General features: G+C 68.9%; 249 protein-coding genes, 3 tRNA genes and 3 pseudogenes (2 of these 255 only partly in view). 120 read left to right on the top strand and 135 right to left on the bottom strand.

Features of this window, described 5'->3' with window-relative positions:
- The 3 genes from ACIQLD_RS08875 to trpS all read left to right on the top strand — a co-directional run.
- Positions 1-808 carry the 3' portion of a DMT family transporter gene (locus ACIQLD_RS08875; RefSeq protein ID WP_402607435.1) on the top strand. The gene continues 140 nt to the left of window position 1, outside the view, so the window shows 808 of its 948 coding nt (coding positions 141-948); its start codon lies beyond the left edge, outside the window; it ends in the stop codon at positions 806-808.
- A 141-nt stretch (positions 809-949) separates the two neighbouring features.
- On the top strand, positions 950-2251 hold the full coding sequence (gene aspS, locus ACIQLD_RS08870) for an aspartate--tRNA(Asn) ligase (protein ID WP_402607434.1): 1302 nt from the start codon (positions 950-952) through the stop codon (positions 2249-2251).
- Positions 2252-2440: 189 nt separating this feature from the next.
- Complete coding sequence (gene trpS, locus ACIQLD_RS08865; protein ID WP_402607431.1) at positions 2441-3481, top strand: tryptophan--tRNA ligase; 1041 nt, start codon at positions 2441-2443, stop codon at positions 3479-3481.
- 31 nt (positions 3482-3512) lie between these two features.
- Here trpS and ACIQLD_RS08860 read toward each other — a convergent pair whose 3' ends face one another.
- Positions 3513-4268, bottom strand: a complete 756-nt coding sequence (locus ACIQLD_RS08860; RefSeq protein ID WP_402607428.1) for a class I SAM-dependent methyltransferase — start codon at positions 4266-4268, stop codon at positions 3513-3515.
- Between the two features lie 117 nt (positions 4269-4385).
- On the opposite strand from ACIQLD_RS08860, the gene ACIQLD_RS08855 reads away from it, so the two are divergent.
- A complete protein-coding gene (locus ACIQLD_RS08855) occupies positions 4386-6194 on the top strand; it encodes an oleate hydratase (RefSeq protein WP_402607425.1) in 1809 nt (602 codons plus the stop codon).
- Positions 6195-6245: 51 nt separating this feature from the next.
- On the opposite strand, the gene ACIQLD_RS08850 is transcribed toward ACIQLD_RS08855, so the two are convergent.
- On the bottom strand, positions 6246-8621 hold the full coding sequence (locus ACIQLD_RS08850) for an arylsulfatase (protein ID WP_402607423.1): 2376 nt from the start codon (positions 8619-8621) through the stop codon (positions 6246-6248).
- Positions 8622-8815: 194 nt separating this feature from the next.
- Here ACIQLD_RS08850 and ACIQLD_RS08845 point away from each other — a divergent pair, with 194 nt between their 5' ends.
- On the top strand, positions 8816-9577 hold the full coding sequence (locus ACIQLD_RS08845; RefSeq protein WP_402607420.1) for a glycosyltransferase family 2 protein: 762 nt from the start codon (positions 8816-8818) through the stop codon (positions 9575-9577).
- Between the two features lie 13 nt (positions 9578-9590).
- Here ACIQLD_RS08845 and ACIQLD_RS08840 read toward each other — a convergent pair whose 3' ends face one another.
- On the bottom strand, positions 9591-10481 hold the full coding sequence (locus ACIQLD_RS08840; protein WP_402607417.1) for an alpha/beta fold hydrolase: 891 nt from the start codon (positions 10479-10481) through the stop codon (positions 9591-9593).
- A gap of 128 nt (positions 10482-10609) precedes the next feature.
- Between ACIQLD_RS08840 and ACIQLD_RS08835 the strand changes: the two genes are divergently transcribed.
- The 4 genes from ACIQLD_RS08835 to ACIQLD_RS08820 are packed head-to-tail and all read left to right on the top strand — an operon-like array spanning position 10610 to position 14537.
- Complete coding sequence (locus ACIQLD_RS08835) at positions 10610-12355, top strand: MDR family MFS transporter (protein ID WP_402607414.1); 1746 nt, start codon at positions 10610-10612, stop codon at positions 12353-12355.
- A complete protein-coding gene (locus ACIQLD_RS08830; RefSeq protein ID WP_402607411.1) occupies positions 12318-12812 on the top strand; it encodes a MarR family winged helix-turn-helix transcriptional regulator in 495 nt (164 codons plus the stop codon). The genes ACIQLD_RS08835 and ACIQLD_RS08830 overlap by 38 nt, the downstream gene beginning before the upstream one ends.
- A gap of 54 nt (positions 12813-12866) precedes the next feature.
- Positions 12867-13397, top strand: coding sequence for a MarR family winged helix-turn-helix transcriptional regulator (locus ACIQLD_RS08825; protein ID WP_402607409.1), 531 nt, complete (start codon positions 12867-12869; stop codon positions 13395-13397).
- A 51-nt stretch (positions 13398-13448) separates the two neighbouring features.
- On the top strand, positions 13449-14537 hold the full coding sequence (locus ACIQLD_RS08820) for an alkene reductase (protein WP_402607407.1): 1089 nt from the start codon (positions 13449-13451) through the stop codon (positions 14535-14537).
- Here ACIQLD_RS08820 and ACIQLD_RS08815 read toward each other — a convergent pair.
- Both ACIQLD_RS08815 and ACIQLD_RS08810 read right to left on the bottom strand, forming a co-directional pair.
- Complete coding sequence (locus ACIQLD_RS08815) at positions 14501-15235, bottom strand: hypothetical protein (RefSeq protein ID WP_402607405.1); 735 nt, start codon at positions 15233-15235, stop codon at positions 14501-14503. The two genes, ACIQLD_RS08820 and ACIQLD_RS08815, sit on opposite strands and share 37 nt — an antisense overlap.
- A 29-nt stretch (positions 15236-15264) precedes the next feature.
- Positions 15265-16050 (bottom strand): DNA/RNA non-specific endonuclease, encoded by a 786-nt coding sequence (locus tag ACIQLD_RS08810; RefSeq protein ID WP_402607402.1) that lies wholly within the window; start codon positions 16048-16050, stop codon positions 15265-15267.
- A 101-nt stretch (positions 16051-16151) separates the two neighbouring features.
- Between ACIQLD_RS08810 and ACIQLD_RS08805 the strand changes: the two genes are divergently transcribed.
- The 4 genes from ACIQLD_RS08805 to ACIQLD_RS08790 all read left to right on the top strand — a co-directional run bounded on the left by ACIQLD_RS08805 (position 16152) and on the right by ACIQLD_RS08790 (position 20000).
- Positions 16152-17513 (top strand): aminotransferase class I/II-fold pyridoxal phosphate-dependent enzyme, encoded by a 1362-nt coding sequence (locus ACIQLD_RS08805; RefSeq protein WP_402607399.1) that lies wholly within the window; start codon positions 16152-16154, stop codon positions 17511-17513.
- Complete coding sequence (locus tag ACIQLD_RS08800) at positions 17510-18760, top strand: pyridoxal phosphate-dependent aminotransferase (RefSeq protein WP_402607397.1); 1251 nt, start codon at positions 17510-17512, stop codon at positions 18758-18760. The genes ACIQLD_RS08805 and ACIQLD_RS08800 overlap by 4 nt, the downstream gene beginning before the upstream one ends.
- A gap of 13 nt (positions 18761-18773) precedes the next feature.
- A tRNA-Cys gene (locus tag ACIQLD_RS08795) sits at positions 18774-18844 on the top strand.
- 43 nt (positions 18845-18887) lie between these two features.
- The gene (locus tag ACIQLD_RS08790; protein ID WP_402607395.1) at positions 18888-20000 is read left to right on the top strand and encodes a DegT/DnrJ/EryC1/StrS family aminotransferase; all 1113 of its coding nucleotides are present in this window, start codon (positions 18888-18890) and stop codon (positions 19998-20000) included.
- Between the two features lie 37 nt (positions 20001-20037).
- Here the strand turns inward: ACIQLD_RS08790 and ACIQLD_RS08785 are convergent, their stop codons facing one another.
- Positions 20038-20889, bottom strand: coding sequence for an AraC family transcriptional regulator (locus ACIQLD_RS08785; RefSeq protein WP_402607393.1), 852 nt, complete (start codon positions 20887-20889; stop codon positions 20038-20040).
- A 123-nt stretch (positions 20890-21012) separates the two neighbouring features.
- Between ACIQLD_RS08785 and ACIQLD_RS08780 the strand changes: the two genes are divergently transcribed.
- Positions 21013-21558, top strand: a complete 546-nt coding sequence (locus tag ACIQLD_RS08780) for a carboxymuconolactone decarboxylase family protein (RefSeq protein WP_402607391.1) — start codon at positions 21013-21015, stop codon at positions 21556-21558.
- 79 nt (positions 21559-21637) lie between these two features.
- On the opposite strand, the gene ACIQLD_RS08775 is transcribed toward ACIQLD_RS08780, so the two are convergent.
- Both ACIQLD_RS08775 and ACIQLD_RS08770 read right to left on the bottom strand, forming a co-directional pair.
- Positions 21638-22402 carry a glutamine amidotransferase gene (locus ACIQLD_RS08775; protein WP_402607388.1) on the bottom strand — a complete coding sequence of 255 codons (765 nt, stop codon included), beginning with the start codon at positions 22400-22402 and terminating at the stop codon, positions 21638-21640.
- Positions 22399-23409 carry a type I glyceraldehyde-3-phosphate dehydrogenase gene (locus tag ACIQLD_RS08770; RefSeq protein ID WP_402607386.1) on the bottom strand — a complete coding sequence of 337 codons (1011 nt, stop codon included), beginning with the start codon at positions 23407-23409 and terminating at the stop codon, positions 22399-22401. The genes ACIQLD_RS08775 and ACIQLD_RS08770 overlap by 4 nt, the downstream gene beginning before the upstream one ends.
- A 50-nt stretch (positions 23410-23459) precedes the next feature.
- On the opposite strand from ACIQLD_RS08770, the gene ACIQLD_RS08765 reads away from it, so the two are divergent.
- Positions 23460-24140 carry an HAD-IA family hydrolase gene (locus ACIQLD_RS08765; protein WP_402607383.1) on the top strand — a complete coding sequence of 227 codons (681 nt, stop codon included), beginning with the start codon at positions 23460-23462 and terminating at the stop codon, positions 24138-24140.
- A gap of 16 nt (positions 24141-24156) precedes the next feature.
- On the opposite strand, the pseudogene gabT reads toward ACIQLD_RS08765, so the two are convergent.
- Positions 24157-25496, bottom strand: a pseudogene (gabT, locus tag ACIQLD_RS08760) (4-aminobutyrate--2-oxoglutarate transaminase).
- An 80-nt stretch (positions 25497-25576) separates the two neighbouring features.
- Between gabT and ACIQLD_RS08755 the strand changes: the two are divergent.
- Positions 25577-26356: a YggS family pyridoxal phosphate-dependent enzyme gene (locus ACIQLD_RS08755; RefSeq protein WP_402607381.1), complete on the top strand. Its 780-nt coding sequence runs from the start codon at positions 25577-25579 to the stop codon at positions 26354-26356.
- Between the two features lie 80 nt (positions 26357-26436).
- Here ACIQLD_RS08755 and ACIQLD_RS08750 read toward each other — a convergent pair whose 3' ends face one another.
- Together ACIQLD_RS08750 and ACIQLD_RS08745 are read right to left on the bottom strand one after the other, a co-directional pair.
- Positions 26437-26643 carry a CDGSH iron-sulfur domain-containing protein gene (locus ACIQLD_RS08750; RefSeq protein WP_402607379.1) on the bottom strand — a complete coding sequence of 69 codons (207 nt, stop codon included), beginning with the start codon at positions 26641-26643 and terminating at the stop codon, positions 26437-26439.
- A complete protein-coding gene (locus tag ACIQLD_RS08745) occupies positions 26640-27695 on the bottom strand; it encodes an iron-containing redox enzyme family protein (protein ID WP_402607377.1) in 1056 nt (351 codons plus the stop codon). The genes ACIQLD_RS08750 and ACIQLD_RS08745 overlap by 4 nt, the downstream gene beginning before the upstream one ends.
- A 146-nt stretch (positions 27696-27841) precedes the next feature.
- On the opposite strand from ACIQLD_RS08745, the gene ACIQLD_RS08740 reads away from it, so the two are divergent.
- Positions 27842-28735 carry a helix-turn-helix domain-containing protein gene (locus ACIQLD_RS08740; protein ID WP_402607375.1) on the top strand — a complete coding sequence of 298 codons (894 nt, stop codon included), beginning with the start codon at positions 27842-27844 and terminating at the stop codon, positions 28733-28735.
- A 47-nt stretch (positions 28736-28782) separates the two neighbouring features.
- Entirely contained in the window at positions 28783-29634 is an 852-nt protein-coding gene (locus ACIQLD_RS08735) for a phytanoyl-CoA dioxygenase family protein (RefSeq protein WP_402607372.1), read from the top strand.
- Between the two features lie 87 nt (positions 29635-29721).
- On the opposite strand, the gene ACIQLD_RS08730 is transcribed toward ACIQLD_RS08735, so the two are convergent.
- The 3 genes from ACIQLD_RS08730 to ACIQLD_RS08720 form a co-directional block, all read right to left on the bottom strand.
- Complete coding sequence (locus ACIQLD_RS08730; RefSeq protein ID WP_402607370.1) at positions 29722-31119, bottom strand: MFS transporter; 1398 nt, start codon at positions 31117-31119, stop codon at positions 29722-29724.
- Positions 31120-31208: 89 nt separating this feature from the next.
- Positions 31209-32327 (bottom strand): YbdK family carboxylate-amine ligase, encoded by a 1119-nt coding sequence (locus ACIQLD_RS08725; RefSeq protein ID WP_402607367.1) that lies wholly within the window; start codon positions 32325-32327, stop codon positions 31209-31211.
- Between the two features lie 8 nt (positions 32328-32335).
- Positions 32336-32602, bottom strand: a complete 267-nt coding sequence (locus ACIQLD_RS08720; RefSeq protein WP_402607365.1) for a Rho termination factor N-terminal domain-containing protein — start codon at positions 32600-32602, stop codon at positions 32336-32338.
- A 123-nt stretch (positions 32603-32725) separates the two neighbouring features.
- Between ACIQLD_RS08720 and ACIQLD_RS08715 the strand changes: the two genes are divergently transcribed.
- Entirely contained in the window at positions 32726-32890 is a 165-nt protein-coding gene (locus tag ACIQLD_RS08715; RefSeq protein WP_017201713.1) for a hypothetical protein, read from the top strand.
- A 72-nt stretch (positions 32891-32962) separates the two neighbouring features.
- Here ACIQLD_RS08715 and ACIQLD_RS08710 read toward each other — a convergent pair whose 3' ends face one another.
- Positions 32963-33172: a CsbD family protein gene (locus ACIQLD_RS08710; RefSeq protein WP_402607363.1), complete on the bottom strand. Its 210-nt coding sequence runs from the start codon at positions 33170-33172 to the stop codon at positions 32963-32965.
- A 193-nt stretch (positions 33173-33365) separates the two neighbouring features.
- Between ACIQLD_RS08710 and ACIQLD_RS08705 the strand changes: the two genes are divergently transcribed.
- The gene (locus ACIQLD_RS08705) at positions 33366-33767 is read left to right on the top strand and encodes a hypothetical protein (RefSeq protein ID WP_402607361.1); all 402 of its coding nucleotides are present in this window, start codon (positions 33366-33368) and stop codon (positions 33765-33767) included.
- A 38-nt stretch (positions 33768-33805) separates the two neighbouring features.
- Here ACIQLD_RS08705 and ACIQLD_RS08700 read toward each other — a convergent pair whose 3' ends face one another.
- Positions 33806-34147 (bottom strand): hypothetical protein, encoded by a 342-nt coding sequence (locus tag ACIQLD_RS08700; RefSeq protein WP_402608505.1) that lies wholly within the window; start codon positions 34145-34147, stop codon positions 33806-33808.
- Between the two features lie 304 nt (positions 34148-34451).
- Here ACIQLD_RS08700 and ACIQLD_RS08695 point away from each other — a divergent pair, with 304 nt between their 5' ends.
- On the top strand, positions 34452-34937 hold the full coding sequence (locus ACIQLD_RS08695; RefSeq protein WP_402607358.1) for an FBP domain-containing protein: 486 nt from the start codon (positions 34452-34454) through the stop codon (positions 34935-34937).
- Positions 34938-35028: 91 nt separating this feature from the next.
- On the opposite strand, the gene ACIQLD_RS08690 is transcribed toward ACIQLD_RS08695, so the two are convergent.
- The 6 genes from ACIQLD_RS08690 to ACIQLD_RS08665 all read right to left on the bottom strand — a co-directional run bounded on the left by ACIQLD_RS08690 (position 35029) and on the right by ACIQLD_RS08665 (position 41790).
- Entirely contained in the window at positions 35029-35850 is an 822-nt protein-coding gene (locus tag ACIQLD_RS08690) for a PaaX family transcriptional regulator C-terminal domain-containing protein (protein WP_402607355.1), read from the bottom strand.
- A complete protein-coding gene (locus tag ACIQLD_RS08685; protein ID WP_402607353.1) occupies positions 35847-37079 on the bottom strand; it encodes a kynureninase in 1233 nt (410 codons plus the stop codon). The genes ACIQLD_RS08690 and ACIQLD_RS08685 overlap by 4 nt, the downstream gene beginning before the upstream one ends.
- A gap of 1 nt (position 37080) precedes the next feature.
- Positions 37081-38034 carry a hydrolase gene (locus ACIQLD_RS08680; RefSeq protein WP_402607351.1) on the bottom strand — a complete coding sequence of 318 codons (954 nt, stop codon included), beginning with the start codon at positions 38032-38034 and terminating at the stop codon, positions 37081-37083.
- Positions 38034-38885 carry a tryptophan 2,3-dioxygenase gene (locus ACIQLD_RS08675; protein ID WP_402607348.1) on the bottom strand — a complete coding sequence of 284 codons (852 nt, stop codon included), beginning with the start codon at positions 38883-38885 and terminating at the stop codon, positions 38034-38036. Before ACIQLD_RS08675 ends, ACIQLD_RS08680 begins: the two co-directional genes overlap by 1 nt.
- 114 nt (positions 38886-38999) lie before the next feature.
- Entirely contained in the window at positions 39000-40712 is a 1713-nt protein-coding gene (locus ACIQLD_RS08670; RefSeq protein ID WP_402607346.1) for an amidase, read from the bottom strand.
- Positions 40713-40749: 37 nt separating this feature from the next.
- Positions 40750-41790 (bottom strand): agmatine/peptidylarginine deiminase, encoded by a 1041-nt coding sequence (locus ACIQLD_RS08665; RefSeq protein WP_402607344.1) that lies wholly within the window; start codon positions 41788-41790, stop codon positions 40750-40752.
- 68 nt (positions 41791-41858) lie between these two features.
- On the opposite strand from ACIQLD_RS08665, the gene ACIQLD_RS08660 reads away from it, so the two are divergent.
- Together ACIQLD_RS08660 and ACIQLD_RS08655 are read left to right on the top strand one after the other, a co-directional pair.
- Entirely contained in the window at positions 41859-42545 is a 687-nt protein-coding gene (locus ACIQLD_RS08660) for a TetR/AcrR family transcriptional regulator (protein ID WP_402607341.1), read from the top strand.
- Positions 42546-42555: 10 nt separating this feature from the next.
- Complete coding sequence (locus ACIQLD_RS08655; RefSeq protein ID WP_402607339.1) at positions 42556-43929, top strand: pyridoxal phosphate-dependent decarboxylase family protein; 1374 nt, start codon at positions 42556-42558, stop codon at positions 43927-43929.
- A gap of 69 nt (positions 43930-43998) precedes the next feature.
- Here ACIQLD_RS08655 and ACIQLD_RS08650 read toward each other — a convergent pair whose 3' ends face one another.
- On the bottom strand, positions 43999-44523 hold the full coding sequence (locus ACIQLD_RS08650) for a TetR/AcrR family transcriptional regulator (RefSeq protein WP_402607336.1): 525 nt from the start codon (positions 44521-44523) through the stop codon (positions 43999-44001).
- An 83-nt stretch (positions 44524-44606) separates the two neighbouring features.
- On the opposite strand from ACIQLD_RS08650, the gene ACIQLD_RS08645 reads away from it, so the two are divergent.
- The gene (locus tag ACIQLD_RS08645; RefSeq protein WP_402607334.1) at positions 44607-45317 is read left to right on the top strand and encodes an MBL fold metallo-hydrolase; all 711 of its coding nucleotides are present in this window, start codon (positions 44607-44609) and stop codon (positions 45315-45317) included.
- A 9-nt stretch (positions 45318-45326) separates the two neighbouring features.
- On the opposite strand, the gene ACIQLD_RS08640 is transcribed toward ACIQLD_RS08645, so the two are convergent.
- The 3 genes from ACIQLD_RS08640 to ACIQLD_RS08630 all read right to left on the bottom strand — a co-directional run bounded on the left by ACIQLD_RS08640 (position 45327) and on the right by ACIQLD_RS08630 (position 48679).
- Positions 45327-45890, bottom strand: a complete 564-nt coding sequence (locus ACIQLD_RS08640) for a cysteine hydrolase family protein (protein ID WP_402607331.1) — start codon at positions 45888-45890, stop codon at positions 45327-45329.
- On the bottom strand, positions 45887-47329 hold the full coding sequence (locus ACIQLD_RS08635) for a purine-cytosine permease family protein (protein WP_402607329.1): 1443 nt from the start codon (positions 47327-47329) through the stop codon (positions 45887-45889). Before ACIQLD_RS08635 ends, ACIQLD_RS08640 begins: the two co-directional genes overlap by 4 nt.
- Positions 47330-47395: 66 nt before the next feature.
- Positions 47396-48679 (bottom strand): M18 family aminopeptidase, encoded by a 1284-nt coding sequence (locus ACIQLD_RS08630; RefSeq protein ID WP_402607326.1) that lies wholly within the window; start codon positions 48677-48679, stop codon positions 47396-47398.
- 149 nt (positions 48680-48828) lie between these two features.
- Here ACIQLD_RS08630 and ACIQLD_RS08625 point away from each other — a divergent pair, with 149 nt between their 5' ends.
- Positions 48829-54369, top strand: coding sequence for a hypothetical protein (locus ACIQLD_RS08625; RefSeq protein ID WP_402607324.1), 5541 nt, complete (start codon positions 48829-48831; stop codon positions 54367-54369).
- A 238-nt stretch (positions 54370-54607) separates the two neighbouring features.
- On the top strand, positions 54608-55471 hold the full coding sequence (locus ACIQLD_RS08620; RefSeq protein WP_402607321.1) for an EamA family transporter: 864 nt from the start codon (positions 54608-54610) through the stop codon (positions 55469-55471).
- Here ACIQLD_RS08620 and ACIQLD_RS08615 read toward each other — a convergent pair whose 3' ends face one another.
- On the bottom strand, positions 55472-56128 hold the full coding sequence (locus ACIQLD_RS08615) for a response regulator (protein WP_402607318.1): 657 nt from the start codon (positions 56126-56128) through the stop codon (positions 55472-55474).
- A gap of 227 nt (positions 56129-56355) precedes the next feature.
- Between ACIQLD_RS08615 and ACIQLD_RS08610 the strand changes: the two genes are divergently transcribed.
- Positions 56356-57501 (top strand): sensor histidine kinase, encoded by a 1146-nt coding sequence (locus tag ACIQLD_RS08610; RefSeq protein WP_402607315.1) that lies wholly within the window; start codon positions 56356-56358, stop codon positions 57499-57501.
- A 255-nt stretch (positions 57502-57756) separates the two neighbouring features.
- On the opposite strand, the gene ACIQLD_RS08605 is transcribed toward ACIQLD_RS08610, so the two are convergent.
- Complete coding sequence (locus tag ACIQLD_RS08605) at positions 57757-58500, bottom strand: GntR family transcriptional regulator (protein ID WP_402607314.1); 744 nt, start codon at positions 58498-58500, stop codon at positions 57757-57759.
- 169 nt (positions 58501-58669) lie between these two features.
- Between ACIQLD_RS08605 and ACIQLD_RS08600 the strand changes: the two genes are divergently transcribed.
- From ACIQLD_RS08600 to ACIQLD_RS08575, 6 genes are all read left to right on the top strand, one after another.
- Positions 58670-59599 (top strand): phosphate/phosphite/phosphonate ABC transporter substrate-binding protein, encoded by a 930-nt coding sequence (locus ACIQLD_RS08600; RefSeq protein ID WP_402607312.1) that lies wholly within the window; start codon positions 58670-58672, stop codon positions 59597-59599.
- 108 nt (positions 59600-59707) lie between these two features.
- Positions 59708-60538 (top strand): phosphonate ABC transporter ATP-binding protein, encoded by an 831-nt coding sequence (phnC, locus tag ACIQLD_RS08595; RefSeq protein WP_402607310.1) that lies wholly within the window; start codon positions 59708-59710, stop codon positions 60536-60538.
- Positions 60535-62292 (top strand): phosphonate ABC transporter, permease protein PhnE, encoded by a 1758-nt coding sequence (gene phnE / locus ACIQLD_RS08590; protein ID WP_402607307.1) that lies wholly within the window; start codon positions 60535-60537, stop codon positions 62290-62292. The genes phnC and phnE overlap by 4 nt, the downstream gene beginning before the upstream one ends.
- Positions 62289-63428 carry a TIGR03364 family FAD-dependent oxidoreductase gene (locus tag ACIQLD_RS08585; protein WP_402607304.1) on the top strand — a complete coding sequence of 380 codons (1140 nt, stop codon included), beginning with the start codon at positions 62289-62291 and terminating at the stop codon, positions 63426-63428. The genes phnE and ACIQLD_RS08585 overlap by 4 nt, the downstream gene beginning before the upstream one ends.
- Positions 63425-64132 (top strand): phosphonatase-like hydrolase, encoded by a 708-nt coding sequence (locus ACIQLD_RS08580; protein ID WP_402607302.1) that lies wholly within the window; start codon positions 63425-63427, stop codon positions 64130-64132. Before ACIQLD_RS08585 ends, ACIQLD_RS08580 begins: the two co-directional genes overlap by 4 nt.
- A gap of 11 nt (positions 64133-64143) precedes the next feature.
- Positions 64144-65232 (top strand): alcohol dehydrogenase catalytic domain-containing protein, encoded by a 1089-nt coding sequence (locus tag ACIQLD_RS08575; RefSeq protein ID WP_402607299.1) that lies wholly within the window; start codon positions 64144-64146, stop codon positions 65230-65232.
- A 21-nt stretch (positions 65233-65253) separates the two neighbouring features.
- Here ACIQLD_RS08575 and ACIQLD_RS08570 read toward each other — a convergent pair whose 3' ends face one another.
- Genes ACIQLD_RS08570 through ACIQLD_RS08560 form a run of 3 tightly spaced genes read right to left on the bottom strand, consistent with a single transcriptional unit; the run spans position 65254 to position 66328 of the window.
- Positions 65254-65442, bottom strand: coding sequence for a hypothetical protein (locus tag ACIQLD_RS08570; protein WP_402607296.1), 189 nt, complete (start codon positions 65440-65442; stop codon positions 65254-65256).
- A complete protein-coding gene (locus ACIQLD_RS08565) occupies positions 65439-65852 on the bottom strand; it encodes a CBS domain-containing protein (RefSeq protein ID WP_402607293.1) in 414 nt (137 codons plus the stop codon). Before ACIQLD_RS08565 ends, ACIQLD_RS08570 begins: the two co-directional genes overlap by 4 nt.
- Positions 65849-66328, bottom strand: coding sequence for a hypothetical protein (locus tag ACIQLD_RS08560; RefSeq protein WP_402607290.1), 480 nt, complete (start codon positions 66326-66328; stop codon positions 65849-65851). The genes ACIQLD_RS08565 and ACIQLD_RS08560 overlap by 4 nt, the downstream gene beginning before the upstream one ends.
- A gap of 192 nt (positions 66329-66520) precedes the next feature.
- On the opposite strand from ACIQLD_RS08560, the gene ACIQLD_RS08555 reads away from it, so the two are divergent.
- The 3 genes from ACIQLD_RS08555 to ACIQLD_RS08545 all read left to right on the top strand — a co-directional run bounded on the left by ACIQLD_RS08555 (position 66521) and on the right by ACIQLD_RS08545 (position 68923).
- Complete coding sequence (locus tag ACIQLD_RS08555; protein WP_021201203.1) at positions 66521-66868, top strand: hypothetical protein; 348 nt, start codon at positions 66521-66523, stop codon at positions 66866-66868.
- Positions 66869-67070: 202 nt separating this feature from the next.
- Positions 67071-67955, top strand: a complete 885-nt coding sequence (locus ACIQLD_RS08550) for an SDR family oxidoreductase (protein WP_402607288.1) — start codon at positions 67071-67073, stop codon at positions 67953-67955.
- Positions 67956-68005: 50 nt separating this feature from the next.
- Complete coding sequence (locus ACIQLD_RS08545) at positions 68006-68923, top strand: DMT family transporter (protein WP_029259985.1); 918 nt, start codon at positions 68006-68008, stop codon at positions 68921-68923.
- Here ACIQLD_RS08545 and ACIQLD_RS08540 read toward each other — a convergent pair.
- Together ACIQLD_RS08540 and ACIQLD_RS08535 are read right to left on the bottom strand one after the other, a co-directional pair.
- On the bottom strand, positions 68895-69674 hold the full coding sequence (locus ACIQLD_RS08540; RefSeq protein ID WP_402607285.1) for a YidC/Oxa1 family membrane protein insertase: 780 nt from the start codon (positions 69672-69674) through the stop codon (positions 68895-68897). The two genes, ACIQLD_RS08545 and ACIQLD_RS08540, sit on opposite strands and share 29 nt — an antisense overlap.
- Positions 69675-69740: 66 nt before the next feature.
- Complete coding sequence (locus ACIQLD_RS08535; protein ID WP_402607282.1) at positions 69741-70013, bottom strand: DUF6412 domain-containing protein; 273 nt, start codon at positions 70011-70013, stop codon at positions 69741-69743.
- Between the two features lie 97 nt (positions 70014-70110).
- Between ACIQLD_RS08535 and ACIQLD_RS08530 the strand changes: the two genes are divergently transcribed.
- Positions 70111-71157: an NAD(P)H-dependent flavin oxidoreductase gene (locus tag ACIQLD_RS08530; RefSeq protein ID WP_402607280.1), complete on the top strand. Its 1047-nt coding sequence runs from the start codon at positions 70111-70113 to the stop codon at positions 71155-71157.
- Between the two features lie 83 nt (positions 71158-71240).
- Here the strand turns inward: ACIQLD_RS08530 and purU are convergent, their stop codons facing one another.
- Positions 71241-72092 carry a formyltetrahydrofolate deformylase gene (gene purU / locus ACIQLD_RS08525; RefSeq protein WP_402607277.1) on the bottom strand — a complete coding sequence of 284 codons (852 nt, stop codon included), beginning with the start codon at positions 72090-72092 and terminating at the stop codon, positions 71241-71243.
- 116 nt (positions 72093-72208) lie between these two features.
- Here purU and ACIQLD_RS08520 point away from each other — a divergent pair, with 116 nt between their 5' ends.
- A complete protein-coding gene (locus ACIQLD_RS08520; RefSeq protein ID WP_402607274.1) occupies positions 72209-73423 on the top strand; it encodes a cation:proton antiporter in 1215 nt (404 codons plus the stop codon).
- Positions 73420-73890, top strand: coding sequence for a glutaminase (locus ACIQLD_RS08515; protein WP_402607271.1), 471 nt, complete (start codon positions 73420-73422; stop codon positions 73888-73890). The genes ACIQLD_RS08520 and ACIQLD_RS08515 overlap by 4 nt, the downstream gene beginning before the upstream one ends.
- Positions 73891-73916: 26 nt before the next feature.
- Here the strand turns inward: ACIQLD_RS08515 and ACIQLD_RS08510 are convergent, their stop codons facing one another.
- From ACIQLD_RS08510 to ACIQLD_RS08495, 4 genes are all read right to left on the bottom strand, one after another.
- Positions 73917-74633, bottom strand: a complete 717-nt coding sequence (locus tag ACIQLD_RS08510) for a GMP synthase (protein ID WP_402607268.1) — start codon at positions 74631-74633, stop codon at positions 73917-73919.
- Positions 74634-74676: 43 nt separating this feature from the next.
- Complete coding sequence (locus ACIQLD_RS08505) at positions 74677-75366, bottom strand: LysR substrate-binding domain-containing protein (protein WP_402607265.1); 690 nt, start codon at positions 75364-75366, stop codon at positions 74677-74679.
- Positions 75367-75427: 61 nt separating this feature from the next.
- The gene (locus ACIQLD_RS08500; RefSeq protein ID WP_402607262.1) at positions 75428-75742 is read right to left on the bottom strand and encodes a hypothetical protein; all 315 of its coding nucleotides are present in this window, start codon (positions 75740-75742) and stop codon (positions 75428-75430) included.
- On the bottom strand, positions 75742-77316 hold the full coding sequence (locus ACIQLD_RS08495; RefSeq protein WP_402607260.1) for a PspC domain-containing protein: 1575 nt from the start codon (positions 77314-77316) through the stop codon (positions 75742-75744). The genes ACIQLD_RS08500 and ACIQLD_RS08495 overlap by 1 nt, the downstream gene beginning before the upstream one ends.
- Before the next feature lie 114 nt (positions 77317-77430).
- Here ACIQLD_RS08495 and ACIQLD_RS08490 point away from each other — a divergent pair, with 114 nt between their 5' ends.
- The 3 genes from ACIQLD_RS08490 (at position 77431) to ACIQLD_RS08480 (ending at position 80633) form a co-directional block, all read left to right on the top strand.
- Positions 77431-78678 (top strand): PspC domain-containing protein, encoded by a 1248-nt coding sequence (locus tag ACIQLD_RS08490; protein ID WP_402607257.1) that lies wholly within the window; start codon positions 77431-77433, stop codon positions 78676-78678.
- Positions 78671-79330, top strand: a complete 660-nt coding sequence (locus ACIQLD_RS08485; protein ID WP_402607254.1) for a LuxR C-terminal-related transcriptional regulator — start codon at positions 78671-78673, stop codon at positions 79328-79330. Before ACIQLD_RS08490 ends, ACIQLD_RS08485 begins: the two co-directional genes overlap by 8 nt.
- Positions 79331-79433: 103 nt before the next feature.
- The gene (locus ACIQLD_RS08480) at positions 79434-80633 is read left to right on the top strand and encodes an Ig-like domain-containing protein (RefSeq protein ID WP_402607251.1); all 1200 of its coding nucleotides are present in this window, start codon (positions 79434-79436) and stop codon (positions 80631-80633) included.
- A 21-nt stretch (positions 80634-80654) separates the two neighbouring features.
- On the opposite strand, the gene ACIQLD_RS08475 is transcribed toward ACIQLD_RS08480, so the two are convergent.
- The 4 genes from ACIQLD_RS08475 to ACIQLD_RS08460 all read right to left on the bottom strand — a co-directional run bounded on the left by ACIQLD_RS08475 (position 80655) and on the right by ACIQLD_RS08460 (position 87332).
- A complete protein-coding gene (locus ACIQLD_RS08475) occupies positions 80655-81062 on the bottom strand; it encodes a DapH/DapD/GlmU-related protein (protein WP_017829277.1) in 408 nt (135 codons plus the stop codon).
- 80 nt (positions 81063-81142) lie between these two features.
- Positions 81143-81916 carry a DNA-formamidopyrimidine glycosylase family protein gene (locus tag ACIQLD_RS08470; RefSeq protein WP_402607247.1) on the bottom strand — a complete coding sequence of 258 codons (774 nt, stop codon included), beginning with the start codon at positions 81914-81916 and terminating at the stop codon, positions 81143-81145.
- The gene (locus ACIQLD_RS08465; RefSeq protein WP_402607244.1) at positions 81916-82728 is read right to left on the bottom strand and encodes an EI24 domain-containing protein; all 813 of its coding nucleotides are present in this window, start codon (positions 82726-82728) and stop codon (positions 81916-81918) included. The genes ACIQLD_RS08470 and ACIQLD_RS08465 overlap by 1 nt, the downstream gene beginning before the upstream one ends.
- Before the next feature lie 23 nt (positions 82729-82751).
- Positions 82752-87332, bottom strand: coding sequence for an ATP-dependent helicase (locus ACIQLD_RS08460; protein ID WP_402607242.1), 4581 nt, complete (start codon positions 87330-87332; stop codon positions 82752-82754).
- 195 nt (positions 87333-87527) lie between these two features.
- Between ACIQLD_RS08460 and ACIQLD_RS08455 the strand changes: the two genes are divergently transcribed.
- The 3 genes from ACIQLD_RS08455 to ACIQLD_RS08445 are packed head-to-tail and all read left to right on the top strand — an operon-like array spanning position 87528 to position 90250.
- On the top strand, positions 87528-88289 hold the full coding sequence (locus ACIQLD_RS08455) for a DUF998 domain-containing protein (protein ID WP_402607240.1): 762 nt from the start codon (positions 87528-87530) through the stop codon (positions 88287-88289).
- Positions 88290-88322: 33 nt separating this feature from the next.
- Positions 88323-89594 carry a sensor histidine kinase gene (locus ACIQLD_RS08450; protein WP_402607238.1) on the top strand — a complete coding sequence of 424 codons (1272 nt, stop codon included), beginning with the start codon at positions 88323-88325 and terminating at the stop codon, positions 89592-89594.
- Positions 89591-90250, top strand: coding sequence for a response regulator (locus ACIQLD_RS08445; protein WP_402607236.1), 660 nt, complete (start codon positions 89591-89593; stop codon positions 90248-90250). The genes ACIQLD_RS08450 and ACIQLD_RS08445 overlap by 4 nt, the downstream gene beginning before the upstream one ends.
- 70 nt (positions 90251-90320) lie before the next feature.
- On the opposite strand, the gene ACIQLD_RS08440 is transcribed toward ACIQLD_RS08445, so the two are convergent.
- Positions 90321-92012 carry an ABC-F family ATP-binding cassette domain-containing protein gene (locus ACIQLD_RS08440; protein WP_402607234.1) on the bottom strand — a complete coding sequence of 564 codons (1692 nt, stop codon included), beginning with the start codon at positions 92010-92012 and terminating at the stop codon, positions 90321-90323.
- A gap of 289 nt (positions 92013-92301) precedes the next feature.
- Between ACIQLD_RS08440 and ACIQLD_RS08435 the strand changes: the two genes are divergently transcribed.
- Positions 92302-92595 (top strand): hypothetical protein, encoded by a 294-nt coding sequence (locus tag ACIQLD_RS08435; RefSeq protein ID WP_402607232.1) that lies wholly within the window; start codon positions 92302-92304, stop codon positions 92593-92595.
- Here ACIQLD_RS08435 and ACIQLD_RS08430 read toward each other — a convergent pair whose 3' ends face one another.
- A complete protein-coding gene (locus ACIQLD_RS08430) occupies positions 92596-93252 on the bottom strand; it encodes an alpha/beta hydrolase (protein ID WP_402607230.1) in 657 nt (218 codons plus the stop codon).
- Positions 93253-93324: 72 nt separating this feature from the next.
- On the opposite strand from ACIQLD_RS08430, the gene ACIQLD_RS08425 reads away from it, so the two are divergent.
- The gene (locus ACIQLD_RS08425) at positions 93325-93930 is read left to right on the top strand and encodes an NUDIX hydrolase family protein (protein ID WP_387178284.1); all 606 of its coding nucleotides are present in this window, start codon (positions 93325-93327) and stop codon (positions 93928-93930) included.
- A 28-nt stretch (positions 93931-93958) separates the two neighbouring features.
- On the opposite strand, the gene ACIQLD_RS08420 is transcribed toward ACIQLD_RS08425, so the two are convergent.
- Positions 93959-95026: a threonine aldolase family protein gene (locus tag ACIQLD_RS08420; RefSeq protein ID WP_402607227.1), complete on the bottom strand. Its 1068-nt coding sequence runs from the start codon at positions 95024-95026 to the stop codon at positions 93959-93961.
- A 101-nt stretch (positions 95027-95127) separates the two neighbouring features.
- Here ACIQLD_RS08420 and ACIQLD_RS08415 point away from each other — a divergent pair, with 101 nt between their 5' ends.
- Positions 95128-96570, top strand: coding sequence for an MFS transporter (locus ACIQLD_RS08415; protein WP_402607225.1), 1443 nt, complete (start codon positions 95128-95130; stop codon positions 96568-96570).
- A 26-nt stretch (positions 96571-96596) separates the two neighbouring features.
- Here ACIQLD_RS08415 and ACIQLD_RS08410 read toward each other — a convergent pair whose 3' ends face one another.
- Positions 96597-97256 (bottom strand): SDR family NAD(P)-dependent oxidoreductase, encoded by a 660-nt coding sequence (locus tag ACIQLD_RS08410; protein WP_402607223.1) that lies wholly within the window; start codon positions 97254-97256, stop codon positions 96597-96599.
- 131 nt (positions 97257-97387) lie between these two features.
- A complete protein-coding gene (locus tag ACIQLD_RS08405; RefSeq protein WP_402607220.1) occupies positions 97388-98827 on the bottom strand; it encodes a DUF6421 family protein in 1440 nt (479 codons plus the stop codon).
- Positions 98828-98899: 72 nt separating this feature from the next.
- On the opposite strand from ACIQLD_RS08405, the gene ACIQLD_RS08400 reads away from it, so the two are divergent.
- On the top strand, positions 98900-99358 hold the full coding sequence (locus ACIQLD_RS08400) for an Lrp/AsnC family transcriptional regulator (RefSeq protein ID WP_017829260.1): 459 nt from the start codon (positions 98900-98902) through the stop codon (positions 99356-99358).
- A 15-nt stretch (positions 99359-99373) separates the two neighbouring features.
- Here the strand turns inward: ACIQLD_RS08400 and ACIQLD_RS08395 are convergent, their stop codons facing one another.
- A complete protein-coding gene (locus ACIQLD_RS08395; protein WP_402607217.1) occupies positions 99374-100399 on the bottom strand; it encodes a DUF5937 family protein in 1026 nt (341 codons plus the stop codon).
- 45 nt (positions 100400-100444) lie between these two features.
- Here ACIQLD_RS08395 and ACIQLD_RS08390 point away from each other — a divergent pair, with 45 nt between their 5' ends.
- The 4 genes from ACIQLD_RS08390 to ACIQLD_RS08375 are packed head-to-tail and all read left to right on the top strand — an operon-like array spanning position 100445 to position 102322.
- Positions 100445-100807, top strand: coding sequence for a cupin domain-containing protein (locus tag ACIQLD_RS08390; RefSeq protein WP_402607214.1), 363 nt, complete (start codon positions 100445-100447; stop codon positions 100805-100807).
- A 14-nt stretch (positions 100808-100821) separates the two neighbouring features.
- Positions 100822-101112: a DUF4287 domain-containing protein gene (locus tag ACIQLD_RS08385; RefSeq protein ID WP_402607212.1), complete on the top strand. Its 291-nt coding sequence runs from the start codon at positions 100822-100824 to the stop codon at positions 101110-101112.
- A gap of 51 nt (positions 101113-101163) precedes the next feature.
- Positions 101164-102138, top strand: a complete 975-nt coding sequence (locus ACIQLD_RS08380; RefSeq protein ID WP_402607210.1) for a 1,4-dihydroxy-2-naphthoate polyprenyltransferase — start codon at positions 101164-101166, stop codon at positions 102136-102138.
- Between the two features lie 40 nt (positions 102139-102178).
- Positions 102179-102322, top strand: a complete 144-nt coding sequence (locus ACIQLD_RS08375) for a hypothetical protein (RefSeq protein WP_402607208.1) — start codon at positions 102179-102181, stop codon at positions 102320-102322.
- 370 nt (positions 102323-102692) lie between these two features.
- Here ACIQLD_RS08375 and ACIQLD_RS08370 read toward each other — a convergent pair whose 3' ends face one another.
- Together ACIQLD_RS08370 and ACIQLD_RS08365 are read right to left on the bottom strand one after the other, a co-directional pair.
- A complete protein-coding gene (locus ACIQLD_RS08370) occupies positions 102693-102986 on the bottom strand; it encodes a DUF4229 domain-containing protein (protein WP_402607206.1) in 294 nt (97 codons plus the stop codon).
- Between the two features lie 9 nt (positions 102987-102995).
- Positions 102996-103931, bottom strand: coding sequence for a hypothetical protein (locus tag ACIQLD_RS08365; RefSeq protein ID WP_402607204.1), 936 nt, complete (start codon positions 103929-103931; stop codon positions 102996-102998).
- Between the two features lie 393 nt (positions 103932-104324).
- On the opposite strand from ACIQLD_RS08365, the gene ACIQLD_RS08360 reads away from it, so the two are divergent.
- From ACIQLD_RS08360 to ACIQLD_RS08340, 5 genes are all read left to right on the top strand, one after another.
- The gene (locus ACIQLD_RS08360) at positions 104325-105305 is read left to right on the top strand and encodes a glycosyltransferase family 2 protein (protein WP_402607201.1); all 981 of its coding nucleotides are present in this window, start codon (positions 104325-104327) and stop codon (positions 105303-105305) included.
- Complete coding sequence (locus ACIQLD_RS08355; RefSeq protein ID WP_402607199.1) at positions 105302-106663, top strand: polysialyltransferase family glycosyltransferase; 1362 nt, start codon at positions 105302-105304, stop codon at positions 106661-106663. The genes ACIQLD_RS08360 and ACIQLD_RS08355 overlap by 4 nt, the downstream gene beginning before the upstream one ends.
- Positions 106664-106689: 26 nt before the next feature.
- Positions 106690-107850, top strand: a complete 1161-nt coding sequence (locus ACIQLD_RS08350) for a cytidylyltransferase domain-containing protein (RefSeq protein WP_402607197.1) — start codon at positions 106690-106692, stop codon at positions 107848-107850.
- Between the two features lie 93 nt (positions 107851-107943).
- Positions 107944-108816, top strand: coding sequence for an N-acetylneuraminate synthase family protein (locus tag ACIQLD_RS08345; RefSeq protein WP_402607195.1), 873 nt, complete (start codon positions 107944-107946; stop codon positions 108814-108816).
- The gene (locus tag ACIQLD_RS08340; protein WP_402607193.1) at positions 108813-110222 is read left to right on the top strand and encodes a DUF6716 putative glycosyltransferase; all 1410 of its coding nucleotides are present in this window, start codon (positions 108813-108815) and stop codon (positions 110220-110222) included. The genes ACIQLD_RS08345 and ACIQLD_RS08340 overlap by 4 nt, the downstream gene beginning before the upstream one ends.
- Positions 110223-110363: 141 nt before the next feature.
- On the opposite strand, the gene ACIQLD_RS08335 is transcribed toward ACIQLD_RS08340, so the two are convergent.
- Both ACIQLD_RS08335 and ACIQLD_RS08330 read right to left on the bottom strand, forming a co-directional pair.
- Positions 110364-111143, bottom strand: a complete 780-nt coding sequence (locus tag ACIQLD_RS08335) for an ABC transporter permease (RefSeq protein ID WP_402607191.1) — start codon at positions 111141-111143, stop codon at positions 110364-110366.
- The gene (locus ACIQLD_RS08330) at positions 111140-112192 is read right to left on the bottom strand and encodes an ABC transporter ATP-binding protein (protein WP_402607189.1); all 1053 of its coding nucleotides are present in this window, start codon (positions 112190-112192) and stop codon (positions 111140-111142) included. Before ACIQLD_RS08330 ends, ACIQLD_RS08335 begins: the two co-directional genes overlap by 4 nt.
- 63 nt (positions 112193-112255) lie before the next feature.
- Here ACIQLD_RS08330 and ACIQLD_RS08325 point away from each other — a divergent pair, with 63 nt between their 5' ends.
- Positions 112256-113242 (top strand): helix-turn-helix transcriptional regulator, encoded by a 987-nt coding sequence (locus ACIQLD_RS08325; RefSeq protein ID WP_402607187.1) that lies wholly within the window; start codon positions 112256-112258, stop codon positions 113240-113242.
- A gap of 87 nt (positions 113243-113329) precedes the next feature.
- Positions 113330-113405, top strand: a tRNA-Met gene (locus ACIQLD_RS08320).
- Positions 113406-113456: 51 nt separating this feature from the next.
- On the opposite strand, the pseudogene ACIQLD_RS08315 reads toward ACIQLD_RS08320, so the two are convergent.
- A pseudogene (locus ACIQLD_RS08315) lies at positions 113457-113807 on the bottom strand (tyrosine-type recombinase/integrase); the annotation flags it as partial.
- An 80-nt stretch (positions 113808-113887) separates the two neighbouring features.
- On the opposite strand from ACIQLD_RS08315, the gene ACIQLD_RS08310 reads away from it, so the two are divergent.
- Genes ACIQLD_RS08310 through ACIQLD_RS08300 form a run of 3 tightly spaced genes read left to right on the top strand, consistent with a single transcriptional unit; the run spans position 113888 to position 115480 of the window.
- The gene (locus tag ACIQLD_RS08310; protein WP_402607185.1) at positions 113888-114496 is read left to right on the top strand and encodes a DUF433 domain-containing protein; all 609 of its coding nucleotides are present in this window, start codon (positions 113888-113890) and stop codon (positions 114494-114496) included.
- A complete protein-coding gene (locus ACIQLD_RS08305) occupies positions 114493-114918 on the top strand; it encodes a hypothetical protein (protein ID WP_402607182.1) in 426 nt (141 codons plus the stop codon). The genes ACIQLD_RS08310 and ACIQLD_RS08305 overlap by 4 nt, the downstream gene beginning before the upstream one ends.
- A gap of 16 nt (positions 114919-114934) precedes the next feature.
- Positions 114935-115480: a hypothetical protein gene (locus ACIQLD_RS08300; protein WP_297555725.1), complete on the top strand. Its 546-nt coding sequence runs from the start codon at positions 114935-114937 to the stop codon at positions 115478-115480.
- A gap of 240 nt (positions 115481-115720) precedes the next feature.
- On the opposite strand, the gene ACIQLD_RS08295 is transcribed toward ACIQLD_RS08300, so the two are convergent.
- The 8 genes from ACIQLD_RS08295 to ACIQLD_RS08260 form a co-directional block, all read right to left on the bottom strand.
- A complete protein-coding gene (locus tag ACIQLD_RS08295) occupies positions 115721-116293 on the bottom strand; it encodes a hypothetical protein (RefSeq protein WP_402607180.1) in 573 nt (190 codons plus the stop codon).
- A gap of 448 nt (positions 116294-116741) precedes the next feature.
- Positions 116742-119441 carry an ABC transporter transmembrane domain-containing protein gene (locus ACIQLD_RS08290; RefSeq protein ID WP_402607178.1) on the bottom strand — a complete coding sequence of 900 codons (2700 nt, stop codon included), beginning with the start codon at positions 119439-119441 and terminating at the stop codon, positions 116742-116744.
- A complete protein-coding gene (locus ACIQLD_RS08285; RefSeq protein WP_402607175.1) occupies positions 119434-121071 on the bottom strand; it encodes an ABC transporter transmembrane domain-containing protein in 1638 nt (545 codons plus the stop codon). Before ACIQLD_RS08285 ends, ACIQLD_RS08290 begins: the two co-directional genes overlap by 8 nt.
- A complete protein-coding gene (locus tag ACIQLD_RS08280; RefSeq protein WP_402607173.1) occupies positions 121068-121856 on the bottom strand; it encodes an ABC transporter ATP-binding protein in 789 nt (262 codons plus the stop codon). Before ACIQLD_RS08280 ends, ACIQLD_RS08285 begins: the two co-directional genes overlap by 4 nt.
- 11 nt (positions 121857-121867) lie before the next feature.
- On the bottom strand, positions 121868-122971 hold the full coding sequence (locus ACIQLD_RS08275; RefSeq protein WP_402607171.1) for a FecCD family ABC transporter permease: 1104 nt from the start codon (positions 122969-122971) through the stop codon (positions 121868-121870).
- Positions 122968-124041 (bottom strand): FecCD family ABC transporter permease, encoded by a 1074-nt coding sequence (locus ACIQLD_RS08270; protein ID WP_402607169.1) that lies wholly within the window; start codon positions 124039-124041, stop codon positions 122968-122970. The genes ACIQLD_RS08275 and ACIQLD_RS08270 overlap by 4 nt, the downstream gene beginning before the upstream one ends.
- A gap of 8 nt (positions 124042-124049) precedes the next feature.
- The gene (locus ACIQLD_RS08265) at positions 124050-125111 is read right to left on the bottom strand and encodes an iron-siderophore ABC transporter substrate-binding protein (RefSeq protein WP_402607167.1); all 1062 of its coding nucleotides are present in this window, start codon (positions 125109-125111) and stop codon (positions 124050-124052) included.
- Positions 125112-125297: 186 nt separating this feature from the next.
- Complete coding sequence (locus ACIQLD_RS08260; protein WP_402607164.1) at positions 125298-126140, bottom strand: helix-turn-helix domain-containing protein; 843 nt, start codon at positions 126138-126140, stop codon at positions 125298-125300.
- Positions 126141-126401: 261 nt separating this feature from the next.
- Between ACIQLD_RS08260 and ACIQLD_RS08255 the strand changes: the two genes are divergently transcribed.
- The 3 genes from ACIQLD_RS08255 to arfB all read left to right on the top strand — a co-directional run bounded on the left by ACIQLD_RS08255 (position 126402) and on the right by arfB (position 128880).
- Positions 126402-127358, top strand: a complete 957-nt coding sequence (locus ACIQLD_RS08255) for an alpha/beta hydrolase (protein ID WP_402607162.1) — start codon at positions 126402-126404, stop codon at positions 127356-127358.
- 73 nt (positions 127359-127431) lie between these two features.
- On the top strand, positions 127432-128412 hold the full coding sequence (locus ACIQLD_RS08250; RefSeq protein ID WP_402607159.1) for a hypothetical protein: 981 nt from the start codon (positions 127432-127434) through the stop codon (positions 128410-128412).
- Between the two features lie 27 nt (positions 128413-128439).
- A complete protein-coding gene (gene arfB / locus ACIQLD_RS08245; protein ID WP_402607157.1) occupies positions 128440-128880 on the top strand; it encodes an alternative ribosome rescue aminoacyl-tRNA hydrolase ArfB in 441 nt (146 codons plus the stop codon).
- Here arfB and ACIQLD_RS08240 read toward each other — a convergent pair whose 3' ends face one another.
- Positions 128881-129759, bottom strand: a complete 879-nt coding sequence (locus ACIQLD_RS08240) for a TetR/AcrR family transcriptional regulator C-terminal domain-containing protein (protein WP_402607154.1) — start codon at positions 129757-129759, stop codon at positions 128881-128883.
- 75 nt (positions 129760-129834) lie between these two features.
- On the opposite strand from ACIQLD_RS08240, the gene ACIQLD_RS08235 reads away from it, so the two are divergent.
- Positions 129835-131046 carry an FAD-dependent monooxygenase gene (locus ACIQLD_RS08235; protein WP_402607151.1) on the top strand — a complete coding sequence of 404 codons (1212 nt, stop codon included), beginning with the start codon at positions 129835-129837 and terminating at the stop codon, positions 131044-131046.
- 25 nt (positions 131047-131071) lie between these two features.
- Here ACIQLD_RS08235 and ACIQLD_RS08230 read toward each other — a convergent pair whose 3' ends face one another.
- Entirely contained in the window at positions 131072-131686 is a 615-nt protein-coding gene (locus ACIQLD_RS08230) for a TetR/AcrR family transcriptional regulator (protein WP_402607148.1), read from the bottom strand.
- 70 nt (positions 131687-131756) lie between these two features.
- On the opposite strand from ACIQLD_RS08230, the gene tet(42) reads away from it, so the two are divergent.
- Entirely contained in the window at positions 131757-133043 is a 1287-nt protein-coding gene (gene tet(42), locus ACIQLD_RS08225) for a tetracycline efflux MFS transporter Tet(42) (protein WP_402607146.1), read from the top strand.
- Between the two features lie 15 nt (positions 133044-133058).
- Here the strand turns inward: tet(42) and ACIQLD_RS08220 are convergent, their stop codons facing one another.
- The 6 genes from ACIQLD_RS08220 to ACIQLD_RS08195 form a co-directional block, all read right to left on the bottom strand.
- Positions 133059-133274 carry a hypothetical protein gene (locus tag ACIQLD_RS08220; protein WP_402607143.1) on the bottom strand — a complete coding sequence of 72 codons (216 nt, stop codon included), beginning with the start codon at positions 133272-133274 and terminating at the stop codon, positions 133059-133061.
- A gap of 68 nt (positions 133275-133342) precedes the next feature.
- On the bottom strand, positions 133343-133876 hold the full coding sequence (locus tag ACIQLD_RS08215) for a nucleotidyltransferase domain-containing protein (protein WP_402607141.1): 534 nt from the start codon (positions 133874-133876) through the stop codon (positions 133343-133345).
- A gap of 34 nt (positions 133877-133910) precedes the next feature.
- Positions 133911-135986 carry a bifunctional lysylphosphatidylglycerol flippase/synthetase MprF gene (locus ACIQLD_RS08210; RefSeq protein ID WP_402607138.1) on the bottom strand — a complete coding sequence of 692 codons (2076 nt, stop codon included), beginning with the start codon at positions 135984-135986 and terminating at the stop codon, positions 133911-133913.
- Positions 135987-136031: 45 nt separating this feature from the next.
- Complete coding sequence (locus ACIQLD_RS08205) at positions 136032-136844, bottom strand: tyrosine-protein phosphatase (RefSeq protein ID WP_402607137.1); 813 nt, start codon at positions 136842-136844, stop codon at positions 136032-136034.
- Positions 136845-136933: 89 nt separating this feature from the next.
- Complete coding sequence (locus tag ACIQLD_RS08200) at positions 136934-137587, bottom strand: DsbA family protein (protein WP_402607135.1); 654 nt, start codon at positions 137585-137587, stop codon at positions 136934-136936.
- A gap of 73 nt (positions 137588-137660) precedes the next feature.
- Complete coding sequence (locus ACIQLD_RS08195; RefSeq protein ID WP_402607132.1) at positions 137661-138086, bottom strand: hypothetical protein; 426 nt, start codon at positions 138084-138086, stop codon at positions 137661-137663.
- A gap of 75 nt (positions 138087-138161) precedes the next feature.
- Between ACIQLD_RS08195 and ACIQLD_RS08190 the strand changes: the two genes are divergently transcribed.
- From ACIQLD_RS08190 to ACIQLD_RS08180, 3 genes are read left to right on the top strand one after another with little or no spacing between them, the layout of a single operon-like run.
- Positions 138162-138512, top strand: a complete 351-nt coding sequence (locus ACIQLD_RS08190; protein ID WP_402607129.1) for a PLD nuclease N-terminal domain-containing protein — start codon at positions 138162-138164, stop codon at positions 138510-138512.
- 14 nt (positions 138513-138526) lie between these two features.
- Positions 138527-140176: a 2-succinyl-5-enolpyruvyl-6-hydroxy-3-cyclohexene-1-carboxylic-acid synthase gene (gene menD / locus ACIQLD_RS08185; RefSeq protein ID WP_402608503.1), complete on the top strand. Its 1650-nt coding sequence runs from the start codon at positions 138527-138529 to the stop codon at positions 140174-140176.
- 16 nt (positions 140177-140192) lie between these two features.
- Positions 140193-141035, top strand: a complete 843-nt coding sequence (locus tag ACIQLD_RS08180) for a polyphosphate kinase 2 family protein (protein WP_402607126.1) — start codon at positions 140193-140195, stop codon at positions 141033-141035.
- Between the two features lie 13 nt (positions 141036-141048).
- Here ACIQLD_RS08180 and ACIQLD_RS08175 read toward each other — a convergent pair whose 3' ends face one another.
- Positions 141049-142302, bottom strand: a complete 1254-nt coding sequence (locus tag ACIQLD_RS08175; protein WP_402607123.1) for an isochorismate synthase MenF — start codon at positions 142300-142302, stop codon at positions 141049-141051.
- A gap of 56 nt (positions 142303-142358) precedes the next feature.
- On the opposite strand from ACIQLD_RS08175, the gene ACIQLD_RS08170 reads away from it, so the two are divergent.
- The 5 genes from ACIQLD_RS08170 (at position 142359) to ACIQLD_RS08150 (ending at position 147259) form a co-directional block, all read left to right on the top strand.
- On the top strand, positions 142359-142922 hold the full coding sequence (locus ACIQLD_RS08170) for a hypothetical protein (protein WP_402607120.1): 564 nt from the start codon (positions 142359-142361) through the stop codon (positions 142920-142922).
- The gene (locus ACIQLD_RS08165; protein WP_402607117.1) at positions 142919-143638 is read left to right on the top strand and encodes a class I SAM-dependent methyltransferase; all 720 of its coding nucleotides are present in this window, start codon (positions 142919-142921) and stop codon (positions 143636-143638) included. Before ACIQLD_RS08170 ends, ACIQLD_RS08165 begins: the two co-directional genes overlap by 4 nt.
- Positions 143639-143684: 46 nt before the next feature.
- Positions 143685-144746 (top strand): polyprenyl synthetase family protein, encoded by a 1062-nt coding sequence (locus ACIQLD_RS08160; RefSeq protein WP_402607114.1) that lies wholly within the window; start codon positions 143685-143687, stop codon positions 144744-144746.
- A gap of 60 nt (positions 144747-144806) precedes the next feature.
- On the top strand, positions 144807-146180 hold the full coding sequence (locus ACIQLD_RS08155; protein WP_402607111.1) for an FAD-dependent oxidoreductase: 1374 nt from the start codon (positions 144807-144809) through the stop codon (positions 146178-146180).
- A 71-nt stretch (positions 146181-146251) separates the two neighbouring features.
- The gene (locus tag ACIQLD_RS08150; protein ID WP_402607108.1) at positions 146252-147259 is read left to right on the top strand and encodes an alpha/beta hydrolase; all 1008 of its coding nucleotides are present in this window, start codon (positions 146252-146254) and stop codon (positions 147257-147259) included.
- 6 nt (positions 147260-147265) lie between these two features.
- Here ACIQLD_RS08150 and ACIQLD_RS08145 read toward each other — a convergent pair whose 3' ends face one another.
- From ACIQLD_RS08145 to ACIQLD_RS08100, 10 genes are all read right to left on the bottom strand, one after another.
- Positions 147266-147898, bottom strand: a complete 633-nt coding sequence (locus ACIQLD_RS08145; RefSeq protein ID WP_402607105.1) for a GntR family transcriptional regulator — start codon at positions 147896-147898, stop codon at positions 147266-147268.
- 455 nt (positions 147899-148353) lie between these two features.
- A complete protein-coding gene (locus ACIQLD_RS08140) occupies positions 148354-148845 on the bottom strand; it encodes a YajQ family cyclic di-GMP-binding protein (RefSeq protein WP_402607102.1) in 492 nt (163 codons plus the stop codon).
- Positions 148846-148916: 71 nt separating this feature from the next.
- Positions 148917-149186, bottom strand: a complete 270-nt coding sequence (locus ACIQLD_RS08135) for a hypothetical protein (protein ID WP_402607099.1) — start codon at positions 149184-149186, stop codon at positions 148917-148919.
- 94 nt (positions 149187-149280) lie between these two features.
- On the bottom strand, positions 149281-149484 hold the full coding sequence (locus ACIQLD_RS08130; RefSeq protein WP_402607096.1) for a hypothetical protein: 204 nt from the start codon (positions 149482-149484) through the stop codon (positions 149281-149283).
- Between the two features lie 53 nt (positions 149485-149537).
- Positions 149538-149768, bottom strand: a complete 231-nt coding sequence (locus ACIQLD_RS08125; RefSeq protein ID WP_402607093.1) for a hypothetical protein — start codon at positions 149766-149768, stop codon at positions 149538-149540.
- Between the two features lie 117 nt (positions 149769-149885).
- Complete coding sequence (locus ACIQLD_RS08120) at positions 149886-150134, bottom strand: hypothetical protein (RefSeq protein ID WP_402607090.1); 249 nt, start codon at positions 150132-150134, stop codon at positions 149886-149888.
- Between the two features lie 98 nt (positions 150135-150232).
- On the bottom strand, positions 150233-150445 hold the full coding sequence (locus tag ACIQLD_RS08115) for a hypothetical protein (RefSeq protein WP_402607087.1): 213 nt from the start codon (positions 150443-150445) through the stop codon (positions 150233-150235).
- A gap of 1 nt (position 150446) precedes the next feature.
- A complete protein-coding gene (locus tag ACIQLD_RS08110) occupies positions 150447-150701 on the bottom strand; it encodes a hypothetical protein (protein ID WP_402607085.1) in 255 nt (84 codons plus the stop codon).
- 44 nt (positions 150702-150745) lie between these two features.
- Entirely contained in the window at positions 150746-151249 is a 504-nt protein-coding gene (locus ACIQLD_RS08105) for a hypothetical protein (RefSeq protein ID WP_402607082.1), read from the bottom strand.
- A gap of 56 nt (positions 151250-151305) precedes the next feature.
- Positions 151306-152259: a DUF932 domain-containing protein gene (locus tag ACIQLD_RS08100; RefSeq protein ID WP_402607079.1), complete on the bottom strand. Its 954-nt coding sequence runs from the start codon at positions 152257-152259 to the stop codon at positions 151306-151308.
- Between the two features lie 152 nt (positions 152260-152411).
- Here ACIQLD_RS08100 and ACIQLD_RS08095 point away from each other — a divergent pair, with 152 nt between their 5' ends.
- The gene (locus ACIQLD_RS08095) at positions 152412-152612 is read left to right on the top strand and encodes a hypothetical protein (RefSeq protein ID WP_402607077.1); all 201 of its coding nucleotides are present in this window, start codon (positions 152412-152414) and stop codon (positions 152610-152612) included.
- 61 nt (positions 152613-152673) lie between these two features.
- Positions 152674-153114, top strand: coding sequence for a helix-turn-helix domain-containing protein (locus ACIQLD_RS08090; RefSeq protein ID WP_402607075.1), 441 nt, complete (start codon positions 152674-152676; stop codon positions 153112-153114).
- Between the two features lie 53 nt (positions 153115-153167).
- Here the strand turns inward: ACIQLD_RS08090 and ACIQLD_RS08085 are convergent, their stop codons facing one another.
- The 54 genes from ACIQLD_RS08085 to ACIQLD_RS07820 form a co-directional block, all read right to left on the bottom strand.
- Positions 153168-153620 carry a hypothetical protein gene (locus tag ACIQLD_RS08085; RefSeq protein ID WP_402607073.1) on the bottom strand — a complete coding sequence of 151 codons (453 nt, stop codon included), beginning with the start codon at positions 153618-153620 and terminating at the stop codon, positions 153168-153170.
- Positions 153617-153940: a hypothetical protein gene (locus ACIQLD_RS08080; RefSeq protein ID WP_402607070.1), complete on the bottom strand. Its 324-nt coding sequence runs from the start codon at positions 153938-153940 to the stop codon at positions 153617-153619. The genes ACIQLD_RS08085 and ACIQLD_RS08080 overlap by 4 nt, the downstream gene beginning before the upstream one ends.
- Before the next feature lie 3 nt (positions 153941-153943).
- Positions 153944-154387: a hypothetical protein gene (locus ACIQLD_RS08075; protein ID WP_402607067.1), complete on the bottom strand. Its 444-nt coding sequence runs from the start codon at positions 154385-154387 to the stop codon at positions 153944-153946.
- Positions 154366-155070 (bottom strand): peptidoglycan-binding protein, encoded by a 705-nt coding sequence (locus ACIQLD_RS08070; RefSeq protein WP_402607065.1) that lies wholly within the window; start codon positions 155068-155070, stop codon positions 154366-154368. The genes ACIQLD_RS08075 and ACIQLD_RS08070 overlap by 22 nt, the downstream gene beginning before the upstream one ends.
- Before the next feature lie 214 nt (positions 155071-155284).
- Entirely contained in the window at positions 155285-157381 is a 2097-nt protein-coding gene (locus ACIQLD_RS08065; RefSeq protein ID WP_402607063.1) for a glycosyl hydrolase family 18 protein, read from the bottom strand.
- An 8-nt stretch (positions 157382-157389) separates the two neighbouring features.
- Positions 157390-157863: a hypothetical protein gene (locus ACIQLD_RS08060; RefSeq protein ID WP_402607060.1), complete on the bottom strand. Its 474-nt coding sequence runs from the start codon at positions 157861-157863 to the stop codon at positions 157390-157392.
- Positions 157860-158036: a hypothetical protein gene (locus ACIQLD_RS08055; protein ID WP_402607058.1), complete on the bottom strand. Its 177-nt coding sequence runs from the start codon at positions 158034-158036 to the stop codon at positions 157860-157862. The genes ACIQLD_RS08060 and ACIQLD_RS08055 overlap by 4 nt, the downstream gene beginning before the upstream one ends.
- A 9-nt stretch (positions 158037-158045) precedes the next feature.
- Positions 158046-160688 (bottom strand): phage tail spike protein, encoded by a 2643-nt coding sequence (locus ACIQLD_RS08050; RefSeq protein ID WP_402607055.1) that lies wholly within the window; start codon positions 160686-160688, stop codon positions 158046-158048.
- 3 nt (positions 160689-160691) lie between these two features.
- Positions 160692-161468 (bottom strand): hypothetical protein, encoded by a 777-nt coding sequence (locus ACIQLD_RS08045; protein WP_402607053.1) that lies wholly within the window; start codon positions 161466-161468, stop codon positions 160692-160694.
- A complete protein-coding gene (locus ACIQLD_RS08040) occupies positions 161465-164299 on the bottom strand; it encodes a tape measure protein (protein WP_402607051.1) in 2835 nt (944 codons plus the stop codon). The genes ACIQLD_RS08045 and ACIQLD_RS08040 overlap by 4 nt, the downstream gene beginning before the upstream one ends.
- 48 nt (positions 164300-164347) lie before the next feature.
- Entirely contained in the window at positions 164348-164782 is a 435-nt protein-coding gene (locus ACIQLD_RS08035; protein ID WP_402607048.1) for a hypothetical protein, read from the bottom strand.
- Positions 164728-165024, bottom strand: coding sequence for a hypothetical protein (locus tag ACIQLD_RS08030; protein ID WP_402607046.1), 297 nt, complete (start codon positions 165022-165024; stop codon positions 164728-164730). Before ACIQLD_RS08030 ends, ACIQLD_RS08035 begins: the two co-directional genes overlap by 55 nt.
- A 92-nt stretch (positions 165025-165116) precedes the next feature.
- Positions 165117-165710, bottom strand: coding sequence for a hypothetical protein (locus tag ACIQLD_RS08025; RefSeq protein ID WP_402607043.1), 594 nt, complete (start codon positions 165708-165710; stop codon positions 165117-165119).
- A gap of 64 nt (positions 165711-165774) precedes the next feature.
- Positions 165775-166170 (bottom strand): hypothetical protein, encoded by a 396-nt coding sequence (locus ACIQLD_RS08020; protein ID WP_402607041.1) that lies wholly within the window; start codon positions 166168-166170, stop codon positions 165775-165777.
- A gap of 2 nt (positions 166171-166172) precedes the next feature.
- Positions 166173-166421, bottom strand: coding sequence for a hypothetical protein (locus ACIQLD_RS08015; RefSeq protein WP_402607039.1), 249 nt, complete (start codon positions 166419-166421; stop codon positions 166173-166175).
- Entirely contained in the window at positions 166421-166756 is a 336-nt protein-coding gene (locus ACIQLD_RS08010) for a hypothetical protein (RefSeq protein ID WP_402607037.1), read from the bottom strand. Before ACIQLD_RS08010 ends, ACIQLD_RS08015 begins: the two co-directional genes overlap by 1 nt.
- Positions 166753-167262 (bottom strand): hypothetical protein, encoded by a 510-nt coding sequence (locus ACIQLD_RS08005; RefSeq protein WP_402607035.1) that lies wholly within the window; start codon positions 167260-167262, stop codon positions 166753-166755. The genes ACIQLD_RS08010 and ACIQLD_RS08005 overlap by 4 nt, the downstream gene beginning before the upstream one ends.
- 46 nt (positions 167263-167308) lie before the next feature.
- Positions 167309-167656, bottom strand: a complete 348-nt coding sequence (locus ACIQLD_RS08000; protein WP_402607032.1) for a hypothetical protein — start codon at positions 167654-167656, stop codon at positions 167309-167311.
- A 64-nt stretch (positions 167657-167720) separates the two neighbouring features.
- On the bottom strand, positions 167721-168944 hold the full coding sequence (locus ACIQLD_RS07995; RefSeq protein ID WP_402607030.1) for a phage major capsid protein: 1224 nt from the start codon (positions 168942-168944) through the stop codon (positions 167721-167723).
- Positions 168941-169750, bottom strand: a complete 810-nt coding sequence (locus ACIQLD_RS07990; RefSeq protein WP_402607028.1) for an HK97 family phage prohead protease — start codon at positions 169748-169750, stop codon at positions 168941-168943. Before ACIQLD_RS07990 ends, ACIQLD_RS07995 begins: the two co-directional genes overlap by 4 nt.
- An 11-nt stretch (positions 169751-169761) precedes the next feature.
- On the bottom strand, positions 169762-171825 hold the full coding sequence (locus ACIQLD_RS07985; RefSeq protein ID WP_402607026.1) for a phage portal protein: 2064 nt from the start codon (positions 171823-171825) through the stop codon (positions 169762-169764).
- 16 nt (positions 171826-171841) lie between these two features.
- Positions 171842-173443, bottom strand: coding sequence for a hypothetical protein (locus tag ACIQLD_RS07980; protein ID WP_402607024.1), 1602 nt, complete (start codon positions 173441-173443; stop codon positions 171842-171844).
- Positions 173373-173987, bottom strand: a complete 615-nt coding sequence (locus tag ACIQLD_RS07975; RefSeq protein WP_402607022.1) for a hypothetical protein — start codon at positions 173985-173987, stop codon at positions 173373-173375. The genes ACIQLD_RS07980 and ACIQLD_RS07975 overlap by 71 nt, the downstream gene beginning before the upstream one ends.
- Positions 173984-175561 carry a DNA methyltransferase gene (locus ACIQLD_RS07970; RefSeq protein ID WP_402607020.1) on the bottom strand — a complete coding sequence of 526 codons (1578 nt, stop codon included), beginning with the start codon at positions 175559-175561 and terminating at the stop codon, positions 173984-173986. The genes ACIQLD_RS07975 and ACIQLD_RS07970 overlap by 4 nt, the downstream gene beginning before the upstream one ends.
- A gap of 249 nt (positions 175562-175810) precedes the next feature.
- Positions 175811-176962 (bottom strand): methionine adenosyltransferase, encoded by a 1152-nt coding sequence (gene metK, locus ACIQLD_RS07965; RefSeq protein WP_402607018.1) that lies wholly within the window; start codon positions 176960-176962, stop codon positions 175811-175813.
- A gap of 165 nt (positions 176963-177127) precedes the next feature.
- Positions 177128-177613: a hypothetical protein gene (locus tag ACIQLD_RS07960; protein ID WP_402607015.1), complete on the bottom strand. Its 486-nt coding sequence runs from the start codon at positions 177611-177613 to the stop codon at positions 177128-177130.
- On the bottom strand, positions 177610-177747 hold the full coding sequence (locus ACIQLD_RS07955) for a hypothetical protein (protein WP_402607013.1): 138 nt from the start codon (positions 177745-177747) through the stop codon (positions 177610-177612). The genes ACIQLD_RS07960 and ACIQLD_RS07955 overlap by 4 nt, the downstream gene beginning before the upstream one ends.
- Positions 177744-177962 carry a hypothetical protein gene (locus ACIQLD_RS07950; protein WP_402607011.1) on the bottom strand — a complete coding sequence of 73 codons (219 nt, stop codon included), beginning with the start codon at positions 177960-177962 and terminating at the stop codon, positions 177744-177746. Before ACIQLD_RS07950 ends, ACIQLD_RS07955 begins: the two co-directional genes overlap by 4 nt.
- A gap of 2 nt (positions 177963-177964) precedes the next feature.
- Positions 177965-178522, bottom strand: a complete 558-nt coding sequence (locus ACIQLD_RS07945) for a hypothetical protein (RefSeq protein WP_402607008.1) — start codon at positions 178520-178522, stop codon at positions 177965-177967.
- A gap of 26 nt (positions 178523-178548) precedes the next feature.
- Positions 178549-178899 (bottom strand): hypothetical protein, encoded by a 351-nt coding sequence (locus ACIQLD_RS07940; protein ID WP_402607006.1) that lies wholly within the window; start codon positions 178897-178899, stop codon positions 178549-178551.
- Between the two features lie 37 nt (positions 178900-178936).
- Positions 178937-179007, bottom strand: a tRNA-Gln gene (locus tag ACIQLD_RS07935).
- Positions 179008-179059: 52 nt separating this feature from the next.
- The gene (locus ACIQLD_RS07930) at positions 179060-179407 is read right to left on the bottom strand and encodes a hypothetical protein (protein WP_402607003.1); all 348 of its coding nucleotides are present in this window, start codon (positions 179405-179407) and stop codon (positions 179060-179062) included.
- Positions 179408-179505: 98 nt separating this feature from the next.
- Positions 179506-179865, bottom strand: coding sequence for a hypothetical protein (locus ACIQLD_RS07925; RefSeq protein WP_402607000.1), 360 nt, complete (start codon positions 179863-179865; stop codon positions 179506-179508).
- Positions 179866-179970: 105 nt separating this feature from the next.
- A complete protein-coding gene (locus ACIQLD_RS07920; protein WP_402606998.1) occupies positions 179971-180483 on the bottom strand; it encodes a hypothetical protein in 513 nt (170 codons plus the stop codon).
- Between the two features lie 54 nt (positions 180484-180537).
- The gene (locus ACIQLD_RS07915) at positions 180538-180822 is read right to left on the bottom strand and encodes an HNH endonuclease (RefSeq protein WP_402606995.1); all 285 of its coding nucleotides are present in this window, start codon (positions 180820-180822) and stop codon (positions 180538-180540) included.
- A gap of 233 nt (positions 180823-181055) precedes the next feature.
- Positions 181056-181283, bottom strand: a complete 228-nt coding sequence (locus tag ACIQLD_RS07910; RefSeq protein ID WP_402606993.1) for a hypothetical protein — start codon at positions 181281-181283, stop codon at positions 181056-181058.
- Positions 181283-181468, bottom strand: coding sequence for a hypothetical protein (locus ACIQLD_RS07905; RefSeq protein WP_402606991.1), 186 nt, complete (start codon positions 181466-181468; stop codon positions 181283-181285). The genes ACIQLD_RS07910 and ACIQLD_RS07905 overlap by 1 nt, the downstream gene beginning before the upstream one ends.
- Positions 181469-181476: 8 nt before the next feature.
- Positions 181477-181701: a hypothetical protein gene (locus ACIQLD_RS07900; RefSeq protein ID WP_402606989.1), complete on the bottom strand. Its 225-nt coding sequence runs from the start codon at positions 181699-181701 to the stop codon at positions 181477-181479.
- Positions 181698-182021 carry a hypothetical protein gene (locus ACIQLD_RS07895; protein ID WP_402606986.1) on the bottom strand — a complete coding sequence of 108 codons (324 nt, stop codon included), beginning with the start codon at positions 182019-182021 and terminating at the stop codon, positions 181698-181700. Before ACIQLD_RS07895 ends, ACIQLD_RS07900 begins: the two co-directional genes overlap by 4 nt.
- Positions 182021-182434 (bottom strand): hypothetical protein, encoded by a 414-nt coding sequence (locus tag ACIQLD_RS07890; RefSeq protein ID WP_402606984.1) that lies wholly within the window; start codon positions 182432-182434, stop codon positions 182021-182023. Before ACIQLD_RS07890 ends, ACIQLD_RS07895 begins: the two co-directional genes overlap by 1 nt.
- Positions 182431-182586, bottom strand: a complete 156-nt coding sequence (locus ACIQLD_RS07885; RefSeq protein ID WP_402606982.1) for a hypothetical protein — start codon at positions 182584-182586, stop codon at positions 182431-182433. The genes ACIQLD_RS07890 and ACIQLD_RS07885 overlap by 4 nt, the downstream gene beginning before the upstream one ends.
- A 2-nt stretch (positions 182587-182588) precedes the next feature.
- Positions 182589-183374, bottom strand: coding sequence for a hypothetical protein (locus tag ACIQLD_RS07880; RefSeq protein WP_402606979.1), 786 nt, complete (start codon positions 183372-183374; stop codon positions 182589-182591).
- A gap of 138 nt (positions 183375-183512) precedes the next feature.
- Positions 183513-183992, bottom strand: coding sequence for a single-stranded DNA-binding protein (locus ACIQLD_RS07875; RefSeq protein WP_402606977.1), 480 nt, complete (start codon positions 183990-183992; stop codon positions 183513-183515).
- Between the two features lie 17 nt (positions 183993-184009).
- Positions 184010-184180, bottom strand: coding sequence for a hypothetical protein (locus tag ACIQLD_RS07870; protein WP_402606975.1), 171 nt, complete (start codon positions 184178-184180; stop codon positions 184010-184012).
- Positions 184173-184499 carry a hypothetical protein gene (locus ACIQLD_RS07865; protein ID WP_402606972.1) on the bottom strand — a complete coding sequence of 109 codons (327 nt, stop codon included), beginning with the start codon at positions 184497-184499 and terminating at the stop codon, positions 184173-184175. Before ACIQLD_RS07865 ends, ACIQLD_RS07870 begins: the two co-directional genes overlap by 8 nt.
- Positions 184496-185359: a hypothetical protein gene (locus ACIQLD_RS07860; protein WP_402606970.1), complete on the bottom strand. Its 864-nt coding sequence runs from the start codon at positions 185357-185359 to the stop codon at positions 184496-184498. Before ACIQLD_RS07860 ends, ACIQLD_RS07865 begins: the two co-directional genes overlap by 4 nt.
- Positions 185359-185751 (bottom strand): hypothetical protein, encoded by a 393-nt coding sequence (locus tag ACIQLD_RS07855; protein WP_402606968.1) that lies wholly within the window; start codon positions 185749-185751, stop codon positions 185359-185361. Before ACIQLD_RS07855 ends, ACIQLD_RS07860 begins: the two co-directional genes overlap by 1 nt.
- Positions 185751-186152, bottom strand: a complete 402-nt coding sequence (locus tag ACIQLD_RS07850; protein ID WP_402606966.1) for a hypothetical protein — start codon at positions 186150-186152, stop codon at positions 185751-185753. Before ACIQLD_RS07850 ends, ACIQLD_RS07855 begins: the two co-directional genes overlap by 1 nt.
- Complete coding sequence (locus tag ACIQLD_RS07845) at positions 186149-186907, bottom strand: hypothetical protein (RefSeq protein WP_402606964.1); 759 nt, start codon at positions 186905-186907, stop codon at positions 186149-186151. The genes ACIQLD_RS07850 and ACIQLD_RS07845 overlap by 4 nt, the downstream gene beginning before the upstream one ends.
- A gap of 3 nt (positions 186908-186910) precedes the next feature.
- The gene (locus tag ACIQLD_RS07840) at positions 186911-187870 is read right to left on the bottom strand and encodes a YqaJ viral recombinase family protein (RefSeq protein ID WP_402606961.1); all 960 of its coding nucleotides are present in this window, start codon (positions 187868-187870) and stop codon (positions 186911-186913) included.
- The gene (locus tag ACIQLD_RS07835; protein ID WP_402606959.1) at positions 187867-188325 is read right to left on the bottom strand and encodes a hypothetical protein; all 459 of its coding nucleotides are present in this window, start codon (positions 188323-188325) and stop codon (positions 187867-187869) included. The genes ACIQLD_RS07840 and ACIQLD_RS07835 overlap by 4 nt, the downstream gene beginning before the upstream one ends.
- On the bottom strand, positions 188322-188483 hold the full coding sequence (locus tag ACIQLD_RS07830) for a hypothetical protein (RefSeq protein WP_402606957.1): 162 nt from the start codon (positions 188481-188483) through the stop codon (positions 188322-188324). Before ACIQLD_RS07830 ends, ACIQLD_RS07835 begins: the two co-directional genes overlap by 4 nt.
- Positions 188480-188785: a hypothetical protein gene (locus ACIQLD_RS07825; protein WP_402606954.1), complete on the bottom strand. Its 306-nt coding sequence runs from the start codon at positions 188783-188785 to the stop codon at positions 188480-188482. The genes ACIQLD_RS07830 and ACIQLD_RS07825 overlap by 4 nt, the downstream gene beginning before the upstream one ends.
- A 98-nt stretch (positions 188786-188883) precedes the next feature.
- Positions 188884-189141 carry a hypothetical protein gene (locus tag ACIQLD_RS07820; RefSeq protein WP_402606952.1) on the bottom strand — a complete coding sequence of 86 codons (258 nt, stop codon included), beginning with the start codon at positions 189139-189141 and terminating at the stop codon, positions 188884-188886.
- A gap of 109 nt (positions 189142-189250) precedes the next feature.
- On the opposite strand from ACIQLD_RS07820, the gene ACIQLD_RS07815 reads away from it, so the two are divergent.
- The 4 genes and pseudogenes from ACIQLD_RS07815 to ACIQLD_RS07800 all read left to right on the top strand — a co-directional run.
- A complete protein-coding gene (locus ACIQLD_RS07815; protein WP_402606950.1) occupies positions 189251-189613 on the top strand; it encodes a helix-turn-helix domain-containing protein in 363 nt (120 codons plus the stop codon).
- A gap of 77 nt (positions 189614-189690) precedes the next feature.
- Positions 189691-190086, top strand: a complete 396-nt coding sequence (locus ACIQLD_RS07810) for a hypothetical protein (RefSeq protein WP_402606948.1) — start codon at positions 189691-189693, stop codon at positions 190084-190086.
- Entirely contained in the window at positions 190083-191594 is a 1512-nt protein-coding gene (locus ACIQLD_RS07805) for a recombinase family protein (RefSeq protein WP_402606945.1), read from the top strand. Before ACIQLD_RS07810 ends, ACIQLD_RS07805 begins: the two co-directional genes overlap by 4 nt.
- Positions 191595-191759: 165 nt before the next feature.
- Positions 191760-192062, top strand: a pseudogene (locus ACIQLD_RS07800) (NUDIX domain-containing protein); the annotation flags it as partial.
- A gap of 22 nt (positions 192063-192084) precedes the next feature.
- Here the strand turns inward: ACIQLD_RS07800 and ACIQLD_RS07795 are convergent.
- On the bottom strand, positions 192085-192516 hold the full coding sequence (locus tag ACIQLD_RS07795) for a hypothetical protein (RefSeq protein ID WP_402606943.1): 432 nt from the start codon (positions 192514-192516) through the stop codon (positions 192085-192087).
- 184 nt (positions 192517-192700) lie between these two features.
- Here ACIQLD_RS07795 and ACIQLD_RS07790 point away from each other — a divergent pair, with 184 nt between their 5' ends.
- The 38 genes from ACIQLD_RS07790 to ACIQLD_RS07605 form a co-directional block, all read left to right on the top strand.
- Positions 192701-193909 (top strand): extracellular solute-binding protein, encoded by a 1209-nt coding sequence (locus ACIQLD_RS07790; RefSeq protein WP_402606940.1) that lies wholly within the window; start codon positions 192701-192703, stop codon positions 193907-193909.
- Between the two features lie 86 nt (positions 193910-193995).
- A complete protein-coding gene (locus tag ACIQLD_RS07785) occupies positions 193996-195600 on the top strand; it encodes an ABC transporter permease subunit (protein WP_402606938.1) in 1605 nt (534 codons plus the stop codon).
- A gap of 1 nt (position 195601) precedes the next feature.
- Positions 195602-196540 (top strand): sugar ABC transporter permease, encoded by a 939-nt coding sequence (locus tag ACIQLD_RS07780; protein WP_402606936.1) that lies wholly within the window; start codon positions 195602-195604, stop codon positions 196538-196540.
- 88 nt (positions 196541-196628) lie between these two features.
- Positions 196629-196955: a PadR family transcriptional regulator gene (locus ACIQLD_RS07775; protein WP_402606933.1), complete on the top strand. Its 327-nt coding sequence runs from the start codon at positions 196629-196631 to the stop codon at positions 196953-196955.
- 2 nt (positions 196956-196957) lie between these two features.
- Positions 196958-197614: a hypothetical protein gene (locus tag ACIQLD_RS07770; RefSeq protein WP_402606931.1), complete on the top strand. Its 657-nt coding sequence runs from the start codon at positions 196958-196960 to the stop codon at positions 197612-197614.
- Between the two features lie 71 nt (positions 197615-197685).
- The gene (locus ACIQLD_RS07765; RefSeq protein WP_168441077.1) at positions 197686-197838 is read left to right on the top strand and encodes a hypothetical protein; all 153 of its coding nucleotides are present in this window, start codon (positions 197686-197688) and stop codon (positions 197836-197838) included.
- A 115-nt stretch (positions 197839-197953) separates the two neighbouring features.
- Complete coding sequence (locus tag ACIQLD_RS07760; protein WP_402606928.1) at positions 197954-198985, top strand: ABC transporter; 1032 nt, start codon at positions 197954-197956, stop codon at positions 198983-198985.
- A 68-nt stretch (positions 198986-199053) separates the two neighbouring features.
- Complete coding sequence (locus ACIQLD_RS07755) at positions 199054-199485, top strand: hypothetical protein (RefSeq protein ID WP_402606925.1); 432 nt, start codon at positions 199054-199056, stop codon at positions 199483-199485.
- Between the two features lie 80 nt (positions 199486-199565).
- Positions 199566-200213, top strand: coding sequence for a spermidine/putrescine ABC transporter substrate-binding protein (locus ACIQLD_RS07750; RefSeq protein WP_402606922.1), 648 nt, complete (start codon positions 199566-199568; stop codon positions 200211-200213).
- 266 nt (positions 200214-200479) lie between these two features.
- On the top strand, positions 200480-200848 hold the full coding sequence (gene rpsL, locus ACIQLD_RS07745) for a 30S ribosomal protein S12 (RefSeq protein WP_017201609.1): 369 nt from the start codon (positions 200480-200482) through the stop codon (positions 200846-200848).
- 5 nt (positions 200849-200853) lie between these two features.
- Complete coding sequence (rpsG, locus tag ACIQLD_RS07740) at positions 200854-201324, top strand: 30S ribosomal protein S7 (RefSeq protein ID WP_017201608.1); 471 nt, start codon at positions 200854-200856, stop codon at positions 201322-201324.
- Positions 201325-201411: 87 nt separating this feature from the next.
- A complete protein-coding gene (gene fusA / locus ACIQLD_RS07735) occupies positions 201412-203526 on the top strand; it encodes an elongation factor G (protein ID WP_270409980.1) in 2115 nt (704 codons plus the stop codon).
- Positions 203527-203695: 169 nt separating this feature from the next.
- Positions 203696-204886, top strand: a complete 1191-nt coding sequence (tuf, locus tag ACIQLD_RS07730) for an elongation factor Tu (RefSeq protein ID WP_017829210.1) — start codon at positions 203696-203698, stop codon at positions 204884-204886.
- Positions 204887-205055: 169 nt separating this feature from the next.
- Entirely contained in the window at positions 205056-205268 is a 213-nt protein-coding gene (locus ACIQLD_RS07725) for a hypothetical protein (RefSeq protein WP_021201124.1), read from the top strand.
- 846 nt (positions 205269-206114) lie between these two features.
- A complete protein-coding gene (rpsJ, locus tag ACIQLD_RS07720) occupies positions 206115-206423 on the top strand; it encodes a 30S ribosomal protein S10 (RefSeq protein ID WP_017201594.1) in 309 nt (102 codons plus the stop codon).
- Positions 206424-206431: 8 nt separating this feature from the next.
- Positions 206432-207091 (top strand): 50S ribosomal protein L3, encoded by a 660-nt coding sequence (gene rplC / locus ACIQLD_RS07715; protein ID WP_402606917.1) that lies wholly within the window; start codon positions 206432-206434, stop codon positions 207089-207091.
- A gap of 2 nt (positions 207092-207093) precedes the next feature.
- On the top strand, positions 207094-207756 hold the full coding sequence (gene rplD / locus ACIQLD_RS07710) for a 50S ribosomal protein L4 (protein WP_017829207.1): 663 nt from the start codon (positions 207094-207096) through the stop codon (positions 207754-207756).
- On the top strand, positions 207753-208076 hold the full coding sequence (gene rplW, locus ACIQLD_RS07705) for a 50S ribosomal protein L23 (protein WP_402606914.1): 324 nt from the start codon (positions 207753-207755) through the stop codon (positions 208074-208076). The genes rplD and rplW overlap by 4 nt, the downstream gene beginning before the upstream one ends.
- A 20-nt stretch (positions 208077-208096) precedes the next feature.
- Positions 208097-208936: a 50S ribosomal protein L2 gene (gene rplB, locus ACIQLD_RS07700; protein WP_017201590.1), complete on the top strand. Its 840-nt coding sequence runs from the start codon at positions 208097-208099 to the stop codon at positions 208934-208936.
- A 12-nt stretch (positions 208937-208948) separates the two neighbouring features.
- Positions 208949-209230, top strand: a complete 282-nt coding sequence (gene rpsS / locus ACIQLD_RS07695; protein WP_017829205.1) for a 30S ribosomal protein S19 — start codon at positions 208949-208951, stop codon at positions 209228-209230.
- A complete protein-coding gene (gene rplV / locus ACIQLD_RS07690; protein ID WP_021201121.1) occupies positions 209230-209628 on the top strand; it encodes a 50S ribosomal protein L22 in 399 nt (132 codons plus the stop codon). The genes rpsS and rplV overlap by 1 nt, the downstream gene beginning before the upstream one ends.
- Positions 209628-210383, top strand: a complete 756-nt coding sequence (rpsC, locus tag ACIQLD_RS07685) for a 30S ribosomal protein S3 (RefSeq protein ID WP_017201587.1) — start codon at positions 209628-209630, stop codon at positions 210381-210383. Before rplV ends, rpsC begins: the two co-directional genes overlap by 1 nt.
- Entirely contained in the window at positions 210383-210802 is a 420-nt protein-coding gene (gene rplP, locus ACIQLD_RS07680; protein WP_017829203.1) for a 50S ribosomal protein L16, read from the top strand. Before rpsC ends, rplP begins: the two co-directional genes overlap by 1 nt.
- Positions 210802-211119, top strand: a complete 318-nt coding sequence (rpmC, locus tag ACIQLD_RS07675; RefSeq protein ID WP_017829202.1) for a 50S ribosomal protein L29 — start codon at positions 210802-210804, stop codon at positions 211117-211119. The genes rplP and rpmC overlap by 1 nt, the downstream gene beginning before the upstream one ends.
- Complete coding sequence (rpsQ, locus tag ACIQLD_RS07670; protein WP_021201120.1) at positions 211119-211451, top strand: 30S ribosomal protein S17; 333 nt, start codon at positions 211119-211121, stop codon at positions 211449-211451. The genes rpmC and rpsQ overlap by 1 nt, the downstream gene beginning before the upstream one ends.
- On the top strand, positions 211448-211816 hold the full coding sequence (gene rplN, locus ACIQLD_RS07665) for a 50S ribosomal protein L14 (protein ID WP_017201583.1): 369 nt from the start codon (positions 211448-211450) through the stop codon (positions 211814-211816). Before rpsQ ends, rplN begins: the two co-directional genes overlap by 4 nt.
- Before the next feature lie 2 nt (positions 211817-211818).
- Entirely contained in the window at positions 211819-212178 is a 360-nt protein-coding gene (gene rplX, locus ACIQLD_RS07660; protein WP_021201119.1) for a 50S ribosomal protein L24, read from the top strand.
- On the top strand, positions 212178-212768 hold the full coding sequence (gene rplE, locus ACIQLD_RS07655; protein WP_017201581.1) for a 50S ribosomal protein L5: 591 nt from the start codon (positions 212178-212180) through the stop codon (positions 212766-212768). The genes rplX and rplE overlap by 1 nt, the downstream gene beginning before the upstream one ends.
- 133 nt (positions 212769-212901) lie before the next feature.
- On the top strand, positions 212902-213300 hold the full coding sequence (gene rpsH, locus ACIQLD_RS07650; protein ID WP_021201117.1) for a 30S ribosomal protein S8: 399 nt from the start codon (positions 212902-212904) through the stop codon (positions 213298-213300).
- A gap of 6 nt (positions 213301-213306) precedes the next feature.
- Complete coding sequence (gene rplF, locus ACIQLD_RS07645; protein ID WP_017829197.1) at positions 213307-213843, top strand: 50S ribosomal protein L6; 537 nt, start codon at positions 213307-213309, stop codon at positions 213841-213843.
- Positions 213844-213845: 2 nt separating this feature from the next.
- A complete protein-coding gene (gene rplR, locus ACIQLD_RS07640; RefSeq protein ID WP_017201578.1) occupies positions 213846-214205 on the top strand; it encodes a 50S ribosomal protein L18 in 360 nt (119 codons plus the stop codon).
- A 20-nt stretch (positions 214206-214225) separates the two neighbouring features.
- The gene (gene rpsE / locus ACIQLD_RS07635) at positions 214226-214903 is read left to right on the top strand and encodes a 30S ribosomal protein S5 (protein WP_017829196.1); all 678 of its coding nucleotides are present in this window, start codon (positions 214226-214228) and stop codon (positions 214901-214903) included.
- The gene (gene rpmD, locus ACIQLD_RS07630; protein WP_017201575.1) at positions 214903-215088 is read left to right on the top strand and encodes a 50S ribosomal protein L30; all 186 of its coding nucleotides are present in this window, start codon (positions 214903-214905) and stop codon (positions 215086-215088) included. Before rpsE ends, rpmD begins: the two co-directional genes overlap by 1 nt.
- Positions 215088-215723: a 50S ribosomal protein L15 gene (gene rplO, locus ACIQLD_RS07625; protein ID WP_021201116.1), complete on the top strand. Its 636-nt coding sequence runs from the start codon at positions 215088-215090 to the stop codon at positions 215721-215723. Before rpmD ends, rplO begins: the two co-directional genes overlap by 1 nt.
- 183 nt (positions 215724-215906) lie before the next feature.
- Positions 215907-217229, top strand: coding sequence for a preprotein translocase subunit SecY (gene secY, locus ACIQLD_RS07620; RefSeq protein ID WP_402606903.1), 1323 nt, complete (start codon positions 215907-215909; stop codon positions 217227-217229).
- A complete protein-coding gene (locus ACIQLD_RS07615; protein ID WP_402606900.1) occupies positions 217226-217831 on the top strand; it encodes an adenylate kinase in 606 nt (201 codons plus the stop codon). Before secY ends, ACIQLD_RS07615 begins: the two co-directional genes overlap by 4 nt.
- Before the next feature lies 1 nt (position 217832).
- Entirely contained in the window at positions 217833-218684 is an 852-nt protein-coding gene (gene map, locus ACIQLD_RS07610) for a type I methionyl aminopeptidase (RefSeq protein WP_402606897.1), read from the top strand.
- Positions 218684-219071: the 5' portion of a DsbA family protein gene (locus ACIQLD_RS07605; RefSeq protein ID WP_402606894.1), read on the top strand. 281 nt of this gene lie beyond the right edge of the window; only the first 388 of its 669 coding nucleotides appear in the window; its start codon is at positions 218684-218686; its stop codon lies off the right edge, out of view. Before map ends, ACIQLD_RS07605 begins: the two co-directional genes overlap by 1 nt.

Below are 219071 nucleotides of genomic sequence, written 5' to 3'. Positions count from 1 at the left end.
GTTCGTGCCGCTCGCGCTGATCCTGGTCGTGATCGTGGTGCTCACCGGGGCGGCCAAGGGGATCACCCGCGTCGATGTGGGGTGGCAGGTGCTCATCGGCTTCTTCGCGCAATTCGGCTACTGCGCATCGGTCTATGCGGCGATCGCGGCGGGCGTCGCCACCGGGACGACCGCGTTGATCGACGCCGTGCAGCCGCTCATCGTCGCGGTGCTGGTCGGTCCGCTGCTGGGCCTGCGCGTCCGCGGGGCGCAGTGGGCCGGCCTCCTCGTCGGGGCCGCGGGTGTGCTCCTGGTCGTGCGGTCGCAGCTCGACGATTCGGAGGCGCATCCGTCCGCCTACGTGTGGCCGGCGCTGGCGATGGCCTGCCTGATCGTCGGCACGTTCCTCCAGCGCCGCTCGGCGCCGCGCACCGGCACCCTCGTCACCCTGGCCATCCACGTGACCGTGACAGCCGTGGCCCTCGTGCCGATCGCCGCGGTCTTCGGAGCGCTCGCGCCCCCGGCGTCGGTCTCGTTCTGGCTCGCCGCCGGATTCGCGGCGGCCTCCCCGACTCTCGCCGCCTATGGTCTCTACTGGTGGCTGCTGCGCCGGGTGGGAATCACGGCGCTGAACGCCCTGCTCTTCCTGGTCGCGCCGACGACTGCAGCCGCGGGAGCGCTACTGCTCGGGGAGCCGCTCACCGTCGTCACGCTCCTCGGATTCGTCCTGTGTGCCGCCGGCGTCGCGGCCGTGCTCGTGAGCGAAGCGCGCGCCGGGGGAGAGGGTGAGCGCGATGTTACGATGGCGACGGCAGCTGCGAGGGAGTGACGATCCTCCGCCCTCCGGGGCAGGCGGCTCCCGCGCGTCCGGCGTATCGACGAGAGGCCGATGAACGATCGGCGAAGGTGTGGTGGCACCGCGATCTAGCCCCCGCCCGCACCTCCAGGGCTTTCGCCACCTGGAGGAATCATGTCGTCATCCGACCCCGCTCGCACGCTCGCCACCCAGCTTCCCGGAACGCCCCCTGGCGCACGGATCACTCTCATGGGGCACGTGCATCGGCGCAGGGAACTCGCCACCGTGTCGTTCCTGATCCTGCGCGACCGCACCGGACTCGCGCAGATCGTGTTCCGGCCCGAGCAGCTGCCGGAAGATGGTCTGCCGGGTGAGGAGACGGTCGTGCGCATCGAAGGTACCGCGACCGCGAACGCGCATGCTCCCGGCGGCATCGAGGTCACGGCCCCCGAGATCACCCTGCTCTCGGAGCCCGCGCGCACCCCGGTCGTCGAGCTGTGGCGTCCCACCCTCGACGCCGCGCTCCCCACCGTGCTCGACCACGCGGCGGTGACTTGGCGCCATCCCGCTCAGCGCTCCAAGTGGGAACTGGCCGCGGCGAGTCTGCGGGGATTCCGTCGCACGCTCGACGCCGAGGGATTCACCGAGATCCAGACGCCCAAGCTCGTCGACTCCGTGACGGAATCGGGAGCGAACGTGTTCCCCGTCGACTACTTCGGCACGACGGCGTACCTCGCGCAGAGTCCGCAGTTCTTCAAGCAGCAGTTGGTCGGCGTCTTCGAGCGCGTCTACGAGACGGGGCCCGTGTTCCGAGCCGAGCCGCACGACACGGTGAGGCACCTCGCCGAATACGTGTCGCTCGACGCCGAGCTGGGCTTCATCCGCGACCATCGCGATGTGCTCGCGCTGCTGCATCGGGTCCTGCTCGGCATGATCGACGGCCTCCGTGCCGAGAGCGCGGAGGCCGTCGAGCGCCTCGGTCTCGCTCTTCCGGCGATCCCCGACGAGATCCCGGTGATCCACTTCCAGGACGCGTTGCGGCGGGTCGGCGCCCCGGACGACGAGCCCGACCTGGCTCCGGCGCACGAGCGCGCTCTCGGCGAGTGGGCGCGGGAGCGGTACGGCAGCGACGTGCTCGCCGTGGAGGGGTATCCGATGCGCAAGCGGCCCTTCTACACGCACCCCCAGCCCGACGACCCGCGGTGGAGCAACAGCTTCGACCTGATCTTCCGCGGCCTCGAGCTCGTGACCGGCGGACAGCGACTGCACCGTCACTCCGACTACCTCACCGCCATCGAGGCGCGGGGCGAATCGCCCGACGCCTACTCCGCGTACCTCTCGGCCTTCGCCCACGGGATGCCGCCACATGGCGGTTTCGCGATCGGCCTGGAGCGCTGGGTGTCGCGGCTCATCGAGGCGTCGAACATCCGGGAGGTGACGCTCTTCCCACGCGACCTGCACCGGCTCACCCCGTGAGCGGTCGGCGCCGGCATCCGTCGTGACTCCGCGGGTCGCGGTGCGCGATAGCATCTGTTCCATGAACTTCAACTGCTCCGCATGGCGGTGGCTGCGATAGCAGCCGGTTGAAGCATGTTCACGGGCTGCACGGCAGTTCGTGACAGCACCCGAGAACTCCGCGCGGCTCCCGATTCTTGGGAGAGACAGATGGATTCGTTCACCGCGACCGCGCAGCGATCGACGGAGGTCGCCGACGCCGTGGCCCAGCACCCGGAGAGGTTCCGTGTGCTCACGGGCGAGCGGCCGACCGGGGCGCTTCACCTCGGGCATTACTTCGGCACCATCCGGGAGCGGGTGCGGCTGCAGGAGGCCGGGGTCGAGACGTTCCTCGTGCTCGCCGACTACCAGGTCATCACCGACCGGGACACGACGGCGCACGTGCGCGAAAACGTGTACGGCGCCGTGCTCGACTACCTCGCCGCCGGGATCGATGCGGAGCGCACGACGATCTTCACGCACTCGTCGGTTCCGGCGCTGAACCAGCTGCTGCTGCCGTTCCTCAGTCTCGTCACCGAGGCGGAGCTGCACCGGAACCCGACGGTCAAGTCGGAGCTCGAGGCGTCGGGGCGGGCGTTGAGCGGTCTGCTGCTGACCTACCCGGTGCATCAGGCCGCCGACATCCTCTTCTGCAAGGGCAACCTCGTGCCGGTCGGGAAGGACAACCTGCCGCATGTGGAGATGACGCGGGTGATCGCCCGGAGATTCAACGAGCGGTACGCCCCGGTCTTCCCCGTTCCGGAGGCGCTGATCACCGCGACCCCGGAGGTGCCGGGGCTCGACGGCCGGAAGATGTCGAAGAGCTACGGCAACGCGATCGCCCTGTCGATGACGCCGGACGAGACGGTCGCGGCGATCCGTCGCACGCGGACGGACCAGGAGCGCCGCATCACGTTCGACCCCGAGCATCGCCCCGGCGTCTCGGCGCTTCTGACGACGGCCGCTCTGTGCCTGGACGTCTCTCCCGAGGAACTGGCGGATCGTATCGGCGACGGCGGCAGCAGCACGTTGAAGACGGTCGCCGCCACCGCCGTGAACGAGTTCCTCGCACCCCTGAGAGAACGGCGCCGAGGATTCGCCGCAGACCCAGACCTCGTACGCTCCGTGCTCCGGCGGGGGAACGAGCGTGCCCGTGACGTCGCCGACGCGACCCTCGACGAGGTGCGCGAGGCGATGGGGACCGTGTACTGAGTGCGCATGCCCGCCGCGGAGCAGACCCTGGCTAGGGGTGGCGGGCCTCGATGAGGTGACGGGTCGAGTGCGCGATGAACGGTCCGTCCTCCTGGATGAGGTCGTGGAGGTCGCGAAGCCGGTCGCCGCTGTTCTCCACGGTGAATCCCGGTACCCACCAGATCACCTTGCGCAGGAGATAGACCGCGGCGGCGACGTCGTGGATCTCGATGCGCAGGCGCGCGGTGCGCAGGTCGACGATCTCGAGCCCGGCAGCCTCCGCGGCGGCGGCTTCGTCATCCTGGTGGCGTCCGCGGCGTGCCTCGGGCTGCGGGCCCAGGAAGAACTCGATCAGCTCGAACGCGCTCGCCGGGCCCACGTGCTGCGCGAAGTAGGTGCCGCCGTGCGTCAGCACCCGAGCGATCTCCGACCACCAGATCGTCGCGGGGTGCCTGCTGGTCACCAGGTCGAAGGCCTCGTCGGCGAAGGGCAGTGGAGGCTCGTCGGGATCGGCCACGACCACCACGCCGCGGGGGTGCAGCAGCTGCGTCGCGCGACGCACGTTCGGGGGCCACGACTCGGTCGCCACGGCCGCTGGCGGGAAAGACGCCGCTTCAGCGAGCACCTCGCCGCCCCCGGTCTGGATGTCCAGCGAGGCCGAGGCCGCGCCGAGACGGTCGGAAAGCAGGCGGGCATAGCCCCAGGGTGGGCGCTCCTCCGTCGCTCGGCCGTCCAGCCAGGCGAAGTCCCACCCGGTGACGTCAGCGGTGTTTCCGGCCTCGATCAGTGCCTCGAAGGAATCCGTCATATGTCGATTCTTCCAGCCCGTCTACTACGGGTGAGATGCCCCGGCCCGCCTTCCGTTCCTCGCGCCCCTGCGGTCTACTGGACGCGAATCGACCGATGGGTGGGAAGGAAGATCGACATGTATCGAAGCAACGGAAACTACGAGGCGTTCGCGCGGCCCCGCAAACCCGAGGGGGCGGACGAGAAGACCGTGTGGCTCGTCGGTGGCGGGCTCGCCGCGATGGCGGCGGCGATCTTCATGATCCGCGACGGCCAGATCGCCGGCGAGCGGATCACGATCCTCGAGGAGCTGGGTCTTCCCGGCGGAGCGCTCGACGGCATCAAGTATCCGGAGAAGGGATTCGTGATCCGCGGCGGGCGCGAGCTCGAGGACCACATGGAGTGTCTGTGGGATCTGTTCCGCTCGGTGCCGTCGCTCGAGATCGACGGCGCCAGCGTGCTCGACGAGTTCTACTGGCTGAACAAGGACGACCCGAACTCGTCCCTGTGCCGCGTGACGGAGAAGCAGGGGCAGGACGCCCACACGAACAAGTTGTTCACGCTCTCCGAGAAGGCGCAGAAGGACATCATCGATGTGATCCTCGCCACGCGGGAGCAGATGGAGGGCAAGCGCATCGATGAGGTGTTCGGCGACGAGTTCCTCGCGAGCAACTTCTGGCTCTACTGGCGCACGATGTTCGCCTTCGAGGAGTGGCACTCGGCCCTGGAGATGAAGCTGTACCTGCACCGCTTCATGCATCACATCGGAGGGCTCCCCGACCTGTCGGCGCTCAAGTTCACGAAGTACAACCAATACGAATCGCTCGTGCTGCCCATGCGGAAGTACCTCGACGACCACGGGGTGCGGTTCCGCTTCCATCACACCGTCACCGACGTGCATTTCGACATCACGGAGGGGCGCAAGCAGGCGACGCGCATCGACTGGATCGCCGACGGCGAGCCCGGTGGCGTCGACCTCGGACCGGACGACCTGTGCCTCATGACGATCGGGTCGCTGACGGAGAACTCCGACAACGGCGACCAGAACACCGCACCCCGGCTCCTCGACGGCCCCGCCCCCGCGTGGGACTTCTGGAAGAAGGTCGCCGCGAAGTCTCCGGAGTTCGGGCGTCCCGAGGTGTTCTGCAACGACATCGACAAGACGAAGTGGGAGTCGGCGACCGTCACCACGATCGACGAGCGCATCCCCGCGTACATCGAGAAGATCGCACAGCGCGACCCCTTCTCGGGGAAGGTCGTCACCGGTGGCATCGTCACGGCGAAGGACTCGTCGTGGCTGATGAGCTGGACCGTGAACCGGCAACCGCATTTCAAGTCGCAGAAGCCCAACGAGATCGTGGTGTGGGTGTACGGACTGTTCGTCGAGACGCCGGGCGACTTCGTCAAGAAGCCGATGCAGGATTGCACGGGTGAGGAGATCGCCCAGGAGTGGTTGTATCACCTCGGTGTCCCCGTTGCTGACATCCCCGAGCTCGCTGCCTCCGCCGCAAAGACGGTGCCGGTGATGATGCCGTACGTCACGTCGTTCTTCCTGCCGCGCAAGGCCGGCGACCGCCCACAGGTGGTGCCGGACGGCAGTGTGAACTTCGCCTTCCTCGGTCAGTTCGCCGAGACCACCCGCGACACCATCTTCACGACCGAGTACTCGGTGCGCACGGCGATGGAGGCCACGTACCAACTGCTCGACATCGAGCGTGGGGTGCCGGAGGTGTTCAACTCCACCTACGACATCCGCTATCTGCTGAAGGCGACTGCGCGGTTGCGCGATGGCGAGGCCGTGCACATCCCCGGGCCGAACTTCGTGAAGGGCAAGCTTCTCGACAAGCTCGACAACACCCAGATGGGCGAGCTTCTCACCGACTTCGGTCTGATCCCGGCGCACGGAAGCACGACCAGGCGCGAGCGAGCGGACGACGCCATCGAGTGATCGCCTGCGGGGGAGTGGGGACGCGGCCTCGCTCCCCCGCAGCGGCGTCGCCTACTGAGTACCGAACGCGACCGTAAGGTGCAGCTCGTGCTCCGCGGCATGGTGCTGCGGGTCGAGCTCGCCGGTGTCGATCTGCGCCCAAGCGATCGCGCCCGTGAAGGTGTTCCCGCGAGCGGTGTAGTCGGGGCTGACCGGGGAGCCGGTATCGACTCCGACGTCGAGGGTCTCATCCGCCGAGAACCGACCCGGCTCCGTGCGCTCGACCCGTCCGGAGCCGACGGCCTCGCCGTCGACGAACAGCGTCACGGTGCCGCCCTTCGCGAGCCCTCCGCCGTCGTAGTCGAACTCGAAGCGCACGAGGTGGTCGCCCGGCGCGAGGGGACTCTCCGCGCGCACGATGTTGTGATCGATGCCGAAGAAGTTGTAGCAGTACGAGAGGGCGCCCTCGTGTGCATACAGTGCCCAGCCGCCCGCCAGTCCGCCCTGGGCGATGACGACACCGTCAGCGCCAGCTTCGGGAACTGTGATCTGCGCGGTGACCGCGTGCGACCGGTTCTTGATGTTGAGCACCGACTCCTCCGTGAGACGGGTCATTCGTCCGCGTAGGCGCTGCGTGGTTCCGTCGACGAGCTTCGGCCGGCCTGCGAGGTCGGGGTTGGCGCGCTCGGCGAACCGGTCGTCGAGCGGCAGCACGTTGTATTTGACGGCCTCGATGAGCCACAGCCGCTGCAGTTCGTGCAGGCGTTCGGGATGCTCGGCGGCGAGGTTGTTCGCCTGGCTCCAGTCGACGGTCGTGTCGTACAGCTCCCACACGTCGTCGTCGAACGCGGCGAGCTTCTCCTCGCCGGTCTCCCACGGGGTGCGGTGCTTCGTGACCGCGGTCCATCCGTTGTGATAGATCCCGCGGTTGCCGACCATCTCGAAGTACTGGGTGGTGTGGCGCTCGTCGGCGTCGCCGTCGTCGAACGTATAGGCGAGACTGACGCCCTCGTAGGGCTTCTGCGTGACGCCGTGCACGGCCGTCGGCTCGGGGATGCCCGCCGCTTCGAGGATCGTGGGGGCGATGTCGATCACGTGGTGGAACTGGTTGCGCACCTCGCCGCTCGCCTTGATCGCGGCGGGCCAGCGCACGATGGTGCCGTTGCGGGTCCCGCCGAAGTGGGATGCGACCTGCTTGGTCCACTGGAAAGGCGTGTTCATCGCGTGCGCCCAGCCGACCGCGTAATGGTTGTACGAGGCCGGGGTGCCGAGCTCATCGATGCTCGCGGCGAGACGTTCCGGCGTCTCGAGGGCGCCGAAGCCGTTGAGGGTGATCATCTCGTTGAGAGTGCCCTGCAGCGTTCCCTCCGCGGAGGCTCCGTTGTCGCCGATGATCGCGATCACGAGGGTCTCGTCGAGGATCCCGAGATCTTCCAGCGAGTCGAGGATGCGGCCGATGTGGTGGTCGGTCTGCTCCATGTATCCGGCATAGACCTCCATCTGTCGAGCGAGCACGGGCTTCATCGCCTCGTCGACGTCCTCCCAGGCGGCGATGCCCTCGGGGCGTGCGGTGAGCACGGTGTCCGCGGCGACGACTCCCCGTTCCTTCTGGCGGGCGAGGGTCTGCTCGCGGACCGCGTCCCATCCCTCGTCGAAATGTCCGGCGTAGCGGTCGGACCACTCGGCAGGCACATGGTGCGGCGCGTGTGTCCCGCCGGGTGCGTAGTAGAGGAAAAACGGCTTGTCCGGCGTCAGGGATTTCTGTCGCTCGATGTACGCGATCGCGTGGTCGGCCAGGTCCTCGTTCAGCGTGTAGCCCTCCTCCGGCGTCCGGCTCGGCTCGACCGGGTTCACGTTCTCATAGAGGGCAGGGTAGTACTGGCTGGTCTCGCCGCCGAGGAAACCGAAGAAGTACTCGAATCCTCCGCCCGGGTGCGGCCAGCGGTCGAACGGACCGACCGGACTCGTCTCCCACACCGGAACCTCATGGCACTTGCCGAACTGCGCGGTGGAATAGCCGTTGAGGCGCAGAGTCTCCGCGACCGGCGCGCAGGTGTTCGGGCGCAGGCTCGTCTGGCCTGGAGCCGACGTCGCGCCCTCGGTGATGCCGCCCATGTTGACCGTGTGGTGGTTGCGACCGGACAGCAGAGCCGCTCTCGTCGGCGAGCACAGCGCCGTCGTGTGGAACCGGGTGTAGCGCAGGCCCTGGCCGGCGATCTTCTCGAGGTTCGGCGTCTCACACGGGCCGCCGAAGACGCTCGAGGAACCGTACCCGGCGTCGTCGATCAGCACGACGAGCACGTTCGGTGCACCGGCGGGCGGGCGTATCTGCTCGATCGGCGGGTGCGAGGCCTCCGGATCCTTGGCGTCGTAGACCGTCAGATGCGGCCGATCGAGATCCGGAACCGGGAGCACGTTCCTGAACACTGAATTTCCGCCAACCGCCATGCTGATCCTCCGCGTCGTCGTCCCACGATCGCCGCCTTCGCGACCATTTCCTTCACGATACGAGCGGAGGCGAACGGTCCTCGGCCCCGCGGTTCGGAATCACCCTGGCGACTTTGGCGGTGTCGCGGCGCGAACTTCGGGTGAGGGCGAGCCGCACACATGAAACGGTGGGCGACGCGCACAATGGGGGGACGATGACGACCGCCTTCTCTCGCTCCGTGTCCGTGGTGATCCCGGTGCGGAACGACGCCCGCCTGCTGGAAGTGTGTCTGAGCGCGCTCGCTCGGCAGTCCCGGCGGGCCGATGAGATCGTCATCGTCGACAACGGCAGCAGCGATGACACGGTCGGCGTGGTTGAGAGGTTCGGCGCCCGGATCGTGAGCGAACCGATTCCGGGGATCCCCCGGGCGTCTTCGGCCGGCTACGACGCGGCGACCGGAGACATCATCGCCCGCCTCGACGCCGACTCCCGCCCGGGTCCGGACTGGGTGGAGCGGATCGAACGCACATTCCGCGATCGCCCCGACGTCGACTTCGTCACGGGCGAACCGCGCTTCTACGGCTCGACCCCGTTGGTGCATTGGATGGGGGAGCACCTCTACATCGGCGGCATGTACGCGTCGATGACTCCCGTCCTCGGACATGCGCCCCTCTACGGATCGAACATGGCCATGCGCGCCACCGTCTGGCGGATGCTGAGCGCCGAGGTGCACCGAGAGCAGACGAACATCCATGACGACTTCGACCTGTCGTTCCATGTGCGCCCGGGGATGACCGTGCTGCGCGATCGAGGCCTCGTGGTCGAGGTGTCGGCGCGGCCGTTCCAGGACTGGGCGTCGCTCCGACGGCGGCTGAGCTACGTGGTGCCCACCGTCCGGCTGCACCTGTCGGAAGAGCCCCTGCATCGGCGGCGGCAGGCACGGCGAGAGGCCGACCGGTCCGCGGTCGGCCGGTGACGCCGGCGGGGGATCAGCGGCGAGCCTGGGCGTAGAGAGCGAGCAGGTCGGCGGTCAGCTGATGCGGGGTGGTCTCGCTCGGGCTGTGTCCCGTCGGATATGCCCGGAACGCGGCGTCGATCTCGCGGGCATACCGTTCGTGCGCGGTGAGCGGCCACAGGTCGTGCGAGCCCGCGACGACGAGCTTGGGCATCGGCAGGGCCCGCACCCGGCTCCGCAGATCGGGCGAGACCATCATCAGGCCGACGATCTCGTCGACGCTGCGCCTGCTCGTCAGCGCGAACCGTGACCGGACGAACTCGAGTCGTCGCGGCGGCACCCGGTTCTTGTTCGTCACGATCCCCCAGATCATGAGGCCGGCTCCGCGGCGCGGGCTCGCGATCGGGGCGAGGGGGCCGAGCCACTTCATGCTCGCGAACACGTTTCCGGAACCCGGGGGAGTGGTGAGCAGGGCGAGGGAGAGGACGAGGTCGGAGCGGCGGACGGCCACGAGCTGCGCGACCGTGCCGGCGAACGAGTACCCGAGCAGATGAGCCGGAGCTCCCGCCTCGAGGAAGGCGATGAGATCGCCGGTGAACAGCTCATAGGTGTAGGCGGAGTTCGCGCCGGCAGCGTGCGACTCGTACTGCCCGGCGAGGTCGAACGACTGCGCGAAGTACCCCGCCTCGGCCAGCAGCGGAAGCATCAGAGCGAAGTCCTCCTTGGAACCGGTGGCACCCGGTACCAGGACCACGCGCGGATGCGTGGGATCGCCCAGTGAGATCACGGACAGCTCGCCGCTCGGGGCGCGGAACCACGATCTCTTCGATCCGGCCGGAGGCACGGTCCAGTCCACGTCTCCGATGGCTGCGTCGAGGGAGGCCGGGGCGCCGGGCGCCCGTCCGCTCCTGGAATCAGTCGACACGCTGACACGGTACCGCCCGCCTCCCCCGAGGAGAAGCAAGAGGCGAGCACATACGCCTTTAGTTGCGCTTTGGCAACTAAAGGCGTATGGTTGACCTCGATCAACTTTCTACGCAGGAGCGTTACCCCGTGACACATACCCCATCCGCACCCCCCGAGACGACCCGTTCGGCTCGCGAGGTCTTCACCGCGATCTCCGGGCTCGTCGTCGGCATGTTCGTCGCCGTGCTCTCGGGCACCGTGGTGTCGACCTCGATGCCGGTCATCATCGCCGACCTCGGCGGCACCCAGTCCCAGTACACCTGGGTCATCACCGCGAGCCTTCTGGCCACCGCCGTCTCCACCCCGATCTGGGGAAAGCTCGCCGACCTCGTCGACCGCAAGGTGCTCGTCCAGATCTCCCTCATCCTCTTCACGGTCGGCACCGTGATCGCCGGTTTCTCGACCGACACGAACATGCTCATCGCGGTCCGCGTGATCCAGGGCATCGGCGTCGGCGGCCTGATGTCGCTGGTCATGATCGCCGTGGCCCTCATCATCTCCCCGCGTGAGCGCGGCAAGTACATGGGCGTCGTCGGCGGCATCATGGCCCTCGGCACCATCGGCGGCCCGCTGCTCGGCGGACTCCTCACCGACGTATGGGGCTGGCGCTCCAACTTCTTCGTCGGCGTGCCCTTCGCGATCCTCGCCCTGGTGCTGCTGCAGTTCACCCTGCACCTGCCGAAGCCCCAGCGCGACACCAAGGTGTCGATCGACTACTTCGGCATCGTGCTCCTGGCTGTCGGTGTCTCGACCCTCCTGATCTGGGTATCGATGGGCGGCAACCAGTTCGACTGGGACTCCTCGACGAGCATCATGCTGATCGTCACCGCCGCCGTCGCGATCGCCGCGTTCATCACGGTCGAGTTCTTCGTCAAGGAACCGATCGTCCCGATGTCGCTGTTCCGCAACCGCACCTTCACGCTGTCGGTGATCGCCTCGATCGCCATCGGCGTCTCGATGTTCGCCACGTCGGTGTTCCTCGCGCAGTACTTCCAGCTCGCCCGTGGCGCCACGCCCACCGAGTCGGGCCTCATGACCATCCCGATGATCATCGGGCAGATGGGCGCGTCGATCATCATCGGCCAGCTCGTGAGCCGCTTCGGCAAGTGGAAGGGCTGGATGCTGACCGGGTCGGTGCTCGCGACCGTGGGCGTCAGCCTGATGGCCACGCTCCGCTACGACACCCCGTTCCCGCTCGTGGCCGTCTACATGTTCGTGCTCGGTGCCGGCCTCGGCATGGTCATGCAGAACCTGACCCTCATCGTGCAGAACGACACGGCTCCGCAGCAGTTGGGTGCGGCCTCGTCGAACGTGAACTTCTTCCGCACGATCGCCGGCACCATCGGCGTCACCGTGATGGGATCGCTGCTCTCCACGAGCGTGGCGAACTACATCACCGACGCGCTCGACGGCTTCGTGCCGTCGACGCCCGCCGAGGTCGACGCGCTCAAGCACCTCGCCTCGGGTGATGTGCCGAAGGTCGGACAGCTGCCCGACACGATCCGTGCGATCGTCGAGGGGGCCTACGGGCACGGCATCGCCGATGCGTTCATCATCGCGATCCCGCTCGCGGTGATCGCCATCATCGCGATCGCGTTCATCAGGAACAAGCCGTTGTCGACCAAGAACGCCGCCGAGCAGATGCTCGAGCAGGCCGAGGAGTCGGTGATCGAGGTCTCCGAGGCCGAGGTCGGCGCGTCGCTGTCCACCGGAGCCATCCGGATCGAGGGTGCGGAGTCGGCGTCGACCACGACCGGATCGGTGCGCGTCCTCGAGCGCGAAGACGGTGCCCGCGATGACCGTGATCGCGAAGACCGGGACGGGGAGCGCTGAGGTCATGGCCTCGGGAGCGGTCGTGGCGTCGGATGTCGACAGCGCGCTCGGTGACCTGCAGGCGCACCTGAACCTCATCTTCGCGAGGACCCGGTCGCTGTGGAAGGAATCCGCGGCCAGGGTGCATCCGGAGCTGCAGGTGGCCGGCTACAAGCTGCTCACCTTCATCGACAGGGCGGGAACCGCGAACGCGCATGAGATCGCCGAACGCTTCGAGATGGACAAGTCGGTCATCAGCCGTCAGGTGCGCATGCTCGAGGAGCTGGAGCTGCTGGAGTCCCGGCCGGATGAGCGCGACGGTCGGCTGCGAGTGCTGAGCGTGACCGCTTCGGCCTGCGGTGCGCTCGCCGAGGTCCGCCGCGACTACGGCACCCGACTTCAGGCCGTGATCGATGAGCTGACTCCCGAAGAGATCCGAGCGGCATCCAAGGCCTTCCGGCTGCTCGCCGAGGTCTGATCCGAAGCCCCGCTGTCACGATCGACAGCGGGGCTTCGCCGTACACTGGCGAGCATGAGCGCCTCCTCCGACGCCCCTGCCGATGACGCTGCCGACGACTCCTCCGAGATCCCCGGCGAAACCCGTGCATCCGGTTCTGCGACGGATCTGCTCGGAGACGCCGAACTCGACCAGGCCGTCACCAGGGTCGAGCAGGAACTGGGTCGGCTCTTCGCGCGGATCCGCATCGGCTGGCGTGAGGCCGCAGCCACCGTGCACCCCGATCTGCAGCCCCTCGGCTATCAGGTGCTGACCTCCATCGCGACCGGCAAGGCGACCTCGGCCGGTGCGATCATCGAACGGCTGCAGACCGACAAGTCGGCGGTGAGTCGTCAGGTGCGACAGCTCGAACAGCTGGGGCTCGTCGAGAGCGTGCCGGACCCGGAAGACCGCAGGGCCCGTGTGCTCGTGGCGACGGAACTGGCGCAGGAGCGCGTGGCGCTCGCCCGCTCGCGCTACGAGGGGCGCATCGGCGAGCGACTGCGCAACTGGACCGCGGCCGACCTCGACCACTTCGCCGATCTGCTCGCCGGCCTCGGCGGCTGAGGGAAGCACCGGCGGGGAATACGGCGATCCGCTCGCGCCTTACCTCCCACTGTGACTCTCTACGAACCGGCCGTCTTCGGCGCCCTGCAGCTGTCCAACCGCGTCGTCATGGCGCCTCTCACCCGCACCCGCGCGGATGACGACGGCGTCCCGACGGCCACGATGCAGGACTACTACCGGCAGCGCGCGGGGCAGGGGCTCATCATCTCCGAGGGCACGTGGCCGGCGGCCGAGGGCAAGTCTTATCCCGGGCAGCCGGGCATCGTGACGTCGGCGCAGATCGAGGCGTGGAAGCCGATCACCGCAGCCGTCCATGACGCGGGGGGAACGATCGTGATGCAGCTCATGCACGGCGGCCGTGTGGGGCACCCCGCCATCTCCGGCGAGGCGCGGGTCGTCGCCCCCAGTGCGCTCGCCGCGCCCGGACAGACGCGCACGCCCGAGGGCAAGGCCGATCTGCCGGTGGCTCATGCGCTCACTCTCGACGAGATCCCCGAGGTCGTCGAGCAGTTCGCGCAGGCTGCCCGCAACGCGATCGCCGCCGGTTTCGACGGCGTCGAGGTGCACGGCGCGAACGGCTATCTCGTGCACGAGTTCCTCTCGCCGGTGTCGAACATCCGCGAGGACTCGTACGGCGGGTCGCCCGAGAACCGTGCCCGCTTCGCGATCGAGGTCAGCGCGGCCGTCTCCGCTGCGATCGGGGCCGACCGCACCGGCATCCGCCTCTCTCCGCAGCACAACATCCAGGGTGTGTTGGAAGAGGACGACGCCGATGTCCGTGCGACGTACACCGCCGTCGCCGAAGGGCTCGCACCGCTCGGGCTCGCCTTCATCGATGTGCTCAACGCCGACCCCGCCGGAGAGCTCGTGCAGCACATCCGTCGCACGGCGGGTGCGCCTCTGATCGTCAACACCGGATTCGCTCTCGACACGACCAAGCAGGACGCCGAGTCGCTCGTGGCCGATGGGTGGGCGGATGCGGTCGCCGCCGGCCGTCCCGTGATCGCCAACCCCGACCTGGTCGAGCGCTGGATGCAGGGGGCGGAGCTCAACGATCCGCGTCCCGAGCTGTTCTACGGTCGGACCGCCGAGGGGTACAGCGACTACCCGTCGCTGGAGTCGGTGCGCGCCGGAGTCTGAGGCGGCGTCCAGAAGCGCGTGACGGCGAGGTGGACCAAGGGCAGAGCGTCCCGCGGGATCACGGCGGTGCACACGACATGCTCGTCGACGCGGAATCCGACGCTGTAGACGAACGGGTCGGTGTCGATCTGCAGGGCCGCGTGGTCCTCTCCGTCGACGTCGAGCGAGGCGTGCGCCACCGCCGTGGTCCTGGTTTCCCACGCGTCGTCGGTGTCGAGGCTCGGGTCGGGCGAGAGTCCGAGTTCCTCGCGGAATCGGTTGCGCAGGATGTGGTTGGTGTGGGCGACGAGCTGGTCGGCGAGGGAGCTCCTCTCGCGCGTCGGGGAAGCGTGCCAGGTGGTGCGGACAGCCTCCCAGAGCATGGGGTACCGGAACGTCCTCACCTGCTCGATCAGCCACGCGGGGCGCTCCCATGCGGGCTCGTCTTCGAGGGAACGCCTCGTCGCCTCGTCGAGCTCGACCTCGTTTCGCGGATCGTCGTGGTCGTCGGGATATCTCCACAGGGTGTAGCTGAACGACGTCGAAATCTCTTCGCGACCGGCCGAACCGGACATCTCCGTGAAGCCGGCCATCGGAAGGCGCGTGAGCGTGCGCTGCGGCTTCAGCTCGAACACCGGGAAGGGAAGGCTCCGCAACCGCGCGTCGGACTCGATGCTCGGGTCGGGGGCATCCGTCGGGACCACTCCGCTGTACTCCATCGGTACAGTGTGCCTCGATCGCACCCGGATCACAGCACGATGTCGCCCGCGGAGTCGAGAGTCCGCCATCCGGTCTCCCGTGCGCCCGGGCGCACGAGCACGTCGGCCTCGACCAGTGCGCCGAGATCGATCCCGGTCAGGGCGGCGATGTCGGCGATCGGCACCTGGAATGTGCGGAAGGCGCCGAGCGGAGGGGCGGCGAGCGTCTCGTTCCCCGTGTCGACGAGTTCGGACTGATCGAGCACGAACCCCGCGGCGGCGAGGCCGTCGGGCCCGTGCCAGGCGGCGATCTTCCAGAAGCGGAGCGGCACCCGGATTCCGCGGTAGGGCGGGTCGCTCTCGGCGAGCACCGGGGAGGTGAACACCGAAACGCGCTGATCGGTGGTCTCGGCGTAGGCGAGCACATGGTCTTCGAGGCCGAGCCAGAGCTCCTTCGACTGGTTGAATCCGGCGGCCTGCGGTGCGGCGTTGGGGTAGAAGAAGGTCGCCTCGCTCGCGGCACGCGCGGTCTGCGTCGGCCCCCACCCGGGGTCCCGTCGCCGCACGAGGTGACCGCGGTCGAGGTCGTTGCGCGTGTACACCTCGGGACCTGCCTGCTCGTCGGCCGGGAGGCGATCGTCGAGTCGCCAGTCGCCGGTGCGCGGCAGGTTCTGCAACGTGGCTCCGTCGATGTTCACGGCCGTCACCGCCGCGATTCGTCGCTCGGGGTCGAGCAGCACAGTGAACCGGGGGTACGCAAGTACGCGCACCTTCTGGGCAGGGCGAGGGAGGGGGAGTGGCGTTCCGAGGAAGTCCGCGTCGTAGCCGTCGGTCATGCACCCATCGTGCAGGGTGCCGCCGACGTGCGCATCCCCGAGACCGCGCCGGGCGGCGACGATCTTTTGACATAGGTCAAAGAATCGCCTACGGTCGAACCATGGCTCAGGCTCCCGATCGCGAAGACGTCTCGGATGGCATCGTGGGATCGACCGCCGCCGAGATCTCCGAGAGCGTACGCGACCTCGTCGAGCGGGGCGCATATGCTCCGGGCGATCAGCTGCCGTCGGTCCGGTCTCTCGCCGCTCGCCTCGGGGTGAACCGGAACACGGTGCTGGCGGCCTATCGCTCGCTGGTCACCGCGCGCATCGCCGCAACGGGTGGCCGCACCGGAACCACGGTGCTCGGGCCGGCGCAGAACCTCGATGAGGGCTTCACCCCCGGCTCGGTGCTGCATGATCTCGGCAGCGGAAACCCCGATGCCGCCCATCTTCCCGACCTCGCAGCCGCCTTCGCCGCGGTCACGCCGGGCCACGTGCTCTACGGCGAGTCCGTCATCGACGCAGACCTCGCCGAGTGGGCGACCGAGTGGATCGCCGCCGACCACCCGCGTCCGTTCCGCCTGTCGATCACGGCCGGTGCGGTCGATGCCGTCGAGCGCCTCCTGGCCCAGACCCTGGTGCAGGGCGACCGCGTCGGGCTCGAAGACCCGTGCTTCCTCTCCAGCATCCACACCGCCCGTCTCGCCGGGTACCTGCCGGTCGCCATTCCCGTCGATCGTGAGGGAATGACGGTCGCGGGTCTGCGAGCGGCGCTCGAGAGCGGCGCCCGTGCGATCGTCTGCACGCCGCGTGCCCACAACCCGACCGGTGTCGGCACCAGCGACGCACGGGCGCGCGAGCTCCGCGAGGTCCTCGCCGATCATCCGCATGTGCTGGTCATCGAAGACGATCACTTCTCGCTTCTCGCGCCCACGCCGTACGCGAGCATCATCTCGCCGACGCAGCAGCGCTGGGCATTGGTGCGGTCGGTGTCGAAGTTCCTCGGGCCCGACATGCGCCTTGCGGTGACGGCATCAGATCCGGTGACCGCCCAGCGACTGGCGCTGCGCCTGAGCCCCGGCACCATGTGGGTGAGCCACGTGATGCAGCGCCTCGCCGCCGCGATGCTGCGCGATGGCGACACCCAGCAGCTGATCGTCGAGGCGGGCGAGCACTATGCGCGGCGCAACCGTGTCTTCGTGTCGATGCTCGTCGATCGGGGGATGCCGGCGCAGGCGGACAGCGGCCTCAACGTGTGGGTCGATGTCCGTGGCGATGCGACGGAGGTCAGTCGGCGCCTCGCTTCGCGCGGATGGCTCGTGCGCCCCGGTTCCGAGTTCGCGCTCGATCCTGGCAGCTCGCAGGGCTCCACTCATCTTCGTCTGACCGTGCACACCCTCGACGACGCGGAGCTGCAGCGCCTCGTCGACGACCTCGTCGCTGTCGCCGGCGGTTCGAGCCCATCCGGGGCGGAGGCATGACCGCGTCCCGGCCGGGGAGGGCCGACCATCGGATCGGACGCTCCTCGCGGTTGGAAGGCGTCCTGTACGACCTGCGCGGACCGGTGGCCGAGCGTGCGGCCGAACTGGAGAGGCGGGGAGAGTCCATCCTCCGTCTCAACATCGGCAACCCGGCCCCGTTCGGTTTCGAGGCTCCGCCGGCCATCGTCGAGGCGCTCCGGTCGGCTCTGCCTCATGCGCACGGGTACTCCGAATCCGCGGGGCTCCCGGAGACCCGCGAGGCGATCGCTGCGCACTACGCGCTGCGCCCCGGCTTCCCCGCTCTGGGGCTCGACGACATCACCGTGGGCAACGGCGTCTCGGAACTCGTGGGGCTGACGCTGCAGGCACTGCTCGAGCCCGGCGACGAGGTGCTCATCCCGAGCCCTGACTACCCCCTGTGGACCGCATCGACGGTGCTGGCCGGAGGGCGGGCCGTGCACTATCCGTGCGTCGAGGTCGAAGGGTGGAGCCCCGATCTGGCGGCGATGGAGGCGTCGATCGGTCCGCGAACCGCCGCCATCGTCGTGATCAACCCGAACAATCCGACCGGTGCGGTCTACGCACGCACGGTTCTCGAGCAGATCGCCGACCTCGCACGACGTCATGGCCTCCTGCTGCTCTCCGACGAGATCTACGACCGGGTCGTCTTTCCCGGATTCGAGCACGTGTCGATGGCGCAGGTCGCGCCCGACCTTCCGTGCGTCACCTTCGCCGGGCTCTCCAAGACGCACAGAGTCGCGGGATACCGCGCCGCATGGATGACGACGACGGGGTTCGACCACGACGATCCCTTCCTCTCCGGGGTGCGGCTGCTCGCCTCGATGCGCATGTGCGCGTCCGTGCCTGCCCAGCACGCGATCACCGCGGCGTTGACGCAGGACGAGTCCCTCGGTGCGCTGGTGGCTCCCGACGGTCGGCTCACGCGGCAACGGGACGCGGCGCTCGAGGCGCTCGACGCCATTCCGGGGGTCGACACGCAGCCGGCGGGCGGGGGCCTCTATCTCTTCCCGCGCCTGGATCCAGAGGTGCACGGCATCGAAGACGACGAGCAGCTGGTGCTCGACTTCCTCGACGCCGAGAGGATCCTTCTCGTGCACGGCAGGGCTTTCAACCTGCAGACCCCCGACCACCTCCGGATCGCTTTCCTGCCGGAAGCCGACGTGCTCACCGACGCGCTCCGCCGTCTCGGAACGTTCCTGAACGGGTACTCCCCGCCGGGGCGCTGAGCGCATCCGACCCGGTGGAGTGACCGAGTGGCCAGGTCGCGGTCCGCAAGACCGTGTACGCAGGTTCGATTCCTGCCTCCACCTCAACCGGGCTCACACGAGCCACCGCCGACGAAGGGCTTCCGTGATGGATAGCGCATTCATTCCCGCCGCCAAGCCGATCATCGGCGATGACGAGGTCGCCGCCGTCGAACGCGTGCTCCGCAGCGGCATGCTCGCCCAGGGGCCCGAGGTCGCAGCCTTCGAGGCGGAGTTCTCCGCGCAGTTCCTCGACGGACGCACGGCGGTCGCCGTCAACTCCGGCACGAGCGGTCAGCTGCTCGGGCTCATCGCCGCGGGCGTGGGGCCGGGGGACGAGGTGATCGTCCCCTCCTTCACATTCGCGGCCGTCGCCAACTCGGTCGTCCTCGCCGGTGCGACTCCGGTCTTCGCCGACATCGAGCCGGCGCACTTCACGCTCGACCCCGAACGGGTGCGAGCGGCGATCACCCCGAGAACGAAGGGGATCATGCCCGTGCACCTCTACGGTCACCCCTTCCTCGTCGATGACATCGAGGGGCTGGCTGCCGAGCACGGTCTCGCGATCTACGAGGATGCCGCGCAGGCGCATGGAGCCGCGTGGCGAGGGCGCCCCGCAGGAACCATCGGCGCGTTCGGGATGTTCAGTCTCTACCCGACCAAGAACATGACCGCCATCGAGGGCGGCATCGTCTCGTGTGCGCGGGAGGATCTCGCCAGGGCGGTGCGACTGCTGCGCAACCAGGGGATGGAGACGCAGTACGCGAACGAGATCGTCGGATACAACAACCGCATGAGCGAGGTGCATGCGGCGGTCGGTCGTGTGCAATTGGGCAAGGTGGGGGAGTGGACGAGGCAGCGCCAGCGCAACGCCGCACTGCTGGATGCCGAGCTCGCCGGCCTCGACGGCCTCACCGTTCCGCCGGTCGCTCCCGAAGCAGAGCACGTCTATCACCAGTACACCGTGCGCATCGCGGACGGCGAGCGGGATCGTGTGCGCGATGCCCTTCGGGACGAGCACGGAGTCGGCGCAGGCGTCTACTACCCGATCCCGAACCATCGGCTGCCGTCCCTGCAAAGGTTCGCTCCCGAAGCGGAGCTGCCGGAGACCGAGCGGGCGGCGCAAGAAGTGCTCTCCATCCCGGTTCATCCCTCGCTCTCGCCCGCAGATCTCGAACGAGTGATCGACGGGCTCGGAGCGGTGCTCGCGGCCGGTCGCTGAGCGCTGACGTCACACGGGGCCCGTCAGGGGTCTACCGTCACGCGGCCAACGTCAGCCAGGTCCGCGGTGAGTGTCCGATGCGCTGGGTGAACACCCGCGAGAACGCAGAGGAACTGGCGTAACCCAGCTCCGCCGCCACGGCGCTGACGGACATGCCCGCGCGAAGCTGCTCTTGCGCGATCGTGAGCCGCCACTCGGTCAGGTAGTCGCCGGGAGAGCGCCCGAGCACCTCCTTGAACCGTGCCGCGAACGCGCTCCGCGACATGTTGGCGGTGCGGGCCAGGGACTCCAGAGTCCAGGGTTCTCCCGGAGCTTCGTGCACCGCGACGAGCGCGGGGGCGAGTCGTTCGTCGGCGAGGCCGGGGATGAGTCCGGGAGGGAGGTCGAGCCGCTCCGCGTGATCGAGCATCCACCGCAGCAGCTGGATGAGCACGACCTCGAACATGCGATCAGCCACGAGGGGGCGACCGCAGCGAACGTTGTCGACCTCGGAGAACATCAGGTCGAGTGCGGGGCTGAGCGTTTCGACCTCGTCGAGCGGCAGGACGATCGACGATGGCAGCGTGCGCACCAGGGGGTGCGTGGCGCCGCCGTCGAAGTCGAGCGTCGCGCAGGCGAAGTCGGATTCATCGGTCGGTGCGTTGAGGAAGGAGTGGTCGATCGGGCGGGGGAAGAACAGCAGGCTCGGTCGGGTGATGACCTCGCGTTCGGTGCCGCCGTCCGCGCGGCGGTGGGTCACCTCCATCTCGCCGCGACGCAGCACGTGGAGGAACCCGTGCCCACCGCTCGCCGGAAACACCGTCGTCCCGCAGAGGGGGCCGTTGTGGAAGAGGCGTGTACGCACGCGGAATCGCTCGAGGAGCGGGGAGAGGCGGTCGAGAGGCGGCATGAGTCCAGTCTTGTGGACGATCTGTCATGAAAGCAAGACTCTTTGGTGCGTATCGTCCGAGATTCCTCGAAAGACTGGAGGAGTCCGCAACCGCGGCTCACCCTCTCATCGAAGGAGCATCCCGTGCCCAACGTCCCTCTCATCGACCGCGACGACGCCACCGGAGACGTCAAGGAGCAACTCGACCAGATCGCCGGAGCCTTCGGGGCGGTACCGGCCATGTTCCGTGCTGTCGCCAACTCTCCGGCCGCTCTCACGAGCATGTGGGGCGCGTTCGGCGCCTTCGGCGGAGGCTCGCTCGGGCCGGAGCTCGGCGAGCAGATCGCCGTCGCGGTCGCCGATCGCAACTCGTGCCTGTACTGCCTCGCGGCGCACACCGCTCTCGGCAAGAAGGCCGGCCTCAGCCGCGAGACCCTCACTGCGGCGCAGAGCGGCGAGTCCGACGACCCGCAGACGGCAGCCCTGCTCGCTTTCGCGCTGAAGCTCGTCGAGGAGCGCGGCCAGGTGTCGTCTGCTGATGTCGACGCGGTGCGCGCACAGGGCTGGACCGACGAGCAGATCGTCGAGACGATCGCGCAGGTCGCGCTGAACCTGTTCACGAACTACGTGAACATCGCACTGGATGTCCCGATCGACTTCCCGAGCGTGGCACTGCGTCGCGCGAGCTGATCACGTCGCAGACGAAGGGGCCGGGTCCAGTGGACCCGGCCCCTTCGGCGTCGGTGCTGCCGGACGACGGTCGGTGCTGTCAGGCGGTCGGTGCGGCTAGGCGGTCGGCGCTGTCAGGCGCGGGAGCGGATCGTTCGACGGCGTTCAGCCACGATGTGATCGCGGTTCGGGCCGCACTCTCGAGTTTCGGTCCGTAGGTTCTGGCGTCCTCCCGGATGATGCGCGGGTCGATGCCGTTGTGATGCAGCTCGTGCGCGTGCCCGATCAGCCAGCGTCCGATGGTGCGGTGGTCGGCTTCGAGGTGGAACTGCAGGGCGAGCACGGTATCCGTGCTGAAGGCCTGATTCGGGAACTCGGGAGTGGATGCCAGATGGCGGGCCCCTGTGGGAATCGTGAATGCGTCTCCGTGCCAGTGCAGCACCGGCAGCCCGTCGAGCCCACGCAGCGGCGAGTCGAGGCCCTCCATCGTGAGGTCGAGGGGCATGTAGCCGATCTCGACCGCACCGGTCGGGCGCACCTCGGCGCCCATGCCTTCGGCGATCAGCTGTGCGCCGAGACAGATCCCCAGCAGAGGCCTCCCCGATCGGAGCCGATGCGCGACCGCCTCCTTCGAGGCGTGCAGCAGCGGGTAGCCGTCGGTGTCATTCGCGCCGATCGGTCCACCCAGCACGATCAGCAGATCGGCATCATCCACGCGCTCGATGTCGATGGCCTCGATGCCGAGGTCGACGTACTGCACGTGATACCCGCGTTCGTGGAGGAGTGGTTCGATGATCCCCAGATCTTCGAAATGCACGTGCCGGAACGCGAGTGCGGTGCGCGCCTGCGAGGCGGAGTTCGTCATGCGGACATCCTTTCTGCGACGTGTTCGGCGAGCTCGGTGAGACGGTGCGAGTACCCCCACTCGTCGTCGTACCAGGTGGAGATCTTCACCTGCGACCCGATCACCCGGATCAGCCCGGCATCGAGGATCGACGAATGCGGGTCGATGACGGTGTCGGCGATGGCGATCTCGTCGTCGGCGCAGCGCAGGATTCCTTTCAGCGGACCTTCGGCGGCCGTCTCGTAGGCCGCCCTGACCTCGTCGACCGTCACCGGGCGGGAGGCGGTGACCGTGAGGTGCGTGATCGAGCCGCTGATCGCGGCGACGCGAAGGGCGAAGCTGTCGAGGCGACCGTCGAGCTCGGGGAGCACGCGTCCGATGGCCAGCGCTGCCCCCGAGCCGCCGGCCGTGATCTTGCCGCTCTTTCCGCGTGGGGACCGCGGATCGGAATGGGGGATGTCCTGCAGGAGGACGTCGGTCGAGTCGGCGTGAATCGTCGTCATCAGACCCGCATCGATACCGAAGGCCTCGTGGAAGACCTTCGCCACGGGCGCGAGACAGTTCGTCGTGCAGGAGGCGCTCGAGATGACGTGGTGCCGGGCCGGGTCGTAGGCGTGCTCGTTGACGCCGCGCATGAACGTGCCGTCGTCGCCCGCGGTGGGAACCATCATGATCACCTTCGTGGCTCCCGCGATCAGATGCTTCCTCGCGTCGTCGGACCGGGTCTCGGTGCCCGTCGATTCGATCACGATGTCGACCCCGAGCTCGGCCCACGGAAGCCGCCGGGGATCGCGTTCCGAGAACATGCGGATCGCGTGGCCGTTGAGGAACAGGTGATCGTCGTCGAATCGCACACCGCGGGTCGCGGGGCCGCTGCGGCCGTCTCCCCTGAGCAGCTCGGCGAGAGCGCGAGGGCCGCGCGGGTCGTTCACAGCCACGAGCTCGAGCCCGGATCGTCGGGTGAGCAGCAGACGGAGCTGGTTGCGACCTATTCGGCCCAGTCCGTTGACGGCGATTCTCGTTGGCATGGTGCCCCCTCTATGGCGCGGTCCCCCCGTGCCGGTGATAGTTTTGGCCTATGCCAAAATTATCACACGCGCGAAACGGAGATTCCTGGGAGTTCGCGGGAGCCGGATTGCTCTTCGACTGCGACGGCGTCCTGGTGGATTCCGTCGCAGCGGCCGCACCCGCCTGGGAGTCGTGGGCGCGTCGGCACGCCCCGTCGTTCGACTTCGTGAGGGATGCGCCGCATGGCATGAGGCCGCGTGACGTCGTCGCGGATCTGGTCGGCCCGGATGCCTCGGACGCCGCGACCGCAGAGCTGATCGCCCTCGAGGTCGAGGCGGCCGTGCATACGAGGGAGATCCCCGGTGCTGCACGCCTGGTGCGGTCGCTGCCGCGCGACGCCTGGGCGGTCGTGACGAGCAGCAACCGCACCGTGGCGTTGGCCCGGCTGCGCAGCTCCGACGTGCCGACCCCTCCGACCCTGGTCGCGGCGGAGGACGTGACCCGCGGAAAGCCGGAACCCGACCCGTATCTCCTCGGTGCGTACCGGCTGGCGCGTGTCGCCGAGGACTGCATCGTGTTCGAGGACTCCGTCCCGGGAATCCGCTCGGCCCGCGCGGCGGGTGCCGGATTCGTGGTCGGGGTCGGCGCGGGGTCCGCGGACGGCGACCCCGACGTGGTCGTCGCCGACCTCGGCGGCGTGCGATGGCGGGAGGGCGTCCTCGTGGTCGATGGATCGGGTGGCGTCGGCTGACGATACCGGCCGGGCATCAGCCGAGCGTCGTCAGGGCCCGGTCGATCACGTCCATCGCGATGTCGATCTGATCATCGGTGGTCGTGAGGGTCGGCAGGAAGCGGATGACGTTCGAGTCGCTGCCTGCCGTCAACAGCAGGATGCCGTGCTGCGCGGCGAAGGCCGCGATCGCCGATGCCGCACCGGCTGCCGGGTGCGAGGTCTCGGGGTCGGTGAGCTCGAACGCGTACATCGCGCCGATCCCGCGTACGTCTCCGATCGACGGGTGGCGTGAGGCGAGGGCGGTGAGGTGGTGCCGCAGGCGTACGCCGATGCGCAGCGCCTCCGTGAAGAAGTCGCCGTGATCGAGTTCGTCGAAGACCGACAATGCGGCGGCGATGGACACCGGATTGCCGCCGAAGGTGCCCCCGAGCCCACCGGGGTCGGGGGCATCCATGATCTCGGCACGACCGGTGACGCCCGCGAGGGGGAGGCCTGCCGCGATGCCCTTCGCCGTGAGCACGAGGTCGGGGACGAGACCGAAGTGCTCACTGGCGAACCAGGAGCCCGTGCGACCGAGCCCCGTCTGGATCTCGTCGGCGATGAACACACCACGCCGTTTCGCGTGCACCATTCCTGCAGCGCGGGGAGATAGCCGTCAGCGGGAACCACGAATCCACCCTCGCCCTGGATGGGCTCCGCGATCAGGGCGGCGAGGTCGATGGTGCCGATGCGCTGCTCCAGGTGGGTGATCGTCCGCTGTGCCGCCTGCGCGCCCGTGAGTCCGTCGCGGTACGGGTACGAGTTGGGCACGCGGTGGATGTCGGAGGCGAAGGGTCCGAACCCGGTGCCGTACGCGGCCTTGTGGTTCATCGCGAGAGTGAGGTTGGTGCGCCCGTGGAAGGCGTGGTCGAGGGCGGCGACCGCGCGGCGGCCCGTGTGCCGACGCGCGATCTTGACCGCGTTCTCGACGGCTTCCGCGCCGGAGTTCACGAAGACCGAGCGCTTCTCATGACTGCCCGGTGTCTTCTCGGCGAGGCGCTCCGCCAGCCGGACGTACCCCTCATAGGGGGTCACGGTGAAGAGCGTGTGCGTCACCTGATCGAGCTGCGCGGCAGCGGCGGCGATCGCTGCGGGATTGCCGTGCCCGATCGTGGTGACGCCGATGCCGCTGCCCAGGTCGAGGAAGCGGTTGCCGTCGACATCGGTGAGCCACGGGCCCTCGGCGTGCGCGATGTACACCGGCAGCACGCTGCCGACGCCCCGGGCGACCGTTCTCATGCGACGCTCGTGGATCTCCCGGCTGCGCGGTCCGGGGACTTCGGTCAGGAGGGCGGGGGCGGCGGAGGCATCGGGGAGAACGAGAGGCGAGGGCATGGCGGCTCCTTGGGTGAGCGGTGCCGAGCGAAGGACCTCGCCCGGTCGAATCGGCCTAAGACTATGTTAGTGTTTGACCTATGTCAAAAATGGAGACACCGGTCGGCTCTGACGACCGCTATCCGACGGCGTTCACCACCGAGGACTTCCGACACAACCTCGCGAGCGTGCAATCACGCATCGCCACGGCGGCACAGCGGGCGGGTCGTGCCCCGGAAGATGTGACGCTGCTGCCGGTGAGCAAGACCGTTCCGACCGAGCGCGTCCGGGTCGCGATCCGGTCGGGGATGCGGCTGCTGGGCGAGAACAAGGTGCAGGAGGCGGTGCGCAAGAACGGCGAGACCGCGGACCTCGATGTGTCGTGGTCGATCATCGGACACCTGCAGACCAACAAAGCCAGAGACGTCGCCGCGTTCGCCACGGAGTTCCAGGCTCTCGACCGGCTGCGGGTCGCCGAGGCGCTCGATCGGCGTCTCCAGGCCGCAGGCCGCAGCCTCGACGTGTTCGTGCAGGTGAACACCTCGGCCGAGGATTCGAAGTTCGGCATGCCTCCCGAAGAGCTCCCGGCATTCCTGGAGGCGCTTCCCTCGTACGAGACGCTGCGGGTGCGGGGGCTGATGACCCTCGCCATCCTCACCCCCGACGACGCCCGTGTGCGTGCGTGCTTCTCCCTGCTGCGCACGCTGCGGGATCGGGCCAGAGAAGACGCCCCCGAACTGATCGGCGCGGGCGAGCTGTCGATGGGCATGTCGGGCGACTACGAGATCGCCGTCGAAGAGGGGGCGACCTGTGTGCGCGTCGGGCAGGCGATCTTCGGCGCCCGCGCTCTCCCGGACAGCTACTACTGGCCCGAGGGGTGAACGCTCGTGCCGTGTCGCCGTCCGGGTGATCGGGCTCGCCGTCGCTACGGTCGTCTGCTCGCTGGATCGTGGTCGCGGCCTCAGTCGTCGGTGCGGAATCCCGCCGCCTTGTGGGTGCCGTCGCAGAAGGGTTTGAGAGCCGAGAGGCCGCAGCGGCACAGTGCCACGGTGCGGCGGTGCTGAGCGATCGGCTCGCCGTCGGCCGTGCGCAGATCGATGTCACCGCGGACGAGCAGCGGGCCGTCGGGATACGGCGTGATCGTCGTACGATCGCGGTCGACGCTCACGATGGCATCCGTGCGCGCAGGGAAGAGGCGCCCGCAGACCAGGACTGCAGGATGTGCGTGCCACCCCAGCCATCCATCGTGAGTCCGGCGGCCGCACCGAACATGATGTCGGGCAGCAGCTCCGGGTGATCCTCGGCGAGACTGCCGGCGAGGTCTCGGGCGGCGATCTGCTCGTGCACCGCGTCGGCCTCGACGTGCTCGTCGAAGTACTCGGTCACGTCGGGGGCGAACCCCAGGCGGCGCAGACCGTCGGCGTACAGGCGGCACGGAATCGACGAGGTCATCTCGTAGGCGGCCAGGTGCCCGACGATCGAACCGACCAGGCGGCGATTGAGGCCGAACATCGACATCATGTTGAGCGACGCGAGAATGACGGCGGGCAGGTCGTCGATGTAGGCGCCGTAGGTGGCATCGAGACCGGCGGCGCGCATCGCTCGCGCGAAGAGCGTGGCATGCACGCGATGGGGGCGCCCGCCGCCGTACTCGTCGGACTGGATCTCGACGAGCGCCGCCTTGGCGCGTCCATCCAATCGAGGAATCGCCCAGGAGTGCGGATCCGCCTCGCGCAGTGTGTACGCCGAGCGCTGGATGAGCATCTCCTGCGCCTGAGCCTCGGTGGCCTTCTTCGCGAAGTAGCGCGACAGGCTCGGTCCGGAATCGGCGTCCGCGAGCGCGAAGAGCGCCCGTCCGACGGCATCCACCGTCGGCTCCGGGAGGTCCGGCATCGGTACGCTCGCACGCAGATCGCGCTCGAAGGCCGCTTCGAGCAGGCGTCGGGTCGCGAGGAGCGCCGGATTCCACTCCAGGTCGGGATCCAGCTGGGGGAGCGATCCGTAGGCGGAGGCGTAGAGCACGAACAGGGCGAGCTGGATGTCGTCGTCGCGGGCGACGTCGGTGCTCGCCGTCACAGCCTCCTCGGCGAGGGCGGAGTGGTCACAGGCGTGGTCCGCTCCGGTGAGATGCGCGATCACTGCGCGACTCACCGGTCCTCTGTCGGAGAACACGAGAGATGGGGTGGATGCCGGGGCGGATGTCGGCGCGGATGAGGTCATGTGTCGGGCTTCCAATCGATGCGGACACTCGTATCCTGGGCGCAGGATCGGGATCCGGCCAGGGACTTGACGTGCGCTCATCCGTGGGTCACTCGCGGGGGTCGGTTCGCGGCACAGCCCACGGGCGCAGCACTAGGCTGACGTCGATGACGCCGCCGACCTCCTGGTCCCACTACGCCTCTCCGCGCCACGCGATGCGGCGGTTCCTGATCTCGTGCCATGGTGCCGGCGAGCAGGCGGGTCTGCAGCCGCCGTTCCGTCGACGGGCGCTCCCGACCCGCGGTCTCGTGTACATCTCCGAGGGGCGCGGCGCCTACGAGGAGTACGAACCGCGCAGCCTGCAGACGCCGGTCGAGGGGCCGGCGGTGATCTGGCTCGCCCCCGGTGTGCTCCACGGATACGGTTCCGACGCCCGGGGATGGTCCGAGCACTGGGTGCTTTTCGAGGGCGAGCCCTTCGCGGCATTCGAGGCGAGCGGACTGGGAGGTCGTCATCGGCCGGTGCAGAAGCTTCTCCGGCCGGTCGAACACGCGGACGCGATCTTCCGCGAGCTGCGCGAGGCCGCCGCGGCCGTGGGACCGCGCGCGGAGCTCGCAGCATCGGTCGCGACACAACGGCTCCTGCTCGCCATCCTCGATTCCTCCGATCCGGGGGAGGGAGCGACCGACGGTGCGACCGTCGTCGATCTCGTCACCCGCGGTGCGACCCGGACGCTCCCGGTCGCCGCCCGTGCCGACGCCGTCGGGCTCACCGCGCGCGAGCTGCAAGACGCCGTGCGGGCCGCGACCGGGCTCACGGTGAACGACTTCGTGATCGAGGTGCGCATCGCGCGGGCGCAGTCGCTTTTGGCGGAGACCCGTCTCGATGTCGGGCAGATCGCCGCGCAGGTCGGCTACGACGACGCGGCCTACTTCTCACGTCTCTTCCGACGGCGCACTGGAACTGCGCCGTCGGTGTTCCGGCAACAGCAGGCCCGAACACCGGTTGACGGAATTCGTCCAAGCGATGCGTGGGGGGCGGCGGATAGTCCAATGATCTGACGGCAAAGTCCATGGACGGAAGTCCAAACGTCGTCGACGCTGGATCCATGCTCACCTCCAACGGATACACCCTCGACGACTCGCCGTCGCGTCTGGGGTGGCTGCAGCCCGTGCCCGACGCGATCCGCACCGACAAGGATGCGCTGTGGAGTCGGCTGCGTCGCGACGGCTATCTGTTCCTGCCGCAGCAGCTCGATCCGCAGCTGGTCGCCTCGTTCCGCGAGTACTACTTCACGGCGATGGCGGACACCGGGATCCTGGTGTCCGGTTCCGATCTCGCGGTCGGCATCGGCGCACAGGGGACGATCGACAGGGCCAAGATCCGCTCCGCCCTGTTCGACGACATCGTTCCGGGGGAGCGGTACGCGGCGCTGACCGGACACCCTGACATCCGCGGATGGTTCGAATGGTTCCTCGGCGACGACGTACACCTGCATCGGCGCAAGATCATCCGCCACATCCGTCCCGGTGAGTCGGGGATCGGCACCGCCACGCAGGCGCACTATGACCTCGTCTATCTGCGCGAGGGGAGCGAGCGTGTGCTCTCGATGTGGATCCCTCTGGGGGACTGCCCCGTCGAGCAGGGTGGTCTCACCTACCTCGAAGGCAGCCACCACTGGGCGCTCGCCGACGAACGGGAGCGCGGTGAACGGCCCCCGGCCGCATCGATCACCGCCGACCTCCCTGCTCTCGCGGATGCGCACGACGCCCGGTGGCTGGTCGCCGACTATCGCGCCGGTGACGTGATGGTCCATTCCTCGTATGTGGTGCACGCCAGCACCGACAACGTCGATCCGCAGGGTCGCATCCGCCTCTCCACCGACATCCGCTATCAGAGGGCACGTGAGCCCATCGACTGGCGCTGGCAGGAGCACTGGCACGAGGACGACGGCCTCTGAGTCGGAGGGCCGGCGATCCTGTCCCGCTGGGGCGCCGCCGAGGTGTCGAGCAGCGCTTCGTCCGCCCAGTCGGGGGCGCGGCCACGGTCATCGCGGGACGGGTCCGGTCGCCGCGGCGTCAGCCGGTACGGGCTCGGCCGGGTTGCGACGGATGCCGATCCACGACACCACGCCGCCGATCACGAGCAGTGTCGCCGTGACCCACGCCGCGCTGTGGAACCCGTCGAGGTCGAGCGAGCCGCCGACGATCGTCGACAGCATCGCTACGACGAGCAGCCCGGCGACACGCGAGACGGCGTTGTTGACGGCCGAGGCGATGCCCGAGTGGTTCTCGTCGATCGCCCCCAGGATCGCGGCAGTGAGCGGAGCGACCGTGAGCGAGAGCCCGAGACCCATGACGATCATCGCCGGCAGCACCTGCCACCAGTAGTCGAAGTCGGTCGACACGAGAAGCAGCATGAGGGCGCCCACGGCCATGAGCAGCGGTCCGACCGTCATGAAGATGCGCGGCCCCCATCTGCCGGCCCACTGGCCCGCGCGCGAGCTGACGAGGATCATCAGGATCGTCATGGGCAGGCTCGCCAGCCCCGCGGCAGTCGCACTGAGGCCCGCGCCCTGCTGCAGGTAGACGCCGACCACGAAGCCGTTGAGCGATAGCGCCGCGTACACGAAGAACGTGGCGAGGTTGCCCCAGCCGAAGTCGCGAACCCGGAAGAGCCACAGCGGCATGAGGGGCGACGCCGAGTGCTGCTGGCGCCACAGGAACAGGGCGAAAAGAGCCGCGCCGGCCACTGCGGGAATCCAGATCGCGGGCGATTGCCACCCCATGTTGGGCTGTTCGATGAGCGCGAAGACCACGGCGCCGAGGCCGACCGCGCACAGTGCCCCGCTCCACCAGTCGACCTTGATGCCGCGGGGATGCTCGGGCAGGTGCAGGCGGGAGAGCAGCAGGAGGGTGATGCCGATCGGAATCACATTGATGAGGAAGACGAAGCGCCAGGAGAGATAGTCGACGAACAGCCCGCCCAGCAGCGGGCCGACCAACTGCGCTCCGGTCGTGAAGGCGGTCCACACTCCGATCGCCTTCGACTGCACGTCGGCGCGCATGGTCGCGGTGATCAGCGCGAGCGAGCTCGGCACCAGCAGAGCACCGGCGGCGCCCTGGGCGGCCCGGGCGATGATCAGCATGAGCGGGTCGAACGCCGCAGCGACCGCGATGGAGGCCACGCCGAAAGCGATCAGTCCGATGCGCATCACCAGCACCCGGCCATAGGCGTCTGACACCGAGCCAGCCAGGAGGATCAGGGCGCTCAGGGTGATCAGGTAGGCGTCGACCACCCACTGCTGGGTGGTGATGCCGCCCCCGAGCTCGCGGCTGATCGCGGGCAGGGCGACATTCACGACGGTGCCGTCGAGGAACGTCACGAACGATGCGAGCACCGCGATCGAGATCACGAGGCGTTGGAGCGGGGCGAAGGAGGCCACAGGCCGACCCTACCGCCGTCGTCGGACATCGGGGCCGGTGAGGATCGGGCCGGTGCAGATCGGGCCGGTGCAGATCGGGCCGGTGCAGATCAGGCGCTCGGCGCGGAGGTGTGCGGCTCTGCGGCGCCGGGTGCGGGAAGCGGTGCCGGGGCGCCCGCTCGGAGAAGGTCGCCGAGGGCACGTGTTCCGCCTTCGGCGAAGGCACGGCGCTGGCGCTGCGCTCCGGAGCCGTCGGTGCGCAGCCGATCGATGCCGTCGCGGACATGACCCTCGTCGCCGAGTTGGCGGAGGGCGGGGGCGATCGCGGCCAGCATCCGGTCGGCGACGGCCCAGGCGTCGTCGGCCTCGCCGGTCGTCGGATCGATCAGGCGTGCGCTCATGCCTCTGCGGGCCGCCGTCCACAGGGAGGCGTCGATGCCGTCCACGCCGATGTCCGCGTGCGATTGATCGTCTGTCAGGACGATGGCACGGGAGAGGAGAGCCGCGAGCACCGAGTCCTCGGCCGTCAACTGCGCGTCGAAGACCCGCACCTCGACCGTGGGGTAGCGCTCCGAGATCCGCGCCGACCAGGACAGCGCGGCCGCATCGGTGAGGGCACCGACGTCGATCAGCCGCTGCACTCCCGCGCGATAGTCGTCGTAGTCGCGGAAGGAGGGTGGGGCCCAGGACGAGGGCAGTCGGCGGATGAGGATGCTGCGCCAGCTGGCGAACTCGGAATCCCGCCCGTTCACGAAAGGACTGTTCCCGGTGAGCGCCAACAGCACGGGGAGCCAGCCACGCACACGCTCGAGCGCACGGACCCGTTCCTCGTCGTCGGCGACCTCGACGTGCACGTGCAGTCCGTTGACCTCGTGGTCACGGGTGAGATGTCCGAGCTGCGCGGCGACGTCGTCGTAGTGGGGTGAGGGGGACACGGCCGAGGAGCGGGTGGTGGCGAACGGTGTACCGGTGCCGGCTGCGATCGCGTGCTGGTCCTGGGCATGCCAGCCGATGAGGCCGCGCAGATGCGTCAACTGGGCGGTGGCATCCTCCGCGGTCGAGACCGGCTCGGTGAGGCACTCGATCTGGGAGGTCAGATACTCCTTCGTCACCTCGCCGCCTGTCCGCAGACGCGTGATGCGCTCGCGAGTGCCGGCGGCGAGGGTCACGGGCACCAGCGAATGCTCATCGAGGAACAGGAACTCCTCCTCGATGCCGAAGCGCGCCATTCGAGGCCTCAGTGATTCCGGAGCGCCGAGATCAACTCGGACTTCCGCTTGCGGCTGTAGCCGGTCAGGCCGAGCTCCTTCGCACGCGCACGCAACTCGGGCACGGTCCAGGCCTCGTAGTCACCGTGCTCGCCTCCCCGGCGCCCCACGGCGCTGCGTCCCTCCTTCGCCGCGGCGTTCGAGATGCGTGCGGCCTTCTCCTTCGAGGCGCCGTCCTTCCTGAGCTCTTCGTACAGCTCGGGATCCTTCAGCGAGTTCTCGCGTCTTCCTGGCATGTGCTCGTTTCCTTCGCGCACTCGGAGGGGGTAAGTCAACCCCCTCGGGCATAACGCTTCCCGCGGCTAGCGTGAAGGCACCACAGTCGGGCGTTCGCGCCTGCCGAAAGAAGGGAAAGACCGATGAACATCCTCCTGATCATCGTCATCGTCGTCGCAGTGATCCTTGCGATCACCGGAGGACTGGTGCAGTCGCTCCAGTTCCTCCTGTGGGTCGGGCTCGTCCTCCTCGCGATCGCTGTGATCGCCTGGTTGATCCGAGCGATCAGCGGTAGCCGCAAGGTCTGACGACTCCACACGTCTGACCCATCGAGGTGAGGCCCGCCCTTCGGCGGACCTCACCTCTTCGGCGTTCGGGGGTTACTTCTTGTCGAACGCGTCCCGGACGCTGTCGCCGGCCTTGCCCGCGGCGTCCTTCACGTTCTCTCCGGCCTGCTTGGCGGAGGCCTTGACCTGATCCGCCTGGCCCTCGGCCTCGAGCTTCTCGTTGTCGGTGAGCTTTCCGACGCCTTCCTTGACCTTTCCGGCGGCCTTCTCGGCGGCGTTCTTGATGTCGTCTGCGGCACTCATGTGCTGCTCCTCTCGTAGGCGGATGGAATGTCTCCGACACTGTCACTCCTTCGGAGAAGCGGCCACGGGATTGACAATCCGCCCGGCGCATGACAGCGTTCCCGCCCGCCATCGACGCGCGCTCCGCGAAGGACTAGCCTGGCGCCAGGCGGGTGGTCCTGCCCGCGGACCTCGACCAAGGAAGCGGTGTGCGATGGACTCGATGATGATGGGCGCCATGTCGAAGAACATGGAGTCGATGCCCGACATGCAGATGATGGACATGGCCGTCATGCAGGCGTGCATGGACGCGTGTGCCGCGTGCGAGCAGGCCTGCACAGTGTGCTCGACGCAGATGATGGACTGTTCGCCCGCGTGCATGAACTGCGCTGACATGTGCAACACCATGATGCGGTCGATGATGCGGATGCAGGGCATGACCCCTGCGTCGATGATGGCGATGCTCAACGCCTGCATCGCGATGTGCAAGACGTGCATGGACGCGTGCGCGCGGCATGCCGACGAGAGCGACGTGTGCCGGATGTGCGCTCAGGCGTGCCAGGCGTGCATGGATGCCTGCACCGCCATGAAGGACATGCTGATGGCGAGCGCCTGAACCGGAGCGCCGGAACAGGCGTCGAGCTCAGGAAGCGGTCACACGGCGGCGACGTTGAACTGCGTACCGCCGACGGCCAGCACGCCGTAGCGCGCGTGCAGTGCCACGGGAGTGCCGGGGGCGGCTTCGAGCGCGGCGCCGGAACCGTTCCACAGGGCATGCGCTTCGCCGTCGAGCGTGCGCACCACGAGGTCTCCCGATACCGCGTCGGCCGACTCGACCAGGGCGTCTACCCACTCGGCCGGCGTGGCAGAGGCGATGCGTGCCTGGATCAGATGCAGGGCATGACCGGGGGCGAAGGAAGAGCAGCGGCCACCGTGACTGCACATGCACGCCGCACGCTCACGCACCGGGAGGGGCGAAAGACGGTTGAGCGGCATGGACACGGTGGTCTCCTTCTTGTTCGGCGTTCCGGAAAGACTAAGTCGCCTTCTCGGCCGTTCCCAGGCGGGCCGACACGGAGTGAAACAAACGGGTGTAGGCTCGCCGGGTGCTGTCGTCGATGAGCGCCCTCGGGGCGCAGAGCGGAGCTGCAGGCGCCTTCCGCGCCGCAGACAGAGGCTGAGGACACACCGGAGGCGGAACCCCCGTCCCCGGTGTCGTGTCGTACCCGGCATCCACGTCCGGGCTCCTTCCTCCCATCGACTCGCCCTCGCGGCGACCACCCCGAAAGCACTCCTTCTCATGCGTCCCATCGACGAGCGCGCCATCCGCGCTTCCTTCCTCAACGCCTCCCGCAAAGAGGTCTCCGACCTGACCCTGCCGCCCGGTTTCGCCGAGATCGACTTCGATCGCCTCGACTTCCTCGGCTGGGCAGACCCGAAGATGCCCCGCCGGGCGTACGTGGTCACGTGGGTCGACGACGCCCCGGTCGGCGTCTTCCTGCAGCGCGCCGAACAGCGGGTGATCGCCCGGGCACAGTGCTCGTGGTGCGAAGACGTCACGCTCCGCAACGACGTGCAGCTGTACGTGGCCAGGAAGGCCGGGCCGGCAGGGCGCAAGGGCGACAGCGTGGGCGTGCTCACCTGCGCGGAGTTCGGCTGCAACCGCAACGTGCGGATCCTGCCGCCACTGGCCTATCAGGGCTTCGATCGCGAGTTCGCGCGCGACCTGCGCATCCTGCGACTGCAGGAGCACGTGGCCGGCTTCCTCGCCGAGGTCGTTGGCTGACCCCGACTCTCGGTTGCTCCGGTCGCACCTTCTGTCGCCCGCGAGGTGCCTAGGCGACAGTTAGTGCGACCGGAATGGGCGGGGGACCGAGCTAGGCGAGCTGAGAGCGCACGTGCGCCCAGGCGGGTGCTGCCAGCTCCGCCGACCGGCGGGCGAACTCGTCGAAGCTGCGACGGCCGGGCCAATCGGCCGGCAGCATCGACGGAGGAAGCCCCGGATCGGTGTACGGCAGCACCCGCCAGCGGTCGATCAGCTGCACGTATGCGGCGAAGGGCTCGTCGGGCAGCGTGGCGAGCGAGGCCTGGAATGCCAGGTGCTCGGCGCGCAGCGCCTCCACGTCCCACCACTGCGCCGCGGCGTCGATCAACGTGCCGGCGGGGATCGGGGCGGACGCCTGGAACAGCGTCGCCCACCGGCGCGCACCGAGCTCGTCGAGAATCTGCCGCACCTCGTCCTGCAGATGGCCGGGGCAGATCCACAGCGCCGGCGACACCACACCGGCGCCGATCCACTGCAGGCGCCGACGCAGTTGATGGCGGATGCTCCGCGCGCTCTCCGGGATCGAGAACGACACCAGGCACCACGTGTCGGCATCCGTCATCTCGCGCATCTCGAAGATGCGTCGATCGCCGCGCTCCAGCATCCCGGTGGCTGCGGGATTGAGACGGTAGCCGATCTGCCCCTCGCGTGCGGCGAGCAGCAGTCCCTTCTGCTTGAGGCGGGCGACGCCCGTGCGTGCCTGGGCCGCTTCGATGCCCAGATCGCCGGCGAGGGCGACCAGGTCGGCCGCCGAGATCCAGCCTCCGAGCGGGCGCAGGAAGACGCCGACGAACGTCCGCAGCAGCGATGCGGTGCTGCCAGGACGCGCATCGATGTCATCGAGCACCGGCGTGGTCGCTGAGTCCGGAGTCACGCAGATTCCAGGGCGTCGCGCACCGCGAGCACGCCGGTGATCGTCTCGACGTGTGAGGTGCTGAGCGGGGAGAGGCCCAGGCGGATGCCGTCGGGGAAGCGGAAGTCCGGGATGATGCCGTCTGCCCACAGGCGCTGCGTGACCTCGCGGAAGTCGGGGTGGCCGATCGTCACGTGACCGCCTCGAAGGTCGGCATCGCGCGGGCTGAGCAGTCGCACGCCGAGCGGGGAGAGGACCTCGTCGTAGGCGCGCACCGCGAGATCTGTCAGCGACTGCGACTTGGTGCGCACGGTCTCGATCGTCGACTGCTCGATGAGGTCGAGCATGCCCTGCATCGCGAGCATCGAGGTCACCGGCGGCGTGCCGCTGAGCAGCTGACGGATGTCGCCGGACGGCACGTACTCCGGCCCCATCGCGAAGATGTCGGCCGCGCTCCACCACCCCTGGATCGGCTGGTGCAGCACGCCTTGCAGTCCACGGCGGAGGTAGGCGAAGGCGGGGGAGCCGGGTCCGCCGTTCAGGTACTTGTAGGTGCAGCCGACAGCCATGTCGACGCCCCACTCGTCGAGCTGCATCGGGATCACGCCGACCGAGTGACACAGATCCCACATCATCAGGGCTCCGGCCTCATGCGCGGTCGCCGTGATGCCGGGCATGTCTGCCAAGGCGCCGGAGCGGTAGTCGACATGGCTCAGCGACACCAGGGCGGTGCGCTCCGAGACGACGGCCTCGACATCGGCGACGGTCACCCCGTGCACCGGGTCGGGTGCGAGCCAGCGCAGCGTCATGCCCGTCTCAGCGGCGACACCTTCGGCGAGGAAGCGGTCGGTGGGGAAGTTGCCGGCCTCGATCACGAGCTCGGTGCGGGTGGGATCGGCGGCCGCGGCGGCGCGCATGAGCTTGTAGATCAGCACGCTGGTCGAATCGGCGACGACCGTCTGGCCGGCCGCGGCCCCGAGTGCCACTCGTCCGATACGGTCGCCGAGCTCCATCGGCAGCGCCATCCACTGCTCGTCCCAGGAGCGGATCAACCGTGTTCCCCAGTCGTGGCGCACGAATGCCGCGAGCTTCTCGGGAATGTCGCGCAGCGGTCGGCCGAGGGAGTTGCCGTCGAGGTAGGCCGCGACGCCCGGCGCCTCGGCGAAGGCATCGAGGTGGGCGTGCAGCGGGTCGGCGGCGTCGAGAGCGCGGGCGTGCTCGAGGAGCGAGGAGTCGGGCGTCGTGGTCATGTCACACCTTCAGATCGGCGGGGGTGAGCGGGCGGGCGTCGAGCGGGTCGACGGCAGCGGGAGAGCTACCGGGGAGGAGCAGCAGCGCGGAGGCGGCGTCGAGGGGATCGACGGGGGCGAGCGCGCGCAGGAGGGCCGCCTCGTCGAGGGCGGCCTCACGGAGGGCGGCGACCTCGCGCGCGTTCAGATCGACCGGCATGGGACCGTTGCCCAGGTCGGTGCCGTAGAGCACAGTGCCGCCCGCGTCGTGGAAGCGGCGTACGTTGTCGATCGCGATCGCACGCTCGGGGTCGTCGTGGATCGCGAGGGTCGAGATCCACGAGGCCGAGGCCGCCTGGTGCGCGATCTCGTCGTCGTCGAGGCGCTCCGTGAACGGGGCGTGGGCGAGATGGGAAGCGCCGAGACGCACGACGCGCTGCGCCTCGTCCACTCCTTCGGCATGGGCGACGACCGCGAGGCCGTGGGCGTCGGCCACCCGCACGATCGCTCGGAAGAGGTCGTCGGAGAAGACGGGTCCCGCGGAACTGTTGCTCGTGACCTTGATGCGGGTGGCTCCGGCAGCCGCCATCTCCGTGACCGCGGCCGCGGCGGAATCCGGGTCCGCGATCTCGCGGACGGAGCCCTCCGGTGCCCAGTCGCGGTCGGACGGGTAACCGCCGGGAGCCGTCAGGAACGCACCGGCGTAGTCGATCGCGACCGCCCGCACGGCGAGTCGACGAAGCACCTGCGGGTTGCCGCCGAGATCGACCACGCGGCCGAGGCGTGAGCTGCTCAACCTGCCGTGCTCGACGAGCTGCAGGTGCACGTGGTGGTCGGTGAATGCGCCCGTCACGACGCCGTCGATGCGGGGGAGGTCTGGGGTGGGGCGCTCATCGCGCAGCCGCACGCGCCCGTCGGCGAGCTCGACGACGCCATCGCGCCATTCGGTCCCGTCGAAGAACGTCGCGGCCTTCATCAGCTGCCGATCTCGGTGCGCACGGTGTAGAGCTCGGGGAAGAACGTCAGGTCCAGCGCGCGCTGCAGGAATCCGACCCCGCTGGAGCCACCGGTGCCGACCTTCATTCCGATCGTGCGGGCGACCGTCTTGAGGTGCCGGAAGCGCCAGAACTGGAAGTTGTCCTCGAGGTCGACCAGGTCTTCGCACGCTTCGTACAGGTCCCAGTACCGGCTCGGATCCTGGTAGATCTCGCGGATCGCCGACACCAGCTCCGGGGTCTCCCGGTACGGCTCGCGCACGTCGCGCTCGAGGATCGCGGTCGGGATCGGCAGCCCGCGGCGGGCGGCGAAACGCAGGAACTCGTCGTACAGCGTCGGCTTCTCCCACTCGGCGGTGAGCAGAGCGAGGTTGGCGGGGTGGTCGGCGAAGACGCTCAGCATCTTCTCGTTCTTGTTGCCGAGGGCGAATTCGACGGCGCGGTACTGCACGGACTGGAAGCCCGACGAGTTGCCCAGCGCTCCGCGGAACTGGGCGTACTCGGTGGGGGTGAGGGTGGCGAGCACCGACCACTGCTGGGTCATCACGTCTTGGATGCGTTTGACCCTGGCGATGCGCTTCAGCGCCTCGCGCAGATCGTCGCGGGACAGCAGATCGCGGGCGGACGACAACTCATGCAGCAGCTGCTTGAGCCACAGCTCGGTGGTCTGGTGCTGGATGATGAACAGCATCTCGTCGTGGTGCTGCGGTTCGCTCACCGGACGCTGCGCGGTGAGCAGCTGGTCGAGCGCCAGGTACGAGCCGTAGGTCATGCGCTCCGAGAGGTCGGTGACGATGCCGGATTCGAGGGCGCGTTCGTTCTCGGAGTGCATACGCCGAACATATCACTTTCGTGGCGCGCGTCACAGGAGTGTTATGTCACCAGCACGGAGAAGATCGCGCCGTTGTCCATGCGATCGACCCAGGGCTCGAACCCGGATGATCGCTCAGAGCGCGGGGGTGCGCGGCGGCGGCGTGCGACGCGTGTCAGGGCCGCCTGTCGCTTCGAACGCCGCCGCGAGGCCGAGCAGTTTCGCGTCGTCGTACGCTCGTCCCGCGAACGTCAGCCCGATCGGCATGCCGATGTCGCTCATCAGCCCCATCGGCACGGTGACCGTGGGGATGCCGAGGTGCCGTATCGCGAGGTTGCCGTTCGCGATCCAGACGCCGTTGCGCCAGCCGAGGTCGGCGGATTCCGGGTTCACGTCCATGTCGGCCGGCCCCACGTCGGCGACCGCGGGGAAGACCACGGCGTCGAGTCGCAGGATGTCCATCCACACCTCGAGGTCGCGGCGACGGGTCTCTTCCAGGCCGCGCAGTCCGTCTTCGAGCTCGGGCATGTCTGTGAACGAGGCATCGGGATGGCGGCGCACCCAGTCCGGATACTCCGCGATATCGTCGTCGAACCCGGTGTAGCGGTCGGGGAGCGCCCCCTCGGGATGCGGGAAGATCGTGGCGCCGTCGAGGTCGACGAGCGAGTGCAGAGCGGGGTCGCCGTTCGCCTGCAGGAAGTCCTCCCACGCCCACGCCGAGAGGTCGACGATCTCGCGGTTCAGGTACTCGGGCGACACCAGGCCGCGGGTCGCGATGGTGTGCGCCCCCGGACGGTCTCCCTCGTAGTTCGACACCACGGGGAAGTCGACCTCGATCACGGTCGCTCCGGCAGCGGTGAGGTCGCGCCGCGCCGCCTCCCAGCGTTCGATGACGCTCGCCCGTGTCTCGATGCGCCGGCCGGTGGGGCCGCCGATGCCGGGGTTCTCGGCGCTCCCGGCATCCGGGTCCGCATTGATGTACATGCGGGGGATGCCGATGCGTGCGCCGACGAGGGCACGCGCCGCGCCCGCGGCGAGGGCGGGATACGACTCCGGCCGGACGGCGGATGCGGCGGGCAGCTTCACCCACGGCTGCGCCCGCCAGAAGTCGCCGCGGGTCTCGGCGTCGTCGGCGACGATCACGTCGAGTACCTCGAGCAGATCGGCCATCGTGCGGGTGTGCGGCACCACCACGTCCATGGTCGGCACGAGAGGCCAGTTGCCGCGGGTCGAGATCACGCCACGGGAAGGCGTGTAGGCGCACAGCGCGTTGTTCGTCGCGGGTCCGCGACCCGACGACCAGGTCTCCTCGCCGAGGCCGAAGGCCGCGAAGCTCGCGGCGGTGGCCGTGCCCGAACCGTTCGAGGAGCCGGAGGCGAACGGTGCCGTGAGGAAATCCGCGTCGTACGGGCTCTCGGCCCGACCGTAGACGCCGCGCTGCATGCCGCCGTTCGCCATCGGGGGCATGTTCGTCAGCCCGAGGCAGATGGCACCCCCAGCGCGCAGCCGCTCGATCGTGAAGGCGTCGTGTCGGGCCACGAGCTGCGCGAACGCCGGGCTCCCCGCGGCGGCGGTGAGCCCGCGCACCAGGTAGCTGTCCTTCGCTGTGTAGGGGATGCCGTCGAGGGGGCCGAGGGTCTCACCGTCGGCGCGGCGCGCATCGGACGCCGCGGCCTCGCTCCGCGCCGCCGGGTTGGCGACGACGACGGCGTTCAGCGCAGTAGCCGTGTCGGGGCCGTCGAAGGCGGCGATGCGCGCGAGGTACGCGTCGACGAGTTCGACCGCAGTCGTCTCGCCGGTATCGAGGGCGCGGCGCAGGTCGGCGATGGACGCTTCGTGCACATTCATGAGTTCTCCTCGGGATGCTTCGTCGCGCTGCGCTCGCTCACCGACCGGAGGCGAGCGCCGGCTGCTGTTGGGTGATGCAGTGGATGCCGCCGCCGCGGTCGAACAGCGGGCGCGCATCCACCGTGACGACCCGGCGTCCGGGGTAGGCGTCGGCGAGGATCTCGCGTGCCGCAGCATCCGCCATCGCGTCGCCGAAGCCGCACGCCACCACGCCGTCGTTCGTGACCAGGTGGTTGACGTAACTCCAGTCGACGGGCCCCTCCTGATCCGTCAGCGTGGAGGGAGCGGGCAGGCCGATCACCTCGAAGCGGCGGCCGGCGGCATCCGTCTGTTCCGAGAGCAGAGTGCGCAGCTCACGCGTGACGGCATGGTCGGGGTGATCGGGGTTCTGCTGATCGTGCAGCAGCAGCCGCCCGGGCGAGACGATGGTGGCGACGATGTCGACGTGGCCGTTGGTGCCGAAGTCGTCGTAGTCGCGGGTGAGTCCGCGCGGCAGCCACACGGCCTTCGACGCACCGATCGTGCGGGCCATCTCGGCCTCGATCCGCTGCTTGTCGGCGTAGGGGTTGCGTCGGGGGTCGAGCTGGACGGTCTCGGTGAGCAGCACGGTGCCCTCGCCGTCGACGTGGATGCCACCGCCTTCGTTCACGAGCGTGGAGCTCACGAGCTCCGCCCCGACGGCGCCGGCGACGATGCGCGCGTGCTGCGCGGCCTTGCGCCACTCGGCCCATTCCGGCGCACCCCAGCCGTTGAAGATCCAGTCGACCGCACCGAGCACGCCCGGCCGGTCGTCGTCGACCACGAACGTCGGCCCGGAATCGCGCATCCAGAACTCGTCGACCGGCGCGATCTCGATCTCGATGCTGCTGCTGAGCATGCGCCGGGCCCTCGCGACCTCGCTCGGGTCGACCAGCATCGACACGGGCTCGAACTCGGCGACCGCATGGGCGACGGCGGTCCAGGTGGCGTAGCCCTCTTCGCGCGCCGTGTCGGTGTCGCCGAGGGTCTCGCCCTCTGCAGGGAACGCCATCCAGGTGCGCTCGTGACGTGCGGTCTCGGTGGGCATGCGCCAGTTCATCGTGATCTCCTCGCTGCTGCCGGTCCTTCTATTGAACATGCGATCAACAGGTGTTACGGTAACCCCTGATGAAGACCACGTCAACAGGTGCGGGCGCTCGCCGGATGTCGCCGGAGGAGCGCGATCACTCGATCCTCGACGGCGCGATCGGCCTTGCGCGCGAGAGCGGTCTCGAGAGCCTCACCGTGCGGGCGGTCGCCGCTCGCGTCGGGGTGACTCCGGCGCTCGTGGCGCACTACCGGCCGGGGATGGACGCGTTCGTCGCCGACGTGTTCGGGCTGATCGTGGCGGCGGAGCGCGACGAGGTGATCGCCGCGTTCGACGGTACCGACGACCCCGCCGCGCTGCGGGCCGGTCTGCTGCGCCTGATCGAGACGCTGCTCGACGCCGACCGCGACGACGTCACCCTCATCTGGGTGCAGGCGTGGGCGCTCGGCGCTCGCAACGATGCGCTCGCCGCCCGCGTGCGGCAGGAGATGGACGGGTGGCAGAGCGCGCTGGAGCAGATCTTCGCCCGTGCTGCGGCGACCGGCGCGATCGCTGCCGGCCGCGCCGACACGGCCGCGTGGCTGCTGCTCGCGATGGTCGACGGAATGAACGCACACTCTCTCGTGAAGTGGGCGCCGCGCGACCGCGCCGACCTCGCCAGGCGCGCACTGTCGGCCGTGCTCGACAGCTCGACACCCGACACTGCGGCCGCCGATTCCCCGTCCCCACACTCCCGATCTGCCGACTCCCGATCTGATGACAAGTAAAGGAACGCCCATGGATGCTGTGCGCATGCACGCGGCCTCGCCCGAATCGACGGCGATCGTCGACGCCGTGCTCGACTACTCGCGTCGTCGCATGCTCGCCGCCGACGTGCCGCTGGACAAGCCCCAGTCCGAGGCCGAGCTGAACCGTCTCGTCGGGCCCACGATCACCGATGCGGGACTCGGCGCCGCGCGAGCCCTCAGCGTGTTCGAGCACGTCCTCGCCCCGGCGTGCCTGACCACGAGCCACCCGCTGTACCTGTCGTTCATCCCGACAGCGCCGACCATGGCCGCGATCGCGTTCGACCTGGTCGTGTCGGCATCCGGACTCTACGGCGGCAGTTGGCTCGAGGGTGCGGGTGCCGTGCATGCAGAGAACGAGGTGCTGTCGTGGCTTGCGAGCGAGTTCGGACTGCCCGAGACCGCAGGTGGGGTGTTCGTGCAGGGCGGCACGATCGGCAACCTCTCGGCACTGGTCGCCGCGCGCGAGGCGGCGAAGGCGCGGCTGATCGCGGCCGGCAAGGAGCTCCCGACCCGATGGAAGATCCTGTGCAGCGTCGAGGCGCACTCCTCGAACAAGTCGGCCGCGAAGGTGATGGATGCCGACGTGCTGCTGGTCCCGGCCGGCGACGACGGCGTGCTGCGTGCGGAGGGGGTGCGCGAAGCCCTCCTCGCGCACGGTGACGAGATCTGTGCGGTCGTCGCGACCGGCGGCTCGACCAACTTCGGCATCGTCGACGACATCGAGGGGATCGCTGCGCTCAAGGACGAGTTCGATTTCTGGCTGCACATCGACGGCGCCTACGGTCTCACCGCCATGCTGGCACCCGAGGCGCGGCACCTCTTCGCAGGCGTCGAACGCGCCGACTCGGTCATCGTCGACCCGCACAAGTGGCTGTTCGCGCCGTTCGACTGCTGCGCTCTGATCTACCGCGACCCCGACAGTGGGCGCCGCGCGCACACGCAGCATGCCGAGTACCTCGACATCCTGACCGACGTCGACGAGTTCAGCCCCTCGGACTACTCGATCCAGCTCACGCGTCGCCCGCGTGGCCTGCCGATGTGGTTCTCGGTCGCGACGTACGGGGTCACGGCGTACCGCGAGGCCGTGAGTGCAGGACTCGCGCTGACGCGACGGATCGCCGACGAGATCGCCCGGCGTCCCGAACTGCGGCTGGTGCGCGACCCGCAACTGTCGATCGTGGTGTTCGAGCGCGACGGATGGGAGCGTGCCGACTACGACCGGTGGTCTGCAGCCCTGCTCGATTCGCAGCGGGCTTTCGTGGTCCCCAGCTCCCACGCCGGACGCCCGAACACGCGCTTCGCGATCCTGAATCCGCTCACCACGTTCGACGACCTCGTCGGCATCCTCGACACGATGAAGTAGCCCGGCGGCCCCGGTGCGCGAGTCCGAATGCGGATGCCGGTGGGCGACAGTGATCGAACCCGTGACGGTTCAGCCGGCCATCCCGGCGACGAGTAGGCGCAGGCCGTACTCGAAGGCGCGGTCGACGTCGCCGCCGAGACGGAACGCTCCGGAGAGCTCCATCTGCAGGAATCCGGTCGCCCACGCGGTGAAGAGACGGGCGGCGTCGAGCGCATCCTCGTCGCCGACCAGGACGGATGCCGCACGGATCAACGGTGCGGCCGAACGCTCCAGAGCATCGTGGGGAGCCGCGATCGTGAACATGATCCGGAAGCCCTCCGGATGCTCGTGCGCGAAGCCGCGGTAGGCATGAGCGAGAGCCGCGATGTCGTCTCCCGCGGCTTCGAGCCTGGCGGTGAGAGCGTCGATGGAGGCGGCCGCGACGGCGGCGTGCAGGGCGTCGCGGTCGCGCACCCTCTTGTACAGCGAGGGAGCCCGCACGCCCACGCGTGCCGCCACCGCCTGCATCGTGAGGCCAGAAGGCCCGGCGACCTCGAGGATCTCCCGCCCGGCCGCGACGATCTCCTCGGTGGACGTGCGTTCCGGTGTCGGCATCGGATCCTCCTGGATGGCTATTGACAATAGCCATGATAGCTACGTAACGTAGCCATCGCAATCCCGTCCCGAGAGGATCCGTCATGAAGCTCGCACCGCACCTGCACCGCCTGGGCAACGACATCGTCGCCTCGTACCTGATTGACCTGCCCGAGGGGATCACCCTGATCGATGCGGGGCTCCCCGGGCACTGGCACGACCTGCAGCGCGAGCTCGACGCGCTGGGTCGCCCGCTGTCCGACGTCCGCGGACTCGTCCTGACCCACGGCGACGGCGACCACATCGGCTTCGCCGAGCGGCTGCGCACGGAGGCGGGAGTGCCGGTGTTCATCCATGGCGCCGACAGCCACCGGGTGCGCACCGGCGAGAAGCCGAAGACCGCGATGGGACCGGCCAGGGTCGGTCCGACCCTCGGCTTCTTCGCCTACGGCCTGCGCAAGAACGCCCTGCGCACGCCGCACGTGTCTGTGGTGACCGAGGTCGCCGACGGCGACGTGCTCGATCTGCCGGGTGGTCCGATCGTCATCGGCATGCCCGGTCACTCACCAGGCAGCATCGCCGTGCATGTGCCGGCCGCCGACGCGGTGTTCGTCGGCGACGCGCTGACCACCCGCCACGTGCTCACGGGGCGCACCGGGGCGCAACCCGCCCCCTTCACGGATGAACCCGACGAGGCGCTCGCGTCGCTCGACCGTCTGGCAGCCGTCTCGGCATCCTGGGTGCTGCCCGGTCACGGCGCGCCCTGGCACGGTTCGCCGGCCGACATCGCCGCAGCCGTACGAGCCTCGGCCTGACGCCCGTCGTCAGCGGCTGCCGAGCACGGTGGCGGTGTCGCTCACGGTGATCTGCGGGGGATACAGGCCCATCACCTGCAGAGCGGCCGCATGGTTCTCGGCGGTCGAGCCTGCGCAGGCATCGGCAGCGACCGTCACGCGCGCACCCGCGTCGGCTGCCGCGAGAGCCGTCGAGATCACGCAGCAGTCCGTCGAGACACCGGCGAGCACGATGTGCGCCCCGCGACCGACCACCGCTTCGAGCTCAGGACCCCATTTGCCGAAGGTCGGCAGGTCGAGGCTCGCATGCGATGACAGGCGCGTCGCTTCGGGAACCAGGTCGAACAGCGGGTCGCTCGGCGGCTGGTCGGCGAACGGCCAAGCGGCGAAGTAGTCTCCCCAGGAGGTGGAGCGGTCGGCCGTCGGCATCCAGCGCGTCACGAGCACGTGGTCGCCGAACGTGGCTGCCAGGGCGCGGATGTGCGGCATCGCCTCGGCGAAGAACGGCGAACCCCACGCCGAGTCGGCCGCGGCGAAGATCGTCTGCGGGTCGATCACCACGAGCCAGGTGTCGCCGGTCGCCGGAGCGCTCACACGGCCTCCTGGCGACGGATCTTCGCAGCCCGGGCGACGTACGTCACCAGGAACGACAGCACCAGCGCGAAGAACACCCCGAGGTTCGCGTAGGCCCACTCGCCGTCCCTCCCGCCGATGACGAACAACAGGTAGCCCTGCCAGTTGTTCCATGCGACATCCTCGGCGAAGTTGTTGACCACCAGACCCCAGCCGATCACGCTCGTCACCACCAGGGTGCCGATCGAGATCCAGTCCCACGCGCCGTAGCGCCCGTTCTGATCGAACAGGGCCTCCTCGTCGTAGTCCTTCTTCCGACGCAGGATGTCGGCGATCAGGATGCCGGCCCAGGAGGCGAGCGGCACGCCGAGAGTGATCAGGAAGCTCTGGAACGGACCCAGGAAGTCGGTCGCGAAGAACACCACGAAGATCGTGCCGATCGTGAGGATGACACCGTCGATCGCGGCGGCCGACGGACGGGGGATGCGGATGCCGAGGCTGAGCAGCGTCAGCCCGGAGGAGTAGATGCCCAGCACCGCGCCCGAGACGAGCGCGAGCACGGCCGTCAGCAGGAACGGCACCAGCACCCACGGCGGGAGGATCGAGGCGAGCGCGCCGATCGGGTCGGCCGCGATCGCGTTCATGAGGTCTTCGTCGGAGCCGCCCAACAGCAGACCGAACACCACGAGGATCACGGGTGCCACGGAGCCGCCGATCGTGTTCCACGCGACGATCGCCCCGTCGGACGCCGTGCGCTTCTGGTACCTCGACCAGTCGGCGGCGATGTTGATCCAGCCGAGCCCGAACCCGGTCATCACCATGACGAGCGCGCCGATCACCTGGCCCACACCGCCGTCGGGGCGGGCCAGCACGGCGTCGAAGTCGATCGCCGGTGCCGCGAGGATGATGTAGATCACGGTCACGACGCCGGTGATCCAGGTGAGCACCGACTGCAGTCGCATGATCGTGTGATAGCCGAGCACGGAGGCCGTCACGATCAGTGCCGCGACGATCACGGTCGCGACGATCTTGAGCGCGATGCTGTCTCCGTCACCACCGAGCTGCGTGATCACGGTGGCGGTGGCGAGCACGGCCATGATCGCGAGGAAGGTCTCCCAGCCGATCGAGGTCAGCCACGAGACGATGCCGGGAACCTTCTGGCCCTGCACGCCGAACGCCGCCCGCGAGAGCACCATGGTCGGCGCCGAGCCGCGCTTGCCGGCGATCGCGATGAGTCCGCAGAGCAGGAACGACACCACGATGCCGATGACCGAGACGATCGTCGCCTGCCAGAACGAGATGCCGAAGCCGAGCACGAACGACCCGTACGACATGCCGAACACCGACACGTTCGCCGCGAACCACGGCCAGAAGAGGTCGCGGGGCTTCGCCGTGCGCTCCGACTCGGGGATGATCTCGATGCCCGCACGCTCGATGAGGCCCGGCTTGATGTCCGTCATGCTCACATCCTGGCACTGACGGGGCACGCCCGGCGGGTTTCGTGCGGGGCGGATCCGTCGACGGGATCAGCCCGCGAAGAACGACTGCGCGGTGCGGGTCAGGTCGTGCAGGTCGGAGACTCCTGCGAGCTCCCGTGCGGAGTGCATCGACAGGATCGGAATGCCGACGTCTACCGTGCGGATGCCGAGACGGGTCGCGGTGATGGGCCCGATCGTCGAGCCGCACGGCACGCTGTTGTTCGACACGAACTCCTGCGTCGCGACGCCCGCGCGCTCGCACCAGCTCCGCCACGACGCCGTGCCGATCGCATCCGTCGCATAGCGCTGGTTGGCGTTGATCTTCAGGATCGGCCCGGAGCCGAGCACCGGCTGCACCACGGGGTCGTGCTTGGCGGCGTAGTTGGGGTGCACCGAGTGTCCGACGTCGCTCGATAGACACCACGACGAGGCGTACGCCTGACGGCGTGCGGATCCGTCGGCACCGAGCCCCGCATACACGCGCTCGAGCACGTCTTCGAGGAAGGGGCCCGCGGCACCGGAGCGGGACTCAGAGCCGAGCTCCTCGTGATCGAAGGCGGCGACCACGGCGATCGGTCCGCCCGCGGCCGGGTCGTGCGTCGCGAGGGCGACGACGCCGGCGTGCACCGAGGCGAGGTCGTCGAGGCGGCCGGAGGCGAAGAACGCACGGTCCTTGCCGAACACCGCTCCGCGTGCGGAGTCGGCGACGACCACGTCGTAGCCCCGGATGTCGGATGCGGAGACACCGGCCGAGGAGGCGAGTTCGGCGAGGATGTCGGCCTCGGTCGGGTCGCCCAGTCCCCACACCGGCTGCGTCTCGGTCTGCTTGTCGAGGGCCAGGCCGTTGTTCGCACCGCGATCGAGGTGGATCGCCAGCTGCGGCAGACGCAGCAGAGGTCCGGTGTCGGCCAGCACGACACGGCCGTCGGCCAGGGCGAGCCGGCCGGCGAGGCGCAACTCGCGGTCGAGCCAGGAATTCAAGAGTGGGCCGCCGTACACCTCGACCGCAGCCTGCAGCCAGCCCCGCGAACCGGTGGTCGGCTGCGGTTTGAGCTTGAACCCGGGGGAGTCGGTGTGCGCGCCGAAGATCTGCACGGGGGTCGTGGCGACGGCCGCGGTCGGCACAGTCCAGGCGATCGTCGCGCCGTCACGGACGACCACGAAGCGCCCACCGGCCTGCACAGGCCACTCGTCCTCCTCCCGCAGTCGCGTGAACCCGGACTCCTCCAGTCGTCGGGCGACCTCGGCCGCCGCGTGGTAACTCGAGGGCGAGGCGGCGACGAAATCGGCGAGATCCTCGGCGTGGGCGAGGGCTGCGGGGGTGACGGGCATGTCGTGACCTTCCTGAGGAGCGCGGTCCTTCGAGCGTAGTCGTGGTGTCCGTTTGGCAACGGATCTACCACTTTCGGCTAGGACCGGGTTAGCCTTCCAGCGGGGGAGACGCCGGTTCGGGCTCTTCCGTGAACCGGGGAGAACTTCACATGCGTGCGAACACACGTCTGGCCATCCGCCGCGCAGTCGCGGGGGCCACATCGGCATTGTTGCTGGCAGCGGGCCTTACCGTCGTCACCGAGACGGTCGCACCGACATCGGCATCCGCGGCGCAGAGCCCGACCAGCTGTCAGGGAACCGTCGCCCTCGTCAACGGCGGGTTCGAGGCGCCGGTGATCCCGAACGCCTCGGTGTCTCTGCCGGACGAGAGCCAGGTCCCCGGGTGGTTCACGAACGACAGCCTGAATCAGATCGAGCTGTGGAGCAGCGGTTTCAACGGGGTCACCGCTGCCGCCGGACGGCAGTTCGCCGAGCTCAACGCGAACACCCCGAGCCGGCTGTATCAGGACGTCGCGACGACGCCGGGACAGACGCTGTCCTGGTCCCTCAAGCACCGAGGCCGAACCGGCACCGACGTCATGCGCGTCGTGATCGGCTCGCCCACCGGAACCCTCGTGCAGAGCGGCCCCAACCTCTCCGACGGCACGGCCGCCTGGGGATCACACACCGGCACGTACACGGTTCCCGCGGGGCAGACGGTGACGCGCTTCGGCTTCGAAGCGGTCAGTTCGGCGGGTGGCAGCGCCTCCGTCGGCAACTTCCTCGACGACATCACCTTCGGAACCGGGCCCTGCCTGATCACGACCAAATCGGTGACCAACCTCACCCGGGGCGGCACGACCGCCGAGGTGGGCGACACTCTGCGTTACACGGTCACGACGAACAACGGAGGCGGAAACCCGGCTCTGCAGTCGGTGTCGTCCGACGTGCTCGCCTCCGGGATCGACTTCGTCCCCGGCTCGATCAAGATCATCAGCGGCGCCGGCACGGGCAACCTCACCGACGCCACCGGCGACGACCGCGGTTCCTACACCTCGGGCAACCGCACGGTGCAGGTGCGCCTCGGCGACGGCGGCACTGCCACCGCCGGCGGATCCATCGGCGTCGGTGCGAGCACGAGTTACACCTTCGACGCCAAGGTCAACCTCTCGGCCGCGGCGACCACGATCGTCAACGAGGCACGAGTCGCCTTCCGTGACAACGTCGTCGGCCAGGACCGCACCTCGGTCAGCCAGGAGACCCAGACTCCGGTGAATGCGGCCGCCGATCTCGCGATCACCAAGAGCATCGACACCGATCCGCTCGTCGCCGGCCAGCCGGTCACCTTCACGATCGGCGTGACGAACAACGGCCCGCAGACCGCGACGGGGGTGACCGTCACCGATCCCATCCCTGCGGGCATCACGAACGTGACGGTCGACTCGGGTGACGTGACGTGCACCGTCACCGCGACGGTGACCTGCGCCGTGCCCGACATGGCGGTCGGCCAGAGCACCCAGATCAAGATCACCGGCACGCTCTCTCCGTCGGGCGACCCCGGGGCCTCGTTGTCGAACACCGCCACGGTCTCGGGCACCCGCACCGACCCGAACCTCGCGAACAACACCGCGAGCGTCGTCAGCACGATGTCGGCCGTGACCGACGTGTCGATCGTGAAGACCTTCTCCCCGTCGGCTCCGGTGGCCGGACAGAACGTGACCTACACGCTCTCGGTCTTCAACGCCGGACCCTCCGAGGCGCGCAACGTCGTGGTCACCGACCCGCTGGACCCGGACACGACCTTCATCAGCGCCGACCCCGGGCAGGGGACATGTTCGGTCCAGGGCTCGATGCTCACCTGCCAGGTGGGCACGCTCGCTCCCGGAGCGAGCTCGGTCGAGACCTTCGTCGTGGTGGAGATCAACCCCGGTGCCACCGCGGTCCTGCAGAACACCGCGACGGTGACCACGAGCACGACCGACACCAACCCGGCGAACAACGTCTCGTCGACCAGCTTCCAGCCGGACATCATCGCGGACATGGCCGTCGTCAAGACGGCATCAGCCGCGCAGGTCTCAGCCGGCGACACGATCGACTTCACGCTCGCGGTGCGCAACCTCGGTTCGTCCGATGCCGTCAACGTCGTGCTCGCCGACACCATGCCCGACGGATTCTCGGTCACCGGCGTCGATGCCCCTGCCGGCGCGACGTGCACGACCACCGCGAGCTCGATCATGTGCAACTGGGCGTCCTTCCTCGTCGGCGGACCGTCGACCGTCGTCGTGCACGCGGTCGTCGCGGCCGACGCGCCCATCGGCACCGTGACCAACACCGCTGCGGTGGCAGCCCCTGCGGCCGACCGCGACACGACGAACAACGCCAGTTCCGTCGACGTCGAGGTCGTCCAGAGTGCCGACCTGAGCGTGCAGAAGACGGCTCCGGCGACCGGTGAGCCGGGGAGCACCTTCACCTACACGCTCCGGGTCGCGAATGCGGGACCGTCCGTCGCCCGCGGCGCCTCGGTCTCGGACACGCTCCCTGCCGGCTTCCTCGATGCCGTCGTCAACGGACCGGGCTGCTCGATCGTCGGAGGCACGGTCGGATGCGAGCTCGGCGACATCGCCCCCGGTGGGTCGGTGGCCGTCGAGGTGACGGGCACCTGGAGCACGACCGCGACGGGCGTGGTGTCGAACACCGCGACGACCACCTCTGCGACACCCGATCCGAATACCGACAACAACACCTCGACGGTCACCGTGACACTCGCGCCGAGCGCCGATGTGAGCGTCGTCAAGACCACCTCGACGCCCACGGTTCCGCTCGGAGGCACGGCCACGTTCGAGGTGACGGTCAGCAACGGCGGCCCGTCGGCAGCTGCCGGCGTCGTGCTGGACGAGCTCCTGCCCGTGGGTTTCATGCTCACGGGAGCCACACCGTCGGTCGGCACCTGGTCGATGGAGGACGCGCGCTGGACGGTGGGAACCCTGCTGCCGGGCGAGTCTGCGACGATCACCGTCACCGCGACCGTCAACACGGAGGGACAACTGGTCAACACCGCGACGGCGAGTTCGCGCACGCCTGATCCCGACACGTCGAACAACACCGACACGGCGACCGTGACCGTCACGCCTTCCGCCGATCTCGCGATCGTGAAGACCATCTCGGCGAACCCCGCTCCGCTCAACGGCGCCGTGACCTACACGCTCGTCGTGACCAACAACGGGCCGAGCATCGCCTCCGCCGTCGCGGTCTCCGATGCCCTCCCCGCCGGCCTGCTGAATCCTTCGACCGCCGCCCCCGGGTGCACGATCACCGGATCGCAGCTCGCGTGCACTCAGCCGACCCTCGCGGTCGGGGCGACCTTCACGGCGACGGTCAGCGGCACGGTCGACCCGTCGATCGCGGGCACGACGCTGTCGAACACGGCGACGGTGACCTCGAGCACCCCCGACCCCGACCCGAGCGACAACACGTCGACGATCACCGTTCCGGTCTCCGGGACGCCGCAGGTCGAGCTCGTGAAGACCGTCAGCACCCCGACCGACACCAATGCAGACGGGCGCATCGGCGCCGGCGACACGGTCGCCTACACGTTCACGATCCGCAACACGGGAAACGTCACGCTCAGCAGCGCCGCGATCACCGACCCGCTTCTCGGCGGCGCGGTGGCCTGCGCAGCCTTCGCCGCTCCGCTGCTGCCGGGTGCCTCGGTGACCTGCGCGCCGGTCTCGTACACGCTCACGCAGGCGGATGCGGATGCGGGAACGGTGCACAACACCGCTTCGGTGACCGCCCAGTCCACCCAGGGCCCGGCGACCGACGACGCCGAGGCTAACGTGACGATCGCGGCGACCAACAGCATCAGCCTCGCGAAGAACCCGTCGACCGTCGTCGATGTGAACGGCGACTCGGCCGTCGGCGCCGGTGACACCGTCGACTACACGTTCACGGTCACGAACAACGGAACGACGACGCTGCGCGACGCGGTGATCACAGACCCGATGCTCGGCGGAACCCTGACGTGCCCCGAGCTCGTCGGAGTCGCGCTCGCACCGGGGCAGTCGGTCCCGTGCACGCCGATCACCTACACGCTCACCCAGGACGACATCGACGGCGGGCTCGTGCACAACGAGGCCTCTGTCACGGCGAACGCTCCGATCGGCACGGTGACCGACACCGCGCAGGCCGATGTCGACATCACCGGCACCGCCGCGATCGAACTGCTCAAGAACGTCGGGCGCGTGCTCGACGCCAATGGTGACGGATTCATCGGTGCGGGCGACACGGTCGACTACAGCTTCTCGGTGCGCAACCTCGGCACCACCACCCTCTCCGGTGTGGTGGTCACCGACCCGCTGCTGGGTGCAGGTGCGCTGTGCACGATCGGCACCCTGGCCGTGGGAGGATCGGCCGACTGCGGTCCGTTCACCCACACGCTGACGCAGGCTGATGTCGAGGCCGAGATCGTACGCAACACGGCGACCGCGAACGGCACCAGCCCGCTCGGACCGGTCACAGATGAGGCATCGGCCGACGTCGTGATCACGGGTACGAGCGCGATCGAGCTGACCAAGACACCCGGGGCGATCGTGCTCGGGGCGGATGGCCGGGTCGGTGCCGGTGACACGGTCGGCTACACGTTCACGATCCGCAACAGCGGCACGACGGTTCTGCGCGATATCGTGCTCGACGACCCGCTGCTGGGTGGCACGATCGACTGCGCCGCGCTCGACGGCCTCGAGTTGAACCCGGGCGACGACGTCACCTGCGGTCCGGTCGACTACGTGCTCACGCAGCAGAACGTCGATGCCGGGACGGTGCACAACGTGGCCACGGTGGAGGGGCAGTCGCGCAACGGCAGCGCCGCTGCCCAGGACGAGGCCGACGTACCTGTCGCCGGCACGGACGACATCTCCCTGCTGAAGTCGGCGGCCGCCGTGTTCGACGCCAACGGCAACGGACGTACCGATGCCGGAGACACCATCGCCTACACGTTCACCGTGACGAATGCGGGAACGACGACCCTCACCGGGGTCACGGTCAGCGATCCACGCCTCGGTGCGGCGATCACCTGCGATGAGACCGAGCTCGCCCCGGGTGAATCGACCGTCTGCGCGGCCGGTGCCCCTGCGGTGCTCACACAAGCCGAGATCGATGCGGGTGAGATCGAGAACACGGCCACAGCGACGGGCACCGGGACCTCGGAGATCCCGCCGATCGCCACCGACACCGTGGTGACCCCGCTCGTGGCGCAGCCCGCCATCGCGCTGACGAAGACCGGCGGTGACTACGTCGATGCCGACCGCAACGGCAAGATGAACGCGGGCGACACCATCGCCTTCCGGTTCACGGTCACCAACACGGGAGCGGTGACGCTGACGAACGTGAAGATCGACGATCCGAAGCTGGGTGGCATCGTCGACTGCGCGATCCCTGCCCTCGCTCCCGGCGCCACGGCGAGCTGCGGTCCGGTGTCCTATGCCCTCACCACCGCGGACATCGCGGCGAGCACGGTCGTCAACGTCGCCACGGCGAGCGGCGTCGGCGGAGCCGTGACGGTCACGGCCGCCGCCACCGCGACGGTGGACCTGAACGGTCTCGCGGCCACGGGTGGCGTGATCACCGGGATCGGCTGGGCGCTCGCACTGCTCGCGGTCGGCGCCCTGGTGCTGCTGATCGCCCGCGTGCGTCGCCGCGACGTCGAGGTCTGACGCCGCTCCGTCCGCACGACGCGCCCCGCCCGATGACGGAGCGGGGCGCGTCGTCGTTTCCCCGCTGTTCATCCCGGCGCGTTAAGCTCGTCCCGATAGCGCCTAGGGTTCCGGGGTTCACGCCTGTCTGGTCCGAGCGGCGCCACGGCCCTCCTCCGCAGGAGGGGCGTCATCTGACAGGACAAAAGCCCGGAGGACCCTGTTCGTCGCGCCGCGCGCCGGACGGAAGGGTCTCGTCGTGTCTCCACTCGCGTTCGTCTTGGTCTTCGGTGCAGCCATCGCCCACGCGGCGTGGAACATCATCGCGCACGGCATCAGCAGAGCCGGTGCCCCGTTCCTGTGGTGGGGAGCCGTCGGCAGCACGGTCGTGTGGATCGGCGCCGTGCCGTTCACGGGCGGTCTCGGGGCCGATGATCTGGGTTCATTCGCCCTCGGCGTCGTCGTCTCGTCGATGCTGCACGTCGGGTACATGGCGGTGCTCCAGCGAGGGTACCGGGAGGGCAACCTCTCCACCGTCTACGCGACAGCGCGGGGCACGGGCCCGTTCCTGTCGGTGATCGTGGCTGTGCTGCTGCTCGGCGAGCGTCCTTCCGCGGTCGCACTCGTCGGCGTCGCCGCTGTGATCGTCGGCGTCGTCGCCATCGGACTCGTCGACCGGGGGAGAGGAGCGGGTGCACGCCGACTCGATCCCGGCATCGTCTTCGGTCTGCTCACCGGTGTCGCGATCGCGGTCTACACGATCTGGGACGCGCATGCGGTGCGCGCCTGGCACCTCTCGCCGGTCGCGTTCATGGTCGGAACCACGCTGCTGCAGGTGCCGTTCTACTCGATCGCGGTACGTCGGCGCTGGGGTGCGGTGTGGGCGCTCGGACGCACGCAGTGGCGCCGGATCCTCGCTTTCGGCATCCTGTCGCCGCTGTCGTACATCCTGGTGCTGACCGCGATCCAGATCGCACCGGTCGCGCTGGTGGCCCCCCTGCGCGAGGTCAGCGTGGTGCTGGTGAGTCTGTTCGGGGTGTTCGTGCTGCGGGAGTCGCGTCCTGCCTGGCGGATCGCGGCGTCGCTCGTCGTCGTCGCAGGGATCGTCCTGCTCGCGTGGTGATCAGCGGAAGCTGACGAGACCGGCGTGCGCGGCCGTCACGAGGATCTGCACGCGGTCGCGCAGGTGCCACTTGGACATCATGCGGCCGAGATGCGCCTTCACCGTGCCCTCGGAGACGATCAGCGCCTTGGCGATCTCGGCGTTCGACATGCCCTTCGCGAGGCAGTGGAGCACCTCGACCTCGCGGTCGGTGAGCGGCTCGAGAGCGGCGGCGTCGGCGGCCACGGGCGTCGATTCGCGGACGTGCTTGATCAGCATCGAGGCGATCCGCGGAGAGAGTGAGCTGGCGCCGCTGTGCACTTCGCGGACGCCCGTGACGATGTCGTCGGCGCTGGAGTCCTTGAGCAGGTAGCCGGAGGCGCCGGCACTGAGCATGGGAAGCACCGTATCGCTGCCGTCGAGCGTCGTCACCGCGAGGACGCGGACGTGCGGCCAGCGTTCGGCGATCACGCCGGTGGCCTCGATGCCGTCCATCTCGGGCATCTGCACGTCCATCATCACCACGTCGGGCTGCTCGCGTTCGACTGTGGCGATCGCCTCGACGCCGTCTTCCGCCTGCGCGATCACAGTGATCTCCGGGTCGCGCGACACGAAGTGCGACAACGCCGAACGGACCAGTGGATCATCGTCGACGATCACGACACGGATTTCCTGCATAGGGGGAAGCCTAACGGCGCGAGCGCTTCCATGAGGTCATGTAGACCTTTGGCCAAAAACCTCTAGACGTGAGACAGATGTGCGCCGCGTTGATCGCCGAGAAGATGAATACAGACATCGACGAACGACTACAAAACGGAGGTGAACGTTATGACTTTCTGGCAGCAGGTTGGCAAGTTCTTTGGTCTCCACAACTAGAATAGTTGGCAAATAGGAGATAGTGAAGCATGGCCTTCGACCACTCGAGCCGGGAATCGGCGGACACGCTCCGCCTGACCCGAGGCGAGAAGCTCAGCGCGATCGAGCGAATCGTCGTGCTGGTGATCCTCACTATCACCGTTGCCGCAGATCTCATCGGCTTCTTCACCACGCCGGGCGTGAACCCGGTCGCGCTCCTGGTGAGCATCGCGACCACCTCGGTGTTCGCGCTCTATCTCTGGAAGCCGCTCCTTGCGACATGCGCCCTCGGCGTCGTGTTCGCACTCTCCTTCATCCCCGGATCAGAACTCCAGGTTCTGACCGCCGCCGCTGTTGCGGCCGGCCTGGTCATGAGGCTGGGGTGGACATCACTGATCCTCTCCTACACCGGCGGCTTCCTGGTCGCCGCGGCGATCGTCCCGTTCGCCTCCGAGCCGGGTGTCGTCGTCAACGTCGGCCTCTATCTCGTCTTCGCCACAGTGGCAGGAGCTGTCGGGTTCGCCCTGCGGCTCGCCTTCGCTCGGGGCAGCCGCCTCGAGCGGGAACTCGAGGCACGTGCCGAACAGGAGCGTCAGGCCGTGCTCGCCGAGCGACGATGGATCGCCGGTGAGCTGCACGACAGCATCGCGCACCACCTCACGGTGGTGGCGCTGCATGTGCAGATGCTCGAAGATCCTGAAACCAGCACCGACTCGCAAGAAGCGATCCGTGTCGCCGCCCGCAAGGCGATGACCGACCTCCGCTTCGTGATCGATCTCGCGGACGACGGTCCGCAGTCGTCCAGTGTGCAGACAGGCGACCTCGTGGAGGCGATCGACGAGGCGCAGAGCGAATTCGAATCCGCGGGGCACTCCGTGGTCCGCGAAGGCGACCCTCACGACGAGCGCATCCCGCGCGCCGTCGAGATCGTCCTTGCGCGCATCGTGCGCGAGTCCGCCACCAACATCCTCAAATACGCTGGCCCCGGCGAGGTGCGCATCGACCTCGCCGTGGACGACGAGGTCGCGCACCTGACGCTGCGCAGCCCTCTCCCGACGACACCGCGCCGCGAGCTCTCGTCGAGCCGCACAGGCCTCGGTCGGATGGCGGAGCGCGTCATGGGAGCGAGCGGCGAGTTCAGCGCCGGCGAGGTCGATGGGTTCTGGGTCGTGTCTGCCCGACTCCCGGTCGTCTGATGCTCTAGAGTGTGTGAGCACCCTTTCCACGGTCCGCGAGAATCTAGACGAAGGTCTAGACAAGTCTCGACGTTCGACCCTGTGGAACGCGTTGCGATCCGCCGTAATCTGAAGGCTCCCCAGATAAAGCGTCCCCAGCGCTGCGATCGCGAGCGCGGTCTTTCTGGCTTCTGAAACACCTTGCGCGCTCGCGATCGCCTTCTGCGTTAACGGGCGGTTCTCCGCGCTCGCGGCATGTGCGTGCGCGCGCCCCGGCTACGCGCCCACCGCGCGCATGTAGTGGCCATCGGTGGAGATGCCCGAAGCGGCGACCGTGAAGCGCACGACCTCGCTCAGGTAACGGTCCTCCGAAGCCTCGAAGATCCGCCCCTCCGCATCGCGCGACGTGCGGGTGAGCCGCAGGATGGGCGTGCCACGCGGCACACGCAGCAGCGTCGCATCCTGATCGTCGGCGGCCACCGCATCGATCACATGCTGCAGGGTGACGATCGGATGCCCGACGGAGGACAGGTACTCCGTGATCGAGACCTCGTCGAGGTTCACCTCGAACAGCCGTCGACCCGCGACCTCCGTGTAGTTGAGACGCTCCAGCATGGTCGGCCGCCCATCGAGCAGACGCAGCCTGACCACGCTCACGATGGTGTCGCTCGCGTCGACGCCGAGTGCCGCCCCCAGGTCGCCGGCACGGCGCAGGCTCAGTTCCTGTGTCTGCGCGCCCGGAGCGACGCCCAGCTCGCGCGCCCAGCGCGTGAACGGCACCGACACGTCGACGGCCTGGTTGGCCTTGCGGGCGACCACGCGCGCCGGGCGCCCGCGGCTCGTCTCGATCAGGCCCTCGCTGCGCAGGGCAGCCAGGGCATTGCGGATAGGACCCCGCGACGTGCGCCACTTGTCGGCGAGATCTGCCTCGGTGGGGACGTCGTCGCCCGGTCGCAGGATGCCCGCCGCGATCTGCGTGCGAAGGTCGTCGGCGATCTGGGTGTACACAGCTTCGGCCACATAGGTACATTACTTCGTCACTTCGGGCAGCGCGACCACGTTTCGGGAGTGTTCATCCAGGCGAATGCTCGGTAAACGAGGCCTGAACTCTTCCGAGTTAGGTACATATCTCGTCGCGGCACCTGCGAGAGTCTTCCGTGGATCACCCCTCACACCCTGAAAGGTCCTCATGAAGCTTCGCGCTCTTCCCGCCCTCGCCGGCGTCGCGCTCCTCGCCCTCGGCCTCGCCGCCTGTTCCGGCTCGGCGGACGCTTCCGGCACCCCCGGCGCCGACGAGTCGTCCTCCGCCAGCGGATTCGCGGTCGACGAGAACACCCTCGTCTTCGGTGTCGTGCCCGACTCGGTCGACACCGAGACGAACTACCAGCCGCTCATGGATTACATCGCGGAGATCACCGGCAAGACGGTCGAGTATCACGAGTCGACCGACTACGCCGCGCTCATCGAGGCCGCGGTCGCCGGCAAGGTCGACGTCGCATCGTTCTCCGGCTTCACCTACGTCACCGCCACCAACAACGGCGCCAAGCTCACCCCGATCTCCTCGATCGTGACCGAAGAGGGTCAGGAGCCCGGCTACTTCTCGCAGGCGATCGTCCCCGTGGGCAGCGACATCACGAGCATCGAGGACTTCAAGGGCAAGAAGGTCTGCTTCGTCGACCCGTCCTCGACCTCGGGCTACCTGTTCCCGTCGTACAACCTGCTCGAGGCCGGCATCGACCCGAAGACCGACATCACCCCCGTCTTCGCCGGCAAGCATGACGTCAGCGTCACCAAGGTCGGCGAGGGCGTCGAGTGCGAGGCGGGCTTCGCCGAGGACTCCGAGGTCGAGAAGTCGGACAAGGTGAAGGTCATCGACGAGACGATGGTGCCGGGTGCGCCGCTCGTCTACTCCTCGACGCTTCCGGACGACGTCTCGAAGAAGCTCATCGACGGCCTCTCCGAGATCACGATCGACGACATCATCGCCGCGGGCATCGACGGTGCCGACACCGACGCCTTCCGCAGCGTGTTCTACGCCACGAAGCCGGTCGACGACGCGTACTACGACCTGATCCGCGACATCTGCAAGGAGACCGAAGCGGAGCAGTGCCAGGCCTGAGCCCGGCCTGATCCCTTCGCCTCATCCCGGCGCCCTCCGTCTCGTCCGTGTTGTGCGGAAGAGACGGAGGGCACCACCGCACGACTCACGACACACAGGAGCCATGACATGACCGCCTCGGCATCCGACGCCCTCATCCGCCTCGACGGCGTGACGAAGACCTTCGGGACGACCACCGCGCTGAAGAACGCTTCGCTCGAGGTATCCCGCGGCGAGATCGTCGTGCTCCTCGGCCTCTCCGGCTCGGGGAAGTCGACCCTGCTGCGCCACCTCGACGGACTCGAGACCCCCACCGCAGGCTCGGTCGAGGTGCTGGGCTCCCAGGTTCCCGCGCTGAAAGGGAGGGCTCTGCGCGACCTCCGCAGCCGCGTGGGCTTCATCTTCCAGCAGTTCGAGCTGGTGCCCTCGCTCACCGTGCTCGAGAATGTGCTCACCGGGTCGCTCTCGGGCGTCCGCGGACCGCGCCTCGGCCTCTGGGGCTACTCGCGCGCCGCGAAGCTCACCGCCCTCGAGCACCTCGACCGCGTCGGCCTGCTCGACCGCGCTTACCAGCGCAGCGACACTCTCTCGGGCGGGCAGCAGCAGCGCGTGGCCATCGCCCGGGCGCTCATGCAGAAGCCCGACATCCTGCTCGCCGACGAGCCGGTGGCCTCGCTCGACCCGGAGTCGAGCGAACAGGTCATGGCGCTGATCCGCGAGATCGCCGCCGACGAAGGACTCACCGTCGTCTGCAGCCTGCACCAGGTCGACCTCGCGATCTCGTGGGCCGACCGCATCGTCGGTCTGCGTCACGGAGAAGTGGTGCTGGACACCCCGACCGACGATCTCACCAAGGCCGAGGTGATGGAGATCTACGGCCGGGTCGCCACCACGACAGCCGAGATCCGCGCCGTGGCCGAGGAGCTCGTGGAGGCGGCTGCGCAGGTGGCTGCATCATGACGGCCCTCGACGCCGCGACGGACTCCGCGACCCGCGGCGGGGGATCGGTGCCCCAGGGCGGTGGGCGGAACGTCGCCGAGCGCGCACCGAAGCGCCCGATCTCGGCCGAACGGATCGCGGCATCGCTCACGCTCATAGCCCTCGTCGTGCTCGGTATCCTCGCGGTGCGTGACGTCGACATCTCGATCCCGGCGATGGTGCAGAGCTGGGGCAACGCCGAGAACTTCATGGCCCGCGTCGGCGGTCTCACCTTCCCGGCCCCCGGCGACCTCGCCTGGCTGATCGCCCTCACCGTGGGACTCGTGCTCGTGGGCACGCTGCTCGCCGCCGTGTTGTCGGTGCCGATCGCCTACCTCGCCGCCTCCAACACCACCCCGGGCAACGGGTGGCGAGCCGCCGCGCGGTTCATCGGCGTGCTCACCCGTGCGCTGCCCGACGTGGTGCTCGCGATGGCGTTCGTCCTGATGTTCTCGCTCGGCACGCTGCCCGGCATCCTGGCCATCGGCATCCACTCGATCGGCATGATCTCGAAGATGTTCGCCGATGCGATCGAGCAGATCGACGAAGGCCCGCGTCTCGCCATCCGGGCGGCGGGCGGTTCGAAGATGCAGGAGTTCACGTCCGGCATCCTGCCGCAGGTACTGCCCAGCTGGGTGGCCACCGTGCTGCACCGCAACGACATCAACCTGCGCGGCAGCGTGGTGCTCGGCTATGTCGGCGTCGCCGGTCTGGGCTTGGAGATGTCGTACGCGTTCAAGTCGCTCAACTACGGCAAGGGCCTCGGCATCGCCCTCGTGATCTTCATCCTGTGCGTCGCGATGGAGATCGTCTCCAGCATGGTCCGCGGAGCGATGCTGGGCGAGCAGAAGCACACCCGCTCCTGGATCGACAGGATCCTGCATCCGCGCCTCGGAACGAACGTCCCATCCGCGCCCGTGGGTCGCCCCGCCTGGGCGGCCAGCCCCGAGACCGCCGTGCGTCGACCCTGGACTGCGCAGCGCGTGCGCCACACCATCGCCGGAGTCGTCGCCGTGCTCGTCGTGATCGGCAGCGTCGTGGTCAGCCAGATCAATTGGATGGACCTCATCACCTTCTGGGCGAAGTTGCCCGAGGTCGCCGCGAAGTTCTGGCCGCCCTCGTTCGGCAACTACGACGCGAGCGCCATGTTCCAGGCGATGCGCGAGACCGTCGCGATCGCCCTCGCCGCGACCGTGCTCACCCTGCTCCCGTCGCTGCTGCTCGGCTCGCTCGCGGCGCGCAACGTCGCCCCGAGCTCGGGTGCACGCGGGACCGCCCGACTGCTGCTCGTCGGCATCCGCGGCATCCCGGAGCTGATCCTCGCGATCGTGCTCGTGGTCATCACCGGACTCGGGGCGCAGGCGGGCGTCATCGCTCTCGCCATCGGCGGCATCGGACTGCTCGGCAAGCTCATCGCCGACTCGTTCGAGGAGGTGGACCGCGGACCCGAACGCGCACTGCGCGCGGTGGGCGCGACCCGTCTGCAGACCTACACCTCGGCCACCGTGCCGCAGGGCATGCAGGCACTCATCGGCCACAGCTTCTACATGCTCGACACGAACATCCGCGCGGCGACGATCCTCGGCATCGTCGGCGGCGGTGGCGTCGGGTACTACCTGCTCAACGCCAGCCAGGGCTCGCGCTACGAGACCGTGACGGCGATCGTGCTGATGATCCTCGCCACCGTGCTCGTGGTCGAAGGGCTCGCGATGTGGATGCGGAAGGTGTTCCGATGAACCGCGCTCTCGAGACGGCGGACCTGGTCGTCGTCGGCTCCGGGATCGTCGGTCTCGGCGCGGCATACGCAGCGGTCAGGCGCGGACTGCGCGTGATCGTCGTCGATCGCACCGCTGGGCCGGTCGGTGCCACGATCCGCAATTTCGGACACCTCTGCATCGGTGCGCAGGGCGGGCAGGCCCGGCGTTACGCCGACGCGTCGCGCGACCTGTGGCTTCGCCTCTCGCACGATGCGGGCTTCTGGCTGCGTGAGTCGGGCACGCTGGTCGCCGCCCGGCACGACGATGAGCTCGCCGTGCTGGAAGCCGCGTCCCTCGAAGGCGGGATCCGGATGCTGGACTCCACGGAACTCCTGCGTCTCGCCCCGCTCCGCGCCGAGGGACTCGTCGGCGGCGCGCACATCGAGACCGACCTGCAGACGGATCCGCGCACCGCGGCGGATGCCATCGTGCGTCACCTGGCACGTCTGGGCGTCGAGTTCCGCTTCCGCACCGCCGTCACCGCGGTCGGAACCGGGCGCGTGGAGACCACCCGCGGTCCGATCGTCTGCGGGAGTGTCGTGGTCGCCGTGAACCACGACATCGACCAGTTGCTCCCCGAGGTCGCCGAGCGCCACGGGATCGTCCGCTGCGCTCTGGACATGATGCGCGCCGCGGTGTCGTTCCGGCATCCACTCGCCGCCCCCCTGCTCACCGGCTGGTCGCTCGTGCGCTACGGGCGGTTCTCCGACGGGCCGGAGGCTGCCATGTTGCGGGAGCGCCTGCACACCGAGCGGCCCGACCTCGCGGCGATCGACCTCAACCAGATGTACACGCAGCTTCCCGACGGCACCCTCATCATTGGCGACTCGCATGCGACGGACGTCGCACCCGCACCGTTCCAGCCCGAGGCCGCTTTCACGGCTTTCCTCACCGAGGCCGAAGCGCTGTTCGATGCGCCGGCACCCCGTGTGATCGAGCGGTGGCAGGGCGTGTACGCGAAGGGGCGGCAGGAGTTCCTGATCGACGGGAACGACGACGGCGTGCTCGTGCTCGCCGCCACGACCGGCATCGGGATGACCACGGGCCTGGGTCTGGCCGAACAGAATCTCGCCGCCGCCTTCGGATGGGCGGCAGCAATGGAAGGAACATCATGACCACTCCTCTCGAACTCGTCGTCCTCGACATGGCGGGAACCACGGTGCTCGACGACGGCGTCGTGGAGCAGGCGTTCCAGCGCGCGGCCGAGCGCACCGGCGTCGCAGACCGGATGCCGTGGGACGAGGCGCTGGAGTACGTGCGCGTGACGATGGGGCAGTCGAAGATCGACGTCTTCACCCACCTCGCGGGCGGCGACGCCGAGGCCGCGGCACGCGCGACTGCTGCGTTCGAGGACGCGTACGCCGAGATCGTCTCCGAGCAGGGAGTGACCGAGATCCCGGGCGCCGCCGATGCGATCCAGGAGCTGAAGGACGCCGGGCTGAAGGTCGCGCTCACCACCGGCTTCGCTCCGGTGACCCGCGACGCCCTGATCGACGGTCTCGGCTGGAACGACCTCGTCGACCTCGTGCTGTCGCCGATCGATGCCGGACGCGGGCGTCCCGCGCCCGATCTGGTGCTCACCGCGCTGCTGCGTACGCAGACGTCGTCCGTCCAGGCCGTGGCTGTCGCGGGCGACACCGTCAGCGACGTCGAGTCGGGCCGCCGGGCCGGTGCCGGATTCGTGGCGGGCGTGCTGACCGGTGCACACGATCGTCCGGCGCTGAGCACCGCAGGGGCGGATGCCGTGCTGAGCGATGTGACCGCGCTGCGCGGCGTGCTCGTCCAGCGCGAACTGCTTCCGCTCGTCGCCACCGCCTGAGAGGCCCCGACATGGGAACGCTGCTGATCCGTCCTCCCGGGCATCGGAGAGACGTCACGCTGCGCCCGGCGGCGACCGCGATGGTGTGGGTCGGCGAGGGCCAACCACACGAGACGATCGCCGTGCCCGGGGTCGCGCTCGCCGACGGGGATGTGCTCGTGGCGGTCGAGATGTCGACGATCTGCGGTTCCGACGTGCACACCGTGCAGGGTCGTCGAACCGCGCCGACGCCCCTCGTGCTCGGACACGAGAGCGTCGGACGGGTGATCGCGACCGGGGACACCGGGGCGCACACGGTGGACGGCACCCCGCTGCGGATCGGCGACCGGGTGGTCTGGTCGGTCACGGTGTCGTGCGCGAGCTGCGACCGGTGCCTGCAGGGCGTACCGCAGAAGTGCCGCGACCTCGGCAAGTACGGACACGACCGCGTCGGCGCGCACGGCGACCTCACCGGAGCCTTCGCGAGTCACATGCAGCTGCGGGAGGGGACGGCCATCGTGCGCGTGCCGGAGGCGCTCCCCGCCTCGGTGCTCGCCCCCGCTTCGTGCGCCACGGCGACCGCCTGGGCCGCGGTGGCGAGGGCTGCGAAGGACCGCGACCTCGACGGCGCGACCGTGCGGATCCACGGCGCGGGACTGGTCGGGCTGTCGGCCGCGTCCATCGCGGTCGAGCAGGGGGCGACCGTCGAGGTGCTCGACCCCAATCCGGAGCGCCGCGCCCTCGCTGCCCGCTTCGGCGCGACGACTCTCGACCGTGAACCCGACGTGGTGATCGAGGCCTCGGGGCATGCGGTGAGCGATGCGCTCGCGGGTGTGGCGGTCGGGGGAACGGTCGTGCTGGTCGGCAGCGTGTTCCCGGCCGACCCGGTGCCGTTCGACGCCGAGAGCATCGTGCGGCGTCTGGTCACGGTCGCCGGCATCCACAACTACACGGGTGCCGAGCTGGCCGAAGCCGTGACTTTCCTCGCCGGACGGGGGCGGGCCTACCCCTTCGCGGACGCGGTCGGCGCGGTGCGCGGGCTCTTCGAGATCGACGTGGCTCTGGTGGCAGCCGCCGCCCCTGGCGCACCCCTGCGGATCGGGCTCATCCCGGGGCAGTGAGTCGCCCCCGTATCGCCGAGGCTACTCGTCGGCATCCTGACCGCGCAGGGGCCCGAGCGGGCGGAGCCCCTCGGAATGGAAGGCGAGCTCACTCCGTCGCGCGATGTGGCCGCGTGTGCCGGGGTCGCCGGTCGCGTCGTCCGTCTCGGTGTCGTTCGCGTCATCCGTCTCGGTGTCCGGATCGGCCGGGGGGTCGTCGTGCAGGGTCACCGTGAGATGCTCTCCACCGTCTTGCCGGTCGTCGCCGCGGAGAGCGAGCGGGCGATGTCGGCCTGACTGACGATCCCGACCAGTCGACGATCGGCGATCACCGGCAGGCGTCGCACCTGGTTCTCCTGCATCCGATCGAGGGCCACACGGATGTCGTCGTCGGCGTCGACCGTGACGGGCTTGCCCTTCGCGAGCGCGGACGCCGGCGTCGTCTCCGGATCCATCCCGAGGGCGATCGCTCCGACGACGATATCGCGGTCGGTGAGCATGCCCTTCAGCTTGCTGTCCTCGCCGCAGATCGGCAGGGCGCCGACATCCAGATCAGCCATGACGGACGCGGCGATGCGCAGCGAGTCGTTCACCCCGATGCACCGCGGACTCGGCGTCATCAGGTCGCGCGTGGTGGTCATCGCTCTTCGCCCTCGTCGTAGTCAGGGCGGGGAGGCTGGAGCGGCTGGTCGGAGTATTCGCCACCCGCGCGGCCTCCGTAAGGCCGCCCGTGGTCGGCGAACTCGTCCCGCGAGAACACGAGAGTCCACGGACCGGCCGTGAAGTGCGCTCCGGTACGCAGTGTCTCGGAGTCCTCATCTACGTGGGTCGCATCCACCCCCAGGCTCGCGTTCGTCTCGCCCTCGCCGTGCATCGTCAGCACGTACTCGTCGCGGTCGTCGTGCGTGATCGTGGCGTGCACGGGGTCGGTGTCGGCGAGGCGCAGCTCGTTGCCGTCGGCCGACCCGATGCGCACCACGTCTTCCTCCAGGGCGAATTCGGTGCGTTCGTCGTCTCTCGTGATGCGCAGCCGGGGGTTTCCCGCGCCCCACTGAGCGTGGGTGGTCGTCGGCGTGTAGCCCTCGTCGGGACGGTCGTCGATGTGTCGGTCGTTCATGGCACTGCCCTTCTCGCGTTCGAGTGACCCCGAGGCTAGGCTCCGCTCGATCTCTCGCCGAGGGGGTTGACTTCGGCGCTTCGGGTCTCATCAGGCGCGACGACACGGAGGAGGGCGGCATCCGGCGACAGAGTGCGCGAGAATGGATCGAACCGTCGTCTCGGCCAGGCAGCGACCAAGGAGCACCACCGAATGGGAAAGTTCGTCTACGAAGGCGGCGTGAAGACCGAGATCGAGGACCGCGCCCTCACCCACCTGCAGCTCGTCATCACCGCGAAGCTGCGGCGCGGAGAGCCCTTCCCGTTCAGTTGGCGCGAAGACGCGAGCGTGGGCGGCGGGCGCACCACCGTGTGGATCCAGCCCGGCAGCTCCCTCGTGTTCAAGTACTTCGGCAGTCGGCAGCCCTCCATCAACCGCGCGTGGATCGAGGCGCTGGCGTTCACGGCGAACGCTCCGAGCGGTCTGTACCTCGTTCCCGAACCGGCCGAGGCCGGCGACGAGCCCGGTGCTGGAGAGGTTCCGGTCACGCCTCCGCTGTGACCTCCCTGGCTCACATCGAGCCCATCGACATCATCGAGACCCACCTGCGGACGCGCATCCGCCGGTGGGTCTCGTCGTTGCGGGCGGGAACCGACGGAACCCCGGCAGGCGGCGGGACCTGTCAACCCCCTGACGAAGGACGGGGCGATCGGGGAAGGTGGCCCCTACGACGACACGTCCGACGAGACGAGGAGGATCGGCCATGACCGATGACACCACCGACCCACGGCACGCGCACCGCGAGGAGGGGTTTCCCGCACAGCACCAGGATCAACCGGGGTTGACCGAGCGGACCAGGCCAGAACCCGACCATGGCGAGCGGAGCTACGCCGGCCACGGTCGCCTGGAGGGGCGTCGCGCACTCATCACCGGCGGCGACTCGGGGATCGGGCGCGCCGTCGCGATCGCCTTCGCACGCGAGGGCGCGGACATCGCGATCGCGCACATGCCCGAGGAGCAGGATGACGCCGAGGACACCCTCGCCCTGGTCCGCGAGGCGGGACGCACCGGAGTGGGTTTCGCCGGAGACCTGCGGGACGAGGCCTTCGCGACAGAGATCGTGGCGGGGACGCGGAGCGAGCTCGGCGGTCTCGACGTGCTCGTGCTCAACGCCGGGTACCAGCACGACATCGACGGCTTCGAGAACCTGGAGACGGAGCGGATGCGCCGGGTGTTCGACACCAACCTCGCGGGGATGCTGTTCTCGGCGCGTGCGGCCTACCCCGAGCTCGAGCCCGGTGCGAGCATCATCGTGACCGCGTCCGTCCAGGCCTACAACCCCTCGCCGGGACTGATCGACTACGCCATGACGAAGGCGGCACAGGTGGCGTTCGTGAAGGCCCTCGCGGAAGAGACGGGACCGCGGGGCATCCGGGTCAACGCCGTCGCGCCCGGCCCGATCTGGACGCCGCTGATCCCGGCGACCGGGTGGGGCGCCGAACGGCTGGCGACGTTCGGAGACGACACTCCGCTCGGCCGGGCAGGGCAGCCGGCAGAGCTGGCAGGCGCGTACGTGTACCTGGCATCGTCCGAGTCGTCGTACACCTCCGGATCGGTCATCGCGGTCACGGGCGGCAAGGCTCTCTGATCTGCGTCGAGGCGGCGGTCCGGCCGGGGGCCGCCGCCTAAGCTTGTCTGGTGCAGAAGCCCGCCGCGTCCAGTCCCCTCGTGGGGGTCGCGCTCGTCATCGGCTCCTGCCTCTCGCTCCCTTTCGGGGCCGCGGTCGCGGCCCAGCTCTTCCCCGTGCTCGGGCCGTGGGGCGTGACCTCGCTGCGCGTCGCGATCGCCGCGATCCTGCTCGTCGTCATCGTGCGCCCGCGACCGCGGAAGTGGACTCGCCCGCAATGGCTCGCCGCGGTGCTCTTCGGTGTCTCGCTCGCCGCGATGAACGGCTTCTTCTACGCCGCGATCGATCGCATTCCGCTGGGCCCCGCCGTCGCGATCGAGTTCCTCGGTCCGCTCGTGCTCGCCGCCGTGCTCACCCGCAAGCTCGCGGACTTCGCCTGGGTCGGGGTCGCCCTGCTCGGCATGGTCGTTCTGGGCATCGACGGCATGATCGGCGCTGAGCCGCTCGATCCCCTCGGGGTCGTGTTCATCCTCATCGCCGCCGGCTTCTGGGTGATGTACATCCGGATGAGCGCCCGTGTCGGCGCGCTGATCCCCGGGAGCAGCGGACTGGCGATGGGCCTCGTGGTCGCGGCTGTGCTCCTCATCCCGGTCGGGATCCCCGCCGCATCGACCGTCGCGATGGACCCACAGCTCCTGCTGCTCGCGGCGATCACCGCGGTGCTGTCGTCGGTGATTCCCTACAGCTTCGAACTCGCGGCGCTGCGCCGCCTGCCGCAGCGGGTGTTCGGGGTGCTGCTGAGCCTCGAACCCGCGTTCGCGACCCTCGCCGGGTGGCTCATCCTCGGGCAGGACGCGACACCGCTGCGCATGCTCGCCGTCGGGCTCGTGATCGCCGCGAGCGTCGGCACCACGCTCGGCGTGCGGAGGGACCGTCGCGACGGCGGCCCCTCCGGCCCCTTCACCGCGCCGATACCGCTGCCCGACTGACCGCGGGGGTCGGCAGCGGGAATCGCCGGCGCAGGATGACACGCTGCACCAGGGTCCACACCACCGTGACCGTGAGATACAGCGCGGCAGCGAGCGGGACGAACGCGGCGAAGACCGCGGTGAGGTAGTGCATCGCCGAGACGACGCGCAGCATGGCGGGAGAGTTCAGCGGAGAGTCATCGCCCTCGACCGGCGTCGGACGGAAGACGCGACGGGTGACCTCGGCGACCGCGATCATCACCGCCAGCAGCACGCCGAAGACGAGGAACGTGGCAGGAGTGGCCGTGCCGCCGAAGAGCGCCGACACCAGACTCGTGCCGAGCGGCGCGCCGAACAGGTCGTGTGCGAGCAGTTCGTTCGGATGCCCCGCGATCTCCGGGCGGAGGAACAGCGTGTAGAGGATGCCGACCACGGGAGCCTGCGCGAGCACGGGGAGCATCCCGGCGAACGGCGAGGTGTTCTCGGCGCGATACAGCGCCATCGTCTCCTTCTGCAGGCGCTCAGGGTTCTTCTTGTGGCGTCGTTGCAGCTCACGCAGTTTCGGCGCGAGGCGCGCCCTGGTCTGCTCGGCCTTGGCTTGGGAGATGCCGACGGGAATGAGCAGCGCCCGCACCAGCAGGGTGACGAGCACGACCGCGAGCGCGGCTGCCGATGCGCCGGCGAGGGGAGTGAGAAGGTCGGAGAGTCCGGTGAGGGCGCCGTAGGCGGCGTCGAGGAGGGCGGCGAGAGGGGGGAAGGCGAAGATGTCCATACGGGTGTCCGTTCGTGGCGTCGGGAAGGGTCGGCGAAGGCCGCGCTGTCCCGTCGTGCGAAGGGACTACGCGGCGCTCGCGACTCCCGGCGCCCGAGGGCGCGGATGCCCGGCGGCATCAGGATCGCTCTGCGTGAGGAGAGTGCCGACGTCGATGGCTCGCAGCGGATGCGGGGCGTCGGCTGTGGCTCCGGGATGCACGCTCAGCACGACGGCGAGCGTGAGGGCGGTCACGGCGAGCAGCGCGATCGCGAGGCCGAGGGCCGCCGCATCGGGCATCGAGACGAGACCGAGCGCGGTCGCGACGAAGCTCAGCATCTGCCCGAACCACTCGCTCATGTGCGCGCTCCTTCCTGCGACGAGGGTACCACCGGGGTCAGCGTGTCCTTCCGTCACGGCCGGCCCCGGGGGTACGCAGCGGGCGTAACGTCGAAGCATGAGTGACCTTCGCGCCCTGCTCGGGATCGAGCATCCGATCATCCTCGGCCCCTTCGGCGGGCTCTCCTCGACGGGCCTCACCGCCGCGGTGAGCGCTGCGGGCGGGTTGGGTTCGTTCGGCCTGTACGGCTATGACGCCGACCGCATCCGTGCGACCGGAGCCGAGCTGCGTTCCCTGACGGATCGACCGTTCGCGGTGAACATCTGGCTCCCGGTGGGCGACGAGGTCGAGCCGAACCCCCAGCACTTCGTGTTCGCGCAGGCCCTGCAGCCCTTCTACGAGGCGGTCGGGGTCGATGTGCCCGCCCGCCCGGAGCGATACAACCCCGCACTCGACGAGCAGCTCGACGCGATCTGGGAGATCGAGCCCGCGGTGCTGAGTGTGGTCTTCGGTGTGCCCTCCGCCGCGCTCGTCGAGGAGGCCCATCGCCGCGGCATCCGGATCGTCGGCACCGCGACCACCGTGGCGGAGGCGGTCGCGCTCGCGGCAGCGAGAGTGGATGCCGTCGTCGCCACCGGCGCGGAGGCCGCCGGCCATCGGGTGTCGTTCCTGCGCCCTGCCGAGGAGTCGCTCGTCGGGACGTTCGCCCTGATCCCGCAGGTGGTCGATGCGGTCGACGTGCCGGTGATCGCGGCCGGAGGCATCGCCGATCGTCGCGGGGTGGCGGCGGCGTTCGCGCTTGGAGCGAGCGGTGTGCAGGTCGGGACGGCCTTCCTCGCGACGGCGGAGTCGGCGGCGAACCAGGCGCACCGAGACGCGATCCGGTCCACGGCCGCGGACGAGACCGTGCTCACGCGTGCGATGAGCGGACGCCTTGCCCGGGGCGCGCGCAACCGCGTGGTGCGGGCGATCGAGGCGAGCGGCACGATCGCTCCGTTCCCGATGCAGAACTGGCTCACCGGGCGCTTCCGCACCGCGGCAGGAGAGCAGAACCTCGGCGAGCTGCAGTCGCTGTGGATGGGCCAGGCCGCCCCGCTCGTGCGCCACGACACCGCCGGCGAGGTGTTCGCGGAACTCCTCGCCGGGGTCCCTGCCGCTCCCTGACGCATTCCGGTCGCACTTCCTGCCGCGCGGACGGCCTCGGGGCGACAGGAAGTGCGACCGGTGCGGTCGAGAGCCGGTCGCTCCTAGAGGATGACGGTGGACTTGCCGTGCACGATCACGCGGTCCTCGGCGTGCCACTGCACGGCGCGGGCGAGCACCAGGCGCTCGACGTCGGCACCACGGCTCTGCAGCTCGGCCGCCGATTCCGAGTGGGTCACGCGCGTGACGTCCTGCTCGATGATCGGACCCTCGTCGAGGTCGGCCGTCGCGTAGTGCGCGGTCGCACCGATGAGCTTGACCCCGCGATCCTTGGCACGCGCATAGGGGTTGGCGCCGATGAACGCGGGCAGGAACGAGTGGTGGATGTTGATCACCGGTGCTTCGAGACCGGTGATGAAGTCGTCGGAGAGGATCTGCATGTAGCGCGCGAGCACGACGAGGTCGACGTTGCCGCGCAGCAGTTCGAGCTGACGCTCCTCCATCGCGACCTTGTCGCCGGAGGGGATGTGCACGAACGGCACGCCGAACGAGCGGACGGCCTCTGCCAGGTCGGGGTGGTTGGAGACGACCATCGTGATGTCGATGTCGAGCTGCCCGCGCTGGGTGCGCCAGAGCAACTCCATCAGGCAGTGATCGTACTTCGAGACGAAGATCGCGACACGCTTGCGACGGGCCACGTCGTGCAGCGACCACTCCATGCCGAAGCGCTCGGCGACGACGGCGATGTCGGCTTCGAGTGCGGGACGCGCGGCGGCCAGGCCGTCGAGGTGGATCACGGTGCGCTGGAAGAAGCGACCGCCCTCGGAATCCGTCGAGTGCTGATCGAGCGAGATGATGTTCGCCCCGTGCTGCGCGAGCGCGCCGGCCACGGCGGCGACGATGCCGGGCTGGTCGTCGCAGGCGATGAGCAGGCGGGCGGTATCGGGCTGAGACATGGGGGCTCCTCGAGGGTGTGCATCGATTCTGCCGTGGATGTGCCGAGCGGGCGAATCGCGAAAGATCACCCGCAGCGCGTCAACCGTGCGACGGCCGCCTCACCTACCCTGAGAGCATGGAAGCGAGCGACCTCGGTCTGGTGCTGATCCCCCTGCTGGCTGTCGCCGCACCTCTGTTGGCGCGTGGCGTGCGACCGGTGGTGCGGGTTCCGATCGTCGTGTTCGAACTCGTGCTCGGCATCATCGTGGGTCCCGCTGTTCTCGGCTGGGTCGAGCCGGGACCGCTGCTCGAGAAGCTCAGCGACTTCGGGCTGGCGCTGCTGTTCTTCGTCGCGGGAACCGAGATCGACTTCAAGACGGTCGCGGGCAAGCCCCTCGCGCGGGCCTCCCTCGGGTGGCTTCTCAGCGTGCTGCTGGGCATCGGCCTCGGCTTCTTCTTCGCGCCGGGCGAGGGCATGGTCGTGATCGGGATCGCGCTCAGCTCGACGGCGCTGGGCACCCTGATGCCGATCCTGCGCGACGCCCGCGAGCTCGATACGCCCTTCGGTCGTGCGATCAGCGCGATCGGCGCGGTGGGCGAGTTCCTGCCGCTCATCGCGATCTCGATCTTCTTGAGCACACGCACGACGCCGATCGCCACCGCGATCCTCCTGACCTTCGTGGTGCTCGCGGGCCTCGCCGTGCTTCTCGCCAATCGCGTGCCGCACGGGCGGCTGCACCGCATCGTCCGTGCCACGCTGCACACCTCCGACCAGTTCGGGGTGCGTTTCGTGATCCTCCTCATCGCCGCACTCGTCGGTCTCAGCGTCATGCTCGACCTCGACATGCTGCTCGGCGCGTTCGTGGCCGGTGCGATCTGGCGCATCATCATGGCGCGGGCGCCGAAGAAGGATGCGGAAGAGGTCGAGAGCAAGGTCGAGGCGATCGCCTTCGGGTTCCTCGTGCCGATCTTCTTCCTGTACACCGGCGTCACCTTCGACCTGCAGGCGCTGCTCACCTCGCCGGCCGCGCTCGCGCTGGTGCCGATCTTCCTGGTCGCCCTGTTGGTGATCCGCGGGTCGGCGGCGCAGTTGTCGGTCCCGCCCGGTGCGAGTGCGCGCGATCGGGCGGCCCTCGGGCTCCTCGCCGCGACCGGCCTGCCGATCATCGTCGCGGTGACGGCGATCGGAGTCGACCAGAAGATGCTCGACACCGGGACGGCGGCGGCGCTGGTCGGAGCCGGCATGCTGTCGGTGCTGCTGTATCCGCTCATCGGCATGACCCTCCGCGGCGATCGCGCTGAGGTCGTCGGCCCGGAGCGGGTCTCGGAATCCACGCAGGGAGAACTGTGACCACCGCATCCGAGCTCTTGACGCAGGCCGTGAAGGATCTGAAGGACGCTCCGAAGGAGGGGCTCGGCGAACAGCGCGACTCCCGGTGGCGCGGGCGCCGCATCGTGCGGGTCGGGGCGGCCTGGCACCTGGGCGTGCTGCTGCTGACTGATACGCATGCTCTGGCCACGGACGAGGTGCTGCGAGCCGCGGACCCCGGACGCCGCGGCTACACGGCCGAGTCGGCGAGGGAGCGCGCCGAGCGCCGTGCCGAGGCCCTGCGCGGCGGCTTCGACGAGGGCGACGTGGTGCATGTGGGGTGGAGTGTGATCGACGTCGATGCGGTGGATGCGGGCGGCTCGTCCGGTCCGCTCGCCCTCATCGACGGGGTGCCGTCCGTGCGGTGGAGCACTGCCGGCGGTTTCATGCCGCTGGAGGCATACCTGCGTGAACGCGTGGCGTTGCTGCGCGACTCGGCGTCGAGCTGACGCGGGCGAAGGTCTCGGCGAACGGCTCAGGCGAAGGTCTCGGCGAAGCGGCGCAGGAGCGCAGCGCCCTCGGTGACGGATGCTGCGAGCACCTGCTGCTGTACCGCGTCGAACTCGTCGGGGTCGAAGTAGCCGGTCGTGCGGTAGAAGGTCATCCGATCGGCGAAGTCACGAGGCGTGGGCTCTGGGTGGAACTGCGCCGCATACAGGTGCGTGCCCACGCGGTAGGCCTGCACCGGACACGCCTCGTTCGTCGCCAGCAGCACGGCACCGGGAGGGGTGCTCTCCGTGCTCTCCTTGTGTGCCGTGAACACGGTGAGTGCCGAGCCGCTGGGCCCGAACACCGGGTCGCTCGCACCCTCGGTGGTCGTCTCGATCACGGTGGCACTCGCGGGTTCGGGGGTGTCGGTCACGACGTCGCCGCCCAGCATTCGCGTCACGACGCCGATGCTGAAACAGGTGAAGAACACCGCGATCTCCGCCGCCATCGCCGCATCGGCCAGCGTGCGCAGATCGGCTTCGACGCGCAGCTGCTCCGCCGTCTTCACGGCGTCGGAGACGTTGAACGGCGAGCCGCCGACGACGACACCGCGGTATCCGCGCAGGCGCTCGAGGTGCAACGGGGTCTGCAACAGGTCGAGTCGGTCCACCACATCGACGCCCAGTGCCCGTCGGAAGGAGGCATGTTCGGCATCCGCCGCCCCGATCTCGGGACGCACGCAGACGTAGAGAAGCGAAGCCATCAGGAGATTCTAACGAGCGTGCGGCTGTCGGCCGTCGCGGTCGTCAGCGCGAGGAGTTCGCCGTACGGCCGCGGACGATGCCCACGAACGTCTCGACATCGGGTGTCGTGCGCTCGCGGGACCAGACCAGGGCCACGGTCGAGGTCGGTCCGTCCGCGAGGATGCGGTGATCGGCATCCTTGCGGTGGTGCATGCGGGCGAGCGACATCGGAACGATCACGATGCCGACTCCGGAGGCCGCCGTCGCGATTGCCGCGTCGGTGGGCAGCGCTGCAAAGGTCGCGGTGTGCGTGCCCGGCAGGTCGAGGGGACCGAGCACGTCATCGGTCAGCGCGATCACGACTTCGCCAACGAGGTCTGCCACCGTGAGCTCCTCGGCCGCCATCAGGTGCGAGTCTGCTGCCGCCACGACGACCGGCACCTCGTCGTAGAGGGGGATGATGTGCAACGAATCGTCCGTGAGGGGCAGTCGCACCAGGGCGGCATCGACCTCTTCGAGCGCCGCCCGCTGCGTGGCCGCCTCGATCACCACGAGTTCGAGCGGAACGCGCGGCATCCGCTGCTTCCACGCATCGATCCACTTGCCCGGGGTCGCACCGGGCACCGCGCCCAGACGGAAGGTGCGCGGTGCCTCGGGTTCGGGCTGCGGGGAGTCGAAGACGACCTTCGCGGTCTTCTTCTTCGGCTTCTGCGGGGGGAAGCGCTCGGCAGGGGCAGCCTTGTTACGGCGCACCGGTGTTCCGCGGCTTGCACCCTTCGCGGGCCGTCTTCCCTGATTCGCCATGGGGTCAAGGCTACTCGGCGAGCGGCCTCGGCACCTCCGACCGCGGGGCGGGGGGCGTGACTGCGAGCTTCCGCTGCGCCCGGCGGATGAGTCCTGCGGCGCCGCCGACGAGCAGCAGCACGCCCGCGGTCAGCAGGAGGATCGTGATCATCGTGGGCGGGGTCAGAGCCACGAGTCCGCCCGCGACCGCGTCTCGGCGGTCTTCGTCGGCGAGCATCCAGAGGGCACCGGCCGCGACGGCGGCGAATAGGAGACCCCAGATGATGGCGGCCCAGCGGGTGCGGGGCGGGGTGGTGGTCGTCTCGGTGATCGTCGGCGTGCTCATCACTGGTCTTCCTTCGCGGGCTCGATGACGACGACGGCGATCTCGCCGCTCGTCTGATGGATGGTGACCGGCTGGACCGTGGTCGTCGAGGCGTTCTCCGCGGCGATCTTCACAGACACGGACGAGTTTCCGCCGCGTTCCTCGACGGGCCAGACGCCGCTGTCCACGATCCCTCCTCTTTCCTCGTCCTGCCGCGTCCAGGACACGGTGGCCGTGTCGACGGTGGCCCGCAGATCGAGTTCCACTCCCGGCTGGACGTAGATGAAGGTGTTCCCTGAACCCTTGTCCACCACGATCGACCGGGGGCCGTCGTCGTGCGGGCTCAGCGTGACGTACGCATCGCCGAAGGGCTGGCGGACATGAGCGGGCGCATTGTTGCCGATCGAGGCATAGCCGAGCGTGACGCCGGGGAAGGCCGAGACCGCGCCGACCACCAGTCCGCTCACGAGGGTGAGCACGGTCGCGAAGGCCAGGAAGCCGCTCCGCCGACGAAACGCCCCGGCGACGATCATCCCGAGGGCGAGGATGAGGGCGGCAGCGAGCAGACCCAGCGCTGCGCCGAGGGTTTCTCCACCGGTGACGAGACCGACGGCGGCGCCGGTGATGATGGCGAGCCCGATCATGGTCGCCGCGAACGCGAAGCCCGCCCGCGGGTTCGACGCCCGGCGGATGCGGCGACGCTCGGCCGCCTCCGCGGCGAACACGGCTGCCTCGGCCTGACGCTCACGGCGCAGCTGGTCGCGGGCAGCCCGCTCGGCATCCTGCTGTTGACGCCGCCACGCTTGATCCTGTTCCTTCCAGGCGGCGTGCTGGGCGCGCCAGGCCTCGAGGGCGAGAGGGTCCTGCGACCCGGGGGGCAGAGGCGCCGGCGGTGCAGGCGGGGTCGGTGCGAGCGCGGCATCGGGTGCGGCGGGCTCCGTCACGGTGTCGGCAGCGGCAGACGCCGCCGTGGGGAGAGTGGCGTCCGCCCCCTCGGTGGTACCCGAACCATCGAGGGGAGCGGACGCGACCGGGGCCGTCTGATCTGCGGAAGCCATCGGCAGATCGGACGCGGAAGCACCCGGTGTGCGGCTGGCAGCACGCACGATCAGGAAGAGCAGGCCGGCGACGAGCACGAGCCCGAGGATCCAGCTGATGACGGAAAGAGCGGACCAGCCGTCGTATCCGAGCCCGAACAGACGGCCGGCGAGGGGAGCGGTCGGGAACAGGCCGATGACGGCCATCGCCAGGATGCCCCATTGCACGGGCTGGTAGTCGCGACGCAGGAGATCACGCACGTGCACACGTCCGTCGAGGTCGGGCAACAGTGCCCACGCGGCGGCGTAGAGGAAGATCACCGGCAGTCCGAACAGGGCCGCGACCACGAGGACCCCCCGCACGATCAGCGGATCGATGCGGAGGCGTGCGGCGATGCCGGCGGCGACGCCGCCCAACCAGCCTTCGGAACGTGCGACACCGAGACCCGCGACCCAGAGCAGGAAGCGATCGGCACCGCGCGGGATGTCGGTGCCCTGAGCGCCGACGGCCGGCGCGGCGGGATCGGCGGGGGGCGGGGGCGCAGTCGGAATCGTCATGCTTCGATCCTGGCGGCGGCACGGGGATGCCTGCCATGGGGGGAACCCCTGAGCGACCCCTGATTCTGGCCGGGGGAGCACCCCGAGCGACCGTGCGGGTGATTGGATTGCCACATGTCCTCTTCGGCGCACGCTCCGGCGCGACCCCCGCGCGTGGCGGCCCCGCCGCGCCCGCCGCTGACCCGTGATCGCGACTGCCTGGTCGCCGGTGTCTGCACCGGCCTCGCACGTCATCTCGGCGTGCGGGTGTGGATCGTACGGGCACTGTTCATCGCCCTCACCCTGTGCGGCGGCGCGGGAGTGCTCCTCTACGCCTGGTGCTGGATGTTCACGCCGTGGCAGGAGGGAGAGAACGCACCGACGAGGCGGATGCCTGTGGCATGGCTGCTGCTGGCTCCCGCGGCTGTGGGGATGCTCGTCGTGCTGGTCTGGCGCGGGGGCAGCGACTGGTTGAGCGGATCGATCCCGCCCGACCTCGCCGCGGCGGTCGTGGGCGGTACAGCGGCGTTCGCCACGGGTGCCGGGCTCTGGGCCACGCTGATCGACCGCACCGACACGGCCCGCGGACCCCGGCACACCATGAGCATCCGGATCCTCTCGATCCTGTTGCTGGCACTGTTGTTCACGATCCTGCTGTCCTGGCCCGTCGCTCGATCCGGCGTGGCACTCGTGCTCCTTCCCCTGGCCGGACTCGCGGCGGTGGTGTCGTCGACGTTGATCCCACGGTGGCGGGAGCTGTCGGGCGAGCGCGTGCGTCGCATCCGCGAGGAGCAGCGCAGCCAGATGGCAGCACACCTGCACGACTCGGTGCTGCAGACGCTGGCGCTGATCCAGAACAGGGCGGGCGCATCCAGCGAGGCCGCACGGCTCGCGAGGGCGCAGGAACGCGAGCTGCGCGCGTGGCTGTACGACGGGGACGCTCCGGCAGACAGCGATCTTCCCACCGACCTGCGCGACTATGCGGGAGCGCTCGAACTCGACTATCCGGTGCGCATCGACGTCGTCTCGGCCGGCCTGTCGACCGAACGTGCGAGCGGGGAGCTCGCGGCGGCCGCCCGAGAGGCGATCCTGAACGCAGCCCGTCATGCGGGTGGCGAGATCTCGGTGTACATCGAGGGCAGCGCCTCGGGTGTCGACGTCTTCATACGCGACCGTGGCGTCGGATTCCAGCTCGACGACGTGCCGAGCGATCGTCTGGGCGTGCGGGAGTCGATCATCGGACGGATGCGCCGTGCGGGCGGCAGCGGAGCGGTCCGCAGCGACGAGAACGGCACCGAGGTGCACCTGAGAATCACGACGGGTCCGCACCAGGATCGATCGGCCGTACGTCCGACACCCCCTCGGGAGGAGAACCGTGACTGACAGCATCCGGGTCGTGATCGTCGACGACCACTCGATCTTCCGCTCCGGTCTGCGTGCCGATCTCGATGCGAGCGTCGACGTGGTGGGTGAGGCGGCCGACGTGCCCTCCGCCATCGCTGTGATCGGCGAGACGCAGCCGGATGTCGTGCTCCTCGACGTGCACCTTCCGGGGGGAAGCGGCGACGATGCGGCTGGAGGCGAAGCCGTGATCCGCGGTTCGTCGCCCACCACCGCGCGGTTCCTCGCACTGAGCGTCTCCGATGCGGCGGCCGACGTCGTGCGGGTGATCCGCGCGGGTGCCAGGGGCTACATCACGAAGGGCTCGTCCGGCATCGAGGTCAGCGGCGCGGTGCGGGCGGTGGCCGACGGAGACGCCGTGTTCTCGCCGCGACTGGCCGGCTTCGTGTTGGACGCGTTCGGTGCGGTCGCCGGAGAGACCGCGACAGCGACCGACGAGCTCGACCGGCTCTCGGCGCGCGAGCAGGAGGTCATGCGCCTGATCGCCCGCGGTTACGCCTACAAGGAGGTCGCAGCCGAGCTGTTCATCTCGATCAAGACGGTCGAGACGCACGTGTCGTCCGTGCTGCGGAAGCTGCAGCTGTCCTCGCGTCACGAGCTCACGGCCTGGGCGTCGGAGCGGCGCCTGCTGTAGTCGTGACGAAACACCGGCTTGTGCGTCGGGTCGATTCGCGAGACTCTGGCCTGGAATCGAACCGGATGCCGAGCCGTCGGCAACACAGCGGGACGGGGCGAACATGCGTGTGTCAAGGGCCTTCGGAGCGATCGGTGCGGTCTCGTTGCTGGCCTTCGCCTTCGCGCTCGCTTCGCCGCCACGGCAGGCCTCGGCCGCCGAGATCGGGGATGTGTTCACGTCGATCACGATCTCCCCGGTGCTGGGAACGCCGTGGCAGCAGACGGGCGACCCCACGGCGATTCCCGATGGATCGCTCGTCGATGTGTCCTTCGCCTTCGTCGTCCCCGACGAGGCCACGGCCGGCGATACCGCCAGCATGACGTTCCGGAGCAACGGGGGTGTCACGACTTCGGTCGCCGACCTGACGTCCTTCCCCATCCTGTCCGAGGACGGTGAGACGATCGCTGTCGGCACCGGGGCAGGGGACACCGTGACGGTGACCTTCGCCCCGTATGTGGATTCGCATACCGCCGTCGGCGGTTCCGGGACCTTCCAGGCCCGGGTGAGTGCCGCGGCTGCCACACCGACACCGTCGGCGTTCGGCATTCCGATCGCGGTGTCCAGCGGCGAGTTTCCCGCCACGGTGAGGATCTACCGCGTCACCGACCTCAGCGCTGAGGTTGTCGGCGTGCGTGGAGCGGTGCTCGACGACACCTCCCTGGAGTGGAGGTTCTTCAGCGCCATTCCGTTGTACAACCTCGATCTCGCCCTGATGGATGGCGCCACCGCCGTGGATTGCGCGGCGCTGCAGCTCGAGTACCGCGATGCCGCGTGGACGACCGGCGATCCGTATCCGGACGACACGCAGTTCGGTGCACCGGTCGGTGTCGCCACAGCGGATTGCACGGCCGTATCGCCGGGACTCGATTCGGCCACGCAGGTCGTCAGCGTCGTGCCGGAGGCGCAGGTTCCGGCGGGAACACTTCGCGAGTTCCGGCTCATCGCCGGCATCACCTCGGACGAGCAGCCTGAGTTCCAAGCCGTGCTTGCGACGACCGATGCGGGGTCCACGCAGACTGTCTCGTTCGTCGGGTTCGCGGAACGGCAGACCGCACGCGGCGTCGGGCAAGGAACGCTCATCCCGCTCCCACCCGAGCCGGACCCCGACACTTCGGGCGGCGGCACGACGCAACCCGACACGCTGGCGGACAGCGGAGTGTCCCCGAGCGCGCTACCAGGACTCGGCATGGCACTGCTCGCGCTCGGTCTTCTCGTGGTCGCCGGCACACGTCGGATCGGGCCTCCGGCCAGGCAGCAGTAACGTCGCCGAGGCCTCACGCGATCAGGCGGCGAGCCACAGACCCTTCTGATCGGTCGCGATGGTGAGCCCCGCGGCGACCGTCTCGTCATCGCCGATCCTCGCGCCGCGGACGATGCGCGCTCCGGCGCCGATGTCGGTGCGGACACCCACGTAGGCGTGATCGCCGATCGCCGCACCGTGGCCGACGTGCGCGTGCGCGTCCACGAACGCGCCTTCGCCGATCACGGCGTCTTCGTCGATCCAGGCGCCGCGGGCGATGGTGGCCCCGGCGCCGACGCGCGCTCCCGGTTCGATATAGGCACCCGCCTCGATGTGCGCCTTCGGGTGCACCTTCGCGCCGTGCGCGACGAGACCCCGGCCGTTCGCGTGCTTGCGATACCGCAGCGTCGCGCCCTGGTCGTTCTCGATGTCGACGTAGTTCTTGCCCACGATTCCTCCCGTGCTCCGGAGTTCTCCGGATATATCAACAACCACGGCAGGGGCGGATTCATTCCCTCGGATGGATGTGGTCAGCGTTGGCAGGACGGACACCAGAAGGTGACGCGCTCGCGCGTCGGATCGGCGCCCTGCTCGCCACGGCGGATCGGGGTTCCGCAGCGTCGGCACGGCCGCCCGGCGCGGCCGTACACCCAGGTGCCCTGACCAGGGCGGTCGATGCCGGTGAAGGTGCGGTGGCGGCGGTCACGATTGGCGCGGATGGTGCGGACGCCGAGGTCGAGAAGGGCGGCGACATCGACTTCCGGCGTCGGCGTGGTCGGCAGGATTCCCCGCAGGAACAGGAGTTCTGCTGCGTACTCATTGCCGAAGCCCGCGACATTGCGTTGATCGAGGAGGGCGACGTGGATGCTGCGTGTATCGGCCCCGAGGAGCCTGACGGCCTCTGCCGCATCCCAGTCGTCGCCGAGGGGATCGGGCCCCAGGTATCCGACGAGCTGCTCCTCGTCGCGGGTCGGGACGGCTTCGATCTCGGCGATGTCGACGCCGACGGCCTCGCCGCGCGCCGTGCCGACGATCGCACGCACCTTGAAGGCCGGATGCCGCCACTTCTCTCCGGGGCGATAGGTGAACCAGGCGCCGTCCATGCGCAGATGTGAATGCAGTGTGCTGTCGCCGATCCGCATGAGCAGATGCTTGCCGCGTGGGACCACGGCATGCACCGGTTGACCCGTCAGGTCGAGTGTGGCGAAGCGAGGGACGCGGAGGTCGAAGCGGGTGACCTCCGCGCCGGTCAGGGCCTCGTCGAGGCGCCGGGCCGTACGGAAAACGGTGTCGCCCTCGGGCATCAGGAAGCCCCGAGGGGCGCGGGCGGGGGCGGCGTCGGGGTCGTCGTCGTGGGCGGTGCAGTGGTTCCGGCACGCGCGAGCATGTCGCGCGCGAGCATGTCGCGCGCGAGCATGGTGCTGCCTGCGACCGCGGCGGGCATGATCGCGACGGCGCCGCCGGGGATCAGGAAGCAGAGCTGAGTCGCCACGCCGAAGCCGAACACCCGTGCCCTGCTGCCGGAGAACAGCGCGGCCCGGTCGGCTGGGCTGAGATCGCGGGCGTCGAAGGCGCGTCCTGTGAGTTCGCGCGCGAGCAGTCGACCGGTGAGCACGACACCGGTGATGGGGCCGAGGAATCCGCCAACGGCGGGAATGAGTCCGATCAACAGCACGAGGATCGCGATCAGGACACCGAGCAGCACCAGTCGGAGCCCCTCGCCGACAGTCGTCCAGAAGCTGCCGCCGTCGGCCGGGGGAGCCTCGCCGAGGTCGACCTCGACCGCGTGCCAGATGCGCTGGTAGAACGGGTCGCCGATGGTCAGCGTCAGGGCGCTGAACACGACGCTGGCCAGAGCGAGTGCGGCTGCGACGATCACGAAGCTCACCGCAGACCGCAACAGTCCGCGCCACGGTTCGAACCAGCCCTCGGCGAACGGCGTCAGCCAGGTGGAGACCGACGGCAGAGAGATGATCAGCGGCACGAGTGCGGCGGCGAGCAGAGTCAGGGCGATGATCGCAGGGATCAGCCCGAGCACCATGAGACCGGGCCGGGTGCGCCACAGCCCGAATCCCCGCAGCAGCGTGCGGATGCCGGTGACGAGCTCTCGGATCATGGCTTCCAGCGTAGGTGCATCGCTCAGACCGTCTTGCGGAGGGTGTACCCGCGCGGGGTCGACACGAAGCCCGCCTCCTGCAGGGCGAGCGCGAGGTCGGTGCCGTAGACGCCCTCGCCGTTGATCTTCTCGACGGTGAGGGTATCCAGGCGCCGGCTGCGCGCGGTGGCGGCGAGGTCGGAGGCCGCGGACCTCAGCACCTCGCCGTCGTCGCTGAACGACAGCACCGTGCGGCCGCCGCGTTCCAGAGAGAGCACGAGGGCACCGTCGACCAGCACCACCAGTCCGCCGGCCTTACGGCCGGGACGGTGGGAGACGCCGTCGAGCTTGGGCCAGCCGAGCGCCGCGCCGTACGGGTTCGCGGGGTCGGTCGCGGCGAGGGTGACGGCCTTGCGGGGTGGCGGGTCGGCGAGACCCGCGTAGGTGCGCAGCCGGTCGACCGTTCCGGAGGCGGCGAATTGCGCGGCGCCGAGCTTCTCGATCACGTAGCCGCGGCGGCAGTGCCCCGCCTCTTCGAAACCGGCGAGCACCCGGTAGGCCTGCGCGAAGCCGCCGGGAACGCCCTCGGCCTGCACGGCGCCGCGGGTGACGACACCGTAGCGGTCGAGCAGGAGGCCGGCGGTGACGGTCGCGCGGCGGGCGGGATCGGTTTCGAGCGCGGGCAGCAGCGACCAGCGCCCGCCGATCGACGGCGGGCGGGGTGCCGCCGTCCCGGTGAAGGACACGCCGCGGTAGGTGCGGGCGCGGGGCGCACGGCGTTTGACCTTGTGCGCCTGCGAGCCGCCGGTGAGGAGGGAGCGGATCGGGGCGAAGGTGTCGTTGGTGACGTAGCCCGACCATGTCAGTGACCACAGCGCTTCGAGCACGGACTGCTCGTTCTCGGCCGCCGCCATGTCTTTCAGCTGGCCGGCGAAGTAGGCGCCGCCCACGTCGAGGGCGATGAGGATGCGGGATTCCAGGGAGTCGGATGCGATCTCGGTGCCGCGCTCCGGGAGGGTGAAGGGCGCGATGTCGGCCGGATGCAGCGACACCCAGCCGTCCCGTCCAGGGAGGGTGCCGTGTCCGGACCAGATGACCTCGCCGGATGCCGTCAGCTCATCGAGCATCGCGGGGGAGTAATCGCGCACGCGTGAGGGCAGGATCAGCGATTCCCATGCACTGGCGGGGATCGGCACTCCGGCGAACTGCTCGATCACGTTCAGCACCCCGTCGACGCCTTCGAGCGGCCGACCGATGTGCTGCCAGTCCGGCAGGAATCGGGCATACGCCTCGGGGGAGACCGGTTCGACCGATCCGCGGATCGCGGCGAGCGATCGCATTCGGAGGCGACGCAGCACCTCGGTGTCGCACCACTCGATGGCGTCTGCGCTGCCGGCCGCCTCGGGCAGGAAGTAGCCGCTCGTGAGGCGACCCGCGGCCTCGAGGCGCTGCAGCGTGTGCCGGGCGACGGCGGCGCCGAGTCCGAATCGGCTGGCGACGGCATCCGTCGTGAACGGGCCGTGCGTGCGGGCATGGCGGGCGACGAGGTCGCCGAGCGGGTCGGCGACGGGTTCGAGGAAGGCTACCGGGATGCCGGTGGGAAGGGCCGCCCCGAGCGCGTCGCGCAGGCGACCGGCATCCTCGATCGCCGCGACCCGGCTCGTGCCGGCGATCGTGACGGGGATCGCCCGGCGCGCGGTGATCAGCTCGTCGAACAGGGCGGCTGCCGAGGTGTCGGCGATCGACTCGGGGTCGAGGCGGGCCGTGGCCTCGTCGACGTCGAGCGGTCCGAGCATCCGCAGCAGGTCGGCGACGCCCTCGAGTCCGCGGGCACGGCGCTCGGGGTCGAGACGCTGCGCCTCGCGCTCGAACTGGGCGATCACGTCGGGGTCGAGCAGCTCGCGCAGCTCGACCGTGCCCAGCAGCTCGCCGAGCAGTGCGGGGTCGACCGAGAGCGCGGCCGCTCGGCGCTCGGCGAGAGGGGAATCGCCCTCGTACATGAAAGCGCCGACGTAGCCGAACAGCAGGTCGCGGGCGTACGGCGACGGTTGGCCGGGCTCGGTCTCGACGAGACGGATGCGGCGGTCGGCGATCGAGGTCGCGAGCATGCGCAGGGAGGGGAGATCGTAGACGTCCTGCAGCACTTCGCGCAGTGTCTCGAGGATCACCGGGAACGTCGGATGGCGTCTGGCGACCTCGAGCAGTTGAGCCGATCGCTGTCGCTGCTGCCACAGCGGGGTGCGCTTGTTCGGATTCATGCGGGGCATCAGCAGTGCCCGTGCCGCGCACTCGCGGAAGCGGGAGGCGAACAGCGCGGAGCCGCCCACCTCTTCGGTGACCAGATGTTCCAGCTCGTCGGGCTCGAAAACGAACAGGTCGGCACCGGGCGGTTCGGCCTCGGCGTCGGGGATGCGCACGATGATGCCGTCGTCGCTCGCGACCGCCGACCCCTCGACGCCGAGGCGCTCGCGCACCCGGGCGTTGATCGCCAGGGCCCAGGGTGCGTGCACCTTCATGCCGTAGGGGGAATGCAGGATGACACGCCAATCGCCGACCTCGTCGCGGCCGCGCTCGACCGTGAGCGTGCGGTCGGTCGGGAGTGTGCCCGTCGCCTCGCGCTGCTCGGTCAGGTGCGCCATGAGGTTCGCGCGCGCCTGTTCGTCGAGCCCCGCGTCTATGAGCCGCTGCGCCGCCTTCTCGGGCGCCGCAGCCGACACCTCGCGGGAGAACGCGCCCAGCGCCTCGCCGAGTTCGAACGGGCGGCCGATCCCGTCGCCGTGCCAGAACGGCACCTTGCCCGGCTGCCCGTAGGCGGGGATCACGTTGACGCGGTCGTGGGTGATCTCCGCGATCCGCCAGCTCGTGGTGCCGAGCGTGAACACGTCGCCCACCCGCGACTCGTAGACCATCTCCTCGTCGAGCTCGCCGACCCTGGCGCCCGTCGACTCGCCCGCGACGAAGACGCCGAACAGGCCGCGGTCCGGGATCGTGCCGCCGCTGGTCACCGCGATGCGCTGCGCGCCCGGCCGCCCGGTCAGCGTGCCGGCATCGCGATCCCACACGAGTCGCGGGCGCAGCTCGGCGAATTCGTCGGACGGGAATCGACCGGCCAGCAGATCGAGCGTCGCCTCGTAGGCCGAACGCGGAAGGGCCTGGAAGGGCGCCGACCGGCGGACCGTCTCGAACCACTCCTCGACGCCGATGGCTCCGAGGGCGCTCGCCGCGACCGTCTGCTGCGCGAGGATGTCGAGCGGGTTGCGCGGCACCTGGATCGCCTCGATCTTGCCCGCGAGCATCCGCTCGGTGACGATCGCGGTGTGCAGCACGTCGCCGCGGTGCTTCGGGAAGAGGGCGGCTCGACTGATCTCGCCCACTTGGTGACCGGCACGGCCTACCCGCTGCAGACCGGAGGCCGCTGACGGCGGCGCCTCGACCTGGATCACGAGGTCGACCGCTCCCATGTCGATGCCGAGCTCGAGGCTGCTCGTCGCGACGACGCACCGCAGCACGCCCGACTTGAGCTCCTCTTCGACCTGTGCTCGCTGCTCCTTCGATACCGAGCCGTGGTGCGCCTTCGCGAGCACGGGGTCGGCACCCGCGGTGGCTCCGGCCTGCGCCATCATGGCGGCCGGCACGGTCGCCGCCGGCAGCTCGACGCCGATCCGCTCGGAGTAGATCTCGTTCAGACGCCCCGTGAGGCGCTCGGCGAGGCGGCGGGAGTTGGCGAAGACGATCGTCGAGTTGTTCTGCAGGATGCGGTCGACGATCGCCTCCTCGACGTGCGGCCAGACGGAGCCGGTGACCTCGGAGTACTCGGCATCGGCCGCATCCCCGGGCACACCGGGAGGCGGCGGCGGGTTGGTCATGTCGTCCATCGGCACGACCACGCCGAGCTCGAAGGTCTTGGATGCCGGGGGCGCGACGATCTCGACCGGCGCCGATCCGCCGAGGAACCGAGCGACCTCGTCGATCGGACGCACCGTGGCCGAGAGGCCGATGCGCTGAGCCGGAGCCTCGATGCCGTTCGCGCGGCGCAGCGCATCGAGGCGCTCCAGGCTCACCGCCAGGTGTGCGCCGCGCTTGGTGGCGGCGACGGCATGCACCTCGTCGATGATCACGGTGTGCACGCCGCGCAGCGTCTCGCCCGCGCGGCTCGTGAGCATGAGGTACAGCGACTCGGGGGTGGTGATGAGGATGTCGGGCGGGTCGGACACGAGCTTGCGCCGGTCGCTCGAGGTCGTGTCGCCCGAGCGCACGCCGACGGTCACCGCCGGCGCCGGGACTCCGAGTCGTCTCGCCGACTGCCCGATACCGATCAGGGGCGAGCGGAGGTTGCGCTCGACGTCGACGCCGAGCGCCTTCAGCGGGGAGATGTAGAGGATGCGCGTGCGTGGCTCGCCCTTCGCCGGAGGGGCGGTCTCTGCCATGCGCTCCCGGAACACGCTGTCGATCGCCCACAGGAAGGCCGACAGCGTCTTGCCCGATCCGGTCGGCGCCACCACGAGCGCGTGCTTGCCCGCGGAGATCGCGTTCCAGGCACCCGCCTGCGCCGGCGTGGGCGCGGGGAAGGCCCCCCGGAACCAGTCCTGCGTCGCGGGGGTGAAACGGTCGAGCACGTCGCTCATCCCTCCATCTTCGTCGAGGCCGGGGACATCGGGGTCGTGACGAGGTCGGCGGAGGGGAGGACGCCTCCACGACTGAGCCTGTTCTCGCCACGGTCAGTGGGCGACGGTGGGGCGTCGTACCTCAGTACGAGGCCCCTCCCTAGTAGGCACTCCGGGCCGACGCGACGGGGTGGCCTCCGCTCATACCGTCTCCCTATGCCCACCGAACACACCGCCTCTCGCCCTGCCGGAACCACTCTCCGTGTCATCGCCTCGATCGTCGGAAGCGTGCTCGTCGCCGTCGCGCTGACCATCATCTGGGTCGCCCGTCTGAGCATCGATCGGGTCCTGTACGTGAGCGGACTCGGGGCCGCCGGCGAGCCGACCGCGGAGTGGTTCGAGCTCGCGCTGCTGCTTCTCGTCGCCGGTGGCTTGGCTGTCGCATGGGCTGCGCGCGGACTGCGTTCGACGGTGCCGTGGCTGAGCATCTGGTCGCCGTCTTTCTCGGTGGCGATGGCGTCGTCGCTGTTCCTGGTGGCTTCGCAGGTCACGTGCACGACCGGGTGCCCGCTGCCGGTGGGACCCGCGTTCACCTGGCAGGATCTGGTGCACACGACGGTCGCCGTGCTCGCCTTCGCCCTCGCCGCGTTCGCGATGCTGCAGGTCTCGTTCGCGGAAGGTCGGCGCACGCTCCGCGTGCTCTCGCTGGGCGCGGGGGTCTCGACCGCCGTGATCGCCGCAGCGGGAGGCATCCTCTCCCTGCTGCAGTTCCGCACGGACGTCGGCAGCATCTTCGAGCTGGTCGCGACCACCATCGGCATGGGCTGGCTCGCGATCCTCGGAATGGACACGGCGGTCGCGCAGCGGCGCCGACGGGTGCGGCGCGAGACGTGGAAGCCGGTGGTGCCGCCCCTCGACCTGCACCCGAGCACCTCGCGCATCACCGCGACGGGTTCGCTCATCGCCGTCTCCCGCTGAGGGAACCCGACGTGCGGTGCGTAGAGTCATCGTATGCGAGAGTCAGCATCCGCCGGCGAGAGCGGGGTCCGGGCGGTGGACCTGCCGCGGCCGCCGGGGGTCATCCGGCGGTTCTGGGGAAATCATCCCTGGCTCTTCGACGGCCTGCTCGCCTTCGCCTACCTCGTCGTGAGTGTGTTCTGGGCGGTGGTCGCTCCACTCTCTTCGGGCACCTGGTCGCCGCTCGCTCCGATCGTCGTCCCCATCGTGCTTGGCGTCCTCGCCGCTGCCGGACTCCTCGTCCGCAGGCATCGGCCGTGGCTCACGTTCGGGGTGTTCGCGGTCGTCGCGGTGGTGGCGCTCATCGCCGACACGCCGGCCGAGCCGATCGGCGTCGGGTTCGCCCTCTACGCGCTCTTCGTCTACCGCTCGAATCGCAGTGGATGGATCGCCTTCGGTGTGACCGTGCTGGCCGGGGTCGTGGTGCTCCCCGCTCTGGACTGGCTGCGCCGCGGTGCCCCCGATGGCGGCTTCACGTATGTGCCCGGCAGCCTGCTGTTCCTCGTCGTGATGCTGATCGCGGCGCTCCTCGGAGTCACCGTGGGTGACCGGCGCCGCTACATCGGGGCGATCCTCGACCGCGCCAACCAGCTCGCGCGCGAACGTGACCAGCAGGCGCGGATCGCGACCCTGGCCGAGCGTGCCAGGATCACCCGCGAGATCCACGACGTCGTCGCGCACAGCGTGTCGGTCATGGTGTCGCTCGCCGACGGCGCTGGCGCCCTCGCGGAGAAGGACCCGCAGCGTTCCCGCAGCGCCATCCAGGAGATCGGCGAGGTCGGACGCCAATCACTGGTCGAGATGCGTCAGCTGCTGGGTGCGCTCGGCGACGATACGGGCGACGGCGAGGAGCAGAGCCCGTTGCGCCCCAACCCCGGACTGAGTGAGCTCGCCGCGCTGGTCGAGACGTTCCGCACCGCGGGTCTGCCGGTCACGGTGCGCATGCAGGGGGCGGTGCCCGCGTCGCCTGCGCTGCAGAACACGATCCACCGCATCGTGCAGGAGGCGCTCACGAACGCGCTGCGTTACGCCAAGGACCCGCGTGAGGTGCTCGTGAACCTCGACTTCCGTGGAGAGATCTTCGTGATCGAGGTCACCGATGACGGACGGCAGGGCCCGCCTGCGGCCTCGGTCGGATCGGGCCGCGGCCTCGTGGGTGTGCGGGAGCGTGCGCGGCTCGCCGGCGGCACGGTGGAAGCCGGTCAGCTGCCCGAGGGCGGATGGCGCGTGCGGGTGGAACTTCCCGAACAGGAGGAACAGGGATGACCGAGGAGAAGATCCGGCTGCTCATCGTGGATGACCACGAGCTGATCCGTCGCGGTATGCGGATGGTGCTCGACGCCGAAGACGACATGCAGGTGGTGGGCGAGGCCGTCTCGGGCGCGGAAGCCGTGCACCTGGCGGCCGATCTGCGACCCGATGTGATCCTGATGGACATCCGGATGCCGGAGATGGACGGGATCGAGGCGACCCGCCGCATCGTGCGAGGCACGCCGTCGAGCCGGGTGCTGGTTCTCACGACCTTCGACCTCGACGAGTATGCGTTCGGGAGCCTCAGAGCGGGAGCCAGCGGGTTCCTGCTGAAGAACACTCCGCCCGCGCAGCTGACCGCCGCCATCCGAGCGATCGCCGCCGGTGACGCGCTCGTCTCGCCGCGTGTCACACGGTCGATGCTCGACCTGTTCGCCACACGTCTTCCCCGCCAGTCCGAGGCGGTCGATTCACGGCTGGACGTGCTGACCGAACGCGAGCGGGATGTGTTCCTCGCGATCGCCAAGGGATACAACAACACCGAGATCGGCGAGAGCCTGTTCGTGTCGGAGTCGACGGTGAAGACCCACGTCGGCCGCATCCTGCTGAAGCTCGATCTGCGTGACCGTGTGCAGGCCGTCATCCTCGCGTACGAAGTCGGGCTGGTCTGACGGTTCCGGTGCGACGGTGGCGCGCGCCGAGGAACCGAGTCCCCGGCACGCGCGCACCGTCCGCCGCGCGTCACGGCTCCAACGAGACCTCCTGAAGCGCACCGTCGGCGTCGATCTCGAGTGTCAGGTCGAGGTCGAGCCGTCGCAGGAACGCATCGTCGTGACTCACCACGAGCACCGCACCGCGGTACGCGCGGAGGGCGTCGACGAGCTGGTCGACCGTGTCGAGGTCGAGGTTGTTCGTCGGCTCGTCGAGCACCACGAGGTGGGGTGCCGGGTCGGCGAGGAGCAGCTTCGCCAGTGCGACGCGGAAGCGCTCGCCACCGGAGAGGGCGGCCACCGGACGCTCCGCAGTGGCCCCTCGGATGAGGAAGCGCGCGAGCCGGTTGCGCAGCTCCTTCTCCGGCACGTGCGGCGCCGCAGCGGCGATGTTCTCGAACACCGACCGCTCCTCGTCGAGGCCATCGACCCGCTGCGGCAGGTAGCCGATCAGGTCGGTGTGGGCCTCCGCATGCAAGGGCGGCCGCGCACAACTGCGGACTTCCATCTCGGATCCGCCTTCCTCCTGGCCCTGCGGCTCGATGGAAGTCGCTTCTCCTGAATTGTGAACACCGGTGGCGACCAACCGCTCCAGCAGCGTCGTCTTCCCTGCGCCGTTGCGCCCGATCAGCGCGACCCGCTCCGGCCCCTGGATCACCCACGCGCGCTCGTGATCGCCGACCGTCGCGATGCGGCGGCTGCGTGACACTTGCGGATCGGGCAGTTCGATCTTCATCGACGCGTCAGAGCGCACACGTCGCCCCGCCTCGTCGAGCACAGAACGCGCCGCGTCCTCCTTCGCCCCGACCTCGGTGCGGAGCTTGCCTGCCGACACCTCGGCCGCCATCTTGCGGCCGTGGGCGACGATCTTGGGGACGCGCTTCTCGATCTCGGCCTTCTTCGCCGTGCGCGAGCGGTGGGCGAGCTTCACCTCGGCCTCGATCCGTTGGCGCTTCTCCTTTCGGAGCACCTGGGCGGCGGTGACCTCGGCCTGCTTCGCGGCATCCTGCTCGGCGTCCAGCCACGTGCGCCACTCCGAGTACGGTCCGCCGAACACGCTCAGCGTCTGGGCGTAGAGCTCGGCGGTGTCATCCATCAGCTCGAGCAGCGAGAGGTCGTGGCTGACGACGATGAGCGTGCCCTTCCAAGCCCGTATCATCGCCGCGAGCGTCGCCCTCGCGTCGCGGTCGAGGTTGTTGGTCGGCTCGTCGAGCAGCGTTATCGGTGCGCGGCGCAGGCGGATGCCGGCGATCGCCACGAGCACGGCCTCGCCGCCGGACAGCTCGCCGACCCTGCGATCGAGGAACTCCGGGGCGAGACCGGCCTCCGCCAAAGACGCCTCGGCGCGCGCCTCGATGTCCCAGTCGTCGCCGACCGCGTCGAAGTGCGCGGGGTCGACGTCGCCGGCGCTGATCGCCCGCACGGCGTCGAGCGACTCGGACACTCCGAGAAGCTCGGCGACGCGGCGGTCGACATCGAGAGTCAGTTGCTGCGGCAGGTACGCGACCTCGCCGGAGGTCGAGACGATGCCCGAGGTCGGTTCGAGCTCGCCGGCCATCAGCCGCAGCAGCGTGGACTTGCCCGCGCCGTTGCGACCGACGAGGCCGGTTCGCCCCGAACCGAATGCGCCGGAGACGCCGTCGAGCGCGACCGAGCCGTCGGGCCAGGTGAAGGTGAGTCGGTCGAGGACGACCGACGCATGAAGAGTGGTGGGAGTTGACATGAGTGTCTCCTGTCGAGTGCGAGGGTGCACTGACACCGAGCCCCTGCCGGGCCGTGACACGCGTCACAGGATGCGAGAGGAGAGGGTCTGCCGTGGAGTCGGCGATCGTCGGGTCAGCGCGCGGAAAGAAGAGCGCGGAGGCGACGGATCAGATCAAAGGACTTCCAGACACGGCGGACAGGACTCCCCGACGATACCCGCGGTTGTCAGGATCGCGCAACCCCCGGGCGTGTCGAGCATCCGTCGTGCGGGGGATGCCGTCGAGCCGGCGGGTCCGTACCGTGGAGTCATGGCTGATCAGGATCCGAGTCCGCAGGAGTCGCGTGCGCGCATGGGCCTGGGCGTGGGGCTCGCGCTCGGGGTGGCGATCGGAGCGTCGATGGGCGCCGCCCTGCAGAACTGGGCGCTCGGCATCGGGATCGGAGTGGCGATCGGCGTCGCTCTCTCCGTCGCCATCACGTCGGGCGGAGGTTCCCGCCCAGGAAGCCAGCCTGCGGGCGAGGCTGACGACGACCCCGACGGCGGCACTGACGGCGATTCCGGCGCTTCCGCGGAGAGGCCCGACGAGAAGCCGGAGCGCTGATCAGCCTGTGGTGATCCCTTCCAGCCATTTCGTGAGGAACCGGTGCACGTCGGTCAGCTCCTCCTCGGAGATGCTGTGGGTGAGGCCGGTGTACACGCGACCGGACAGCTCGGAGTGCGCTGGCAGCCATTGCGCGGTGTGATCGATCAACGCGGGCGGGATGACGTCGTCGTGCGTGCCCCGACCCCAGAACACGTGTGGGCGCAGTTCTGCCAGCGACTCGTCGTTCGGCAGCTCGCCCGGTGCCGCATACCCGCTCAGGACCGCGACGGCGCCGAACCGCTCCGGGGCCAGGCGGAGGGCCTGCAGCGACACCGCCGCGCCCTGCGAGAAGCCGAGCAGGGCGACCGAGGGGGCATCGGCCGCTGTGGTGTCGAGCCAGCGCAGGAACGCCTCGGCGGCGGCGGTCACGGCGTCGGAGCTGCGCCCGTCGAGTCCTTCGATCGGGTACCAGGAGCGCCCGGGCATGGGCCACGGCGGTGCGAGGGGCGCGGCGACGGACGCCACCGCGATGCCCTCGGGGAGGGAGGGGACGAGTCCGAACAGGTCGTGCTCGTCGGCACCGTAGCCGTGCAGCAGGACCAGCAGCGGCATCCCCCCGCGGTCGGGGGACGACCATCTGGTCGCGGTGTCGTCGATCGTCAGGTTCTCGCTCACACCGTCATCCTGCCAGGGACGACAGACGTGCACGCGGTGTCGGTTCGGGGAGGCGGCTGGTAGAAAGGACACATGGCCGTCCGCACACCTGATCCCGATCCGGAGCCCGATGACGACGGTCTCGGCGACTTTCCGGATTCGAACCGGCCCGCGCCTGACGCGAATCCTGGCTGGCTGAGCGAGTTCGAGCTCGAAGAGGCTCGGCGTCGACTGCCGATGCTCTACGTCGAGGCGATCCCGGTGCGCACCGACGGCTCCGGCCAGGTGATCGAGATCGGCATCCTGCTGCGCTCCACTCCGATGGGGGAGATGACCCGCACGATCGTGTCCGGCCGTGTGCGATTCGGCGAGACGATCCGCGACGCCCTCTTCCGCCACGTCGAGAACGATCTGGGACCGATGGCCTTCCCGCTGCTGCCGCCTCAGCCGCTGCCGTTCACGGTGGCCGAGTACTTCCCGATCCCCGGGGTGAGTGCGTTCCACGACGACCGGCAGCACGCGGTGTCGCTGGCCTACGTCGTGCCGGTGACCGGCACGTGCGAGCCGCGTCAGGATGCTCTCGAGGTCACCTGGTTCTCGCCGGAGGCCGCTGGCTCCGACGCGGTCGCCGCCGAGATGGAGAACGGCCGGGGCACACTCATCCGTCAGGCGCTCGCGAGCCTCGGTCTCCTGCGCTGACGTCTTCTGCGCTGACGCTCGCGGAGGGTCAGGCCGTGGTGAGGCGGGAGAGTTCGGCGACGAACGCGTCGACGTCGGCTTCCTCGGTGTCGAAGCCGCACATCCAGCGGACTTCCTTGCGCGCCGCATCCCAGTCGTAGAAGCGGAACGAGTCGCGGAGCTGGTCGGCGACGCCGTCGGGCAGCGTGGCGAAGACGCCGTTCGACTGGGTCGGCTGCGTGAACCCGACACCCCGGATGGAGCCGTCGGCGATGCCGGCCTCGATTTCGGAGCGCAGGCGGGCGGCCATGGCATTCGCGTGCTGGGCGTTGCGCAGCCAGAGGTCGCTCTCGAGCAGGGCGATCAGCTGAGCCGACACGAACCGCATCTTCGACGACAGCTGCATGTTGAACTTGCGGGAGTACTTGAGCCCGTTCGACGCCTCGGGGTTCAGCACGACGATCGCCTCGCCGAGCATGGCGCCGTTCTTGGTGCCGCCGAAGGTGAGCACGTCGACGCCGGCATCGCGGGTGAATGCGCGCAACGGCAGGTCGAGGGCGGCTGCGGCGTTCGAGAGCCGGGCGCCGTCGAGGTGCAGCTTCATGCCGCGCTCGTGCACGTGGTCGGCGATCGTGCGGATCTCGTCGGCCGTGTACAGCGTGCCGAGCTCGGTGGTCTGGGTGATCGAGACGACAAGCGGCTGCGCACGGTGCTCGTCGCCCCAGCCCCAGGCCTCGCGGTCGATCAGCTCGGGGGTGAGCTTGCCGTCGTCGGTGGGGACCGTGAGCAGCTTGAAGCCGCCGATCTTCTCGGGGGCCGCAGCCTCGTCTACGTTGATGTGCGCGGTGGAGGCGGCGATCACCGCACCCCAACGCGGCAGCATCGACTGCAGGCCGGTCACGTTCGCGCCGGTGCCGTTGAACACCGGGAACGCCTCCACGCCATCGCCGAAGTGCTCCTGGAAGACCTCCTGCAGGCGCGCGGTGTACGCGTCCTCGCCGTAGGCGCTCTGGTGGCCGCCGTTCGCCGCGGCGATCGCCGCGAGGATGTCGGGGTGGATACCGGAGTAGTTGTCACTGGCGAAGCCCCGGATCGCGGGGTCATGCTGGATGCTCACCTCCCCAGCCTAATTGTCCGGCCGCTGCTCCCGGTCCGACATGGGGTCCACTTCCGCCCAGGGGGTTCCGGATGTCGGAGGCCGGTCCTACCCTCTAAGGCATGGAGCGCACCGCAGCGAAGAGAGCCTTCGCCAACGTCCTCGTCAACACGCTCATCGCGAACGTGACGACGAGCTTCCTGTGGTTCGCGCTCACGTTCTGGGTGTACATCGAGACGCAGTCGGTGCTCGCCACCGGAATCATCGGTGGTGCCTACATGCTCTTCGTCGCGTTCTTCGCGATGGCGTTCGGCACGATCGTCGATCGAAACCGCAAACACACCGTCATGGTGATCTCGAGCGTCATCTCGGCCGTCGCATTCCTCGTGGCAGGGGTGCTCTACCTCTGGCAGCCCGAGGCGGCGCTGCTCGATCTGGGCGGACCGTGGTTCTGGCTGTTCTCGGGCATCATCCTGTTCGGTGGAGTGATCGAGCAACTGCGCAACATCGCGCTGTCCACGACGGTCACCCTGCTCATCCCCGAAGAGCGACGGGCGAACGCCAACGGCCTGGTCGGCACAGTGCAGGGCATCGCGTTCCTCGTCACGAGCGTGTTCTCCGGGCTCTCTATCGGCTTTCTCGGCATGGGCTGGACCCTCGCGATCGCGATCGCCGCCATGGCGCTCACTTTCGTGCATCTGCTGTTCGTGCGCATCCCCGAGGGCACCCCTGAGCCCGACCCGAACGCGTCGAGCGCGCTCGACTTCCGCGGCAGCGTGCAGGCCATCCGCCTGGCTCCCGGCCTCTTCGCCCTGATCATCTTTTCCACGTTCAACAACCTCATCGGCGGCGTCTACATGGCGCTCATGGATCCGTACGGGCTGACGCTGTTCGACGCCCAGACCTGGGGGTTCGCGCTCGCGTTCGCCTCGACCGGGTTCCTCGTCGGCGGTGGCCTGGTGGCCAAGTTCGGTCTCGGCCCGAAGCCGATGCGCACGATGCTGCTCGTGGTCATCGCGATGGGACTGCTCGGGTCGGTGTTCATGCTGCGCGAGTGGTGGCCCCTGTACGTGATCGGCATGTGGGTGTACATGGCGCTGGTTCCCCCGGTCGAGGCTGCGGAGCAGACCGTGATCCAGAAGGTCGTGCCGTTCCAGCGACAGGGCCGCGTGTTCGGTGTGGCGGCGGCGATGGAGGCGGCGGCGGCTCCGCTCACCGCATTCCTGATCGCGCCGATCGCCGAGTTCCTGATCATCCCCTACATGAACACCGCCCAGGGGCAGCGGCAGTGGGGGTGGCTGCTCGGCGAGGGCGAGGCGCGAGGTATCGCTCTGATCTGTCTGTTCGCCGGACTCATCATGGTCGTCGCCGCGACCCTGGCGTTCTTCACCCGCTCGTATCGCAAGCTCACCGTGCTCTACGCCGAGGCTCCGGAGCAGGAGATCGCGGGGTCAGCGGAGGAGGCCTCGGACCGGACCGCGGACGAGGGCGAGACCGAGTCCGTCGAGACCCGCCGGATGGACGCGCCGCCCGTCGTGCCGGGGATGCCACCCGAATCCGGGTGATCAGGCCAGGCGATCACGCCAGGCGATCACGCCAGGTCGAACACCCGATCGTTGAGTTCGGCGGCGTCCTCGTCCCACAGAGCGACGACCCGCGCCGCCAGCGCTTCGGGGTCGAGCGCCTTCGCGCGGAACACGAGGGATGCGGTGCGCAGCGGTTCGCCCGCCTCACGTGCAGCCTTGGCGTAGCCCTGGGCGACCGCCCTGCTCCAGGCCTCGCTCGCAGCCTTGACCGCCGCGTAGTTCGCACCACCGGCGAGGGGGCGCGCGACAGAGGTGGAGGACACGATCGCGAAGCGTCCGGCTCCGGAGGCGCGCAGGGCATCGTCGAACGCCCGGCTCGTGGCGCGCACGGCTTCGAGTGCCGGCAGCAGGGCGGCGAAGTTCTCGTCCGACTGCCCGGCCAGGCCTCCACCACCGCGCCAGCCGCCTACCAGTGGAACCACTGCATCGACGGGGCCGAGCCGTGAGGCCAAAGCGGTCATCTCCTCGAGCGAGGTCGCATCGGCGACCTCGACCTGAGCGCCGGCATCCGCGAGCTCCCGCAGGCGTTCGGCCGAGCGACCGGTGGCGATGACGCGGGCGTGCGCGGCGATCAGTGCGCGTGTCACGGCGCCGCCGGCAGTGCTCGTGGCCCCGGCGAGGACGACGGTGCGTCCGGCGGTGTTCGAATCGGTGCGTTCAGCCATGTCGTCCACTCTTCCGGATCGGAGGGGCGTCTGCGGCCGGAACCTGCGGGAGAATCCGCAGAACAGGTTCCGGCCGCAGCGCGGTGCGCCCCAGCGTCACACTCGGAACGCGCGCAGTGCGCGCGTGGTCATCAGTCGTCCGTGCCGCGAATGCCGACGGTCGATTCGATGACGGGTTTCATCTTCTTGTCGAGGGTCTCGAAGAACATCGACAGCGGGAACTCGTCGTCCATCACGGCATCCGTGTAGCCCTTCGGCGCTCCGGCGAGGATCTCGTCCGAGAGTCCGCGAGCCCACTGAGATGCCGGGTGCGGGGTGAGCGTGCTGCGGACGAGCTCGTACGCGGCGAGCCAGTGCGCGACCTTCGGGCGGTCGATCGAGTGCCAGTACAGGTCATCGATCGCATCTCCCAGAGCCACCACGGCGTCGGGCACGTTGTCCCAGTCGAAGGCGAGAGCGGTGTCGGTCCAGTGCAGCACGCCGCGCTGGTGCAGCCACGCGAACAGCAGCTGCCCGCCGACCGCGTCGTAGTTGCGTGTGCGGGTGCCCGTGATCGCGAAGCGGAAGATGCGGTCGAAGATCACCGCGTACTGCACGAGGTGCGCGTAGTCGTGCATCTCCTGCTCGGTCGCGGTGAGCTCTTCGCCGGCGTCGATGCGTGCCGCGAGGGCGCGCTCGATCTTCACGGACTCGCGGAACGCCGTCATGTCGCAGCGCATCTCCTCGAGCGAGTAGAGGAAGAACGGCATCCGCTGTTTGATCATGAACGGGTCGAAGGGCAGATCGCCGCGCATGTGGGTGCGGTCGTGGATGATGTCCCACATCACGAACGTCTTCTCCGCCACCTGCTGGTCCTCCAGCATCGCGGCGGCGCGCTCCGGCAGATCGAGGTTGGTGATCTCGGCCGCGGCACGGGTGACGCGACGGTAGCGGGCCGCCTCGCGGTCCTGGAAGATCGCGCCCCACGTGAAGGTCGGGATCTCGCGCATCGCGACGGTCTCGGGGAACAGCACGGCCGAGTTCGTGTCGTACCCGGGCGTGAAGTCGACCAGACGCAGCGACACGAACAGCTTGTTGCCGTAGTCGCCCGCTTCGAGCGCCGCGATGAACTCCGGCCAGATCGTCTCGACGATCAGCGCCTCGACCAGACGGTCGCTCGACCCGTTCTGCGTGTACATCGGGAACACGACGAGGTGACGGATGCCATCGACACGATGCTGCTGCGGCTGGAACGCCACGAGCGAGTCGAGGAAGTCGGGCACACCGAAGTCCGAGGCGGACCAGCGGTCGAAGTCGACCACGGAGGCGGCGAGGTACTCGGCATCGTGCGGGAAGGCCGGGGCGAGTGCACGGATCGCGGACGTGATCGCACCGACGAGTTCGCGGGCCGCGGCGTGGTGCGCGGCGTCCGGGATCGAGCCGTCTTTGATCTGCATCTCGCGGATCGCGATCGCCGCGTCCTTGAGCTGTGCCCAGGCGGTCGACTGCTCGGCGATCGCCGCGTCCTCGACGACCTCGGGTTCGCCGACGATGGCCTGAACAGCGGAACTGTTGGCGGAAAGAAGGGACATCGGGACCTCCGATCGGAGCTTTTGACGGAAGGATTCCTGCACAAACGGAATCCTGACGATAATCTTACAGCCATGGATGACTCTGTCGACCGCGCGATCCTGACCGCGATCTCCCGTGACGGCCGTGCCACGCTCTCGCAGCTCTCGGACGCGGTGGGGCTGTCGGTCTCGGCGGTGCAGTCGCGCCTGCGCCGGTTGGAGACGAGGGGAGTCATCTCCGGGTATCAGGCGATCCTCGATCCTGAGCAGGTGGGCACGCCGCTCTCGGCGTTCATCGAGATCACCCCGCTCGACCCTGCGCAGCCCGACAACGCGCCGGAGCTGCTCGAGCACCTCGACGCGATCGAGGCCTGTCACTCCATCGCCGGTGACGCGAGCTACATGCTCTTCGTGCGGGTTCCGTCCCCGCGCGCGCTCGAAGAACTGGTGCGCGACGTGCGGCTCGCGGCGAACGTCAGCACCCGCACGACCGTGGTCCTGCAGACGTACTACGAGCACCGGCCGATCATCCCGGTGGGCTCCACCGAGTAGTCGGACGGGCGGGCGTCAGAGCATCGCGCCGACCATCGCCTCGCCCAGCGGTGTGCGCAGATGCAGCATCCTGGCGCCGTCGCGTTCGCTGGCGATGAGACCGCCGCCCCGCAGCACCGAGAGGTGGTGCGATGCCGTCGATATCGCGATGTCGGCATCGCGTGCCACCTGCGAGGTCGTGCGGACCGTGCCGGCGCCGAGCAGGATGGCCGCTCGCGCCGGCCCCAACAGGGCGCTGAGGGCGTCGGCGATCTCGGTGGCGTCGCGGGCCCATCCGGCTGTGACTCCCCGGGCGGGATAGAACAGGGTGGGCTGTGCCGGCGGCTCGGTGAGCACCATGCATCCCCATGACGACATGACGGACGGAACCAGGACCAGGCCGCTTCCCCGGCAGTCGACCTGTTCGCTGTGGCGGCGCAGCGAGACGCGGACGGCACCGGACCCCCAGGTCACCTGTCGGTGCAGATCGCCGGCCATGCCGGCGATGCCCGCGCTCGCCATCGTGCGTGTGCGGACGGCGATGTCGGCGCGCAGCAGCCGGTCGAGCTGCGGCCACACCGGGGCGAGTGCGGCGTCCCACACGGCGTCCCACGCGTCGGCGATCAGGCTGCGGGCACGGGCGGGGCGGTCCCGCATATCGCGGAGAGCCTCTCGCCGGGCTCCGCTCGACCGCGCCACCATCTTCCCGAAGTCGACGCGCATCGGGTCGAGGGGTGCGTCACGAAGCTCGTCGAGCTCGATCTCGGGCGTGAGGTCCCAGCGGGGTGTGGTCGTCAGGAAGTCGGGCAGGTAGCCGTCGTCGCCGATCACGGTGGCGAGCAGCGCGACGTCGTCGCGGGGGAGGCGGTCGCGCACGGAACGCAGCCACCCCCATTGCAGGGGGTGGGCGGTCGGTCGCCGTAGTACCCGTACCGCGTGCGCGAGCTCGTGTCCGGGCGAGATGCCGAACCGCACCGCCTCGACGTCACCCGGGCTCAGGTGGAACTCGACGCGGTGATCGGGGTGCTCGACGCCCTCGATCGGGCCGGAGTTTCGATCCACGTCGAAACTCTAGGGACTCTTCGCGAGTCTGTCGAGACTGGTGCCATGAACAGCACATCACTATCGAACGGGGTCGTCTCCGGGGCGGACATCCGCATCGGTACGGGCGGCAGCCGCAGGTTCGTGGGGGCCGAGCACGGCGCCGAGGTGTCGTACTTCTTCGTCGAGAATCAGCCGGGGGAAGGGCCGGGGCTGCACTGGCATCCCTATCCTGAGACCTGGGTCGTGATCGAGGGCATTGCCTCGATCACGGTGGGCGAGGAGACTTTCGTGGCCGGCGCGGGAGACACGGCCACCGGGCCCGCCTTCATCCCGCACCGCTTCACCAACGTGGGGGACGGGGTGCTTCGGATCATCGGCATCCACGCCTCCGCCACCATCATCCAGACGTTCCTCGATGAGGACTGACCACAGGAGCACCGATGTCCTTCCAGGCATACCTCGACAACATCGAGACCAAGACCGGCCTCACCCCACGGCAGTTCATCGAGCTCGCGACCGAGAAGGGGTTCGACAGCACGACCAAAGCCGCGCCGATCGTCGCGTGGCTCAAAGAGGACTACCAACTCGGTCAGGGGCACGCCATGGCGCTCGTGCACGTGATCACCAAGGGGCCGCAGATCAGCGACAAGCACGTGGGCACGGGCGGTGCCCACGGCGACGCATCTGACACCCTGTGGCTCGACGGCAAGGACAGCAATCCGAACCCGTGATGGGCTGTCCCGCTGAGGTCGGGCATCGCCCCGGCCAGTAGGATTCCCTGCGTGGCAGCATCCTCCCAGCGCAAGAAGAAGACCCCGACCGCGAAGCGCACCCCGGTTCGCACGAGCGGCAACCCGGCGAAGCGTCCGGCGGTCGAAGCGGGACCGGTGACGGCCTCCGACTGGATCGGGGCCGCGCGTCTGCGCACCCTTCCTCTCGCGATCGCGCCGGTCGTGATCGGCACGGGAGCCGCGCGCAGCACCGGGCCCGAGTTCCACTGGGTCATCGCGCTCGCCTGTCTCGCCGTCGCGGTGCTGCTGCAGATCGGCGTGAACTTCACGAACGACTACAGCGACGGCGTCCGCGGCACCGATGCCCACCGCGTCGGGCCCGCACGCCTGACGGCATCCGGACGGGTGCGGCCACGCACCGTCCTCATCATCGGGCTGGTGTTCTTCGCGCTCGCCGCCCTCGTGGGTCTGGCGATCGTCGTGCGCACCGGCCAGTGGTGGATGCTCGCGGTCGGGGCCGCCTGCATCGTCGCCGCGTGGTTCTACACCGGCGGCAAGCGGCCTTACGGCTACTACGGGTTCGGCGAGGTCTTCGTGTTCGTGTTCTTCGGACTCGTCGCCACGCTCGGTACGACGTGGGTGCAGATCTTCGCCCTGCCGCAGCAGGCATGGCTCGGCGCGATCGCGACCGGCCTGTTCGCGTGCGCCGTGCTGCTCGCCAACAACCTGCGTGACATCGACCAGGACCGCGAGGTCGGCAAGCGCACCCTGACGGTGCTGATCGGCCGCCGCGCGACGCAGGTGCTGTTCACCCTCTTCGTGCTCGCCCCGTTCGGCATCGCCGCCTTCCTGGCCCTGGCGTTCCCGATCGCGTGGATCTCGCTGCTGGCACTGCTCGCGGGCCTTCCGGCCATCGCGATCGTCTGGTCGTACCGTCAGCCGAAGGAGCTGGTCACCGCACTCGCGCTCACGTCGCTGACGTCGCTGCTCTACGCGGGTGCCCTCTTCTGGGCGTTCGTCGGCTGAGCGGTCGTCGGCTGAGCGGCCAACGAGGCCGACGTCATCGATGGCATCATCGCGACCTCTTCGCCCGCGCAACGGGATCTACGAGTTCACCGAGGACGGCTACATTGTCGTCGGAGACATCGGTGAGCGGGTCGGCGACTGGCTCGCCGACCGTTCCGTGGACATTGGGGAGTGGTTCACGTGATGGCGGCGTCGACGGGGATCGCAGAGGGAGCGTGCGCGTGACGGATCAAGTTCGAATCCACGAGTACGTAGGAAGGGCGGCGTCCGCGGAGCGACGAGGCGCCCCCAGGCGAGAGGTCCCGATGTGGGCGTGGGCGGTGGCCGGCGTGGCCCTGATCGCCACCGTGATCTTTATCGTGTCCGTGAACCATCCGATGCTTTACGGGCTTGTTGTGAGCCTCTTCGTCGCAGGGCTCGCTGAGCGCGCCCACGATCGCCTCGTGCCGCCATGGGGTGCGGGTTACGTTGACGCCGAGGTGGGTCCGGCGGGTCTGCGGGTGCGCGGGGGGTCATCGATGAGTTGATCGCGGAGAAGCGTCCGCGATCCTGAGTCAGGCCCTGCCGTCGCCCGTGGCGTCGTCGATCGCCTCATCCTCGGCGTCTGCGTCGGCCTGGCTGGCGGAGGCCCGGCTCTCGCGGCGCTCGTGCAGTCGAGTGGACGCATCGGTGAGGGGCGTGCGCAGGAACAGCATCGAGATGCTCATGCCGATCAGCGCGGCGAAGATCGCGGCGAGCCACCAGAACTCCCGGAAGATCGGGAAGAAGATCCAGAGGATGGCGAGCGGGACGAGGAACGCCAGCAGCCGCAGCACGGTGTAGACGAGGAAAGGCGCGGGCTTCTTCACCCTTCCAGTCTACGTTCGCCGCGACGAGCCTCCGTCGCCGGATCCGGAGCCGTCGGGGATGCCGAGTCGAGTGAACGGGATGCCCCGCACCACGCGCCGCCACGGGTGCTCGCCGAGCGACCACAGCAGCCCGGCCTCGAGGTCGAGCGCCAGGTCCTCGCATCCGACGGGGAGAGGGACCGGATTCGGGCTCAGGGTCTCGCGGTGTCCGCTCCAGAGCGTGCCGGGGTGCATGCGGTCGGATTGCGACACGAAATGGTGGGGGCCCCAGCGGACCGCGCCCTGCATCCGCGGGATGCCGGGAGTGAAGCGGTCGACTTCGGTGAAGTCGCCGTCGGCGCCGTCGGGGATGGCGAACTCGCCGATGCGTCCACTCTCGTCGGTCCGGTGCTCGCCGATGAGCACGCGCGAGAGAGAGGTGCCGTCTTCGTCGAACACCCGGCCGAGATACGAGCAGCGCAAAGCGATCGGATGCACGCGGGTGCGCACCGCGATGAGCGCGGTGCTGCGTCCGCCGCGACGGTGTGCTCCCGCGAGTCTCTGCGCCAGTGCGCCCCGCACCTCGCGGATGTCTGAGAGATCGAACTCCCAGATGCCTCGCCCCGTCGCCGCCGCGAACAGCCGATCCCCGAACCAGGCGAGCCCGCCGGCGTGGATCCGTGCCGGCTGCAGTTCGCCTTCGTCATCGGTGACAGCGAGCAGGATGTCGATGTGGCGTGAACGCTCCAGGTCGACGAGCGTGACGCGGGAGGCGAGGTGCTCGCCGGAGAGCTCTTGTCGGAACCAGCTCACGGCCAGGGTGCGTCGACCGCGCCATTCGCCGACGTCGATGCCTTGCGGGTACCAGCGCCTGGTCCACGTCCTCGCGCTGAGCCAGCGCAGGTCGACGGTGTCGCGGCGTCGCTGCCGCACGGGGCGCCAGGTCGATCCGAAGGGCCAGAGCATGCTCCCCATCGTCGCTGATGACGGGCGTGCGTGCGAACCGGACTCCGGCGGGGAGTGACCGCTCGGCGTTCTCGCAGACTCCGTCAAGCTGACATGTATTATGTTACTCGGCGTCGCGTTCGTCTCTGGGGAAGGAATGCGACGACGAAGAACGTCTCGGGGGAGTCTGATGGGGGTCAGACGATCCCGCGGCTCGCGGGATCGCATCTGTGATCCCGCATCCCGAACGTGTCACGTTCGGCAGTGCGATGCACTGGGAGGTGTGGTTCCGTTCGGGTGCGGGACCACACCTCAGTGCTCGTCTCTGCAGACACCTGACGTTCACCTCCGTGTCGCCATCCGGCAACGACCGCCTGGCACCATTCCCGGACACCGTCCGTCTCCGGGAGTCCTGTGCGCACACCCCTCGTCACCGTCATCCTGCCCGCGAAAGACGCCGGGGAGTACATCGGGACGACGCTCGAGACGCTCACCCGCCAGTTCGCCGATGCCGGAGCTGTCAAGCTCGTCGCGATCGACGACGGGTCGCGCGACGACACCGGCGTGCTCATGCAGACCTACGCGCAGCGCTTCGATCATGCCGAGGTACTGCGGAATTCGGCGGCACGGGGTCTGGCGACCGCGCGCAACCAGGGTCTGCAGCACGTCGAGGGCGACGCCTTCTGCTTTCTCGACGGCGACGACTGGATGCAGCCTCGACGGCTCGAAGTGCTCGTGTCGCGTCTGCGGGAGCTCGACTGCGACTTCGTGCGCACCGACCACGTCACCGTCACGGGTCGTGAGCGCGCGCTCATCCGTGCGCCGCACCCGTGGCGCGACCGGGTGACCTCGCCGCGCGATGCCATCTTGCCGGAGAACGAGTCGACGATGGTCGACTACCCCTACGCCTGGGCGGGGCTCTTCCACCGCAGGATCATCGACGACGGACTGGCCGCCTTCCCCGAGGGGCTGTTCACGGCGGAGGATCGCCCCTGGATCTGGCGACTGCACCTGCAGGCCGAGTCGTTCGCAGTGGTAGATGCGCCCGCCCTCCTCTATCGGCGGGGTGTCGCCACATCGCTCACTCAGGTGCGCGACCGGCGGCAACTCGACTTCGCCAGGGCGATGAACGAGGTCGTCTCGGTGGTCGAGCAGGATGCGGAGGCGGAGCGCTTCCTGCCCAAGGTCGTCTGGACGGCGCTCGCGCTCAGTTCCCACCACCTCGTGCGCGCCCGACGGATGAGCCCGCAGCTGCGCACGGAGATGCGATCCGGGATCCGCGACATGCTCCGCCGGCTTCCCGCCGATGAGGTGGCTGCGGCGCTGGGGCGCTTCGACGGGCCGCGTCGCCGGGTGCTCGCACGCATCCTCCGACAGGCGGGACGCGCGGCATGACGCAGATCTTCGCGCTGCACAGCGCCTACGGCCTGTCGACCGCGGCTGCCGCGATCGACGGCGGACTCCTGGACGCTACGTCCGCGTCGTCACACGAACGCATCCTCGTTCCCTTCACCTCGTCTCGGGTGCCCGAGACGGTGGTCGGGATCGCGCAGGATCCGGCGCTCGTATCGCTGCGTGCGCGGTTCGACCGTATCGAGCCCCTGGAGGACCTGCTCGGACCGCTGCATCCGAGTTCCTGGGAACCGGCCGATGCCGATCTCCCGCTGCTCGAGCGGCTGTTCGCACGCGCCTGGGATGTGGAGCCTCGTGACCTCGACCTGTTCGTGCAGAGTCCGCAGGTGGCACCGGCGCGCACGCTGATGGCACTCTTCCCGAACGCGCGCATCACGATCGTCGGCGATGGGTTGATGACCTATTCGCCGATGCGGGTGCGGCTGCCGTATCCGGTCGCCGCACGCATCGAACGCGTCGTGCACGCCGACGTCGTGCCGGGGGTGCGGCCCCTCGTCGGGTCCCCTCGTGCAGAGGTCGTGCCGGTGCCGCCGGCCTCGTTCGCCGCAGCCCTACGGGAGATGGATACCGGGGACCCCCAGACCGCACTGGGCGAGGGTGAGTGTTCGACGGTGCTCGTCCTCGGACAGTACCTGTCGGCGCTCGGCCTGATGACGGCGGCCGACGAGATCGATCTGCAGACGCGCCTGATCGATCGCGCGGCACTGTGGAGGCCCCAGAGGATCGTGTTCAAGCCGCACCCGGCCGCGCCGCCCCTGGTGACCGCGGCCGTCGAAGCGCGGGCGGCCGGGCACGGTATCGACTTCGTCGAGTACCCGGGCCCGCTCGCGGCGGAGCTGCTCGCCGAGCGGCTGCACGCGGTGGCGGTGGTCGCGGGGTTCTCCACCGCGCTGCCGACCGTGCACACGCTCTTCGGTCGGGCGATCGGCTCGGCGGGGAACGACACCGTGCTGGCCGCCCTCACGCCGTTCGAGAACAGCAACCGGATTCCGGTGACCCTGGTCGACGCCCTCACGCGCGAGAACTCGCCGTATACCGACCCCGCACGTCTGCAGCTGCTGATCGACGCCGTCGGCTACGCGATGCAGCCGGAGATCGCCGGCCACCTGCGGGTCCGCGCCGAGGAGTTGCTGCAAGGCCTCGATCCGGGCGAGCGCGATCGGTACTTCACGCCGCGTCGGCTCGCCGAGCTGCGACTGCCCGGTGCGCCGGTCGAGAACGCCGTGCGCCGTGCGCTGCGCCCCGCCGGTGGAGTGGGCAGGATCGAGGAGTGGCGACTCCATGCTCTCGGTGCGCGGAGACGTGCGGGGCGTGCGTGGCGGGCGATACGCGGACGATGATGACGGGGACGATGAGGATGTGGACGATGGACGAGCAGAGACCTCTCACGGTGGCGATCATCCCGGCGCGCGGCGGATCGAAGCAGGTGCCGCGCAAGAACCTGCAGCGCGTCGGCGGCGTGCCGCTGGTCGAGCGTGCGGTGCGCGCGGCGGCCGCCGCACCCGGCATCGACCTGGTCGTGGTCTCGACCGACGATGACGAGATCGCGGCGGTGGCGACCTCGGCGGGCGCGCGCGTGGTCCGTCGCCCCGCGGAGCTCTCCGGAGACACCGCGACCTCGGAGAGTGCGATCCTGCACGCACTGGACGACCTCGAGGAGCACGGAGAACGGGTCGGTATCGTGGCCTTCCTGCAGGCGACCTCGCCGTTCATCCCGAGCGATGCGCTCGCCGCGGCCGTGGAGGAGATCCGCGCCGATCGCGCCGACAGCGTCTTCTCGGGTCACGAGACCTACGGGTTCCTGTGGCGGGAAGACGACGCCGGCGAAGCGGTGGCGATCAATCACGAAGCCGCGCATCGTCCGCGACGACAGGACCGGGAGGCCCACCACCTCGAGACCGGGGCGTTCTACGTGTTCCGCGCCTCGGGCTTCCGGGAGAGCAGACATCGCTTCTTCGGCAGGATCCGCATCGCGGCGGTGCCGGAGTGGACGTCGATCGAGATCGACGATGAGGATCAACTCCGGGTCGCCCGCGCGCTCGCCACTCTGCACGAGGTTCCCGGACCCGTCCCGGTGCGCGCAGTCGTCACCGACTTCGACGGCGTGCACACCGACGACACCGCGATCATCGACGCGGACGGCGGTGAACGGGTGCGGGTCAGCCGGGAGGACGGCATGGGGGTCGCCCTGCTGCGACGAGCCGGTGTGCCGCTGCTGATCCTCTCGACCGAGGTGAATCCGGTGGTCCGCGCTCGCGCCGACAAGCTCAGGGTGCCCGTGCTGCACGGCATCGACGACAAGGAGACGGCGCTGCGCAACTGGGCGCGCGACAACGAGGTGGCTCTCGCCGACATCGCCTACCTCGGCAACGACGTCAACGACCTGCCGGCGCTGCGGATCGTGGGGTGGCCGATCGCGGTCGCCAATGCGCATCCGCTGGTGATCGCAGAGGCCCGTGTGGTCCTGCGCCGCCGGGGTGGAGAGGGAGCCGTGCGGGAGCTGATCGAACGGGTGTTGTCGAGCTGACCGATGCCGGTAACCCGGTGGTCGCCCGGCGTTCATCCTCGGCCCGTAGTCAGGAGGGAGGGGTAGCACCAACGCTCGAACACCGGAGGAATCATGACTGTCAGCATCGGCTCACGAGTGATCGGCGGCGGGCGTCCTGCCTACGTCATCGCCGAGATCGGCCTGAACCACAACGGCGACGTGGACATCGCGAAGAAGCTCATCGATGTCGCGGCCCGCGCCGGTGCCGACGCCGTGAAGTTCCAGAAGCGCACGCCCGAGATCTCCACGCCCGAGCACATGCGCGACGTTCCGCGTGAGACGCCCTGGGGCGTGATGAGCTACCTCGACTACCGCCGCCGCGTCGAGTTCGGTCGCGACGAGTACGTCGAGATCGGCGACCATGCGATGATGCTCGGCCTGGACTGGTTCGCGTCGCCGTGGGACGTTCCCAGCGTGGCCTTCCTCGAAGACCTCAACGTGGTCGCGCACAAGGTCGCCTCGGCCAGCCTCACCGACACCGAGCTGCTGGTCGCCCTGCGCGAGACCGGCAAGCCCGTGATCCTCTCCACCGGCATGTCGACCATCGAGCAGATCGACCGGGCGCTCGACACGCTCGGCACCGATCGGGTGGTCCTCATGCACGCGACGTCGACCTACCCGCTGGAGCCGGAGGAGGCGAATCTGCGCGTGATCGCGACACTGCGCGACCGCTACCCCGGCGTGCCCGTCGGCTACTCCGGGCACGAGCGCGGACTCCAGATCTCCCTCGCCGCCGTGGCCATCGGAGCTGTCGCGGTCGAGCGTCACATCACGCTGGACCGCACCATGTGGGGCTCCGACCACGCGGCCTCGCTCGAGCCGACCGGCCTCGAGCACCTCGTGCGCGACATCCGTGTGATCGAGCGCGCGACCGGCGACGGGGTCAAGCGGGTGTTCGACAGCGAGCGCGCGCCGATGGCGAAGCTGCGCCGCATCTCGGCATGACGGCTGCCTCCGGTATCCGCGTCGTCGCCGTCGCGGACGCCGACTCCTTCGTGAAGTGGTCTGCCTCGCTTCTCGGCTCCGTGCCGGGGCTGCGGCCGCACCTGCTGCTCGTGCGCACGCCGCTCACAGCCAGCCTCGAGCAGCAGCGCACCGCGCTCGCGGGTACGACCCTCGGCCCCGGCGATGTCACCCGCATCGGGTTCGCGCAGACGGCGACCTGGCTGGCGGAGCAGCGCCCCGACGTGGTGCTGCTCGCCGGACGTGGACCGTTCGTACGGCTGATGGGACGCGTGATCGACGCGTTGGAGCACCGGCCGGTCACGGTCTCCGGGCTGCCCGGCATGGCGATCCCCGCCCAGCGCGGGGCGCTCGACTACCGCCGTCACACCGATCTGCTGGTGGTGCACTCCCACCGTGAGGTGCGGGCCTTCGAAGAGCTCGGCCGCCGGATCGGGGTGCAGACGCCCGTCGCGCTCGCGACCCTCCCGTTCGCAAGGCGGCGCCAGCGGATGCTGCGGCCGACGCGACTCGGCGTCGATGCGGCGGCGGCGCGGCGCGGTGGTGTGGTGGCGCGAGGCGGTGGTATCGCGGTCGCCGAGCGCCCTCCGCGGACTGCCCCGGTCAAACCACCGGCGACCGACATCGTCTTCGCCGCGCAGGCCCTCGTGCCTCTCGCCAAGGACCAGCGCACCGAGATCGCTGCCATGCTCGTGCGAGCCGCCGAGGCCGAACCGGGTCGTCGCGTGGTGGTGAAACTGCGATCACGGCCGGGAGAGTCGGAGACGCATCTCGAACGCGCGCCGTATGCGGGGCTGCTGCCCTCACGCAGGCCGGAGAACCTCGTCTTCTCCTACGACTCGATGAGCACAGCTCTCGAAACAGCTGCCGGACTCGTCACGGTGAGCTCGACGGCGGCGATCGAGGCCACCGCTCTGGGGGTGCCGGTGATCGCTCTCGACTCCTTCGGCGTGAGCAAGAGTCTTCTGAACACGGTGTTCGTGGGAAGCGGACTGCTCGGCGGCCGCAGCGAGGTCGTGGCCGGGCGCTTCCGGCATCCGCATCCCGACTGGCTGCGCGACAACTACTTCCACCCCGAGGCGGAGTCGACGTGGTGGGAGCGGGTCGAGCAGCTCGTCGCTCTGCGGCGCTCCGGGGCGCTACCCGCGCGACGGGTGCCGGCGGCCCGCGGCGGATCGCTGCACGAGGCCTGGCATCGGGCGAGTGTGCTCGGTGCAGAGGACGGCACGGCACAGGGTGCGGTGGCGCTCGCGGTGGGCGCTCCGGCGACGCGAGCGCTCTCCGCCCTGCGTCGCCGGAGGAGACCCGTGGGCGGCGGTACCTGGGCGGATGCTTCGACCGACTACACCCTCGAGCCGAACCCGTTCGACGACTCGATCCGGCGCTGAGCCACGGTCTAGGGCTGCTACCGCTACTGCCGAAACCCAGGCGTTTCGTTCCACCGTCGGGGTGTCGCGCCACGACGCGCGGATGGTGCGCCACTGCGTCTGGGTTTCGGCATGCCCGCAGCGGCGCACCATCGGTCGCCGTCAGTTGCTGCGACGGATGGCGCGCACCCCGACGATCAGTCCGACGACCGCGACCGCGAGCGCCGAGACCCAGCCCCACAGCACGGTCACGTCGCCGAGGTCTCCGGCGAACAGGGCGCGCTCGGCCTGAACGACCCAGTTGACCGGGTTGACCGAGGCGACGACCCGCATCCAGTCGGGAGCTGCGTCGAGCGGCAGCAGCATGCCCGAGAGGATCAGCAGCGGGAAGATCAGCGACTGCTGCACGCCCCAGAACAGCCACTCACGGTCCTTGGTCGCGAGAGCCAGCGAGTACGACAGCGAACCGAGCCCAACGCCGAACACTGCCAGCAGTGCCAGGCCGATGAGCAGTCCGGGGATGTCGGCCGCGAACCCGAACGGCCAGGCGATCAACACGATCACCAGCGCCTGCACGACGATCGGTGCGATCTCCTTGAGCGCGCGTCCGACCAGCAGCGAGGAACGGGCGAGCGGGGCGACCAGGGTGCGCTCATGCGATCCGGTCATCATCTCGTACTGCAGGTTCGACCCGGTCGACCCGGTGCCGAACAGCACGATCATCACCAGCACGCCCGGCACGAACCACGCCAGCGTCTCACCGGCCGGCTGTCCGGAGTCGCCGATCAACAGGGGCGCGAACAGCCCGAGGAAGATGAGCGGCTGCAGCAGACTGAAGATCAGGGTGAACGGGTCGCGGAGAACGGGCTTGAGCTCGCGCGTCAGCACGTTCCTGGTGTCGCGCGCGAGGTTCGGGCGCACGAGCGTGTCGGTGGCGTTCATGAGAGGACTCCTGTCGTGCTGGTCTCGGAGGTGGGACTGTTCTCGGTGGTGTCGGAGGCGGATGCGTCGCCGGTGGCATCCGCTCCTTCTCCGGCGTCGCGCAGGGTGCGCCCGGTGAGGGCGAGGAAGACGTCGTCGAGCGTCGGTGGCACACCCGTCGCGCGACGGACCAGGATGCCGGCGGCGTCCAGCTCGCGCACCACCACCGGCAGCAGCCGGTCGCCATCCTGCACGGCGAGCGAGATCGAGTTCCCGTCCACGGACACCGGGGCCCGACTGAGACGGGCGACCACGGCGCGGGCACTTGCCGCCTCGGCGGCGTCCGCGAACCCGAAGGTCAGCACGTCGCCGGCGAGGGTCGCCTTGAGGGAGGAAGCGTCGTCGTCCGCGATGATCCGCCCCTTGTCCATCACCATCACCCGCTCGGCGTAGCGGTCCGCCTCTTCCAGATAGTGCGTGGTGAGGAAGACCGTGGTGCCGTGCTGGGTGCGCAGATCCAGGATGTGCTCCCAGAGGTTCGCGCGGCTCTGCGGGTCGAGTCCGGTGGAGGGCTCGTCGAGGAAGATCAGCGGCGGCGCGTGCATGAGCCCGAGTGCGATGTCGAGTCGGCGTTTCTGTCCGCCGCTGAGCTGCTGCACACTGCGGGTCGCGAAGGATGCGAGGTCGAGGGATTCGATGAGCTCGTCCGCCCGCCGGGCGCTGTCCCGACGCGACATGCCGTAGAACGCGCCCTGGCTGAGCAGTTCGTCGCGCACGCGCTGTGAGAAGCTGCCGCTCGTGAGCTGACCGACGTACCCGATGCGTGCGCGTACCCCGGCCGCGTCGGTGCGGATGTCGTGCCCGACGACCCGCGCGCGGCCGGAGGTGGGCGGGATGAGGGTTGTCAGCATCCGCAGAGTCGTCGACTTGCCGGCGCCGTTGGGACCGAGGAAGGCGACGAGCTCTCCGCGCACGGCGGTGAAGGAGACATCGGTCACGGCGTGCACCGGCGTCTTCTTGACGGTGAAGACCTTGGTCAGGCCTTCGGTCTCGATGAGGGATTCGTTCATGGGAGCGAGCGTAAAATCCTATGCGGACACATCCTGTCCGCATGCTCTGGCAATCTGAGACGCATGACCGACACCACCTCCCGCGCCCTCGCTCTGCTCAACCTGCTGCAGACGCACCGGCACTGGCCGGGGACCGAGCTCGCCACCCGGCTGGGGGTGACCGAGCGCACCGTGCGCCGCGACGTCGATCGGCTGCGCGAACTCGGCTACCGCGTCGAGTCGACCCCCGGCGCCGCCGGCGGATATCGGCTGGAGGCGGGAAGTGCTGTGCCTCCGCTGCTGCTCAACGACGACGAGGCGGTGACCATGGCGATCGGACTCCGCGTCGCCGCCACGCAGCAGCTGGTTGGTGGGCCGGACGTGACGCTCACGGCTCTCGCGAAGCTGGAGCAGGTGCTTCCATCGGCGCTGCGACAACGGGTGAACGCGCTCGCGGCATCGGTGCAGGCACCGCGCATCGGAGAGGGGCCGGTGGTCTCGCCCGAGGTGCTCGGGGAGATCGCGCTCGCCACCCGCGATACCGAGCGGCTGCGCCTGCGCTACGTCGACGGTGAAGGGCGGGAGAGCGTGCGCCGCGTCGAGCCGCACGCCCTCGCACCCGCCGGGCGCAAATGGTTCCTGCTGTGCTGGGACCTCGATCGGGACGACTGGCGCACGTTCCGCGTCGACCGCATCTCCAGGGTCGAACACACGCGGGTGCTGTTCACACGGCGCGAGATCACGGAGGACGAGATCGAGGAGCGCGTGCTCGTCGCCTCCTCGTGGTCGCCGCAGAAGGTCGAGGCGGCCGCCGTGATGGAGCTGCCGCTCGCCGAGATGCGGGAGCAGTTCGGACCGTGGTGGGAGGGCGCGACGCCCGTCGGTGACGACCGCACACGCTGGCCCGTCGGCGGCTCCGACTGGCGCGAGGCCATGTACGGACTGCTGTGGATCCCCGAGGGCGTCGAGTACACGCTCACCCTGTCGGATCCGCACCGCAGCGAACTGCGCGAGGCCGTCGGACGCCTGATGCGTGCCCTCGATGCCCCGGAGCCGGATGACGCCGAGTGACGGCCGGGAGTCATCTTCAGACTCATAGGGTTATCCCAGGCAACGGTCCTGGCGGGTCAGATCACGGCCGGGTAACGTCATTCCCATCGCGGCGATCCGGGCGGTCCCGGGCCTCAGCTCATACCTGATGGCGTTGCGGGTTCGACTCCCGCCGTCGCGTCCACTTCGAAAGCCCCGTAAGCCTTGAGAAATCAGGGGTTACGGGGCTTCTTCGTTACTCCGAGCGCGTCCCGTGACAACAGATTGGCAACACTCGCGGCCGTGCGTGCCTGATCGAGGCATCCGAAACCGCGGTCAGATCGTCGTCGAAGAGATCGGCGTAGACGTCGAGCGTCATCGCCGCGGACTTGTGGCCGAGCATCCGCTGCACGGCTTTCACGTTCGCGCCGGCCGAGATCGCGAGCGATGCTGCGGTGTGGCGGAGGTCGTGGATCGTCATGCGGGGGAGTCCGGCATTCTCGAGCGCTGTGACGAACCAGGAGCGGGAGCCTTCGCTCGTGCGCGGCCGCGGCAGGTGTACGAGTCCTTCGCCGAATAGCAGGGCGTCGCGTGGCTTGCCCTCGCACTCTCTGTTCTTCCGCGCCTAGCGCGCATGGGGGGACGGTCCATGTAGCATGCAGTCATGTCCAAGCAGGGGGTGAAGACGTGGCGTTTCCGCTGCTGCTGACCAGCAAGCTCACCGGCGCCACCACCTCTCAGCTGCAGCGTTGGGCGCGCGAGGAGCTCCTGGTCCCCGGCGTCAATCCGAAGCGGCCGCCCTTGTGGTCCTATCAGGATCTCATCGCGCTCCGCTCGATGGTCTTTCTGCGTGCTCGCACTTCGTCGCAGCGGCTGCGGAAGGCATGGAGCAATCTTCCTGTCGTGGATCTCACCGATCACCCCTCGAGGTATCGGTTCGGCACCGACGGCAAAGCGATTTTTGTCGAGGGCCCTGATGGGTACATGGATCTCACAAGTGTGCCGGGACATGCGCTCGTCCAGTACACCTTCGAGGAGCTCTTCGAGGAGTTTGAGGACTTCCGCGGACGACCGATTGTGAACTTCCGGCACCCGTCGCAGCACCTCACCGTGCATCCCAAGCGCCTGGGCGGGTGGCCCACAGTCGACGGGACCCGTGTCGGGTTCGACTCCGTCGCCAAGCTGGTGGACTTCGAGACCGTATTCCCTGAGGATGTCGCTGAGTTCTACCCGGCCGTCTCGGCGTCGGCAGCAGAAGATGCAGTGCGGTTCAATGAGGAAGTTCAGGTCGCGTGAGCATCGCACGGCCGCGCGTCTACATCGACGAGAACCTGCCGCACCAGATTTCCGGCTCGCTCGCCAAAGCCTTCCGCAACCCGATCTTCAGTTCCCATAAGGACGAAGGACTAACCGGAGTCCTCGACCTGCCGCTGTTTGAGAAACTGAAGGATCGCAAATTCGACGCGATCATCACCAGGGACATCGCGCAATCGATCACGACAAGCGAGCGTGACGGCTTGCGTGCGGCCGGCCTTCACTGGGTTGGCATCCGGGAGCCGAGGACAGCGGTCGGCCTCGAGTTCCACAGTGCGATCCTCTCGTCGGTGGCCGCTACGATCCCGACATTGATACGAGGCTTCGCTTCCGCGCCCCAGGCGTACTTTGTCGAGTGTGAGCACTTGCGCTGGAAGCAGCCGATCCACGTCGAAGTGCTCTGACCATCGAGGATCAATCGTGACCCCTTCTGACGCCCTGGCCGGCCTTGGAGTGGCTGTTGCCGTGCTCACAGTGATCATCACCGTAATCGTGGCTCGCCACGGCTGGGAGCAGGATCGGGATCACCGGGACGCCTCACTCGAAGCGGAATGCGTGAAGGCGATGTGCAAGCTCATCGATGCGCGATATGCGCCGCTCGATGGGACACCCTGGAACCAATTTGAAGGCGTGGCAGCGAACGAACACCACACCACGGCGATCGCGGCAATGAACGCAGTGTCCGCTCAACGACGCGACCACGACTTCCTGCGATTCATCGCCATCCAGGCCATCGCGATCCAAGAAGAAGCGATTCGCTACCGGAAGTCCGCAGATCACGAGAACGACATCGAGTCTGGTGCAGTGGGGGATCGTCGGGGCGCAATCTTCGGAGCAGCAATCATGCTCCAAGAGGATCTGCTCCTGTGGCAACGGCACGGCTCAAAGCAACATGTCAGGTCATTCTGGTCCCACTACGCTGACGAGCTACTGAACCGATCCCGCATCGGACCCACCCCCGCATAAAATTCAGCCCCCACCCCCTGAGTGCGGACCACCACCGGGAGGTGATCCTCTCCCCCCGCACCGGTTTTCTATTCCTAGCGGGGGTCGCGCGCGCGAGGGAGGCCCCGGAAGCCGTCATTTCGCACCTGTAGTCGAGATTCCGACTCCCCCTGCGTCACGCGGTAGGGCGTGCGAGGCGGGGCGACATCGGGTCTAGATTTGTGCGAGGTGCCGAACTTTCGCCAGGTCCGATCGTTCGGCCTAATCATTCCCGGTGCTGTTGTACTCGGCACGGCGCATGAGTGGCTCGCTTACCCCGTTGAGGCTGTACCAGATCGACACCTCGAGGATTCCGACTTGCTCGTCTACCTTCATGGTCACCTCCTGCGCCGTCTCAAGATGGATCATCTCGCCTTTGTGTATCCTCGCTGGCAACTCCACCGGTGATGAGTTCAAGTCACCCGTGTCAGGGACGAGGCCAATGTCATCGGCGAACAACGAGTAGTCGGCGCCGTCTGGATGCACCTTGTCGATGCGATAGGCCATATCGAGGTGAACACGATGGACGAAGACCGTCGCTCCGGTGCAGTGAACGGACACGCCCAGCCCGGTTCCGTCAGTTTCGCTGAACCCGTGAGTGTTCGGGAACACCTCGAAGCTGACGTCCAGCGCGGCGATGCTCGCCGCGAGAGCTTCGGCGGTCAGCGCGGCGGTGCGTTCGGCGCTGGCGGCGGACTCGCGCGCGGACTTGGCGAGCTTGTTAGTGAGGAACGCGTACCAAGCGGTGATGCCCACGAGAACTACCGAGCTCAGGGCCGAGATCCATGACTCCATGCCCTGAGTATTGTCTAAGCGACCTCGGCGAGGCTCCTCCGCCTCCGCCTCCGCCTCCGGATCTCGGCCGGCGTCATCCCAGCCCGCACCGTGCCGACGCTCGACTTCGTCCGCTTCGCAGCCTCGGCGTAGTTCAACCAGGTCTTGTTGCTATCCATCCCCATGGAGGGAGAGTCGCACCACAGCGACCATGTGCGACGGTGATAACACCGTGACAACAAAACTCGTGATTCAGGCCGATTCAGCCTGATCCCGGTGAGCGAGAAACCCCGGGATTCCGGGCGAGAAGCGCAGCCAGCGCGCCCTCACGCGGGTGTACGTAGGGTTTGACTCCCGCCGTCGCGTCCACTTCGAAGCCTCAGGCGCCCTCCGGTCGCACTTCCCGTCGTCAAAACGCCCCGCGGGCGGCAGCAAGTGCGACCGGAACTCGGAGCCTCGCGCCGTCCCCTCACAACCCCAACTGGTCCAGCCTCTCCTCGAAGCGCACCTGCACGTCCTCCGGCTCATCCCCCTCGGACTCGGCCCAGATCGCGTCCAACTCCTTCTGCACCGACTCGGGCAGGGCGGCGAACTTCTCGTCCCACGCGGCGACGGGCGTCCAGTAGCCGACGACCTTGAAGCGGGTCGCAGGCAGGCCGAGCTCCTTGCGCAGGTACTTGCGCACGTCGCGCAGCGCCACGGTCTCACCCGCCACCCACACATAGCCCTCGTCGAGAGGGAGCCGATCGTCGACGATGCCGCGCACGAGCGGGCCGAGCGCGCTGGGGCCGTGGCCGTTGCCGCCGACCACCCAGGTGACCTCGACGTCGGCGCCCATCTCGAGGGCGACGCGGTCCGCCTCGCTCGGCACCTCGAGCACGACCCGTGTGCGCACACCCTCCGGCGCCGCGGTGATGATGCGAGCGACGGCCGGAACCCCGGTGAGGTCGGCGACGAGCACCTGCCACGTGATGCCCTCCGGTGGCGAGTACAAGCCGGTGGGAGAGTTGAACCCGAGCACGTGACCCGGCTCCGCCCGCGCGGCCCAGGGGCCTGCGACTCCCGCCTCGTGGATCACGAAGTCGATGTCGAGCTCACCTGCATCCGGGCGCACACCGCTGATCGTGTACGTGCGCATCGGGGCTTCGGGCGCTCCCACGGGGGTCTCCCACCAGTCGCCCGCCGGCACGGGAAGCGAGACATCCTTCGGGTCTTCACCATGCGGGAAGAACACCCGCACGTACTCGTCGCCGATGCCGGTGCTGAGGAAGTCGGCGACCCCCTCGCCGCCGAGTGTGACGCGGACCAGCGTCGGGGTGAGGGTGGTCGTGCTGCTGACGATGCCGCGGTGGATGCTCACGGAGTCTCCGTCTCTGTGGTGGGGGATGGGCTGGTGGGGGATGGGTCGGTGGGGGGCCGGGTGGGAGGTGCTGCGGTTCTGGGCGAGCCAGGAGTCGCGGTAGAGCCCCTCGGTCGCGAGGAGCTCGTCATGCGTGCCGCGCTGCGTCGTGCGCCCGTCGGCGAACACCACGATCTGCTCCGCCGTGACGGCCTGCTGCAGCCGGTGCGCGATGAGCAGAGTCGTTCGTCCCCTGCGCAGTGCGGAGATCGCCTCTTCCACGACCTCCCGGTGGTGGAGTCCGACATCGGCTGTGGCCTCGTCGAGGATGACCACATCCGGGTCGGCGAGGAAGGCCCGCGCGACCGCGAGCTGCTGGATGCGCCCCTCGTCCATGGGCGCAACGGCCTCTGCGGAAGGGCCATCGCTCTCGCGGATCATGGCCTCGACCGCCCACTGCGCCCCGACCGCCCGCAGCGCCGTCACGATCTCGTCGTCGCTCGCCTCGGGAGCGACCAGTCGCAGGTTGTCGGCGATCGTGCCTCGGAAGTGGTGCAGCTCTTGCGACAGGTAGTACGGCGCCTCTGCGTTCGATGCGAGGTGCACACTGCCCGAGGTCGGCGGGTGATGCCCGGCGATGACGCGAGCCAGCGTGCTCTTGCCCGATCCCGAGGTGCCCACCAGCGCTGCCGTGGTGCCGGGGTCGACCCGAAGGTTCACGCCGCTGATCCCCCGGCCGGTGGTCGGGTAGTGGAACGTCAGATCCCGCACCTCGATGCCTGCGGATTCCTGTCGTGCAGCATCCGCTTCCCGATTCGACGTGACCGCCGCGGGGGCGAGGTCGATGACCCCGACGAGCCGCGCGAGGCCGATGGCCGCGCGCTGGATGTCGTTGAGTCCGAAGATCAGCTGCCCGACCGGGCCGAACAGCCGGTGGAACAGCAGCGCGGCGGTGGTGACCGCGCCCACCGTGATGGCGCCGGCGGACTGCAGCAGGAAGCCGGCGCTGAGGATCGCGGCCAAGCCGACGAGCTCGCCGCCGTTGATCCAGCGGAACAGCCTGTTGGTCACCCGCACGCCTTGGATCTGCATCCGGATCGACGCCTCGGCGCGCTCCCGCACACGTTCGAGCGCAGGCCCCTGCTCGTTGAACGCGGTGAGCGTCTCGATGCCTTCCACCGCGTCGAGCACGGCCTGACTGCGCGCGGCTTCTCGCACCCGCACCTCTCGGAACACCACGCGCGACTTCCGCAGGAACGCCCGCGTGCCGAGCACATAGAACGGCGCGGAGGCGAGTCCCGCGAGTGCGAGCCAGGGATCCAGGGCGGTCAGCGCGACCACCGAGACCCCGATGGCGAAGGCGGCGGAGAGCAACGTGGGAGCGACGTTCCCTCCGGCTTCGGCCACGGCATCGACGTCGCCGGTGACGCGCGAGAGCAGGTCGGCGCTCTCGCCGTCGTCGACCTCGCTGACCGGCAGTCGCATCGCCGAGGCGAACACGTCTTCGCGGAGCGTGGCGAGCATGTCCTGCACCATGCCGGTGAGCACCCTCACGGCCCACAGCATCACCACGGCGGCACCGATGGCGCCCAGACCCGCACCGGCGACCCAGCCGGCGATGGTCGCGAACCCGGCGTCCGTGGAGACGGCATCGACGATGCGGCCCAGGCACGCGGGCATCACGATCCCCAGAGCCGATGCCGCGAGGAAGAGCACGGCGACAGCGGCGGTACGACCGGGATGCTGTCGCAGCAGCCCACCCACGACGGCCCGCACCCGAGCGCCGGAAGCGATCGGGAGCAGCGCGGCGGTCGAGGTCGGGTCACTCATGGCGCACATCCGATCGTTCGGAGGGAAGGTCGACGACCCTGTCGCACGCCCCCAGCAGCACCGGCGAGGTGGTGATCACGATCACGGTCTCGGTGTGCGCCGCGAGGGCACGGGCGATGTGCGCCTCGGTGATGGCGTCGACGGCCGAGGTCGGTTCGTCGAGCACCAGCACGTCGGCATCCGCGTGCAGGGCTCGGGCGATGCCGATGCGCTGCCGCTGACCACCCGAGAGGCGTCGCCCGGCTTCCCCCACCTGCGACTCCCAGCCCCCGACCTGCACCACGGTGTCGTGGAGCGCGGCCATCTCGACCAGGGCAGGACGCGCGGGCTCGTCGACCCCGTGCCCGCGCACGGCTTCGCGCAGGGAGCCGCTCACGATCGTCTGCCCGTGCGGAGGGGCGACGACCCGGCGCCGGTACTCGACGGGATCCAGGTCGGTCAGATCGCGGAGCTCGCGGTCGACACGGAGCGTGACGAGGCCGCGGTCGGCGCGCGTGCGCAGCCCCAGCAGGCGGGAGAGAGCGCGGGCGGTGTCGCTGTCGGCGGGACGGATGCCGAGCAGCTCCCGTGCGCGCACCTCGACCGGAGCTGATCCGGGTCCGGTGCGGAAGGCCAGCACGACATCGCCGGCCGGTTCCGCCGGAGCGGAAGACGCAGCGGGCGGATCCAGCAGGTCATCGGCGTCGATCACGTCGGCGAGCCGCTTGGCCGAGGCGAGCTTGTGGATCCAGTTCGAGGGGAAAGAGCCGGCATACGCGAGATAGCCGCTGATGAACTGGGCGAGGCCCAGCACGGTCACCAGCTCGCCGATGCTGATGCGGCCCTCGGCGGCGAACCAGGCCGACATGCCCGCCAGCGCGGTCGTCGCGATCGCGGCCAGCGTGCCGCTCACCGCCTCGTACGAGGCGAGGGATCGGCCGGCTGCCGTCGCCGCACGTCGAGAGGTATCGCTCGCGGCGATGTAGCGCCGCACGGCCTCCTCGCGGGCGCCGATGCCGACGAGCACGCGGAATCCGCTCATGAAGTCGGCGGCGACCGCCCCGGCCTCGGTCGCCGCATGCTGCTCCGCGAAACCGCGGCGCTCGAGCGGACGCGAGACGACCTGCATCACGAGCATCATCGCGATGGTCGAGCCGAACACGACGAGAGTCGCGACGGGCGAGATCACCAGCATCGCGAGACCGGCTCCGATGATCGCGGCGATCGTGGAGCACTGCTGCGCGACCGACCAGGCGACCCCGGCGACCCGATAGGTGTCTGACGTGACGAAGGTGAGGGCCTCGCCGGGGGTCATCGTGCGGCGGGAGAGCTGCGGTCGCAGCATCCGCGAGAGTGTCAGGTGGCGCAGCGCCTGCTCGCCGTACCCGTAGATCGACACCATGAGGCGGGATGCCGACTGATAGCTCACGGTCAGGATGAGGAACGTGCCGACCAGCACGCCGAGCCAGAGCGCGAGCGCTGCGGGGTCGGCGGGGAGCACGGCGCGGTCGATCGTCGCACCGATGATGACGGGGATCGTCGCCTCGGCGAGTGCGTGCACGATGAGCAGCGCGGTCGCTCCGGCGAGGGCGACGCCGCGTCCCTCGGACTTCAGCGCGATGCCGAAGAGCGCGCGGGGAGTGGCTGTCACGGTGTCCGCCGACCGAGCGGGAGGACCAGCGGCGTTCCCGAGACGGGGTCGGTGATGACCTTGCATGGCAGGTCGTACACGGCGTGCACGAGCTCGGCGGTGATGATCTCGCGCGGGTCGCCCTGCGCCACGATGGCGCCGTCGCGCATCGCCACGAGGTGGGTCGCGTAGCGGGCCGCGTGGTTGAGATCGTGCAGCACGGCGACGAGCGTGGTGCCCCTGCGGTGCAGGTCGGCGAACAACTCCATCAGGTCGATCTGGTGCGCGATGTCGAGGAAGGTCGTCGGTTCGTCGAGCAGCAGGTGCTTGGTCTGCTGGGCGAGGGCCATCGCCACCCAGACGCGCTGCCGCTGCCCGCCGGAGAGCTCGTCGACCAGGCGCCGCGACAGATCGGTGACCCCGGTCGCCGCCATCGCCTCGGACACGGCGCGCTCATCGGTGCTGCTCCAGGTGCGCATGGCGCTCTGGTGCGGGAAGCGTCCGCGCCCGACGAGGTCGGCGACCGTGATGCCGTCGGGGGCGAGGGACGACTGGGGGAGCAGCCCCAGCTTGCGGGCAGCCTCCTTCGGCTTGAGCGAACGCAGTTCGTCGCCGTCGAGCAGCACGGTGCCGGTGGCCGGACGCAGCAGGCGGGCGAATCCGCGAAGCAGGGTCGACTTGCCGCACGCGTTCGGTCCGATGATGATCGTGAACGAGTTGTCGGGAACTTCGAGTGTGAGGTCGGAGACGATGGGGGTCTCTCCGTAGCCCAGCGTGATGTCGCGGGCCAGCAGCGAAGCGGTCATGGGTCTTCCTTTCAGGTGCGGCGCGCGTACTGGGCGGCGAGCAGCCAGGCGAGATAGAGGCCGCCGACCGACACCGTCACGACGCCGACCGGCACCGCGACGAGCTGGGCGACCGCATCCGACACCACGACCAGGGCGGCGCCGGTCAGCATCACCGGCACCGTGCCCATAGGGGTGTTCGAGCGGGTGAGGCGTTGGGAGATCTGCGGGGCCGCGAGCGCGATGAACGAGATGGGGCCGGCCGCGGCGGTGACGAGCGCGACCAGGGCCACGCCGAACACCATCGCCGCGAGGCGGGTGCGGCCGGGGCTGATGCCGAGGGCCGTGGCCGCGTCGTCGCCCATCTCCAGCACGGGAAGAGTGCGGGCGAGGGGGAGCGAGAGCAGGGTCACGATCGCGAAGACGATCGCCGCGGGGATGAGCTGGTCGAAGCCGAGTGAGGCGAGCGAGCCCGCCCCCCAGGTCGCCGCCATCATCGCCTTCTCGATGCTGACCGAGATCAGGATCCATGAGGTGAGCGAGCCGAGTCCTGCCGAGACGCCGATGCCGACGATGATGAGCCGGAACGACGACATCGTGTTCTTGTGAGCGAGCACGTAGACGAGCAGTGCGGTGAACAGACCGCCGGCGAGGGCGCCTGCGGCCTTGAACATGTAGGTGTTCAGCTCGAACACGATCATCACCAGCGTCACGCCGAACTGCGCGCCGATGCCGAAGCCGATGATGTCGGGGGAGCCGAGAGGGTTGCGGGTGAGTGACTGGAAGATGCCGCCGGCGAGAGCGAGCGCGGCGCCGCACAGCACGGCGAACAGCACGCGGGGCAGGCGCCACTCGAAGACCACCTGGCGGATGTCGGGGTCGGATGCCGGGTCGACGATCGCGCGCACGACAGAGGCGAAGTCGACCTGGTAGGCGCCGAGGGTCATGGAGAACAGACCCGCTCCGATGATCACGACGACGAGCACGATGCTGACGACGACGGATCGCACGGGGATGAGCGCGGCGATCCGCGAGGTCTCGATCCGGAACAGGCGTCGACCGCGATCGACCGGGGTGAACGCGGCGGGCGTTGTCTCAGTGGGGGGTGCGGTGCGGGCGCTCTGATCGACGCTCACAGCCCGCTCACCCGCTTGCGGCGCACGAGCATGATCAGGATCGGGGCTCCGAGGAGGGCGGTGACGATGCCGACGCGCATCTCTCCGTTCGGGAGCACGATGCGGCCGAGGATGTCGGCGAACAGCAGGAAGGCCGCGCCGATGATCATGGAGTACGCGAGCACCCAGCGCTGATCGGGACCGGTGAACCAGCGGACGATGTGCGGGATCATGAGCCCGACGAAGGCGATGGGGCCGGCGGCGGCGACGCTGGTGCCGGCGAGCAGCGTGACGGCGATGATCACCAGGATCCTGGTCACGCGAACGCGGGCGCCGAGAGCCTGCGCCAGGTCGTCACCGAGCGCCAGGGCGTTCAAGGAGCGGGCGCACAGGAGTCCGATCAGCAGGCCGGTGATGATGAGCGGTACGGCCCAGGTGAGCTGGTCGATGGTGCGCCCGCCGATCGAGCCGACGCCCCAGAACCGCATCACCTGCAGGGTGCTGTGGTCGCGCAGCACGATCGCGGTGGTGAAGCCGGTGAAGGCCGCGCCCAGGGCGACGCCGGCGAGAGTGAGCTTCATGGGAGTCGCACCCGAGGCTCCGAACGAGCCCAGCACGTAGACGAGCATGGTGAGGACGAAGGCTCCGCCGAGGGCGAAGGGCACGTAGGCGCCGGGGGCGGTGAGGCCGAGCACACCGACGGCGAACGTGACGGCGAACGATGCACCGGCGTTCACACCGAGGATGCCGGGGTCGGCCAGCGGGTTGCGGGTGAAGGCCTGGATCAGGCCGCCGCACACCGCGAGAGCGGCACCCACGACGATGCCGAGCAGAGTACGCGGCACCCGCAGCTCCATGACCATGAGGTGCAGCGGGTTCTCGTCGTCGTAGGAGAAGAGGGACTGCAGCACGGTGACGGGGTCGATCGCGCGGGCACCGACGGCGAGCGAGGCGATGGCGGCGATGGCCAGCACCACGACCGAGATGACCAGTCCAGCCATGAGCGTCCCGTTGCGGTGCGGGGAGTCGACTGCACGACTCCCCGCACCCGTGTTCGAGACGTCCGTGCCGTCATCCGTCGCCAGGGACATCTCTCGGATCACTTGCCGGTGATGGTGGGCTCGCCCTGGAGCGCGCCGGCGAGGTCGTCGACGTACTTCGGCAGGATGTACTTCAGCGAGAGCACGGTGGGCGCGCTGATGGCCGAGGCCTCGGCGTCGTCGGCGTAGATCACGTACGAGCCGTTGGCGATCGGGTTCCAGCGCGACACGACCTTGTTCTCGACCGTGTATGTGCCCTCGTCGGCGCTGCCGCCCCAGGCCGCGAACAGATCGGCCTCCACGTCGTAGAGGTTCTCCAGGCTGACGCCGGTGTACCAGTTGTCGCCCTCCGCGGTCTGGAGGAAGCTGTCCATCGCCGAGGTCGAGGTGAATCCGAGGGCTTCGGTGATGCGCACGCGGGGGTCGTACTCCAGGTAGACGCCGAGGTCGGTGCCACCCTCGTTGAGCGTCAGACCCCAGACGAAGGTCTTGTCCTCGAACTCGGGGTGCTCGCCGGCCAGGGTGGTGATCTGCTTCTCGGTCTCGGCGATCAGCTCATCGGCCTTGTCCTCCTCCGACAGCGCCTTGCCGACCGTGCGGGTCATGTCCTCCCACGTGCCCGGGTTCCAGGGGCCTTCGATGTAGGGGACGGTCGGGGCGATCTCGGTCAGACGCTCGTACTCGATGTCGGAGACGCCGGAGTAGAGGCTCAGGATCAGGTCGGGCTTGAGCTCCTTGATGGCCTCGTAGTTGGGGCCGTCTTCGAGGAACGGGATGATCTCGGGGGTCTCGCCGTACTCCTCGGTGACGTAGTCCTCGAACCACGGCTGGTAGCCGCTCTCGCCCGCGCCCCAGACCTCTTCCATGCCGACGGGGTTGGTGCCGAGGGCGGCGACGATGTCGGCCGTCATCCAGCCGAGGGTGACGATGCGCTGCGGCTTCTCCGGGATCACGGTCTTCCCGTGGCCGTGCTCGATGACCACGCCGTCCGTTGCGGTGGAGGCGGAGCTCGATTCCTCAGGGGTGGACGAGCACCCGGCGAGGGTGAGGGCGGCGGCGACGGCCGCCGCGACGAGGGCCGAGCCTCGGCGGATCTTCGGGCGCGCAGAAGCGAGCGACATGGTTCTCCTTCGGGAAGGGGGGAGGGGGTTTCCGCGACAACGCGGCGAGAAGTTAGGTAAGCATGCCCTAACAGAACGATGCTAGAACGCGGATCCTGCGTTCAGTGTTGCGGGAGCGACGAGTTGTATCGCTGAACCGACAGTGGTGGTCGGATTCGCCGTGACGGGATCAGGAACGACGCGCCGTCATCGCCAATAGAGCTGATGCGCGGCATCGGCGTGCACGCGGGCCACGTGCTGTCGGGGAGTGAGCCCGAAGCGCTCCTTGAACGCGGCGGAGAAGGCGCTCGTCGTGGCGTAGCCGCAGCGGTGCGCGGCCGCACCGATCGGAGTGCCGTCGACGATCAGGCGCGCCCCGAGGGTCATCCGCACGCCGGTGCGCCACCGCCCGAAGCTCATGCCGACGTCGTTCTGGAAGATGCGCAGGACCGTGCGCTCGTGGAGACCGTGCGCAAGGAACAGCTCGATCGCGCTGCGGGGATCCCCGGGGTCGGCGAGCACGGCCTGCACGAGCGGGGCGACCCGCTCGTCCGCCGGCATCGGTACCTCGCCCCATTCGCTGGCGGCCTCGGGCAGGGGCTGCTGCAGCATCTCGATGAGCACTGACTGGATGCGCACGCGCAGGTCGGTGGGCATGTCGTTGATGCCGAGGTGGAGCAGCATCTCCTGCACCGCTCGCGGCACGAGTACCCGCGTGATGTCGTCGATCGGGGCGATCAGCGATGAGTCGGGGATGTACGTGTAGCAGCCGGTCGAGTCGGGTTCGTGATGGGCCGTGTGCGGGATGCGCGCGGGGATCCACACGCCCTGACCGGGAGCGAGGCGCCACCTCGTGTCCTGCAGGTGCACCCACACCGTGCCGCGATAGCACCAGGCCAGCATCGGATCGGCGTGGCTGTGCGGAGGGGAGAGCGGGCGGGTGCCGGTGTCCTCGGCGGTGACGACGCCGGTGCCCATCAGGTACGGCTCGTTCACGGTCGACGGATACGACGGGCTCGCTGCCCAGTCGTCCTGCCGGTATGAGTTCATTCGTGCTCCGCGTGACGGCCGCGGGCATCGTCGAGGGGTCGACGCACGGAGCCAGCCGTATCCCGCAATGCTAGCCGGGCGATGAGTCGGGCCGTCGAGAGGACGGATGATGGAGGTGACATCAAGTCGCGGGCGAGCCCACCGCCGGATGGCGGATCACCCGCACCGAATCAGCCGCGCGTGGCGGATGCGTCGTCTCGCGGCCTCCGCGAAGCTGAGCGCACCCGTCACGCAGGGGTGACGCCGAACGAAGGAGTTCGCATGACCACCACACTCGCCCGTCCGCCGTTCGATCCGGAACTCGCCGCCGCACTCGCGGTGATGCCGCAGATGCCCGACCTCACGATCGAGATGATCCCCGGACTGCGGGAGACGCCGCTCGGTCCGCCCATCGAGGAGCAGCTGGCGGGGCACGACCTCGAGTGGTTCGACGTGAAGATCCCCGGTCACGGAGGAGACGAGATCGTCGTCACGGTCGTCCGCAGGCGCGGGCGCACCGGCACCGGTCCCGGGATCTACCTCACTCACGGCGGTGGCATGATCATGGGCGACCGCTTCACCGGCATCGTGCAGGCGGTGCCGTGGATCGAAGAGCACGATGCCGTGGCCGTCACGGTGGAGTACCGGCTCGCCCCCGAGTTCCCCGATCCCTATCCGGTCGAGGACAGCTATGCGGGCCTCGTCTGGACCGCCGCGCATGCCGACGAGCTCGGCATCGATCCCGAACGCCTCATCATCGCCGGTGGCAGTGCCGGAGGAGGCCTCGCCGCGGGCGTCACGCTGCTGGCGCGCGACCGGAAGGGTCCGGCGCTGGCCGGGCAGCTCCTGATGTGCCCGATGCTCGACGACCGCGATGAGACGGTCTCGACGAAGCAGATCGACGGCATCGGTGTGTGGGACCGCCCGATGAACGTCATCGGCTGGACGGCATTGCTCGGCGATCGCAAGGGCACGGACGACGTGTCGATCTACGCCTCGCCGGCACGCGCCACCGACCTCACCGGCCTTCCTCCCGCCTACATCGACTGCGGCAGCGCGGAGGTCTTCCGCGACGAGGACGTCGCCTACGCGACCGCGATCTGGGCGGCGGGCGGTCAGGCCGAGCTGCACGTGTGGGCCGGCGGATTCCACGGGTTCGAGGTCGTCCCGCACGCGATCGTGTCACAGGCGGCCGTCGCCGCCCGTAACAGCTGGATCGCGCGGACGATCGGCGGCTGAGCGCGCACCGACGATGGCCCGCCGCGGGATGCGTGCGGGCTATCGTTGTCGTCACACGTGCGATGGAGCAGCGATGCAGGAACTCGTCGGTCGATTGACCGCGCTCGATCCCGAGGCGAGCGAGACCCTCAAGGTCGTCTCGTACTTCGATGCGCTCGTGCGCGGCGGCGTCGGCGTCGAAGGGCTGCTGCGGGGAGCGGCCGCCCTCGCCGGAGCGGTCGCCGGGGCCGAACTGCGCGGACGGATGCGGCGGCGGGATGCCTCTGGTGCCGTGCCGCCGGACGATGCCGACGCTCCGCGCACCCTCACCCGGGCAGTCCCCGGTGGCGAGGTCTGGCTCGAGCGGCGGGATGCCGCGCACGCCAACGACGACATGGTGATCGAGCGTCTCGCACTCGCGGTGGAGCTCATCACCGCACGCCGGCACGAAGACGGGGCCCTCGAGATCGCGATCGACGCGGCCCGCTCGCCCGCCGACCGCAGTGCGGCGCTCGCGCGGCTGAACGTCGACCCGTCGACCCGTGTGCGGGTGAGTGCGCTGTCGGCCGAGCTTCCGGTCGCCGATGCGCGCTCCACCCTCGTCGCCACGCCGCGCGGCATCGTCCGCGCCGTGCTCGACGACGGCTCCCGCGCCTGGGCGGGCCCGGGCGGGCGCGGCACGGTCGTCCGCGCCGAACAGCTTCCGGAGTCGTGGGAGGCGGCCCTCGTCGCACTGCGGCTCACCGACGCCGCGCATCCGGTGGTCGACGCTGCAGACCTCGGCGCGCTCGTGCTGCTCGCGCAGGCATACGATCCCGCGCAGCCGCCGGACGACGTCGTGGCGCTGTCGAGATTCGATGCGCGGACGCGCGAGGTGCTGTCGGCGGTCGTCGAGAGCGAGAGCCTCCGATCGGCGGCCGCCGCCTTGGGTATGCACCACTCCACGGTCCAGGCGCGGCACGAGTCGCTTCTGCGCGACCTCGGCTACGACCCGAGGTCGGCGATGGGGCGCGCGCGGTACATCGCGGCCGACCTCCTCCTGCGCCTCGACCGCGACTCCGTCGCAGGAACGTGATCGGGCCGGATCGGTGATGATGGACACATGCCTTCCGCCCATCGTCCCGCTCTGCGGGTCTCGTCGGGTCTCACGATCCCCGAGGCCGAGTTGTCGTGGCGCTTCTCGCGGTCGTCCGGGCCAGGTGGGCAGGGCGTCAACACTGCCGATTCCCGCGTGGAACTCGTGTGGGATGCGGTGAACTCCGCCGTACTCTCGCCGCATCAGCGCGAGAGGCTGCTCGACCGACTGAGCGGTCGCCTGGTCGACGGCGTGCTGACGATCGCCGCGTCCGAGCACCGTGCCCAGTTGCGCAACAGGGATGCGGCGCGGGAGCGGCTCGTCGCCCTCGTCGCTGAGGCTCTGCGCCCCCCGGCACCACCGCGACGGCCGACGAAGCCGAGCCGCGGATCTAAGGAGCGCCGGCTGAAGGCCAAGCAGCGGCGCACCGAGACCAAGAACCTGCGACGACGTCCTCGCGACTCCTGATCAGCCGCGGGAGACCCAGCCCTCGATGCCGTCGAGCAGGCGCTGCAGCCCGAACTCGAACAGGGCGTTCAGGTCGAGGTCGAAGTCGTCGGATCGCACCAGGGAGGCGAGCAGGGGCAGGTCGGCCGGAGACACCATGGCGGCGATGTCCGTCGACCGCGTGGTCATGTACTCGTCTGCCGTGAGTCCCGTGTCCTGCCGCTGTTCCGCCTCGAACGCGATGTCGGTCGCGAGGGCCCTGACGTGGCTGAACACGCTGACGCTGATGTACATCATCGTCTCCATGCTCAGCCCGAGCGGGGCGAGCGCGCGCAGGCACCACTCGGTGTAGCGGAACCCGTTCGGCACGAGCTGGGGTCGCGAGATCGACATCACGCCCGCGAGCCAGGGGTGTCGTTGGAACCCCGCCCATTGCAGGCGCGCCGACACCTCGAGGTCGGCGCGCCAGTCCGTGTCGGATGGCGGCGGGAAGGACTCCTCACCGAGCACGGAGTCGATCATCAGCAGCACGAGTCCGTCTTTGCTCTCGACGTGTCGATACAGCGACATGGTCGGGATGTCGAGTTCGGCGGCGATGCGTCGCATCGAGATCGCCTCTATCCCTTCGGCATCGGCCATCGAGATGGCCGTGGAGACGACCCGGGCAGTCGACAACGGAGGGCCGGTCGTGGCGCCGGGGGAGGCGACCACGCTCCCGATCCCCGGCGTCGAGACGACGAGGCCCCGATGCTGCAGGAGCGCGAGGGCCTTGGTGGCGGTGGCGATCGCGACGCCCCAGTCCCTGGTGATTCCGCGCGCCGACGGCACCCGGTCGCCCGGAGCCAGCTCGCCGGACGCGATCCGCTCGGCGATCTCCGCCGCGATGGTCTGAGATGTCACTCGCACCGTACTAGTACACCACCTTCAGATCTAGAACACTTGTACAGTGTACATTCCTGTATTACCGTGCAGGGCATGAACGAATACAGCGTACTCATCTCCGGCGCAGGCATCGCAGGACCCGCGCTCGCGCACTGGCTGCACCGCCAGGGCATCCGCTCGACGATCGTCGAGCAGGCGCCCGGCCTCCGCCTCGGCGGACAAGCTGTCGACCTCCGCGGTCTCGGCGAGGTCGTCGCCGAACGGATGGGCATCATGCCCCGCGTGCGCGAGCGCATCGTGCACGAGAAGGGTCTGCGCTACATCGACAGTGCAGGCCGTGAACTCGCCACGATGCCCGCCGACCTCTTCGTCGGCGACGGCAGCCCCGTCACCGAGATCGAGATCATGAAGGGAGATCTCACGGAGATCCTCCACGATCTCGTCGCCGACCACACCGAGACCGTCTTCGGCGATCGCATCGCGTCGATGGCTGAGGGTGCCGAGGGGATCGAAGTCACCTTCCGAAGCGGGCTCGTCCGCACCTTCGACCTCGTGGTGGGGGCCGACGGCATCCACTCCGGCGTCCGTGCGCTCGCGTTCGGCCCGGAATCCGACTACGTCGTCCACCTCGGCGCCTATCTCGGGTACTGCACGGTGCCGGAGCCCGGGCCTCTCGATTCCTGGTTCGACATGTACAGCGAGCCCGGGCGGATGCTCGCGCTGAGGCCCGAGCGCGGCGGCACCGCCAAGGCGATGCTCGCGTTCGCGGACACCGGGGTCGACGTGGATCGCCGTGACGTCGCCAGCCAGAAGATGCTCCTCCGCGAGGTGTTCGCGGGCATGGGGTGGCGTCGCGACGAACTGCTCGCGGCGGCGGATGCGGACGCCGACTTCCACCTCGACACGGTCAGCCAGGTGCACATGGACGGCTGGACCACCGGGCGGGTCGCCCTGGTCGGCGACGCCGGGTACTGCGGATCGCCCCTGACCGGCATGGGGACGAGTCTGGCCCTGGTCGGGGCGTACGTGCTGGCCGGCGAGCTCGGACGGGCACGGGGTGATCATGCGTCGGCGTTCGCACGCTACGAGGAGATCATGCGACCGTACGTCGCCGCATCGCACACGCTCGCGCCGGGAGGGGTCGACGGTTTCCTGCCGCGTGGGCGCTTCATGCTCCGCATGCGGGTGTTGACGGCGCGCCTCATGCACCACTGGCCGATGCGCCAGCTCGTCGCCCGGATGCTCGACAAGTCAGACGCGATCGAGCTCCCGGACTACTCGTGGAGTGCGGCTACGACGGTCTGAGTGGTGTGGGCGAGCGTCGCCGTGATCAGCGGTCGCCCCTGGCGAGACGCTCTTCGACAGGATCCCAGCCACTCGCGAGAACGCGGAATCCCGCGTCCACCGTCTCGAGCGGATCTTCGCTGTCGTTGATGAGCAGCTGCATCTGCAGCACGAACCGGGCGTAGACGCGGATCTCGGCGACCGGCTCGGCGAGCCCGAGCTCGTCGGCGATGGCCGCGGCCAGGGCATCCTCGTGTCGGAGCCACATCTTCGCGGCGTACTCCCGCAGGGCAGGTGTCTCGTTGAGGAAGCGCATGAACACGCGGGTGACGTCATCGCCGTGCTCGTCGAAGTTCGCCCTGATCTCGGCGGCGAAGAAGTCGTGGATCGCGCGGTTGATCGTGCTTCCGGCGGGCCGGTCGCGCACGGCGGAGACCAGGCGGTCGCGCTGTTCGTCGTCTTCGTCGAAGACGAGCGCCTCCTTCTGGGGGAAGTGCGCGAACACGGTCGTGGGGGAGACATCGGCGGCATCGGCGACCTCGCGGATGCTCACGTTGTCGAAGCCCCGTTCGAGGAACATCATCGTCGCGACGTCGGAGATCGCCTTGCGGGTCGCGGCCTTCTTCCGCTCGCGGCGTCCGAGCGGCTCTGAGTTCGTCATGGAGGCAGTCTATCGTGAATCGACTACAAACCTGGCTTGACACCAAAACTGGTATCGGTACACTTTCGGTATGACTTCACCCACTTCCCTCACGCGACGGGATCAGAACCGCGCGTGGATCATGCTCATCGTTCTCACGATGCTCACCGTCATCGGCATGACGGTGGTCCTTCCCGTCCTCCCCTTCGTGGTCCTCCAGTACGTCTCGCACGAGAGCGACCTCGCCATCTGGGTGGGCGTTCTCGAGGCTGTCAACGGCCTCTGCGCCTTCCTGGTCGCCCCCTTCCTCGGCAGGCTCTCCGACCGCTTCGGCCGTCGACCCGTCATCATCGTCGCCGCGTTCGGCGCCGCACTATCGATGGCGTTGTTCGGCATCGGCGGTGCGATCTGGGTGCTCGTGCTGGCTCGCGTCATCCAGGGCCTGACCGCCGGCGATCTCCCCGCCCTCTTCGCCTACCTCGCCGACATCACCCCGCCGGAACAGCGGGCGAAGCGCTTCGGTCTTCTCGGCGCTCTCACGGGGATCGGCACCATGGTCGGGCCGGGGATCGGCGGTCTGCTCGCCGCGGTGAGCATCCAGCTCCCCGTCTTCCTCACCTCCGCGGTCGCCCTCACGATCGCGATCCTCAGCATCTTCCTGCTTCCGGAGAGCCTCAAGCCCGGCAATCGCATCGACGCCATCCGGCTGCGCGACGTGCAGCCGTTCGCGGTCTTCAAGGAGGCGTTCGGCCGCAAGGAACTGCGCGGACTGATGATCGGCTTCGGTCTGCTCGCCCTGCCGTTCGGCTTCTTCGTGAACAACTTCAGCGTCCTGGCGCTGGATTCGATCCAGTGGGGGCCGACGCAGATCGGGCTCTTGACGGCCGGCGTCGGCATCATCGACATCCTCATCCAGGGTGTGCTGCTCGGCATCCTGCTCCCGCGCATCGGTGAGCGCGGTGTGATCATCAGCGGCATCGTCGCGCAGATGATCGGTCTCGCGGCGCTCGCCATCGTCGCGTCGATCTTCGCCCAGCCGTGGGTGTTCATCGTCGGTGCGCTCATGCTCGCTGCCGGCCAGGGGGCATCCCAGGCGGCGATGGATGGTGCCATGTCGAACGCGGTGGGCGACGACGAGCAGGGCTGGCTCGGCGGAGCGACCCAGTCGCTGAACGCGGCCATGGGCACGGCCGCCCCGCTGATCGCGGGAGCGCTCTACGCGCTGGTCAGCCACGCCGCGCCCTACTGGCTCGGCGTCGCGATCATGATCGTCGCCGTGATCGTCGTCAGCCGCGCGCACATCGCGAACACCGCGAAGCGCCCGGTCACCGATGGTGCGGGAGCGACTCCGGTCAAAGCCGTCGAGACCGTCGGCTGAGGATCAGACTGAGTATCAGACTGCGGGAGCTGCCGGACGCGGCAGCTCCCGCAGCCGCGTGATCGAGGCGAGCAGCTCCTCCGGCGTCGTCCCGAGGTTCCCGAGTACTGCCGCCGCCGAGGAGCTGAATCCCGCTGTGTCGATCGGGAGACGTGCCACGTTCGGCACCAGCCCCTTCTCGTTCGTCACCCAGTTCCCGGCGGCGGCATGCCAGGCGTGCGCGGTCAGCATGGTCGTCGTGGTTCCGCAGAGGGAGACGTATGCGACGTCGCCCGCCTTCGCGCCCTTCGTGGCCGCGTTCAGCAGGAAGTCGACCTGCCACAGGTTCGCGAGGAATGCTTCTCGCAGCGACTCGGGATATGGGGTGTGACTCTACGTGCCAGCCCGACCAGGAGCCCCTCCGGATCGCGGAGCGGCACGCTGGTGGCCACTTCGCCCGCATAGGCGAGATCAAGAAAGCCCAGCGGATGCCCCGGCTGGGCGTGGAAGGCGAACTCGCCGCGCACGGCGCGGGCGCACTGCTCCTCGACCCGGGCGATATCGCGCAGGATCAGATCGACCGGCACGCCGTCGACGATCAGCCAGGCGCCGCTGTCGACCCAGGGCCCCCACCCGCCGCGCTCGGCGAGCTCGACGGGTTCGCGCGTCCAGCCGTTCGCCGCGTGCGCGATGCCGGCGCGATCGACGTCGGCGTCCACATAGAGCCCCAGGTCGATGTCGGAATCGGGGCGGTGCGTCCCGCGGGCGCGACTGCCGCCCAATGCGACGGCGCGCACGCCAGGAACCCGGCTCAGTTCGTCGGCCATCGATCGGAGGCGGTCTTCATCGAGCACGACACCGATCGTACTCACGTGGACTTCGAGGTCCTCAGTCCTTGCCGCCCCGCACGAGCTCGAGTCCCGCCCCCGCGAACTGCCGCAGGGTGGCATCCGGCAGGAAGGCCCGCGTGAGCGCGCCGCCGATGCGGGTGAGGTCGCTCTCGTCACGGAACAGGAGGTACATGGTCTCGTACCGCGGATGGAACTTCTGCTTGAAGCGGTGCAGCGAACCGAAGCCGTACACCGGCTCCAGCGCCTCGGCCAGTCGGTCGCTGAGGGCGGCGATCATCCCCGCGTCCGGCGGGTAGTCGTGGGCGAGCGGGGCTCCGGAGAGCGACATGATCTGCGCACCCTCGTCGGCGAACTGTCGCGCAGACGATCCGATCAGATACTCCATCACCGGTCCGAAGCCGCCTTCGCGCCGCCGCATGAGATCGAGGGTCCAACCGCGCACTGCACCGTCGTCGCCGTACACCGGCAGCCACGAGAGGAAACCGTCGACATCCCCGTTGGGAGCGAGCGCCAGGGCGAGCCGTACCTCCGGGTCCTCGGCCTCGTCGAGGGTGCCGAGCGTGAAGCGCATCTCGGGCAGGTCCTTGTCGCCGACCCACGCTTCCGAGATGGCACGCAGCTGCTGCTGCACACCCCACGGCTCCGCTTTGAAGTGCGTCATCCGGAAGGTCATCTCCTCGCGACCGGCCTTGTTCAGTGAGGTGCGCACCGAGTTCCAGCGCTTGCCCGTGAACTCCAGCCCCGGCAGGTCGACGATCGTGTCGTCGGCGACGACGATGCTGCGCCAGGTCGAGGGGACGGCCGCCCGGGTGGCCTCATCCGCACTGAAGAAGCAGGGCACGAGGCCGGCGAGCTCCACGGCGTGGATGAAATCGTTCACGGCTTCGGCGCGTGTCTCCGCAGGGCCGATCGGGTCGGCGAGTGCCAGGGCGACGCCGTTGCGGCGCTGGTAAGCGACGATGCCGCCGGCCACCTTCGCATAGCTGTTGCCGTCCCAGGTCGTCATCCATGAGAGCGTCCCCCCGCCATGAGTGCGCAGCTCGCGCTTCATGTCGTCGACGTTCGGCGCTGGCTGGATGCCGAGCTTGGCGCGGCGCTTGGCCCGGAACGCGCGCCGCACCCACACCAGGTAGACGAGCATGATGAGCCACAGGAAGCCGTTGGCCATCGCCAGCTCGGTCTCGCCGTCCCAGCGCAGGTCGAGCTCCGCCTGGCTCGTGATGATGATGAGGGTGAGCACCAGTGCGGCGCCCGAGACGTTGAACAGCCCGAGCAGGATCGCGAGCACCCACGCGAAGCGCCGTCCGCGGCGAAGCCCGTTCACGAGCACGAGGATCACGACGAGGTCGATCGCGAGGTCGATGAATCCTCCCGACGCGGGATCGGTCGGGCCGAACGGTCCGTCGGTCGGCAGGAAGGTCGTGATGATCTCGACGGCGCCCAGGACGAGGATCGCCACCACCGCGATCAGCCGCTGCTCGCGGACCGTCGTGTGCCGCACCCGCAGCGACCGGTCGACGACGAGGATCAGCAGCACCGCGAGCAGGTGCTCGAGGTCGGCGACCTTGCCCCAGAAGAGCATCGCGATGAACACGAAGCCGAGCAGGATGAGCCAGCCGCGCACCCTCCACGGCGGACGGAACAGGCCGACCGCGGCGGCGATGCACGCCATGGTGCCGCCCGATGCTCCCACATCGAGTGCCTGGGCCTGCTCGGCTGCCCATGCCCACGGGAACTGCGAGAGCACGTACAGCAGCAGGGCGGTGGCGAAGATCGCGAACAGCTGACCGAGCCAGTAGTAGGCGAGCGCCACGCGCGATCCGCGGCGGAACTCCACGTAGCCCATGCCCCAGAAGCCCGCGATCGTGAACAGGTACACCCAGGGCTGGTTCACGAAGAAGGTGCCGGTCAGGGGTGTCCACCATTTGCCGTCGGCAAGGTTCGGCAGCCCGTAGGCGACCGTCGGGAACAGCGTGCTGTCTTCGAAGGGGGCCCAGAGCCCGCGCCAGGCGACGCCCATCACGATGATCAGCAGCACCATCGTCAACGTCGCCGGGATGCGCCGGATGACGGCCATCACCGGATGGGGAGAGGGGGAGTGCTCCTCGGTCATGCGCTCAGCGTAGCGAGGGCGGCCTCCGCGCGGGCACGGGCGTCTCTACTCCCCGCGAAGCACCCGACGAAGGTCGGCGATCTCGTCGTCGCTCAGACCACCGCTTCGCAGATACCCTGCGACGTCGCCGTGTTTGTCCGCGATCCAGTCCATCGCCGCCTCGATCGCGGATGCCGGTGACTCGGTCGCGAGGGTCTTCAGCGCCGGGGTGAGGGGGACGCCGAGAGAGGTGATCAGCGCGGTGAGCGCTTCGGCGAATCCCCGCGCGAGATTCTTCTCCGTCTGCGTGTAGTCCTCGACGATCGCTTCGCGGGGCACCTCGGCGACGAGCAGCAGGATCGCGGCGGCGAGCCCGGTGCGGTCTTTTCCTGCGGTGCAGTGGAACAGCACGCCGGGTCGCTCGGTGCGCGAGGATTCGAGCACCGTCCGCGCGATGGTCGCGAACTGGGGGGCACTTGCCGCCAGGATCGAGACGTACAGCTCCTGCAGCGTCGGCACCTGCTTGAGCACCTCGGCGACCTGCGTCACCGAGAGTCCGGCCCCGCCGGCCGAGGGGAGCAGTTGCTTGACCATCTCATCCATCGCGCCACCCTGCATGGGCAGAGTCAGAAGCGTCACGCTGCCGTCGTCGGGCAGGCGATCTGCGGCGCGTGCTCGTTCACCGTCGGTGCGCAGGTCGATCACGGTGCCGATGCGAAGGTCGATCAGCGCCTGCAACCCCTCGTCGGTCAGTGCGGCGAGTGCGTCCGATCGGAAGAGCAGACCGGAGGCGAGCGTGCCTGCGCCCGAGGTCGGGAGCCCGGCGAGTTCGCGGGCGTTGTGGGTCGTCTGCAAGGCGGTCGTGATGTCGATGGTCATTCTGGCCCTCTCCTGGGTATGCGGCCAGAATATCGGTGTGGCGAGACCGCGCGGCTTCGACACGGAAGCCGCGCGATCCCCTCCACGTCTCAGCCGTTCACGGCCTTCTCGATGGCCTGCTCGAGGTCGTCCCACTCCTGCAGCACGATCTTCTCGCCGTCGATGAAGAACGTCGGCGTGCTGTTCACCCCGAGCTTCTCGCCGTCGGCCTTGTCCGACTGCACGCGCTCCGCGGTGGCCGGGTCGGCGATCGCGGCATCGTAGGCGGGCATGTCGAGTCCGAGATCCTCGGCGAATGCACGGAACACCTCGGGAGTTTCATCGGGCTGCTCGCCCCACTGCGCCTGGGTCTCGAACAGACGGCGATACATGTCCTCGAAGCGGTCCTGCTGCCCTGCGGCCTCAGCGGCCAGGGCAGCCTGCGTGGAGTTGATGTGCCCGGGCAGGGGGAAGTAGCGGACCACGTAGGTGATCTCGCCGTCATACTTCTCGCGGAGGTCTTCGACGACGGGGTAGAACGCCCCGCACGCTTCGCACTCGAAGTCGAGGAACTCGACGACGGTCACGGCGCCCTCACCCCCGTCGTCGAGCACATGGGAATCGGTGCGGACGGTCTGCTGCCGCTCTCCGCTCTCCGCGGGCGCGGCGGGTTGCTGCTGGCTGATCGCGAACACGATGCCGGCGATCAGCAGGACGATGGCGACGGCGATGGCGATCAGGGTCGCTTTGACAGAGTTCTTCATGGGGTCTCCAGACACACGGGTACGACGAGGGAAGGGTGCCGCTCTCAGGCGGCTCGATGCGCGCGTCGGCGGGTCAGGTGCGGGAGATGGAGAGCTGCGTGAGAGTCAGGGCGGGGACGAGGGCGCTCGGGCCCGCGCGACTCGGCGACACCATGCGCGGGGCGCGGGCACCGAGCGGTCGGGGGCCGCCGGTGAGCCGGCGGAACAGCAGGACCAGCGCGACGCCGCCGAGGACCGCGAGCAGGCAGATCCCGACGCCGGAGGAGAGCACATCGACCGTGGACGCGCTCTCCCGATCGCCGGCCATCGTGGCGGACGCCGTCGATTCCGAGACACCGGAGGCGAGACACAGCGTCGCGTGCACATCAGCGGAGCCCCGCGAGGTCGACCAGGCGCCGACGACGAGCAGGAGCGCGAGGCCGACGGCGGTGATCACCCGGGCGATCAGCATCCGCTCGGCCCGCGCTCGCGGCATCCGATCCGGCGATGAGGGCAGCATTTCCCGCGCAGTCTAGCAACGCCGCCTCTGTCCTCTCCGGGGCCGGGAAGCCGGCGGCGCGCCTACACTGGAGGGGTGGCGAGACTACTGATCGTCGGCGGCTTCCTCGCCGCCGTGTTCTGGGTGTTCAGCATCGTCGACTGCGCAGTGCAGCCGGCGACGCGGCACCGCGGTGTGTCCAAGCCCGTCTGGATTCTGATCGTGGTGCTTCTTCCCGTGATCGGAGGCATCCTCTGGTTCGTGATCGGCCGCCGACGTGCGAACGATCCCGGCGTCCGTCCGGTTGTCGCCCCCGATGACGATCCCGCCTTCCTGCGCAGTATCAGCAAGAGTGAGCAGGATGCGCGCATCCGCCGCCTCGAAGAGGAGCTCGCCCGCCTGGACGAGGAGACCGACGAGCCTCCCGCCACGGACCAGCGCCCGTGACCTCGTCACCGGCCATGGATGCCGCGGCATCCCTGATCGCCGACCTCATCGCCCAGGGCGTGCGCGACATCGTGGTGTCGCCGGGCTCGCGCTCGCAGGCGCTCGCGCTCACCGCAGTACGCGCCGCCGACGACGGACACGTCCGGGTGCATGTGCGCATCGACGAGCGAGTCGCCGGCTTCACGGCTCTCGGCATCGCCAGGGAGACGGGCGTTCCCGTTGCCGTGGTGTGCACCTCGGGAACAGCCGTCGCCAACCTGCTGCCCGCGGTGATGGAGGCATTCCACTCCGGGGTGCCGCTGCTGCTGCTCACCGCCGACCGTCCGCCCGAGCTGCGCGGGGTCGGAGCCAACCAGGCGACTCTCCAGGACGGGCTCTTCCATCCGTGGGTGCGCGACCAGTTGGACGCTCCGGTGCCGGGAGACGGCGACTGGTCAGGACTCGCCGAGCAGGCCGTGGCCGCGGCGATGGGTGCTCGCGAGGTCGAGAGCGGGCTTCGCGGGATCGCCGGGCCCGTGCATCTGAACCTCCCGTCCCGAGAGCCCCTCTCGGGTGAGCTGCCCGCGATCGCCGTCACTCCGGGCGAGGCGCCGGAGGCTCTGAGAAGCGCACCGTTCGAGCTCGACCGCACCCCGCGCACCATCGTGGTCGCCGGTGCCGACGCCGGGCCCGACGCCGAGGAGATCGCGCACGCCGGTGGCTGGCCGCTGATCGCCGAGATCGTGAGCGGAGCGCGATTCGGACGCCAGATCGTGCGCGGCTACCGTCGACTGCTCGCGCGTGGGGATCTCGGTGGACGCGTCGAGCGGGTCGTCGTCCTCGGCCACCCGACGCTCAGCCGTGAGGTCGCCGCACTCCTCTCGCGACAGGATGTCGAGGTCGTGGCCGTGCACCGCGGTGGCGAGGAGCTGAACCTCAATCACCGCACGCGCGGTGTCGACGCCGTGATCGTCGCTCCGGGTGCCGCAGATCGCACCTGGCTCGGAGAGTGGATGCGGGCGTCCGCCGCCGAGACCGTCGACCTGAGCGAGCACGCCCCCGACCCGGAGGCACTCGCATCGAACGACTTCGCGGCGCGCAGAGAAGCCGTGAAGGCCGAGCTCGACGCGGTGCGCCGTCCGCTCGATCGCGAACTGCTCGTCGACGCCGTGTGGCGCGCCACCTGGCCGCACGACCGTCTGGTGTTCGGATCCTCCCGACTCGTCCGCGTGGCCGATGAGGTGCTCGGCGGCAAGAAGGTTCCCGTCCACGCCAACCGTGGTCTCGCCGGCATCGACGGCACGATCGCCACCGCGACCGGTGTCGCCATCGCCAGTCAGGCCGCCGGTGCCCCCGGAGTGACACGGGTGCTGTTGGGTGACCTGGCCTTCTTGCACGACGTCGGCGCCCTGCTGCTGCCGCCGGACGAGACCGAGCCCCGGCTGCAGGTCATCGTCGGCAACGACGGCGGGGGCACGATCTTCGACGCGCTCGAGGTCGCCTCCTCCGCGCGCCCGGCCGACCTCGATCGCGCCTTCTACACGCCGCACACGGTCCGCCTCGAGCACCTCGCTCTCGCCTACGGCTGGGAGTACCAGCGGGTCACCACCCGCACGGCGCTGGATCAGGCACTGACCTCGCCCCGGGGTGGTCGTCAGATCATCGAGGTGCCGCTGGAGCGTTGACTGGCAGGATGTGCGTATGAACGCGCACACCTGGACGCAGACGCTGCGAGTCGACGACGGATTCCGTCTCGCCGACATCGACCCCGACGCCAAACCCGGATTCCACCACGGCAAATCCCGCGGAGTCGCCGACCTCGCCGCAGGGCTGGCCGACCTCAACGTGCTGCAGGAGCGGCTCTTCGCCGAGAGTCGTGTGGGGGTGGCCAAGGACGCGGTGCTCCTGGTGCTGCAGGCCATGGACTCCGCGGGCAAGGGCGGCATCGTGCGGCACGTCGTCGGCGGCGTCGACCCCCAGGGCGTCGCGCTCGCCGCATTCAAGGCACCGACGGACGAGGAGCGCGCGCACGACTTCCTGTGGCGCATCGAGAAGCGTCTGCCCGAGCCGGGGTTCATCGGGGTGTTCGACCGCTCCCACTACGAGGACGTGCTGATCGGGCGCGTCCGCGAACTCGCCCCACCCGACGCGATCGAGCGGCGCTATGACGCGATCAACGACTTCGAGGCCCGGGTCGCGGCCTCCGGCACCCGCATCGTCAAGGTGATGCTGCACATCTCGCCCGAAGAGCAGAAGTCGCGGCTGATGGAGCGCCTCGACCGCCCGGACAAGCACTGGAAGTACAACCCAGGCGACGTCGACGAGCGCATGCTGTGGCCGCAGTACATGGAGGCGTACCAGACGGTGTTCGAGCGCACGTCGACCGAGGTGGCCCCGTGGCACGTGATCCCGGCGAACGCCAAGTGGTACGCCCGGCTGGCCGTGCAGGAACTGCTGCTCGCGGCCCTGGAGGACATCGACCCGCAGTGGCCGCTCGCCGACTTCGACGTCGAGGCCGAGAAGAAGCGTCTCGCGGCCAGCTGAGGGTCGGTCGCGGTCAGGCCAGCGCGTCGACCAGGGGGCGGAACTTCACGCGCGTCTCGAGCAGTTCGCTCTCGGGGTCGGAGCCGGCGACGATCCCGGCACCCGCGTAGGCCGTCACTCCGATCTCTCCCTGGCGACCGGTGAACTGGGCGCACCGCAGCGCGATCGCCCACTCGCCGTTGCCCGCGGCATCCACCCAACCGACCGGTCCCGCGTAGCGACCGCGGTCGAAGGGCTCGAGCTCGCGGATCGCGGCGATCGCCACCGGCGTCGGAGTACCGGCGACGGCGGCGGTCGGATGAAGCGCCCGCACCAGGTCGAGCGCGCTCTCCCCATCGGCCAGCTCACCCTCGACGTCGGTCGCCAGGTGGAACAGGTTCGGCAGCTTCAGCAGGAAGGGCTGCTCGCTCGCGGCCAGCGCCCGCGTGTGCGACCGCAGCGAGGCGAGCACGCTCTGCACGGCGTACTGATGCTCGTCGAGGTCTTTGACGCTCGACGCGAGGTGAGCGGATGCCGCGGTGTCGGCGTCGGCGTCGGCGCCGCGGCCGATCGTCCCGGCCAGCACCCGTGCGGTGACGGTGCCGTCGTGCACGGTGACGAGCGTCTCGGGGCTCGCACCGATCAGGCCGTCGACGGCGAACGCCCAGGTGTCGGGATAGCCGGTCGAGAGGGCGCGCACGAGCCGACGCAGGTCGGAGCCTGCCGGGATGCTCCCGGTGAGGTCGCGGGCCAGCACGACCTTGCTCAACTCCCCGTCGGCGATGCGGGCGAGGGCGCGGCGCACGGAATCCTGGTAACCCTGCGGGCTCTGCGCTCCGGGGCCCACGGTGCCGGCCCAGTGCGGCCCGTAGGGCTGGGTGGTGAGGGCAGCGCGGTCCTCCGGGGCATCGGCGAGGCGGAGCGTGGTGCGCCAGAACCGATCGCCGTGTCGTCCCACGACCTGCGTCGGCACCACGAGCACGCTGTCTGCGGTCGAGTCCTCGTCGAAGGTGAATGCGCCGAAGGCCACCAGCCCGCTGCCGGGGAGCCGCACCGGGTCGGTGACCTCGGTCTGCGCCGACATGGTGCGCCAGATGGCCGCGAGCGCTTCGACGCGAGACGCGCCGGCGTCGACCGAGGGGCGGATCTCCGTGAGCGGCCTGCCGACGGCGACGATCCCGTCTCCACGGCGCAGCCAGGCAAGAGGGCGCGCGGGGTCCGCGTAGGCCAGGAGGTCTTCGACCGGGTCGATCTCGCGGGTCTCCACGACCAGGTGGGTGGTGTGCACGTCTCCAGCCTATGCCGCTCAGGGCGCATGGATCCGCGTGGTCGTAGGGTGAGCGGATGAGCGACGCACGTCCCGCACCCGGCACCGAGATGGTCTTCCAGTGGCGCAAGTGGGATGGCTCGCCGCACTGGCGGCACGAGTGCGTCTATCTCGGCGCCGACGAGTGGGGCGACTGGATCGGGCAGCCCGTCGGATGGCACAGCGTGCGCCCCGGGGCCGAGTTCCACGCGGGCGGCCCGAATGTCACCCTCGTCCCGGCGAGCGGCGACCATGCGCTCACCGTCAATCGCCGTCACCGCAAGGGCATGCGCATCTACATCGATCTGGGGTGGGACATCCGCTGGTCCGACGACCCGCTGCTGGCGACCGGGATCGACATGGACCTCGACGTGGTGCGCGTGGAAGGGGAACGGGGAACGTGGGTCGACGACCGCGACGAGTGGGCCGAGCACAGCGTCCGCTACGGCTACCCGGCCGACGTCATGTCGCATCTGGAATCCCTCGCGCTCGACCTCGAGGAGCGGGTGCGTGCCCAGGCCGCGCCGTTCGACGATGCGACGGCTGATCCGTGGCTCGACCGCCTCGAAGCGCTGGGCCTCGCGCCTAGACTGAACTCGTGACCTCGAACGAGAAGAACCGCGCCGATCTCGGCAAGGACCCCGCCCGCGTGAGCGGCATGTTCGACCAGGTCGCCGCAGGGTACGACCGCACCAACACGGCGATGACCTTCGGCAACGACGTGCTGTGGCGCGCGGCGACCACCCGGGCGGTCGCTCCGAAGCCGGGGGAGCGGATCCTCGATCTCGGCGCGGGTACGGCCTCGTCGTCGGCGTCCCTCGCACGCAGCGGCGCCGAGGTGGTCGCGGCCGACTTCTCGCCGGGGATGCTCGCCGAGGGCGAGCGTCGGCACGGCGCCATGCGCAACCTGTCCTTCGTGCAGGCAGACGCCACCGATCTGCCGTTCCCGGATGCGACGTTCGACGCGGTCACGATGTCGTATGCGCTGCGCAACGTGAACGACCCGAAGAAGGCCCTGCGCGAGCTGTACCGCGTGACCAAGCCCGGGGGACGGCTCGTGATCAACGAGTTCTCGACCCCACCGGGCAAGCTCTTCCGCGGCGCCTACCGGTTCTACAACGCCCAGGTGCTCCCGCGCGTGGCCCGCGTCGCCGGCACGAACGGCGACGCCTACGACTATCTGAACGAGTCGATCCGCGAGTGGCCCGACCAGAAGAAGCTCTCGGCGTGGATCCGCGAGGCGGGCTGGGGCGACGTCGCCTACCGCAACCTCTCGTTCGGCATCGTCGCCCTGCACAGAGCGCGCAAGCCGGAGTGAGTCTCTCGGGCGAAACCGCGACATCCGACGAAGGTAGGCTGAGAACGTGACTTCGAGCCCCATCGCCCCGGGTTCGCGACTGGCGAGCCGTCTCGGCTTCAGCGATCGCGTCTTCATCGGCCCTGCCGCACGACGTGTCGCGCGCGCCATCGAAGACGGGCTCGAGCTCGTCGAGACCGGTCTGGCCGACGACGTCCGCGTCGCAGACCCGCTGGCCGACGCCGCCAGCCGCTACCTGTACGAGGCCGGCGGCAAGCGCATCCGCCCCGTGCTCACGCTCCTCGCTGCACAGCTCGGCGACGGCAACACCGCCGAGGTCATCGACGTCGCGAAGGCCCTCGAGATCACGCATCTCGGTTCGCTGTACCACGACGATGTCATGGACGGCGCCGACCGCCGCCGAGGGGTCCCTGCCGCACATGCCGTGTGGGGCAACAACATCGCGATCCTCACGGGCGACATCCTGTTCTCCCGCGCCAGTCAACTGATGTCGCGGCTGGGGGAGCGGGCCATCCGCCTCCAGGCCGACACGTTCGAGCGTCTGGTGCTCGGTCAGATGCACGAGACCCTGGGACCGCAGGACGGCGACGACCCGATCGCGTTCTACATCCAGGTACTCGCCGACAAGACGGGTTCCCTGATCGCCGCCGCCACGCAGGGCGGTGTGATCTTCTCCAACGCTCCCTCCGAGTACGAGGAGCCCCTGCGCGTGTACGGCGAGAAGATCGGCGTCGCGTTCCAGCTGCTCGACGATGTGATCGACCTCTCAGCGAAGCCTGAAGAGACCGGCAAGGTGCCGGGGACCGACCTGCGTGCCGGTGTTCCGACGATGCCCTACCTGCTGCTCAAGGCGGAGGGCGACGAGGCGTCGATCGACCTCGCGGCGCGCATCGACGACGGGGTCGCCCTCATCGCCGACGGCGCGGACGCGGCGATCCTCGACGGCCCGTTGGACGAACTGCGCGACCACGCCGTGACGCAGAAGACTCTCGAACTCGCGCACGCGTGGACCAGGGATGCCGTCGATGCCCTCCGGCCTCTCCCTCGCGGCACCGTGCGCGAGTCGCTGACCCGATTCGCTGAGACCCTCGCCGAACGCTCCAGCTGAATCTGCGCGGCGGCCCGTCGGGTCGCGCGCCGGCTGCGACGGCATACGAAAGGACCTCCCATGACCAAGCTCAGACTGGCCATCGTCGGTGCGGGCCCCGCCGGCATCTATGCGGCGGACATCCTGCTGAAGGCGGAGCGCAAGTTCGACGTCTCGATCGACCTCTTCGAGCAGCTCCCCGCGCCGTACGGACTGGTGCGTTACGGCGTCGCGCCCGACCACCCCCGCATCAAGGGCATCATCACCGCCCTCCGCGACGTGCTCGACCGTGGTGACATCCGCCTGTTCGGCAACGTCCGCTTCGGTGAGGACATCACCCTCGAAGACCTCAAGAAGCACTACAACGCGGTGATCTTCGCGACCGGTGCGATCCGTGACACCTCGCTCGAGATCCCCGGCATCGATGCGGTCGCCTCCTACGGAGCCGCTGACTACGTCAGCTGGTTCGACGGGCATCCCGACGTGCCGCGCGAATGGCCGCTGGATGCGGCATCCGTCGGAGTGCTCGGCAACGGCAATGTCGCGCTCGACGTGGCCCGCATGCTGGCCAAGCACGCTGAGGACCTGCTCGTCACCGAAGTGCCTGCCAACGTCTACGAGGGTCTGCAGGCGAGCGAGATCACCGACGTGCACGTGTTCGGGCGCCGTGGTCCGGCGCAGGTCAAGTTCACGCCGCTCGAACTGCGCGAACTCGGCGAGCTGCGCGATGTCGACATGGTCGTGTACGACGAGGACTTCGACTACGACGATGCCGCCAAAGACGCCGTCGCCAGCAACAAGCAGGTCATGGTCATCGATCGCATCCTGCAGTCCTGGCGCAAGCGTGATTCGGTCAACAACGCCGGGGGCACGGCGTCGCGACGTCTGCACCTGCACTTCTGGGCGAAGCCGGTCGAGGTGCGCAAGGATGAGAGCGGTCGCGTCGCGGCCCTCGTGTACGAGCGCACCCAGCCCGACGGCCAGGGCGGCGCGGTCGGCACCGGCGAGCTGCGCGAGGTGCCCCTGCAGGCCCTGTATCGTGCCATCGGCTACTTCGGCTCGCCCCTTCCCGGCGTTCCGTTCGACAAGAAGCACGGCGTGATCCCGAACCGTGAAGGTCAGGTCCTCGCGAAGGACTCGAACGACCGCGTCCCCGGCATCTACGCGACCGGGTGGATCAAGCGCGGCCCGGTCGGCCTGATCGGGCACACGAAGTCGGATGCCATGGAGACCGTGCGTCATATCATCAACGACCAGGGGTCGTGGTGGCACCCGGAGGACCCTTCGGAGGAGTCGATCGTGGAGCTCCTGCAGGAGCGCGGCGTGCGCTGGACCGACCTCGACGGCTGGCACCGCCTCGACGAGCACGAGATCGCTCTCGGCGCCCCTGACGAGCGCGCTCGTGTCAAGGTCGTCCCGCGCGACGAGATGGTCCGCGTCTCGCGCGGCGAGTAGCACCGCTGCGGTCGGCCTTCCCCCGACCGGTCGTGCGCTGGACTAGCCTGGCGACGACGGGGGAGGAACGCATGGCCGAGTGGATCCCAGATGTCCTGGGTGACGAGTTCGAGCAGCTGACGCTCGATCTCGGCACGGATGACCAGGGCCCCGTCGTGGCGACCCTGGTGCGTGCGCTGCCGAAGCGGCCGGGTCTGTGGGCGCGGGCGAGCGGAAACCGTCCACCTCTCGACGGTGCCGATGTGCTGTACGTGCACGGCTGGTCCGACTACTTCTTCCAGAAGCGGCTCGCTCGATTCTGGACGTCTCGTGGTGCCCGCTTCTTCGCCCTCGACCTGCGCAAGTACGGTCGCAGCCTCCGCGACGGGCAGACCCCGGGGTACATCGCCGATCTCGCCATCTACGACGAAGACATCGGCGCGGCGCTGGATGCGATGGGTCGAGGTGAGGGCGGCCTCGAGTCGGACCGGCAGCTCGTCCTCTTCGGGCATTCCACGGGCGGTCTGACGCTGAGCCTGTGGGCATCGCGGCACCCGGGTGCCGCCGACGCGGTGATCCTCAACAGCCCCTGGCTGGAGTTCCAGTTCGCCCCGGCGAGGGCTGCGATCGCGCCGATGGTCGAGTTGCAGGCGCGGATCCGGCCGATGGAGGCCGCGCCGCAGATCGACCTCGGCTTCTACACCCGTGCGCAGCAGGAGGTCGCCGATCCGGAGGACCCGATGGAGGTGAACCCCGTGTGGCGCCCCGCGCAGACGATGGCCGTGTACGCGGGGTGGCTGCACGCCGTCCTCTCCGGGCACAAGACCGTGGCGGCCGGGCTGTCGATCACAGCACCGGTGTGTGTGCTTCTCTCGGCGCGCTTCGTGCCGCCCACGCGCTGGTCGAACGACCTCACATCCGCCGACTCGGTCCTGGTGGTCGACGACATCGCCAGGGCGGCGCTCCGACTCGGGCCCAGCGTCACTGTCGAGCGCATCGACGGTGCCCTCCATGACGTCTTCCTCTCGAGGCACGAGGCACGGGAAGACGCCTACCGGCGCTTGGACAGATGGGTCACCGGTTGGCGTGCGGCGCAGTGACCTCGCTCACACGTAGTACATCGCCCTGACGAGGCGCTCGGCGCTGTCGCCGTCGGCGTCGTGGACGGCGTCGCGGAAATCCTCGTAGAGCTGTCCCATCCGCGCACGATCGGACGCGGGGACCACCCAGTCCCGAAGGTTGCGGAACAGCACCATGCTCGCATCGTCGATCAACGTGCGATGCTGCTCGTTGCCGCTGTGCGAACCCAGGTACGAGAACACCGCCCAACGGGTGCCGGAAGTCATCGCCAGGTCGTCCAACGACGCATGCATCGCTGCGACCAGCGTGATGACATGCTCGCGCTGAGCTGCCGTGAGCCGCGGGACTGCCAGTCGCGCGGCGATCCCCGCCTGATACCCCGCGAACTCGAGCGACTGCGCCATCGTCTCGGGCGTCACCGCCGTGACCTCGGTGTACCGGCTCGGGTACATCGTGACCATACCCAGTCGCTCCAAGCGCTGGAGCGCCTCGCGAACCGGTGTCCGCGACACGTGCAGCTCTTCGGCGACGTCGACATCGCGGATGCGCTCACCCTCTGCCAACGTGCCGTCGATGATCTGCCTGCCGATGTGGTGGAAGACCTCCTCGGCCAAGAGCTGCTTGCTCTCCCCGATGTTCGTCGATCCGATACTCCCCATGGATCCGCCCCCAGTTGCCCTTCTGATCCCGAGCGCCCCATGATTCGCCCGGGAGGGCAACTACATCATGAAGTCGCGTCGGATGCCAACAGCCCCACCTGAGTCCGCGAACCGCGTGGGGGCGCGCAGCGTGACTCAGGTGGGCTCTTCTTACTCGTGGTCTTCTCGCCCCGTGGTTCCGTGGCCGGCGGATGCAGGGCATCCGCCGGCCACCGAAGACGCGAGCGCATGGAACTGCCGCGGCCTCGTCCCCACGAGGGCAAGCTCGCAATCCCGAGATCGCGTAGCCCTACGACGGCAGTGCGTCATGCGGCGTTCGCGTCATCGGTCGCATCGAGTCGACCACTTCCAGTCTTGGGTACCTCAACCCATATATCGGTATGCAATTGGACAGGGTGCGAAAAAGGGGTCGGATGCCACGGCATCCGACCCCTTCAGCGACGTGTCGCGGCGGGTTACCGGTAGTTGATGAACTGCAGGTCGAGATCGAGGTCGGCGCCCTTCAGCAGAGCGATCACCTGCTGCAGGTCGTCGCGGCTCTTGGACTGCACGCGCAGCTCGTCGCCCTGGATCTGGCTCTTGACGCCCTTGGGCCCCTCGTCGCGGATGATCTTGTTGATCTTCTTCGCGTTCTCGGATGAGATGCCGTCCTTGAGCGTCGAGACGATGCGGAACTCCTTGCCGCTGGCGAACGGATCGCCCGATTCGAGGCTCTTCAGGGAGATGCCGCGCTTGATGAGCTTGGACTGGAACACGTCGAGCACGGCCTTGGCCCGCTCCTCGGTGTTCGCGATGATGAGGATGCTCTCGCCGCTCCAGGCGATCGACGCACCGGTGCCCTTGAAGTCGTAGCGCTGTTCGATCTCCTTGCGGGCCTGGTTCAGGGCGTTCTCCGCCTCCTGGTGGTCGACCTTCGAGACGATGTCAAAAGAATCCATATAACCCATATTCGCGCATTCGCCCGGAAACAGCGAGCGGCCCCGCCCCCAGAGCGGGAGCGGGGCCGGTAGGCGGTGGATCAGAGGGGCAGGTACTCGAGGTAACGGCCGGAGCGGTAGCCGCCCTCGAACGACTCGCCGAACCAGCGACCGAGCCGGGAGTTGGACCACTCGAACAGGGCGTCCTCCCCGGCCTTCGTCCCGGCGTCGGAGCGAGTGGCGAAGTGGGCGAGCACGATCGCGTCGGCCTTCGCGCGCTGCTCGTCGGTGAGCCGGAGGCGAGCGCCGAGGTAGCCGTAGCCGAGCCATTCGGCCTCCTGGGCGAAGGTGTCGAAGATCGAGGCGTCCATGTGAGTCTCCCTAGTTCGTGTGTACCGCTTACAGGTACTTACGTTACGCCGGTCCCGCGAGGTCTGCAATTCGCCCACGGGACCGGCCCGGCCGTCAGGCGTGGAGGAACCGCTGCAGCATGGTCCCGACCTGCTCGTCGGTAGCCGCGCTGGCGTTCAGCAGCCCCGTGGAGGGCGAGAACGGGAAGTCCGCCCACTCGACCCGGATGCGGTCGGTCGCGGCGTCGTAGGCGGCCGTCAGGCCCTCGGGCCGGTTGTGGATCAGGCGGATGATGCGGAGGACGTGTTCGTTGGGCATTGCGGCTCCCGAGAGGTCGGGGCCGGGCGGGGGGACCGCCCGGCCGGAGGGGTTCAGGCGAAGATGTCGACGGTCCCGTTGCGGGTGATCATGATGAGGATGTTGTCGACCTCGTCGGGCGAGCGGAGCGTGTGCAGCGCCTCGGCGTCGCCGCCCGCGTAGTCGAGCACGACGGCCTGAGCGCGACGCACCTTGTCGATGATGTTGGTCGTGTCGACGTCGTCCTGGTCGACGGCGATCGCGTAGATCGCTTCGGTCAGGCTGAGGGGCGATTCGAGTTCCATGTCTAGCTCCTTGTTATCGTGTGTACCGCTTACAGGTACTTACGTTACGTGGGTCGGCGAAGGTCTGCAATTCGGGGTGCCCGCGCCGGAGCGATCAGCCCCGGCGCGCGGCCGCCGTCAGAACTCGTCGTCCTCGGCGGCGGGCCGCGAGAACACCTCGCCGTAGCGGTCGACACGGAGCTTGCCGTAACCGGCCCCGTAGCGCTGGCCGTTCGCGACGACGACCGTCGCATCCTCGCCGAACTCGTCGACCGCATCCTGCAGCGACTCGAGCAGCGCGCCGAGCGTCATGGTCGAGCCGACCTGATCGGGCGCGTAGCCCTCGTTGTCGCTGATGTTGAGCTGGACGAAGTTCTGCGAGGTCATGGTGGCTCCTGTTCGTGTGTACCGCTTACAGGTACTTACGTTACGCACCTTCGCCGGGGTCTGCAATTCGGGGCCGGAGCGTCAGCCCCGGCCCCGCGTTAGAGCAGACCCTCGTCGCGGTAGCGGGCGAGCCGGGCCTCGAACTCGGCGCGGCGCTGGCGCTGGAACGGCGTCTGCAGCTCCGGCCGATCGGTCACATCGACGCCGTCCTTCTTCGGACGTTCCCAGGGCGGCTCCATCCCCGAGCGGAGATAGGTCAGCTCGAGCGATTCGTCAGGGTCGCCGAGCGACGAGCCGGGCCGCGGGTCCACGTCAGCCCTTGCGACGAGCCTCGGTCGCGGCCTCGGTGTTCGTGCCGGGCCGGGCGGCGATCCACGCCTTGATCGTCGACTCGCGCCACGCGGGGGAGCGGCCGAACGTGGCATCCGGGACCGGCATGTCCCAGTCCTTCGGGGTGCCCTCGCGGCGGTTACGGGTGGCGCGCTTGTGGTACACCTGCGCGGTGTTGACCTGCACGCCGAGCAGCGCCGCGATCGCGGCCAGATCGAGGTAGTCGACATCACCCATACGGACGACCCTACCGGCGCGAGGGCGGGCCGCTGTGGCGACGCTCACGCGCCCGGCTCCCAGCCAGAGCGGCGCGCGTTGTGGACGCACGACGAGCACATGCTCACCGGCTCGCGGAGGTTCGGCCAGTGGCTCATGTCGGACGGCTCGACGAACTCACCGCAGTTCGGGCAGCGCTCGAGGCCGTCGACCTCAGCCTCGCACCCGTCGCACATGTCGCGCGACGAGAGAGTCTGCACGCCGTCGCCGCAGCGATCGCACTCGCGCTCGGCATCCGGGGTACCGCCGCCGAGCAAGCGGCCGAGCACGTCGTCGGCGGCGTCGCGCGCGTCGATCACGTCGTCGAACGACTCGGACTCGCGGCTCTCGGCGATCGCGTAGGAGGCCGCGCGGGCCTCGTCGCGGAGCGCCGCGAGCGCCGCGCGTTCGGCGGTGACCGCCGCGGCGATCAGCTCGGCGACCTGTTCCTGGTACGGCCGATACCAGTCGGCGTATCCGGCCTCGGCGAGAGTGGCGGCGGCGACCTGTTCGGGGGTCTGATCGGTCATGTCGGGCCTTTCGTGTTGGGGTGCGGGGCCGGGCGGGTGCCCGGCCCCGGAGGGGGTTACGCGCCGAGCAGCGCGAACGCGGCCTGCTTGGTGCGCTGGGATGCGCCGTCGAATGAGCGCGTGGCGCGGGCGAGCGCCTGGTTGCGGCCGCGGACCGGGGCGACGTGGTCGATGAACTCGGTCGCGGCCTGGTAGGCACCCCAGCGGGTGCCGCGGATGCCGTCGAGCGTGTCGCTGTCGCGGTAGAGCGCGATCATGCCGTCACGGTTGGCGAGCGCCCGCTTCGAGGCCTTGCCCTCGTCCTGGACGCCGAACAGCGTCCCGGCGAACTTGTCGAACTCGGCGTTGGTGTAGCGCTGGGCGAGCAGCGCCTCGGCCTCGGCCTCGAACGTCTCCACGTACTTGTAGGTCAGGTCGAGCGCCCGGCGAGCCTCGGCCAGCTCGCGGCCCGCTCCGGCCGTGTGGCGGATCGAGAACGACGAGACAGCGCCCTTGAGCGCTGCCGCCTGCATGTTGGTGCACGCGACGCGGACGGGGGTCACGGCGAACTTGAACGACGACGAGCCGTCGTGGCTGTTGAACGCGACGAGGTAGAGGCCGAGCGCGTCCTTGCCGCCGATCTGCACCTCGTCGGGGAGGCGCATCGTCATGAACGTGCGCTTGCCGCCGTGGGACGCGCCCGCGGCGACCCACTGGGCGTCGCCCGTGTCGATCACGGCGTCGAGCAGGGTCGCGTGCTCCTCGTTCTGGATCGGCTGGTAGTGCGAGCCGACGACGCCGAGGTACTCGGTGCCGCCCGTGGTCGGGTTCGTGCGGACGGTCGCCCAGCGGTCCGGCACCTCGAGCGTGGTCACGCCCGTGTCGGTGACCTCGGAGGCGGACAGGTCGACCTTGCGGACGTTCCAGCCCGCGAGGTCGGACTCCTTCATCGCGTCGATCGAGCCGCGGACGCCGGAGAGGCGGGTTCCGAGGACGTCCCAGGCTGCGAGGCGGGTGTCGGTGGCGTTCATGGTGTAGCTCCTTCGGTGGGGTGTGTACCGCTTACAGGTACTTACGTTACGCACCTTCGGTGGGGGTTGCAACTCCAAGAACTTGCAACATTCGCTTTGCGCTAGCGCAAGCGTTCACTTAGAGTTGCATTACCCCAGGGAAAGGAGAGAAAATGCACAAGGAACTACGGAAGCTCGTGAAAGAGCTTGAGGCGCAGGGCTTCGAGGTCGAGCAGACGCGGAACGGGCACCTCACGGTGCGCAAGGGCGGCGTGCGGATCACGACGTTCGCCGGAACCCCCGGCGACGGGCGGTCCTGGAAGAACAGCCTCGCCCACTGCAAGCGGGCCGGATTCATCTGGCCCCGACGGTAAGACAGCGGGGACCGGCCTAGAGCAAGTAGGCCGGTCCCCGGACCCGAGCATAGGAGACACCATGCAGCACTTCACGGTCGACGTAGAGGTGGCCCGGCGCGGCGACCTCACGCCGGAGCAGCTCGACGCCGCGATGGACGCCCTCGCCGACTTCGCGGTCAGCCTCGGGGTGACGCCGCGCGGCCACCAGGCCGTCCGGCTCACCTTCCCGGCCGACACGATCGTCACCGCGGCGCGGACGGCCGCGGCCGTCGTCGAGCACGCGATCAGCGGAACGATCATCCGCCTCGACGTCATGCCCGAGGCCGAGGCCGACGAGCGGGTCGGCGACGTCCCGGTCCCCGAGCTTCTGAGCACACCGGAGGCCGCCGAGATTCTTCGGGTGTCGCAGCAGCGCGTCCGGCAGATGGTCGCCGAGGGCAAGCTGGCCGGGCACCGCGTCGGCGAGCGGGCGATCGCCCTCGTGCGGAGCGACGTGGAGGCACGCGCAGCCCGCGCCTGAAACGCCGAAAGAGGCCCCGGCCGCCCCACATGGGAGCGGCCGGGGCCTCTGTGCTACCGGGCGAGCAGCGCGCGGTACTCGCGCCGTGTGAGCGGGCGGCCGTCAGCATCCGACGGCACGGTCTGCACGTTCACGACGCCGAGGAACGACGACACGACCGTCAGGCCCACGGACAGGATGCCGAGCCAGTGCGTGACCGTCTCGTCGCCGACGATGCCGAACACGACGCCGACGGCACCCGCCGCGGCCGCGGCCGCGTAGATCAGCCCGCGGCCGACCGTGTCGAACCACCGGTAACCCTCGCCGCCATGCAGCAGCAGGAGGCCGAGCGCGCCCTGCGCGAGCACGAGCACGGAGCCGGTGAGGCCGAGCAGCGCGGTCGACTGCTCGTCGGTGATGAGGCCGACCGTGACGCCGAGCGTCGCGAGCGTGCCGAGCGCAGCGTGCACGGCCTGCCGACGAGCGTCGTTCAGCCATACGCGGATGCGGTTGAGAACCTTCTTCATGTGTCGTCCTTCCGACGGTGGTAGTTCGGGTGAGGCGGGATCGTGGCCGGGTCGACGCACGGGGCCTCGAGCAGCAGCCGCCGAAGCCAGCTCGCGTGCTCCTGGGTGATGCGGCGCTGGTACGCCTGTTCGTCGGCGCGGGCCTCGGCCGCGGTTGCCCGCTTGTCGGCGGCCGCGGCCTCAGCCCGCACGCGATCAATCTCGCGGCGCTGCCGTGTTGCGCGTCCCGTGATCGCCCGCCACAGGGCAGACGTCATCTTCGGGACGATCGCGGTCGCGCCGACAGCCGTCAGCAGCAGAGCGACGTCGCGAATGTCCATGTACTACCTCCGAGGCTCGAAGTCGTGTCCTCGAATCAGCACCAGGCGCAGCACGTAGAACAGGAAAGCGATGATGAGCTGGCCGAACTGGGTGAGGCGGCTGCCCTCCGAGGTCGCGTGCAGGACGATGACGACGAGGCCGTAGATGCCGATGCCGAACATCGCTGCAGCGACCGCGTAGCGTTCGACCTGCCACCAGCCCTGCAGGACGGTCGCGGCCCCGGCGACGCCGCCGACGATCCAGAACAGCGCCCACGAAACCGACAGGATCGGCCCGAGTTCGCCCTCGATCGTTCGAGGCGGGGAGGCGAGCGTGGCGACGCCCGTGAGGAACGTCGCCACGTAGCCGACCAGGAACACCAGGCGCAGCACGCGCGGCTCCTTGATCGCCAGCCACCAGCGCGGCGGCTGCCGCGTCGCCTTGGTCACGTGATCGGCGCGGTCCATGCCGCCGCCCAGGTCGCCGGGCCGATCAGGCCGTCAGGCGTCAGGCCCTTCTCGCGCTGGAACGCCTTCGCGATGTCGCGCGTCTGGTCGCCGTAGAGGCCGTCCGGGTTGATGTTCCAGCCCCGGTCCTGCATCCGCTTCTGCCAGCGGCGCAGATCCTCGCGGTGCGAGAAGTAGCCCGACACCGAGGCGGCCGGGCCGCTCTTGGGGCCGAAGTACGACGTCCACGGGAGCGGGAACGCCGGAGCCGCGACGCCGGGCGTCGGAGGCGCGACCGCGGCGACCGTGACCTCGTGGCCCATCAGCCAGTCAGCCCAGCCGAGGTAGGTCCGGTTCCACGCGCGCTCGAGCGCGTCGATCGTGGTCACGCCGACCACGCCGTTACGCGGAACGTCGGTCGACGCGATGCGGCCGCCTCCGAGCGAGAGGCAGATGTGGCCGTAGCCGTTGCCGCTCGCCGAGAAGTAGACGACCGCGCCCTTCGGCGGGTTCCGATCGGAGCGCTTGCGGTTCGCGGGCGTGTTCTGCCAGCCGCGCAGCGCGTAGGTGTACCAGCCGGGCTTGTCGCTCGTCAGGTAGTAGGAGCCGAGCGCCTTCGACACGGCCTCGAGGCAGAGGCCCGCGCGGTAGGTGCCGAACGCGAGCAGCTTGTCAGCGCCAGCGACGCCGTCGAGAGTAGCCATCACGCACCGCCCTTCTCGGCGTCCTGCTCGGCGACCTGCAGCAGCTCGTCGGGCGCGGGGCCGATCTGATCGGCGTCGTAGGTGGGGTTGCCAGCCATGTGCCTGTCCTTTCGTTGCATGACAAAGGCCCCGATCGCGGGGTGCGATCGGGGCCGGGGATTGAGCACTTTGCTCGTGCCGGCCGGGGGGGTCGGCTGAGCAATCTGCCCAAGGTTCAGATGTTGAGGCGCTTGGTGTCCGCGGAGAGCTCGCCGCCCGCGAGCGCGTCCCAGGTCCGCATGTCCTCCTGGCCGAGCGTCCACATCGCGATACCGGAGAGGCCCCAGTCGTTGACCGCGCGGTCGCGCCAGTGCACGACCGTCTCGGCGTCCGACCAGAAAGCGATCGTGGCCCCGTCGCGGTCGACGGCGAACACGCGGCCGACCCAGACGTCGTGATCCAGCAGAGCGACGCGCACGGGCGACGTCGCGTCCGTAACGAACGGGGCGTCCTGCCAGTGGTCGTAGACCCAGTCGAGCGACGGCACCTGCGTGCGCGTCTCGAACTCGTCCAGGTCGCCGTTCGGCCGGAACCGGTTCTGCGAGTCCCAGGTGACGCCCGTCCGCGGGATGCGACCGAGCACGCGCGTCTGGTTGCCGATGGTGACCTCGACCGCCTCGCGCGGCTGGTACCACCAGCCGTCGCCGAGATAGACGCGATCGACCCACAGGCCGCCCTCGGACACCAGGCCCGCGATGCCGTTCGTCGGCGTCGTGTTCACCTGGATCACGCGGGGAAGCACGTTGGAGTCGGACAGACCGAAGTAGACCCGAGCGGAGCCGTCCCGGACCCGGAGGCCGAGATAGAACCGGCCCGATCCAGCAGCAGCGCCGATCGGCCGCGAGGCGACGCCGACCTCCTGCAGCACGGTCGCGCCGCGGCGGATGCGGACGCGGCCGGACGGATGCGCTTCGGCGGTGATGCCGCGGGCCGTCACGCCGGACCAGCCGTCCCCGGCGAACTGCGCCCTCACCTCGAGGTAGAGCGCCTGGCCGCCGAAGTCGTTTCGGAACTCGAGCTGTCCGTTGCCGCGGTACTGGTGGTACTCGCCGTTCGACCAGCGCGACCACGCGCCGGAGGTCGCGCGGTAGAGGTCGGCGAGCTGTTGCGCCGTGCTCGCGTTGTCGTCCAGGATCGTCGCGGCGACCGGGTAGCGCTTGAGCAGCTCCACCGTCGCCGTGTAGCCGACCTTCGGCGACACGAGAGCGCCGGACACGTCGCGCACGCGCCGAGGCGTGAGCGAGTACGTCGCGCCGGTCGCGCGGCCGCTGTTGTCAGCGACCGACCAGCGCGGGACGCCGACCGGCTGGCCGTACCGGACGGCGTAGGGCCGACCGTCGTAGGTCGCGCGTGTGATGCCCGAGGCGGACCCCGCGTCCCAGTCGTAGGCGTGGCGCCAGTCGTAGCAGCCGAGCAGGCCCCAGGCCGAGGCGGACCCCGGATCGCGGAACGCGAGCCAGCCGATGCGCCGATGCTTGCCGGAGCCTTCCGGGTTCGCGTCGGAACCGTCGAGCGCGCGGTAGCCGGTGAAGTACTGCCACGCCGCGTAGTAGGTGCCGGACGAGCCGCGATAGGTCAGCCCGAGGTTCGCCGGGTAGTCGGCGATCTGCCAGAAGTAGGAGTAGAGCGGGAGGCCCATCATCAGCTTGTGCGCGGGCACCTGCGACGTCGCCCAGTCGTAGACCTCCTTCATCCAGAAGCCGGGGGAGACGGGGCCGGGCGCGGAGCCGGACCAGGCGAAGTCGTAGGACATGATCGCCATGTGGTCGAGAATCTGGCCGAGCTGTCGATAGCGCACCCAGTCCTCGCCGCCGACGGAGCCGGTCGCGGTCAGCGGCGGGAGAGCAGCCGAGCACTCGCGGCCGCGCTCGTGGCACGCCGCGGCGATGCGCCGGAACAGGTCTTCGGCCGGTACGGCGTTGCGGGCCGCACCGCCGCGCTCGAGGTCGATGTCGACGCCGGACAGCCACGGGTACTTGTCCAGTTCCTCGCCCAGCCGACGCACGAGCAGCGCGCCGGATGCCGGGCGATCGAGTAGCGCCTGGAAGATCGCGGCGTTGCCGTCGTTGCGGAAGGCGAGCCAGAACCGCAGGTGCGGCCACTTCTCCCGGTAGGGGAGCAGCAGCTCGGGGTCGAACGTCAGCGACAGCTCGCCCGCCGCGTTGACGAACCAGCCGAAGATCGACACGTCGGTGATCTGGTCGCCGTAGTTCTCGAGCGCGGCGCGGACCCGGTCGGTCCACATGTGCCCGACCCATACCCATGTGCGCACGGGGCCTCCTAGATTCGATCGACCCACTCGACGATTAGCTGGGTGGGCGCGGTGATATCGACCCGCGCGTGCAGGTCGGAACGTTCGGTGATGAGCGGGACGCGGCCCCAGCCCTGCGACGCGGTGCCCGCCTCGCCGTCGGCGATCGCGGAGCCGCGGACAGCGCCGAACCGGAAGCTGCCCACGCGGACCTCGCCGGACCCGGAGACGTGCACGCGCGACGGGGAGGCGCGGTCGGCATTCGCCATAGCTATGACCGTGTCCGAGCGCGTGACGGTCCCGTTGCGGAACTGGCGCTGCCCGCGCCGGAGCGCGAGGTCGGACGGGTGCGGGACGACGCCGGACGGGTCCGCGCCGCCCGTGAGCACGACGTCGGTCACGTCGACCTCGACGCCGGGCGGCATGTCGTCTACTCGCACCTGGACCGAGATTCGGTCGACGCGGCCGCGAGCGGCGGGGATGCGAGCCACGACGCGAGTCACGACGCCACCCCCGCCGACCACGGCATCTCGGACACATGCGGGAGCCAGCCCGAGGTGACCGCGCCCGGCTGCAGCATCACGTCGGTGACGTCGATGGGAGCAGCCGGGGCGGTGACCTCGATGCGCAGCGTCACGCGAGCGACGCGCTTCTGGACGCGGAAGGTGCCCTGCATGATGACCTCCTAGGCCAGCTCGACGGGGATCGACTCGGACGATCCGTCCTCGTAATAGACCGTGGCGATCGCGCGCAGCGTCGGGACCACCCCAGCCTCGGACGACGTCACGTCGAGCGAGAGCGAATAGACGTCGCGGTTGTCGGGCTGGACGGTCTGCTCGATCCAGCGCGTGCCGGACCCAGCGAACCGGACCGCGTAGTCGCCCGTCCCCCGCCCATCGACGACCGTCGCGCCCGACGAGGCCCAGTGGGCCAGGAGGTTGTCAAAGCGGGCGTTCTTGAGCAGGTTGTAGGGCACGAGGTCGAAGGTCGACGAGGTCGACCCGGTGGAGAGCGCCGCGTCCTGCGCGGCCGAGCTACTGCCCAGCTCGCGCAGCTTGCCCGACAGCGTGATCTTCGACGCCCACGGGCGGGCGACGTCGTGCTCGACTTTCAGGACGCGCTGAGACTCGCGGATGCCGAGTTCCTGGTCGACGACCGTTACGACGTCGCCGACGTCGAAAGCGTCGACCGGCTGGCCGGACGAGTGCGAGAGGTCGGCGACCGTGAACTCGTAGGAGTACGACGGCTTCGACCGGTTCGCGAGCGTCGCCGAGGCCATAGCGAGCATGGTGAACGGCGACGCGCCCTCAGCGAAGTTGTAGACCGCCGAGCGCACCTCGTCGGTGTAGGTGAAGTCCTCCACCCACGCCACCCCGCCGTTGACGGACTCGATGCCGACGCCGTCCGCGTTGCGCGGGATGATCCGCGTCACGAGCGACGTCGTGTCGACGACCCGCTTCGAGCCGGAGAGCGAGCGTCCGTACATGAACGCCACGCCGTTGTCTCGCCCCGACTGAGCGACGAGGGACACGGTCTGCGCCCGCCCATCGAACAGCAGATCGCCGCCGTGCTGAGACTGGATGAGCCGCAGCATGGCGAGCGGGGTCATTTCCTCGACGGAGTAGGTGCGCCGGGTCGTGACGTTGACCGCGCCGAGCGTCCAGCCGGTGCCCACGAGCGCGTCCTCGATCGCCGTTCCCGCGGCCGCCTGCAGGTACTCGCGAGCGGGCACCTGGCCCGCGTAGGCGAGGTCGTAGAACTTCGCCTCGCAGTAGACCGCGAGCGCGGGCGCGCGGCCCTTCCGCTCGGTCGTCACGCGGCGGATGCGGTACAGCTCGCCCGCCAGCTCGACGGGCTGCTCGTTGACGACGAGGGAGGCCTTCGGGTGTCGCAGCGGGAGCGAGAACTCGAGCAGATGCTCGCCGTTCAGCTCCTTGACGACCGACGCCGAAAGGGAGTCGATCACGGCCTCGGCCTCGTCGCCGTCGCCGATCACGATCGGCGTTCGCGGGTACTGGGGAGCTTCGGCAGGTTCCCACGGCTGAGGGTAGACGTTGAGCATGAACGACCGCGTAGCGATCCGGTCCCAGTCGTCGCGGAGCGTGACCGTGACGGGGATATCGCCGGATGCCCAGCCGGGCCGCAGCGTCAGCGTCGTGCCGGACACTTCGCCCGCTACGCCCGCCGCGGTGACGGTCCAGCGCGCGAGGCCCGCCCACGAGGCCGTGAGCGGCACTGTGAGGGTTCCGCGCTGTTCGACCGACTGGTTGTCGATCGGAGCGATAGTCGGGGCCGGAGGCAGCAGCTCGAGGCCGGTGAACGTCGAGCCGGACGTCAGCGGAATCTCCCAGCGCAGGAGGCCCGTCAGGCGCGCGGGGAGCTGAGCGCCGGTCAGCCACGTCTTGCCGTTGTCGGTCGACCAGTAGGGGACCGCGTTTCGAATCGACGGGTCCGGCCGCTCGGTCCACGAGACGCGCTCGGCACCGGTCTGCAGCGTTCCCGATGTGTTCGCCGTAACAGCGGTGTCGGTTACGGAGAACACGTTCGCCACGGACTCGTCCTCGCCCCGCGCCCAGGTGCCGCCCGCGAGGGCATCCACGAAGCCGCGCAGGTTGAACGACGCCGACGGGTGCGCGACGAGCACCTCGTCGACATAGCCGCCCGACCAGTAGCCCGCCGTCTGCAGCGAGAACACGTCCAGGTCGGCCTTGGAGGCAACCGCGGGCGGGCCGGAGAGCGCGAGCGCCGGGCTGATCCATGACTCGCCGGTGTCCCGGTTGACGGAGATCAGCGTGGACGTGCGAGCGTCGAAGTCGACGAGCTGTCCGACCCACTGGTAGCCGTAGGTGATGCCCCACGGCGTGCCGATGCCGAGGTCGCCGACGGTCGCCCCGCCCGCGTTGTAGACCTGGTGACGGAGGTTCCCGGCCGAGTAGCCGGAGAGGTAGACGAGCGGCGACGAGCCGCCGCGGGTCGACAGGAACGGCGTGAAGGCCATTGTGTAGCGGTGCTGCAGCCACAGGCCGATGAGCAGCTTGCCGGAGGACGGCCACAGCCCGTCGAAGTAGGGCAGCGTGACGCGGCCCTTCTCGGCGGCCGGGTCTACCCGGTTGAAGCCGACTTCCTTCCCCCAGCGGCCCTCGGTGTGGTCGCCCGACGACGCGCCCGCGAAGTCGATGTTGATCGCCTTCCAGACGCGCGACGGTTCGACCGCGTCAGCGAACTCGGTTCCGTTGCGCTCGGTGAAGCGCTGCAGAGCGACGGGACCGAGGCCCGGCCACGACAGCGGAACCTCGCCCGACCATGCCAGCCTCGAATCCCATCCCATAGGTCACTGCCTCCGTGAGTTGGCGACGAGCGCGGTCCGCGTGAGCGTGCCGGTCGTCGCGATCTTGAATGTCACTTCCTCGCCCGGCCACATCTCGGCGCGGTCGAGCGTCGACATGCCGCGCACGACCGATGCGGCCTTGAGCGGTCCGACCCATCGGCCGAAGTCGAACTTGTCGTAGTCGAGCCGGAGCACCTGACCGGTCTGCAGCGGGCCGGACACATCGACGACGAGGTCGCCGACCGTCACGGTCACCTTCTGCTCGGCCGTCAGCGTGCCCTCGACCTCGACGGTCGGGTAGGAGCGAGCGTTGCCTTTCGTGCGCTTGACCTTCCGGGTGCCGGGGGTGAGGTACTGCCACACCTCATCGACGACCGGACGGCCGAACGCCTCGAGCGCATCGAACGTCACGTCAGCGCGGAGCTTGTAGCCCGCGCCCGCGTCCCACGTCACCCGCTGCCAGCGGATCGCAGCGGACAGGATGCCCGCCCACTGCCAGCCGGGCGCAGCGTCGAACGTGAGCCGCTGCTCGCCCCTTGCGGGGTCGAGCGCGAGCGCGATCGCCTCGCGGTGGGCGGCCGCCTCTTCCGGCGACCGCCCCTCGAGGATGACGTCGAACGTGAAGCTCGACCCGGAGCGGGTCGTGCCGCCGAGCACGCGGCCGTCGGTACCGACGGCCTCCAACGTCTCGAGCTGCAGCCCGTCGACCGACGGCAGCTCGCGCAGCGTAGCGATCAGCCCGAGCGAGTCGGTGTCGAAGTCGCCGAATGTGAAGCTCATTCGATCACCGCCCCGTCCAGGTTGACCTTGCCCTGCGCGCGCCCTGCACGCTCGCCGCGCTCGTAGAGCGCCTGCGCCACCTCGTCGACCCGCTCGTCGGAGTCGACGATCATCTGATCGACGTGCACGAGCGGACCCTGCACGACCGTGCTGGACCCGCCGCCGTTGCCGCTGAGCCCTTCCTCGAGCGCGCGGTTCATCAGGCCGGTGTCGACGACCGACTCCGGCTTGCCCGCCTCGGCGAGAATCGCCATAGTGCCGCCCTGGCGGGGGAGCACCGTGGCACCCTTCGCGAGCATCGGGAGCTTCGGCAGCGACAGCCCGAAGGTCTGCCCACCAAAGCCCGGCACCCAGTCCGGGATCGACACCTTGAGGCGGTTCAGCCCGCCGATAGCGCCGTTGATGAGGCCGATGATCGCGTTGATCGGCTGCTTCACGATGTTCACGACGCCGGAGAACGCATTCGCGATCGCCTGGCGGATGCCGTTGAACACGTTCGAGAAGGCGGTTCCGACGCCCTGCACCGTCGCTACGATGCCGTTCCAGAGGCCGGAGAAGAACGACGAGACGCCGTTCCAGACGCCGGTCCACCAGCTCACGATCGCGTTGACCACGGTCATGATGACGTTCTGCACGTTGGCGATCGCCGTCTGGACGAACGAAACGATGTTGTTCCAGATGTCAGAGAACACCTGCCCGACCTGCGCCCAGATCGCGTTCCAGTTCGCGAGCACGAACATGATCGCGTCGATCAGCCAGCCGATGTAGACCTGCCAGATGCCCTGCGCGAAGGCGATGATGCCGTTCCACAGGCCGGTGAAGAAATCACCGATGCCCTGCCACATGCCGGACCACCAGGCCGACAGCCCGCCGATCGCTTCGGTGATCCACGCCGAGAAGCCCTCCCAGATGCCGGTCACCCAGGCCACGACGTTGTTCCAGGCTTCGCCGAGGAACGTCGTGAAGTTGGCCCAGATTTCCTTGCCGAGTTCGGTCTGCGTGAAGAACCAGATCAGGCCCGCGACGAGCGCGGCGATCGCGATCACGATCAGCGCGATCGGGTTCGCGTTCATGGCGACGTTGAGTGCCCACTGCGCGGCCGTAGCGACGCCCATCGCAGCAGCGCCAGCGAGCAGCGCGATACGCGAGCCGACGGTCGCCGCGGTGTTCGCCACCTTGGACGCGGTGTTCGCGATCCACGCGCCGGTCTGGGTAGCCATCTGAGCGATGAGCAGCCCGCCGACCTGCAGGTAGAGCAGGATGCTCGACCCGACGTCGACCGCCTTGTTGGCGACCTTCGCCGCGGTGTTCGCGATCCACGCGCCCGTCTGGGTGACGAGCGAGGCGACGGCGCGAGCAGCGCTCACGACGAAGTCGCGCGCGTACATCGCCATGAGCGCCCCGGTGATCGCGAGGTCTTTGCCCTTGGCGATCGTCAGGGCCGTGAAGGCCGCGACCTTCTGATACAGCCCGGCGATGATGCCCGCGAACGCGATCGCGCCCGTGACGGCCTTGTAGGTGCCCCACGCGGCCGCGGCGACGCCGACGGTGATCGCGAGGCCCTGCAGCATCCCGTCCGTCTCGGACACCCACTGGATGAGGCCCGCGAGGACGGTGACGACCCCGGAGAGGATCGGCGTCAGGACGTTGATCGCGCCGACGAGCGCGCTCGAGAGCAGCGCCGCGAGCTGAGAGAGCACGGGCGCGAGCGAGGCCCCAGCGGAGCCGAGCGCCTGCAGCAGCGTGCCGAGCGCAGCCTGCAGCTCGGGGGACACCGCGACGAGGCCAGCGAAGGCCGCGATCGCGATGCCGACGGGACCGCCCAGGAACGCGAGCTTGGAGGCGAAGCCTCCGAGGCCCGGAACCATCTTGAGTAGCGGCCCGAGGCCCGAGCTACCGAGCGCGATGAACGCGGCCGCGGCCGGGCCGAGTACCTGCGGCGCGATCTTGAGCTGGCCCAGCCCGCCCGAGAGAGCGCGCGTCAGCCACTCGAGGACCGGCGCGAGTTTCTCGCCGATCACCGCGCCGATACCGGCCGCCTTGTCCTCAATCGGCCCGAGGGCCGCCGTGACGGACTGGAACAGCGGCGCGAGCTTCGGGAACACGCCGCCGAGCAGGCCAGCGCCGACGCGGCCGAGAGAGGCCCCGACGTTCGCCATTGCGCCCGAGAACGTGTTTCCAGACGAGGCCGCAGCGCCGCCGAGCGTCTGCTCCATAGCGGCCTGGAACGTCGCGAAGTCAATCTCGCCGGAGGATGCCATTTTCGTGGCTTCCTCGGCCGTGACGCCCATGTACTCAGCCAGCGATGCGAGCGCGGGCACACCCGCGTCGTGGAGCTGGTTGATGACGTCCATCTGGACCTTGTTCGAGGCCGCAACCTTGTTGAAGATCGCGCCCATCGACCCCATGTCGGTCCCGGCGATCGTCGCCGCGTCCGACACGAGCTTGAGCGTGCGCTGCAGGTCGTTGCCGGGCTTGATACCGGCAGCGACCGCGGAGGCCGCGACGGTAGCGGCGGCGTCCATGCCGAACGCCGTACCCTTCACCGAGGCGAGCGCGTCGCCCATGATCTGCTTCACCCCGTCGGCCGAGTGGCCGAGTCCGATGAGCTTGTTGTTGGCCTGGTCGAGCGACGACAGCCGCCCGATGCCCTTGACGAGCGCCGTGCCGAGCGCGGCCGCGCCGACGGCGACCGCGCCGGTCGCGGCCGACTTGATACCGGCCCCGATGTTGGAGGCGAACTGCCCGCCAACGGACTGGCCGACCTTCTTGGTGTCGACCGCGCCGAGTTCCTTCGCGATAGACCCGGTCGCACCCTCGAGAGAGGGCACGAGCCGGACCCACGCGGTAGCCAGTTCAGTACCGCGCCCGGACATGGATCACCCCCGCTTCTTCTTTTTGTTCTTGGCCTTGGAGTCCCACCAGTCGTTGAACTTGTGGATGGGGATCGGGTTCGAGCCGAACCGGCGACCCTTCGGCTTCTCCCACGGCCGCGTGAGCGGCTTGGGCTTGGGAGCCGACTTCTTGTTCTGGCGCTGCCAGTTGCCGACCTGCAGCAGATCGGTCACCGCGGCGAGCAGCTGGTCCGTGACGGACCAGTGCTCGCCGTGGATCGCGCGCGAGGTAGCGGTAGAGGGGAGCGCCTGGAACCGGCGCACCATGACGAGCAGGTCGCGCCACGAGTAGCGCGTGCCCACGTCGGCGAGCCGCCAGCCCCACTCGAGAAGGTCGGCCTCGATCGCCTCCGCGTGTTCGTCGATCAGCTCGCAGAGGCCTCGGATTCCCCCAGGCTCACCCCGGAGTCCTCCTGCCACGCCTCGATGAGTTCCTTCACGTACTTGACCGGCACGTCGATGAGCGCGGTCCCGAGTCCGGGCACGAGGTCGTCGAGCACGGCGTAGATGCCGCCCTCGGTCGAATCGGCGTCTTCGAACGCCTGCGCCTGGCGGCCGGTCAGGTACTCGGCCTTCGGCATCTGGAACACGCCGTCGGGCGTGGTCACGTCGAACTTGTCCTGGTTGATCGACTTCTTCCAGTCGGGGAGTGTGTAACCCATGAGGGGCCTTCTTTCGTGTGGTGGGAACGCGGGGAACAGCAGCGGGCGACCCGGTTCCCCTCGGGCCGCCCGCTGTTCTTGGGTGGGTGTGCTTACGCGCCAGCAGCACCCGCGACGACGCCGTCGTCGGTGTAGATGTAGATCGAGTTGCCCGCCTTGTCCGGGTATGTCGAGAGCGTGACCGGGAGGGTGACCGCGCCGGAGGCGGTCAGCGGAATCTCGCCGCGCTCGGTGATCTGGCCGTGCGGGACGAACACGACGATGCGACGCTCGCCGTCCTTGACCTTGAAGTACCAGGCCTTGTTCGGGCGCTCCTTGCCCGCGATCGCGGACCGGGTCTGCGTGCCGTGCTCGGCGGTCGCGGCGACGACCTCGACCTGGCTCTCGCCCATGTAGGTACGCAGCGCGCCGAGCGACAGCTCGAGGTGCGTCCAGGCGAGCGTGCCGTCGAACTCGGTGAGGATGCGGCGGACGACGTTGAGCGCCCAGTCGCGGATCGTCTCGGTCGTCTCCGAGGGCGTGATGGTCACGCCGTCCTCGTTGACGTAGCCCGAGTCGTCCAGACCGTCGAACTCGAAGTCGTCGATGCCCTCGGGCACCGCGTCCGTCTCCGGGCCGGTGAGGATCGCGCCGGTCGTCGCCTGGTCCGGCGCGCCGATGAATACGTTCTTGCTGTTCACGCTCATGCGTGGTGCCCCTTTCAGGCGTGGCGAAGCACCGCCCCAGGCCGGGGCGGTACGTGGTGGGGAACTAGCCGTCGACCCGTCGGAGGTCGGCGGTGATCGTTGCCGTGTAGCGGTAGTGCGTCGGCAGCGTCGGGAGCGGGAGGTTGCCGGGCAGCCCCTCGACGCCGACCCCGTAGCAGGGGACGCCGCCGAGTGAGCGAGCGCGGCCCGCAGCCTGCGCGTGCGCGATCGCGAGCGCGCAGAGCTGTCGGGCGCGGCCCTCGGTGAGCGCGAAGCCTTCGACCACCAGGCGGAAGGTGTCGGACACGAGGTCGCGCTCGACGCCGCCGACGGAGAGCACGCGCACGAACTCGTCCGGCGTCGGGTTCGGCACGGCGGTGCCAACCTGGCCGCCCAGCCGAGATTTGAGCTCGTCGACGAGGGCGACCTCGTCGTCGGCGGGGACGAGCAGCTCGGACACGACTACCTCCCGGCGTTGACCGCGCGGGTGAGCGCGCGGCTGTTGGCCTCGGCGGCGCGGGCCTCCTTGGTCGTGGCGCGCACGAACGTGACCGCGCGGTCGCTGTTCGTCGTGCTCTCGACCTCGAAGCCGGGACCGGCAGCGGCGGCGATGCGAGCACCGCGCGCGGCCCCGTCGGCGGCGACGCCGGGCGACTGCAGCACGGCGCGAGCGCCCGCGGAGTTGATCTTGATTCGGATGTTCTGAGGCATCAGCCCTCCCAGGCGATGAGTCGGACGACAGAGTGCGATGTGAGGGCCGTTACGCCGGGCTGACGACTCACAGGGCCGTCGATGAGATAGAGGCCGCCCAGCAGCCGCACGCGGTCGCTCGGCAGCACGTCAGCGTCGAGCGGGCCGCGGATCGTGTACTCGACGGCGTCGCCGTCGCGGTTGACGGCATCCGTCTCGCCCGCGCCGACGTCGACCGCCCAGCCCTTCGACTCGTGTTCCTTCGCGGCGGACCAGTCGCGGCGCTTGTTCCCGCGGCCGTCATCAACGAGCGGAGCGCGCACGACGCCGATCTTGTGACGGCGGATGAGGCTCACGGCAGCCGCCCGATCTGGTACGGGATGAGGCGGCGGCCGATGGGCGCGGAGGGGTCGACGCCGACAGCGGTCCGGTCGAGCGTCAGCGCGACCGTCCCGGCCTGTTCGCGGGACTGGCCCAGCGACGTACCGAGGCCGGAGGCGGCCAGCTCGAGCGTGATGCCGACGAGGTCGGCCGGTACCTCCGCGTAGCCAGCCGTGAACTTCACGAGCACGCGGCGGCCGTAGAGGTTCGTCCAGCCGGTCAGCGGGTCGAACTCGACCGCGGCCACGCGCTCGGGCGTCCACTCGACGCCGTCGATCGTGACGGCGTCGATCGACTGAATCTCCGAGGCGGGCAGCCAGACGTCCTCGGGGGTCGCCCCCACGGCCCGGTGCGTGACCGAGCGCGTGGGAGCGACATGCCAGCGGCAGAACTCGCGGATCGCGCGAGTAGCCGCCAGCAGCTCGTCCTCGAGGAACGGGTGCGACTCCTTGGTGATCGCGCCCTGGGAACGCGACTCCATGAGCGCAGCGGATGCGAAAGTGTCGGGTTCTTCGGGCACGATTACCTCACCAGTCGGAGTCGTCGGAGGCGTCAGCCTCCTTGCCGTCGGACGAGCCGTCGGCGTTGTCGTCGCCAGTGCCGGCCGATTCGTCATCGGCGGCGTTGGCCTTGTCGTCGGCCGGGTCAGCGGCCTTGTCGTCGGCCGGAGCGGCGGCCTTGTCGGCGGCCTTCGGCGCGGACTTGTTGGCGGCCTTCGGGGCGGACTTGTTGGCGGCCTTCGGGGCGGCCTTGTTCGCGGCAGCCTTGGCCTTGACCAGCACGGCGCGGTCGCCGAGGCGGGCCGCGTCCTCGTCGGAGAGCTGCAGCGTGTGCGGCAGCCCGGAGATGTTGACGGTGTAGCTCTTGAGACTCATGTGTGCTCCTTCCAGGCACGAGGCAGCCCGGCCCCGGCGCGAGCCGAGGCCGGGCTGCAGAGGGTCACTCGCCCGTTGCGGGGCGGAGCGCCACCTTCACGAACGCGGCCGGGTACTTCACCTGCAGACCCAGGCGGCGACGAACGCGGACCGTGATCTTGTCGTTGGTGAAGTCGTCCTGGTGCGAGTTGGTGGACTCGACGCGGACGCCGCCCTTGCGGAACACCTTCGCCGCGGCGCGGTACGCGCCGACCAGCGGCTCGCCCTGCGGAGCGGCGAGCGTGACGACGGTGCGCAGACCCCAGATCGGAGGCTGCTCGAGCACGCCGCCCTGGCCGTACTGGCCCTGGAAGTAGCCGCCACCGAAGTACTGGCCGTTGCCGTCGCGGCCGAGGCGCAGCGCCTCGTAGTCGAGCGGGTGGATCATCACGCCGTCGGCCGAGAAGCCGGTCGCGGTCTGCACGCGGCGGATGCCCTTGAACAGCGCGTCGGCGACCGTGTCGTCGCCCTGCGCGTGCGTCTGCACGCCGGAGCGGTTGCGGATGCCGAGCAGGTTCGAGCCGGTGCCGTCGCCGGACAGGATCGCGACCTCGGACCGCTGCGCGAGGTCGTACAGCGCGGTGCTGTTGATCTCGCTCACGACGTACTCGAGGTCTTCGGCCATGTCGTCGGTCATCTTGAACCAGCCCGCGACCTCGCCGAGAGCGTCGGTGCGCCACGTCGGGTCACCGACGTGCATCTGGGGCTTCTGGCCGCCCTCAGCGACGAAGTCGGTTCCGCCCTCGAGCGCGCCGAACACCGGGTAGGTGATCGCCGTGCCGGACACGGTGCCGTCGCCGAGCAGATCCTCGACGACCAGGCGCTCGCGCTTGGGCAGGATGAACGACCGGTCCACGTCGGTGATGAGGGGACCGTAGGCACCCTCGTTGCCGCCGACGGCCTGGGTGTCGGTGGCCGCCTTGTACTCGGGCACGTGGATGGTGCCCGGCTCCTTGAGCGAGCGACCGTTCAGGCCCTTGACGAAGTGGTCACCGAGCGACTTCGCGCGCTCGCCAGCGGGAGCATCCGCGGCAGGCTCGGACTCGGACTTCTGCCCGCCGATGCGAGCCAGGAGAGCGGCGGACTTCTCGCCGCGGGCGATCTGCTCGCGCAGCTCGTCCGCCTCGGCGTCCTTCGCCTCGAGGTCTTCGATTTCCTCGGCGGTCAGGTCACGGTTCGACGCCTTCGCGCCAGCAGCGATCGCCGACATCTGCTTGAGCAGGGCAGCGAGCTTTTCCTTCGGGTTCATTTCCCCTCCTTGGGGATCAGGCGAAGACCGTCGGGACCGAAGGCCTTCGCGCGGATGGTGTTGAGCCAGGCATCGGAGGCGGACGGGGTCGGCGCGCGGTCCTCGGACTTGACGCCCGGAGCGCCCTCGTCCTTGACCGCGGGCTTACCGCTGGCCTTCTCCTGCTCGTTGCCCGCCCCGAGCTGGGACAGGACGTTCTTGATGGACGAGGACGCGGCGTCGAGCGCGGCGACCGCGCTCGTGAGCGATTCCTCGTTCTTGGCCGAGATGACCCGGCCGGACTTGACGCCGTCGACCAGAGCGTCGACAGCGGACTTGACGGCGACGACGGACGTGTCGCGGTTCGCGCCGACCGGCACGAACGAGAACTCGAACACGTCGAGGTCGCGCAGCTCGTAGGCTTTGCGACCGTCCTCGAGGTCGACCTCGGCACCGTCGAGCACGTCGTAGGCGAACGACAGCTCGCGGATGCGGCCGGACTTGACGAGCCGGTAGACCTTCGCGGCGGTGACGTCCTCGAGGTCGAACACGCCCTTGACCCACCAGCCGTGCTCGTCCTCGCCCTCGTCGATCGCCGAAGCGACGTACATGTGCGGGTCGTCCATGCGGTGCCCGAACAGGCCGGGCAGGACCGCGCCGATTTCCTTGCGCTTGCCGATGCCGGAGAGGAACGCGCCCTTGGCGACGACGTCGCCGTAGGAGTCCGGCGTGCGGGTGAAGGTCGACGGGTAGACGAGGAACTCGCCCTCTTTCAGCCCGTCGGCCTCACCCGCCTTGAACTTGACGGGTACGGACTTGACTTTCATGTCGGCTCCTTTCAGCCGGGGAAGTTGACTTCGACGTCGCACTCGCAGCCCGCGACGCCGTCGACCCCGAGGACGGGGTCGGCGGGCCACTGAGCGCCGTTGGAGAACGGCTCGTCGACCGGGACGGTCTGGCCGTTCATGGCGGCGTGCTCGGGCCGCGGGTTCTTTGACGTGACGAGCCACGTCTTGGTGCCCCCGCCGTTCTGCTTCGCGGCCTCGACCGTCGCGAACGCGGCGAGCGTGGTCAGCAGCGTGGCGACGATGACGTCGCGCCGAGAGTCGGCGGCCTTCTCGAACACATGCGCCGGATCGGTGACGCCCTCGGGGCCGGAGCCGGAGAGGATCGCCTCGATCTGGTCGCGCGTGGTGGAGTTGATCGCCCCGGCGCGCGACTTGGCGATCGCCTCGAGGAATGCCTCGGTGCGAGCCGCGTCGTAGTCGCCGGACAGCCCGGCCTTCGCGAGCGCGGCCGCCGCGACCTCGGGGGTCGTCTCGAGCGCGAGCGCGAGCAGGTCAGCGGCCAGCTCGGCATCCCAGCGGTCGCCGTCCCACCAGGCCGCGTCCTTCCCGCCGAGGCGGGAGAGCACGGACTTGCGCTGGCGCTCGAAGAACGCCGAGACGACGGCCTCGGCTTTTTCGCGATGCGCGTCGTCGGCCTGAGCCTTCGCGCGCACCGGACCCGACTTGCGGCCGGTGCCGAGCACGCGCAGCTCGCCGAGGTCGTGCGCCTTCGGAGTAGCGATCGAGCGCAGCAGGGTGACGACCGCCTCGGGGTGCGTCTCGTGCAGGGCCTCGAGCATGGCGAGCGCGCCCTTGGTGATCGCCGGGCCGGACAGCTCGTTCTGGGTGCCGGAGTCGCGGGGCGACGCCTGGCCGCCGTTCACGACGTTGAGCGGGACGATCAGCTCGTCGCCGCCGTCGAGCGCGGGCATGTTGCGGAGCGCGCGGGCCTCGTTGCGGGTCATCCACGGAGCGCCGGTCGACGTCGAGAGCAGCTTGGCCTGTTCCTCGAAATCGCCCTGCAGCTTCTCGTCGATGTTGAACTCGACATAGACGTCGCGGCCCTTGGCGATGCGCGGGACCAGGAAGGCGTTGATGCGGTCCTCGATACGCGCGAGCGTCGGCCCGAGCGTTTCGGAGTAGAGCATCTTGCGAAACTCCTTGGTGTTCGAGAAGTTCGCGTTGTCGAGCACGCCGACCATGACGGGGTTCACGTGGTAGACCCCGGCGACGGTCCCGAGCGCGAGCTTCGCGACCTCGACCCATTCCTCCTCGCGGGCGGCGAAGCCGAGCCGCTTGAGTTCCATGCCGTCCTCGAGGATCGGCGTGCCTCCGGCCTTCTTGCCGTCCTTGCCGGTCCAGCGGTCCTTCCAGTCCTTCGCGAACCGCTCGCGCGCAGCGTCGGACCAGGTGGCCTCCTTCGGGCGCGTGATGTACGCGCCGACGCGGCCGCCGCGCTGCCAAATCTGCTCACGGTAGGACCACGCCTGAACCTGCTCGGCGAGTACCTGCTTGAGCGTTTCGACCGGCGACGTGCCGTGCTTCGGGCGGCCGGGGTTCCAGCCGTGGAACACGAGCATCTGGTCGGCCGGGACCGGCACCCGCTCGCCGGACGGCGGCACGATGATGAACTCGGCCGGGGCGAAGGCGTCGCCGCCTCGCTGCTCGGCCACCCAGGCCGGGGGGATCGGCTGGATGCGCCAGCCGGACGGCCGGTCGGCATCCTCGAACACCCACCAGTAGGCGACGTCATAGAGGCCCATGTCGCTCGCCAGGTTCTCGAGCAGCTCGAACTGGGTGAGGTTCGGGTTCGGGTACTTGAGCAGCAGCGCGAGCGGATCGTCGCGGAGCCGCTGCCGATCGCCGTCCGCGGCGCGCTCGAACGAGTGCAGCCCCAGGTGGGCGATGTTGCGGGCGACGAACGACAGCACGATCCGCAGATGCGGCTGGGTGCGGTACAGCTCTTCGGGCGTCAGCCCGAGGATCATCGACCGGAACGTCGGGCCGAGCCAGTCGATCTGCGAGCGGTGATCGCGCTGCTGAAACAGCCCCTGGATCGCGTCTCGGAATGCCATGCGGTCCCCTTCCGGGTCAGTCGAGGACGGCGAGGGTGCCGTTCTCGTAGGCCGACACGAAGGTCGGCTCGGGATTGGTGGTCAGGAGGCCGACGGCCGCGATCGCCGCGAGCAGCGGCGACGAGTCGGCGACGGATGCCTTGCGGTCGACGACCCAGCCGTCGCCGAGCGACTTGACGGAGGCGGACCCGGCCGCGACGTCGAGCAACGGCTGTTCGCCGTGCGTCAGCCGCACCTCGGGGTCTTCCTCGGCGACGCCCTTCGCGATGAGGTCGAAGAACAGGCCGTGCCAGCCCGCCAGTTCGGAGCCGCCCCACTCGTAAGCGGTGACGCCGTCGGCTTCGCTGATCGACTTCCAGAGCGCCGAGATGGGCGCACCGGAGCGCTGCAGCGCGACGAACTCTGGCGCCACCTTTCGGTCGGGCGACGTGAGCCACGGGACCAGCCAGTCGGGGCCGGACCGCGAGGCGGCCAGCTCGACGCGCATCCGCCCTTCGGTGTCCCAGAAGGCGATCGCGACGTGCACCATGCCGCGGTCGTGCGACATGTCGATGCCGTAGCAAGCGGGGCGGGACATGTCGCGCCGCACGCGGCGTTCTGCGCGGTCCTCGCGGGTATCGAGCGCCGTCACCCATGCACCGGCCGGGAAAGGCCCTGTGCCGATCATGGAGACGAACTGGCAGAGCACTTCGGTGCGGAACACCCACTCGGGGTCGGTGCCCGCGGCCGCGGCGATGGAGCGCTCGTCGACCGTGTAGCCGAGCGAGGGGTTCGCCTCAGCCCAGCCGTCGCGATCGTGGATCGCGCGACCGGGAGCAGCGGACCACTCGAAGATGCCCAGCGATTCGTCCTCGGACTCAGCGTCCAGGGGCGGCAGCTCGACCATGCCGTCCTCGCCGTCGGGATATCCGAGAGCGCGGTGGGCGAGCGAGCGCAGGTGCCGGAGCACGATCGACGCGAGGTCGCCCGCGTTCGACGCCGCCCATATCTGGGCCTGGGGCCGGGCCATAGTCGTCTTGGTGACGGCCGACCAGGCCTGCCAGTTCTGGTGCTCGCGCAGCTCGTCGAGCAGCACGAGGTCGCCGGAGAGGCCACGGCCACCGCGGCGCGAGGCAGCGGCGACCTTGTAGCGCTCGCCCGTCGCGAGCCGGAGCGCCTTCTTGCCGTTCGTCTTGTCGACGTGTTCGATCTGTTCGGCCAGCTCGGGGATCGACTCGGCCAGCTCGACCGCGCCGCGCCACTGTTCCTCGGCGATGTCGAGCGATTGCGCCGTGCCGATGACGAGCGGAGCACCGTCGGCGAACATGCGCCAGAGCGTGAGCACCTGCATGAGCGTCGACTTGCCGTTCTGGCGGGCGACGAGCAGCAGCACCGTCTTGAAGCGGTAGGTGCCGTCCAGCGCCAGCTCGAGCGCGTGCAGCAGCAGCCACTTCTGCCACGGCAGGAGCACAATCTCGAGCACGGCCTCGGCGAACTCGATCGCCGCGTAGCCGTGGGTGGTCTTGCGGGTCAGTCGTCGCAGCGGCGGCGTGAATACGCGGGGCTTCTCATGCCCGAGCCGCTTGCGCGGCGGTGCGGAGCGCGTGGAGCGTCGCCCGCTTGTCTTTGCCCTTCCCATCCGTACCTCCGGCGCGCTTCTTGAGTTCTTCGCGGGCCTCAGGAGTGGCACCGAGCTTGCCCAGCCCGTTCCACAGGTGGGGGAGTAGATACATGGCCTTGGTCGCCTCGACGGACGAGCCGTAGGACATGGCGTGGTCGATCTGGCGGGCGAGCTGTCGGACAGACGCGACGAGCGCCGCGTCCTCCGTTTCGAGGTCGAGCGCGTCGATGGTTTCCTCGACGGCCGATGTGATGCCGTCGCGGACCCGCTCGGGTTCGCCGAGCAGCCGGGCGCGCATTTCCTCGAGCTTGAGGACGCGGTCGATCGCCTCCGGCTCGCCCTTGACGGCCCGCGGCCAGACGCCGGTCATCATGCGGTCGATGCGGGAGAACGACAGCGCGCGCTCCTGCTCGACGTCCAGGTCGACCGGCTGAGCCGCGAGAGCGGCCGCCACGGCGTCCCTGACGGCCTGTTCGTCGACCTTGAGGGTCGCGGCGATAGCCGGGAACGCGAGGCCGCGTCGGCGGCCCTCGAGGGCCTGAGCGATCTGTTCGGGTGTCACTCCACGTCCCCTTCCGGTTCACGGATCGCGGCGAACGACACCGGCCCGAGGCGTTCGGCGGCCTTCTTGCGCGAGCCCTTCGCGTAGACGAGCACCTCCTGATGCACGCGAGCGAGGGTGCGGCCGCCGCGGAAGCCGCGGGCCGCGCGCATGGCAGCGGAGCCGACCGGGGTCAGCAGGACAGCGTCGTTGACGAGCGCCATGCCCGCGGCCTCGGCGGCCTGGGACATGCAGCGGCGCATGTCGAGAATGTGGCCCTTCTTGTCGCGGACCGAGCCGACGACGAACACCGCGAACGAGTCCGGCCGCAGCACGCGGGCCACCTGAGCGACCGTGCGCGCCATAGCGGCGTCGAACTCGGCAGGGGTCATGTTGGACAGGTCGCGGGGATCGTCCGAGTACGCCTCGAGGTCGTAGTAGGGCGGGCAGCCGAGCGCCATGTCGAACGACTCGCCCTCGATCGCCGCGAGGCGGACCGTCGAATCGCCCTCGATCCACTCGGGGTCGATCCAGCGGGGCCGGGAGTCGGGCGTTCCGTCGTCCTCGCCGCGGACCTCGGCGGGGAACGCCGGAGCCTCGGAGAAAGCGAGGTCGAACGACTCGTCGGGCAGGTCGCCGAGCACGTCGGCCACAGTGCCGGCCAACCACTCAGCGGAGCCGTCGCCGTCGCCGAGCTGGGCAGCCGTAGCGTCGCGGACGACCGGCATCATGGCGCGGTTGGCCTCGATCTGCTCGGGCCGCAGCTCGACGCCGACGTACTCGCGGCCGAGCGCAGCGGACACGACGCCGCGAACGGCACCGCCCGCCCACGGGTCGATCACGCGGGAGCCGGGCGCGGAGTACCACGCGAGCAGCAGCTCGGCGAGAGCGGGGTCGAACACGGACGTGCCGCCGCCGATGTCGCGCAGCGACTCCTTGTGGTTCGACATGACCTCGGCATCCGAGAGCGCGCGGCCCGCGGCCGCCTCGGCCTTGTTCTTCACGTCGTACCAGTTGATGTAGCGCGACTGGGGGGAGTCGAACACGAGCGCCTCGTCGCGGCCCGCCTCGGATCGCAGCCCGGCGCTCATCCACGCCTTCTTGCGCTCCTGCCAATCGCCCGCGCGGGACGAGAGGACGGTCAGCGGGGGAGCGCCGAACTCGGACGCGAGGCTCGACTTCTCCGACGGCGCGCTCGGCTCGGCGAACATCGCCTCGAGGTCGGCGTCGGTGTAGCCGGTGCCGGTGAGGTCGCCAGCTTCGGTCAGGACGTCGCGCAGCAGGTCGTCGTCGTAGTCGCCGAGGTCGGCGATCCGGTTGTCGGCGGCGACGATCTGCGCCGCCTGCTCGTCGGGCACGTCGACCGTGACGACGTCGATCGTGTCCCAGCTCAGAGCGGCGGCCGCGAGGTAGGTGTGGTTCCCGGCGAGGATTTCCATCGGCCGCCCGGTGTACGTTCCGACGTTGACGACGATCGGCTTGTACTGGCCGCGGACGCGCAGCGACTCGGCGATCGCGTCGACATTGCCCTTGCGCGGGTTCTTGTAGTACGGGGTCAGCTCGTCGAGCGGCTGAGCGGAGATTTCGAGGCTCATGGGGGTGTCCTTCGGGGTGGGCGCGCGAGCGCGGATCGGCGAAATTGCATAGGCCTGTGCGGCCGTGTGCGCCCCGCTGAGCGGTCGACCCCCCGATCGCACACGAGCATCCCGACTCCCTCGCGTTCGGCGATTCTGCGAAAGCGGGGCTGAGCGGCGGGCCGTGAGGGGCTGTGACGACTTGACTCGCGTCTGCGGGGGGTTCTCGCCCTGCAGCCTCGCGTTCGGGCTGCAGGGCGTCTGTGGGCGTCAGTTGAGAGCGGTCAGCAGCGCCGAAACGGGCAGATTCCGCTCCCACGGGAACTCGCGGCGGCCGAAGTGACCGCCCGATGCGGTGTCCTCGAAGCGCGGATCGCGGAGGTGAAAGCGCTCGATGATCGCGGCCGGACGGAGGTCGAACACCTCGCCGATCGCCCGCGCGAGCTTGTGGTCGGCGACCGTGCCGGTGCCGAACGTGTCCACCGCGAAGCCGACCGGCGCGACCTTCCCGATCGCGTAGGAGGCCTGAACCTCGACGCGCTCGGCGAGGCCAGCGGCGACGATCGTCTTGGCGACGTGCCGGAGTGCGTAGGCGGCCGACCGGTCGACCTTCGTCGAGTCCTTGCCGGAGAAAGCGCCGCCGCCGTGGCGAGCAGCACCCCCGTAGGTGTCGACGATGATCTTGCGGCCGGTGAGTCCGGCGTCGGCTGCAGGGCCGCCGAGCACGAATGAGCCGGACGGGTTCACGAGCACCTCGACGCCGTAGTGCTGGTCGACCTCGACGAGCACGGCGTGGACGACCGCGCGCACCGAGTCCTCGAACCGCTCAAGGTCGACGTCGGCCGAGTGCTGCACGGAGCAGAGCACGGTCCGCACGCGAGGCTTGCCGCCGACGTACTCGACGGTCACCTGCGCCTTGGCATCCGGCCCCGCCCCCTGCAGCATCGGCAGGAGGCCGGTCAGCCGGTGGGAGAGCACGAGCGCGAGCGGCATCGCCGACTCCGTCTCGGTACAGGCGAAGCCGAACATGAGGCCCTGGTCGCCAGCGCCGAGCTGGTCGAGCGGATCGGTCGCACCCTCGCGCGCCTCGAGCGAGCGATCGACGCCCGCGGCAATCTCGGGCGACTGGGCGACGAGCGCGACCTGCACGTCGCAGCCGACCGGGTCCAGCCCGTCGGCCTCGGACTCGAAGCCCGCGCGACGGATCGCGCCGCGGACGACGCGCTCGACGTCGACCGTGCCGGAGGACCGGACCTCGCCGAACACGCGGACCCAGCCGGGACCGGCCGCCGTCTCGCACGCGACCCGCGCGTCGGGGTCGACCGTGAGGTAGGCGTCGAGCACGGCGTCGGAGATGCGATCGCAGAGCTTGTCCGGGTGACCGGCAGAGACGGACTCGGACGAGAACAGGCCAGTGAACATGTGGCGCTCCTTGGGGTGAGGGGTGTCTGGGGGGTCGCGCGCGCACGCGCACGTGATGGGGGTCAACGGCCGGGGGGAGATAAACAGCTGCCGGAAGAGGTACCTGGGGGAAGGGCGTCCAGCGATCCAGACGCCCCTTCCCCCGGTAGGCCCACTAGGGCCGGATCAGCCGTGTGCGGCCGGTGTGCGACCGAACAGGGCGAGCACGCGCCGCAGCGGCCGGACCAGGCTCACCGCTACCCAGCGAGCGAGAGACACACGCAGCGGGTCACACGTCCAGTCAGCAGCGGACACCACGTCTATCTCTCCACCCAGGCCGAGGTAGTACCCACGGCCCACAGCAGAGAGCATCCGGTCCGACATGACAGCAGCCCGAAGACGCGCGACGTCAGAGGCAGCACACACCACAGCGTGAGCACGGCGCGGGTGCGGGTACAGGGCCACCCCGTAGACACGAGCCACGTCAGCGATGAGCCACTGCCGACGGCGCAGCAGGGATGCCCGGTAGGAGTCAGCCACCAGGGCAGAGGACACCAGGCTCGAGATACCAGCACGAGGCAGCACCACGGGAGCCATAGCCCGCAGCACGTCCGGGGTGAACACGCGCACCTCGTCGAACACTGCATAGGTGAAGCCAGGCCCGCGGGTCATATGCCGAACACCAGACGAGCGAGGCCCACCAGGCCGGTCAGCCCGTACAGGCCGACGACGACCACCAGGAACGGGCCAGCCCAGCGGCGAGCGAACGACCGGCCCGCCTCGTAGGACTTCTCATCCCGGTTCACCGTGCACCCGCCCAGTCGCAGGACAGCCCGCCCGCATAGCCGGACTTGTAGACCAGGCACGTGACAGAGCGGCCGTCGGCCAGCCGCTCGGTCGACTGGTAGATGCGGCCGCTACTCTCCCCGGCATCCTCGACACCGCGAGCAGGGCCACAGCCGACGAGAGCGAGCGCGACAGCAGCAGCGGCCACGGCACCCGCGAGACGACGAACACCCATGCTCAGGCCCCCTCGTGGATGACGAGGCCGACCGAGGACGACGCGAGGGTCGCCATGACGGACGCCAGCTCAGCGGACCCCAGAGAGGCCGCCTCCGTGGACACGTACAGGACGTCGGCAGCGATGCCGCGCGCGCGCAGCGACCGAGGCGAGACAGCGCGGACGAACCCGCCGCTCTTGAACTCGATCCGGGCATCCCCGTTCGCGTGCCGGATGCGCAGCAGCGACTCGTCGTCAGCGGCCGCCTCGGCGACCGTCTGCCACAGCTCGTCAGCAGCGCGCAGCGTGTGGCCGACGATGAGCACCCGACGGCCAGCCTTGGCGTGCAGAGCGAGGCCCGGCAGGTCCGTAGGCAGCTCATCGGCCAGAGCGGCGACCAGCGCCGACGTGTCGGGGGTGATATCGACCGTGACCTCGCCGTACTCGACCCACTCGCCGTAAGCGCCGTTCAGGCGGTACTGGCCGTTGTGCGCGGCGTGGTGGATGAGGGTGTCGGAATCGTCGGCGACCAGGAACGACTTGCCGTCGAGCTTGCCGCCCGAGAGGGTGACCTTGCGCATGTGAATCTCCTTGCTTCGGGGTGGGGTTACTCGGCGGCCCGCGCGGCCAGCTCGGCGGCCTGTTCGGCGCGGCTCAGGGCCATGTCGGAGAGCATCGCCTCGGCAATTTCGGCGGCGCTCATCTCGCCCTCAGCCGGGGGAGCGAGCAGAGCGAGAGCGGAGACGAGGGTGTCGTGGGTGAGGGGGTCCGACGAATCGTCCAGGCCGCACACCTCGCACTTACGGTTCAGCCGGGACTCGATGAACTTCGAGTCGACGTCGTGCACCTCGACGGTGACCATCGCCCGCGCGACTTCCTCGCAGGGCAGGTGGGGGAGTACGACCTCCGGCTCGTACATGACCGAGGCGGACGTGGGGCGGACAGCGAGCATGACCATGCGGCGCTCCTTCGTGGTTGGGGTTGGGGGTGATGCGCTCCCCTGCGAGGACTCGAACCTCGATCGCCCGATCCAGAGCCGGGCGTCTTGCCGTTAGACGACAGGGGACAGCAGAGGCCCGCCCCCGAGCGGGGAGCGGGCCTCTGTGGTGAGCGATCGGTTACCAGATCAGCTCGAGGTCGAAGTAGCACCACTGACCGGCGTAGCCGCCAGGCTGGGTGTTGGGCGAGATGCGCAGGCGCAGGTACGGGTTGGTGACCGGCGCGCCGATCGCCGTGAACCCAGGCTTGACGCCCCACGTCTTGGTGAGCGTCTTGCTCATGTGGCGCACGCCGTCCTGAGCGATGAACTCGACGAACAGCGAGCCGTACTGCCACGAGGTGCCGTCGGCGCGGGTGATGTCGAGCACGCGGCCCTGGACGTTGCCGCTGAAGTTGCGGTAGGTCCAGAAGTTCGTCGGCTGAACGGAGCCGCCCGTCTGGGGAGCGGAGCCGGATGCGACAACCATGTGTGTCCTTTCGTCAGTGAACCGCCACGACGGATTGCGGGGCGGGGTACAGGGAAGGCCCCGCCTCCCAGGTGGGAAGCGGGGCCTTGGAGCGGCGATCAGCCCCAGGAGAGCTCGGCGCGCCAGGTGTTGAAGTTGTAGTCCGTCTGGGTCGAGTAGGTAATCACCCAGGCGCGCACGCGGAGCCGGACGCTACGTGCGCCAGCGAGAAGGCCGATAGCCGCAAAGGCACCGTCGACCCCCCAGTTCTTGTAGGCCGTGCCGGAGCCGTGAATGCCGCCCGTGTTGTTCACCAGCTCGAAGTGGAAGCGCGCGGGATCGGCCCAGCGCCGCCCGCCGCTGATCGACACGTCAAGGAGGCGGACGCGCACCGTGCCGGAGAGGTTGCGGTACTTGAAGTAGTCCTGAGCGGAGCCGTCGCCAGCCTGGCCGTTGGACTCGATGATTTCGGAGGGCATTGGAGGCCCCTTTCTGACAGCGCGAGGCCTCGGGTGGCGCTCGCGGCGGGTACGAAAAAGGCCCCGCTCCCAAGATGGGAGCGGGGCCTTCGGAAGCGTGCGCGACTAGTCGGCGTAGGGGAACACGTAGTCGGTGATGAGGTCGGCGTTCAGGGTGATGACGTCGCCGGGCTGCAGGGCATCGCCGCCCTTGTAGCCGTTGAGCAGCGGGAGCTGCACGCCGTTCTCGATGCAGAACCGGTCGCCGATCGACGCGGGAACGTCACCAGGGGCGACCGTGTAGGTCGCGGGGTAGCCGTTGGCGTCGAGCTGCACCTCGCCCTGCGCGAACTCGCGAGCGCCGCGGTCGACCATCGAGCCGCCGGTCATCTTGACCGTGTAGTCGCCCTCCGTCTTGGAGCCGATCTGGATCCAGGCCTCGCTCTTGCACTCGTCGGCCGCGGTCGGCTCAGCGTCGACAGCGGCGACCGCCTCGGGCGTCGGCTTGTGGGTCGGCGCGGATGCCGCGGGAGCGGCGGCGGGGGTGGAGGTAGCCGCGATCGCGGGGACGGCAAAGGCGGTGACGCCCGCGACGGCGACCGCCGCGAGGCCCAGGGTGATCTTGGCTGACTTCTTCATGCTTGCCAGCTTTGCAGACCTGCACGGCTTGTTCCACTTTTGTTCCAGGCGTGGCTACCAGTCCTCCGATGCCTCGCCGAGTCCGGGACCAGCAGCGCCCGCGCCTTTCGACCGGTTGCAGCGGGAGTGTGAGGGGCGGCAGTTGTTCCGGTCGAGCGTCAGCCACGGGTGCGTCTTGCGCGGCTTGACGTGATCCAGCTCGAACGCGCTCTTGTCGCCGAACGGGAGTGAGTAGTCGATCGCCTGACCGCAGAGCCAGCACGGAGCCTGCGCGGCCGCCCACATGTCCCGCAGATCGGAGCGCATGTCGAGGTAGGCAGGTGAGCTGAGGTTGACCACGGCACCTCCCAGGGGTGAGGGCGGGCCGGGCGCTGCAGGAGAGGACAGCGACCGGCCCGCGAGTTCGTGCAGGGGAGGCCACCCCGGCCCACCCCTGGAAACCGGACCTGCGACCCCACACGAACGCATGAGAAAACCCCCGCCTCGGAGTCACCGGAGGCGGGGGTTTGAGTGGACAGTCTGAACCATCCGACATAAGAGATCATGTCACTTACGCCAAATACTTGCAAGTCTCAGATGTTGCAACTACTGCGAGACTCGCGGTGGCGGGGGTTCCCGCGCTTGACGGACAGGGCGGCGGGGCCGACGAGGTCCCAGTCGATGAGCGACTTCTGCAGCCCCGGCAGCCGGTAGATCACCGCCTCTCCGTCGTCCTCGAGCTTCTGGACGTAACGCCAGATCGAGCGGACCGACTTACCGGCCTTCTCGGCCGCCGTCTCGACGGTGACGAGAGTAGCCACTACGCACCCCCGCCCAGCAGCGCGTCCATCTCGGCCCGCGCCCGCTCGTCGACATGCTCCCGGCCGATGCGGACCGAGTGCTCGTGATTCACGGCCGGGACGCGCCAGCCGCACGGGCACGCCGCGGTGACAGCGCCGCGCAGGAACTCGGTGTGGGGGAAGTGCGGAGCCGGGGCTGTCTGCACCTGGCCGATCACCGCTTCCGCCGCTTCCCGAGCAGCGCCCGCTGAGCGTCCTTCACGCGCCGGGCGGTGAGGAACCGCGCCCACGCCGCCGTCCCCTCGACATGCGCCCAGTACTCGTCCGCGAACGTCTTCTCGACGAGCACGCGCGTGCGCAGCTCGGCCGACTCCTTACGCAGCCATGCGGCGCGATCGCCGAGCAGCCGGAGCCGCGCGGCCTCAGGCGAGCCCTTCATGCGGTCACCCCCTCGGCCGGGGCATCCGCCCGCGGCGCATCGTGGCGCTCGTGGTACAGGTGCATCGCCCACGACGCGGCCGAGAGGAACGCGCGCCCACAGGTGCAGCGGTAGGCGTGCGGGAGCAGGTGCGCGAGCTGCCAGCGCCCGGTCATCTGCTTCTCCGGGCCGGGCTGCAGCACACCGTAGCCGGTCGCGCCGCAGAGCACGCACTCGAGCATGGAGCCGGACGTGGCCGGGCGGAACCGGTCGTCGGCACCGGGCAGCAGCCCGCGCTTGAGCAGCGAGTAGATCGCGTCGTCCTGACGGCGGCCGGGCATCAGATCGTCACCTCGTACCAGCGCAGCTCGCGACGGATGCCGTCGGCGTAGAGGCCGAGCGGGTAGTCGCGCACGAGAGCGTCGTCGGGAGCGCCATACCGAGCGCGCATGTGCGCCTCGTACTCGCCCATCCGGTCGCCGGGGCCGTCGTGCAGGACGTACTCGATGCGGCGGTGGTGGATGATCGGCTCGGAGCCGACGAGCGTGAACGACTGCGCGGTGCCCTCGCGGGCCTCGGCCGAGTCGGCCGACGCGGCCAGCTCGAGCACGAACAGGTCGACGCGGTCGACGAGCGTCGCGCCGGACCCGCTCGTGGGGAGCGAGAGCGCGACACCGCCGAGCGAGATGTGCGCGCTCCCGGCCGGGAGCACCCACTTGCGGACGGACGGCGTCAGGCCGGTGGTGATCTTCACGCGAGGCCTCCCGTCTTGGCGATCGCGATCAGGACGCCGAGGCCGACGCAGCAGAACGCGAGAGCAGCGACGAGCGCGACGAGCGCGCCGACGACGACCGGCCGGAGGCGGCGACGCTGAGCGTGCCGCGCGTAGGGGGTGTTGGTGGGCATGGTTACTCCTTCGTGTCGGAGGCCGTCTCGGCCTCGAGGGTTTCGCGGTAGGTGGCGAGGTCGTACTCGACGAGCGCCGGGTGGAACACCGCCCCGCAGCCGGGGAAGATGCAGCGGACCGTGATCGGCTCCTTGTGCTCGAGCGGCGGGCGGCGCTCGAGCGTCCGGTTCCCGCAGTCCCGGCACTTCGCATAGGCGAGCGGCTGGGCCTGTTCCTCGAGCGGGTACATGTCGATCGCCCGCTGAGCCGCCCGGAAGAACCGGACCGCCAGCAGCGCCGTCACGTCCGAGCGCGCCACGCCGAGGCCGTGCGCCCGGATGATGTCGACGGCCAGCTCGACGCGGTCGCGGACGTGCTCGATCGAGTCCCGCGAGCCGAAGCCGTAGGCGGTCGTGCCGCCCGGCCGGACCTCGAGCAGCTCGAGCGGGTCCAGCCGGTAGGCCAGCTCGCGGAGGTCCGCCCAGAGCGCATCGGCCGTGAGCCACGACGTCGGCACGATCATGCGCGGACCCGGCGCGGTGTGGACATGCGGCCCATCGGGGACCGGCGCGCGCTCGATCGACCGAACGTGCGTGATCAGATCCTCGGCCGCCTCGAGGGATGCCTCGTGGCGCGCCCAGCAGGACTCGCAGAGCAGACCGCGCGTCGCGGGCTGGGGGAGGCATCCGGTGCAGGGGACCGCACGCGATCCCTCGCGCCGGATGCCGAGGCAGTTCGACAGGTGCTCGCCGAGCACGTAGCAGCCGCCCTTGTTCGACAGGACGGTGATGCAGGGGAGAGCGAACATGTCACGCTCCTTTCGGGTGGCAGGTGCAGCCCTTCCGGGCGGTGTGGCCGAACGGCGTCCAGCAGCAGCGGCGCTTGCAGCGGGTCAGCGGCTTCGGCTTGGGCAGCGTCTCGGGCGCGTAGAGCGGGTTGAGGCGCATCAGAACGGGGTGTCGTCGCCGAAGCTGCCGGGCGTTGACCATGCGTCGTCGCCGGAGGACGGGGTCGCCCACTGTTCGGTCTGAGCAGCGGCGGGAGCCGCGCCGCCGCCGTTCGACGCGGCGCGGGTGACCTCGGCCGTCGCGTAGCGGAGCGACGGACCGATCTCGTCGATTTCCAGCTCGATCGCGGTCCGCTGGTTGCCCTCACGGTCCGTGTAGCCGCGCTGGCGCAGACGGCCCTGGGCCATGACGCGCATGCCCTTCTTGAGCGACCCGGCGACGTGCTCGGCGAACTCGCGCCAGACGGAGCCGCGCAGGAACAGCGTCTCCTTGTCCTTCCACTCGTTCGCGTTCCGGTCGAACTCGCGAGGCGTGGACGCGATCGTGAGGTTCGCGACGGGGAGGCCGTTCTGCGTGTAGCGCAGCTCGGGGTCGGCGGTCAGGTTGCCGATGACGGTGATGACGGTTTCTCCGGCCATGAGGTCGGTCCTTTCGGTTACGCCGCGAGGTGCGGCGGGTTGTGGTTGGTGGAGGCGAACAGCGGTGCCCGCTCCCGATTGAGGCGCTGCCGGTAGCGAGCCGACGAGCGGTAGAGGTCAGAGCAGCGGGCCAGGAACTCGTCGAGCCAGCGGTCCGCAGCGACGGCGTAGGCGACCGGCTCACTCATCGGCGAACTCGCGATGAGGGCAGAGGATGCACGTTCCGTCCGGCAGCCGACGATGAGTGCCCGGCGCGCACTCGCCCGCCTCCGGCGACATGGTCGACGGGAGCGCGGCGAGCCGGGCCTGCCGGATGCGGCCGATGATGTGCGCGGGCTTGAGGTACTCGGTCGACTCCCGGAAGTGGGCGTTGACCGCCGCGACGGCGTCCGCGTAGTCGACGCCCGCCATGAGCGGTTCCCACGCCTGCAGCGTGAGCTTGTCCACTCGGCGGTTGTCGAGCGTCTGGATGCGCGTCAGCAGCACGGTCAGCTCGTCGCCGCTCATGCCGCGCCGTCCTCAAGCTCGAGCGACGTGACCGGGCGGCCGAACAGCTCGCGGCCCGCGGCCACGGTCTGCATAGCCCGCTCGGTCGGCGTCAGGCCGCCGCGGTTCTGCCGGTCGTCCTGATCCCGGAGCAGCCAGTTACGCCAGGTAGCGGGCCAGTCCCGTTTCGTCGCGTCCTTGCCCGCCTTGGCGCGCCAGTGGTTGACGAAACGCTCGGTCGACGAGTCGACGTTCACGAGAGGCGTGCGGTCAGCCGCCCACTCCCGCATTGCCGGGGTCACGAGGAACGGCTCAGGGATGCGGGTGCCGCGCGAGCGCGGTCCCCCAGAAGTACCTTTAGGTACTTCCGGCTGGGTCGGGTCGGGCTGGGTCGGGGTAGAGCGAACTTCTACCGAACGACCATCCGACTCCGACAGCACGACGTCAGCACGTTCGGACTTGTTCGCCCGAACATCTCCGGAACGTTCGCCGACGTTCTGACGAACCGCCCCCGCACCGTCATCAGCGTTCTCCTGAACCACCTCTGCAGCGACACCTTTACGCTTCGCCCGCATGGCGCGCATCCGTTCGCGCGACGCGGCGCGCTCGGCTTCGACGTCGGACTTGAGCGGCTGGTACTCGGCCCACTCGTGGAACTGGTAGCCGCCGTCGGCTTCGTGCCAGAGGGCGGCGTTCACGAGGTCGGCCGCGTCTTCCGGGGTGCCGCCGAACCGGCGCACCATACCGGCCGGGACCAGCCCGTCGGTGAGGTACTGCGCCGACCAGGTGCCCGCGAGCAGCCAGAGGCCGATCGCCGACGGCGAGAGCATCATCACCTTCGGGTGACCGTGGAATCCGTCATCCACCTTGAACCACGGCATCAGACGTAGCTCCCTTCCGGGCCGTAGACGGCGAGCTTCATCGCCACGGCCACATCGCGTGTGATTTCGACGCGCCACGGCCCCTCGTCCGTGAGGACGTACCAGCGGTTCGTGGCGGCGTGGTAGTAGGGCACCCGCGCGGGGTCTTTGACCCCGCGCGGCACCTTCCAGCCGTTGAGCAGCGCGAGCGTCTGCAGGTCGCCCTCGAACCGGGCGTTGCAGATCGCGCAGGCCGTGAGGCCGTCGGAGAACGTCGGCGGCAGCTTCGACCCGCCCGCGCCGACCGCCCGACGGTGCTGGAAGGTCAGCCCGTCGGGCGAGCCGCAGGAGCAGCACGCGTTCTGATCGCGCCAGTAGACGCCCTCACGGACGGCGCGGGTGGGCCGAGCCACTACCGCACCTCGTTCTGGACTGTCTTGCCGACGTTCATCAGCTCGAAGTGACGCCGGTTGACCGACGCCTGGGTCCGCTTCGCGTAGTCGACGAGCAGCTCGGCCTGTTCGGCAGAGCGCTTGTCCTCGCGGGCCTCGTAGGTCGCCCGGTCGCGGGCGCGGGTGAGGTTCGCGCCCTTCTCCTGGTGGCCGTCGATGAGCTGAGCACGCCGCGCCTCGTAGTCGACCCGGAGGTCAGCAGCGCGGGAGCCGAGCGACAGGATCGTCTCGTTCATCTCGCGCGAGAGCATCGACAGGTGGTGCAGCGTGCGGGCGATCGTCAGCGGGTCCGAGGCGGACTGTTCGACCAGGGCCTCGGCGCGGTCGCGCTGATCCTTGAACCGGTCCTCGACGTCGGTCACGACTTCGCCTCAGCGGCCGGGTCGTTCGAGGCGGCCTCGTCCTCGGGGTTGCCGGGGTCGGCAGCCTCGTCGACGGGAGCAGCAGCGGCGGCAGAGCCGAGCGCGGCGATCGCGTCCAGTACGGGGACCGGAGCGCCAGCAGCGCGGGCCTCCTGCCAGAGCGCGGACAGCGCGGCGTGATCGCCGGTCGCGGCCTTCGCCTCGGCGGTGAAGTCGCGCGCCGGGGTAGCGTCGGCGGCCGGAGCGGTCGTCTCGGGCTTGGGCGCGGCCTCGCGGCGCACCGGCTCGACGCCGCGGGGAGCGACACCGGTCAGCGCGACGAGCGCGCTACGGCGAGCCGCCTGCAGGTGCAGCCGCGTCTCGTCGCTCGTCGCCGTCAGCGGGTTCGGCAGCGGGACGAAACCCTCGCGGCCCTCGCCGCTCTCGTGGGTCAGCTCGTAGGCGAGGCCGTAGCCCGCCCCGTAGATGACGGTCGGGCGAGCCGAGAAGAACAGGCCCTCGCGGCCGAGCGCGGGCAGCGCGACCGTGTGAATGTCGGCGAGGTCCGCATACGGCAGCGTGCGGAGCACACCGCCCGCGTCCTCGACGGTCATCTCGCGCTCGGCGGGCACGTCCGGCAGCGCGGCCTGGAACGCGGCGAGCGCGGCGACGAACGTCGGGTGCTTGAACTCAGGCGCGGACTTCGTCGCGGGCTTCGGGGCCGCCGTGGTGCGGGGCTTCGGGGCGGGCTTCTGGGTGGGCTTCGGAGCGGTCATGGCTCAGTTCCTTCCGGTGATGGTGAGACGCGGCTGCGTCGGGGTGGTGGTTGTGAAGCGGCGCGCGGCCGCGGGATAGCGGGCCTTGAACGCCTTCGCGTCGAAGCCGGTCCGAGTGCCGGCCGTTGAGAGGTTCACGTTCCCGTCGGACCCCTCGAAGCGGACCGTCTCGCCGGTCACGGCCTGGTGCGCGGTGACGACGAGGCGAATCTCGTCGGCGATCGCGGCGAGGCGTTCGGCGGCAGCATCGGCGGCCTCCTTGGCGACCTCGTGGGCCGTGAGCAGCCCGTCGAGCGGCAGCAGCGCCTCGGGCACCTCGTCGGCGTCGTCGCCGCCCGCGCGCCACTCAGCGACGCGCTCGAGCGCCCGCTCGATGTCCTCGAGCACGTCGGCGCGCTCGATGGTGAACACGCGCGGCTCCATGTGGAGCGGTACGCCGTTCTCGTGCGCCTCGAAGATGAACCGGCACCGATCCGCGCCGGTCACGAGGAACTGCCAGACGACCTGCCAGTAGTAGCGCTTGGGCACGTCGGCCCACGTAGGCCAGTCCTTGACGGTCGTCTTGTACTCGCCGAACTCGGCGACGCGGTACTTGACGCCGCGCATGAGGCCGTCGACCTCGTCGATTCCGAGGTCGGCGACGACGGGCTGGGAGAGCGCGTCGGGCGTCGCCATGTCGCGCTCGTGGCCCCAGCGGCCGAGCAGCGCGGTCGACGGCTGCAGCCCGAACCGCTCGAGGCCGAACGCGGCGATCACCGGCTCACGGTCGCGGCCGTGCTGGGTAGCGGCGTTCCCGCGCCAGGACTTGTTCGACGCCTTCTCCTTGCGGAGCGAGGCCCACCCCTGAGCCGACCCCGTCATGATGCGGGCGGCGTCGGTAGCGCTGACGGAGTCGAGCGTGGCGGAGCGGGCGGCGAGCCAGGACGCGCGGTCCTTGCCGTCGTGCACGAGCGTGAACGTCATGCGGCCACCCCCAGACGAGCGCCGAGCGCCTCGACGGCGCGAATCTCGGCCTCGGTCGGTCCGTCCTGTTCCCAGATGGTCAGGAACAGGCCGGGTGCCTTGTGGTGGCCCTTCGCGTAGGCGACGATCGGCATCGTCTTGTGCATCAGCTCGGGGGTGTCGTCCTCGGCCAGCCCGGCGTCAACCAGGCCGTCGCAGAGCGCCTTGAGCGTGGGCACGAGATTGTCCTCGTCGCGCTTGTGGCGGGTCGTGACGAGCCAGACGAGCGTCACGGCCGGGCGCTTCATCTGGCCGAGGCCGACGGAGAGCGCCAGATCCTCGGCGAGCGTCCGCAGCTCGCGGACGATCTTCGCCTCGGCCATGCGGTGCATCCGGTCGTTGAGGGTGAGGGGCGGGGATGAGTACGGCAGCTCGAGCACGGTGACGCCCGAGTCGTGGTGGATGGTGTGGCTCACGGGGTGGCCTTCCGGGTAGTGGTTGCGAGCAGGGTCAGGAAGCAGAGCAGGGAGAGGATCGACGCGGAGTTCCACCAGACGCCGGAGGCGATCGCAGCGGCGAGCAGCGCGGAGCCGATGACGAACAGCGCGAGCTGCACGAGGCCGCGGGGGATCACGCGACGGCCCAGACGGTCGACGCGGGCGAACCGGCGAACCCGGACACGCGCCCGGTGTCGACGACCCGGCCGTCGTTCTTGAGTTCGGCGCGGCGCTTGCGAACGGAGTCGTTCTGCGTGGCGGGCCAGTTGCGGCGGGCGCGCTGTTTCGTGTACTGCCACGTCAGCTCGTGGTCGGTCATGGGACCGCACTCGGTGAGCAGCAGGAGGATCGCGCGCTTCTGTTCTTCGCGCTTCTCACGAGCGGGCACGGCGTCGTGCGACGTCTGCGGGTCCGTCGGGCGAGCGAGGGGTGTGGACACGGGTAGCTCCTTTCAGGCGGCCTGGGCGAGTTCGGACTCGTGCAGCTCGTCCGCGGCGGCCCAAGCGCGGGCGGCGGCGTCGAGCGCTTCGTCGCGGGTCATGCCGCGGCCTCGGCGTCGTCGGGGATCGAGAACAGCTCGTCGAGCGACACGTCCGGGAACGCGGCGCGGAGCGCGAGCATCAGGGCGGGAGTCGGCTTCTCGGCGCGGCGGCCGCGGGAGAAGGTCGACGCGCTCGTGCCCACCAGCTCGGCGAGCGCGGCATCGTTGCGGATGCCGCGTTCCTCCATGAGCCGATCGACGAGCGACCAGTTGGTGCGGATCGGGGAAGGCTTGCGAATGTTGCAGGTTTGCATGTCCGCCACGCTACGCCGCGGATTCGCAAACTTGCAACTCTCGCAAGATTCTTTCTATAGTGCGGCGCGCCTCCCGAATGAAGCCGCGCTATGCACTTAGTTCCCGCGAATGCAAGGAGTTGCAGATTCGCAAATCGCTCGCCATGCTGGGGGGATGAGTAACGATTGGGGAACGTACCTGCGGACGATTACCGACGGGGCGTCTGGGGCAGAAATCGCGCGTAAGTTGGGCGTGTCTGACTCGAAGGTCAGCTACTGGAAACGCGGCGAGCGCCCTCCGACGATCAGTGAGGCGATCACCGTCAGCAGGGCCTACGGCCGCCCGCCCCTCGAGGGGTTGGTAGCGGCCGGTTACCTTGAGGCCGACGAGGTCGCAGACCACGTCACCGTGCAGCCCGCCGTCCTCGGCGGGTTCACGGATGCCCAGCTCGCCGACGAGTTGCTGCGTCGCGCCCAGTCGCGCGGCCAGTAGCCGCCTCGCTGTCTGGGGGCGGCGTTAGGGTCGGACGTTCACACGCAACTCAAAGAGAACACGCAATCGAGGTACACATGCACGCAGCGGCCGCAGAAATCTATGGGGGACTCGGGTTCGGTTACGACCCGACGATGGAGGCGGCCGAGCACGGCATCCGGATCGATTTCGATCCGAACGCGGCCGACGTGGGCGAGTATGACCCGGCGAGCGCGGTGATCCGCGTCCGCCACTGCAGCCGCACCTACTATCGCTCCACGGCCACCTTCCAGCTCGCCCACGCCGTCCTCGAGCGGCCGTCGATCGCCGACGCGGTCCAGTTCGCGGCCGCGCGGCTGATAGACCGCGACGACCTCGAGGCGCTGGCGAGCGCGACCACGGACCGAGGGGTCTGGGCGAAAGCGCTCGGCATTCGGACCTGGCTTCTTCACGCCTACCTGCAGGTCCGCGCGGGCCTCCCGGTCACGGCATGAGCGCCCGGATCACTCGCCTCGCGGCTCCGGCCGTCGAGCGCGCCGTGATCTACCTCCGACAGTCGACCTATCGCGAGGAGTCGATCAGCCTCGAGGTGCAGGAGAACGCCGCGAGGCAGCACGCGGAGCGGAACGGATACGAGGTCGTCGGGGTCGAATCAGACCCCGGCGTCACCGGCCGCTCGTGGAAGCGCAGAGCGGGCGTCCAGGCGGCGATCGGTGCGCTCGAGGCGGGCACCGCCGACGTCGTGGTTGTCTGGCGCTGGTCGCGCCTCAGCCGCAGCCGCCGCGACTGGGCGGTCGCCGCCGACATGGCCGACCTCGCCGGAGGACGTATCGAGTCGGCCACCGAGCCGAACGACCGGACCGCAGCCGGACGCTTCGCCCGCGGAGTGATGACCGAGCTGGCAGCGTTCGAGTCGGAGCGCATCGGCGAGCAGTGGCAGGAGGCGCGCGACCACCGCGTCGCGCGCGGCCTCCCCTCCACGGGAGGCCCGCGCTTCGGCTACCAGCAGCAGCCCGATCGCACCTATGTGCCGGACCCCGAACTCGGCCCGGTCCTCGCAGAGCTCTACCGGCTCTATCTCAGCGGATGGGGGAGCGGGCAGCTCACGCGGTTGCTCAATGAGCGCGGCATCACCCGCGGCCGGACGAACCGGCCGTGGGCCTACCAGGACGTCACGCAGGTGCTCGACGCCGGGTTCGGCGCGGGCCTTCTGGTGAAGACGCCTCCGAGGCCGAAGGACCAGCCGCACGCAGCCGCGCGCAAGCTCCCCGTGTGGGAGCGCGAGTTCCGGCCGGGCGCGCACGAGCCGGTGATCGACGCCGCGACGTGGGACGCCTACGTGGCCGCGCGGCGAGCGCGCACGAAAGAGCGGGTGCGGAGTGGCCGCCCGATGCTCTCCGGGCTTCTCCGGTGCGAGGATTGCGGCGGCCCGATGCATCACAACGCCTGGAAGGGCGGCCGCATGTACATCTGCAGCCGCGGGTCGATGACGAACGCCGAGGGCATGCGCCAGGTCAGCGTCGCCGCCCACCGCGTCGAGGCGACCGTCGAGGAATGGGTGCTGCAGCTCGCCGACGACCTGAACGCACGCCGGAGCGCGGAACAGCAGACGGCCGAGCGCGGGCAGCGCGTCGAGATGACAGCGCGGCGAGCGCAGCAGCAGATCGAGCGAGTCGAGCAGCGCCTCGTCGCGCTCACGATGAAGCTCGCCGACGGCACCATGAGCGACGCGACCTATCGCCTCGCGGCCGCGACGCTCGAGGCCGAGCGGGACGACGCGACGCGGAGACTCCACGCGGCCGCGCGCAACCCCGAGCGGGAGGCCGCCCCGGCGCGCCTGTCGCCCGATCTGCGCCGTCAGTGGCCGGACATGACGCCCGAGGTGCGGAACGCGATCTTGCGCCCGCTGATCGCCCGCGTGGAGGTCCGGCGTGCAGCGCATCGCGGGGATCGGTCCGTGCGGTGGACGATCATTCCCACCTGGGCCGCCGAGGCGGAATAGAGAAGGGGCGGCCGAGAGGCCGCCCCTTTTCATTAGGTCTACTGCAGCCCTATGTCAAATGAACTGTCAGCCATGTGTCAACTGTAACCGGGGGCATCCGCATATGTCGCGCACGGCTGACGGAGGCGCAATGGAAGAGGCCCCTGGAACGGACCCGACGAGGATCCCGCGGATGCGGCTGCCCGCGAAGTCCTCGAAGAGACAGGGGCGCGAATTCGGATCACGGGAGTCATCGGCGCGTACGGAGGCGAACCGATGACGGTCACCTATCCCAATGGCGATCGGGTCGGCTACGTGACGATCGCGTACGAGTGCGAACTCCTCAGTGAGGCGACACCAGACCTCGACGAGATCCTCGAACTCGGCTGGTTCTCCCGTGACGCCATCTTCGATCTCCCACGGCGTGACTGGATAGATCGGGTCATCCGCGATACGCCGCACGGCGCTGCTGGGGTTACCGCCCGCTGAAGATCTCACCCCGCGCAGGGGCTCAGGGGCTCAGGGCGTACACATTGTCGGAGATCCGGGTGGCTCCGTCCGGGGTGGGATAGTCGTCCGGAACGGTGACGAAGTGGCCGGCGGGCCCGCTCATCTCGACGGGGCCGCCGTCGCCTCCGCAGACCATGTTCCCCACGGTCTCGTCCTGGTGGGCGAGCATACAGATCGATCCCTGATCGACCCCGCGCAACAGCCAGAGCGAGCTGCCGGAGTGCTCACCGACGAACCGTGCAGACGAGAGGTCGGCGACATCGCCGGAGTCCTGCTCGACGAAAGCGTCCGGCAGCGCGTCCGCGGGTGCGGCTTCCCGGTCCAGCACCGCGTAGCCGGTGGTGAAAGCGGCGCACCCGCTCAAGGCGGCCACGGACAGTGCCAGGACGAGGCCTGCCGTCATCCGTGCGATGGAAACCGAACCATGCGCCATGCAGGCAGTCTACGGGGCACCCCCGATCGAGACGTGGAAGCGTTTTCACATCCCGAGTGTGAGTTCTTCTCGGTCACGGGTTGATATCGACGCCCGCTCTCATTGCAAATGGCCGCGTTTTCGATGCATACTGTAAGCGCTTGCAGTCCTTGCAGGTGATCAGCACTGAGAGAGGCACACACCAATGAAGGTGAACAAGAGGGGCATCGTCGCCGCGGGCGCGATCGCCATCGTTTCGACTCTGACGCTTGCCGGCTGCTCCACGGGGACCAGCAGCGACGACACCTCCGGCTCCGACGACAGCGGGAAGCTGGTCGTCTGGGTCGATGCCGAGCGCGTCGACGCACTGCAGGGCGCTGCAGACGCCTACCAGGAGAAGACCGGCGTCAAGGTCGAGCTCACGGGCAAGTCGGTCGACGACATGAAGGACGACTTCATCCAGCAGGTTCCGACCGGCAAGGGCCCCGATATCGTCATGGGTGCACACGACTGGCTGGGCGAGCTCTCCACGAACGGGGTGGTCGCGCCGATCGAGCTCGGTGACAGCTCCGAGGACTACCTGCCCGTCGCGCTGCAGGCCGCCACCTACGACGGCACCGTCTACATGCTCCCGTACGCCGTCGAGAACATCGCAGTGCTGCGTAACGCCGACCTCGTTCCGGCCGCTGCGACCAGCTTCGACGACATGATCTCGAAGGGCACCTTCGTCGTGGAGCAGGGGACCGAGGGCAACCCGTACCACCTGTACCCGTTCCAGACCGCGTTCGGCGCCCCCGTGTTCGGCACCGACGACACCGGCAGCTACGACGCCACCGATCTCCAGCTGGGCAACGAGGGCGGCTTCGCCTTCGCCGACTGGCTGGGTGCGCAGGGCGCAGCGGGCGTCCTGAACACCGACGTCGACGGTGAGATCGCCAAGCAGCAGTTCCTCGACGGTACCGCGGCGTTCTGGCTGACCGGTCCGTGGAACGTGGGCGCGGCCACCGACGCGGGCATCAACGTCGCGATCGACCCGATCCCGAGCCCGACCGGTGAGACCGCATCGCCGTTCGCCGGTGTGAAGGGCTTCTTCGTGAGCTCGGAGTCGAAGAACAAGGTCGCCGCGAACGACTTCCTCGTCAACTACATCGGCACCGAAGACGTGCAGCTCGAACTGTTCCAGGCCGGCAACATCCTGCCGGCCCTGACCGCCGCAGCCGACACCGCCGCAGCCGATCCGATCATCGCCGGATTCCAGGCCGTCGGCGCCGACGCCGTCCCGATGCCGGCCATCCCGGCCATGGGTGCGGTGTGGCAGTACTGGGGTGTGGCCGAGGCCGCGATCATCAACGGCGAGGACCCGGCGACGACGTGGCAGAAGCTCGTCGACGACGTGACTGCCGCGATCAAGTAACAGCTGCGTTCAAGTAACAGCCAGAACACTGACTCTGCCGGGGTGGGCGTCCTCGCCCGCCCCGGCAGGATCATGACGAGGACGACATGACAGACACCGACGAGCGCACAGCTCCTCCGACCAGACGCCAGCGCCAGGCCGCGAAGATCGCGGAGGCCGCCTCCGGACCGATCGGCTGGATGCTGCTGAAGATCCTCCTGCTGGCCGTCGTCGACGCGATCGCGCTGTACGCGGCGTTCGTGCTCTTCGCCCACCAGGAATGGCTGATCCTCGGCATCGTCGTCGTGGTCGCCGTCCTCGTCAACTACATCTACTTCTCCCGCAAGCGCATCGCGGCGAAGTACCTCACGCCCGGCATCATCTTCCTGGTCGTGTTCCAGGTGTTCACGCTGCTCTACACCGGATACATCGGCTTCACGAACTACGGCACCGGCCACAACGGCACCAAGGACCAGGCGATCTCCTCGCTGCTCGCCTCGGCGCAGGAGCGGGTCGAGGACTCGCCGACCTACCCCGTGACCGTCGTGGAGCAGTTCGGCACCTACGCGCTGCTCGCGACCGATCCCGACACCGGCGATGCGCTCCTCGGCACCGCGGAGCAGCCTCTGGAAGAGATCGATGCCGAGTTCGAGGGCGGCAAGGCCGTCGCGGTCGACGGGTGGAGCACCCTCACGCTCGCGACCGTGTTCACGCTCTCCGAAGAGCTCGAGACGCTGTCCGTCCCCTTCAGCGACGACCCCAACGACGGCAGCCTGCGCGCGCCGGACGGACAGAAGGGCTACCTCTACGTCTCGACGCTCGAGTACGACGAGGCTGCGGACACCATCACCGACACGACCAGCGGGACGGTTTACTCCGACACCGGCGACGGAGCGTTCACCGCTCAGAACGGCGAGCAGCTGCTGCCCGGATGGCAGACCACCGTCGGCTTCGACAACTTCGTGCGCGCGGTGACCGACTCCTCGATCCGCGGCCCGCTCATCTCGGTCACGCTCTGGACCTTCGCGTTCGCGCTGATCTCGGTCGCGACGACGTTCTTCCTCGGGCTCCTGCTCGCGCTCGTCTTCAACAACACCCGCATGCGATTCCGCAACGGCTACCGGATCATCCTCATCCTTCCGTACGCGTTCCCGGCCTTCCTCTCCGCACTCGTCTGGGCCGGCATGATGAACGAGAGCTTCGGCTTCATCAACCAGGTGATCTTCGGCGGTGCCGCGATCCCGTGGCTCACCGACCCCGCCCTCGCCAAGGTGTCGGTGCTGCTGGTGAACCTGTGGCTCGGATTCCCCTACATGTTCCTCGTCTGCATGGGAGCGCTGCAGGGCATCCCGGAGGATGTGAACGAGGCGGCCGTGATGGACGGCGCGAACCCCTGGCAGGTCTTCCGGCGGATCAAGCTGCCGCTGCTGCTGGTCACCGTCGCGCCGCTGCTGATCTCGTCGTTCGCATTCAACTTCAACAACTTCAACCTGATCTACATGCTCACCAAGGGAGGGCCGCGCTTCAGCGACGTGTCGATCCCGGTCGGGCACACCGACATCCTGATCTCCATGGTCTACAAGGTGGCCTTCACCGGACAGACCCGTGACTACGGCCTGGCCTCGGCCTTCACCATCCTGATCTTCATCGTGGTCGCCACGATCTCGATCATCAGCTTCCGCAAGACCAAGGCCCTCGAGGAGCTGAACTGACATGAGCACCCAGAGTCCCACCACCGAGCGATCCGCCACCTCTTCCTCCACCAGCGACCTGCAGACGCTCGCCCCGCGGCGCCGCAGCTTCGGCGCGTGGTTCGCCGACACCGGATGGCGACACCTCGTCGCGATCGTCGTGAGCGCCTTCGCCCTGTTCCCGTTGCTCTACGTGGTCTCCGCCTCGCTGAACCCGAAGGGGACGCTGACAGGCTCGAACCAACTGTTCTCCGCCATCGGGATCGACAGCTACGTGCGCATCCTCAGCGATCCGCAGAATCCGTACGGCACGTGGTTCCTCAACACGCTGTTGATCGCCGTGGTCACCGGCGCGGTCACCGTCTTCATCGGAGCGTGCGCCGCATATGCCTTCTCGCGCATGCGGTTCGCGGGGCGGCGCGTCGGGCTCGTCACGATCGTCGTCGTGCAGATGTTCCCGCAACTGCTCGCCGTGGTCGCCATCTTCCTGCTCATGTCGACGCTGGGGGATTGGTTCCCCGCCATCGGCCTCAACACCCATACCGGACTGATCCTGGTGTACCTCGGCGGAGCGCTGGGTGTGAACACCTATCTGATGTACGGCTTCTTCAACACGATCCCGAAGGAGATCGACGAGGCGGCCCGCATCGACGGCGCCGGTCATGCGCGCATCTTCTTCACGATCATCCTGCGTCTGGTCGCGCCCATCCTCGCGGTGGTGGGACTGCTGTCGTTCATCGGCACCGTCAACGAGTACGTCATCGCGAGCGTGATGCTCGTCGACGTGGACCAGCAGACTCTCGTGGTCGGACTCACCAAACTCGTGGCCAACCCGCGCTATGCGGACTGGTCGGCATTCTCCGCCGGCGCCGTGATGGCGGCGATCCCGGTGATGATCCTGTTCCTCTTCCTGCAGAAGTACATCGTCGGCGGACTGACCGCAGGCGCGACCAAGGGGTGACGCAACGGGCGGTCGTCCCTTCGGTGGCGACGGCCCTCTCTCCCAGAGCCGTCCTCGCTCACTTGTCTCGCATGCTACCTTGTCGTGCATGACAGTGGATGTCGGCGCGCAGATGCGCAAGGGAGTGGTCGAGTACTGCGTGCTCGGGCTGCTCGCGCGTGAGCCGATGTACGGCTGGCAGTTGGCGGATGCGCTCACCGACGCGGGATTGATCGCCAGCATCGGCACGCTGTATCCGCTTCTCGGGCGGCTGAGGGACAACGGGTGGGTCACGACGTTCGACCAGCCCTCCGAGAGCGGTCCGGTGCGAAAGTACTATCGGCTCACCGCGACCGGTATCGACCAGCTCGAGCGCTTCCGTACGCAGTGGACACCGTTCGCCCGTGTGGTCACGGGCATCGTCGGAGAGGGATGACCATGGCAGGGCTCACCGCAGACACCCTTCGCGAGAAATACCTCATACGGCTGGACGAGGCGATGCGCGGACTGCCGCACGGCGTCGCGACCGACATCCGCGCAGGCATCCTCGAGGAGCTCCACGGGCTCGACGCCGATGCGACGGCCGCGCGGATCGCCCGCCTCGGCGACCCGGCAGCGATCGCCCGCGAGGCGCAGGCCGAGCTGCCGGCGGGAGGTTCCGTCCCTGTTGCGGCGCCGGTGCCCCGACCGTCGGAGCCCCGTCCCGCAGCGACCTCCACGCGGGGGTTCGCGATCGCCACGGCTCTGGTGCTGAGCTTCGGGGGGATCGTCGTTCCGGTCGTGGGATGGTTCGTCGGCGCCGTGCTCGTGAGCCTGAGCTCGATGTGGAAGACGGGGGAGAAGGTCGTGGCGATCGTGGTGCCGTTCGTCGTGGGTGGCCTGTCGATCCTCGCCATCTCGACGATGGTCACCGTTTCCGCGGGGGAGTCGAGCGGCAGCTCCTCGGGAACCGGAACCCCGCCGTCCGTGAACAACCCCTTGATTCCGGCCTGGTACGACCTGATCTGGATGGGCGTCTGGGGTATCGGTGTTCTCCTCATCCCGCTCTCGGGCCTCTGGTTGCTCTGGCGCCTCCGCGGTCGAGCCGCACGGTGACCCGGCACGAGGCGCATCGAACGTCGGCGTTGCTCCGCGGCACGTCGGTGCTTCGGTCGTAGCGTGGAGGCATGGCACGGGTGGGTGGACGCAACCTCGGGATGAGCTGGTTCGCCGGCATCGTGTGCGTCGGCATCATCGGAGGCCTCGTGTGGCTGTCGCTCCCGATGGTCCCGGTGCTCGCGCAGTTCGCCGGTGATGCACTGCGCAGCGCGCTCCCCTGAACCCGCGTCACGGTGATGTGTCCTCGCGTATGACGACACGTCGGCACGCCTCCGCGAGCGGTTGTTCGCTCGGAGGTACCCTCACAATGCACGTATCCGATGAGAGGCGCACCCCATGAGTGACCCCGACGTTCCCCAGCCCGAGAAGCCGGCTGACGTTGACGACGTCGTCGGCAGTGCGAACGAAGGCCTGGATGCCGCCGCGGCTGCAGGTGCGGATGTTCCCGGCAACAACGACGGCGTGAACGACGGCCTCGATCAGAAGCCCGTCGCCGCACCGGTCGATCCCGACCTCGCCGCATTCGAAGAAGCCGAGCGCGATCACCCCGGGACATTCGCGTCCCCGCCACCGGCAGCTGCTCCTGCTCCGGTCGCCCCGACGCGCGACTACTCCGAAGAGGTCAGGGCTCAGGCCGACGCCGAGACCGCCTCCTTCTACCCCGAGCCGATCGTGGGCGAGCCGGTCCCGTTCGGGCATGAGCAGTCGGGTATGGCCGGTGCCGCATACGCCCAGTACGGCGATGAGGCCGACACGCGCGTGGTCCCGTCCGAACCGCTCGTCGCCGCGGCCGCCGCACAGCCGCAGCCGATCTTCGTTCAGGCTCCTGAGCCGCCCCGTGACCGCGGCAACCGCGGCACCGCGGGAGCCATCGGACTCCTGGCGACACTCGTCTTCGCGGTGCTGTACCTCGGTGCGGCGCTGGGACTCGGCGCGATCGCCGGAGACGTGACCGGCGAGAACATCGGTCAGACCGCGATCGCCCCCCTGACCACCTGGGGCTACTGGACGCCCGTCGTGGTGTTCTTCCTCGGCTTCTGGCTGCTGGGCGCGATCATCAACAGGGGGCGCTGGGGGCTCTGGGTCGTCTTCGGCATCATCGTCGGCGTCATCGCGTACGCGGGCCATATCCTCGGACAGTTGTTCGAGGCCCCGTTCTGGAAGCTCAGCGCGAGCCAGGGCCTCGACCTCGTCGGAGAGCAGCTGCTCGCCCCGCTCGCGATCGCGGCCTTCGTGTTCGCCCGTGAACTGACCATCTGGTTCGGTGCCTGGGTCGCCCGCAGCGGTGCCCGCAAGACCGAGTTGAACGCCGAGGCGCAGCGCGAGTACGAGCGCACCCTCGAAGCCGGCCCGACACTGTCGAGGTAATCACGAACTCCACCACGCCGAACCCCCGCGGACCCGAGTCCGCGGGGGTTTCGGCTGTCCTGGCCGTCGTGCTCGCGACCATCAGCTTCTTCGCGCTCGCCGTCTTCGCACTCGGCGCCGTGAGCATCGTCACCGACACGGACATCATCGCGGTCCCGGATCTCGGCCAGATGCCGGGCGTCGTCGGCATGCTCGCGGCGGTCGTCGCGTTCGCGCTCATGCTGTGGTCGACGCTGCGTCGACCACAGCCGTCATACGTCGCGACGATCGCGATCGCGCTGGTGGCGGGACTCGCCCATCTGATCGCGGTATGGGGAGCCGTGCTCATCGGCGCGGGAAGCGTCGTGCTCGCAACGGCGGTCGCCGGTGACCTCGTACGCGGCGGGGCGAGTGCGGTCCTCGTGTTGGCGGGTCTGATCGCGGGATGGGGTGGGATCGCGCTGCGTCGCACGCGCGCCGAGCATCCGCGCTGGCCGTGGGAGCGCGACGAAGACGAGTGAGGCCCGAGCGATCCGCCTCCGCGCCCCGCCGGGGTCGGGAAATCGCGACGGTGACGGGCGACGCGCCGTACGCTGGTGGGGTGGAGCGCTCGTTGGAGACGCAGGTGGACCAGGCCGTGGAGGCCTGGTTGCGCTGGGTGCCGCGCTGGGAGCCGGCAACCCATCGTGGCCGTGTCGCGCCGTGTCGCCGGTGTCTCGGATCGCCCATCCTCTCCGCGGCCGGCATCGGGGCGAACGTGCCGCACGGCGTTCAGCACGGGTTGTCGACGCGCATCAAGACCATCGTCGATCATGCCGTCGCCGAGTACACGGCCCGGAATCTGCCGATGCTGCAGCGGGAACTCGATCAGCAGGCCGCACGGAACCGCGCCCGCAGCTACCGCCCGGCCGAGGATCTCGATCCCGAGTTCGACGGGCTGCCTCTCGATCCGGACCCCGTGCCCGGTGCGCCGTTCCTGTTCACGATCGCGGGGCTCGCCGACGACTCCGCTGCAGAGCTGCCCGCCCTCCCTCCGCTCACGGAGGAAGCGAAGATCGCCCTTCGCCAGGAGGTCGCTCTCGCCGACGAGTACGCCAACATGGTCGGCCGCGAGATCTGCGGCATCCTGCTGCGTCATCGCGTCTACATCCAGGCCGCAATCTCGCAACACGTCGAGCCGCAGATCGAGGCGCTTCTGGCCGAGCTCACCGAGTCGCTGGACTCGCCGTTCGACCCTGACCTGCCCTAGTCGACAGCGTCCGCCACCTCGACACGGGAGGGGAGGGGCCTCGCCGCACGCTTCGCCGACCTCGCGCTCATTTGACCGCTACGTTACGCGGCATTACACTTGATCAGGTGTGTGCACGCCTACGCGTGTGCGCTGGGCGCCGGCACCTTGTCGGTCCGCCCCCACGGCATACCCATCACACCAAAAGCTCGTCGGTTCCGGCGTGCCGGTGGGTCATGATGTGAAACCCATCACGCTGTCACCGTGCAGCACTATGAGGAGAGAACGTGCCAACCATTCAGCAGTTGGTTCGCAAGGGTCGCTCGCCCAAGGTCACCAAGACCAAGGCGCCGGCGCTCAAGTCGAACCCGCAGCAGGCCGGGGTCTGCACCCGCGTCTACACCACCACCCCGAAGAAGCCGAACTCGGCGATGCGCAAGGTCGCACGTGTGAAGCTCCGCAACGGCACCGAGGTCACCGCGTACATCCCCGGTGAGGGTCACAACCTGCAGGAGCACTCGCTCGTGCTCGTGCGTGGCGGTCGTGTCAAGGACCTCCCCGGTGTGCGTTACAAGATCGTCCGTGGCGCCCTGGACACCCAGGCAGTCAAGAACCGTAAGCAGGCTCGTTCCCGCTACGGCGCGAAGAAGGGTTGAGTTAGATGCCTCGTAAGGGACCCGCCCCGAAGCGCCCCGTCGTCAACGACCCGGTATACGGCGCACCGATCGTCACCTCGCTGGTGAACAAGATCCTCGTCGACGGCAAGAAGTCGCTGGCCGAGTCGATCGTCTACGGCGCCCTCCGCGGCGTCGAGGCGAAGAACGGTCAGGACGCCGTCGCCACGCTGAAGAAGGCGCTCGACAACGTGCGCCCGACCCTCGAGGTCCGCAGCCGCCGCGTCGGTGGCTCGACCTACCAGGTGCCGGTCGAGGTCAAGCCTCACCGCGCCAACACGCTCGCTCTGCGCTGGCTCGTCAGCTACGCGAAGGGCCGTCGTGAGAAGACGATGACCGAGCGTCTGCAGAACGAGATCCTCGACGCATCCAACGGCCTGGGTGCCGCGGTCAAGCGCCGCGAGGACACGCACAAGATGGCCGAGTCGAACCGCGCGTTCGCTCACTACCGCTGGTAAACAGCTTCGCCCTCCCCTCGGCCACTCGCCGAGGGGAGGGCACCCCCTCTTCGCAGTACGACTGCTCGAAAAGATAAGGACACTCCTGTGGCACAAGACGTGCTCACGGACCTGAGCAAGGTCCGCAACATCGGCATCATGGCGCACATCGATGCCGGCAAGACCACGACGACCGAGCGCATCCTGTTCTACACGGGCGTCAACCACAAGCTCGGTGAGACGCACGATGGCGCCTCGACCACCGACTGGATGGAGCAGGAGAAGGAGCGCGGCATCACGATCACGTCTGCCGCCGTGACCTGCTACTGGAACAAGAACCAGATCAACATCATCGACACCCCCGGCCACGTGGACTTCACGGTCGAGGTGGAGCGCTCGCTCCGCGTCCTCGATGGTGCTGTCGCCGTGTTCGACGGCAAGGAGGGCGTCGAGCCCCAGTCCGAGACCGTCTGGCGTCAGGCCGACAAGTACAACGTCCCGCGCATCTGCTTCGTCAACAAGATGGACAAGCTCGGCGCGGACTTCTACTTCACCGTCGACACGATCATCAACCGTCTGGGAGCCAAGCCGCTCGTCATCCAGCTGCCGATCGGCGCGGAGAGCGACTTCATCGGTGTCGTCGACCTGGTCGAGATGCGTGCACTGGTCTGGGCCGGAGACTCCAAGGGTGACGTCACCATGGGCGCCTCCTACGAGATCCAGGAGATCCCGGAAGACCTCAAGGAGAAGGCTGCCGAGTACCGTCAGCAGCTCCTCGAGACCGTCGCCGAGACCGACGACGCGCTGCTCGAGAAGTTCTTCGGTGGCGAGGAGCTCACGGTCGCCGAGATCAAGGGCGCGATCCGCAAGCTGACCGTCGCCAGCGAGATCTACCCGGTCCTCTGCGGTTCGGCGTTCAAGAACCGCGGCGTCCAGCCGATGCTCGACGCGGTCGTCGACTACCTCCCGAACCCGCTCGACGTGGGCTCGATCGAGGCGCACGACCCGAAGGACTACGACACGATCATCGAGCGTCACCCCGACGCCAATGACCCGTTCGCCGCCCTCGCGTTCAAGGTCGCTGTGCACCCGTTCTTCGGTCGCCTCACCTATGTGCGCGTGTACTCGGGTCACCTCGACTCCGGTTCTGCGGTCGTCAACTCGACCAAGAACAAGAAGGAGCGCATCGGGAAGATCTTCCAGATGCACGCCAACAAGGAGATCCCGGTTCCCTCGGTCACCGCCGGCAACATCTACGCGGTCATCGGCCTCAAGGACACCACCACGGGTGACACCCTCACCGACCCGACGGCGCCCGTCGTCCTCGAGTCGATGACGTTCCCCGAGCCCGTCATCGAGGTCGCGATCGAGCCGAAGACCAAGGCCGATCAGGAGAAGCTGGGTGTCGCCATCCAGAAGCTCGCTGAAGAGGACCCGACCTTCCGCACGGAGCTCAACCCCGAGACCGGTCAGACGACCATCAAGGGCATGGGCGAGCTGCACCTCGACATCCTCGTCGACCGCATGAAGCGCGAGTTCAACGTCGAGGCCAACGTCGGCAAGCCGCAGGTGGCGTACCGCGAGACGATCCGCAAGACCGTCGAGAAGCACGACTACACGCACAAGAAGCAGACCGGTGGTTCTGGTCAGTTCGCAAAGATCCAGTTCACCATCGAGCCGCTCGACCTCGATTCCGAGAAGACCTACGAGTTCGTGAACGCCGTCACCGGTGGTCGCATCCCTCGTGAGTACATCGGCTCGATCGACGCCGGTTTCCAGGACGCGATGAACGTCGGTGTGCTCGCGGGCTACCCGATGGTCGGCGTCAAGGCGACCATCGTCGATGGTGCGGCGCACGACGTCGACTCCTCGGAGATGGCGTTCAAGATCGCGGGCTCCATGGGCTTCAAGGAGGCCGCTCGCCGTGCCAACCCCGTGCTGCTCGAGCCGCTGATGGCCGTCGAGGTCCGTACTCCCGAGGAGTACATGGGCGACGTCATCGGCGACCTGAACTCGCGTCGTGGCCAGATCCAGTCGATGGAAGACGCCGCCGGCGTCAAGGTCGTCCGTGCTCAGGTCCCGCTGTCCGAGATGTTCGGCTACATCGGCGACCTGCGCTCGAAGACCTCGGGCCGTGCCGTCTACTCCATGGAGTTCCACAGCTACGCTGAGGTTCCCCGTGCTGTGGCCGACGAGATCGTCCAGAAGACCAAGGGCGAGTAATCACCCTTCTGGGTTCCCCGCGGCGCCGAGCGCTGCGAAGCGCCGCGGGGTTCCCAGGTCACCTACAACTTCACATTCCCTCTCTACTAAACTGAGAACCTAACCCGTAGAGAACCGGTCGCAAACCAGTGCCCGGTCACCTCTACAACGACGTCCTGAGGAGGACCCAGTGGCTAAGGCCAAGTTCGAGCGGACCAAGCCGCACGTCAACATCGGAACGATCGGTCACGTCGACCACGGCAAGACCACGCTCTCCGCAGCGATCTCGAAGGTGCTTGCTGACAAGTACCCGTCCGACACCAACGTGCAGCGCGACTTCGCTTCCATCGACTCGGCGCCGGAAGAGCGCCAGCGTGGTATCACCATCAACATCTCGCACATCGAGTACGAGACCCCGAAGCGCCACTACGCGCACGTTGACGCTCCCGGCCACGCCGACTACGTCAAGAACATGATCACCGGTGCGGCTCAGATGGACGGCGCGATCCTCGTGGTCGCCGCCACCGACGGCCCGATGGCTCAGACGCGTGAGCACGTGCTGCTCGCCAAGCAGGTCGGCGTTCCGTACCTGCTGGTCGCGCTGAACAAGTCCGACATGGTCGACGACGAGGAGATCCTGGAGCTCGTCGAGCTCGAGGTCCGCGAGCTGCTCGCCGGCCAGGGCTTCGACGAGGACGCTCCTGTCGTCCGCGTCTCCGCTCTCAAGGCCCTCGAGGGCGACGAGAAGTGGACCCAGGCGATCCTGGACCTGATGCAGGCTGTCGACGACAGCGTTCCGGACCCGGAGCGTGACCGTGACAAGCCGTTCCTGATGCCCGTCGAGGACGTCTTCACGATCACCGGTCGTGGAACCGTCGTCACGGGTCGCGCCGAGCGTGGCACGCTGGCCATCAACTCCGAGGTCGAGATCGTCGGACTCCGTCCGACCGTCAAGACCACGGTCACGGGTATCGAGATGTTCCACAAGCAGCTCGACGAGGCCTGGGCCGGCGAGAACTGTGGTCTGCTGCTCCGCGGCACCAAGCGTGAGGACGTCGAGCGCGGTCAGGTCATCGTCAAGCCGGGTTCGGTCACCCCTCACACCGACTTCGAGGGCACCGCGTACATCCTGTCCAAGGACGAGGGTGGCCGTCACAACCCGTTCTACACGAACTACCGCCCGCAGTTCTACTTCCGCACCACCGACGTCACCGGCGTCATCTCGCTGCCCGAGGGCACCGAGATGGTCATGCCCGGCGACACCACCGACATGACGGTCGAGCTGATCCAGCCGATCGCCATGGAGGAGGGCCTCGGCTTCGCCATCCGTGAGGGTGGACGCACCGTGGGCGCCGGTACGGTCACGAAGATCATCAAGTAAGCATCTGCTTCCTCGCAGAGGGGTCGGGCCTTCGGGCCCGGCCCCTCTGTCGTTCACGCCGCGTTCTCGCTGACCCCGCCACTCGAGGGTTCCGTTTGCCTGGACGGACATGCACAATGAGTGTGGTCGGCCCGCTCGGCCGGCAGCACACCTTCAGAAGGGGAATCACATGGGCATCGAAGACGCCGTGAACAAGGGCAAGGACCTGTACGAGCAGAACAAGGACAAGATCGCCGAGGCCGTCAAGAGCGAGCAGGCTGAGGACATCAGCGACAAGGTGCTCGACGGCGTCGCCGACTTCGCCAAGAAGATCGCCCCCGGTGCTGCCGACAAGATCGACGAGATCCGCGACGGCGCCGACAAGGCCGTCGGCAACGAGTAAGACGAAGCACCAGCCCTGAGCGGCGATCCACCACCGGTGGGTCGCCGCTCCTGCGTGCCGGCGGATCGGGCGTCGCTTTCGGGATGTCTTCGGATGTGGCGCATTCACGGTTGTATCCAGTAGGATCGTCTCGACCGCCTGGGGATCTTGCGGTCGGGGAAGCCGAAGGGGTTCGGTTTCCCGAAGCACGCGGGGTTCCGCGTACAAACTGGGGATAAGCGATCTTGGGGATCATCGTGCGACGCGCGCAATCAATGCGCCTGAGCGTCTCCCTGCCTGCGCGGCGGGTCTTCCGCCGCGCCCTCGGTCGAGGAGTCGGGCGTCCCTTCACGCCTGACTACTCGCGTTCGGTGTGCCCCCTCGCACTGAACGCCCTCCCCAAGCGGGGCGAGGCATGGGGATGCCTCGCCCCGCTATCTCCCGCGAACTGACCGTTGCAGCGCTGTGCGGACTCGTGTTCGGCGACCGCGACACGCCCGGGTTTGCGGAAGTGAAATCAGCCGTGGCAGAATAGACAGGTTCGATATTCCGTCGCCGCTGTGCGTGCGTCGGATCACTGCCAGGGCAGTGCATAGACGGCGCCTCCTCCGGGACGGCGCAGGGTTCTAGGCCGCGGGTAGCAGAACAACACCCCGACACCCCTCTTCTTGAAGGGTTCCGCCGTGCGCGGCGGAAGGTCGGCATCCGGGCGCTTCACAGCGTCCGGCTGACAGAAGAACAGTGGTGCAGCAGATCGACTCGCAAGAGCCGTTCTCGTGCCGAGGCGCGAACAGCGCCGACGTGCGTCCAATGCCCCAGGGCCACCCGGTCCCGGACGGTAAGACGCCTAAAGAGAGAGAGCAGACAATGGCGGGACAGAAGATCCGCATTCGCCTGAAGTCGTATGACCACGAGGTCATCGACACGTCCGCACGCAAGATCGTCGACACCGTGACCCGTGCGGGTGCGACTGTCGTCGGACCCGTGCCCCTTCCGACCGAGAAGAACGTCGTGTGCGTCATCCGGTCGCCGCACAAGTACAAGGACAGCCGCGAGCACTTCGAGATGCGCACCCACAAGCGTCTGATCGACATCGTCGACCCGACGCCCAAGGCCGTCGACTCGCTGATGCGTCTCGACCTGCCGGCCGATGTCAACATCGAGATCAAGCTCTGAGGTTCGACATGGCTGACATCAACTCCAAGATTTCCAAGGGCATGCTGGGCACGAAGCTCGGTATGACCCAGGTGTGGAACGAGAGCGGCAAGCTCGTTCCCGTCACCGTCATCGAGCTGGCACCCAACGTGGTCACCCAGGTCCGCACGCCCGAGAAGGACGGCTACAACGCCGTGCAGATCGCGTACGGGCAGATCGACCCCCGCAAGGTGAACAAGCCGCTCTCCGCTCACTTCGAGGCAGCAGGCGTCACGCCGCGTCGTCACGTCACCGAGATCCGCACCGCGGACGCCGGCGACTACAACCTGGGCCAGGAGCTCACGGTCGACGGCACCTTCGAGGCGGGCCAGCTCGTCGACGTCGTCGGCACGAGCAAGGGCAAGGGCTTCGCCGGTGTCATGAAGCGTCACAACTTCAAGGGCGTCTCGGCTTCGCACGGTTCGCACCGCAACCACCGCAAGCCCGGCTCGATCGGCGCATCGTCGACCCCGAGCCGCGTCTTCAAGGGAATGCGCATGGCCGGCCGTATGGGTGGCGAGCGCGTGACCGTCCTCAACCTCACGGTGCACGCCATCGACATCGAGAAGGGACTCATGCTCGTCAAGGGCGCCGTCCCCGGTGCTCGTGGCCGCATCGTCTATGTCCGCAACGCAGTGAAGGGTGCCTGATCATGGCTGACTCCACTCTCGCGCTCGACGTCCTCAAGGCAGACGGCAAGAAGGCAGGCTCGATCGAGCTTCCCGCCGCGCTGTTCGACGCCAAGACGAACATCCCGCTCATCCACCAGGTCGTCGTCGCGCAGCTCGCGGCGGCTCGCCAGGGCACGCACTCGACCAAGCGTCGTGGCGAGGTCTCCGGTGCCGGCCGCAAGCCCTTCAAGCAGAAGGGCACGGGTAACGCCCGTCAGGGTTCCATCCGCGCGCCGCACATGACCGGTGGTGGCATCGTGCACGGCCCGAAGCCGCGCGACTACTCGCAGCGCACCCCCAAGAAGATGATCGCCGCCGCCCTCCTGGGTGCGCTCAGCGACCGCTTCCGCGGTGACCGCATCCACGCCATCGAGTCCTTCGGGATCGACGGCACGCCTTCGACCAAGACCGCGGTGAACTTCCTCACCAACGTCGTCTCGTCGAAGAACGTGCTCGTCGTCATCGAGCGTGGTGACGACGTGACGCTGAAGAGCATCCGCAACCTGTCGAACCTGCACGTGCTGACGTTCGACCAGCTCAACGCCTACGACGTGCTCGTCTCCGACGACATCGTCTTCACCCAGGCCGCGCTCGAGGGCTTCATCGCCTCCAAGTCCGGCGCCAACCAGGAGGTCTCCGCATGAGCGAGCAGGCATCTGTTCTCCAGTCGGCCCTGAACAAGGACCCGCGCGACATCATCCTGAAGCCGGTCGTGTCCGAGAAGAGCTACGGGCTCATCGATGAAGGCAAGTACACCTTCCTCGTCGACCCGCGCGCTTCGAAGACCGAGATCAAGCTCGCCATCGAGAAGATCTTCGGCGTCAAGGTCGCAGGGGTCAACACCCTCAACCGCGTCGGCAAGGCTCGCCGCACCCGCTTCGGCACCGGCAAGCGCAAGGACACCAAGCGCGCCATCGTCACCCTGAAGTCGGGCACCATCGACATCTTCACGGCAATCGGCTGATCCGGGGGATAAGGACAATAATGGCTATTCGCAAGTACAAGCCCACGACCCCGGGCCGTCGCGGCTCGTCGGTGGCTGACTTCGCCGAGATCACTCGATCGACGCCGGAGAAGTCGCTGCTGCGCCCGCTCTCGAAGACCGGTGGTCGCAACAACCAGGGCCGCATCACGACCCGTCACATCGGTGGTGGCCACAAGCGCCAGTACCGCGTCATCGACTTCCGTCGTAACGACAAGGACGGCGTCAACGCCAAGGTCGCTCACATCGAGTACGACCCCAACCGCACCGCGCGCATCGCGCTGCTGCACTACTTCGACGGTGAGAAGCGCTACATCCTCGCTCCGGCGAAGCTGAAGCAGGGCGACATCGTCGAGTCGGGTGCCGGGGCTGACATCAAGCCGGGCAACAACCTCCCGCTGAAGAACATCCCCACGGGTACGGTCATCCACGCGATCGAGCTCCGCCCCGGCGGCGGCGCGAAGATGGCACGTTCGGCCGGTGCATCCGTCCGTCTCGTCGCCAAGGACGGCCCCTACGCCCAGCTGCGTCTGCCCTCGGGCGAGATCCGCAACGTCGATGCGCGCTGCCGCGCGACCATCGGCGAGGTCGGCAACGCCGAGCAGTCGAACATCAACTGGGGTAAGGCCGGCCGCATGCGCTGGAAGGGCGTCCGCCCGACCGTGCGTGGTGTCGCGATGAACCCGGTCGACCACCCGCACGGTGGTGGTGAGGGTAAGACCTCTGGTGGTCGTCACCCCGTCTCCCCGTGGGGCCAGGCTGAGGGTCGTACCCGTCACGCCAACAAGGAAAGCGACAAGTACATCGTGCGTCGTCGTAACGCCGGCAAGAAGCGTAAGTAGGAGTAAGAGAAGATGCCTCGCAGTCTTAAGAAGGGCCCCTTCGTCGACGATCACCTGCTTCGCAAGGTGGTCGTGCAGAACGAAGCCGGCACCAAGAACGTCATCAAGACCTGGTCCCGTCGGTCCATGATCATCCCGGCCATGCTGGGTCACACGATCGCGGTCCACGACGGACGCAAGCACATCCCTGTGTTCGTGTCCGAGACCATGGTCGGTCACAAGCTGGGCGAGTTCGCGCCCACCCGCACCTTCCGCGGCCACGAGAAGGACGACAAGAAGGGGCGGCGCCGCTAATGGTCGAATCGATCGCACGCGTGCGACACATCCGCGTGACCCCTCAGAAGGCTCGTCGTGTCGTCGCGCTCATCAAGGGCAAGCAGGCACAGGAAGCTCTCGCGATCCTGAAGTTCGCGCAGCAGAGCGCCAGTGAGCCGATCTACAAGCTTGTCGCGTCGGCCATGGCCAACGCGCAGGTCAAGGCGGATCGCGACGGCGAGTTCCTCGACGAGCAGGACCTGTACGTGGCCAACGCGTACGTCGACGAGGGCACCACGCTCAAGCGTTTCCAGCCCCGTGCACAGGGTCGCGCTTTCCAGATCAAGAAGCGCACGAGCCACATCACGGTCGTGCTCTCGACGCCTGAGGCAGCTCCGGCCGCCACGGGCGACAGCAACAAGAAGGCGAGCAAGTAATGGGACAGAAGGTAAACCCGTACGGCTTCCGTCTCGGCATCACGACGGACCACGTCTCGCGTTGGTTCTCTGACTCGACGAAGCCGGGTCAGCGTTACGCCGACTACGTCGCCGAGGACATCAAGATCCGCAACCTGCTCAAGACGCAGCTCGACCGCGCCGGTGTCTCGAACATCGAGATCGAGCGCACCCGTGACCGCGTCCGCGTCGACATCCACACCGCCCGTCCGGGCATCGTGATCGGTCGTCGTGGAGCCGAGGCCGAGCGCATCCGCGGCGACCTCGAGAAGCTCTCGGGCAAGCAGATCCAGCTGAACATCCTCGAGGTCAAGAACCCCGAGGCCGACGCTCAGCTGGTCGCACAGGGCATCGCCGAGCAGCTCTCTGCTCGCGTGGCGTTCCGTCGTGCGATGCGCAAGGGTCTGCAGGGTGCACAGCGCGCCGGCGCCAAGGGCATCCGCATCCAGGTCTCCGGCCGCCTCGGCGGTGCCGAGATGAGCCGTTCGGAGTTCTACCGCGAGGGTCGTGTGCCGCTGCACACGCTGCGCGCGAACATCGACTACGGCTTCTACGAGGCGAAGACCACCTTCGGCCGCATCGGCGTGAAGGTCTGGATCTACAAGGGCGACCTGACCGCGAAGGAGCTCGCTCGCGAGCAGGCCAACGCACCCAAGGCTCGTCGTGACGACCGTGGTGGCGACCGCCGCCGTGCCCCGCGCAACGAGGCACCTGTCGCAGAAGGAGCGTCGGCATAATGCTCATCCCCCGTAAGGTCAAGTTCCGCAAGCAGCACCACCCGGGTCGCTCGGGTCAGGCCACCGGCGGCACGAAGGTCTCCTTCGGCGAGTACGGTATCCAGGCCCTGACGCCCGCTTACGTGACGAACCGTCAGATCGAGTCCGCTCGTATCGCGATGACCCGTCACATCAAGCGTGGTGGAAAGGTGTGGATCAACATCTACCCCGACCGTCCGCTCACGAAGAAGCCTGCCGAGACCCGCATGGGTTCCGGTAAGGGTTCCCCCGAGTGGTGGGTCGCCAACGTCAAGCCGGGCCGTGTCCTCTTCGAGGTCGCGGGTGTCGACGAGGAGCTCGCACGCGAAGCTCTGACCCGTGCAATTCACAAGCTGCCGCTCAAGGCACGCATCATCAAGCGCGAGGAGGGCGACGCGTAATGGCGATCGGCACCAAGGAGCTCGCCCCGGCAGAGCTCGATACATTCGAAGACCAGCGCCTCGTCGAGGAGCTGCGCAAGGCCAAGGAGGAGCTGTTCAACCTCCGTTTCCAGTCGGCCACCGGCCAGCTGGAGAGCCACGGCCGCATCCGCGCCGTCAAGCGCGACATCGCGCGCCTCTACACCGTGATCCGCGAACGCGAGCTGGGCATCCGTGCGACGCCTGCTCCGGTCGAGGCTCCGGCCAAGAAGGCGACCAAGTCGAAGGCGAAGAAGGCGGACTCCGCCGACGACGCCGTGAAGGAAGAGGCTGAGTGATGGCCACCAAGAAGGAAGCGACTGTGGAGACGCAGGCCGCAGGACACGAGTCGTCCGAGCACGACGTCCGCGACTCCGCTGCCCGCGGTTACCGCAAGGCACGTCGCGGCTACGTCGTCAGCGACAAGATGGACAAGACCATCGTGGTCGAGGTCGAGGACCGCGTGAAGCACCCGCTTTACGGCAAGGTCATCCGCCGCACCTCGAAGGTCAAGGCGCACGATGAGGCGAACTCCGCCGGCATCGGCGACCTGGTCCTGATCAACGAGACCCGCCCGCTGAGCGCCACGAAGCGCTGGCGCCTGGTGGAGATTCTGGAGAAGGCCAAGTGATTCAGCAGGAATCCCGACTCAAGGTCGCCGACAACACCGGCGCCAAGGAGCTGCTCACCATCCGCGTGCTCGGTGGCTCGAAGCGCCGTTACGCGGGCCTCGGCGACACCATCGTCGCGACCGTCAAGGACGCGATCCCCGGTGGCAACGTCAAGAAGGGCGACGTCGTCAAGGCGGTCATCGTCCGCACCAAGAAGGAGGTCCGTCGTCCGGACGGCTCCTACATCAAGTTCGACGAGAACGCCGCAGTGATCCTGAAGAACGACGGGGAGCCCCGCGGCACCCGTATCTTCGGGCCGGTCGGTCGTGAGCTTCGTGACAAGAAGTTCATGAAGATCGTCTCGCTGGCGCCGGAGGTCATCTAATCATGGCGAAGATCAAGAAGGGTGACCTGGTTCAGGTCATCACCGGTGCCACGCAGGAGCGTGGCGGCGACCGCGGCAAGCAGGGCAAGGTCCTCGACGTCCTTTCCGACAAGAACCGCGTCATCGTCGAAGGCGTGAACTACGTCACCAAGCACACCCGCGTCGGACAGACGCAGCGTGGCACCAAGACCGGAGGCATCGAGACCGTCGAAGCCTCCATCCACATCTCGAACGTCGCACTCGTCGACCCCTCGACCAAGAAGCCGACCAAGGTCGGCCACCGGGTCGAGGAGCAGACGAAGGACGGCGTGAAGCGCACCGTCCGCGTGCGCTACGCGAAGAAGAGCGGTAAGGACCTCTGATGAGCACCGACACTGCCGCGCCGGCTGGCAAGATCCAGCCGCGCCTGAAGCAGAAGTACAACACCGAGATCAAGAAGGCGATGCAGGAAGAGTTCGGTTACGCGAACGTCATGCAGATCCCCGGACTGGTCAAGGTCGTCGTGAACACCGGTGTCGGCGAGGCAGCTCGCGACAGCAAGGTGATCGATGGCGCGGTCGACGATCTCACCAAGATCACCGGCCAGAAGCCGATCGTCACGAAGGCTCGCAAGTCCATCGCGCAGTTCAAGCTGCGTGAGGGCCAGGCCATCGGCGCGCACGTCACCCTCCGCGGTGACCGCGCGTGGGAGTTCGTGGATCGCCTCGTCTCGCTCGCACTGCCCCGTATCCGCGACTTCCGCGGTCTCTCGGCCAAGCAGTTCGACGGCAACGGCAACTACACCTTCGGTCTCCAGGAGCAGAGCGTGTTCCACGAGATCGATCAGGACAAGATCGACCGGGTTCGCGGTTTCGACATCACCGTCGTCACCACCGCGAAGACGGATGACGAGGGTCGGGCACTGCTCCGTCACCTCGGCTTCCCGTTCCGCTCGGAAGACGCACAGGCGTAACACCCTTGACGGGCTCAGTGGTCTCGTGTCACTGAGCCCGTCGATGTGCACGTACAATTGAAAATTGCGTGTCATCGCAGGCCGTCTGTCGTGTAACGGCAGCCGGAACCTCATGAACAAAGGAAATCAACAAATGACAATGACAGACCCGGTCGCAGATCTGCTGACCCGTCTGCGCAACGCGAACTCGGCGCACCACGATTCCGTGACCCTGCCGTCGAGCAAGCTCAAGACGCACATCGCTCAGATCCTCCAGCAGGAGGGCTACATCGCCGGCTGGGAGACCTCTGACGCCCGCGTCGGACAGAACCTCACGCTGACGCTGAAGTACGGTCCCAACCGTGAGCGCTCCATCGCTGGCATCAAGCGCGTCTCGAAGCCCGGCCTCCGCGTGTACGCGAAGTCGACCGAGCTCCCCACGGTCCTCGGCGGCCTTGGCGTGGCGATCCTGTCCACCTCCTCCGGTCTTCTCACCGACCGTCAGGCAGAGCAGAAGGGCGTGGGCGGAGAAGTTCTCGCCTACGTGTGGTAATTCGAAATGTCGCGTATTGGACGACTTCCCATCGACGTTCCCGCGGGCGTGACCGTTTCGGTCGACGGCCGTGAGGTCGCGGTGAAGGGCCCCAAGGGTGAACTCACCCTCACGGTGGCCAGCCCCATCGAGGTCGCGGTCGAGGAGAACCAGGTTCTGGTCTCCCGTCCCGACGACGAGCGCGAGTCGCGGTCGCTTCACGGCCTGACCCGCACGCTCATCAACAACAACATCATCGGCGTGACCCAGGGATACACCAAGGGTCTCGAGGTCGTCGGCACCGGTTACCGCGTGCAGCAGAAGGGCAGCTCGGTCGAGTTCGCCCTCGGCTTCTCGCACCCGGTCCTGATCGACCCGCCCGCCGGCATCACGCTCACGGTCGAGGGCACCACGAAGCTCACCGTCAGCGGGATCGACAAGCAGGCTGTCGGCGAGGCAGCTGCCAACATCCGCAAGATCCGCAAGCCCGAGCCGTACAAGGGCAAGGGTGTGCGCTACGCCGGCGAGAACGTGCGTCGCAAGGCCGGAAAGAGTGGTAAGTAACCATGGCTCTCAAGTCAAAGTCTGACGCCCGCGCGCGTCGTCACGCCCGCCTTCGCAAGAAGGTCGTCGGCACCGAGGCGCGTCCGCGTCTCGTCGTCAACCGTTCGGCCCGCCACGTCTTCGTGCAGCTGGTCGACGACAGCAAGGGTCACACCGTGGCGTCGGCTTCGACGCTCGAGACCGACCTGCGCTCGCTCGAGGGTGACAAGACCGCCAAGGCCCGCAAGGTCGGCGAGCTGCTCGCCGAGCGTGCGAAGGCTGCCGGCGTTTCCGAGGCAGTGTTCGACCGTGGCGGCAACCGCTACGCCGGTCGTGTCGCCGCCATCGCCGACGGCGCCCGCGAGGGGGGTCTGGCACTGTGAGTGACAACAAGGAGAACGAAGTGACCGAAGCGGCTGCTGCCACTTCCGAGACGGCTGCCGGCACCACGCAGGCTGAGCCGGCGCGCGACTCGCGTGATGGCCGCCGCGGCGGTCGTGACCGCAACCAGGGTGGCGGTCGTGACCGCAACTCGCGCGACCGTGGCGACAACCAGTTCCTGGAGCGCGTCGTCACCATCAACCGCGTCTCGAAGGTCGTGAAGGGTGGTCGTCGCTTCAGCTTCACCGCCCTCGTGGTCGTCGGTGACGGCAACGGTCTGGTCGGCGTCGGCTACGGCAAGGCCCGCGAGGTCCCTCTGGCGATCTCGAAGGGTGTCGAAGAGGCCAAGCGCAACTTCTTCCGCGTTCCGCGCGTCGGCAGCACCATCCCGCACCCCGTGCAGGGTGAGGCGGCCGCCGGTGTGGTCCTGCTTCGTCCGGCCGCTGCCGGTACCGGTGTCATCGCCGGTGGTCCGGTCCGCGCCGTGCTCGAGTGCGCCGGTATCCACGACGTGCTGTCGAAGTCGCTCGGCTCGTCGAACACGATCAACATCGTGCACGCGACGGTCACCGCCCTGAAGCAGCTCGAGGAGCCTCGTGCGGTCGCCGCACGTCGTGGCCTCGAGTTCGACCAGGTCGCCCCTGCGCGCCTCGTGCGCGCCGAGGCCGAGGCCATCGCCGCACAGAAGGTAGGTGCCTGATGGCCGCGCGACTGAAGGTCACGCAGATCAAGTCCAAGGTGAGCGAGAAGCAGAACCAGCGTGACACGCTGCGCAGCCTCGGTCTGAAGCGGATCGGTGACACCACCGTCCGCCCCGACGACGCGCAGACGCGCGGTTACGTCAAGACCGTCGCCCACCTCGTCAAGGTTGAGGAGATCGACTAATGGCTGAGAAGAACGAGGCCGTCGAGGCTGAGAAGGCCACGAAGAAGGCTGCAGCTCCCAAGGCTGCCGCCGAGAAGAAGCCGGCTGCGAAGAAGGCTCCGGCCAAGACCGCTGCCGCTGACGCCAAGGCTGAGGGCGCTGCCAAGAAGCCGGCCGCCAAGAAGGCCGCGCCGAAGAAGGATGCTCCGGCATCCCGCCCCGGAGTGCTGAAGGTGCACCACCTGCGTCCGGTCCCCGGATCCAACACCGCCAAGACTCGCGTCGGCCGTGGTGAGGGCTCCAAGGGTAAGACCGCTGGTCGTGGAACCAAGGGCACCAAGGCGCGCAACACCGTTCGCGTCGGCTTCGAGGGTGGGCAGATGCCGCTGCACATGCGCACCCCGAAGCTGCGCGGGTTCAAGAACCCGTTCCGCGTGGAGTATCAGGTCGTGAACCTGGAGAAGCTCGCGGAGCTGTACCCGAAGGGTGGCGATGTCACCATCGGCGACCTGGTCGCCAAGGGTGCCGTTCGCAAGAACGAGAAGGTCAAGGTTCTCGGAAACGGCGACATCGCCGTGAAGCTCACCGTTTCGGTCGACAAGGTCTCGGGTTCTGCCGAGCAGAAGATCGTCGCGGCTGGCGGATCCGTCAAGTAACCGCACAGCAAGAGGGGCCGGATAATCTCCGGCCCCTCTTGTGGTTTCACACTCCGAGACCTCGCTCTGGGGCCGCATCCGGCGGGCCTGGTATCGGTGGCGAATTCCGGGAAGCCCGGTTTGCGTTACCCTGGTCTTTCAGCCGTCCTTCGGGAATCGGCAACCTTTTCAGGAGGAACGTCCTTGTTTAGCGCCATCGCGCGGATCTTCCGCACCCCAGATCTGCGGCGGAAGATCGGTTTCACTCTCGCCATCGTCGCGATCTACCGGCTCGGCTCCAACGTCCCCGCGCCGTTCGTGAACTTCCCGAACGTCGAACAGTGTCTCGCGGCCAACGCGGGCACCGACGGGCTGCTCGGACTGGTCAACCTCTTCTCCGGTGGCGCGCTGCTGCAGCTGTCGATCTTCGCGCTCGGCGTCATGCCGTACATCACCGCGACGATCATCACGCAGCTCCTGCGCGTGGTCATCCCCCACTTCGAGGCGCTGCACAAGGAAGGACAGGCCGGCCAGGCCCGTCTGACCCAGTACACGCGTTACCTCACCATCGCCCTCGCGCTGCTCCAGTCGACGACCCTGGTCACGGTGGCCCGCAGCGGCCAGCTCTTCGGTACGACCGATCTCGCGGCCTGCCAGCAGCTTCTGACGAACGACGTGTGGTGGGCGCAGCTGCTCATCATCATGGCGATGACGGCCGGTACCGGACTGATCATGTGGTTCGCCGAGCTCGTCACCGAGCGCGGCATCGGCAACGGCATGTCGCTGCTCATCTTCACCTCGATCGCCGCCACGTTCCCCGGCGCCATGGGTCTCATCTGGCAGACCAAGGGCTTCGAGGTCTTCCTCCTGGTACTGCTGGTCGGAATCATCGTGATGGGGCTCGTCGTCTTCGTCGAGCAATCCCAGCGACGCATCCCTGTGCAGTACGCCAAGCGCATGGTGGGTCGACGCACGTACGGCGGCACGAACACCTACATCCCGATCAAGGTGAACATGGCGGGTGTGATCCCCGTGATCTTCGCCTCGTCGCTGCTGTACATCCCGGCACTCATCGCGCAGTTCAACACCCCGCAGGACGGATCGACGCCGGCCGCCTGGGTGACCTGGATCACGACGAACTTCACGACCGGCAACAGCCCGGTCTACATGGCCGCGTACTTCCTGCTGATCATCGGGTTCACGTACTTCTACGTGGCGATCACGTTCAACCCCGTCGAGGTCGCGGACAACATGAAGAAGTACGGCGGGTTCATCCCCGGCATCCGTGCGGGCCGCCCGACGGCCGAGTACCTCGACTACGTGCTCACCCGCATCACGCTCCCGGGCTCCCTGTACCTCGGTCTCATCGCGCTCATCCCGCTCATCGCTCTGGCCACGGTCGGCGCCAACCAGAACTTCCCGTTCGGTGGCGCCTCGATCCTCATCATCGTCGGTGTGGGTCTCGAGACGGTCAAGCAGATCGACGCGCAGCTGCAGCAGCGACACTACGAAGGGCTCCTCCGATGACAGCATCCGCACGTCTTCTCATCGTCGGACCGCAGGGCTCCGGCAAGGGCACGCAGGGCGTGCGCATCGCCGAGTCCTACGGCATCCCGGTCGTCTCGACCGGCGACATCTTCCGCGCGAACATCAAGGAGGGGACGCCCCTCGGCCAGCAGGTCACGGCGATCCTCGACAAGGGCGACCTCGTCCCGGATGAGCTGACCAGCGAGATCGTGCGCGACCGCCTGTCGCAGGACGACGCCGCTCAGGGCTTCCTGCTCGACGGGTACCCGCGCAACACCGCGCAGGTCGCCCACCTCGAGTCGTTCCTCGCCGACCGGGGACAGGCGCTCGACGCCGTCATCCTCCTCGACGTGCCGCGGGAGGAGAGCCTGGAGCGTCTGACGCTCCGCGCGACCGAGCAGGGACGCTCCGATGACACCCCGGAGGCCATCGGCCACCGCCTCGACATCTACGAGCGCGAGACCGCCCCGATCCTCGAGGTCTACGGCGCCAAGGGCATCGTCGATCGCATCGACGGCGTCGGCTCTCTCGACGAGATCACCGAGCGCATCGCCGAGGCCCTGGCCGCGCGTGGCCTGCGTCTCGCGGCCTCCGCCTCCTGAGATGTTCCGCCGGTCGATCTACAAGACCCCGGCTCAGTTGCGAGCCATGGTGGACCCCGGGCTCATCACGGCGGCGGCACTGGATGCCGTCCGCCCGCTGATCAAGGCGGGCGTCACCACCCTCGAACTCGACACGGTGGCGAACCGCGCGATCCTCGCCCGTGGCGCGGAGTCGAACTTCCAACTGGTGCGCGGCTACCGCCACACCACCTGCATCTCGGTCAACGAGCAGGTCGTCCACGGCATCCCGGGGGAGCGCGTCCTGCAGCCGGGTGACATCGTGTCGGTCGACTGCGGTGCGCAGTTCCAGGGATGGAACGGCGACAGCGCCATGACCGTCGTCGTGCCCGACCCGGAACGGCCCGAGCTGGTCGCACGCCGCCAGGAGCTCTCCCGCGTGACCGAGGGCTCCATGTGGGCGGGAATCGCCGCCATGGCGTCCGTATCGTCGATCGACGAGATCGGTGCCGCCATCCAGGACTACATCGAGGCGCAGGGGCCGTCTGCGGTCTCCGGTGAGCCCTACGGCATCCTGCGCGAGTACGTCGGCCACGGCATCGGTCGCAAGATGCACGAAGCCCCCAGCGTCTTCAACTACCGCACGCCCGATCGTGGCGAAGACGTGAAGCCCGGACTCGTGCTCGCCATCGAGCCGATGGTCACCGCCGGCGGGGAGGCGACCTTCATCGAGGAGGACGACTGGACCGTCACGACGGTGGACGGTACGGACGGCTCCCATTGGGAACATAGCGTCGCCCTGCATGATGGGGGTATCTGGGTGCTTACCGCGCCCGATGGTGGAAGAGCCGGACTCGCCCCGTTCGGGGTCGAGCCTCGAGAGATCGGAAAGTAATGGCAGCGGCGAAGAGCAACACCAACTGGTTCGCGATCGGCGTCTCGATCGCCGTCGTCGTGGTGCTGGTGGCGATCGGTGGACTCGTGGTGTTCCTCAACAACCAGGCGACCTCGCCCGGCGCGGCGCCCAAGGCCAACGACACCTTCAACTCGGAGACCGGCGCGATCTCGTTCGGTGACGGCGAGGATACGGTCGCGGTCTTCGTCGACTTCCAGTGCCCGGTCTGCAAGACCTTCGAGGACCAGTTCGGCCCTCAGCTCGAGGCGGCAGCCGCTGATGGCCGCATCACGCTCGAGTACCACCCGATCGCGATCCTCGACCGCTTCTCGCAGGGCACCGAGTACTCCTCCCGTTCGGCCGGCGCGGCGTTCTGCGTCGCGGAGT

Source organism: Microbacterium sp. NPDC091662 (genome assembly GCF_044756705.1).
In the GTDB taxonomy this organism is placed as follows: domain Bacteria; phylum Actinomycetota; class Actinomycetes; order Actinomycetales; family Microbacteriaceae; genus Microbacterium.
This window is presented reverse-complemented; position numbering and strand designations above follow the sequence as displayed.

What these genes read in the sequence shown, in the direction of transcription:
- ACIQLD_RS07785 (WP_402606938.1), top strand. Translation starts at nt 193,996, where the DNA reads ATGACAGACACCGACGAGCGCACAGCTCCTCCGACCAGACGCCAGCGC.
- rplC (WP_402606917.1), top strand. Translation starts at nt 206,432, where the DNA reads ATGGCTGACATCAACTCCAAGATTTCCAAGGGCATGCTGGGCACGAAG.
- ACIQLD_RS08765 (WP_402607383.1), top strand. Translation starts at nt 23,460, where the DNA reads ATGCCAAAATTATCACACGCGCGAAACGGAGATTCCTGGGAGTTCGCG.
- ACIQLD_RS08650 (WP_402607336.1), bottom strand. Translation starts at nt 44,523, where the DNA reads ATGCCGACACCGGAACGCACGTCCACCGAGGAGATCGTCGCGGCCGGG.
- ACIQLD_RS08250 (WP_402607159.1), top strand. Translation starts at nt 127,432, where the DNA reads ATGCAGGAACTCGTCGGTCGATTGACCGCGCTCGATCCCGAGGCGAGC.
- ACIQLD_RS08715 (WP_017201713.1), top strand. Translation starts at nt 32,726, where the DNA reads ATGAACATCCTCCTGATCATCGTCATCGTCGTCGCAGTGATCCTTGCG.
- ACIQLD_RS08530 (WP_402607280.1), top strand. Translation starts at nt 70,111, where the DNA reads ATGAGTGACCTTCGCGCCCTGCTCGGGATCGAGCATCCGATCATCCTC.
- ACIQLD_RS08005 (WP_402607035.1), bottom strand. Translation starts at nt 167,262, where the DNA reads ATGGAGTCGCGTTCCCAGGGCGCGATCACCAAGGAGTCGCACCCGTTC.
- ACIQLD_RS08110 (WP_402607085.1), bottom strand. Translation starts at nt 150,701, where the DNA reads ATGGGTGATGTCGACTACCTCGATCTGGCCGCGATCGCGGCGCTGCTC.
- ACIQLD_RS08365 (WP_402607204.1), bottom strand. Translation starts at nt 103,931, where the DNA reads ATGCTCTGGCCCTTCGGATCGACCTGGCGCCCCGTGCGGCAGCGACGC.
- ACIQLD_RS08045 (WP_402607053.1), bottom strand. Translation starts at nt 161,468, where the DNA reads ATGAGCTTCACATTCGGCGACTTCGACACCGACTCGCTCGGGCTGATC.
- ACIQLD_RS08220 (WP_402607143.1), bottom strand. Translation starts at nt 133,274, where the DNA reads ATGCTGACCGCGCACGCCTGGCATGCCGCCGCCGGGAACTGGGTGACG.
- rplE (WP_017201581.1), top strand. Translation starts at nt 212,178, where the DNA reads ATGAGCACCGACACTGCCGCGCCGGCTGGCAAGATCCAGCCGCGCCTG.
- ACIQLD_RS07900 (WP_402606989.1), bottom strand. Translation starts at nt 181,701, where the DNA reads ATGAAGGGCTCGCCTGAGGCCGCGCGGCTCCGGCTGCTCGGCGATCGC.
- ACIQLD_RS08800 (WP_402607397.1), top strand. Translation starts at nt 17,510, where the DNA reads ATGACCGCGTCCCGGCCGGGGAGGGCCGACCATCGGATCGGACGCTCC.
- ACIQLD_RS08560 (WP_402607290.1), bottom strand. Translation starts at nt 66,328, where the DNA reads ATGAACGACCGACACATCGACGACCGTCCCGACGAGGGCTACACGCCG.
- ACIQLD_RS08720 (WP_402607365.1), bottom strand. Translation starts at nt 32,602, where the DNA reads ATGCCAGGAAGACGCGAGAACTCGCTGAAGGATCCCGAGCTGTACGAA.
- ACIQLD_RS08850 (WP_402607423.1), bottom strand. Translation starts at nt 8,621, where the DNA reads ATGGCGGTTGGCGGAAATTCAGTGTTCAGGAACGTGCTCCCGGTTCCG.
- ACIQLD_RS08205 (WP_402607137.1), bottom strand. Translation starts at nt 136,844, where the DNA reads ATGACCATCGACATCACGACCGCCTTGCAGACGACCCACAACGCCCGC.
- ACIQLD_RS08085 (WP_402607073.1), bottom strand. Translation starts at nt 153,620, where the DNA reads ATGAAGAAGGTTCTCAACCGCATCCGCGTATGGCTGAACGACGCTCGT.
- map (WP_402606897.1), top strand. Translation starts at nt 217,833, where the DNA reads ATGTTCCGCCGGTCGATCTACAAGACCCCGGCTCAGTTGCGAGCCATG.
- aspS (WP_402607434.1), top strand. Translation starts at nt 950, where the DNA reads ATGTCGTCATCCGACCCCGCTCGCACGCTCGCCACCCAGCTTCCCGGA.
- ACIQLD_RS08410 (WP_402607223.1), bottom strand. Translation starts at nt 97,256, where the DNA reads ATGGCTGAACGCACCGATTCGAACACCGCCGGACGCACCGTCGTCCTC.
- rplR (WP_017201578.1), top strand. Translation starts at nt 213,846, where the DNA reads ATGGCTCTCAAGTCAAAGTCTGACGCCCGCGCGCGTCGTCACGCCCGC.
- ACIQLD_RS08680 (WP_402607351.1), bottom strand. Translation starts at nt 38,034, where the DNA reads ATGAAGGCCGCGACGTTCTTCGACGGGACCGAATGGCGCGATGGCGTC.
- ACIQLD_RS07805 (WP_402606945.1), top strand. Translation starts at nt 190,083, where the DNA reads ATGAGCGCCCGGATCACTCGCCTCGCGGCTCCGGCCGTCGAGCGCGCC.
- ACIQLD_RS08330 (WP_402607189.1), bottom strand. Translation starts at nt 112,192, where the DNA reads ATGAACGAATCCCTCATCGAGACCGAAGGCCTGACCAAGGTCTTCACC.
- ACIQLD_RS08355 (WP_402607199.1), top strand. Translation starts at nt 105,302, where the DNA reads ATGACGCAGATCTTCGCGCTGCACAGCGCCTACGGCCTGTCGACCGCG.
- ACIQLD_RS08575 (WP_402607299.1), top strand. Translation starts at nt 64,144, where the DNA reads ATGGGAACGCTGCTGATCCGTCCTCCCGGGCATCGGAGAGACGTCACG.
- ACIQLD_RS08700 (WP_402608505.1), bottom strand. Translation starts at nt 34,147, where the DNA reads ATGCCGCTCAACCGTCTTTCGCCCCTCCCGGTGCGTGAGCGTGCGGCG.
- ACIQLD_RS08550 (WP_402607288.1), top strand. Translation starts at nt 67,071, where the DNA reads ATGACCGATGACACCACCGACCCACGGCACGCGCACCGCGAGGAGGGG.
- ACIQLD_RS08705 (WP_402607361.1), top strand. Translation starts at nt 33,366, where the DNA reads ATGGACTCGATGATGATGGGCGCCATGTCGAAGAACATGGAGTCGATG.
- ACIQLD_RS08265 (WP_402607167.1), bottom strand. Translation starts at nt 125,111, where the DNA reads ATGTCGCTCGCTTCTGCGCGCCCGAAGATCCGCCGAGGCTCGGCCCTC.
- ACIQLD_RS07775 (WP_402606933.1), top strand. Translation starts at nt 196,629, where the DNA reads ATGACAGTGGATGTCGGCGCGCAGATGCGCAAGGGAGTGGTCGAGTAC.
- ACIQLD_RS08385 (WP_402607212.1), top strand. Translation starts at nt 100,822, where the DNA reads ATGTCCTTCCAGGCATACCTCGACAACATCGAGACCAAGACCGGCCTC.
- purU (WP_402607277.1), bottom strand. Translation starts at nt 72,092, where the DNA reads ATGTCTCAGCCCGATACCGCCCGCCTGCTCATCGCCTGCGACGACCAG.
- ACIQLD_RS08825 (WP_402607409.1), top strand. Translation starts at nt 12,867, where the DNA reads ATGAGCGCCTCCTCCGACGCCCCTGCCGATGACGCTGCCGACGACTCC.
- ACIQLD_RS08660 (WP_402607341.1), top strand. Translation starts at nt 41,859, where the DNA reads ATGAAGACCACGTCAACAGGTGCGGGCGCTCGCCGGATGTCGCCGGAG.
- ACIQLD_RS08270 (WP_402607169.1), bottom strand. Translation starts at nt 124,041, where the DNA reads ATGTCCCTGGCGACGGATGACGGCACGGACGTCTCGAACACGGGTGCG.
- ACIQLD_RS08535 (WP_402607282.1), bottom strand. Translation starts at nt 70,013, where the DNA reads ATGAGCGAGTGGTTCGGGCAGATGCTGAGCTTCGTCGCGACCGCGCTC.
- ACIQLD_RS08630 (WP_402607326.1), bottom strand. Translation starts at nt 48,679, where the DNA reads ATGCCCGTCACCCCCGCAGCCCTCGCCCACGCCGAGGATCTCGCCGAT.
- ACIQLD_RS08105 (WP_402607082.1), bottom strand. Translation starts at nt 151,249, where the DNA reads ATGACCGATCAGACCCCCGAACAGGTCGCCGCCGCCACTCTCGCCGAG.
- ACIQLD_RS08290 (WP_402607178.1), bottom strand. Translation starts at nt 119,441, where the DNA reads ATGAGTGACCCGACCTCGACCGCCGCGCTGCTCCCGATCGCTTCCGGC.
- ACIQLD_RS07860 (WP_402606970.1), bottom strand. Translation starts at nt 185,359, where the DNA reads ATGCCGTGGTTCAAGGTGGATGACGGATTCCACGGTCACCCGAAGGTG.
- rplB (WP_017201590.1), top strand. Translation starts at nt 208,097, where the DNA reads ATGGCTATTCGCAAGTACAAGCCCACGACCCCGGGCCGTCGCGGCTCG.
- ACIQLD_RS08180 (WP_402607126.1), top strand. Translation starts at nt 140,193, where the DNA reads ATGAACGCGCACACCTGGACGCAGACGCTGCGAGTCGACGACGGATTC.
- ACIQLD_RS07950 (WP_402607011.1), bottom strand. Translation starts at nt 177,962, where the DNA reads ATGGGTGTTCGTCGTCTCGCGGGTGCCGTGGCCGCTGCTGCTGTCGCG.
- ACIQLD_RS08050 (WP_402607055.1), bottom strand. Translation starts at nt 160,688, where the DNA reads ATGGGATGGGATTCGAGGCTGGCATGGTCGGGCGAGGTTCCGCTGTCG.
- menD (WP_402608503.1), top strand. Translation starts at nt 138,527, where the DNA reads ATGGATGCCGCGGCATCCCTGATCGCCGACCTCATCGCCCAGGGCGTG.
- ACIQLD_RS08805 (WP_402607399.1), top strand. Translation starts at nt 16,152, where the DNA reads ATGGCTCAGGCTCCCGATCGCGAAGACGTCTCGGATGGCATCGTGGGA.
- ACIQLD_RS08405 (WP_402607220.1), bottom strand. Translation starts at nt 98,827, where the DNA reads ATGTCCCTTCTTTCCGCCAACAGTTCCGCTGTTCAGGCCATCGTCGGC.
- ACIQLD_RS07895 (WP_402606986.1), bottom strand. Translation starts at nt 182,021, where the DNA reads ATGCCCGGCCGCCGTCAGGACGACGCGATCTACTCGCTGCTCAAGCGC.
- phnE (WP_402607307.1), top strand. Translation starts at nt 60,535, where the DNA reads ATGACGGCCCTCGACGCCGCGACGGACTCCGCGACCCGCGGCGGGGGA.
- ACIQLD_RS08135 (WP_402607099.1), bottom strand. Translation starts at nt 149,186, where the DNA reads ATGGACGCCTCGATCTTCGACACCTTCGCCCAGGAGGCCGAATGGCTC.
- ACIQLD_RS08435 (WP_402607232.1), top strand. Translation starts at nt 92,302, where the DNA reads ATGGCTGATCAGGATCCGAGTCCGCAGGAGTCGCGTGCGCGCATGGGC.
- ACIQLD_RS08255 (WP_402607162.1), top strand. Translation starts at nt 126,402, where the DNA reads ATGACCACCACACTCGCCCGTCCGCCGTTCGATCCGGAACTCGCCGCC.
- ACIQLD_RS07615 (WP_402606900.1), top strand. Translation starts at nt 217,226, where the DNA reads ATGACAGCATCCGCACGTCTTCTCATCGTCGGACCGCAGGGCTCCGGC.
- ACIQLD_RS07925 (WP_402607000.1), bottom strand. Translation starts at nt 179,865, where the DNA reads ATGCCCTCCGAAATCATCGAGTCCAACGGCCAGGCTGGCGACGGCTCC.
- ACIQLD_RS08540 (WP_402607285.1), bottom strand. Translation starts at nt 69,674, where the DNA reads ATGGACATCTTCGCCTTCCCCCCTCTCGCCGCCCTCCTCGACGCCGCC.
- ACIQLD_RS08610 (WP_402607315.1), top strand. Translation starts at nt 56,356, where the DNA reads ATGGCCTTCGACCACTCGAGCCGGGAATCGGCGGACACGCTCCGCCTG.
- ACIQLD_RS08340 (WP_402607193.1), top strand. Translation starts at nt 108,813, where the DNA reads ATGACGGCTGCCTCCGGTATCCGCGTCGTCGCCGTCGCGGACGCCGAC.
- ACIQLD_RS08195 (WP_402607132.1), bottom strand. Translation starts at nt 138,086, where the DNA reads ATGCTGCCCTCATCGCCGGATCGGATGCCGCGAGCGCGGGCCGAGCGG.
- rpsQ (WP_021201120.1), top strand. Translation starts at nt 211,119, where the DNA reads ATGGCCACCAAGAAGGAAGCGACTGTGGAGACGCAGGCCGCAGGACAC.
- ACIQLD_RS08710 (WP_402607363.1), bottom strand. Translation starts at nt 33,172, where the DNA reads ATGAGTGCCGCAGACGACATCAAGAACGCCGCCGAGAAGGCCGCCGGA.
- ACIQLD_RS08510 (WP_402607268.1), bottom strand. Translation starts at nt 74,633, where the DNA reads ATGGCTTCGCTTCTCTACGTCTGCGTGCGTCCCGAGATCGGGGCGGCG.
- ACIQLD_RS08210 (WP_402607138.1), bottom strand. Translation starts at nt 135,986, where the DNA reads ATGACCGAGGAGCACTCCCCCTCTCCCCATCCGGTGATGGCCGTCATC.
- ACIQLD_RS08350 (WP_402607197.1), top strand. Translation starts at nt 106,690, where the DNA reads ATGGACGAGCAGAGACCTCTCACGGTGGCGATCATCCCGGCGCGCGGC.
- rplD (WP_017829207.1), top strand. Translation starts at nt 207,094, where the DNA reads ATGGCTGACTCCACTCTCGCGCTCGACGTCCTCAAGGCAGACGGCAAG.
- ACIQLD_RS08015 (WP_402607039.1), bottom strand. Translation starts at nt 166,421, where the DNA reads ATGCCTCAGAACATCCGAATCAAGATCAACTCCGCGGGCGCTCGCGCC.
- ACIQLD_RS08130 (WP_402607096.1), bottom strand. Translation starts at nt 149,484, where the DNA reads ATGCCCAACGAACACGTCCTCCGCATCATCCGCCTGATCCACAACCGG.
- arfB (WP_402607157.1), top strand. Translation starts at nt 128,440, where the DNA reads ATGCCTTCCGCCCATCGTCCCGCTCTGCGGGTCTCGTCGGGTCTCACG.
- ACIQLD_RS07725 (WP_021201124.1), top strand. Translation starts at nt 205,056, where the DNA reads ATGGGCATCGAAGACGCCGTGAACAAGGGCAAGGACCTGTACGAGCAG.
- ACIQLD_RS08740 (WP_402607375.1), top strand. Translation starts at nt 27,842, where the DNA reads ATGACGCCGCCGACCTCCTGGTCCCACTACGCCTCTCCGCGCCACGCG.
- rpsJ (WP_017201594.1), top strand. Translation starts at nt 206,115, where the DNA reads ATGGCGGGACAGAAGATCCGCATTCGCCTGAAGTCGTATGACCACGAG.
- rplW (WP_402606914.1), top strand. Translation starts at nt 207,753, where the DNA reads ATGAGCGAGCAGGCATCTGTTCTCCAGTCGGCCCTGAACAAGGACCCG.
- ACIQLD_RS08745 (WP_402607377.1), bottom strand. Translation starts at nt 27,695, where the DNA reads ATGACCTCATCCGCGCCGACATCCGCCCCGGCATCCACCCCATCTCTC.
- ACIQLD_RS08425 (WP_387178284.1), top strand. Translation starts at nt 93,325, where the DNA reads ATGGCCGTCCGCACACCTGATCCCGATCCGGAGCCCGATGACGACGGT.
- ACIQLD_RS08075 (WP_402607067.1), bottom strand. Translation starts at nt 154,387, where the DNA reads ATGGACCGCGCCGATCACGTGACCAAGGCGACGCGGCAGCCGCCGCGC.
- ACIQLD_RS07995 (WP_402607030.1), bottom strand. Translation starts at nt 168,944, where the DNA reads ATGAACCCGAAGGAAAAGCTCGCTGCCCTGCTCAAGCAGATGTCGGCG.
- ACIQLD_RS08665 (WP_402607344.1), bottom strand. Translation starts at nt 41,790, where the DNA reads ATGAACTGGCGCATGCCCACCGAGACCGCACGTCACGAGCGCACCTGG.
- ACIQLD_RS08565 (WP_402607293.1), bottom strand. Translation starts at nt 65,852, where the DNA reads ATGACCACCACGCGCGACCTGATGACGCCGAGTCCGCGGTGCATCGGG.
- ACIQLD_RS08655 (WP_402607339.1), top strand. Translation starts at nt 42,556, where the DNA reads ATGGATGCTGTGCGCATGCACGCGGCCTCGCCCGAATCGACGGCGATC.
- rpmC (WP_017829202.1), top strand. Translation starts at nt 210,802, where the DNA reads ATGGCGATCGGCACCAAGGAGCTCGCCCCGGCAGAGCTCGATACATTC.
- ACIQLD_RS08415 (WP_402607225.1), top strand. Translation starts at nt 95,128, where the DNA reads ATGGAGCGCACCGCAGCGAAGAGAGCCTTCGCCAACGTCCTCGTCAAC.
- ACIQLD_RS07815 (WP_402606950.1), top strand. Translation starts at nt 189,251, where the DNA reads ATGCAAGGAGTTGCAGATTCGCAAATCGCTCGCCATGCTGGGGGGATG.
- ACIQLD_RS08390 (WP_402607214.1), top strand. Translation starts at nt 100,445, where the DNA reads ATGAACAGCACATCACTATCGAACGGGGTCGTCTCCGGGGCGGACATC.
- ACIQLD_RS07870 (WP_402606975.1), bottom strand. Translation starts at nt 184,180, where the DNA reads ATGAGTGAGCCGGTCGCCTACGCCGTCGCTGCGGACCGCTGGCTCGAC.
- ACIQLD_RS08480 (WP_402607251.1), top strand. Translation starts at nt 79,434, where the DNA reads ATGCGTGTGTCAAGGGCCTTCGGAGCGATCGGTGCGGTCTCGTTGCTG.
- ACIQLD_RS08120 (WP_402607090.1), bottom strand. Translation starts at nt 150,134, where the DNA reads ATGACCTCGCAGAACTTCGTCCAGCTCAACATCAGCGACAACGAGGGC.
- ACIQLD_RS08830 (WP_402607411.1), top strand. Translation starts at nt 12,318, where the DNA reads ATGACCGTGATCGCGAAGACCGGGACGGGGAGCGCTGAGGTCATGGCC.
- ACIQLD_RS08810 (WP_402607402.1), bottom strand. Translation starts at nt 16,050, where the DNA reads ATGACCGACGGCTACGACGCGGACTTCCTCGGAACGCCACTCCCCCTC.
- ACIQLD_RS08815 (WP_402607405.1), bottom strand. Translation starts at nt 15,235, where the DNA reads ATGGAGTACAGCGGAGTGGTCCCGACGGATGCCCCCGACCCGAGCATC.
- ACIQLD_RS08150 (WP_402607108.1), top strand. Translation starts at nt 146,252, where the DNA reads ATGGCCGAGTGGATCCCAGATGTCCTGGGTGACGAGTTCGAGCAGCTG.
- ACIQLD_RS08080 (WP_402607070.1), bottom strand. Translation starts at nt 153,940, where the DNA reads ATGGACATTCGCGACGTCGCTCTGCTGCTGACGGCTGTCGGCGCGACC.
- ACIQLD_RS08070 (WP_402607065.1), bottom strand. Translation starts at nt 155,070, where the DNA reads ATGGCTACTCTCGACGGCGTCGCTGGCGCTGACAAGCTGCTCGCGTTC.
- ACIQLD_RS08600 (WP_402607312.1), top strand. Translation starts at nt 58,670, where the DNA reads ATGAAGCTTCGCGCTCTTCCCGCCCTCGCCGGCGTCGCGCTCCTCGCC.
- ACIQLD_RS08845 (WP_402607420.1), top strand. Translation starts at nt 8,816, where the DNA reads ATGACGACCGCCTTCTCTCGCTCCGTGTCCGTGGTGATCCCGGTGCGG.
- ACIQLD_RS08235 (WP_402607151.1), top strand. Translation starts at nt 129,835, where the DNA reads ATGAACGAATACAGCGTACTCATCTCCGGCGCAGGCATCGCAGGACCC.
- ACIQLD_RS08635 (WP_402607329.1), bottom strand. Translation starts at nt 47,329, where the DNA reads ATGACGGACATCAAGCCGGGCCTCATCGAGCGTGCGGGCATCGAGATC.
- rplP (WP_017829203.1), top strand. Translation starts at nt 210,383, where the DNA reads ATGCTCATCCCCCGTAAGGTCAAGTTCCGCAAGCAGCACCACCCGGGT.
- rplV (WP_021201121.1), top strand. Translation starts at nt 209,230, where the DNA reads ATGGTCGAATCGATCGCACGCGTGCGACACATCCGCGTGACCCCTCAG.
- ACIQLD_RS08335 (WP_402607191.1), bottom strand. Translation starts at nt 111,143, where the DNA reads ATGAACGCCACCGACACGCTCGTGCGCCCGAACCTCGCGCGCGACACC.
- ACIQLD_RS08375 (WP_402607208.1), top strand. Translation starts at nt 102,179, where the DNA reads ATGGCATCATCGCGACCTCTTCGCCCGCGCAACGGGATCTACGAGTTC.
- ACIQLD_RS08695 (WP_402607358.1), top strand. Translation starts at nt 34,452, where the DNA reads ATGCGTCCCATCGACGAGCGCGCCATCCGCGCTTCCTTCCTCAACGCC.
- ACIQLD_RS08520 (WP_402607274.1), top strand. Translation starts at nt 72,209, where the DNA reads ATGGAAGCGAGCGACCTCGGTCTGGTGCTGATCCCCCTGCTGGCTGTC.
- phnC (WP_402607310.1), top strand. Translation starts at nt 59,708, where the DNA reads ATGACCGCCTCGGCATCCGACGCCCTCATCCGCCTCGACGGCGTGACG.
- ACIQLD_RS07970 (WP_402607020.1), bottom strand. Translation starts at nt 175,561, where the DNA reads ATGAGCCTCGAAATCTCCGCTCAGCCGCTCGACGAGCTGACCCCGTAC.
- ACIQLD_RS08000 (WP_402607032.1), bottom strand. Translation starts at nt 167,656, where the DNA reads ATGAGTCTCAAGAGCTACACCGTCAACATCTCCGGGCTGCCGCACACG.
- rplO (WP_021201116.1), top strand. Translation starts at nt 215,088, where the DNA reads ATGGCTGAGAAGAACGAGGCCGTCGAGGCTGAGAAGGCCACGAAGAAG.
- ACIQLD_RS08500 (WP_402607262.1), bottom strand. Translation starts at nt 75,742, where the DNA reads ATGAGCACGCCGACGATCACCGAGACGACCACCACCCCGCCCCGCACC.
- ACIQLD_RS08455 (WP_402607240.1), top strand. Translation starts at nt 87,528, where the DNA reads ATGCCCACCGAACACACCGCCTCTCGCCCTGCCGGAACCACTCTCCGT.
- ACIQLD_RS08155 (WP_402607111.1), top strand. Translation starts at nt 144,807, where the DNA reads ATGACCAAGCTCAGACTGGCCATCGTCGGTGCGGGCCCCGCCGGCATC.
- ACIQLD_RS08030 (WP_402607046.1), bottom strand. Translation starts at nt 165,024, where the DNA reads ATGGGTTACACACTCCCCGACTGGAAGAAGTCGATCAACCAGGACAAG.
- ACIQLD_RS08025 (WP_402607043.1), bottom strand. Translation starts at nt 165,710, where the DNA reads ATGAGCGTGAACAGCAAGAACGTATTCATCGGCGCGCCGGACCAGGCG.
- ACIQLD_RS08170 (WP_402607120.1), top strand. Translation starts at nt 142,359, where the DNA reads ATGAGCGACGCACGTCCCGCACCCGGCACCGAGATGGTCTTCCAGTGG.
- ACIQLD_RS08325 (WP_402607187.1), top strand. Translation starts at nt 112,256, where the DNA reads ATGACCGACACCACCTCCCGCGCCCTCGCTCTGCTCAACCTGCTGCAG.
- ACIQLD_RS08460 (WP_402607242.1), bottom strand. Translation starts at nt 87,332, where the DNA reads ATGAGCGACGTGCTCGACCGTTTCACCCCCGCGACGCAGGACTGGTTC.
- ACIQLD_RS08260 (WP_402607164.1), bottom strand. Translation starts at nt 126,140, where the DNA reads ATGAACTCATACCGGCAGGACGACTGGGCAGCGAGCCCGTCGTATCCG.
- ACIQLD_RS07840 (WP_402606961.1), bottom strand. Translation starts at nt 187,870, where the DNA reads ATGACGTTCACGCTCGTGCACGACGGCAAGGACCGCGCGTCCTGGCTC.
- ACIQLD_RS07765 (WP_168441077.1), top strand. Translation starts at nt 197,686, where the DNA reads ATGGCACGGGTGGGTGGACGCAACCTCGGGATGAGCTGGTTCGCCGGC.
- ACIQLD_RS08295 (WP_402607180.1), bottom strand. Translation starts at nt 116,293, where the DNA reads ATGGAGTCATGGATCTCGGCCCTGAGCTCGGTAGTTCTCGTGGGCATC.
- ACIQLD_RS08580 (WP_402607302.1), top strand. Translation starts at nt 63,425, where the DNA reads ATGACCACTCCTCTCGAACTCGTCGTCCTCGACATGGCGGGAACCACG.
- rpsG (WP_017201608.1), top strand. Translation starts at nt 200,854, where the DNA reads ATGCCTCGTAAGGGACCCGCCCCGAAGCGCCCCGTCGTCAACGACCCG.
- ACIQLD_RS08100 (WP_402607079.1), bottom strand. Translation starts at nt 152,259, where the DNA reads ATGAACGCCACCGACACCCGCCTCGCAGCCTGGGACGTCCTCGGAACC.
- ACIQLD_RS07760 (WP_402606928.1), top strand. Translation starts at nt 197,954, where the DNA reads ATGAGTGACCCCGACGTTCCCCAGCCCGAGAAGCCGGCTGACGTTGAC.
- ACIQLD_RS08775 (WP_402607388.1), bottom strand. Translation starts at nt 22,402, where the DNA reads ATGACGAACTCCGCCTCGCAGGCGCGCACCGCACTCGCGTTCCGGCAC.
- ACIQLD_RS08490 (WP_402607257.1), top strand. Translation starts at nt 77,431, where the DNA reads ATGTCCTCTTCGGCGCACGCTCCGGCGCGACCCCCGCGCGTGGCGGCC.
- ACIQLD_RS07920 (WP_402606998.1), bottom strand. Translation starts at nt 180,483, where the DNA reads ATGAAGAAGTCAGCCAAGATCACCCTGGGCCTCGCGGCGGTCGCCGTC.
- ACIQLD_RS08440 (WP_402607234.1), bottom strand. Translation starts at nt 92,012, where the DNA reads ATGTCAACTCCCACCACTCTTCATGCGTCGGTCGTCCTCGACCGACTC.
- ACIQLD_RS07945 (WP_402607008.1), bottom strand. Translation starts at nt 178,522, where the DNA reads ATGCGCAAGGTCACCCTCTCGGGCGGCAAGCTCGACGGCAAGTCGTTC.
- rpsS (WP_017829205.1), top strand. Translation starts at nt 208,949, where the DNA reads ATGCCTCGCAGTCTTAAGAAGGGCCCCTTCGTCGACGATCACCTGCTT.
- trpS (WP_402607431.1), top strand. Translation starts at nt 2,441, where the DNA reads ATGGATTCGTTCACCGCGACCGCGCAGCGATCGACGGAGGTCGCCGAC.
- ACIQLD_RS07985 (WP_402607026.1), bottom strand. Translation starts at nt 171,825, where the DNA reads ATGGCATTCCGAGACGCGATCCAGGGGCTGTTTCAGCAGCGCGATCAC.
- ACIQLD_RS07770 (WP_402606931.1), top strand. Translation starts at nt 196,958, where the DNA reads ATGGCAGGGCTCACCGCAGACACCCTTCGCGAGAAATACCTCATACGG.
- ACIQLD_RS08785 (WP_402607393.1), bottom strand. Translation starts at nt 20,889, where the DNA reads ATGCCGCCTCTCGACCGCCTCTCCCCGCTCCTCGAGCGATTCCGCGTG.
- ACIQLD_RS07865 (WP_402606972.1), bottom strand. Translation starts at nt 184,499, where the DNA reads ATGAGCGGCGACGAGCTGACCGTGCTGCTGACGCGCATCCAGACGCTC.
- ACIQLD_RS08725 (WP_402607367.1), bottom strand. Translation starts at nt 32,327, where the DNA reads ATGGCGCGCTTCGGCATCGAGGAGGAGTTCCTGTTCCTCGATGAGCAT.
- ACIQLD_RS08770 (WP_402607386.1), bottom strand. Translation starts at nt 23,409, where the DNA reads ATGCCAACGAGAATCGCCGTCAACGGACTGGGCCGAATAGGTCGCAAC.
- ACIQLD_RS07940 (WP_402607006.1), bottom strand. Translation starts at nt 178,899, where the DNA reads ATGGTCATGCTCGCTGTCCGCCCCACGTCCGCCTCGGTCATGTACGAG.
- ACIQLD_RS08675 (WP_402607348.1), bottom strand. Translation starts at nt 38,885, where the DNA reads ATGCACTCCGAGAACGAACGCGCCCTCGAATCCGGCATCGTCACCGAC.
- ACIQLD_RS08645 (WP_402607334.1), top strand. Translation starts at nt 44,607, where the DNA reads ATGAAGCTCGCACCGCACCTGCACCGCCTGGGCAACGACATCGTCGCC.
- ACIQLD_RS07790 (WP_402606940.1), top strand. Translation starts at nt 192,701, where the DNA reads ATGAAGGTGAACAAGAGGGGCATCGTCGCCGCGGGCGCGATCGCCATC.
- ACIQLD_RS08200 (WP_402607135.1), bottom strand. Translation starts at nt 137,587, where the DNA reads ATGAAGAACTCTGTCAAAGCGACCCTGATCGCCATCGCCGTCGCCATC.
- ACIQLD_RS07885 (WP_402606982.1), bottom strand. Translation starts at nt 182,586, where the DNA reads ATGCCCACCAACACCCCCTACGCGCGGCACGCTCAGCGTCGCCGCCTC.
- ACIQLD_RS07810 (WP_402606948.1), top strand. Translation starts at nt 189,691, where the DNA reads ATGCACGCAGCGGCCGCAGAAATCTATGGGGGACTCGGGTTCGGTTAC.
- ACIQLD_RS08465 (WP_402607244.1), bottom strand. Translation starts at nt 82,728, where the DNA reads ATGATCCGAGAGCTCGTCACCGGCATCCGCACGCTGCTGCGGGGATTC.
- ACIQLD_RS08125 (WP_402607093.1), bottom strand. Translation starts at nt 149,768, where the DNA reads ATGGAACTCGAATCGCCCCTCAGCCTGACCGAAGCGATCTACGCGATC.
- ACIQLD_RS08495 (WP_402607260.1), bottom strand. Translation starts at nt 77,316, where the DNA reads ATGACGATTCCGACTGCGCCCCCGCCCCCCGCCGATCCCGCCGCGCCG.
- ACIQLD_RS07960 (WP_402607015.1), bottom strand. Translation starts at nt 177,613, where the DNA reads ATGACCCGCGGGCCTGGCTTCACCTATGCAGTGTTCGACGAGGTGCGC.
- ACIQLD_RS07845 (WP_402606964.1), bottom strand. Translation starts at nt 186,907, where the DNA reads ATGACCGCTCCGAAGCCCACCCAGAAGCCCGCCCCGAAGCCCCGCACC.
- ACIQLD_RS08625 (WP_402607324.1), top strand. Translation starts at nt 48,829, where the DNA reads ATGCGTGCGAACACACGTCTGGCCATCCGCCGCGCAGTCGCGGGGGCC.
- ACIQLD_RS08055 (WP_402607058.1), bottom strand. Translation starts at nt 158,036, where the DNA reads ATGCAGGGCACCTTCCGCGTCCAGAAGCGCGTCGCTCGCGTGACGCTG.
- ACIQLD_RS08755 (WP_402607381.1), top strand. Translation starts at nt 25,577, where the DNA reads ATGTCAAAAATGGAGACACCGGTCGGCTCTGACGACCGCTATCCGACG.
- ACIQLD_RS08555 (WP_021201203.1), top strand. Translation starts at nt 66,521, where the DNA reads ATGGGAAAGTTCGTCTACGAAGGCGGCGTGAAGACCGAGATCGAGGAC.
- ACIQLD_RS08670 (WP_402607346.1), bottom strand. Translation starts at nt 40,712, where the DNA reads ATGAATGTGCACGAAGCGTCCATCGCCGACCTGCGCCGCGCCCTCGAT.
- ACIQLD_RS08090 (WP_402607075.1), top strand. Translation starts at nt 152,674, where the DNA reads ATGCAGCACTTCACGGTCGACGTAGAGGTGGCCCGGCGCGGCGACCTC.
- rpmD (WP_017201575.1), top strand. Translation starts at nt 214,903, where the DNA reads ATGGCCGCGCGACTGAAGGTCACGCAGATCAAGTCCAAGGTGAGCGAG.
- ACIQLD_RS08145 (WP_402607105.1), bottom strand. Translation starts at nt 147,898, where the DNA reads ATGGGGAGTATCGGATCGACGAACATCGGGGAGAGCAAGCAGCTCTTG.
- ACIQLD_RS07990 (WP_402607028.1), bottom strand. Translation starts at nt 169,750, where the DNA reads ATGAAAGTCAAGTCCGTACCCGTCAAGTTCAAGGCGGGTGAGGCCGAC.
- ACIQLD_RS08400 (WP_017829260.1), top strand. Translation starts at nt 98,900, where the DNA reads ATGGATGACTCTGTCGACCGCGCGATCCTGACCGCGATCTCCCGTGAC.
- ACIQLD_RS08470 (WP_402607247.1), bottom strand. Translation starts at nt 81,916, where the DNA reads ATGCCCGAGGGCGACACCGTTTTCCGTACGGCCCGGCGCCTCGACGAG.
- ACIQLD_RS08345 (WP_402607195.1), top strand. Translation starts at nt 107,944, where the DNA reads ATGACTGTCAGCATCGGCTCACGAGTGATCGGCGGCGGGCGTCCTGCC.
- ACIQLD_RS07880 (WP_402606979.1), bottom strand. Translation starts at nt 183,374, where the DNA reads ATGTTCGCTCTCCCCTGCATCACCGTCCTGTCGAACAAGGGCGGCTGC.
- ACIQLD_RS08450 (WP_402607238.1), top strand. Translation starts at nt 88,323, where the DNA reads ATGCGAGAGTCAGCATCCGCCGGCGAGAGCGGGGTCCGGGCGGTGGAC.
- ACIQLD_RS07980 (WP_402607024.1), bottom strand. Translation starts at nt 173,443, where the DNA reads ATGGGAAGGGCAAAGACAAGCGGGCGACGCTCCACGCGCTCCGCACCG.
- metK (WP_402607018.1), bottom strand. Translation starts at nt 176,962, where the DNA reads ATGTTCACTGGCCTGTTCTCGTCCGAGTCCGTCTCTGCCGGTCACCCG.
- rplX (WP_021201119.1), top strand. Translation starts at nt 211,819, where the DNA reads ATGGCGAAGATCAAGAAGGGTGACCTGGTTCAGGTCATCACCGGTGCC.
- ACIQLD_RS08445 (WP_402607236.1), top strand. Translation starts at nt 89,591, where the DNA reads ATGACCGAGGAGAAGATCCGGCTGCTCATCGTGGATGACCACGAGCTG.
- ACIQLD_RS08140 (WP_402607102.1), bottom strand. Translation starts at nt 148,845, where the DNA reads ATGGGTTATATGGATTCTTTTGACATCGTCTCGAAGGTCGACCACCAG.
- rplF (WP_017829197.1), top strand. Translation starts at nt 213,307, where the DNA reads ATGTCGCGTATTGGACGACTTCCCATCGACGTTCCCGCGGGCGTGACC.
- ACIQLD_RS08860 (WP_402607428.1), bottom strand. Translation starts at nt 4,268, where the DNA reads ATGACGGATTCCTTCGAGGCACTGATCGAGGCCGGAAACACCGCTGAC.
- ACIQLD_RS07780 (WP_402606936.1), top strand. Translation starts at nt 195,602, where the DNA reads ATGAGCACCCAGAGTCCCACCACCGAGCGATCCGCCACCTCTTCCTCC.
- rpsH (WP_021201117.1), top strand. Translation starts at nt 212,902, where the DNA reads ATGACAATGACAGACCCGGTCGCAGATCTGCTGACCCGTCTGCGCAAC.
- ACIQLD_RS08280 (WP_402607173.1), bottom strand. Translation starts at nt 121,856, where the DNA reads ATGACCGCTTCGCTGCTGGCCCGCGACATCACGCTGGGCTACGGAGAG.
- ACIQLD_RS08685 (WP_402607353.1), bottom strand. Translation starts at nt 37,079, where the DNA reads ATGACCACGACGCCCGACTCCTCGCTCCTCGAGCACGCCCGCGCTCTC.
- ACIQLD_RS08735 (WP_402607372.1), top strand. Translation starts at nt 28,783, where the DNA reads ATGCTCACCTCCAACGGATACACCCTCGACGACTCGCCGTCGCGTCTG.
- ACIQLD_RS08230 (WP_402607148.1), bottom strand. Translation starts at nt 131,686, where the DNA reads ATGACGAACTCAGAGCCGCTCGGACGCCGCGAGCGGAAGAAGGCCGCG.
- ACIQLD_RS08790 (WP_402607395.1), top strand. Translation starts at nt 18,888, where the DNA reads ATGGATAGCGCATTCATTCCCGCCGCCAAGCCGATCATCGGCGATGAC.
- ACIQLD_RS08095 (WP_402607077.1), top strand. Translation starts at nt 152,412, where the DNA reads ATGCACAAGGAACTACGGAAGCTCGTGAAAGAGCTTGAGGCGCAGGGC.
- ACIQLD_RS08855 (WP_402607425.1), top strand. Translation starts at nt 4,386, where the DNA reads ATGTATCGAAGCAACGGAAACTACGAGGCGTTCGCGCGGCCCCGCAAA.
- rpsC (WP_017201587.1), top strand. Translation starts at nt 209,628, where the DNA reads ATGGGACAGAAGGTAAACCCGTACGGCTTCCGTCTCGGCATCACGACG.
- ACIQLD_RS08585 (WP_402607304.1), top strand. Translation starts at nt 62,289, where the DNA reads ATGAACCGCGCTCTCGAGACGGCGGACCTGGTCGTCGTCGGCTCCGGG.
- ACIQLD_RS07795 (WP_402606943.1), bottom strand. Translation starts at nt 192,516, where the DNA reads ATGGCGCATGGTTCGGTTTCCATCGCACGGATGACGGCAGGCCTCGTC.
- ACIQLD_RS08615 (WP_402607318.1), bottom strand. Translation starts at nt 56,128, where the DNA reads ATGCAGGAAATCCGTGTCGTGATCGTCGACGATGATCCACTGGTCCGT.
- ACIQLD_RS07875 (WP_402606977.1), bottom strand. Translation starts at nt 183,992, where the DNA reads ATGGCCGGAGAAACCGTCATCACCGTCATCGGCAACCTGACCGCCGAC.
- ACIQLD_RS07820 (WP_402606952.1), bottom strand. Translation starts at nt 189,141, where the DNA reads ATGCAAACCTGCAACATTCGCAAGCCTTCCCCGATCCGCACCAACTGG.
- ACIQLD_RS07930 (WP_402607003.1), bottom strand. Translation starts at nt 179,407, where the DNA reads ATGGTTGTCGCATCCGGCTCCGCTCCCCAGACGGGCGGCTCCGTTCAG.